202 protein-coding genes and 2 pseudogenes (2 of these 204 running past the window's edge) are annotated in these 223,838 nt (G+C 68.6%); 132 read left to right on the forward strand and 72 right to left on the reverse strand.

Features of this window, described 5'->3' with window-relative positions; genetic code table 11:
* Window positions 1-137, reverse strand: the 5' end (the start) of a protein-coding gene (locus ACSFBE_RS11555; protein ID WP_435490536.1) for a YhdP family protein. It extends 3,934 nt beyond the left edge of the window; 137 of the gene's 4,071 nt are visible here — the first part of the coding sequence; the start codon lies at window positions 135-137; its stop codon lies beyond the left edge, outside the window.
* A gap of 24 nt (window positions 138-161) precedes the next feature.
* On the opposite strand from ACSFBE_RS11555, the gene glnE reads away from it, so the two are divergent.
* Together glnE and ACSFBE_RS11565 are read left to right on the forward strand one after the other, a co-directional pair.
* Window positions 162-3,032, forward strand: coding sequence for a bifunctional [glutamate--ammonia ligase]-adenylyl-L-tyrosine phosphorylase/[glutamate--ammonia-ligase] adenylyltransferase (gene glnE / locus ACSFBE_RS11560; RefSeq protein WP_435490537.1), 2,871 nt, complete (start codon window positions 162-164; stop codon window positions 3,030-3,032).
* Window positions 3,016-3,949: pseudogene (locus ACSFBE_RS11565) on the forward strand (septal ring lytic transglycosylase RlpA family protein). Before glnE ends, ACSFBE_RS11565 begins: the two are co-directional and overlap by 17 nt.
* A gap of 3 nt (window positions 3,950-3,952) precedes the next feature.
* On the opposite strand, the gene ACSFBE_RS11570 reads toward ACSFBE_RS11565, so the two are convergent.
* From ACSFBE_RS11570 to ACSFBE_RS11580, 3 genes are all read right to left on the reverse strand, one after another.
* Window positions 3,953-4,411, reverse strand: coding sequence for a carboxymuconolactone decarboxylase family protein (locus tag ACSFBE_RS11570; protein WP_435490538.1), 459 nt, complete (start codon window positions 4,409-4,411; stop codon window positions 3,953-3,955).
* Between the two features lie 66 nt (window positions 4,412-4,477).
* Window positions 4,478-5,359, reverse strand: a complete 882-nt coding sequence (locus ACSFBE_RS11575; RefSeq protein ID WP_435490539.1) for an RNA polymerase sigma-70 factor — start codon at window positions 5,357-5,359, stop codon at window positions 4,478-4,480.
* A gap of 70 nt (window positions 5,360-5,429) precedes the next feature.
* A complete protein-coding gene (locus ACSFBE_RS11580) occupies window positions 5,430-6,287 on the reverse strand; it encodes a ferritin family protein (RefSeq protein ID WP_435490540.1) in 858 nt (285 codons plus the stop codon).
* 620 nt (window positions 6,288-6,907) lie between these two features.
* On the opposite strand from ACSFBE_RS11580, the gene yajC reads away from it, so the two are divergent.
* The 4 genes from yajC (at window position 6,908) to ACSFBE_RS11600 (ending at window position 12,620) form a co-directional block, all read left to right on the forward strand.
* Window positions 6,908-7,240 carry a preprotein translocase subunit YajC gene (yajC, locus tag ACSFBE_RS11585; protein WP_435490541.1) on the forward strand — a complete coding sequence of 111 codons (333 nt, stop codon included), beginning with the start codon at window positions 6,908-6,910 and terminating at the stop codon, window positions 7,238-7,240.
* 39 nt (window positions 7,241-7,279) lie between these two features.
* Window positions 7,280-9,163, forward strand: a complete 1,884-nt coding sequence (gene secD / locus ACSFBE_RS11590) for a protein translocase subunit SecD (protein ID WP_435490542.1) — start codon at window positions 7,280-7,282, stop codon at window positions 9,161-9,163.
* 12 nt (window positions 9,164-9,175) lie between these two features.
* On the forward strand, window positions 9,176-10,129 hold the full coding sequence (secF, locus tag ACSFBE_RS11595) for a protein translocase subunit SecF (protein ID WP_435490543.1): 954 nt from the start codon (window positions 9,176-9,178) through the stop codon (window positions 10,127-10,129).
* 136 nt (window positions 10,130-10,265) lie between these two features.
* Window positions 10,266-12,620: a DUF1631 family protein gene (locus ACSFBE_RS11600; RefSeq protein WP_435490544.1), complete on the forward strand. Its 2,355-nt coding sequence runs from the start codon at window positions 10,266-10,268 to the stop codon at window positions 12,618-12,620.
* A 24-nt stretch (window positions 12,621-12,644) separates the two neighbouring features.
* On the opposite strand, the gene ACSFBE_RS11605 is transcribed toward ACSFBE_RS11600, so the two are convergent.
* The 3 genes from ACSFBE_RS11605 to ACSFBE_RS11615 form a co-directional block, all read right to left on the reverse strand.
* The gene (locus tag ACSFBE_RS11605) at window positions 12,645-13,160 is read right to left on the reverse strand and encodes a Smg family protein (RefSeq protein ID WP_435490545.1); all 516 of its coding nucleotides are present in this window, start codon (window positions 13,158-13,160) and stop codon (window positions 12,645-12,647) included.
* Window positions 13,161-13,238: 78 nt separating this feature from the next.
* Window positions 13,239-14,393 carry a DNA-processing protein DprA gene (gene dprA / locus ACSFBE_RS11610; protein WP_435490733.1) on the reverse strand — a complete coding sequence of 385 codons (1,155 nt, stop codon included), beginning with the start codon at window positions 14,391-14,393 and terminating at the stop codon, window positions 13,239-13,241.
* 19 nt (window positions 14,394-14,412) lie between these two features.
* Window positions 14,413-15,618, reverse strand: a complete 1,206-nt coding sequence (locus ACSFBE_RS11615; RefSeq protein ID WP_435490546.1) for a LysM peptidoglycan-binding domain-containing protein — start codon at window positions 15,616-15,618, stop codon at window positions 14,413-14,415.
* A 163-nt stretch (window positions 15,619-15,781) separates the two neighbouring features.
* Here ACSFBE_RS11615 and def point away from each other — a divergent pair, with 163 nt between their 5' ends.
* The 6 genes from def to ACSFBE_RS11645 all read left to right on the forward strand — a co-directional run bounded on the left by def (window position 15,782) and on the right by ACSFBE_RS11645 (window position 20,149).
* Window positions 15,782-16,303, forward strand: coding sequence for a peptide deformylase (gene def, locus ACSFBE_RS11620; RefSeq protein ID WP_435490547.1), 522 nt, complete (start codon window positions 15,782-15,784; stop codon window positions 16,301-16,303).
* On the forward strand, window positions 16,300-16,788 hold the full coding sequence (locus tag ACSFBE_RS11625) for a hypothetical protein (RefSeq protein WP_435490548.1): 489 nt from the start codon (window positions 16,300-16,302) through the stop codon (window positions 16,786-16,788). The genes def and ACSFBE_RS11625 overlap by 4 nt, the downstream gene beginning before the upstream one ends.
* Before the next feature lie 13 nt (window positions 16,789-16,801).
* A complete protein-coding gene (gene fmt / locus ACSFBE_RS11630; protein ID WP_435490734.1) occupies window positions 16,802-17,752 on the forward strand; it encodes a methionyl-tRNA formyltransferase in 951 nt (316 codons plus the stop codon).
* Entirely contained in the window at window positions 17,752-18,489 is a 738-nt protein-coding gene (locus tag ACSFBE_RS11635) for an AzlC family ABC transporter permease (protein WP_435490549.1), read from the forward strand. The genes fmt and ACSFBE_RS11635 overlap by 1 nt, the downstream gene beginning before the upstream one ends.
* A 58-nt stretch (window positions 18,490-18,547) precedes the next feature.
* The gene (locus ACSFBE_RS11640) at window positions 18,548-18,886 is read left to right on the forward strand and encodes an AzlD domain-containing protein (RefSeq protein ID WP_435490550.1); all 339 of its coding nucleotides are present in this window, start codon (window positions 18,548-18,550) and stop codon (window positions 18,884-18,886) included.
* A gap of 69 nt (window positions 18,887-18,955) precedes the next feature.
* Complete coding sequence (locus tag ACSFBE_RS11645) at window positions 18,956-20,149, forward strand: phosphoglycerate kinase (protein WP_435490551.1); 1,194 nt, start codon at window positions 18,956-18,958, stop codon at window positions 20,147-20,149.
* A gap of 65 nt (window positions 20,150-20,214) precedes the next feature.
* On the opposite strand, the gene ACSFBE_RS11650 is transcribed toward ACSFBE_RS11645, so the two are convergent.
* On the reverse strand, window positions 20,215-21,324 hold the full coding sequence (locus tag ACSFBE_RS11650) for a fatty acid desaturase (protein WP_435490552.1): 1,110 nt from the start codon (window positions 21,322-21,324) through the stop codon (window positions 20,215-20,217).
* A gap of 203 nt (window positions 21,325-21,527) precedes the next feature.
* Here ACSFBE_RS11650 and pyk point away from each other — a divergent pair, with 203 nt between their 5' ends.
* The 3 genes from pyk (at window position 21,528) to ACSFBE_RS11665 (ending at window position 25,153) form a co-directional block, all read left to right on the forward strand.
* Window positions 21,528-22,976 (forward strand): pyruvate kinase, encoded by a 1,449-nt coding sequence (gene pyk / locus ACSFBE_RS11655; protein ID WP_435490553.1) that lies wholly within the window; start codon window positions 21,528-21,530, stop codon window positions 22,974-22,976.
* A gap of 114 nt (window positions 22,977-23,090) precedes the next feature.
* Complete coding sequence (fba, locus tag ACSFBE_RS11660) at window positions 23,091-24,155, forward strand: class II fructose-bisphosphate aldolase (RefSeq protein ID WP_435490554.1); 1,065 nt, start codon at window positions 23,091-23,093, stop codon at window positions 24,153-24,155.
* Window positions 24,156-24,247: 92 nt separating this feature from the next.
* The gene (locus ACSFBE_RS11665; RefSeq protein ID WP_435490555.1) at window positions 24,248-25,153 is read left to right on the forward strand and encodes a phosphoribosylaminoimidazolesuccinocarboxamide synthase; all 906 of its coding nucleotides are present in this window, start codon (window positions 24,248-24,250) and stop codon (window positions 25,151-25,153) included.
* Window positions 25,154-25,166: 13 nt separating this feature from the next.
* Here the strand turns inward: ACSFBE_RS11665 and ACSFBE_RS11670 are convergent, their stop codons facing one another.
* Together ACSFBE_RS11670 and ACSFBE_RS11675 are read right to left on the reverse strand one after the other, a co-directional pair.
* The gene (locus tag ACSFBE_RS11670) at window positions 25,167-25,610 is read right to left on the reverse strand and encodes an META domain-containing protein (protein ID WP_435490556.1); all 444 of its coding nucleotides are present in this window, start codon (window positions 25,608-25,610) and stop codon (window positions 25,167-25,169) included.
* Between the two features lie 36 nt (window positions 25,611-25,646).
* On the reverse strand, window positions 25,647-26,567 hold the full coding sequence (locus ACSFBE_RS11675) for a tetratricopeptide repeat protein (RefSeq protein ID WP_435490557.1): 921 nt from the start codon (window positions 26,565-26,567) through the stop codon (window positions 25,647-25,649).
* 36 nt (window positions 26,568-26,603) lie between these two features.
* Between ACSFBE_RS11675 and purE the strand changes: the two genes are divergently transcribed.
* The 4 genes from purE to ACSFBE_RS11695 all read left to right on the forward strand — a co-directional run bounded on the left by purE (window position 26,604) and on the right by ACSFBE_RS11695 (window position 29,807).
* Window positions 26,604-27,173: a 5-(carboxyamino)imidazole ribonucleotide mutase gene (gene purE / locus ACSFBE_RS11680; protein ID WP_435490558.1), complete on the forward strand. Its 570-nt coding sequence runs from the start codon at window positions 26,604-26,606 to the stop codon at window positions 27,171-27,173.
* Entirely contained in the window at window positions 27,170-28,351 is a 1,182-nt protein-coding gene (locus ACSFBE_RS11685) for a 5-(carboxyamino)imidazole ribonucleotide synthase (RefSeq protein WP_435490559.1), read from the forward strand. The genes purE and ACSFBE_RS11685 overlap by 4 nt, the downstream gene beginning before the upstream one ends.
* A 10-nt stretch (window positions 28,352-28,361) precedes the next feature.
* A complete protein-coding gene (locus tag ACSFBE_RS11690; protein WP_435490560.1) occupies window positions 28,362-29,363 on the forward strand; it encodes an L-threonylcarbamoyladenylate synthase in 1,002 nt (333 codons plus the stop codon).
* A 129-nt stretch (window positions 29,364-29,492) separates the two neighbouring features.
* Window positions 29,493-29,807 carry a hypothetical protein gene (locus ACSFBE_RS11695; protein WP_435490561.1) on the forward strand — a complete coding sequence of 105 codons (315 nt, stop codon included), beginning with the start codon at window positions 29,493-29,495 and terminating at the stop codon, window positions 29,805-29,807.
* A gap of 18 nt (window positions 29,808-29,825) precedes the next feature.
* On the opposite strand, the gene dacB is transcribed toward ACSFBE_RS11695, so the two are convergent.
* Window positions 29,826-31,250 carry a D-alanyl-D-alanine carboxypeptidase/D-alanyl-D-alanine endopeptidase gene (gene dacB, locus ACSFBE_RS11700; protein ID WP_435490562.1) on the reverse strand — a complete coding sequence of 475 codons (1,425 nt, stop codon included), beginning with the start codon at window positions 31,248-31,250 and terminating at the stop codon, window positions 29,826-29,828.
* Between the two features lie 67 nt (window positions 31,251-31,317).
* Between dacB and tsaB the strand changes: the two genes are divergently transcribed.
* From tsaB to ACSFBE_RS11735, 7 genes are all read left to right on the forward strand, one after another.
* Window positions 31,318-32,034 (forward strand): tRNA (adenosine(37)-N6)-threonylcarbamoyltransferase complex dimerization subunit type 1 TsaB, encoded by a 717-nt coding sequence (gene tsaB / locus ACSFBE_RS11705; RefSeq protein ID WP_435490563.1) that lies wholly within the window; start codon window positions 31,318-31,320, stop codon window positions 32,032-32,034.
* Between the two features lies 1 nt (window position 32,035).
* Window positions 32,036-32,536: a ribosomal protein S18-alanine N-acetyltransferase gene (gene rimI, locus ACSFBE_RS11710; protein ID WP_435490564.1), complete on the forward strand. Its 501-nt coding sequence runs from the start codon at window positions 32,036-32,038 to the stop codon at window positions 32,534-32,536.
* A 28-nt stretch (window positions 32,537-32,564) separates the two neighbouring features.
* The gene (locus ACSFBE_RS11715; protein WP_435490565.1) at window positions 32,565-33,338 is read left to right on the forward strand and encodes a uracil-DNA glycosylase family protein; all 774 of its coding nucleotides are present in this window, start codon (window positions 32,565-32,567) and stop codon (window positions 33,336-33,338) included.
* A gap of 42 nt (window positions 33,339-33,380) precedes the next feature.
* The gene (pyrF, locus tag ACSFBE_RS11720) at window positions 33,381-34,205 is read left to right on the forward strand and encodes an orotidine-5'-phosphate decarboxylase (RefSeq protein WP_435490566.1); all 825 of its coding nucleotides are present in this window, start codon (window positions 33,381-33,383) and stop codon (window positions 34,203-34,205) included.
* A gap of 175 nt (window positions 34,206-34,380) precedes the next feature.
* On the forward strand, window positions 34,381-36,252 hold the full coding sequence (locus ACSFBE_RS11725; protein ID WP_435490567.1) for a DUF1800 domain-containing protein: 1,872 nt from the start codon (window positions 34,381-34,383) through the stop codon (window positions 36,250-36,252).
* A gap of 19 nt (window positions 36,253-36,271) precedes the next feature.
* Window positions 36,272-37,771, forward strand: coding sequence for a DUF1501 domain-containing protein (locus ACSFBE_RS11730; protein ID WP_435490568.1), 1,500 nt, complete (start codon window positions 36,272-36,274; stop codon window positions 37,769-37,771).
* 76 nt (window positions 37,772-37,847) lie between these two features.
* Window positions 37,848-38,069 (forward strand): hypothetical protein, encoded by a 222-nt coding sequence (locus tag ACSFBE_RS11735; RefSeq protein ID WP_286647760.1) that lies wholly within the window; start codon window positions 37,848-37,850, stop codon window positions 38,067-38,069.
* A gap of 44 nt (window positions 38,070-38,113) precedes the next feature.
* On the opposite strand, the gene ACSFBE_RS11740 is transcribed toward ACSFBE_RS11735, so the two are convergent.
* Entirely contained in the window at window positions 38,114-38,596 is a 483-nt protein-coding gene (locus ACSFBE_RS11740; RefSeq protein ID WP_435490569.1) for a DUF2846 domain-containing protein, read from the reverse strand.
* A gap of 346 nt (window positions 38,597-38,942) precedes the next feature.
* On the opposite strand from ACSFBE_RS11740, the gene mgrA reads away from it, so the two are divergent.
* The 10 genes from mgrA (at window position 38,943) to ACSFBE_RS11790 (ending at window position 51,661) form a co-directional block, all read left to right on the forward strand.
* A complete protein-coding gene (gene mgrA / locus ACSFBE_RS11745; RefSeq protein WP_435490570.1) occupies window positions 38,943-39,986 on the forward strand; it encodes an L-glyceraldehyde 3-phosphate reductase in 1,044 nt (347 codons plus the stop codon).
* 247 nt (window positions 39,987-40,233) lie between these two features.
* Entirely contained in the window at window positions 40,234-41,361 is a 1,128-nt protein-coding gene (locus tag ACSFBE_RS11750; protein ID WP_435490571.1) for a porin, read from the forward strand.
* 28 nt (window positions 41,362-41,389) lie between these two features.
* Window positions 41,390-42,244 (forward strand): TauD/TfdA dioxygenase family protein, encoded by an 855-nt coding sequence (locus ACSFBE_RS11755; protein WP_435490572.1) that lies wholly within the window; start codon window positions 41,390-41,392, stop codon window positions 42,242-42,244.
* A 26-nt stretch (window positions 42,245-42,270) separates the two neighbouring features.
* On the forward strand, window positions 42,271-43,797 hold the full coding sequence (locus ACSFBE_RS11760) for an ABC transporter substrate-binding protein (protein WP_435490573.1): 1,527 nt from the start codon (window positions 42,271-42,273) through the stop codon (window positions 43,795-43,797).
* 293 nt (window positions 43,798-44,090) lie between these two features.
* Window positions 44,091-45,317, forward strand: a complete 1,227-nt coding sequence (locus ACSFBE_RS11765) for an aromatic ring-hydroxylating oxygenase subunit alpha (protein ID WP_435490574.1) — start codon at window positions 44,091-44,093, stop codon at window positions 45,315-45,317.
* A gap of 33 nt (window positions 45,318-45,350) precedes the next feature.
* Entirely contained in the window at window positions 45,351-46,427 is a 1,077-nt protein-coding gene (locus tag ACSFBE_RS11770) for an ABC transporter permease (protein WP_435490575.1), read from the forward strand.
* Complete coding sequence (locus tag ACSFBE_RS11775; protein WP_435490576.1) at window positions 46,424-47,305, forward strand: ABC transporter permease; 882 nt, start codon at window positions 46,424-46,426, stop codon at window positions 47,303-47,305. Before ACSFBE_RS11770 ends, ACSFBE_RS11775 begins: the two co-directional genes overlap by 4 nt.
* 3 nt (window positions 47,306-47,308) lie before the next feature.
* Window positions 47,309-49,240: a dipeptide ABC transporter ATP-binding protein gene (locus tag ACSFBE_RS11780; protein WP_435490577.1), complete on the forward strand. Its 1,932-nt coding sequence runs from the start codon at window positions 47,309-47,311 to the stop codon at window positions 49,238-49,240.
* A 47-nt stretch (window positions 49,241-49,287) separates the two neighbouring features.
* Window positions 49,288-50,100, forward strand: coding sequence for a TauD/TfdA dioxygenase family protein (locus ACSFBE_RS11785; RefSeq protein ID WP_435490578.1), 813 nt, complete (start codon window positions 49,288-49,290; stop codon window positions 50,098-50,100).
* A 37-nt stretch (window positions 50,101-50,137) separates the two neighbouring features.
* Complete coding sequence (locus tag ACSFBE_RS11790; RefSeq protein WP_435490579.1) at window positions 50,138-51,661, forward strand: ABC transporter substrate-binding protein; 1,524 nt, start codon at window positions 50,138-50,140, stop codon at window positions 51,659-51,661.
* Between the two features lie 37 nt (window positions 51,662-51,698).
* On the opposite strand, the gene ACSFBE_RS11795 is transcribed toward ACSFBE_RS11790, so the two are convergent.
* The 3 genes from ACSFBE_RS11795 to ACSFBE_RS11805 all read right to left on the reverse strand — a co-directional run bounded on the left by ACSFBE_RS11795 (window position 51,699) and on the right by ACSFBE_RS11805 (window position 55,074).
* Window positions 51,699-52,979, reverse strand: coding sequence for an ATP-binding protein (locus tag ACSFBE_RS11795; protein WP_435490580.1), 1,281 nt, complete (start codon window positions 52,977-52,979; stop codon window positions 51,699-51,701).
* A gap of 50 nt (window positions 52,980-53,029) precedes the next feature.
* Entirely contained in the window at window positions 53,030-54,565 is a 1,536-nt protein-coding gene (locus ACSFBE_RS11800) for an EAL domain-containing protein (protein ID WP_435490581.1), read from the reverse strand.
* A 293-nt stretch (window positions 54,566-54,858) separates the two neighbouring features.
* On the reverse strand, window positions 54,859-55,074 hold the full coding sequence (locus ACSFBE_RS11805) for a SlyX family protein (protein WP_435490582.1): 216 nt from the start codon (window positions 55,072-55,074) through the stop codon (window positions 54,859-54,861).
* A 74-nt stretch (window positions 55,075-55,148) separates the two neighbouring features.
* Between ACSFBE_RS11805 and ACSFBE_RS11810 the strand changes: the two genes are divergently transcribed.
* From ACSFBE_RS11810 to ACSFBE_RS11835, 6 genes are all read left to right on the forward strand, one after another.
* Window positions 55,149-55,529 carry a hypothetical protein gene (locus tag ACSFBE_RS11810; protein ID WP_435490583.1) on the forward strand — a complete coding sequence of 127 codons (381 nt, stop codon included), beginning with the start codon at window positions 55,149-55,151 and terminating at the stop codon, window positions 55,527-55,529.
* 152 nt (window positions 55,530-55,681) lie between these two features.
* Complete coding sequence (locus ACSFBE_RS11815; RefSeq protein ID WP_435490584.1) at window positions 55,682-56,944, forward strand: TolC family protein; 1,263 nt, start codon at window positions 55,682-55,684, stop codon at window positions 56,942-56,944.
* Between the two features lie 29 nt (window positions 56,945-56,973).
* Window positions 56,974-57,528 carry a hypothetical protein gene (locus ACSFBE_RS11820; RefSeq protein ID WP_435490585.1) on the forward strand — a complete coding sequence of 185 codons (555 nt, stop codon included), beginning with the start codon at window positions 56,974-56,976 and terminating at the stop codon, window positions 57,526-57,528.
* Window positions 57,525-58,637, forward strand: a complete 1,113-nt coding sequence (locus ACSFBE_RS11825) for an efflux RND transporter periplasmic adaptor subunit (protein WP_435490586.1) — start codon at window positions 57,525-57,527, stop codon at window positions 58,635-58,637. Before ACSFBE_RS11820 ends, ACSFBE_RS11825 begins: the two co-directional genes overlap by 4 nt.
* 10 nt (window positions 58,638-58,647) lie before the next feature.
* Window positions 58,648-61,767, forward strand: a complete 3,120-nt coding sequence (locus tag ACSFBE_RS11830; protein ID WP_435490587.1) for an efflux RND transporter permease subunit — start codon at window positions 58,648-58,650, stop codon at window positions 61,765-61,767.
* A 47-nt stretch (window positions 61,768-61,814) separates the two neighbouring features.
* Window positions 61,815-62,192 carry a hypothetical protein gene (locus tag ACSFBE_RS11835; protein ID WP_435490588.1) on the forward strand — a complete coding sequence of 126 codons (378 nt, stop codon included), beginning with the start codon at window positions 61,815-61,817 and terminating at the stop codon, window positions 62,190-62,192.
* Here the strand turns inward: ACSFBE_RS11835 and ACSFBE_RS11840 are convergent.
* Window positions 62,179-62,340, reverse strand: a pseudogene (locus ACSFBE_RS11840) (PfkB family carbohydrate kinase); the annotation flags it as partial. The gene ACSFBE_RS11835 and the pseudogene ACSFBE_RS11840 sit on opposite strands and share 14 nt — an antisense overlap.
* 308 nt (window positions 62,341-62,648) lie before the next feature.
* Here ACSFBE_RS11840 and ACSFBE_RS11845 point away from each other — a divergent pair.
* Window positions 62,649-63,272, forward strand: coding sequence for an NADPH-dependent F420 reductase (locus ACSFBE_RS11845; RefSeq protein ID WP_435490589.1), 624 nt, complete (start codon window positions 62,649-62,651; stop codon window positions 63,270-63,272).
* 150 nt (window positions 63,273-63,422) lie between these two features.
* Entirely contained in the window at window positions 63,423-64,775 is a 1,353-nt protein-coding gene (locus ACSFBE_RS11850) for a hypothetical protein (RefSeq protein ID WP_435490590.1), read from the forward strand.
* Between the two features lie 30 nt (window positions 64,776-64,805).
* Here the strand turns inward: ACSFBE_RS11850 and ACSFBE_RS11855 are convergent, their stop codons facing one another.
* The 8 genes from ACSFBE_RS11855 to ACSFBE_RS11890 form a co-directional block, all read right to left on the reverse strand.
* Window positions 64,806-65,795, reverse strand: coding sequence for an AraC family transcriptional regulator (locus ACSFBE_RS11855; protein ID WP_435490591.1), 990 nt, complete (start codon window positions 65,793-65,795; stop codon window positions 64,806-64,808).
* 174 nt (window positions 65,796-65,969) lie between these two features.
* Window positions 65,970-66,875, reverse strand: a complete 906-nt coding sequence (locus tag ACSFBE_RS11860; RefSeq protein ID WP_435490592.1) for a LysR family transcriptional regulator — start codon at window positions 66,873-66,875, stop codon at window positions 65,970-65,972.
* Between the two features lie 18 nt (window positions 66,876-66,893).
* Window positions 66,894-67,970 (reverse strand): acetamidase/formamidase family protein, encoded by a 1,077-nt coding sequence (locus tag ACSFBE_RS11865; RefSeq protein WP_435490593.1) that lies wholly within the window; start codon window positions 67,968-67,970, stop codon window positions 66,894-66,896.
* A 52-nt stretch (window positions 67,971-68,022) separates the two neighbouring features.
* Window positions 68,023-69,069, reverse strand: coding sequence for a PDR/VanB family oxidoreductase (locus ACSFBE_RS11870; protein ID WP_435490594.1), 1,047 nt, complete (start codon window positions 69,067-69,069; stop codon window positions 68,023-68,025).
* 123 nt (window positions 69,070-69,192) lie between these two features.
* Entirely contained in the window at window positions 69,193-70,470 is a 1,278-nt protein-coding gene (gene boxA / locus ACSFBE_RS11875) for a benzoyl-CoA 2,3-epoxidase subunit BoxA (protein ID WP_435490735.1), read from the reverse strand.
* 5 nt (window positions 70,471-70,475) lie between these two features.
* Window positions 70,476-71,903: a benzoyl-CoA 2,3-epoxidase subunit BoxB gene (gene boxB, locus ACSFBE_RS11880; protein ID WP_435490595.1), complete on the reverse strand. Its 1,428-nt coding sequence runs from the start codon at window positions 71,901-71,903 to the stop codon at window positions 70,476-70,478.
* A 32-nt stretch (window positions 71,904-71,935) separates the two neighbouring features.
* Window positions 71,936-73,609: a 2,3-epoxybenzoyl-CoA dihydrolase gene (gene boxC, locus ACSFBE_RS11885; protein ID WP_435490596.1), complete on the reverse strand. Its 1,674-nt coding sequence runs from the start codon at window positions 73,607-73,609 to the stop codon at window positions 71,936-71,938.
* 151 nt (window positions 73,610-73,760) lie between these two features.
* Complete coding sequence (locus ACSFBE_RS11890; RefSeq protein ID WP_435490736.1) at window positions 73,761-74,663, reverse strand: helix-turn-helix transcriptional regulator; 903 nt, start codon at window positions 74,661-74,663, stop codon at window positions 73,761-73,763.
* A gap of 209 nt (window positions 74,664-74,872) precedes the next feature.
* On the opposite strand from ACSFBE_RS11890, the gene ACSFBE_RS11895 reads away from it, so the two are divergent.
* From ACSFBE_RS11895 to ACSFBE_RS11935, 9 genes are read left to right on the forward strand one after another with little or no spacing between them, the layout of a single operon-like run.
* Window positions 74,873-75,340, forward strand: coding sequence for a 4-hydroxylaminobenzoate lyase (locus ACSFBE_RS11895; protein ID WP_435490597.1), 468 nt, complete (start codon window positions 74,873-74,875; stop codon window positions 75,338-75,340).
* Between the two features lie 4 nt (window positions 75,341-75,344).
* The gene (locus tag ACSFBE_RS11900) at window positions 75,345-76,898 is read left to right on the forward strand and encodes a 3,4-dehydroadipyl-CoA semialdehyde dehydrogenase (RefSeq protein ID WP_435490598.1); all 1,554 of its coding nucleotides are present in this window, start codon (window positions 75,345-75,347) and stop codon (window positions 76,896-76,898) included.
* 57 nt (window positions 76,899-76,955) lie between these two features.
* Window positions 76,956-78,530 carry a benzoate-CoA ligase family protein gene (locus ACSFBE_RS11905; protein WP_435490599.1) on the forward strand — a complete coding sequence of 525 codons (1,575 nt, stop codon included), beginning with the start codon at window positions 76,956-76,958 and terminating at the stop codon, window positions 78,528-78,530.
* 59 nt (window positions 78,531-78,589) lie between these two features.
* The gene (locus tag ACSFBE_RS11910; RefSeq protein WP_435490737.1) at window positions 78,590-79,327 is read left to right on the forward strand and encodes an alpha/beta fold hydrolase; all 738 of its coding nucleotides are present in this window, start codon (window positions 78,590-78,592) and stop codon (window positions 79,325-79,327) included.
* Window positions 79,324-80,493 carry an ABC transporter substrate-binding protein gene (locus ACSFBE_RS11915; protein ID WP_435490600.1) on the forward strand — a complete coding sequence of 390 codons (1,170 nt, stop codon included), beginning with the start codon at window positions 79,324-79,326 and terminating at the stop codon, window positions 80,491-80,493. Before ACSFBE_RS11910 ends, ACSFBE_RS11915 begins: the two co-directional genes overlap by 4 nt.
* 10 nt (window positions 80,494-80,503) lie before the next feature.
* Window positions 80,504-81,376, forward strand: coding sequence for a branched-chain amino acid ABC transporter permease (locus ACSFBE_RS11920; protein ID WP_435490601.1), 873 nt, complete (start codon window positions 80,504-80,506; stop codon window positions 81,374-81,376).
* A 1-nt stretch (window position 81,377) separates the two neighbouring features.
* Window positions 81,378-82,343, forward strand: coding sequence for a branched-chain amino acid ABC transporter permease (locus ACSFBE_RS11925; RefSeq protein WP_435490602.1), 966 nt, complete (start codon window positions 81,378-81,380; stop codon window positions 82,341-82,343).
* Window positions 82,340-83,095 carry an ABC transporter ATP-binding protein gene (locus ACSFBE_RS11930; RefSeq protein ID WP_435490603.1) on the forward strand — a complete coding sequence of 252 codons (756 nt, stop codon included), beginning with the start codon at window positions 82,340-82,342 and terminating at the stop codon, window positions 83,093-83,095. Before ACSFBE_RS11925 ends, ACSFBE_RS11930 begins: the two co-directional genes overlap by 4 nt.
* Window positions 83,095-83,796 carry an ABC transporter ATP-binding protein gene (locus ACSFBE_RS11935; RefSeq protein WP_435490604.1) on the forward strand — a complete coding sequence of 234 codons (702 nt, stop codon included), beginning with the start codon at window positions 83,095-83,097 and terminating at the stop codon, window positions 83,794-83,796. The genes ACSFBE_RS11930 and ACSFBE_RS11935 overlap by 1 nt, the downstream gene beginning before the upstream one ends.
* 81 nt (window positions 83,797-83,877) lie before the next feature.
* Here ACSFBE_RS11935 and ACSFBE_RS11940 read toward each other — a convergent pair whose 3' ends face one another.
* On the reverse strand, window positions 83,878-84,783 hold the full coding sequence (locus ACSFBE_RS11940) for an IclR family transcriptional regulator (RefSeq protein WP_435490605.1): 906 nt from the start codon (window positions 84,781-84,783) through the stop codon (window positions 83,878-83,880).
* 137 nt (window positions 84,784-84,920) lie between these two features.
* Between ACSFBE_RS11940 and hmgA the strand changes: the two genes are divergently transcribed.
* Genes hmgA through fahA form a run of 3 tightly spaced genes read left to right on the forward strand, consistent with a single transcriptional unit; the run spans window position 84,921 to window position 88,612 of the window.
* On the forward strand, window positions 84,921-86,279 hold the full coding sequence (gene hmgA, locus ACSFBE_RS11945; protein ID WP_435490606.1) for a homogentisate 1,2-dioxygenase: 1,359 nt from the start codon (window positions 84,921-84,923) through the stop codon (window positions 86,277-86,279).
* A gap of 53 nt (window positions 86,280-86,332) precedes the next feature.
* Window positions 86,333-87,325 carry a Bug family tripartite tricarboxylate transporter substrate binding protein gene (locus ACSFBE_RS11950; RefSeq protein ID WP_435490607.1) on the forward strand — a complete coding sequence of 331 codons (993 nt, stop codon included), beginning with the start codon at window positions 86,333-86,335 and terminating at the stop codon, window positions 87,323-87,325.
* A 9-nt stretch (window positions 87,326-87,334) separates the two neighbouring features.
* Window positions 87,335-88,612, forward strand: coding sequence for a fumarylacetoacetase (fahA, locus tag ACSFBE_RS11955; RefSeq protein ID WP_435490608.1), 1,278 nt, complete (start codon window positions 87,335-87,337; stop codon window positions 88,610-88,612).
* Window positions 88,613-88,616: 4 nt separating this feature from the next.
* Here the strand turns inward: fahA and ACSFBE_RS11960 are convergent, their stop codons facing one another.
* Window positions 88,617-89,096, reverse strand: a complete 480-nt coding sequence (locus tag ACSFBE_RS11960) for an acyl-CoA thioesterase (RefSeq protein ID WP_435490609.1) — start codon at window positions 89,094-89,096, stop codon at window positions 88,617-88,619.
* A gap of 31 nt (window positions 89,097-89,127) precedes the next feature.
* Window positions 89,128-90,051: a LysR family transcriptional regulator gene (locus tag ACSFBE_RS11965; RefSeq protein WP_435490610.1), complete on the reverse strand. Its 924-nt coding sequence runs from the start codon at window positions 90,049-90,051 to the stop codon at window positions 89,128-89,130.
* Between the two features lie 114 nt (window positions 90,052-90,165).
* Between ACSFBE_RS11965 and ACSFBE_RS11970 the strand changes: the two genes are divergently transcribed.
* The gene (locus tag ACSFBE_RS11970; protein WP_435490611.1) at window positions 90,166-91,575 is read left to right on the forward strand and encodes an amidase; all 1,410 of its coding nucleotides are present in this window, start codon (window positions 90,166-90,168) and stop codon (window positions 91,573-91,575) included.
* Between the two features lie 51 nt (window positions 91,576-91,626).
* On the forward strand, window positions 91,627-92,598 hold the full coding sequence (locus ACSFBE_RS11975; protein ID WP_435490612.1) for a tripartite tricarboxylate transporter substrate-binding protein: 972 nt from the start codon (window positions 91,627-91,629) through the stop codon (window positions 92,596-92,598).
* Window positions 92,599-92,615: 17 nt separating this feature from the next.
* On the opposite strand, the gene ACSFBE_RS11980 is transcribed toward ACSFBE_RS11975, so the two are convergent.
* Entirely contained in the window at window positions 92,616-93,512 is an 897-nt protein-coding gene (locus tag ACSFBE_RS11980) for a LysR family transcriptional regulator (protein WP_435490613.1), read from the reverse strand.
* Between the two features lie 156 nt (window positions 93,513-93,668).
* On the opposite strand from ACSFBE_RS11980, the gene gtdA reads away from it, so the two are divergent.
* The 12 genes from gtdA to ACSFBE_RS12040 all read left to right on the forward strand — a co-directional run bounded on the left by gtdA (window position 93,669) and on the right by ACSFBE_RS12040 (window position 106,368).
* A complete protein-coding gene (gene gtdA, locus ACSFBE_RS11985; protein ID WP_435490614.1) occupies window positions 93,669-94,739 on the forward strand; it encodes a gentisate 1,2-dioxygenase in 1,071 nt (356 codons plus the stop codon).
* Between the two features lie 65 nt (window positions 94,740-94,804).
* Window positions 94,805-95,509: a fumarylacetoacetate hydrolase family protein gene (locus tag ACSFBE_RS11990; RefSeq protein WP_435490615.1), complete on the forward strand. Its 705-nt coding sequence runs from the start codon at window positions 94,805-94,807 to the stop codon at window positions 95,507-95,509.
* 22 nt (window positions 95,510-95,531) lie between these two features.
* Window positions 95,532-96,809 (forward strand): 3-hydroxybenzoate 6-monooxygenase, encoded by a 1,278-nt coding sequence (locus ACSFBE_RS11995; RefSeq protein WP_435490616.1) that lies wholly within the window; start codon window positions 95,532-95,534, stop codon window positions 96,807-96,809.
* 34 nt (window positions 96,810-96,843) lie between these two features.
* Entirely contained in the window at window positions 96,844-97,839 is a 996-nt protein-coding gene (locus ACSFBE_RS12000) for a Bug family tripartite tricarboxylate transporter substrate binding protein (protein ID WP_435490617.1), read from the forward strand.
* Window positions 97,840-97,866: 27 nt separating this feature from the next.
* Window positions 97,867-98,832: a Bug family tripartite tricarboxylate transporter substrate binding protein gene (locus ACSFBE_RS12005; RefSeq protein WP_435490618.1), complete on the forward strand. Its 966-nt coding sequence runs from the start codon at window positions 97,867-97,869 to the stop codon at window positions 98,830-98,832.
* A complete protein-coding gene (locus ACSFBE_RS12010) occupies window positions 98,829-100,178 on the forward strand; it encodes an FAD-dependent oxidoreductase (RefSeq protein ID WP_435490619.1) in 1,350 nt (449 codons plus the stop codon). The genes ACSFBE_RS12005 and ACSFBE_RS12010 overlap by 4 nt, the downstream gene beginning before the upstream one ends.
* A 4-nt stretch (window positions 100,179-100,182) precedes the next feature.
* Window positions 100,183-100,671, forward strand: a complete 489-nt coding sequence (locus ACSFBE_RS12015) for a L,D-transpeptidase family protein (protein WP_435490620.1) — start codon at window positions 100,183-100,185, stop codon at window positions 100,669-100,671.
* Between the two features lie 81 nt (window positions 100,672-100,752).
* On the forward strand, window positions 100,753-101,646 hold the full coding sequence (locus ACSFBE_RS12020) for an acyl-CoA thioesterase (RefSeq protein ID WP_435490621.1): 894 nt from the start codon (window positions 100,753-100,755) through the stop codon (window positions 101,644-101,646).
* A gap of 66 nt (window positions 101,647-101,712) precedes the next feature.
* Window positions 101,713-102,519, forward strand: coding sequence for a PPK2 family polyphosphate kinase (locus tag ACSFBE_RS12025; protein ID WP_435490622.1), 807 nt, complete (start codon window positions 101,713-101,715; stop codon window positions 102,517-102,519).
* A gap of 212 nt (window positions 102,520-102,731) precedes the next feature.
* On the forward strand, window positions 102,732-104,162 hold the full coding sequence (locus ACSFBE_RS12030; protein ID WP_435490623.1) for a c-type cytochrome: 1,431 nt from the start codon (window positions 102,732-102,734) through the stop codon (window positions 104,160-104,162).
* 5 nt (window positions 104,163-104,167) lie between these two features.
* Window positions 104,168-104,737 (forward strand): sugar dehydrogenase complex small subunit, encoded by a 570-nt coding sequence (locus ACSFBE_RS12035; RefSeq protein WP_435490624.1) that lies wholly within the window; start codon window positions 104,168-104,170, stop codon window positions 104,735-104,737.
* A complete protein-coding gene (locus tag ACSFBE_RS12040) occupies window positions 104,734-106,368 on the forward strand; it encodes a GMC family oxidoreductase (RefSeq protein ID WP_435490625.1) in 1,635 nt (544 codons plus the stop codon). Before ACSFBE_RS12035 ends, ACSFBE_RS12040 begins: the two co-directional genes overlap by 4 nt.
* 22 nt (window positions 106,369-106,390) lie before the next feature.
* Here the strand turns inward: ACSFBE_RS12040 and ACSFBE_RS12045 are convergent, their stop codons facing one another.
* The 6 genes from ACSFBE_RS12045 to ACSFBE_RS12070 all read right to left on the reverse strand — a co-directional run bounded on the left by ACSFBE_RS12045 (window position 106,391) and on the right by ACSFBE_RS12070 (window position 112,889).
* Window positions 106,391-107,113, reverse strand: a complete 723-nt coding sequence (locus ACSFBE_RS12045; RefSeq protein WP_435490626.1) for an ABC transporter ATP-binding protein — start codon at window positions 107,111-107,113, stop codon at window positions 106,391-106,393.
* Window positions 107,110-107,865, reverse strand: a complete 756-nt coding sequence (locus ACSFBE_RS12050) for an ABC transporter ATP-binding protein (RefSeq protein ID WP_435490627.1) — start codon at window positions 107,863-107,865, stop codon at window positions 107,110-107,112. The genes ACSFBE_RS12045 and ACSFBE_RS12050 overlap by 4 nt, the downstream gene beginning before the upstream one ends.
* A complete protein-coding gene (locus ACSFBE_RS12055; protein ID WP_435490628.1) occupies window positions 107,862-108,836 on the reverse strand; it encodes a branched-chain amino acid ABC transporter permease in 975 nt (324 codons plus the stop codon). The genes ACSFBE_RS12050 and ACSFBE_RS12055 overlap by 4 nt, the downstream gene beginning before the upstream one ends.
* Entirely contained in the window at window positions 108,833-109,753 is a 921-nt protein-coding gene (locus tag ACSFBE_RS12060) for a branched-chain amino acid ABC transporter permease (protein ID WP_435490629.1), read from the reverse strand. Before ACSFBE_RS12060 ends, ACSFBE_RS12055 begins: the two co-directional genes overlap by 4 nt.
* Window positions 109,754-109,887: 134 nt before the next feature.
* Window positions 109,888-111,099 carry an ABC transporter substrate-binding protein gene (locus ACSFBE_RS12065; protein WP_435490630.1) on the reverse strand — a complete coding sequence of 404 codons (1,212 nt, stop codon included), beginning with the start codon at window positions 111,097-111,099 and terminating at the stop codon, window positions 109,888-109,890.
* Window positions 111,100-111,320: 221 nt separating this feature from the next.
* Complete coding sequence (locus tag ACSFBE_RS12070) at window positions 111,321-112,889, reverse strand: tannase/feruloyl esterase family alpha/beta hydrolase (protein ID WP_435490631.1); 1,569 nt, start codon at window positions 112,887-112,889, stop codon at window positions 111,321-111,323.
* Between the two features lie 100 nt (window positions 112,890-112,989).
* On the opposite strand from ACSFBE_RS12070, the gene ACSFBE_RS12075 reads away from it, so the two are divergent.
* Complete coding sequence (locus ACSFBE_RS12075; protein ID WP_435490632.1) at window positions 112,990-113,685, forward strand: Crp/Fnr family transcriptional regulator; 696 nt, start codon at window positions 112,990-112,992, stop codon at window positions 113,683-113,685.
* A gap of 102 nt (window positions 113,686-113,787) precedes the next feature.
* On the forward strand, window positions 113,788-114,177 hold the full coding sequence (locus ACSFBE_RS12080; RefSeq protein ID WP_435490633.1) for a VOC family protein: 390 nt from the start codon (window positions 113,788-113,790) through the stop codon (window positions 114,175-114,177).
* Between the two features lie 19 nt (window positions 114,178-114,196).
* On the opposite strand, the gene ACSFBE_RS12085 is transcribed toward ACSFBE_RS12080, so the two are convergent.
* On the reverse strand, window positions 114,197-114,976 hold the full coding sequence (locus ACSFBE_RS12085) for a TerC family protein (protein WP_435490634.1): 780 nt from the start codon (window positions 114,974-114,976) through the stop codon (window positions 114,197-114,199).
* Window positions 114,977-115,091: 115 nt separating this feature from the next.
* Entirely contained in the window at window positions 115,092-116,177 is a 1,086-nt protein-coding gene (locus tag ACSFBE_RS12090) for a sensor histidine kinase (RefSeq protein WP_435490635.1), read from the reverse strand.
* Window positions 116,178-116,354: 177 nt separating this feature from the next.
* On the opposite strand from ACSFBE_RS12090, the gene ACSFBE_RS12095 reads away from it, so the two are divergent.
* The 6 genes from ACSFBE_RS12095 (at window position 116,355) to ACSFBE_RS12120 (ending at window position 123,151) form a co-directional block, all read left to right on the forward strand.
* The gene (locus tag ACSFBE_RS12095; RefSeq protein ID WP_435490636.1) at window positions 116,355-117,386 is read left to right on the forward strand and encodes a LacI family DNA-binding transcriptional regulator; all 1,032 of its coding nucleotides are present in this window, start codon (window positions 116,355-116,357) and stop codon (window positions 117,384-117,386) included.
* A gap of 124 nt (window positions 117,387-117,510) precedes the next feature.
* On the forward strand, window positions 117,511-119,274 hold the full coding sequence (araD, locus tag ACSFBE_RS12100) for an L-arabinonate dehydratase (RefSeq protein ID WP_435490637.1): 1,764 nt from the start codon (window positions 117,511-117,513) through the stop codon (window positions 119,272-119,274).
* Window positions 119,275-119,288: 14 nt separating this feature from the next.
* Window positions 119,289-120,287: a Bug family tripartite tricarboxylate transporter substrate binding protein gene (locus ACSFBE_RS12105; RefSeq protein ID WP_435490638.1), complete on the forward strand. Its 999-nt coding sequence runs from the start codon at window positions 119,289-119,291 to the stop codon at window positions 120,285-120,287.
* 22 nt (window positions 120,288-120,309) lie between these two features.
* Complete coding sequence (locus ACSFBE_RS12110) at window positions 120,310-121,038, forward strand: ribonuclease activity regulator RraA (protein WP_435490639.1); 729 nt, start codon at window positions 120,310-120,312, stop codon at window positions 121,036-121,038.
* A 2-nt stretch (window positions 121,039-121,040) separates the two neighbouring features.
* On the forward strand, window positions 121,041-122,012 hold the full coding sequence (locus ACSFBE_RS12115; RefSeq protein ID WP_435490640.1) for a tripartite tricarboxylate transporter substrate binding protein: 972 nt from the start codon (window positions 121,041-121,043) through the stop codon (window positions 122,010-122,012).
* 32 nt (window positions 122,013-122,044) lie between these two features.
* Window positions 122,045-123,151, forward strand: coding sequence for an SMP-30/gluconolactonase/LRE family protein (locus ACSFBE_RS12120; protein ID WP_435490641.1), 1,107 nt, complete (start codon window positions 122,045-122,047; stop codon window positions 123,149-123,151).
* Window positions 123,152-123,192: 41 nt separating this feature from the next.
* On the opposite strand, the gene uvrA is transcribed toward ACSFBE_RS12120, so the two are convergent.
* Window positions 123,193-126,228: an excinuclease ABC subunit UvrA gene (uvrA, locus tag ACSFBE_RS12125; RefSeq protein ID WP_435490642.1), complete on the reverse strand. Its 3,036-nt coding sequence runs from the start codon at window positions 126,226-126,228 to the stop codon at window positions 123,193-123,195.
* 162 nt (window positions 126,229-126,390) lie between these two features.
* On the opposite strand from uvrA, the gene ssb reads away from it, so the two are divergent.
* The 6 genes from ssb (at window position 126,391) to ACSFBE_RS12155 (ending at window position 130,859) form a co-directional block, all read left to right on the forward strand.
* Window positions 126,391-126,915: a single-stranded DNA-binding protein gene (ssb, locus tag ACSFBE_RS12130; RefSeq protein WP_435490643.1), complete on the forward strand. Its 525-nt coding sequence runs from the start codon at window positions 126,391-126,393 to the stop codon at window positions 126,913-126,915.
* Between the two features lie 182 nt (window positions 126,916-127,097).
* Window positions 127,098-127,577 (forward strand): MerR family transcriptional regulator, encoded by a 480-nt coding sequence (locus ACSFBE_RS12135; RefSeq protein ID WP_435490644.1) that lies wholly within the window; start codon window positions 127,098-127,100, stop codon window positions 127,575-127,577.
* 42 nt (window positions 127,578-127,619) lie between these two features.
* A complete protein-coding gene (locus tag ACSFBE_RS12140) occupies window positions 127,620-128,453 on the forward strand; it encodes a Vgb family protein (RefSeq protein WP_435490645.1) in 834 nt (277 codons plus the stop codon).
* The gene (locus ACSFBE_RS12145; RefSeq protein ID WP_435490646.1) at window positions 128,450-128,692 is read left to right on the forward strand and encodes a hypothetical protein; all 243 of its coding nucleotides are present in this window, start codon (window positions 128,450-128,452) and stop codon (window positions 128,690-128,692) included. Before ACSFBE_RS12140 ends, ACSFBE_RS12145 begins: the two co-directional genes overlap by 4 nt.
* Before the next feature lie 213 nt (window positions 128,693-128,905).
* Window positions 128,906-129,754 (forward strand): DUF6502 family protein, encoded by an 849-nt coding sequence (locus ACSFBE_RS12150; protein WP_435490647.1) that lies wholly within the window; start codon window positions 128,906-128,908, stop codon window positions 129,752-129,754.
* A gap of 103 nt (window positions 129,755-129,857) precedes the next feature.
* On the forward strand, window positions 129,858-130,859 hold the full coding sequence (locus ACSFBE_RS12155) for an LLM class flavin-dependent oxidoreductase (RefSeq protein ID WP_435490648.1): 1,002 nt from the start codon (window positions 129,858-129,860) through the stop codon (window positions 130,857-130,859).
* A gap of 169 nt (window positions 130,860-131,028) precedes the next feature.
* Here ACSFBE_RS12155 and ACSFBE_RS12160 read toward each other — a convergent pair whose 3' ends face one another.
* Entirely contained in the window at window positions 131,029-131,190 is a 162-nt protein-coding gene (locus tag ACSFBE_RS12160; RefSeq protein ID WP_435490649.1) for an ABC transporter substrate-binding protein, read from the reverse strand.
* Between the two features lie 95 nt (window positions 131,191-131,285).
* On the opposite strand from ACSFBE_RS12160, the gene ACSFBE_RS12165 reads away from it, so the two are divergent.
* Window positions 131,286-132,293 carry a Bug family tripartite tricarboxylate transporter substrate binding protein gene (locus ACSFBE_RS12165; protein ID WP_435490650.1) on the forward strand — a complete coding sequence of 336 codons (1,008 nt, stop codon included), beginning with the start codon at window positions 131,286-131,288 and terminating at the stop codon, window positions 132,291-132,293.
* Window position 132,294: 1 nt separating this feature from the next.
* On the opposite strand, the gene ACSFBE_RS12170 is transcribed toward ACSFBE_RS12165, so the two are convergent.
* From ACSFBE_RS12170 to ACSFBE_RS12180, 3 genes are read right to left on the reverse strand one after another with little or no spacing between them, the layout of a single operon-like run.
* The gene (locus ACSFBE_RS12170) at window positions 132,295-133,446 is read right to left on the reverse strand and encodes an alpha-hydroxy acid oxidase (RefSeq protein WP_435490651.1); all 1,152 of its coding nucleotides are present in this window, start codon (window positions 133,444-133,446) and stop codon (window positions 132,295-132,297) included.
* Window positions 133,443-135,104, reverse strand: a complete 1,662-nt coding sequence (locus tag ACSFBE_RS12175) for an L-lactate permease (protein ID WP_435490652.1) — start codon at window positions 135,102-135,104, stop codon at window positions 133,443-133,445. The genes ACSFBE_RS12170 and ACSFBE_RS12175 overlap by 4 nt, the downstream gene beginning before the upstream one ends.
* 22 nt (window positions 135,105-135,126) lie before the next feature.
* Window positions 135,127-136,137 carry a Bug family tripartite tricarboxylate transporter substrate binding protein gene (locus tag ACSFBE_RS12180; protein ID WP_435490653.1) on the reverse strand — a complete coding sequence of 337 codons (1,011 nt, stop codon included), beginning with the start codon at window positions 136,135-136,137 and terminating at the stop codon, window positions 135,127-135,129.
* A gap of 127 nt (window positions 136,138-136,264) precedes the next feature.
* Between ACSFBE_RS12180 and mnmA the strand changes: the two genes are divergently transcribed.
* Complete coding sequence (gene mnmA / locus ACSFBE_RS12185) at window positions 136,265-137,374, forward strand: tRNA 2-thiouridine(34) synthase MnmA (protein WP_435490654.1); 1,110 nt, start codon at window positions 136,265-136,267, stop codon at window positions 137,372-137,374.
* A 16-nt stretch (window positions 137,375-137,390) separates the two neighbouring features.
* On the opposite strand, the gene ACSFBE_RS12190 is transcribed toward mnmA, so the two are convergent.
* Genes ACSFBE_RS12190 through ACSFBE_RS12210 form a run of 5 tightly spaced genes read right to left on the reverse strand, consistent with a single transcriptional unit; the run spans window position 137,391 to window position 143,235 of the window.
* A complete protein-coding gene (locus tag ACSFBE_RS12190; RefSeq protein ID WP_435490655.1) occupies window positions 137,391-137,906 on the reverse strand; it encodes an NUDIX hydrolase in 516 nt (171 codons plus the stop codon).
* Between the two features lie 14 nt (window positions 137,907-137,920).
* Entirely contained in the window at window positions 137,921-138,340 is a 420-nt protein-coding gene (locus ACSFBE_RS12195; RefSeq protein ID WP_435490656.1) for a DUF4019 domain-containing protein, read from the reverse strand.
* Window positions 138,341-138,356: 16 nt separating this feature from the next.
* Window positions 138,357-140,780 (reverse strand): CHASE2 domain-containing protein, encoded by a 2,424-nt coding sequence (locus ACSFBE_RS12200; protein ID WP_435490657.1) that lies wholly within the window; start codon window positions 140,778-140,780, stop codon window positions 138,357-138,359.
* 8 nt (window positions 140,781-140,788) lie between these two features.
* The gene (locus ACSFBE_RS12205; RefSeq protein WP_435490658.1) at window positions 140,789-142,510 is read right to left on the reverse strand and encodes a FecR family protein; all 1,722 of its coding nucleotides are present in this window, start codon (window positions 142,508-142,510) and stop codon (window positions 140,789-140,791) included.
* Window positions 142,507-143,235 (reverse strand): response regulator transcription factor, encoded by a 729-nt coding sequence (locus ACSFBE_RS12210; RefSeq protein ID WP_435490659.1) that lies wholly within the window; start codon window positions 143,233-143,235, stop codon window positions 142,507-142,509. The genes ACSFBE_RS12205 and ACSFBE_RS12210 overlap by 4 nt, the downstream gene beginning before the upstream one ends.
* Before the next feature lie 197 nt (window positions 143,236-143,432).
* On the opposite strand from ACSFBE_RS12210, the gene ACSFBE_RS12215 reads away from it, so the two are divergent.
* The 6 genes from ACSFBE_RS12215 (at window position 143,433) to ACSFBE_RS12240 (ending at window position 149,470) form a co-directional block, all read left to right on the forward strand.
* On the forward strand, window positions 143,433-143,975 hold the full coding sequence (locus ACSFBE_RS12215; RefSeq protein WP_435490660.1) for an outer membrane protein assembly factor BamE: 543 nt from the start codon (window positions 143,433-143,435) through the stop codon (window positions 143,973-143,975).
* Window positions 143,976-144,086: 111 nt separating this feature from the next.
* Window positions 144,087-145,217, forward strand: coding sequence for a Re/Si-specific NAD(P)(+) transhydrogenase subunit alpha (locus ACSFBE_RS12220; RefSeq protein WP_435490661.1), 1,131 nt, complete (start codon window positions 144,087-144,089; stop codon window positions 145,215-145,217).
* A gap of 17 nt (window positions 145,218-145,234) precedes the next feature.
* Window positions 145,235-145,564 (forward strand): NAD(P) transhydrogenase subunit alpha part 2, encoded by a 330-nt coding sequence (locus ACSFBE_RS12225; RefSeq protein ID WP_435490662.1) that lies wholly within the window; start codon window positions 145,235-145,237, stop codon window positions 145,562-145,564.
* Window positions 145,565-145,566: 2 nt separating this feature from the next.
* Window positions 145,567-146,991 carry an NAD(P)(+) transhydrogenase (Re/Si-specific) subunit beta gene (locus ACSFBE_RS12230; protein ID WP_435490738.1) on the forward strand — a complete coding sequence of 475 codons (1,425 nt, stop codon included), beginning with the start codon at window positions 145,567-145,569 and terminating at the stop codon, window positions 146,989-146,991.
* Window positions 146,992-147,062: 71 nt separating this feature from the next.
* Window positions 147,063-148,742 carry a long-chain-fatty-acid--CoA ligase gene (locus tag ACSFBE_RS12235; RefSeq protein WP_435490663.1) on the forward strand — a complete coding sequence of 560 codons (1,680 nt, stop codon included), beginning with the start codon at window positions 147,063-147,065 and terminating at the stop codon, window positions 148,740-148,742.
* Window positions 148,739-149,470 (forward strand): 5'-methylthioadenosine/adenosylhomocysteine nucleosidase, encoded by a 732-nt coding sequence (locus ACSFBE_RS12240; protein WP_435490664.1) that lies wholly within the window; start codon window positions 148,739-148,741, stop codon window positions 149,468-149,470. The genes ACSFBE_RS12235 and ACSFBE_RS12240 overlap by 4 nt, the downstream gene beginning before the upstream one ends.
* Before the next feature lie 14 nt (window positions 149,471-149,484).
* Here the strand turns inward: ACSFBE_RS12240 and ACSFBE_RS12245 are convergent, their stop codons facing one another.
* Entirely contained in the window at window positions 149,485-150,474 is a 990-nt protein-coding gene (locus ACSFBE_RS12245; RefSeq protein WP_435490665.1) for a magnesium and cobalt transport protein CorA, read from the reverse strand.
* A 216-nt stretch (window positions 150,475-150,690) separates the two neighbouring features.
* Between ACSFBE_RS12245 and ACSFBE_RS12250 the strand changes: the two genes are divergently transcribed.
* The 4 genes from ACSFBE_RS12250 to hprK all read left to right on the forward strand — a co-directional run bounded on the left by ACSFBE_RS12250 (window position 150,691) and on the right by hprK (window position 154,976).
* The gene (locus tag ACSFBE_RS12250) at window positions 150,691-152,802 is read left to right on the forward strand and encodes an ATP-dependent helicase (RefSeq protein ID WP_435490666.1); all 2,112 of its coding nucleotides are present in this window, start codon (window positions 150,691-150,693) and stop codon (window positions 152,800-152,802) included.
* Between the two features lie 307 nt (window positions 152,803-153,109).
* Window positions 153,110-153,439 carry a ribosome hibernation-promoting factor, HPF/YfiA family gene (hpf, locus tag ACSFBE_RS12255; RefSeq protein ID WP_435490667.1) on the forward strand — a complete coding sequence of 110 codons (330 nt, stop codon included), beginning with the start codon at window positions 153,110-153,112 and terminating at the stop codon, window positions 153,437-153,439.
* Window positions 153,440-153,532: 93 nt separating this feature from the next.
* A complete protein-coding gene (locus ACSFBE_RS12260) occupies window positions 153,533-154,000 on the forward strand; it encodes a PTS sugar transporter subunit IIA (protein ID WP_435490668.1) in 468 nt (155 codons plus the stop codon).
* A gap of 19 nt (window positions 154,001-154,019) precedes the next feature.
* A complete protein-coding gene (hprK, locus tag ACSFBE_RS12265; RefSeq protein WP_435490669.1) occupies window positions 154,020-154,976 on the forward strand; it encodes an HPr(Ser) kinase/phosphatase in 957 nt (318 codons plus the stop codon).
* A 19-nt stretch (window positions 154,977-154,995) separates the two neighbouring features.
* Here hprK and fur read toward each other — a convergent pair whose 3' ends face one another.
* Window positions 154,996-155,415 carry a ferric iron uptake transcriptional regulator gene (fur, locus tag ACSFBE_RS12270; protein ID WP_435490670.1) on the reverse strand — a complete coding sequence of 140 codons (420 nt, stop codon included), beginning with the start codon at window positions 155,413-155,415 and terminating at the stop codon, window positions 154,996-154,998.
* A gap of 87 nt (window positions 155,416-155,502) precedes the next feature.
* On the opposite strand from fur, the gene ACSFBE_RS12275 reads away from it, so the two are divergent.
* The 4 genes from ACSFBE_RS12275 (at window position 155,503) to ACSFBE_RS12290 (ending at window position 158,138) form a co-directional block, all read left to right on the forward strand.
* Entirely contained in the window at window positions 155,503-156,063 is a 561-nt protein-coding gene (locus ACSFBE_RS12275) for an outer membrane protein assembly factor BamE (protein ID WP_435490671.1), read from the forward strand.
* 90 nt (window positions 156,064-156,153) lie between these two features.
* Window positions 156,154-156,954 (forward strand): 4-hydroxy-tetrahydrodipicolinate reductase, encoded by an 801-nt coding sequence (dapB, locus tag ACSFBE_RS12280; protein ID WP_435490739.1) that lies wholly within the window; start codon window positions 156,154-156,156, stop codon window positions 156,952-156,954.
* A gap of 13 nt (window positions 156,955-156,967) precedes the next feature.
* On the forward strand, window positions 156,968-157,663 hold the full coding sequence (locus tag ACSFBE_RS12285) for a MotA/TolQ/ExbB proton channel family protein (protein WP_435490672.1): 696 nt from the start codon (window positions 156,968-156,970) through the stop codon (window positions 157,661-157,663).
* 19 nt (window positions 157,664-157,682) lie between these two features.
* Complete coding sequence (locus ACSFBE_RS12290; RefSeq protein WP_435490673.1) at window positions 157,683-158,138, forward strand: ExbD/TolR family protein; 456 nt, start codon at window positions 157,683-157,685, stop codon at window positions 158,136-158,138.
* 111 nt (window positions 158,139-158,249) lie between these two features.
* Here ACSFBE_RS12290 and ACSFBE_RS12295 read toward each other — a convergent pair whose 3' ends face one another.
* The 4 genes from ACSFBE_RS12295 to glgX are packed head-to-tail and all read right to left on the reverse strand — an operon-like array spanning window position 158,250 to window position 165,632.
* On the reverse strand, window positions 158,250-160,730 hold the full coding sequence (locus ACSFBE_RS12295) for a glycogen/starch/alpha-glucan phosphorylase (RefSeq protein ID WP_435490674.1): 2,481 nt from the start codon (window positions 160,728-160,730) through the stop codon (window positions 158,250-158,252).
* A gap of 31 nt (window positions 160,731-160,761) precedes the next feature.
* Window positions 160,762-162,225, reverse strand: a complete 1,464-nt coding sequence (gene glgA, locus ACSFBE_RS12300; RefSeq protein ID WP_435490675.1) for a glycogen synthase GlgA — start codon at window positions 162,223-162,225, stop codon at window positions 160,762-160,764.
* Window positions 162,225-163,529 (reverse strand): glucose-1-phosphate adenylyltransferase, encoded by a 1,305-nt coding sequence (glgC, locus tag ACSFBE_RS12305; RefSeq protein WP_435490676.1) that lies wholly within the window; start codon window positions 163,527-163,529, stop codon window positions 162,225-162,227. Before glgC ends, glgA begins: the two co-directional genes overlap by 1 nt.
* Window positions 163,530-163,562: 33 nt before the next feature.
* The gene (glgX, locus tag ACSFBE_RS12310; RefSeq protein ID WP_435490740.1) at window positions 163,563-165,632 is read right to left on the reverse strand and encodes a glycogen debranching protein GlgX; all 2,070 of its coding nucleotides are present in this window, start codon (window positions 165,630-165,632) and stop codon (window positions 163,563-163,565) included.
* 128 nt (window positions 165,633-165,760) lie between these two features.
* On the opposite strand from glgX, the gene leuS reads away from it, so the two are divergent.
* From leuS to holA, 3 genes are read left to right on the forward strand one after another with little or no spacing between them, the layout of a single operon-like run.
* Complete coding sequence (gene leuS / locus ACSFBE_RS12315; protein ID WP_435490677.1) at window positions 165,761-168,406, forward strand: leucine--tRNA ligase; 2,646 nt, start codon at window positions 165,761-165,763, stop codon at window positions 168,404-168,406.
* Between the two features lie 11 nt (window positions 168,407-168,417).
* Window positions 168,418-168,930, forward strand: coding sequence for an LPS-assembly lipoprotein LptE (locus ACSFBE_RS12320; RefSeq protein ID WP_435490678.1), 513 nt, complete (start codon window positions 168,418-168,420; stop codon window positions 168,928-168,930).
* Window positions 168,931-168,942: 12 nt separating this feature from the next.
* Window positions 168,943-169,995: a DNA polymerase III subunit delta gene (gene holA, locus ACSFBE_RS12325; RefSeq protein ID WP_435490679.1), complete on the forward strand. Its 1,053-nt coding sequence runs from the start codon at window positions 168,943-168,945 to the stop codon at window positions 169,993-169,995.
* A gap of 25 nt (window positions 169,996-170,020) precedes the next feature.
* Here the strand turns inward: holA and ACSFBE_RS12330 are convergent, their stop codons facing one another.
* The 5 genes from ACSFBE_RS12330 to ACSFBE_RS12350 are packed head-to-tail and all read right to left on the reverse strand — an operon-like array spanning window position 170,021 to window position 176,843.
* Window positions 170,021-171,961: a galactose oxidase-like domain-containing protein gene (locus ACSFBE_RS12330; protein ID WP_435490680.1), complete on the reverse strand. Its 1,941-nt coding sequence runs from the start codon at window positions 171,959-171,961 to the stop codon at window positions 170,021-170,023.
* Window positions 171,962-172,014: 53 nt separating this feature from the next.
* Window positions 172,015-172,629 (reverse strand): SCO family protein, encoded by a 615-nt coding sequence (locus tag ACSFBE_RS12335; protein ID WP_435490681.1) that lies wholly within the window; start codon window positions 172,627-172,629, stop codon window positions 172,015-172,017.
* The gene (locus tag ACSFBE_RS12340) at window positions 172,626-173,123 is read right to left on the reverse strand and encodes a hypothetical protein (protein ID WP_435490682.1); all 498 of its coding nucleotides are present in this window, start codon (window positions 173,121-173,123) and stop codon (window positions 172,626-172,628) included. Before ACSFBE_RS12340 ends, ACSFBE_RS12335 begins: the two co-directional genes overlap by 4 nt.
* 4 nt (window positions 173,124-173,127) lie before the next feature.
* Window positions 173,128-175,116, reverse strand: a complete 1,989-nt coding sequence (locus tag ACSFBE_RS12345) for a galactose oxidase early set domain-containing protein (RefSeq protein ID WP_435490683.1) — start codon at window positions 175,114-175,116, stop codon at window positions 173,128-173,130.
* 35 nt (window positions 175,117-175,151) lie between these two features.
* On the reverse strand, window positions 175,152-176,843 hold the full coding sequence (locus ACSFBE_RS12350; RefSeq protein ID WP_435490684.1) for a galactose oxidase early set domain-containing protein: 1,692 nt from the start codon (window positions 176,841-176,843) through the stop codon (window positions 175,152-175,154).
* 388 nt (window positions 176,844-177,231) lie between these two features.
* Between ACSFBE_RS12350 and ACSFBE_RS12355 the strand changes: the two genes are divergently transcribed.
* From ACSFBE_RS12355 to ACSFBE_RS12370, 4 genes are all read left to right on the forward strand, one after another.
* Window positions 177,232-178,527 (forward strand): glutamate-5-semialdehyde dehydrogenase, encoded by a 1,296-nt coding sequence (locus ACSFBE_RS12355; RefSeq protein WP_435490685.1) that lies wholly within the window; start codon window positions 177,232-177,234, stop codon window positions 178,525-178,527.
* A 111-nt stretch (window positions 178,528-178,638) separates the two neighbouring features.
* Entirely contained in the window at window positions 178,639-179,934 is a 1,296-nt protein-coding gene (gshA, locus tag ACSFBE_RS12360; RefSeq protein WP_435490686.1) for a glutamate--cysteine ligase, read from the forward strand.
* 145 nt (window positions 179,935-180,079) lie between these two features.
* On the forward strand, window positions 180,080-181,948 hold the full coding sequence (locus tag ACSFBE_RS12365) for a potassium transporter Kup (RefSeq protein WP_435490687.1): 1,869 nt from the start codon (window positions 180,080-180,082) through the stop codon (window positions 181,946-181,948).
* Between the two features lie 73 nt (window positions 181,949-182,021).
* Complete coding sequence (locus tag ACSFBE_RS12370; protein ID WP_435490688.1) at window positions 182,022-182,648, forward strand: YitT family protein; 627 nt, start codon at window positions 182,022-182,024, stop codon at window positions 182,646-182,648.
* A 12-nt stretch (window positions 182,649-182,660) separates the two neighbouring features.
* Here the strand turns inward: ACSFBE_RS12370 and ACSFBE_RS12375 are convergent, their stop codons facing one another.
* From ACSFBE_RS12375 to ACSFBE_RS12385, 3 genes are read right to left on the reverse strand one after another with little or no spacing between them, the layout of a single operon-like run.
* Window positions 182,661-183,347 carry a GntR family transcriptional regulator gene (locus tag ACSFBE_RS12375; protein ID WP_435490689.1) on the reverse strand — a complete coding sequence of 229 codons (687 nt, stop codon included), beginning with the start codon at window positions 183,345-183,347 and terminating at the stop codon, window positions 182,661-182,663.
* Entirely contained in the window at window positions 183,344-184,267 is a 924-nt protein-coding gene (locus ACSFBE_RS12380; RefSeq protein WP_435490690.1) for a polysaccharide deacetylase family protein, read from the reverse strand. Before ACSFBE_RS12380 ends, ACSFBE_RS12375 begins: the two co-directional genes overlap by 4 nt.
* 10 nt (window positions 184,268-184,277) lie before the next feature.
* Window positions 184,278-184,709, reverse strand: coding sequence for a nuclear transport factor 2 family protein (locus ACSFBE_RS12385; protein ID WP_435490691.1), 432 nt, complete (start codon window positions 184,707-184,709; stop codon window positions 184,278-184,280).
* Window positions 184,710-184,949: 240 nt separating this feature from the next.
* On the opposite strand from ACSFBE_RS12385, the gene ACSFBE_RS12390 reads away from it, so the two are divergent.
* From ACSFBE_RS12390 to gshB, 5 genes are read left to right on the forward strand one after another with little or no spacing between them, the layout of a single operon-like run.
* Window positions 184,950-186,146: an ABC transporter substrate-binding protein gene (locus tag ACSFBE_RS12390; RefSeq protein ID WP_435490692.1), complete on the forward strand. Its 1,197-nt coding sequence runs from the start codon at window positions 184,950-184,952 to the stop codon at window positions 186,144-186,146.
* Window positions 186,147-186,155: 9 nt separating this feature from the next.
* Window positions 186,156-187,031, forward strand: a complete 876-nt coding sequence (locus ACSFBE_RS12395) for a branched-chain amino acid ABC transporter permease (protein WP_435490693.1) — start codon at window positions 186,156-186,158, stop codon at window positions 187,029-187,031.
* Window positions 187,028-189,535, forward strand: a complete 2,508-nt coding sequence (locus ACSFBE_RS12400) for a branched-chain amino acid ABC transporter ATP-binding protein/permease (RefSeq protein WP_435490694.1) — start codon at window positions 187,028-187,030, stop codon at window positions 189,533-189,535. The genes ACSFBE_RS12395 and ACSFBE_RS12400 overlap by 4 nt, the downstream gene beginning before the upstream one ends.
* 55 nt (window positions 189,536-189,590) lie before the next feature.
* Window positions 189,591-190,841, forward strand: coding sequence for a benzoate/H(+) symporter BenE family transporter (locus ACSFBE_RS12405; protein WP_435490695.1), 1,251 nt, complete (start codon window positions 189,591-189,593; stop codon window positions 190,839-190,841).
* Window positions 190,838-191,797, forward strand: coding sequence for a glutathione synthase (gene gshB / locus ACSFBE_RS12410; RefSeq protein ID WP_435490696.1), 960 nt, complete (start codon window positions 190,838-190,840; stop codon window positions 191,795-191,797). The genes ACSFBE_RS12405 and gshB overlap by 4 nt, the downstream gene beginning before the upstream one ends.
* Before the next feature lie 35 nt (window positions 191,798-191,832).
* Here the strand turns inward: gshB and ACSFBE_RS12415 are convergent, their stop codons facing one another.
* The 3 genes from ACSFBE_RS12415 to ACSFBE_RS12425 form a co-directional block, all read right to left on the reverse strand.
* Window positions 191,833-194,064 carry a TonB-dependent receptor gene (locus ACSFBE_RS12415; protein WP_435490697.1) on the reverse strand — a complete coding sequence of 744 codons (2,232 nt, stop codon included), beginning with the start codon at window positions 194,062-194,064 and terminating at the stop codon, window positions 191,833-191,835.
* 124 nt (window positions 194,065-194,188) lie between these two features.
* Window positions 194,189-194,953 (reverse strand): class II glutamine amidotransferase, encoded by a 765-nt coding sequence (locus tag ACSFBE_RS12420; protein ID WP_435490698.1) that lies wholly within the window; start codon window positions 194,951-194,953, stop codon window positions 194,189-194,191.
* A gap of 3 nt (window positions 194,954-194,956) precedes the next feature.
* Entirely contained in the window at window positions 194,957-196,417 is a 1,461-nt protein-coding gene (locus ACSFBE_RS12425) for an MFS transporter (protein ID WP_435490699.1), read from the reverse strand.
* A 148-nt stretch (window positions 196,418-196,565) separates the two neighbouring features.
* Here ACSFBE_RS12425 and ACSFBE_RS12430 point away from each other — a divergent pair, with 148 nt between their 5' ends.
* Window positions 196,566-198,008 carry a zinc-binding metallopeptidase family protein gene (locus tag ACSFBE_RS12430; RefSeq protein WP_435490700.1) on the forward strand — a complete coding sequence of 481 codons (1,443 nt, stop codon included), beginning with the start codon at window positions 196,566-196,568 and terminating at the stop codon, window positions 198,006-198,008.
* A 15-nt stretch (window positions 198,009-198,023) separates the two neighbouring features.
* Here the strand turns inward: ACSFBE_RS12430 and ACSFBE_RS12435 are convergent, their stop codons facing one another.
* The gene (locus ACSFBE_RS12435; protein WP_435490741.1) at window positions 198,024-198,164 is read right to left on the reverse strand and encodes a cysteine-rich CWC family protein; all 141 of its coding nucleotides are present in this window, start codon (window positions 198,162-198,164) and stop codon (window positions 198,024-198,026) included.
* Here ACSFBE_RS12435 and ACSFBE_RS12440 point away from each other — a divergent pair.
* The gene (locus tag ACSFBE_RS12440; protein WP_435490744.1) at window positions 198,103-198,309 is read left to right on the forward strand and encodes a hypothetical protein; all 207 of its coding nucleotides are present in this window, start codon (window positions 198,103-198,105) and stop codon (window positions 198,307-198,309) included. The two genes, ACSFBE_RS12435 and ACSFBE_RS12440, sit on opposite strands and share 62 nt — an antisense overlap.
* Here the strand turns inward: ACSFBE_RS12440 and ACSFBE_RS12445 are convergent.
* The 3 genes from ACSFBE_RS12445 to ACSFBE_RS12455 all read right to left on the reverse strand — a co-directional run bounded on the left by ACSFBE_RS12445 (window position 198,293) and on the right by ACSFBE_RS12455 (window position 200,399).
* Window positions 198,293-198,913, reverse strand: coding sequence for a L,D-transpeptidase (locus ACSFBE_RS12445; RefSeq protein ID WP_435490701.1), 621 nt, complete (start codon window positions 198,911-198,913; stop codon window positions 198,293-198,295). The genes ACSFBE_RS12440 and ACSFBE_RS12445 overlap by 17 nt on opposite strands.
* Window positions 198,914-199,014: 101 nt before the next feature.
* Window positions 199,015-199,293 (reverse strand): proteophosphoglycan ppg4, encoded by a 279-nt coding sequence (locus ACSFBE_RS12450; RefSeq protein ID WP_435490702.1) that lies wholly within the window; start codon window positions 199,291-199,293, stop codon window positions 199,015-199,017.
* A gap of 233 nt (window positions 199,294-199,526) precedes the next feature.
* The gene (locus ACSFBE_RS12455; RefSeq protein WP_435490703.1) at window positions 199,527-200,399 is read right to left on the reverse strand and encodes a LysR family transcriptional regulator; all 873 of its coding nucleotides are present in this window, start codon (window positions 200,397-200,399) and stop codon (window positions 199,527-199,529) included.
* A gap of 104 nt (window positions 200,400-200,503) precedes the next feature.
* On the opposite strand from ACSFBE_RS12455, the gene ACSFBE_RS12460 reads away from it, so the two are divergent.
* Window positions 200,504-200,941 carry a VOC family protein gene (locus ACSFBE_RS12460; RefSeq protein ID WP_435490704.1) on the forward strand — a complete coding sequence of 146 codons (438 nt, stop codon included), beginning with the start codon at window positions 200,504-200,506 and terminating at the stop codon, window positions 200,939-200,941.
* The gene (locus ACSFBE_RS12465; protein WP_435490705.1) at window positions 200,938-201,867 is read left to right on the forward strand and encodes a 2-hydroxyacid dehydrogenase; all 930 of its coding nucleotides are present in this window, start codon (window positions 200,938-200,940) and stop codon (window positions 201,865-201,867) included. The genes ACSFBE_RS12460 and ACSFBE_RS12465 overlap by 4 nt, the downstream gene beginning before the upstream one ends.
* Before the next feature lie 13 nt (window positions 201,868-201,880).
* On the opposite strand, the gene ACSFBE_RS12470 is transcribed toward ACSFBE_RS12465, so the two are convergent.
* Complete coding sequence (locus ACSFBE_RS12470; RefSeq protein WP_435490706.1) at window positions 201,881-204,055, reverse strand: malate synthase G; 2,175 nt, start codon at window positions 204,053-204,055, stop codon at window positions 201,881-201,883.
* A 114-nt stretch (window positions 204,056-204,169) separates the two neighbouring features.
* Entirely contained in the window at window positions 204,170-204,757 is a 588-nt protein-coding gene (locus ACSFBE_RS12475) for a TetR/AcrR family transcriptional regulator (RefSeq protein ID WP_435490707.1), read from the reverse strand.
* 88 nt (window positions 204,758-204,845) lie between these two features.
* Between ACSFBE_RS12475 and ACSFBE_RS12480 the strand changes: the two genes are divergently transcribed.
* The 5 genes from ACSFBE_RS12480 (at window position 204,846) to ACSFBE_RS12500 (ending at window position 209,647) form a co-directional block, all read left to right on the forward strand.
* Window positions 204,846-206,045 carry an MFS transporter gene (locus ACSFBE_RS12480; protein ID WP_435490708.1) on the forward strand — a complete coding sequence of 400 codons (1,200 nt, stop codon included), beginning with the start codon at window positions 204,846-204,848 and terminating at the stop codon, window positions 206,043-206,045.
* Window positions 206,046-206,129: 84 nt separating this feature from the next.
* Entirely contained in the window at window positions 206,130-207,071 is a 942-nt protein-coding gene (locus ACSFBE_RS12485) for a hydroxymethylglutaryl-CoA lyase (protein WP_435490709.1), read from the forward strand.
* Window positions 207,064-208,248 carry a CaiB/BaiF CoA transferase family protein gene (locus tag ACSFBE_RS12490; RefSeq protein WP_435490710.1) on the forward strand — a complete coding sequence of 395 codons (1,185 nt, stop codon included), beginning with the start codon at window positions 207,064-207,066 and terminating at the stop codon, window positions 208,246-208,248. The genes ACSFBE_RS12485 and ACSFBE_RS12490 overlap by 8 nt, the downstream gene beginning before the upstream one ends.
* Window positions 208,249-208,265: 17 nt before the next feature.
* Window positions 208,266-209,198: a LysR family transcriptional regulator gene (locus ACSFBE_RS12495; RefSeq protein WP_435490711.1), complete on the forward strand. Its 933-nt coding sequence runs from the start codon at window positions 208,266-208,268 to the stop codon at window positions 209,196-209,198.
* A complete protein-coding gene (locus tag ACSFBE_RS12500; protein ID WP_435490712.1) occupies window positions 209,195-209,647 on the forward strand; it encodes a DUF2214 family protein in 453 nt (150 codons plus the stop codon). Before ACSFBE_RS12495 ends, ACSFBE_RS12500 begins: the two co-directional genes overlap by 4 nt.
* A gap of 42 nt (window positions 209,648-209,689) precedes the next feature.
* Here ACSFBE_RS12500 and ACSFBE_RS12505 read toward each other — a convergent pair whose 3' ends face one another.
* Window positions 209,690-210,010: a PsiF family protein gene (locus tag ACSFBE_RS12505; RefSeq protein WP_435490713.1), complete on the reverse strand. Its 321-nt coding sequence runs from the start codon at window positions 210,008-210,010 to the stop codon at window positions 209,690-209,692.
* A 131-nt stretch (window positions 210,011-210,141) separates the two neighbouring features.
* Here ACSFBE_RS12505 and argS point away from each other — a divergent pair, with 131 nt between their 5' ends.
* The 7 genes from argS to ACSFBE_RS12540 all read left to right on the forward strand — a co-directional run bounded on the left by argS (window position 210,142) and on the right by ACSFBE_RS12540 (window position 217,731).
* Window positions 210,142-211,827 carry an arginine--tRNA ligase gene (argS, locus tag ACSFBE_RS12510; RefSeq protein ID WP_435490714.1) on the forward strand — a complete coding sequence of 562 codons (1,686 nt, stop codon included), beginning with the start codon at window positions 210,142-210,144 and terminating at the stop codon, window positions 211,825-211,827.
* 19 nt (window positions 211,828-211,846) lie between these two features.
* Window positions 211,847-212,545, forward strand: coding sequence for an SPOR domain-containing protein (locus ACSFBE_RS12515; RefSeq protein ID WP_435490715.1), 699 nt, complete (start codon window positions 211,847-211,849; stop codon window positions 212,543-212,545).
* Between the two features lie 110 nt (window positions 212,546-212,655).
* The gene (locus tag ACSFBE_RS12520) at window positions 212,656-213,306 is read left to right on the forward strand and encodes a thiol:disulfide interchange protein DsbA/DsbL (protein ID WP_435490742.1); all 651 of its coding nucleotides are present in this window, start codon (window positions 212,656-212,658) and stop codon (window positions 213,304-213,306) included.
* Between the two features lie 124 nt (window positions 213,307-213,430).
* Window positions 213,431-214,111, forward strand: a complete 681-nt coding sequence (gene lptA, locus ACSFBE_RS12525; RefSeq protein ID WP_435490716.1) for a lipopolysaccharide transport periplasmic protein LptA — start codon at window positions 213,431-213,433, stop codon at window positions 214,109-214,111.
* Window positions 214,108-214,917, forward strand: a complete 810-nt coding sequence (lptB, locus tag ACSFBE_RS12530) for an LPS export ABC transporter ATP-binding protein (RefSeq protein WP_435490717.1) — start codon at window positions 214,108-214,110, stop codon at window positions 214,915-214,917. Before lptA ends, lptB begins: the two co-directional genes overlap by 4 nt.
* Before the next feature lie 17 nt (window positions 214,918-214,934).
* A complete protein-coding gene (locus ACSFBE_RS12535) occupies window positions 214,935-216,497 on the forward strand; it encodes an RNA polymerase factor sigma-54 (protein WP_435490718.1) in 1,563 nt (520 codons plus the stop codon).
* Window positions 216,498-216,507: 10 nt separating this feature from the next.
* Window positions 216,508-217,731, forward strand: a complete 1,224-nt coding sequence (locus tag ACSFBE_RS12540) for a THUMP domain-containing class I SAM-dependent RNA methyltransferase (protein ID WP_435490719.1) — start codon at window positions 216,508-216,510, stop codon at window positions 217,729-217,731.
* 28 nt (window positions 217,732-217,759) lie between these two features.
* Here ACSFBE_RS12540 and ACSFBE_RS12545 read toward each other — a convergent pair whose 3' ends face one another.
* Together ACSFBE_RS12545 and ACSFBE_RS12550 are read right to left on the reverse strand one after the other, a co-directional pair.
* A complete protein-coding gene (locus ACSFBE_RS12545) occupies window positions 217,760-218,860 on the reverse strand; it encodes a type VI secretion system protein (RefSeq protein WP_435490720.1) in 1,101 nt (366 codons plus the stop codon).
* 22 nt (window positions 218,861-218,882) lie between these two features.
* Window positions 218,883-220,211, reverse strand: a complete 1,329-nt coding sequence (locus tag ACSFBE_RS12550) for a DotU family type IV/VI secretion system protein (RefSeq protein WP_435490721.1) — start codon at window positions 220,209-220,211, stop codon at window positions 218,883-218,885.
* A gap of 227 nt (window positions 220,212-220,438) precedes the next feature.
* Here ACSFBE_RS12550 and ACSFBE_RS12555 point away from each other — a divergent pair, with 227 nt between their 5' ends.
* From ACSFBE_RS12555 to trpE, 4 genes are all read left to right on the forward strand, one after another.
* Window positions 220,439-221,110 (forward strand): response regulator, encoded by a 672-nt coding sequence (locus ACSFBE_RS12555; protein ID WP_435490722.1) that lies wholly within the window; start codon window positions 220,439-220,441, stop codon window positions 221,108-221,110.
* An 88-nt stretch (window positions 221,111-221,198) separates the two neighbouring features.
* Window positions 221,199-222,632, forward strand: a complete 1,434-nt coding sequence (locus ACSFBE_RS12560) for a DUF5666 domain-containing protein (RefSeq protein ID WP_435490723.1) — start codon at window positions 221,199-221,201, stop codon at window positions 222,630-222,632.
* Window positions 222,633-222,725: 93 nt separating this feature from the next.
* Entirely contained in the window at window positions 222,726-223,418 is a 693-nt protein-coding gene (locus ACSFBE_RS12565; protein ID WP_435490724.1) for a phosphoglycolate phosphatase, read from the forward strand.
* A 213-nt stretch (window positions 223,419-223,631) separates the two neighbouring features.
* Window positions 223,632-223,838: the beginning of an anthranilate synthase component I gene (gene trpE / locus ACSFBE_RS12570; RefSeq protein ID WP_435490725.1), read on the forward strand. 1,296 nt of this gene lie beyond the right edge of the window; only the first 207 of its 1,503 coding nucleotides appear in the window; its start codon is at window positions 223,632-223,634; its stop codon lies off the right edge, out of view.

A 223,838-nucleotide genomic window follows, 5' to 3' on the forward strand; every position in this document is an offset into this window, starting at 1 on the left:
GGCACAATCCAGCCGTGTAGGACAACGACCGAGCCCGCGAACAAGAGCCATGCGGCGATCACCAGACCCAGCAGCCATTTCGCCGAGACAGCGGTGATCTTGAGCAGCCGTGTAGGGTGGGTCGCCGTTTCGTTCATTGAGGATCGCGCTGTGCAGGAATTATGACCCCCAGCTACTCGACGGGTTCCGCTCTGACCGATACCGCCGCACATCCCTCGCCTGCTGTCGCGACGCCTCAGTCGACGCTGCCGTTGTCCGCCCATTCGCGCTTCGTCCAGCGCCTGCGCCGGCGCTATGCCAACGAGCTGCCGCTGCTGGCACCCGGTGAGCCGCTGCGTCCTGCGATGGCCGAGGCCTACCGCAGCCTGCGGGCGCGCGGCGACAGCGCCGCCGATGCGCTGCGCATCGTCCGGCAACTGGTCATGGAGCGGCTGGTGACGCTCGACTGCGACCACGGCGCGCCGCTGGCGGTGGTCACCACCGCCGTTACGCAGCTGGCCGAGTTCGCCCTCGACATCGCCTGCACCGAAAGCGCCGCCGCACTCGACGCCCGCCACGGCGCACCGGTCGGCGCGGACGGCCAGCGCGCGCAGTTCTGGGTCGTGGGCATGGGCAAGCTCGGCGCGCGCGAGCTCAACGTGTCCAGCGACATCGACCTCATCTATCTCTACGACCAGGACGGCGAGACGGCCGGTGACGCGCAAGGTCGCGGCCGCATCTCGAACCACGAGTACTTCGCCCACGCCGTGAAGCGCCTCTATGCACTGGTCGGCGACACGACCGAGCATGGCTTCGTCTTCCGCGTCGACCTGGCGCTGCGGCCCAACGGCAACTCGGGGCCGAGCGTGGTGTCGCTCGACGCGCTGGAGGAATACCTGCAGGTGCAGGGCCGCGAGTGGGAGCGCTTTGCCTGGATGAAGAGCCGGGTGGTGGCGCCTGCCGCGGTCATTGCCGATGGCTCGGCCCAGGCGCTGCGGGGCGTGGTGCTGCCCTTCGTGTTCCGCCGCTACCTCGACTACAGCGTGTTCGATGCGCTGCGCACGCTGCACCGGCAGATCCGCGAGCAGGCGCTGCGGCGATGCGCCGGCCGGCCCGAGCGGGCCAACGACGTGAAGCTGTCGCGCGGCGGCATCCGCGAGATCGAGTTCACCGTGCAGTTGCTGCAGGTGGTGCGTGGCGGCCAGTTTCCCGAGCTGCGCACGCGGCCGACGCTCGACGCGCTGCAGCGGCTGGCCCGCGCCGGCTTGATGCCGCCGGAGACCGCGGACTCGCTGGCGGCCGCCTACACCTTCCTGCGACGGGTCGAACACCGCATCCAGTACCTCGACGACCAGCAGACGCATGTGCTGCCGGTGGACGACGACGACGTGCGCTGGATCGCGCAGTCGATGGGCCTGGCCGACAGCTGCGCCTTCCTGGCCGAGCTCGACAGCCACCGCGAGTTCGTGGCGCAGGAGTTCGACACGCTGCTGGGCGGCGGAAAGGCGTGCGTCGGCTGCAACGGCAAGGCCAAGGCAGAACCGCCGGTGGACCTGAACGACCTGATCGCGCAACTGCCCGCGGCCTTCGGTGCGCGCATGGAACGGTGGCGCGAGAACCCGCGCATCCTGGCGCTGCGCGACGAGACGCGCGCCCGGCTGCGGCAACTGGTGCGGCGCACCGGCCACTGGATCCAGGCGGCCGACGGCGACAGCGCCGTGGCGCAGCGCACCGAGGCCGCACTGCGCTGGGCCGACTGGATCGAACCGCTGCTGCGCCGCGAGAGCTACCTGGCCCTGCTGGTCGAGCGGCCGACGGTGCAGGAGCGGCTGCTGCGCCTGCTGGGCGCGGCCAAGTGGCCGGCGCGCTACCTCATGCAGCACCCGGGCGTCATCGACGAACTGGCCAGCGACGAGATGCTGGCCGGCCGCTTCGTCGCGGAGGAGTTCGAGCGCGAACTGGAAGCGCGCCTCGCCTCGCTGCGCCGTACCGGCGAAGACGACGAGGAGCGGCTGCTCAACCTGCTGCGCCATGCGCACCACGCGGAAGTCTTCCGCACCCTGGCACGCGACGTCGACGGCCGTATCACGGTGGAGCAGGTCGCCGACGACCTCAGTGCCATGGCCGACACGGTGCTGCGCATCACCGCGCGCTGGTGCTGGCCGCATGTGCGCAACCGCCACCGCGAGACGCCGCAGTTCGCCATCATCGGCTACGGCAAGCTGGGCGGGAAGGAGCTGGGCTACGGCAGCGACCTGGACATCGTCTTCGTCTACGAAGACGACGACGAGCGCGCCGGCGAGGTCTACGCGGCCTATGTGCGCAAGCTGATCAACTGGCTCACCGTCAAGACGCGCGAGGGCGACCTGTTCGAGATCGACACCGCGCTGCGGCCCAACGGCAACTCGGGCCTGCTCACCACCAGCTTCGCCGCCTACGAGAAGTACCAGTTGGGCCGCGGTGGCAACACGGCATGGACCTGGGAGCACCAGGCCATGACGCGCGCACGCTTCATCGATATGGCCCCCACGCTCGGCACTGGCGTGTCCTCGCTGCCCCCCGAGGGGGCTCCGCCCGCCTTGGGGCGGCCCGGCGGCGGGCTGGGCTACCCCACGCTGGGCGCGCGCTTCGACCGCGTGCGCGACGCCGTCATCTGCGCGCCGCGCGACCGCGATTCACTCAAGGCCGAGATCGTGGCGATGCGCGACAAGGTGCGTGCGGCGCACCCGGTCAAGGCCGGGCGCTTCGACGTCAAGCACAGCCCCGGCGGCATGGTCGACGCGGAATTCGCGGTGCAGTACCTGTTGCTATCGCAGGCCTGCCTGCACCCCGAGCTGGTGCCGAACGTCGGCAACATTGCGCTGCTGCAGCGCGCCGAGGCGGCCGGCCTGTTGCCCGACGACGTCGGCCGAGCTGCGGCGGCCGCCTACCGCGAACTGCGCCGCGTGCAGCACCGCGCCCGGCTCAACGAAGAACCCACGCAGGTGTTGCTGCCCGGCCTGGCAGCCGAGCGCGAAGCCATGTTGGCGCTCTGGCATGCGGTCTTCGGCTGAGGCCGTGCGGCTGCGCGCCGGCGCCGCCGGGCTCGCGCTGATCACTGCGGCGCTGCTGATCGCCGGCTGCGCCAGCGGCCCGGGCGGCGGCTCGCGCGGGCGCGATGGCGCGCCATCCGACCCTCCGGCCGACCTGGCCCGCGTGCCCGACGCCGAGCCGCGTATCGAAGCGATCCGCAGCAACGGCGGCACCAGCAAGCCCTACACCGTGCTCGGCCGCTCGTACATGCCGATCACCGACGACCGGCCGTTCCGCGAAAGCGGCCTGGCCTCCTGGTACGGCACCAAGTTCCACAGCCAGTCGACCGCCAGCGGAGAGCCCTACGACATGTATGCGATGACGGCGGCGCACAAGACACCCGGCCAACGGGCGCGAGGTGATCGTGCGGGTGAACGACCGCGGCCCCTTCCACGACGGTCGCATCATCGACCTGAGCTACACCGCGGCCGGCAAGCTCGACCTGCTGCGCGGCGTCGCGCCGGTGGAGATCGAGCGGCTCACCAACGAGGACATCCGCACCGGCGCCTGGCGGAGCGGCGGCGACACGGTGCTGGCCGCCGCTCCGCCGCCGGCGCCCCTGGTGGTGACCGAGTTGCCGCCGCTGACGCCAGCGCCAGCCTTCGTGCCCACGGCGTTGCCCGCGACGCAGGCGATGGAGGATGCCCCGGCGCGCATCGCGCCCGCCGGCTTCTGGGTCCAGCTCGGTGCCTTCCGCGAGCGCGATGGCGCCGAAAGCCTCCGCACGCGTGCAGCACGCGGCCTGCCGACGCTGGCGCCGCTGCTGCGTGTCTTCACCGATGCCGACACGCACCGTCTGCAGGCCGGGCCCTTCGCCACGCGCGAGGCGGCCTCGGCCACCGTCGCGCAGGTGCGCGACGAGCTGCGCATGGCCGCCATCGTGGTGGAGCGCCGCTGACGCTCAGTCGATCGGCTTGTCGGCCACGGGCAGGTGCATGCCGACGCCGAGGCGATTCCAGGCGTTGATCTGCGCGATCAGCACCGTCAGGTCGACGATCTCCGCATCGCTGAACGCCGCCTGCAGCTGTTCGAAGTCGGCATCGCGGTCGCCGTGGTGCTCGACCAGCCGGGTGATGCTCTCGGCCCAGTTCAGCGCAGCGCGTTCACGCGCGTCGTAGAAGCCGACCTCGCGCCAGGTGGCGATGCTGTTGATGTGCTGCCAGGGCACGCCGGCCTTGCGCAGGTCGCGCACATGCATGTCGAGACAGAAGGCGCAGCCGTTGAGCTGCGACACCCGGGTCTGAATCATTTCGTACAGGCGTTCGCCGAGCGTGTGGCCGGCGATGGCGCCGTTGACGCCGATCATGGCCTGGTAGGCCTTCGGCGCGATCTTGAACCAGGAGAGGCGGGGGCTGTTCATGGCGATTTCCTTGCGTTGAAAAGTGACGACACCCTCAAGACGCGTCAGCTTCGGCGTCTGTGACGCTCAGCGCGAAAATTCTGCGGCGATTCGCGCCAGCTTGTCCGGGTTGCGCTGGGCATGGATGCGCACGATGCGCTCGCCGTCCCACTCGATGCTCTGCACCGACTCCAGCACGCCGTCGACCCAGCGCAGCAGGCCGGGTGCGCCGTTCACGTCGGCAACCGCGATCCGCACCGCGCCCGGATGGCGTCGCGCCACCGCGAAATAGATCTGTGCCACCCGCTGACCGCCGACCACCGGCTGGCCGAAGGAGGGCACCTTGCCGCCGCCGTCGCTGATGATCGCCACGTCTTCCGCCAGCAGCGCCTTCAGGGCCCGCAGGTCGCCCTTCTGGGCCGCTTCGGCAAAGCCGCCGAGCAGCCGCAGATGGGTTTCGCGCGGCACCGCCTGCGCCGGCCGCCTGGCCTCGCGCACCTGGGTCTTGGCGCGATGCACCAGCTGGCGGCAGGCGGCCTCCGACTTGCCGAGCGTCAGGGCAATCTCGCCGTAGTCGGCGTCGAACACCTCACGCAGCAGGAAGGCGGCGCGGGCCTCGGGCGCGAGCCGCTCCAGCACCGCGAGGAAGGCCATCGAGAGTTCGTCGGCGCGTTCCAGCAGCTGTTCGGGCGTGGCTGGCCCGTCGCTCACCACCGGCTCGGGCAGCCAGGTTCCGACATAGTGGGTGCGCTGGGCCTTGGCCGCACGTAGGTGGTCGATGGCGATGCGGGTGGTCACCGTCACCAGCCAGGCTTCGGCGTTCTCCAGCGCGGCATGCGGCGCCGCGTGCCAGCGCAGCCAGGCGTCCTGCACCACGTCTTCGGCTTCGGCGACCGAGCCGAGCATGCGGTAGGCAATGCCTTTCAGGCGCGGGCGGTGGCGGTCGAAGGTGAGGGTGGCGTCGTCCATGGCACCAAGACGCATTCACCGGTGCCCGTGTGACAGGCGGCCACGGCGCGGGTCAGCGGTTCAGCGCGGTTCAGGCGCCCTGGTATTCCGGCTTCGGACCGAGCGACGTGGTGATTTCCTTGCGGTAGCGGTTGAGTTCCTGCACCGACTTGAAGCTGCGGTTCATCAGCAGGCTCAGGTTGTGCAGGATGCGCTCGCCCACCTTGTTTTCCCACACCGCGTCGAACTTGATCTGGTGGTCCAGCCAGTGCTCCAGCCAGTCCGGGTCGGGCATGCGGCTTTGGATCGTGTCGTTCGGGAACAGCGCCTTGCTGACGTGCAGGTTGGTCGGGTGCAATGCCTGCGCGGTGCGGCGTGCGCTGGCCATCAGCACGCCGACCTTGGTGAAGGCGGCGCGGGCCTCGTCGCCGAACTTTTCCAGCGCTCGCTTCATATAGCGCAGGTACGCGCCGCCGTGGCGGGCCTCGTCCTGGCTGAGCGTCGTGTAGATGTGCTTGATCACCGGCTCGGTGTGCCATTCGGCGGCGCGGCGGTACCAGTGGTTCAGCCGGATCTCGCCGCAGAAATGCAGCATCAGCGTCTCGAGCGGCGGCGCCGGGTCGAAGTCGAAGCGTATGTCGTGCAGTTCCTGCTCGGTGGGCGCGTGCTGCGGGCTGAAGCGTTTGAGGTACTCCATCAGCACCAGCGAATGCTTCTGTTCCTCGAAAAACCAGATCGACATGAAAGCGGAGAAGTCGCTGTCGTGGCGGTTGTCGCGCAGGAACATCTCGGTGGCCGGCAGCGCCGCCCACTCCGTGATGGCGTTCATCTTGATGGTCTGGGCCTGCTCATCGGAGAGCTTGGTGCCGTCGAATGACTGCCAGGGAATGTCCTTGTCCATGTCCCAGCGGACGGATTCGAGTTGTCTGAAGAGTTCCGGATAGAGCATGGGCGTCCTTCGTAGGCCGGCGCATTTTAGTGTCGCGATGTGACGGGGCTGCGCAACGGCATGGTGAAGCCTAAAGGCCCCGTGGCGTGCTCACGTCATCCACCCTCTGCGTCGCAGGGTCGGACGAGGCGTACGCGTGGCGATGCAATTAGTCACAAAACCTTACCGACTGGTCGGGAACCCGATTCGACACTGGCGCTCATACACACGCAGGCTCGCAAGAGCCAAGGTTTTCATGTTGCGAGGTCTTCGGCATGCCGCTCGGCGTACCGTTGAAATCCCGGAGCGATTCTCCTCCTCCTCCCTCCCTCCCTCCTTCGCGTCGGGGCGCCTCGCAGCATTTTTGTACAACCGACGGGCCCGTTCCGGGCTCGTCGCTCTCCCCCGTTCCGGTCTCCGTCGGCGTCTTCTCCGCACCCTCGGTGGCCGTGCGCCGCTTCGGTCGGCGCGCCGGAATGCCCCGAGGGCTTCCACGGGGACCGGCCGGAACGAGGTGGCCCCGCCGAATACAATGCCCGGTGCTGCGCGGGGCCCCTGCCCCGCGCCGTGGCCGCCGTCGTGGTCACGCGGGCGCGAATCCTGTCTGCGCTCTTTCTTCTCTCTTCCCGCTGGAGACTCTCTTGTTCATTTCCTCTGCTTTCGCCCAGACCGCACCGGCCGCCGCCGCGGGCGGTGACATGTTGTCCTCGCTGACCAGCATGCTGCCGCTGGTGCTCATGTTCGTGGTGCTGTACTTCGTCATGATCCGGCCGCAGATGAAGCGCCAGAAAGAAGCGCGGGCGATGATCGAAGCGCTGGCCAAGGGCGACGAAGTGGCGACCGCGGGTGGCTTGCTGGGCCGGATCACCTCGCTGGGCGACCAGTACCTCGGCCTCGAAATCGCCGGCGGCGTGGAAGTGAAGATCCAGCGCACCGCCGTGGTTCAGGTGCTGCCCAAGGGCGCGATCAAGTAAGTTGTCAGTCCATGCGGCACCGCCGCACAAAGCGCGATCATGAACCGTTACCCGGTCTGGAAGTACGCGATCCTCGTGATCGTGCTGCTGGTGGGGCTCGTCTATGCCCTGCCTAATTTCTTCGGCGAGGCGCCTGCGGTGCAGGTCTCGGCCGCCAAGGCGACCACCAAGGTGGACGCCGCCACGCAGACCCGCGTGGCCGACGCCCTGAAGGCAGGCGGACTGACGCCGGACATGCTGACCTTGGACGCCACCTCGGTGCGTGCCCGCTTCGCCACCACCGACGACCAGCTCAAGGCGCGCGACGTGCTTCAGCGCGCGCTGGTGCCGGACCCGAGCGATCCGCCCTATGTGGTGGCGCTCAACCTGGTGTCGCGTTCGCCCACGTGGCTGACGGCGCTGCACGCCTTCCCGATGTACCTGGGCCTCGACCTGCGCGGCGGCGTCGACTTCCTGCTGCAGGTCGACATGAAGGGCGCCATCGACAAGAAGGCCGAGTCCTTCGCCGGCGACCTGCGCACCGGTCTGCGCGACAAGAACATCCGCGGCAGCGCGGTGAGCCGCAACGGCCAGACCGTCGAGGTGCGCTTTCGCGACGCGGCCGGCCTCGAAGCTGCCAAGCGTCTGGTGCAGGACCAGTTCCCCGACCTCAGCACCGTCGACAGCCAGGAAGGCAGCGACTGGAAACTGACCGCCTCCATCAAGCCCGAGGCGGCCCGCCGCCTGCAGGATGCGGCGCTCAAGCAGAACATCACCACGCTGCACAACCGGATCAACGAACTCGGCGTGGCCGAGCCGGTGATCCAGCAGCAGGGCATCGACCGCATCGTCGTGCAGTTGCCGGGCGTGCAGGACACGGCCAAGGCCAAGGACATCCTGGGCCGCACCGCGACGCTCGAGATGCGCCTGGTCGACGAATCGACCGAGGGCCGCGCCGCCGAACTCGGCACCGGCCCGGTGCCCTTCGGCTCGGAGAAGTTTCTCGACCGCGAAGGCCGTGCCGTCATCGTCAAGAAGCAGGTGCTGGTCACCGGCGAGAGCCTGACCGACGCACAGCCCGGCTTCGACTCGCAGACCCAGCAACCGAAGGTCGACCTGACGATGGACGCCAAGGGCGGCCGCATCATGCGCGACGTCAGCCGCGACAACTTCAGGAAGCGCATGGCGATGCTGATCTTCGAGAAGGGCAAGGGCGAGGTGCTGACGGCCCCGTCGATCAACGGCGAGCTGGGCAACCGCTTCCAGATCTCCGGCTCGATGAGCGTGGTGGAGGCCAACGATCTGGCGCTGCTGCTGCGCGCCGGCTCGCTGGCCGCGCCGATGGAAATCATCCAGGAACGCACCATCGGCCCGAGCCTGGGGGCCGACAACATCTCCAAGGGCTTCAAGAGCGTGACTTACGGCTTCATCGCCATCATGGTCTTCATGTGCGCCTACTACGCGCTGTTCGGCGTGTTCTCGTCGATCGCGCTGGCCGTCAACCTGCTGCTGCTGGTGGCCATCCTCTCGATGCTGCAGGCCACGCTCACGCTGCCGGGCATCGCCGCCATGGCGCTGGCCATCGGCGTGGCGATCGACTCCAACGTGCTGATCAACGAGCGGGTTCGCGAAGAGCTGCGCAACGGGGCCTCGCCGCAGGCCGCCATCCACGCCGGCTACGACCGCGCCTGGGGCACCATTCTCGACTCGAACGTGACCACCCTCATCGCCGGCATCGCGCTGCTGGCCTTCGGTTCCGGCCCGGTGCGCGGCTTCGCGGTGGTGCATTGCATCGGCATCGTCACCTCGATGTTCTCGGCCGTGTTCTTCTCGCGCGGCCTGGTGAATTTCTGGTACGGCGGCAAGAAGAAACTGAAGACGGTGTCGATCGGCACCGTCTGGCGCCCGAAGACGGACGGCAGCGCCGTCGTCGAAGCGAAGTAGGAAACACGCGCCATGGAATTCTTCCGCATCCACAAGACCATCCCGTTCATGCGCCATGCCAAGGTGCTGAACATCATCTCCTTCGCGACCTTCGCATTGGCGGTGTTCTTCCTGTTCCACCGCGGGCTGCACCTGTCGGTCGAATTCACCGGCGGCACGGTGATGGAAGTCGCCTACCAGCAGTCGGTCGACGTCGGCAAGGTCCGCGAGACCATCGGCAAGCTGGGCTACCCCGACGTGCAGGTGCAGAACTACGGCACCTCGCGCGACGTGCAGATCCGCCTGCCGGTGCAGAAGGGCCAGACCTCGGCCCAGCAGAGCGCCCAGGTGATGGACGCGCTGAAGGCGGTCGAGCCGACCGCGGTGCTGCGCGGCAACGAGTTCGTCGGCCCGCAGGTCGGCGAGGAACTCACCACCAACGGCATCAAGGCGCTCGCCATGGTGGTGGTCGGCATCATGATCTACCTGGCCTTCCGCTTCGAGTGGAAGTTCGCCCTCGCGACCGTGCTGGCCAACCTGCACGACGTGGTCATCATCCTGGGCTTCTTCGCCTTCTTCCAGTGGGAGTTCTCGCTGGCGGTGCTGGCGGCGGTGCTGGCGGTGCTGGGCTACTCGGTGAACGAGTCGGTCGTGATCTTCGACCGGATCCGGGAGAACTTCCGGCGCTACCGCAAGATGACGACCGTGGAGACGATCGACAACGCGATCACCTCCACCATCAGCCGGACCATCATCACCCACGGCTCGACCCAGCTGGTGGTGCTGTCGATGTTCTTCTTCGGCGGACCGACGCTGCACTATTTCGCCCTGGCCCTGACCATCGGCATCTGCTTCGGCATCTATTCCTCCTGCTTCGTGGCCGCCGCGATCGCCATGTGGCTCGGGATCAAGCGCGAGGACCTGATCAAGACGACGCCCAAGCGCGACGGCGACCCCGACGATCCGAACGCCGGCGCGACGGTGTGAGCGGCGCGGGCTGTGGCCAAATCGCCCGTTGCCATACGCCGTTCGGGTCGCCGGGGTTCCTTCGCCCTTGTGCGGCGCGTCAGACCCGGGCAAGCTCGCGGGGTCCGTTGACGTCTACTTGCAATTCCGACTTTTCATGAGCACTGCGCGGTCCCACGCCATGTCCCTGCAAATCGCGCGCGAAACGCGCGAGCGCTTCGTCTCCGCCACGGTGGCGGCGATCGAACCCACCGAGCAGGCGATCCGTGAGCGTCTCACGTCCGCGGCCAACCAGATGGGTAGTGCGCGGGACATGCAGAACTGGCGCGACGACTTCCTCGCCTTCCAGGCGCAGGGCGCGCGCTGGGTGGCGGCCTCGCAGGTCGCCTGGCGCAAGACGCTGGGTGTGGCCGTGGCGTCGACTCACTCCAACTCGCTGCGGCTGGAGCTGATGGGCGACGATGCGGTCGAAACCACCATCCTTTCGTCCCGTCTGGCGCAGGCCATCCAGGGCAAGGCGAATTTCGAGATCAACGACCTGCGCCTGCGGGTGCAGTCGCTGGAAAACGGCGGCGAGCTCGACAGCAAGGACGTGCTCCGCCCCGAGGCGCTGGCCAAGGTGCTGGTCGAGCAATGGCTCGCGGCCGGCTTGCCGCGCCAGCTCTGGACCCGGGTGCAGGACGTGATCGAGCGCACGATGGTCGAGGCCGCGACGCTCGCCTACAAGGAGGCCAATGCGTACCTGATCGGCAAGGACGTCATGCCCGAGATCGATCTGAAGAGCTTCGTGAAGCGCACCGGCGGGACCGGCTCCGGCGCGGTACCGCTGGCGGGCGGCTTCCACGGCGGCCCCGCAGCCATCGGCGCGCAGCATTTCGCACCGGGCACCGGCGGCACGATGGCGGTGCCCGTCGGCACCCGGCAGGGCGGAACGGCCACCGGAAGCGCAACCCAAGGCACCGGCGGCACGCCCTTGCTCATGGCACGCCAGCGCGCCCAGGGCGTGCTGATGAATCTCAAGCGATTCGTCACCGCCCGCATCGGTGGCGACATCACCCAGCAGCGCGGCATGGGTGGCAATGGTGGGGGCAACGGCGGCGGGGGGAACGGTGGCGGAGTCCTGGTCTCGCCGGCTTTCGCCGCCGCCATTGCGGACGCGGGCGCGGCCTACCAGGCGGCGTCGTCCCAGTACGTGGTGGGCAACGACGCGACGGCCTTGCAGCACAGCGCCGCCGATCTGCGCCGCCGCAGCAGCGAACTCAAGCGCCGTGCCCCGACCACCGCCGACAAGGCGACGGTCGAGATCGTGGCGCTGATGTTCCAGGCCATCCTGGCCGAGGAACGCATTCCCTTTTCGGCGCGCGTCTGGTTCGCGCGCCTGCAGATGCCGGTGCTGCGGGTGGCGATCGCCGAGCCCGAGTTCTTCGGCACGCTGCAGCATCCGGCGCGCATGCTGATCGACCGCATGGGGTCGGTCGTGATGGGCTTCGACGCCGCCGCCATCTCGGGCAGCGCGCTCGAGGGTGAGATCCGCCGCGTGGTGCAGGTGATCGAGCAGTACCCCGAAACCGGTCAACGCGTCTTCAAGCTGGTGTTCGACGAATTCGTCGCCTTCCTGAACAAGTACCTGACGCAGAGCGACACCACGCAGCGCGTGATGAGCGTGGCGCAGCAGGTCGAGCAGAAGGAGACGATGGCGATCCAGTACACCATCGAGTTGCGCAAGATGCTCAACGACATGCCGGTGCGCGACGAGATCCGCGAGTTCCTGTTCAAGGTCTGGGCCGAGGTGCTGGCCATCGCCGCCCTCAAGTACGGGGCGCAGGACGACCAGACCGTCATGCTCAAGCGCGCCGCCTCCGAGTTGGTGTGGGCCGCCAGCGCCAAGCCCAACCGCAACGACCGTACCCGCGTCATCCAGGACCTGCCCAAGCTGCTGCAGCGCCTGCGCGCCGGCATGGCGCTGCTGGGCATCGTGGGCGACCCGCAGGAAGAACACATCAAGACGATCGGCGCCACGCTGTCCGACGCCTTCATGTCCAAGACCGAGGCGATCCCGCAGGCGAAGATCGAGGCCATGGCGGTGCGCCTGGCCAACCTGGAAGACTTCGTCAGCGACGAGGGCACCGGCGACCTGCCGCTCGACGCGGCCAGCATCGAGCTGCTGCTCGGCGTTGACGCCGCCTCGATCGAGGTGGTGCCGGACACCGGCGGCGCCAAGGTCAGCGAAGACATGCTGGCGTGGGCGCACGAACTGCAGGTCGGCAACTGGTTCATGCTCGATCACAACAACCGGGCCAGCCAGGTGCAATTCGTCTGGCGCAGCGCGCGCAAGCAACTGCATCTGTTCGCCTCGGCCGACGGCCGCAGCTTCCTGATCCAGGCCGGTCGCCTGGCCTCCTACCTGCAGGCCGGCCTGCTGGTGCCGGCCGAGGAAGAAACGCTCACCGTGCGGGCCACGCGCGAGGCGTTGGCCAAGCTGGACGCGAATCCCGAGCGCCTGCTGGACTAGGGTGGGCGCGGCCGGCGGCCGCGCTCAGTGTGCGAGGCGGCCTTCGCGCCCGTCGCACAGCTCGTCGAGCACCAGTGCGTCGGGTTCGATGCCGCTGCTCCAGTGCACCATCAGCAGGATGATCTTGAGTTCGTCCAGCGCCACTGGCGATTCGGAGGTGGCCATGGCGCGTTCGATCACGATCTCGCGCAGCGCGCCGGACAGCACCTGGGCGGATTCCAGAAAGTGGATGAAGCCAAGGCACTCGGCACCGAGGTGGTCCTGCTCGGCGGAGGAATAGATCCGCATCGCGTCGGGCGAGGGCGGCATCACCGTTTCGGCAACACCGCGTGCGCCCACGGTCGCGACGGACGCGTCTGCATGGCGCTCCAGCGGAAGGCCTTGGGTCGCGGCGCTGAGCTCGTCGAGCCATTGCAGCGCGGCGCGGATCTCATCGGCCTCGAAGCCGTGCGCGCTGAGCTTGCGGCTCAGTTGCTCGGGTTCGGGGCACGCATCGCCGCGCCAGTAGTTTTCGTAGACGAACACGAGCACTTCAAACATGGGTTCAATATAGCCCAGCGGCGCTGCCACGGCTGCGCTGTTGCGCAGATGCTGCGGATGCGCCGCGTCGCGGCGGGCTCAGGCCCGGCTCTGCCGCTGGAACAGGCCGCCCGGCAGCCGCGCCACCTGCTCGCCCAGTTCGAGTTCGAGCAGCAGGCCCTGCAGCCGCGCGGCGGGTTGGCCGGTGCGCGCCACCAGCGCGTCGAGCCCGACCGGATCGAAGCCCAGCGCTGCCAGCAGTGCGACGGCCTCCGGCGGCAGGGTGATGTGGCCGCCTGCTCCGTCCGTCGCCGCGGAGGGTGCCGCAGCCCTGTCGTCGATCGGCAGCTCTTCGAGCACGTCCTGGAACGACTCCACCAGCTTCGCGCCCTGGCGGATCAGCGCATGGCAGCCGCGCGACTGCGGCGAGTGGATCGACCCCGGAATCGCGAACACCTCCCGACCCTGCTCGACCGCCATGCGGGCGGTGATGAGCGAGCCCGAGGCGAGCGCCGCTTCCACCACCAGCGTGCCGCGTGTCAGCCCGGAGATGATGCGGTTGCGGCGCGGGAAGTTCTGGTTGAGCGGCGGCGTGCCGAGTGCGAATTCGCTGACGATCAGACCCCGCGCGCTGATGCGGTGGGCCAGGGTGCGGTGCCGGGCCGGGTAGACCCGGTCGAGGCCGGTGCCCACCACCGCGACGGTGGCCGGTGCGTCGTGAGCGCCGGCGTCGCTGTCGAGCGCGCCCTGGTGGGCCGCGCCGTCGATGCCCAGCGCCAAGCCGGACACCACCGGAATGCCGGCCTCGGCGAAGGCCCGTGCGAAGGCCCTTGCATTCGCCTCGCCCTGCGGCGTGGGATTGCGGCTGCCGACGATGGCCAGGCTGCGGGCCAGCTGGGTGAGATCGAACTGCGGCGCGCCAACCAGGTAGAGCAGCACCGGCGGATCGGCCGTCTCGAGCAGCGACGTGGGGTAGCCGGCATCGCCCAGCGGCACCAGGCGCCGCGTGGCGCCGTCGGGCTCCACGCCCTGCAGCCAGTGCAGCGTCGCGCTGAGTTGTGCCGCCAGGCTCTCGGGCGCCTGCCGCAGCGCCGTCGCCTGGGCCGGCGTGACGATCTCGCGCAGGGCCGAGGCCGGTTGCCGGAAGATGTCGTCGGGCAAGCCGAAGGCGGCCAGCAGCCGGCGGGCCGCGATGTCCCCGATGCCGGGTGTCAGCGTGAGCCGAAGCCAGCCGGCGAGTTCGTCGCGATCCACGCGCGCAGGCTCGACCGGCTCAGGGGTTGACAAGCAGGTCGCCGACCTTCGGCGTGTCGCTGATCTCGAGCACCAGCGCGTAGGACACGCGGTCGAAGGGGCGGAACACCATCAGCAGGCCGATGCGTTCGTTCGGCAGCTTGAGGCTTTCCTTGGCGCCGCCCGTCTTGTCGACAATGGTTTCGCCGTTCTTGAGAATCGCCAGCACATGGCCGTTCTCGATGCCGTCGCGCAGGCCCTTGTTGATCGCGACGACCTGGTTCTGCGCCGCGAACTGCACCGCATTGCCGTAGACCGACACGATCCGACCGTCGACCGTCGCGGTCGGCGCGTGCGGCACATAGCTCAGCAGTTGGCGGGGCGGTTCCGGCAGCAGGCGGTCGCCGGCACGCATTTCCTCGCGGGCGGCGACGATGTCGATCGTTGCCGGCACCACGGTCGACAGTTCCTTGCCGCCCTCCATCGAGCGGGCGATCGATTCGCCGCGCTGCAGCTGCGCCTTGCCGAGGTACTGCGCTTCGTAGCCCAGAATCTCGCCGGTGCCCGGGTCCCGCAGCGGCGTTGCGTTGCGGAAGACGCGGAAGGTCTTGATCGGACCGGCCGTCTCGACCAGCGGCGAGTTCACTTCACCGCGGGCGTAGGCGCGGTCGCCGCGCGCCAGCAGCACCCGGCTGTCGTTGCCCGCCACGATGCGCGGCGCCGTGAGCAGGGTGCCCTCGTCGACCACGATCGGCTCGCTCAGGAAGGGCTCGATCAGGCTGGGGTTCAGCGTCGGCAGGGCCAGGCCGGAGAGCGATTCGTAACGGGTGCGGGGCGACAGCTTGACCGTCTGGTCGCCGCCGCCCAGGCCGCGCCGGGTGCTCAGGCGCGCGCGCCCGCCCGTCTTGTCCAGGTAGAGCACCTGGCCCGGATAGATGCGGTGTGGGTTGCTGATTTCGCCGAGGTTCATGCCCCACAGCTCGGGCCAGCGCCAGGGGCTGCGCAGGTAGAGGCGGGAAATCGCCCAGAGCGTGTCGCCGGACTTGACGGTGTATTCGTCCGGCGCGTTCGGCGCCAATTCACTGACCGGGATACCGGTCTGCGCCGTTTGCTGCGCCGTCGCGCGCTGCTGCGGCGTTACGGGATAGTTCTGGGCCAGCGCCGCGCTCCCGCATCCCATCGAAACGAGCGCCGCCAGGGCAGTGAGGATGGCCGGGCGCCGAGGATGGATGCGGAATTTGTTCATGGTTGGTTCGATGGTCACGCAGAACGCCGCACCGGGCGTACGAATCCTCACAATTTGCAACGAATTTTGCGCTGAAGCCCTTGAATGGGCAACGCTTATCGCGTTTGCGGGCGCCGGGGTCCCTTGGAATTGGCGAAAATAGCCACAATTTTCTTCCCGTTTCATGGCCAAAAGAACCATCCTGAGCTTCCCCGACCCACGTCTGCACACGGTGGCCAAGCCGGTGCAGGGCGTGGATGCGCGCATCAAGGCGCTGGTCGCCGACATGCTCGAGACCATGTACGACGCCAAGGGCATCGGGCTGGCGGCGACGCAGATCGACGTGCACGAACGCCTGGTCGTGATCGACGTGTCCGAGGAGCGCGACGCCCCCCTGGTACTGATCAATCCCGAGATCGTCTGGGCCAGCGACGAGAAGGTCCTGAACGAAGAGGGCTGCCTGTCCGTCCCCGGCATCTACGATGGCGTGGAGCGTTCCACCGCCGTGCGGGTGACCGCGCTCGATGCCGACGGCAACCCCCAGACGATCGAGGCCGACGGCCTGCTGGCGGTGTGCATCCAGCACGAGCTGGACCACCTGCTGGGCAAGGTGTTCGTGGAGTACCTCTCGCCCCTCAAGCGCAATCGCATCAAGAGCAAGCTGCTCAAGCAGCAGCGCGAAGAGCTGCGGGACGCCGGGCGGTGACCGCTTTCCGCACGCTCTCGCTCGCGCTGACAGCTCTGGTGCTGGCGGGGTGCGCCAGCGAGCCGACGCGCCTTCCGCTGGGAACGACGCGCGCCGACGCCCTCCAGCGCCTGGGCACGCCGACCGCCGTCTATCCGCTCGGAAGCGGCGAGCGTCTGCAGTACTCGCGGGCCCCGATGGGCACCGAGGTGAACAACGTCGACCTCGACGCCGGCGGGCGGGTCGTCTCGATCCGCCAGGAACTCGACCCGGCGCTGTTCGACCGCACCATCCGCCCCGGCGTGTGGCGCGAGGCCGACGTGCTGCGCACCTACGGCCGGCCCTTCGAGATCACCCGCGTGTCGTCCTTCGACGGCGTGATCTGGAGCTGGCGCTTCAAGATCCTCAACCAGTACCGCCTTCTCCACATCTACGTCGACCCGGCCGGGGTCGTGGCGCGCTATCACACCGCCGACGACCTGATGCGCGACGTCGATCGCAGGTGAGGCCGTCTTGACCCTGAGGATCGGTTTTGCGGGCACGCCCGAGTTCGCCCGCGTCGCCCTTGAGGCGTTGCACGTCGGCGGTTTCGACATCGCCCTGGTGCTGAGCCAGCCGGACCGCCCGGCCGGCCGCGGCATGAAGCTGCAGGCCTCGCCGGTCAAGCAGTTCGCACTGCAGCACGGCTGGCCCGTGGCCCAGCCGCGCAGCCTGCGGCTGGACGGCAAATACCCGGAAGACGCAGCCGCGGCGCGCGACAGCCTGGCGGCGGCCGGCCTCGACGTGCTGGTCGTCGCGGCCTACGGGCTCATCCTGCCGCAGTGGGTGCTCGACACGCCGCGCCTGGGCTGCCTCAACATCCATGCGAGCCTGCTGCCGCGCTGGCGCGGTGCCGCGCCGATCCACCGCGCCATCGAGGCGGGCGATGCGGAAACCGGCGTGACCATCATGCAGATGGACGCCGGGCTCGACACCGGCGCCATGCTGCTGCACGAGTCGCTCGCGATCGGCGACGACAGCACGGCGCGGCTTCACGACCGGCTGGCGGCGATGGGCGGCCGCCTGATCGTCGATGCGCTGCACCGGGCCGCGGCCGGCACGCTGCAACCGGCGCCGCAGCCGGCCGACGGCGTGACCTATGCGCACAAGATCGAGAAGCACGAGGCGGCCGTCGACTGGATGCAGCACGCCGAGACGATCGTCCGCCGCGTCCGCGCCTTCGACCCCTTTCCCGGCGCCAGCAGCACGCTCGACGGGGTCGCGATCAAGTTCTGGGCGGCCCGAGCGCGCGGCGCCACGGTGGCCGAAGCGCCGGGCACGGTGCTGGCCGTGTCGCCGGCGGGCATCGAGGTCGCCGCGCACCAATCCATCGTCAGCTTCACCGAACTGCAACGCCCCGGCGGCAAGCGCCTGCCGGTGGCCGACTTCCTGCACGGCTTCGACGTGAAGGCCGGCCAGGTGTTCGGCTGATGTTCCTGAGCGCCGACATCCGCGGTCGCCCGACCTTCCGAGAGGGCGTTGCCCAGATGGCGCCGATGGCGTTGGGCATCGGCGCCTGGGGCCTGATGACCGGCGTGGCCATGGTCAAGTCGGGCATGAGCGTGATCGAGGCGCTGGCCATGACCTTCCTGGTCTACGCCGGCAGCTCGCAACTGGCGGCCATCCCACTGCTGGTGGCCGGCGCGCCGGCCTGGGTGATCCTGGCCACGGGCTTCTGCGTCAACCTGCGTTTCGTGGTGTTCAGCCTGCACCTGCGGCCCTACCTCATGCACATGCCGCGCTGGCGCCGGATGGTGCACGGCTACCTGACGGCCGACCTGAGCTACGCGACCTTCACCACGCGCTACACATCGCCGCCGACCACGCGCGACGAGGAGCGCGCGCAGGAGGCCTACCTGACCGGCGGCTACTTCATCACGTGGTGTTCGTGGATGGGCATGAGCACCGTCGGCATCGCACTGGCCAACCTGATCCCGCAGGCCTGGGGCCTGGGCTTCGCCGGCGTGCTCAGCCTGGTGGGCATCCTGTGCTCGATGGCGACCACGCGCCTGCGCATCCTGTCGGCGCTAATCGCGGGTGCGACGGCAGTGGCGGCCTATGCGCTGCCGCTCAAGCTCAACATCGTGACCGGCATCGGCGTGGCCGTGCTGCTGTGCTTCTGGCTGGAGAAGCAGTTCGTGCGGGATCCGGCAGAGGTGGATGGATGAGCGCCGCCCGGCCGCCCGAAGGCGCTCAGCACCGCAGCCCGCAGGGCGGAGGTCTTCCATGAGCGGCGTGACCGATTTCTGGAGCCTCGCCATCATCGTCGGACTGGCCGGCGTGAGCGTCCTGACGCGCTGCTTCTTCTTCATCCTCGACCGGCCCTGGGGCCTGCCGGAGTGGGCGCACCGCGCGCTGCACTACGCGCCGGTCGCCGCGCTGGCGGCGGTCATCGTGCCGGAGATCGTGATGACGCAGGGCCACCTCGTGTCCACCTGGCAGGACGCGCGCATCTTCGGTGCCCTGGCGGGCTCGGCCTACTATTTCTGGCGGCGCGGCGTCCTGGGCACCATGCTGGTGGGTATGGCGGTGTATCTGCCGCTGCACCTCGGCCTTGGCTGGTAACGGGCGGGAAGCGAAAAACTACAATAGTTAAAGCTTTCTTATTCCTTTCACCTTCATCCCTCACCCCCCATGAACGTCATCCGCTTCACCGATCTCTGTGCGCAAGGCAAGGTTGCCGGCCAGCGCGTCTTCATCCGTGCCGACCTTAACGTGCCGCAGGACGACACGGGCCGCATCACCGAAGACACGCGCGTGCGTGCCTCGGTGCCCTGCATCCAGGCCGCGCTCGACGCTGGCGCGGCGGTGATGGTCACATCGCACCTCGGCCGCCCCACCGAGGGCGCCTTCAAGCCCGAGGATTCGCTGGCGCCCGTGGCCGAGCGACTGGCCGAGCTGCTCGGCCGCCAGGTTCCCCTGGTCTCGAACTGGGTCGACGGCGTCGACGTGGCGCCCGGCCAGGTCGTGCTGCTGGAGAACTGCCGCGTCAACAAGGGCGAGAAAAAGAACGACGAGACGCTCGCGAAGAAGATGGCAGCGCTGTGCGACATCTACGTGAACGACGCCTTCGGCACCGCCCACCGCGCCGAAGCTACCACCTACGGCATCGCCCAGTTCGCGAAGATCGCCTCGGCCGGCCCGCTGCTGGCCGCCGAAATCGATGCCATCACCAAGGCGCTGGCGCATCCCGCCCGGCCGCTGGTGGCGATCGTCGCCGGCTCCAAGGTCAGCACCAAGCTCACCATCCTCAAGGCGCTGGCCGAGAAGGTCGACCAGCTCATCGTGGGCGGCGGCATCGCCAACACCTTCATGCTGGCCTCGGGCCTGTCGATCGGCAAGTCGCTGGCCGAGCCCGACCTGCTCGACCAGGCCAAGGCGGTGATCGAGGCGATGCGCGCGCGCGGCGCCGCGGTGCCGATCCCGGTCGACGTGGTGACGGCCAAGACCTTCGCGGCCGATGCGCCGGCCACCGTCAAGGCCGCCGATGCGGTCGAGGCCGACGACCTCATCCTCGACATCGGCCCCAAGACCGCCGAGATGCTGGCCGCGCAGCTGCGCGAAGCCGGCACCATCGTGTGGAACGGCCCGGTCGGCGTGTTCGAGTTCGAGGCCTTCTCGCACGGCACCGAAGCCATCGCCCGCGCCATCGCCGAGAGCAAGGCCTTCTCGATCGCCGGCGGCGGCGACACGCTGGCCGCCATCGCCAAGTACGGCATCGAGAAGGACGTGGGCTACATCTCGACCGGCGGCGGCGCTTTCCTCGAGATCCTGGAAGGCAAGACGCTGCCGGCCTTCGAAATTCTCAGCAAGCGCGCAGCCGGCTGAAGCCCTCGCTGCACCCATGAAAAAGCCCGCATCCGCGGGCTTTTTGCTGTCGTGGCGGCCGAGCCTCAGGCCATGGCCGGTGCAGGTGCGCGCATCGCGCTGGTGGCGCGGCCCTGGAAGTCGGTCCAGCACTGGCGCGAGAAGTCGTAGAGCTTGCAGGCGCGGGCGGTGGAGAAGTACCACTTCCAGGAGAAGGGCTGGACGATGATGCGCTCGGGCAGCAGGTGCTCGAGCATTTTCTGGGCTTCCTTCAGCTTGTAGAGCGGGATGCTCATGTCCACGTGGTGCGCCGTGTGCTCCATGATGTGGTGCATCAGCGCGCCGACCTTCATCGGGAAGGTCAGGTGCACGGTGGTCGACACGAAGGGCTGGGCCCGTTGCCAGGCGGCCTTCTCGTCGTGCCACTGCACCTTCACATGGGTGTGGTGGCCGTAGATCACGAAGCCCATCATGTTGAACCAGAAGGCCATCGGCACCACGAAGCCGAGCAGCAGCGCCAGCAGCACCGACTGGCCGGTGGCCAGCGCCGCGGCCGTCAGCGCGGCGATCCACAGCACGGCGAAGCCGCTGACCAGCGCGCAGTCCTTGGCGAAGATCGGGCGGTAGCTGTTGCCCATCGTGGCGCGGGACGGGAACATCATCTTCTTCCACCAGATCTCGACCATGTAGTACAGGCCGGGGCCCCAGCCGCTGCGGTAGATGCGCTCGAGGGCGCGACGCACCGGCGACAGCGCGCGGTACTCGGCCTGCGTCAGCGGGGCCCAGACGAAGTCGACGCCCTTCAGGTTGGTGAAGCCGTGGTGCACCACGTTGTGCCCCATGTCCCAGAGGCTGTAGGCGGTGAGCGAGGGCAGGAAGGCGATGCGGCCCAGCCACTTGTTCAGGCGGCGGTGCGGCGTCAGGCTCTGGTGGCAGCCATCGTGGCCGATGATGAAGAGCCGGCCGATGACGAAGCCCGCCAGCAGTCCGGCGAGCAGTTTGAGCCAGACCGGCTTGAGCAGCACCGTCCCCGTGACGAGCGCGCCGAACAGCAGGTAGTCGAGCGCCAGCAGCACGAAGGCGCGCACGGTGGTGCGTTGCGAGATCGGGATCAGCCAGGAGCGGATGACCTTGCGGTGCGGCAGCGGCGCGTCGGGCGCGAGCGGGGCGGGAACGGGATCGGTTGGGGTCTGCATAAGCCGAGTCAAGGAAAGGAAGGACGACGGAGCACGAGGCGCACCGTAACGCATTCATCGGAAGGGGATATGACGAAGATCAAGCAGCGCCGGGTTGTCTGGGCAACCGTGTCGTATCGCGCAACGTCATCTTCACATGTGAGAATTGTGCCAAAACCCCGGTCCGCCTCCGGAACGGATTCCCGACAGCCTCAGGAGACACTGTGGACACGACCCGACTTCCCCGCCATGCCACCAAGATCGTCGCGACGCTCGGCCCCGCGTCGAACACGCTCGAACTGATCGAGCAGATGATCGTCCACAAGGTCAGCGTGGTGCGGCTGAACTTCAGCCACGGCACGGCGCAGGACCACATCGACCGTGCCGCCATGGTGCGCGAAGCCGCACGGCGCGCCGGCCGCGAAGTGGCCATCATGGCCGACCTGCAGGGCCCGAAGATCCGCGTGGGCAAGTTCGCCCAGGGCAAGATCTGGCTCGAGCCGGGCGCCAAGTTCGTGCTCGACGCCTCGCGCACCGAGCTGGGCGACGTCGACGCCGTCGGGCTCGACTACAAGGACCTGCCGCGCGACGTGAAGGCCGGCGACCGCCTGCTGCTCAACGACGGCCTCATCGTGCTGATCGTGAACCTGGTCAAGGGCCAAGCGGTGCACACCACCGTGCTGCTCGGTGGCGAGCTGTCGAACAACAAGGGCATCAACAAGCAGGGCGGCGGCCTCACGGCGCCGGCACTGACGGCCAAGGACATGGAGGACATCAAGACCGCGATGAGCTTCCAGGCCGACTACGTGGCGGTGAGCTTTCCGAAGAACGCGACCGACATGGAGATGGCGCGCCAGCTGTGCAACGTGGCGGCGGCCGAGTTCGGCCACCGGCCCGGGATGATCGCCAAGATCGAGCGGGTCGAAGCGATTCCGAATCTGGAAGAGATCCTGCGTGCCAGCGACGGCATCATGGTCGCCCGCGGCGACCTCGCGGTCGAGGTCGGCAACGCGGCCGTGCCGGCGCTGCAGAAAAAGATGATCCGCATGGCGCGCGAGATGGACCGCGTGGTCATCACCGCCACGCAGATGATGGAGTCGATGATCACCAACCCCGTGCCCACACGCGCCGAGGTGAGCGACGTGGCGAACGCGGTGCTCGACGGCACCGACGCGGTGATGCTCAGCGCCGAGACCGCGTCCGGCCGCTACCCGCTGGAGACCGTGCAGGAGATGAGCCGCATCTGCGAAGCCGCCGAGCAGGCCGAGGACAAGGCCCGCGACACCGACTTCAGCGGCCACACCTATGCGCGCATCGACCAGGCGATCGCCATGGGCGCGCTCTTCACCGCCCACCACCTGGGCGCCAAGGCGATCGTCGCGCTGACCGAATCGGGCTCGACCCCGCTCTGGATGAGCCGACATTCGGCGCACATTCCGGTCTATGCGCTGACCTCGCGCCTGTCGACGCAGCGCAAGATGGCGCTCTTTCGCAACGTGCGCCCGCTGCTGATGGATTCGCACACCGACCGCGACACCGCGCTCGAACACGCGGAGGCGCACCTGAAGAAGCGCGGCATCGTCCAGAGCGGCGATGTCTACGCGATCACCTGCGGGGAACCCATGGGTGCGCCGGGCGGCACCAACATGCTGAAGATCTGCCGCGCGACCTGAGCGCGACGCGCCACGCGGCGTTGCAGGCCGTGGGACCCGTCCCACAAGGGGGCTCGGTAGAATTGAGGCAGTTTTTCTTCATTCTTCATCTTCAATCCCCGCGAGGTATTTCCCATGGCACTCGTCTCGATGCGCGAACTGCTGGACCACGCAGCCGCCAACGGCTACGGCATTCCGGCCTTCAACGTCAACAACCTCGAACAGGTCCAGGCCGTGATGGAAGCGGCCAAGGAAACCGGCGCGCCGGTCATCCTGCAAGCCAGCGCCGGCGCGCGCAAGTACGCGGGCGAGGGCTTCATCAAGCACCTGATCCAGGCCGCGATCGAGAGCTATCCGAACATCCCGCTGGTGATGCACCAGGACCATGGCCAGAACCCGGACGTGTGCCAGGGCGCCATCGACCTCGGCTTCTCGTCGGTGATGATGGACGGCTCGCTCGAAGCCGACGGCAAGACCATCGCCAGCTATGAATACAACGTCGAGGTGACCAAGAAGGTGTCGCAGCTGGCGCACCGTGTCGGCGTCACCGTCGAAGGCGAACTGGGCTGCCTGGGCTCGCTTGAGACCATGAAGGGCGACAAGGAAGACGGCCACGGCACCGACGCCACCATGACGCGCGAACAGCTGCTGACCGACCCGGAGCAGGCCGCCGACTTCGTCAAGCGCACCCAGATCGATGCGCTGGCCATCGCCATCGGCACCAGCCACGGCCCGTTCAAGTTCACCCGTAAGCCCACCGGCGACATCCTGGCAATCGACCGCATCAAGGAAATCCACCAGCGCATTCCGGGCACCCACCTGGTGATGCACGGTTCGTCGTCGGTGCCGCAAGAGCTGCTGGCGATCATTCGCCAGTACGGCGGCCAGATCAAGGAAACCTACGGCGTGCCGGTCGAGGAAATCCAGGAAGCCATCAAGCACGGCGTGCGCAAGATCAACATCGACACCGACATCCGCCTGGCCATGACAGGCGCGGTGCGCAAGTTCCTGTTCGAGAACCCGGAAAAGTTCGATGCCCGCGAATGGCTCAAGCCGGCGCGCGAAGCCGCCAAGCTGGTCTGCAAGCAGCGCTACATCGAGTTCGGCTGCGAAGGCCAGGGCGCGAAGATCAAGGGCGACACGCTGCAGGTCGTGGCGGCCAAGTACGCCAAGGGCGAGCTCGCACAAGAAGTGCGTTGAGCGTCACCGCCATCCCCCGGCCACCGCTCGCGGTGGCTTTTTTCTGCGCGCACAATCTGCGTTCCCTTTCCGCTTTTCCCCCAGTTTTCGCCATGACCACCGTCCACACCTCCTCGATCCAAAGCCTGCCCCTGCTCGCGCGCGGCAAGGTGCGCGACAACTACGCGGTGGGCGAGGACCGCATTCTGATGGTCGCGAGCGACCGGCTCTCCGCCTTCGACGTGATCATGGGCGAGCCGATCCCCGGCAAGGGCGTGATCCTCACGCAGATGGCCCTGTGGTGGTTCGAGCGCCTGGGCCACCTGTGCCCCAACCACCTGACCGGCGATGCACCCGAAAGCGTGGTGACCGAGGCCGAGGTGCCGCAGGTCAAGGACCGCTCGATGCTGGTCAAGCGCCTGAAGCCGATCCCGGTCGAGGCCGTGGTGCGCGGCTACCTGGCCGGCAGCGGCTGGAAGGAATACCAGGAGAGCCGCTCGGTCTGCGGCGTGCCGCTGCCCGAAGGCCTGCGCAACGCCAGCCAGCTGCCGCGCCCGATCTTCACGCCAGCGGCCAAGGCGGCGGCCGGCGAGCATGACGAGAACATCAGCTACGAGCGCGTGGTCGAGATCGTCGGGCCGGCGCTCGCGCAGCAGATCCGCGAAACCAGCATCGCCATCTACGAAGCCGCCGCGGCCATCGCGCTGGCCCAGGGGATGATCATTGCCGACACCAAGTTCGAGTTCGGCCTCGACACCGACGGCACGCTGGTGCTGATGGACGAGGTGCTCACGCCCGACAGCTCGCGCTACTGGCCGGTCGAAGGCTACGAAGAGGCGCTGCGCAACGGCACCAATCCGCCGAGCTACGACAAGCAGTTCGTGCGCGACTGGCTCGAAGCCACCAAGGTCAACGGCAAGCCCTGGGACAAGACGCCGCCGGCGCCGCGCCTGCCGGCCGAGATCATCGAGAAGACCGCGGCGAAGTACCACGAGGCGCTCGAGCGGCTGACCCGCTGAGCCGCACGGCCGCTCAGCGGCTGTCCAGCACCGCCAGCGTGCGGCCGCCGTCGTCCAGCAGCATGAGTTGGGTGCCGAGCCGGCTGTAGCCGGTGGTGGCTTGCAGCGCGATCAGGAAGTTCGTTTCCATCGCGCTGCGCTCGGGCTCGATGCAGGCCATGCGCGTGGCCGCGATCGGGCCGATCTTCAGGCGATGGCCGGTGCGCTCGTAGCCGCCGCTGATGCGGTTGCAGCCGCCCGAGCCGCTGACGCGCGCGCCGTCGAACTGAAGCTGCGCATCGCGCCGCGGATCGGCATCGCGCAGGGCTGGTTGCGTGCCCACGCTGAGCAGGCGCCAAGTCAGCGACTCGATCGGTTCGTCCAGACTCACGCGGGTGCCGCAGCCGGCCAGCAGCAGGCTCGCCGCTGCGAACAGCAGCAGGACGGCGGGACGGGCAACACGGGCAAGGGGGCGCATGGCGGTCCTTCGGGCACAGGGCCTGGGCGGTCTCGATCAGCTCAGCACGATGCTGCTGAGCCGGCGGCGATAGGTGGCGACTGTCGGGTCGTCCGGCGGGATCTGGCCGTCGGCCACCTTGGGCTTGGGCGGCTCGATGATCTCCAGGATGGCGATGTAGGTCTTGCGCGCCAGTTCTTCGCTCCAGGCCTTGTCGCGCATCAGGATTTCGAGCAGCTCGTCCATCGCGTCGGTCCAGCGCTGCTCGGCCATCAGCAGCTGGGTGCGGGCGAAGCGGGCCTCGAAGTCGCGCTTGCCGGCGGCAATGCGGGCGTCGGCATCGGCCAGCGTCGGTGCGGCGCCGGTGGGCGGGGCGGCGAAGTCGATGGCGTTCATCCAGCGCTGCAGCGCGTCGAAGCGGCGCACCGCCGGCGCCTTGGCGATGACCGGCGCGAAGGCGACTTTGGCGTCGTCGCTGCGGCCCTGCTGCAGCAGCAGCTTGACGTAATCGAAGCGGGCGTCGTCGTTGGCCGGGTCGGTGGCCACGGCGTGCTGCAGCTTCTCGAGCGCGCCTTCGGTGTCGCCCTCGGCCAGGGCTTCCTGCGCGGCTTCTTCCACGGCGGCCGCTTCCAGTGCCGCCGCGGCCGGCACGTGCTTGTCGAGGAATTCGCGGATCTGCGCGGCCGGGATGGCACCGACGAAGCCGTCGACCGGCTGGCCGCCCTTGAACATCACGCAGAAGGGGATGCTGCGCACGCCGAACATCTCGCTGAGCTGGCCCGAGATCTGCGGCACCTTGTCGGCGTCGAGCTTGGCCAGCGTGAAGCGGCCGGCGTAGTCGGCCTCGAGCTTTTCGAGCACCGGCCCGAGCTGCTTGCACGGCCCGCACCATTCGGCCCAGATGTCGAGCAGCACCGGCGTGGTCATGGAACCGTCGATCAGTTCGGTCTGGAAGTTTTCGAGGGTGATATCGATCATCGGATGCAGATGGAGGCGAAACGTAAAATTGCGACCATGAACCAAACAATCCAGGTCGGCGTGGTGATGGGATCGAACTCCGACTGGGAGACGATGCGTCACGCGGTCGAGATTCTCCAGCAATTCGGCATCGGCCACGAAGCGCGGGTGGTGTCGGCCCACCGCATGCCGGACGAACTCTTCGCCTACGCCGACAGCGCCGCCCCGCGCGGGCTGGCCGCGATCATCGCCGGCGCCGGCGGCGCGGCGCACCTGCCGGGCATGCTGGCGGCCAAGACGACGGTGCCGGTGCTGGGCGTGCCGGTCGCCAGCCGCCACCTGCAGGGCGTCGATTCGCTCTACAGCATCGTGCAGATGCCCAAGGGCGTGCCGGTTGCCACCTTCGCCATCGGCAACGCCGGCGCGGCCAACGCGGCGCTGTTTGCCGTCGCGATGCTGGCCGTGGGCAACCCGCGGCTGCGCACGCAGCTCGACACCTTCCGCGCCGCGCAGACCGCCGCTGCCCAGGCCATGACGCTGCCGCCGCCCGAGGCCGGCGCATCGGCCGCGGCGCCGGCGGCGCCGGCGGTGTCGCCGTTCTCGCCACAGGGCGGGGGCGCGCTGTGAGTGCGCCGACGCCCTACGTCCTGCCCGGCGCCACGCTGGGCGTGATCGGCGGCGGGCAGCTCGGCCGCATGTTCGTGCACGCGGCCCAGCGCATGGGCTACTTCACGGCGGTGCTCGACCCCGACCCCGACAGCCCGGCCGGCCGCGTGAGCCATCACCACATCCACACCGACTACATCGACGTCGACGGCCTGGCCCGCCTGGCCGGCCTGGCCGACGCGATCACGACCGAATTCGAGAACGTTCCGTCGCCATCGCTGGTGCACCTTGCCGTGGCGCGCCCGGTCGCGCCCGCGGCCGCCTCGGTGGCGATCGCGCAGGACCGCATCCGCGAGAAGGCGCATTTCGTGCGCTGCGGCGTGGCCTGCGCGCCCTATGCCGTCATCGAAACGGCCGAGCAGCTCGCGGCCGTGACCGACGACCTGCTGCCCGGCATTCTGAAGACCGCGCGGCTCGGCTACGACGGCAAGGGCCAGCAACGCGTCGCGACCCGGGCAGCGCTCGCGGCGGCGTGGGAAGGCACCGGCGGCGTGCCCTGCGTGCTGGAGAAGCGGCTCGCGCTCGATTACGAATGCTCGGTCATCGTGGCGCGCGGGCAGGACGGCCAGATGGTCCACTTCCCGCCGCAGCGCAACCTGCACCGCGACGGCATCCTCGCCGTGACCGAGGTCTATCCAGGCAACATCCCGGCGGGCCAGGCGGCGCGCGCTGTCGAGTCCACCCGTGCCATCGCCGACGGCCTCGGCTACGTGGGCGTGCTGTGCGTCGAATACTTCGTGCTGGCCGACGGCACCATGGTGGTCAACGAGATGGCGCCGCGCCCGCACAACAGCGGCCACTGGTCGATGGACGCCTGCGACCTGTCGCAGTTCGACCTGCAGGTGCGCACCGTCGCCGGCCTGCCGCTGTCGACGCCGCGCCAGCACAGCCCGGCCGTCATGCTCAACCTGCTGGGCGACCTTTGGTTCGTCGATGCGAGCGACACGGCCGTCGAGCCGCCCTGGGCCGACGTGCTGGCCCTGCCGGGCGTGCACCTGCATCTCTACGGCAAGACCGATGCGCGGCGCGGCCGCAAGATGGGCCACCTGAACATCACCGGACCGGACATCGACACGGTGCGCAGCACGGCCGACTTCGCGGCGGCGGTGCTGGGGCTACCGATCCCGCTGTCCGAATGATCGCTTCCCCATGATCGTGGATGGACGCGATCCCGCCGCCATCGACGCGGCCGCCGACCGGCTGCGCGCAGGTGGCCTGGTGGTCTTTCCGACCGAGACCGTCTACGGGCTGGGCGCCGACGCGGGCAGCGATGCGGCGGTCGCCGGCATCTTCCGGGCCAAGGGCCGGCCGTCGGACCATCCGCTGATCGTCCACGTCGCGGCCGGCGCCAGGGGCGCCGAGGCGCTGTCCCATTTCGCGCAGCCGCTGCCGCCCTTCGCCGAAAAGCTGGTGCACGCCTTCTGGCCCGGCCCGCTGACGCTGATCGTCACGCGCCAGCCGGGCGTCGGCGCGGCCGCCGCCGGCGGGCAGGCCACGATCGGCCTGCGCTGCCCCGCGCACGCGGTGGCGCAGGCGCTGCTGGAAGCCTGCGCGGAGCGCGGCGTGCTCGGCGTGGCCGGCCCCAGCGCCAATCGCTTCGGCCGCGTCAGCCCGACCACCGCGCAGCATGTGCAGGACGAGTTCGGCGACGAGTTGCTCATCGTCGACGGCGGGGCGTGCGCGGTGGGCATCGAATCCACCATCGTCGACTGCAGCCGCGGCGCGCCGGTGCTGCTGCGCCCGGGCGCCATCACCCGTGACCAGATCCAGGCCGTTTGCGGCGAGCCGCTGCGCGACAAGGCCGATCTCGCGGCGCCCGACCCACGCGCCTCGGGCACGCTCGAGGCGCACTACGCGCCCGACGCCAAGGTTCGCCTGATGGACGCGAAGGCGCTGCAGTCGGCGCTCGACCTGCTCGGCGCGCAGGCGGCGCACATTGCGGTGTGGGCGCGCTCGCCGCTCCAGAGCCGTTCGCAGCGCGTGCTGCAGCGGCGCATGCCCGACGACGCGGCGGCGGCGGCGCAGCAGCTGTTCGCCGTGCTGCGCAGCTTCGACGCCGAGGGCGTCAAGCTGATCTGGATCGAAACGCCGCCCGCCAGTGCCGAATGGGAAGGCGTGCGCGACCGGCTGCAGCGCGCCGCCGCCGCCTGAGGGTTCGATCGGGCTGCAGCGGGCCGTTCGCCGTAGAGTACTTTCGTTGACGTTCGTGAAATTGTTGTGCTCCGTTCCGGAGCGCCGCTGGCAACATCCCGGTTACAAAAAAACTCAGGGAAGTAACTTATGAATCCGAAGCCCAGCGACGCTGCGCTGATCGACACCGCCGTGGTCGCCATCAATCATCTTCTGTCACGCATCGAAGACGAGGCGGCCGGTCGCCGAAGGGTCGAGCGACCCGACGAAACTCGCGCCACCCAGCGTTGCCTCACGTCCGCCGTCGCGTTGCTCGGCGTGAGCCGCACCCTGATGTCCAAACCCATCGCGCCCACGCCGATGGAGACGGTGCGCCATTGGGACGCGCTGGTCCAGCAGACCAAGACGGCCGGCCGGGCGGCCTACGAAGCGGCGTTGATGCTGGCCGATGCGCGTGCCGCCTGAGGCGCCGGCCGTGGAGCGTCAGTCCTGCGTCGCCCAATCCACCAGCGCATCGAAGGCCGGCCGGGCCGCCGCGGCGTTGCCGTGATTGGCGATCGCCACCACCACATAGCGCCGGCCGCTGGCGCCGTCGACAAAGCCGGCCACGCCCGCTGCGTCGCGCAGCGTCCCGGTCTTCAGGTGCGCGGCACCGCCTGAACGCAGCGGGCGACGGCGCAGCGTGCCGTCGACGCCGGAGGCCGGCAGCGAGGACATCAGCTCCGACATCACCGGCGAGCGCCAGGCCACCTGCAGCATCTTGGCCAGTTCGCCCGCGGTGATGCGCTCGTCGCGCGACAGCCCCGAGCCGTTGTCGAACACCGGTTGACCCTCGCCGGTGCCGATGCGGTTGTTCCACCACTGGCGCATGGTCGTGCGCGACGCGTCCAGCGTGCCGCGCTTCTTCTGTTGCAGGCCGAGCGTCAGGAACAGCTGCTGCGCCATCACGTTGTTGCTGTACTTGTTGATGTCACGAACCACTTCTGCCAGGGGCGGCGAGACGACTTCGAAGGCTGGCTTCAGTTCGACCGGCACGCGCCCGTCGCGCACCGTTCCCTTGAGCCGGCCGCCCATCTCGGTCCAGAGCCCGCCGACGGCGCGTGCGGCATAACTGCGCGGGTCGGCATAGGCCAGCGCCCATACTTTCTCGCCGCAGGCCGCCGAATAGCTGCCGGCGAAGCGCAGGCGCGACGGGTCGGCCACGTCTGCGGCCAGCGTGGTGTGCCAGTCGCCGCAGTCGCCGGCCGACAGCGGCACCGTCGGCTGCATCGCCACGCCGGCCAGCGGCGGCTCGAAGCTCACCTGCGCGGTCGACGCGCTGCGGTTGGGCACGAAGGTCATGACCACCGACTTGAAGTTCACCAGCAGCGCGTCGGGCGACGCGTTGTACGGCCGCAGCCCTTCGCCGTCGAAGGCATTGGGGTCGGCTTCGACCGTCTCGAAGGCACTGCGGTCGAGCACGATGTCGCCCTGAATCGACTGGATGCCCAGGCCCTGCACCCGGCGCAACAGCAGCCAGAGCCGCTCGATCACCAGTTTCGGGTCGCCCTGGCCCTGGATGTAGAGGTTGCCTTCGAGCACGCCGTTGCGGATCGGGCCGTCGACGTAGACCGGCGTGGTCCAGGTGAAGGCCGGGCCCAGCAGGTCGAGCCCGGCATAGGTGGTCACCAGCTTCATGATGGAGGCCGGATTCATCGGCACCTGACTGCGCCAGGCCAGGCGAGGCGGCCGCACCGCGTCGGCATCGGCGACCAGCATCGTGACCGCATCGCGCGGCACCTTGGCGCGGACCAGGGCCGCGTCGACCTCGGGCGGCAGCGGGGTCTGGGCGATGGCGGCACCGCAGACGAAGAGGGCGAGGCAGGAGGCCAGCGCGGCGCGGCAGGCCGCAAGGGAGGCAAGAGGCATCGGCCGATTATCCCGGCGGCATGGCCCCACGGCGGTGCCTCTGCCGGCCGGCCCGGATAATCCCGGGATGCCTGCCGCCCCCTGCTTCCTTCCGAAACTGCTCGCCTTCGACACCAGCACCGACGTGCTGTCGGTTGCCGTGCGCCATGGCGAGCGCACCGTCGCCCACAGCGGTGCCGGCGGTGCGCAGGCCTCCAGCACGCTGATCCCGCTGATCCGCCGCCTGCTGGCCGAGGCCGGGCTGACGCTGGCCGAGCTCGACGCCATCGCCTTCGGGCGCGGGCCCGGCTCCTTCACCGGCCTGCGCACCGCCTGCGCGGTGGCGCAGGGCCTGGGCTTCGGCGCCGGCGTGCCGCTGCTGCCGGTCGACACGCTGCACGCCGTCGCCGACGAGGCGCGCCATCGCTTCGGCGCCGTGCGCGTGGTGGCACTGCTCGACGCGCGCATGGACCAGGTCTACGCCGCCCGCTACACCTTCGATGGCGACGCGCCCGCTGCCGCCGTGGCCGAGCTGCTGGCGCCCGAGCAGGTCGAGGTGCCGGAGGGCTGGGTGCTCGCCGGGAACGCATTCGCCGCGTATGGCGAGCGCCTGCATGGCGGCGCGGCGCGGCACATGGTGCTGCCCACCGCCGAAGCGCTGCTGCGGCTGGCACCGGGCCTGCTGGCGACCGGTGCTTCGGTGGCGCCGGCCGACGCGTGGCCCTTGTATGTTCGCGATAAAGTCGCGCAAACCACCGAAGAACGCGCGGCCCTCAAAGCCGCCGCTGCCGCCTCCATTCCTTGACATGAGCGCCGTCCTGCAACCGCTGGAAGCCCGCCTCGACGCGATGACCGTCGAGCGGCTCGGTGCGGTCTGCGCGATCGAGAACCAGGCCTACACCCATCCCTGGACGCATGCCAACTTCATCGACTCGCTGGCCGCCGGCTACCACTGCCAGCTGCTGCTCGGCGGCGAGACCGTCATCGGCTACCTCGTCGCCATGAAGGGCGTGGACGAAGTGCATCTGCTCAACATCACCGTGGCGCCTGAGTTCCAGCGCCAGGGCTGGGCGCCGCTCATGCTCGAGGCGCTGGCCGGCTGGTCGCGCGCGCAGGGCGCGCAGTGGCTGTGGCTCGAGGTGCGCACGGGCAACGCGCGCGCGTTGCAGATCTACGAGCGCAACGGCTTTCGGCGGGTCGGCGTGCGCAAGGGCTACTACCCGGCCCACGGCGGCCGCGAAGATGCCGTCGTCATGAGCCTGCGCCTGTATGAATCGACCAGCGCCTGGGGCGCCTTGCAGCCATGAGCGCCCTGCGGTCCGACGAGGATTCCCGATGAGCGCGTCGTCGCTGAACCTCGACGCGCGCCAGCGCGCCATGCTCGACGAGATGGGCGTGAAGGTGTGGTGGCCGGTCGCCGCACCCGCCGCGGCGCTCGCGGTCCCGCCGACAGTGGAGGTGCAGCCCGCCACGGCGCTCGTCGAAGCGCCCGAGCAGGCACCGCGCGCCGAGCCGCCGCCGGCACCGGTGCGTGCCCCGGCCGCGCCTGCGCCCGTCGCTGCCTCGCCGATGCCGACCGCCGCCCGCGCGCAAGGCGCCGCCGTGCTGGTGGCGCCGCCCCAGCGGGTCTACGCGGCCAGCGGCCCGTCCGAAGGCGGCTGGCTGGTGGTGGCCGACATGCCGCCCGAAGCGGATGGTCGCCACGGCGAGCCGCTGGCGGGCGAGGCCGGCCGGCTGCTCGACAACATGCTGCGGGCGCTGCAGCTGCACGCCGGCGAACGGCCGGTTCATGTGATGCGCACCCACCGCGGCGTCGCTTCCGGCCGCGAGGACAGCCCCGCGCCCTTTGCCGACGCGTTCCTGCCGCAGGCCCGCGCTCTGGCGCCGCGCCTGGTCTTCGCCATGGGGCCGCTCGCGGCCCAGAGCCTGCTGCAGAGCGCCGAGCCGCTGGGCAAGCTGCGGGGCCGCACGGTCCGGCTCGACGCCCTGGGCGGTGCGCCGGTGGTCGCGAGCTATCACCCGGCCTACCTGCTGCGCAACCCGGGCGACAAGGCGCGGGCCTGGGCCGATCTCTGCCTGGCGGCGGACGCCCTGGCGGCGCTCGGCTAGCGCCCGCCGTGGCGGCCGCCGGCCCGCCACCTAAAATCCGGCATGACTTTCATCGACCAGCTGCGCGCCGCCGAGCGGCAGAACCGCTCTCTTCTGTGCGTCGGCCTCGACCCGGAGCCCACCAAGTTCCCGGCGCGCCTGAAGGGCGACGCCAACAAGATCTACGACTTCTGCGCCCGCATCGTCGATGCCACGGCCGACCTGGTGATCGCGTTCAAGCCGCAGATCGCGTACTTCGCCGCCCACCGCGCCGAGGGCCAGCTGGAACGGCTGATGGAACACATCCGCCGCGTCGCGCCGCAGGTGCCGATCATCCTGGACGCCAAGCGCGGCGACATCGGCTCGACCGCCGAGCAGTACGCGATCGAGGCCTTCGAGCGCTACGGCGCGGACGCGGTCACGCTGTCGCCCTTCATGGGCTTCGACTCGGTCGCGCCCTACCTCAAGTACCCCGAGAAGGGCGCCTTCCTGCTGTGCCGCACCAGCAACCCGGGCGGCGCCGACCTGCAGGGCCAGCGCCTGGCCAGCGTCGACGGTCAGCCTTTGTTGTATGAACATGTAGCCGGCCTGGCCCAGGGGCCGTGGAATCTGAACGGCCAGCTCGGACTGGTGGTCGGCGCCACCTACCCGGCCGAAATCGAGCGGGTGCGCGCGCTCGCGCCGACCGTGCCGCTGCTGATTCCCGGCGTCGGTGCACAGGGCGGCGACGCCGTCGCCACGGTGCGCGCGGGGTGGCGCCCGGACGCGCCGATCGTTGTGAACTCCTCGCGGGCGATCTGCTACGCGTCGGCCGGCGACGACTTCGCCGAGGCCGCGCGGCGCGAGGCGCAGCGCACCCGCGACGGCCTGGAAGCGGCCAAACCCTGACCGACATTTCCTGTCACTTCAAGCCCTGGTTGTGTCCGGACGACGGAAAAAGTCACGTTTACTAACAGTGCTTGTCTGACAGACGGCCCTTAGAGTCCTCGCAGTCCGGTGAACGCCGGGCACGGCACTTGCCTTTTGAAGGCCTATGGCGCATCGCGCCGAGGAGCGGGGACTCATGGTGGAAGAAGTGGTGACGAGCCGCGTCGACGCGGCCGGGGACAGGCTGCGCGCCGCTGTGCTGCCCGAGGTGCAAGCACCGGCGACGGTCCCCGCGGGGACCGTCGGTTCAGTGGGTTCAGCGGGCGCTGCGCTGGCGCGGGCCGCCTCCGTGGCCGCTGCAGCCGCCCTGGCCGCCTGTGGCGGCGGCGGCAGCGGCGGCAGCGGCGGCGAGGGATCGGGCAGCGGCGGTCCCAGCGCCGGTGGCGACGGCGCGGGCTCGCTGTCCACGCTGACCACCACGCAAACCGCCCAGACCTACGTCTACACCAAGCCGCAGAGCGATGCCGAAGCTGCGCGCTTCCTGCTCCAGGTGCAGCTGTCGGCCTCCGAGGCCGAGATCGCCACCCTGCGCAGCAAGACCTACCTGAACTGGATGGGCGAGCAGTTCGACGCGCCGGCCACGCTCGGCGGCTGGGCCTGGATCGCCAGCAAGGGCTACAACGCGGTCGACACCGACGGCATGGCCTGGCAGCAGCTCATGAGCTCGACCGACGGGCTGCGCAAGCGCATGGCGCTCGCGCTCACCGAGATCTTCGTGGTGTCGGCCAACGACATCGGCTCCAACTGGCCGCAATACATGATGGCCCAGTACTGGGACATGCTGGTCGCCGGTGTCACCGGCAACTTCCGCACCTTGCTGGAGAACGTCACGCTCAACCCGGCGATGGGTTACTACCTCAACACGCGCGGCAACCAGAAGGAAAATTCTTCGGGCCGCCAGCCCGACGAGAACTACGCCCGCGAGGTCATGCAGCTCATGACCATCGGGCTCTACCAGCTCAACCCCGACGGCAGCATCAAGCGCGGGGCCGACGGCACGCCGCTCGACAGCTACTCCCAGGACGACGTCACCAACCTGGCACGCGTCTTCACCGGCTACGACCTCGACATCGCAACCGCCGACAAGGGCGCCTTCACGCCGCCCGGTGCCAGCTACACGATCGAGAGCAATGCCTGGACCACGCGGCCGATGGCGCTCACCGCCAGCCGCCATTCGACGGTGGCCGCGAACTTCCTCGGCGCGTCGGTCGCGGCCGGCACCGAAGGCAAGGCCGCGTTGAAGACCGCGCTCGACACGCTGTTCAACCACCCGAACGTCGGGCCGTTCATCGGCAAGCAGCTGATCCAGCGTCTGGTCACGAGCAACCCGAGCGGGGCCTACGTCGCACGCGTCTCGGCGGTGTTCGCCAACAACGGCGCCGGCGTGCGCGGCGACATGAAGAGCGTGTTCGCCGCCGTGCTGCTCGACAACGAGGCACGCAGCCCGGCCGGCCTGAGCGATCCGGGCTTCGGCCGCCTGCGCGAGCCGATGCTGCGCTTCGTGCAGTGGGGCCGCACCTTCGGCATCGGCTCGGCCACCGACACCTGGAAGATCGGCAATCTCTCGGGTACCGGCAACCAGTTGGGCCAGAGCCCGTTGCGCTCGCCCTCGGTGTTCAACTTCTTCCGGCCCGGCTATGTGCCGCCGAGCACCGCGCTGGCCGAGGGCGGCCAGGTGGCGCCGGAGTTCCAGCTGGTCAACGAGACCACGGTGGGCGCCTACCTGAACTTCATGCAGGACCGCATTGCCAACGGCTTCAACAGCAAGGACGTCATCCCGACCTATGCGGCGGAGAAGGCGCTGGTGCTCGAGCCCGCCAAGCTGGTGCAGCGGCTCGACCTCCTGCTGACGGCCAACCAGCTGCCGGCCGACACGCGGAAGCTCATCACCGACGCGCTGGCCCAGCCGGCGGTCACCGCGACCAGCACCGACGCCGTCAAGGCCAACCGCGTGTACGCGGCGGTGCTGATGGTCATGGCCTCGGCCGAGTACCTCGTCCAGAAGTAAGAACCCGGAAGCCAAGGTCATGCACTTCATCGATCCCCAGGGCCACACCCGCCGCGCCTTCCTGCGCCGTTCGGGCCAGCTCGCAATGGCCGGCACCGCGCTGCCCTTCGCGCTCAATCTCGCCGCCATGGGCGAAGCCGCGGCGCAGAGCGCCACCGACTACAAGGCGCTGGTCTGCGTCTTCCTGTTCGGCGGCAACGACTACGCCAACACCGTGGTGACGTACGACGATCCGAGCTATCTGGCCTACAGCCAGATCCGCGGCGGCAACGGCCTGGCCGGCGGCGGCATCGCGATCCCCAAGGCGGCGCTGACGCCGACGCTGCTCAGCCCGACGAGTGCGCTGCCCGACGGCCGGCAGTACGCGCTGCACCCGGCCATGACGCAGCTGGCCAACCTGTACAACACCGACGGCAAGGTGGCAGTGCAGCTCAACGTCGGCCCGCTGGTGGTGCCGCTCACGCGCGCGCAGTACCAGGGCGGCGACCGGCGCAACTTTCCCGTCCCGCCGAAACTGTTCTCGCACAACGACCAGCAGTCGACCTGGCAGTCGTCCTCGCCCGAGGGTTCCACCGTCGGCTGGGGCGGCAACCTCGGCGATCTGGCGATGACGCAGAACAGCAACTCGCTGTTCACCTGCATGTCGGTGTCGGGCAACGCGGTCTTCCTGTCGGGCGACAACGCGCTGCAGTACCAGGTGAGCACCGACGGGGCGATTTCCATCAACAGCCTCAAGAACAACGTGTACGGCTCGTCGACGGTGAAGGCTGCGATGACGCAGCTGGTGCAGCAGACCCGCGGCCACACGCTGGAGAACGAATACAACCGCATCACCGTGCGGGCGGTGCAGGCCGAAGGGCAGATCAACGCCGCGCGCGGTGCGGCCTACCCGAACGGCAACCCCGGCACGGCGGGCAGCTTTCCGTACAACGTGACGGCCGGTGGCGTGACCTACAACGGCAACGGCTTGGCGTCGCAGCTGGCCATGGTGGCGCGGCTCATCCGCGGGCGCAGCACCCTCGGCGCCAAGCGCCAGGTGTTCTTCGTCTCGATGGGCGGCTTCGACCTGCACGACAACCTGATTGCCAACCAGCCCGGCCTGATGGCGCGGCTGAGCGACGCGATGGCGGCCTTCCACAAGGAGATGGCCGCGCTCGGGCTGGGCGACAACGTGACGAGCTTCACCGCCTCCGACTTCGGCCGCACGCTGGCCAGCAACGGCGACGGCTCCGACCACGGCTGGGGCGGCCACCACTTCGTGGTCGGCGGCGCCGTGAAGGGCAAGGACAAGCTCTACGGCAAGGCGCCGGTGGTGAGCATCAACAACGACTCCAAGCTGCCGGGCTACGACGGCCACGTGGGGCAGGGGCGGCTGATTCCCGGCACCTCGGTCGACCAGTACGCGGGCACGCTCGCCAAGTGGTTCGGCGTGCCGGCGGCCGACCTGGGCAGCATCCTGCCGAACCTCAGGAACTTCGGCAGCACCGACTACCCGACCGACCTGGGCTTCATGGCGTAGCCACGGCACGCGCATGCTGCGCGCGGGGCACAATGCGCGGGCCGGCGAGCATGCCGGCCGAAGGAGGACCCTCACCATGAACGCAACCCGCATCGTCGGCATCCTGTTGATCGTCGCCGGCATCGCCGGCCTGTCGATCGGCGGCTTCAGCTTCACCAAGGAAACCCACCAGGCCAAGCTCGGCCCGCTGGAGTTGTCGGTGAAGGAGCGCGAGAACGTCAACATCCCGACCTGGGCCGGCGTGGCCGCCATCGTGGTGGGTGGCATCCTGCTGGTGGTGGGCGGCAAGAAGGGCTGAGGCGCCCGAGGCTCTGGCGGGGCCTGAACGCGCTCGAGAAGGCCTTACTTTTCCGTCTTGATGACGGTGCCCACCGTCAGCTTCTTGACCTGGTACTTGCCTTGCAGTTCGTCCAGCGTGCTGAGGTTGTTGCGGGCCATGATCAAGCCCATCGACGGCTCCTGCTGGATGTAGACGACATCGCCGCTCTTTGCATCGATTTGCGTTTCAGCCCAGTTCTCCGCCTTCGAATAAATCTTGTGCTTACCGGGTGCCACGTTGAAGTAGACGTACTGGCTCGAACGCGTGTATCCCATTTCCGACGACGACTCCTGGTCATCCAGGAAAACGTTGAATCGCACCAAGCCGCCGACCCCCGAGGGGCGAACGACATACACGATGGCCTTGCCCGGCGTCGGGGCCTGAGGCAATTGGAAGGATGCTGTTTCGGCTTTCATGGCCTCCGGCGACGGGAGGCTTGCGCAGCCGACCATGATGGCGAGCGCGGCGGACAGGGATGCGAACTTAACGAGACGCGTGATCTTCATTTGAATTTCTGATTTTTAAGGTTTATGAACTAAGGCGAATGCTCATTGACAGACGTCGATGTCCAGATCGACCTCCTCCATCCAATTTTTTGGATGAGCGCGTGAATTCTCGATGTCGCCCGGCGCCGAGCGATGGGCTTTTGTCACGGCGACGGGTATTGATTTGCGCCCGAAGTGGCATCGCTCGCCGGAGTGAAATCTTTTGGTGTAGCGCGCGGCGGCCCGCATCGGGCAAGAACCCGGACGCGCTGGAACAAGAAGCGCGCCCCTGATCCGCGTAGCCTTTCTCTGCAGGGCCGACCGTCCTGGCCGGCATCCCTGCCTCACAGAGAGAGAACGCGAATCCATGACCTACATCGCCGCCGCCGAGCGCTACCAGCAGATGCAATACCGCCACACCGGCCGCAGCGGGCTCAAGCTGCCCGTGCTGTCGCTGGGCCTCTGGCACAACTTCGGCGACACCACCCCCTTCGAGCGCCAGCGCGACATGCTGCGCACCGCCTTCGACCTGGGCATCACGCACTTCGACCTGGCCAACAACTACGGCCCGCCCTTCGGCAGCGCCGAGCGCAACTTCGGCCGCCATTTGAAGGAAGACTTCAAGACGCACCGCGACGAACTGGTGATCTCGACCAAGGCCGGCTGGAGCATGTGGCAGGGCCCCTACGGAGGTGGCGGCGGTTCGCGCAAGCACATCCTCGCGAGCCTCGACCAGTCGCTCGGCCGCATGGGGCTGGACCACGTCGACATCTTCTATTCGCACCGCTTCGACGCCGACACGCCGCTGGAGGAAACCGCCGCGGCCTATGCCAGTGCGGTGCAGCAGGGCAAGGCGCTGTACGTCGGCATCTCGTCGTACTCGGCGAACAAGACGCGCGAGTTCGCGCGGCTGCTGGCCGAGCACCGGGTGCCGCTGCTGATCCACCAGCCGGCCTACAACATGCTCAACCGCTGGATCGAGTCGGAGCTGACCGGCACGCTCGAGACGCTGGGCGCCGGCTGCATCGCCTTCACGCCGCTGGCGCAGGGCCTGCTGACCGACAAGTACCTGAGCGGCATTCCGGCCGATGCACGCATCAACCAGCCGGGCGGCGATTCGCTGCCGGCCTCGCACCTGAGCGAGCGCAACCTGGCCGCCGTGCGCATGCTCAACGAACTGGCAGAGGGCCGCGGCCAGACGCTCGCGCAGATGGCGGTGGCGTGGATCCTGCGGGACCCGCGCATGACCTCCGTGCTCATCGGCGCCAGCAGCGCCAGGCAGATCCGCGAAAACGTGAAGGCGCTGGAGCGCCTGGATTTCACCGCCGAGGAATTGACCGAGATCGATCGGTACCTGATCGATGGCGGCGTGAACCTCTGGGAAAAGCCGTCGACGGACCAGCGAATCTGAACCACAGCGGCATGTCGCCCTGATGCAGGACTTGATCGCAAATGAACCGGGAACGGCCAAAAGACGCCCATGCGGTTATCTGCAAGTTCTTGAACATTCTCGAACAAGAAGGAGTGCAGTGCTCTGAAATAACCTGAAAGAACCGATACGGCATATCGGATGAGAAATTCCAAATGCCTGTCGGAGCTGCGTTTTCCCCACGTTGAAAACGCAAGGTTCTTCATCTCGGAACACTGAGGGTATTGAAATGATCAAGCGTTGTCTTTGGGCTGCGATCGCCGCTTTTTCACTGTCGGCCAATGCGCAGAGTTCGGTCACCATCTACGGCATCATCGATGCGGGCATCACCTATATCGACAATCAGGGCGGCGGGACGCAATACAAATTCGCCGACGGGGTGAATTACGGAAACCGTCTCGGTTTTCGCGGCACCGAAGACCTGGGCGGCGGATTGCGCGCGCTGTTCAACCTTGAAATGGGCTTCAATCTGCGCAACGGAACCCTGGGCCAGGGCGGTCGCGCCTTCGGCCGGCAATCATGGGTCGGGCTGGAAAGCGCCTCGCTCGGCACCGTGACCCTGGGCCGCCAGTACGACTTCGTGCGGGACTACCTCACCCAGTTCAACTACGGCGGCTTCGCCAGCGTCTACGCCGGCCACCAGGGCGACTACGACCGCATTTCCGGCAAGCAGATGGACAACACCATCAAGTACGTGACGCCCAATTTCGGCGGCTTCACGGCGGGCGCCATGTTCGCGTTCGGCGAGCAGATCGACGCTTTCAACACCAAGACGGCCTTCAGCCTGGGCAGTGGCTACAAGAACGGCCCGCTGAGCGTCGGCGCTGCCTACGTGCGGCTCAACGACACCAACGTCTACCCGTACGCGCAGACCGGCGTGTTCTCGTTCATGGGCGTTCCCGCGGCGGTCGCCGATCCCGCGACGAACACCGTGACCGATCTCTACGGGACGACGGGTTCCGGCTTCCTGGTGGACAAGCAGGAAATCGCCGGCATCGGCATCAGCTACAACTTCGAGAAGTTCCTGCTCGCGGCCAACACCACCGCCACCAAGTTCACCAAGGGCGACAGCAGCACGACACAGCATGTGTACGAGATCGGCGGGATGTACTTCCTCGGCGGCCCGTGGGCGCTCGTCGGCGGCTACCAGCACGTGACCATGGCCGACGACAAGTGGAACCAGTACACCGGTGCGGTGCGCTACAGCCTGTCCAAGCGCACGACGATCTACGCATCGGCCTCCTACCTGCGCGCGTCGTCGAATGTCGATGCCTCGCAAGGCGCCGGCTTCTACACGCTGCCCTCGAACGACGACTCGCAGACGACCTACCGCGTCGCGCTGGTCCATACCTTCTGACAACGGAACGAATGCCCGAAAGAAACCCATGACGCTCGCAGAGACCCTTTCCATCCGCAAACTCAAGGACGACTACGGCGCGGAAGTGCTCGGTGTCGACGTGTCCACCGGCGATGCCCAGACGCTGCAGGCGGTGGTCGACACCTTCAACCTGCACGGCGCCGTGCTGCTGCGCGGCCAGTCGCTCTCGCCCGAGCAGCTGGTGGCCTTCGCGCGCGCCTTCGGCGAGCCCGAAGGCCACACCATCAAGGAGCACACGATGCCGGGCTTTCCGGAGATCTACATGCTCTCCAACCGCGAAGTCGGCGGCAAGCCGATCGGCAGCCACCGCGACGGCGTGGGCTGGCACACCGACTACTCCTACAAGGAAGAGCCGGTGATGTGCACCATGCTCTATGCGGTCGAGGTGCCGGCCGAGGGCGGCGACACGCTGCTGGCCGACATGTGCGCCGCCTACGACGCGCTGCCGGCGGACAAGCGCACCGAACTCGACGGCCTGAAGGTGCACCACAGCTACGAGCACCTGATGACCACGCGGCTCTACCAGCGGCGCGAGCTGTCGGCGCAACTGAAGGCGGAGAACCCCGACGTGGTCCACCCGCTGATCCGCACCCACCCGGCCAACGGCCGCAAGGCGCTGTGGCCCAGCAGCGGCACCGTCAAGGGCGTGATCGGCATGGAGAACCCCGCAGGCGTCGACCTGGTCGATTCGCTGGTCGAGTACGCCACGCAGGCGCAGTTCGTCTACCGCCACCAGTGGCAGGTGGGCGACCTGTTGGTATGGGACAACCGCTGCTCGCTGCACACCGGCACGCTGTTCGACGATAAGAAGTACGTCCGCGAGGCGCATCGCCTGTGGGTCAAGGGCGACCGTCCTTACTGAAGCTCGTTTCTCCTCCGAGGCATCGCATGATCAATCGCCGCAACTTCACGCAGTCCGTTCCCGCGGGCATCGCCGGCCTGCTGTTCGCGCAGTGGGGCATCGATTCCCATGCCGCCGTCGAGCAGCTTCGCATCGCCTATCCGATCGACGTGCCGAGTTGGGACCCGAGCCGCAGCGCCGCGCCCAACCCCACTGCGCTGTTCAAGTGCGTGTTCGACCAGCCGCTGGAGTACACGCCCGATTCCAGGCTGCAGCCCGGCGTGGTCACGGCCTACCAGTGGCTCGACAAGGACGGCCTGGTGCTGCAGCTGGACTTCCGCGACGACGTCTACTTTCACAACGGCGACAAGCTGACCTCGGCCGATTTCAAGTTCACCTTCTTCGACCGGCTGCGCGCCGAAAAGGGGTTGCAGCTGAGCTTCATCTGGGGCGACATCACGGCCATCGAGACGCCGTCGCCGACGCGCGCCATCGTGCGTTTCTCCAAGCCCATGGTCACGGCGCCGCAGTTCCTCGGCTACAGCGCGGCCTTCATCCTGCCCAAGGCCTACTACGAGAAGGTCGGGCTCGACGGCTTCCTTGCCAAGCCCGTCGGCTCGGGGCCGTACAGGCTGGTCGACTACCAGCGCGACTCGAGCATCACGCTCGAGGCCTTCGACCGCTACTGGCGCGGCCCCGCGAAGATCCGGAAGATCGTGTTCCAGGTCGTGAAGGACCCGACCACGCGCGTCTCGGCCGTGCAGTCGGGCCAGGTGCAGCTGGCCGCCGCGCTGCCGATGCGCGAGGCGCTGCGCCTGGGCCAGAGCCAGGGCCTGGCCAACAGCCTCACGCCCACGGTCGACACCTACCTCGTGCAGATGGTCAACAGCGGCCCATTGGTCGAACGGAACGTGCGCCTCGCGATGCACCACGCGATCGACAAGCAGGCCCTCTCCAAGGCCTTCTTCAACAGCATCGCGGCGCCGCTCTCGACGGCGGCGGCGCCCGGCACACCGGCCTATGCGCCCGACTACAAGTTCGCCTTCGACCCGGCCCGGTCGCAGGCGCTGCTGAAGGAATCCGGCTATGGCCCCGGCAAGCCGGTGCAGTTCCGCTTCTTCGCCACCAACGGCATCTACCCCAACGATTTCGAGATGGCCCGTGCCCTCGTGCAGATGTGGAAGAAGGTCGGCATCGACGCCGCGCTGGAGGTGATCGAGCCGGCCCAGTACTACACCAAGGTGCAGGCCGGCAAGCTCGAGGGCCCGACGCTCTGGTTCTGGACCAACGCCACCGGCGACCCGGAGCTGTCGGCCGGCTACTACCTCGATCCGAAGAAGAGCTTCTCGGTCTGGCGCAGCCCCGATGTCTCGACGCAGCTCGATCCGCTGCTGGTCGAACTGAACCTCGAAAAGCGCATCGAGGGCTACAAGAAGTTCCACGTCTGGGCGGTGGAGCAGGGCTATTCGCTGCCGCTGGTGCAGGGCGTGTCCACCGTGGCTTATGCCAAGGCCGAGGCCGGCTACAAGCCGTTCCAGAACGGGTGGATCCTGCCGTACTACTGGAGCGCCTGAACACGGATCGATCTGAACGTCGGGCGCAAGGCCGCGGTTCCGGTGCATGCCGGACCGCGGCTTTTTCGCGTCTGTTGGAACCGATGGCGCGGTTCTCGCTATGCGATCGGAACGTCATGTTTCGCCGCTTTTCGCCCTCGCTCGCCAACTGCCCAAGAGGGTGCGCCCCCAGGCCATTGCTCGTGCGTCTGATGGCAAGACCCACCCGGGGTCGAGTCCTAAGATCGTTTGCATTCAAGGCCTTTTCGGGGACGGAGACTCCCGCGAAAAGAATTCATCTCGAAGGCGAAGCAATGACTTTTTCTCCCACGGACCAATTCTTTGAAGAACTCGACAGCTCGGTCCTGTCCGTTCAAAAGGCGCAGGCACTGCCGCCGGTTTGTTATACGGATCGCCATTTCTACGAATTCGAAAAAGAGGCGGTGTTCAACCACGAATGGCTGTGCGTCGGCCGTGAGTCGTGGGTGACCAAGCCCGGTGATTACTTCACCACGAAGATCATCGGCGAGCCACTCGTCATCGCGCGCAACCGCGCCGGCGAGATCAAGGCGATGTCGTCGGTGTGCCAGCACCGCGCCATGCTGGTGGCCGAGGGCCACGGCAACACCCATGCCTTTCTCTGCCCGTACCACCACTGGGCCTACTCGCTCGACGGCGACCTGATCGGTGCGCCCGCCATGGAGCAGACCGTCGGTTTCGACAAGAAGGCCTTCTGCCTGCCGACGCTGAAGGTCGAGGTCTGGCAGGGCTTCGTCTTCGTCAACTTCGATCCCGCAGCCGAACCGCTGGCGCCGCGCCTGGCCGAGGTGACCGAAGCGCTGGCCAACTTCGACCTGGCCAACCTCGACGGTCCGCGGCCGGACAAGCCGGCCCACTTCGCGTGGAACTGGAAGGTCATGTTCGAGAACAACAACGACGGCTACCACGCCAACCGGCTGCACCACGGCCCGCTGCACGACTTCGTGCCGAGCGCGATGGCGAGCTTCCCCGAGCTGCCCGAGACCACCGCCGGCTATTACCGCTTCAACGGCACGCTGCACCAGGACGCCAGCTTCAACGCCACGCAGCGGGCGATCCTGCCGGTGTTCCCCCAACTCAGCACCGAAGAGCGCAACCGCATGATGTTCGCCAACATCCCGCCGACGCTGTCGCTGGTGATGATGAGCGACATGGTCATCTACATGATCCTGCGTGCCGACGGCCCCGAGACGCACGAGATGGACACCGGCCTGCTGTTCGCGCCCGGCGCCATGAAGGACCCGCTGTTCCAGCAGCGCATGGCGATGAACATGCACGCGGCCAACGAGATCATCGCGCAGGACCTGCACGTTGACGAGCTGGTGCAGGTCGGCCTGCGCTCGCGCTTCGCGACACGCGGCCGCTACTCGTGGCAGGAGCAGGCGCAGCGCGAGTTCAACAACTGGCTGGTGCCGCGCTACCAGGCCGCCTGGAAGGCCAGCGGCAAGAAGGCCGCGCGCAGCATCCCGATCCACAAGGCCGAGGCCACCCACGACTGCTGATCGCCCGTCGAGGCGCGTCACCCACCCACCGCCATGCTCACCTCTCCCGCCCTGTCCACGCCGGCATCGCCCGGCCGCATGAGCGCCATCGCCGGGCGCAGCCTCGCCGCGATGCCGACCGTGTGGCGCATCCTGTGGCGCGTGCCGATGCTGCTGGCCCTCGCGGCGCTGGTGTTCTTCGTGCTGCGCGTGCTGCCCGCCGACCCGATGGGCATGCTGCTGCCGCCGAGTGCGACGCCGGCCGACGTGAAGGCGCTGACCGAAGCGCTCGGCCTCGACAAGCCGATCCCGGTGCAGTTCGGCATCTGGCTGGGCAACGCGCTGCACGGCGACCTCGGCCGCACGCTGACGTCGGGGTTGCAGGTCACGCCGCTCATCCTGAAGGCGCTGCCGACCACGCTGCAGCTGATCGCCTGCGGCCTGTTGCTGGGCATGGTGTTCGGCATCGGCGGCGGGCTGCTCGCCTTTCGCTACCGCGGCACGCGCATCGAGCGCGCGGTGGAAGTCGTCAACAGCATCTCGATCTCGGTGCCTGAGTTCCTCTGGGCCATCCTGCTGATCCTCGGCGTGGGCATCGGGCTGAAGCTGCTGCCCTTCCTCGGCCAGCTCGACGCCGGTCTGATGGTGCCGAACCTGACCGGTTTCCTGCTGGTCGATGCCGTGGTGGCCGGCGACTTCGCCGCGCTGTGGAGCGCGCTGAAGCACCTGGCGCTGCCTGCCTTCGCGCTGTCGCTGGGCATCGCGCCGCCCTTGATGCGCATCCTGCACTCGAGCCTGCTCGACGCCTACACCGAAGACTATGTGTCGGCGGCCCGCCTGCGCGGCCTGAGCGAGAACCGCATCCTGGTGCGCCATGCGCTGAAGAACGCCGCGCTGCCGACCGTCAGCATGCTCGGCGTCCAGGCCAGCACGGTGATCGGCGGCACGCTCCTGATCGAGACCATCTTCGGCTTTCCCGGCATCGGCAGCCTGATGGTCAACGCCATCGGCGCGCACGACCTGCCGATGATCCAGGGCCTGGCGCTGACCTACGCTGTCGCCGTGCAGGCGGTGAACATGGCCACCGATGCGGTCCTGCTGCTGCTCAACCCCCGACTGCGTACGCCATGAGCTCCCTCTCCCTGTCCGCACCGGCGCCGCTTCGGCGCGTGCTCGGCGAACCCCGCGTCGTCATCGGCGTCAGCCTGCTGTTGCTCTTGGTTGCGCTCGCGGTCTTCGCGCCCTGGCTCGCGCCGCACGCGCCCAACGAACAGGACCTGCTCAACACCGTGCTGCCGCCCGCATGGGCGCCTGGTGGCGACCGGAGCTTTCCGCTGGGCACCGACGCGCTCGGCCAGTGCGTCCTCTCGCGCCTCATCTACAGCACGCGTGTCACGGTCATCATCGCGCTCACGGCGCCGCTGGGTGCCGCGCTGCTGGGCTGCACGCTGGCGCTCATCGCGGGCTACCGTGGCGGCCGTGTCGACTGGGCCATCCTGCGCATGGTCGACCTGTGGATGTCCTTCCCCGCCATCGTGCTCGCGCTGGTGCTGATGGTCGCGCTGTCGCCCGGCCTGCTCAACGTGATCGTCGCCATCGTCCTGGTCGACTGGACGCGCTTTTGCCGCGTCATCCGTGCCGACGTGGTGGTGCTGCGCCGCAAGGACTACGTGGCCGCCGCGCGCATCACCGGCGCCTCGCACTGGCAGGTGGTGATGAAGGACATCGTGCCCGGCATCCTGCCCACGCTGATCTCGCTGATCAGTCTGGAGATGGGCATCTCGGTAGTGGCCGAAAGCATCCTGTCCTTCGTCGGCATGTCGGTCGAGCCGAACGTGCCGACGTGGGGCGTGATGATCGCGGATGGGTTGAAGAGCGTGTTCAGCTCACCTTGGGGCCTGATCGCGCCGGTGCTGTGCACCGTGCTCACCGTGCTCGCGACCACCTGCCTGGGCGACGGCCTGCGTCGCACCACCGACCCGCGCCTTTTCAACCGTTCGGGGAACTGATCGATGAGCCTGGCCCACGCCATCCCCTGCGAATCCGCCGTGCTGCCGGTGCCGCCCGTGCAAGCCAAGCCTGCGGGTGACGTGCTGCTCGAAGCGCGCGGCCTGACCGTCTCCGCCCCCGGCCGGCCCGAGCGCCTGCAGGTGCTGCGCGATGTGAGCTTCACGCTGCGCACCGGCGCCACGATCGGGCTGGTCGGCGAATCCGGCGCCGGCAAGAGCATGCTCGGCCGCGTGATCGCGCGCCACCTGCCCGACGGCTTCTCGGTCGATGCCGGCACGCTGCGCTTCGGCCATGGCAATGGCAATGGCAATGGCAATGGCGTCGATCTGCTCGGCATGCCGGCCGACGCGCACCGCGCCCTGCTGGGCGCGCGCATCGCCTTCATCCCGCAGGAGCCGATGACCGCGCTCAACCCGGTGCTCACCATCGGCCAGCAGCTGCGGGAACATCTGCTGCGGCTGGGCGTGGCCAAGGACGAATGGCGCGCGCGCGCCACCGAGATGCTGGCCGAGGTGCGCATCCACCAGCCGGCGCAGGTGCTCGACCAGTACGCCTTCCAGCTATCGGGCGGCATGTGCCAGCGCGTGATGATCGCGATGGCCTTCGCCGGCGATCCGCAGCTGGTGGTGTCCGACGAGGCGACCACCGCGCTCGACGCCAGCACGCAGGCGCACATCGTCACGCTGATCCGCGGGCTGCAGGAACGGCGCGGCACCGGCGTGATCTTCGTCACGCACGACCTCGGCCTGGCCGCGCACGTGTGCGACGAGCTGGTCGTGCTCTACGCCGGCGAAATGGCCGAGCGCGGCCCGGCCAAGCGCCTCTTCACGCGCTCGCTGCACCCCTACACCCAGGCGCTGCAGCGCGCCAACCCGCACCTCACCGGCCCGCGCCGCCTGCTGTTCTCGCTGCCGGGCCAGATGCCGGGCATCAGCGACTTCCCGTCGCTGCAGGGTTGCCGCTTCCAGCCGCGCTGCGCGGTGGCGGCCGAGGCCTGCGCCACGGCCGTGCCTGCGATGCGCGAGGTGCTGTCCGACCACCACGTGCGCTGCGTTCACGGGGCAGCCGCACCCGAGCCGCTGCTGGCCGCCGATGCGAGCGACGCCACGATCTTCCAGGCGCCGCGCATGAGCGACGCGCCCTTCCTGCAGGTGCAGGGCCTGTCGAAGGTCTACAGGCCGCGCGGCGGCTGGCTGCGCCGCGACACCGGCGTGTCTGCGGTAAAGGACGTCGATCTCACGATCGCCCCTGGCGAGTTCGTCGGCATCGTCGGCGAGAGCGGCAGCGGCAAGTCGAGCCTCGCCAAGCTGGTGATGGGGCTGGAGACGCCGAGCGAAGGCCGCATCCTGCTCAACGGCAAGACGCTGGTCGCCAGGGCCCAGGACTGGGAGCGCCGCATCGCCTCCATTCAGATGATCTTCCAGGACGCGCGCTCCGCGCTCAACCCGCGGCGCCGCGTGCAGAGCCTGGTCACGCAGTCGATGGAGAGCCGGCCCAACCTGCACAGCGACCGCGAGGCGCGCGCGCGTGAGTTGGTGGGCGACGTCGGTCTCGCGCCCGACATGCTCACGCGCTTCCCGTCGCAGATGTCGGGCGGCCAGCGCCAGCGCGTCAACATCGGCCGCGCGCTGTGCGACCTGCCGCAACTGCTGGTGGCCGACGAGATCGTCTCGGGCCTCGACGTGTCGGTACAGGCGCAGATCCTCAATCTGCTGCTGCGGATCCGCCGCGAACACAAGATCTCGCTGCTGCTCATCTCGCACGACCTCGCGGTGGTGCGCTACCTGTGCAGCCGCGTGCTGGTGATGCACCAGGGCGTGGTGGTGGAAAGCGGCGAGACCGAGGCGGTGCTGGCCAACCCGCAGCACGCCTACACGAAGACCCTGCTGGCGGCCGTGCCGCCGCGCGACCTCGGGGTGCGCTGGCCCGCGTGATGGGGCTTCGCGCGCCAGGAATGAATCCATCCAGGAGTGATTTGACCATGCAGTACGAGACGATCCAGGTGGCGCCGATGACGCTCACCATCGGCGCCGAGATCAGCGGCGTCGACCTCACGCGGCCGCTGCACGCGCAGCAGGTGCACGAGATCCACGAGGCGCTGATGACGCACCAGGTGGTGTTCTTCCGCGACCAGAAGCTGGACTTCGAGTCGCACCAGCGCTTCGCGCGCCACTACGGCGACCTGGTGCTGCACACCGGCGGCTTCGGTGTCGAGGGCTATCCGTACGTGGTGCCGATCCATGGCGATGCGAATTCGAAGTCGGTGGCCGGCGAGAGCTGGCATTCGGACCTCAGCTGCAACGCCGAGCCGCCAATGGGCAGCATCCTGCACCTGCACACCGTGCCGCCCATCGGTGGCGACACGCTGTTCTCGAGCCAGTACGCGGCCTACGAGGCGCTGTCCGACCGCATGAAGGCCTACCTCGACGGCCTGACCGCGGTGCACGACGCCGAGCACATCTACCGCAAGTACACGACCGACCCGAACAAGCGCTTTCCCGCGACGCCGCATCCCATCGTGCGCACGCACCCGGTGACCCAGCGCAAGTGCCTGTTCGCCGACGCGCAGTACACGACGCACATCGTCGGCCTCGACAAGCCCGAGAGCGACGCGATCCTCCAGTTCCTGTTCGCGCACTGCCAGAACCCGAACTTCCAGGTGCGCTTCCGCTGGCAGCCGCACTCGGTCGCGTTCTGGGACAACCGCTGCGTCGAGCACCATGCCGTGTGGGACTACTACCCGCAGACGCGCTCCGGCCACCGCGTGACCATCCAGGGCGACAAGCCCTTCTGATTCCATTCATTCACGAAGCGCTCGCCGCCACGACCCCATGACCTACCGCAGAGATTTCGTCACCAAGCTGCCGCTCGCGCTGTTCGGTGCGTCGATGGCCGCCACCTTCGGCACCGGCGCCTTCGCGCAGGATGCGCGCACCGTCACCATCGCTTTCCCGATGGACATCGAGAGCTGGGACCCGGTGTCGCTGAACCCCACGCAGTCGGCCGTCATCAAGTGCGTGTACGACCAGCCGCTGGAACTCGCGCCCGACCTGAAGTTCGCGCCCAGCGTGGTGTCGAGCTTCAAGTGGCTCGACACCACCTGCACGTTGCTGGAACTGAACTTCCGCGACGGCGTGACCTTCCACAACGGCGACAACCTCACCTCGGCCGATTTCAAGTTCTCCTTCTTCGACCGGCCGCGCGCGCAGAAGGCCTCGTTGCTGGCGGGCGTGTGGTCGGCCATCGAAGCCATCGACACCCCCACGCCGCTGAAGGCCGTGGTGAAGTTCAGCGCGCCGATGGCGATCGCGCCGGTGATGCTCGCGGACATCCCCGCGTACATCCTGCCCAAGGCCTACTACGAGAAGGTCGGCAAGGACGGCTTCGAGGCGAAGCCTGTCGGCTCCGGCCCCTACAAACTGGTCGAGTACCAGCGCGACCAGCGCATCGTGCTCGAGGCCTACGACAACTATTGGCGCGGCCCGGCCAAGGTCAAGCGCCTGGTGTTCCAGGTGACCAAGGACCCGACCGCACGCGCTGCGGCCATGCAGGCCGGCCAGGCCGACCTGACGATGAACATCCCGGTGCGGGAGGCCGAGCGCCTGGGCGCGCTGCCGGGCCTGGCACCGCATCTGGACGCGACCACCGGCGTGGTCTTCCTGCAGATGGCGAACAAGGGCCTTCTCACCGACAAGAACGTGCGGCTGGCTTGCCACCACGCGATCGACAAGGCAGCCATCTCGAAGGCGCTGTTCGGCGGCCACGCCACGGCCGTCTACATGCCGGCCGGCCCGGGCTTCCCGGCCTATGTGCCCGACTTCAAGATCGCCTTCGACCCCGAGAAGGCCAAGGCACTGCTGGCGGCCTCGGGCTACAACGCGGCCAACCCGGCGAAGCTGAACTTCTACACGAGCAAGGGCGTGTTCGCGAGCGACTTCGACACCGCGCGCGTCATCGCGCAGATGTGGCAGAAGGTCGGCATCGAGGTCAACCTGCAGGTGCTCGACAGCCCGACGCTCTACGAGTACCAGCGCACCGGCAAATTCGACGGCCCGGTGCTCAAGCCCTTCAACCCGGCGGCGGGCGACCCGGGCACCTACTCGGGCTACATGCTCGACCCGAAGATGAGCTTCTCGATCTGGAAGGGCGAGGACATCCCGCCGAAGCTCTACCCGCTGATGGGCGAGCCCGACGACGCCAAGCGCATCGCCGGCTTCAAGGCCTTCGACATGTGGCAGGTGGAGCAGGGCTATTCGATCCCGCTGTTCCTGGGCCTGAGCACCATCGTGGCCAAGAAGTCGCTGGGCTTCAAGCCGTACAAGAGCGGCATCCTGATTCCGTACAGCTGGGCCTGAGCCGTGGCCGCGGCGCGGGGCGCACGCCCGCCGCGTGTCAACCCGTGTAGGTCTTGGGGAAGAGCACGCGGAAGGTGGTCCCCGCACCCGCGTCGGACTCGAGTTCGATGCTGGCGTCCAGCAGATCGGCCAGGCGCTTGACGATCGACAGGCCGATGCCTTCGCCCGGCCCGGCGCGCTCGGGCATGGCGCTGCCGGCCGGCGCGGTGATGGTGTGCGCGACCACCTCGTCCACGGACACGCCTTTCTCGACGCCCAGGGTGAGCTGGGTCGCGCCCTGCAGTGCCACGGCCATCTGCGAACCGTGGCCGGCCTGGATGCCGGGCCCCGTGTCCTGGACGCTGAGCACCCAGCGCGGGTCGTCGTAGGCCAGCGTTTCTTCCCACTGCACGTCGACGCCGCCGGTCGGCGTGTACTTCAACGCATTGAGCACCAGGTTCTGCACCAGGCGCCGCGTCTTGACCGGATCGCCCGTGACGACAAAGGGCGCCGGGCCGCGGGTGCGCAGGTACAGGCCGCGCTCCTGCGCGAGCACCTGCAGGCCTTCGCACAGGCTGCTCACCTCGACCGCTACGTCCATCTCGACGAGCTGGCGGGTCTCGCTGCCGGCCTGCAGCCGCGCGAGGCTGGTGACATCGTCGAGCAGGTGCTTGAGCGAGCTCACGTTGTGCCCCAGGACGCGGATGAACTTGTCGCGCGACGCGTCGGCCGCCGGGCCCATCGACAGGCCGCGCGCCGCCGTCGCCACGACGCCGACGTTGCCGCGCAGGTCGTGCGCGATCTGGCGCCACAGCTCGGCCCGCTCCGATTCGAGGTCGTTGAGGCGCTCCAGCGCGGCTTCCAGGTCCCTCACATGGCCGGCCGCTTCCACACGCTGCAAGCGGAAATACTGCGAAGTGCTCTCTTCAAGATCGGTCGAGGTGGAGGCCGCCCAGATCTGCCGCGCATGCGCCATGACGGCATGCGGCACCTCGGGGCGAGTCTCGGCGTAGGCGTCGAGCTCGGTCACGATGCAGCGGTTGAGCGTGCCCAACTCGCGGGTGACCTCGTGCAGGTCGTAGCCTTGCTGCCAGCGGTGCACCCCATGGGCGCTGGCCTCGGCACTGGGCGCGAGCTGCGTCACCGGCGCGGGCGGCGCGCGCAGCGCCTCCTCGAAGGCGATGAGGACGCCCGGCACATGGTCGTTCAGCTGCGAGCGTGGCAACGCGTGGCTGGTCGTCAGCGCCGGGTCGCGGCGGACGACGGTGCGCCAAGTCCGGAGGATCTCTTCACGGCGTTGTTCGAGGTGGTCGGCCAGCGTGGCCAGTTCGCGTTGCATGTCCCGAGTGTGCCCGTTGCCGGGCCTGCGGCGAAGTTTTTCGCGCCGCCCTAGGCGAACAGCCGTCCCGCCTCGACCGGCTTGCTGAAGAGCCAGCCCTGGGCCAGCGCACTGGGCGCCAGCGCCAGGAAATAGGCCGCCTGTTGCTCTTCCTCGATGCCCTCGATCACCATGCTCAAGCCCAGCACTTCGGCCATGGCGACGATCTGCGGCGCGATGGTGTCCTGGTCGCTCTGGTCGTGCAGCGCCTGCATGAAGGTGCGGTTGATCTTGATGGCGTCGACCCGCAGGCGCGACAGGTACGACAGGCTCGAATAGTCGGTGCCGAAGTCGTCGATGTACACCTTGTGCCCGGCTTCGCGAAGCCGCGCGATGGCCTTGCCCAGCTCGCGGCTGTTGGCCGTGGTGCGCTCGGTCAGCTCGAGCCCGATCGATGCCGGCGGCAGGCCCACCGCCTGCAGCCGGGCGCCGAGAAAGGGCAGGAAGGCGTTGTCCAGGATGTCGCTGGCCGCGACGTTGACCGTGACCTGGAAGTCGGGCCGGCGGCGCAGCTCGTCGTGCAGTTCATCGAGCACCCGGGTCACCACGAAGCGGGTGACCTGGCCGATGAAGCCCTCGTTCTCCGCCGTGGCGATGAAGGCGTCGGGGCTGACCGGCTTGCCGGTCGGGTCGGTCCAGCGCAACAGCGCCTCGGCGCCGACCTGGCGCCGGTCGGACAGGCGCACGATCGGTTGGTAGACCATCTTGAGCTGGCCCGAGCGCATGGCGACGCGCAACTGCTTGCCCAGCGACCGGGAGCGCCCGATGGCTGCGCTGGCCGCGAAGCCGCCGCTCAGACCGATCAGCAGCCCGAACAGGCCGAATTCGACCATCACCGGGGAGTGGAAGATCGAGGTCGGCTCGCGCAGCGTGGCGACGATGCAGACCGCGTGCCTTGCGGAGCAGCGCACCGTGTAGTGGCGCCCGCCCAACTGCAAGGGCTGGCCCGACACCAGCTGGACGCCTTCCAGGTTGGGCTTCGGCCCGCCCGCCTGGAGCACGCGCGGCGCTTCGGTGCCGACGGCCACGATCGCATAGTCGAGGCGGGGGTCCACGGCTTCGATATAGGCCTGCCCGTTGAGGCTGACGGCCGCATCGCCGCGCTGAAGCAGCATGGCGGTGGCCCCGGGAACGCCCACCTGGGGCACCTTGAAGCTCAGGCCGACGCCGGTGCCGCCGACCACGCTGGGCAAGGGCATGGGGACGGGCGGGTCGATCGGTCCGACCGTCGAACTGCAGAAGGCCGCCCCATCGTGCAGGCGGTGGGTACTCTTGAGGTAGCGCGAGCTCAGCACGAGGCGTCGCAGCCGCGAAACCTCCGCTTCCGAGCAGTCGGTGTCGCTGGTGCGTTCGACTGCGTTCAAGGCGTCGAGCGCTTCGCTGCTGATCTGGTCGGCGCGTTCGACGAAGGCGCCCGCCATCTCGGAGACGTCGGCCTGCTGCTCGCGCCGCACCGTCCATTCCCCCACCACGAGCGCGAGCAAGGAGGCGAGCAGCGCACCGCACGCCATCGAGATCACGGTTCGTGCCAGCGGCTTCCGGATCATGGAAGGCGCGCCTGCCCGGAAGGACGCCTGACGGCACCGGGGGCGGGGACTTCGGACGGGAAACGCATGTCGGCGGACGTGTGGCGGTGTGGTGAGCGGCTCGAGGCATCGACCTTGGTACCGGTGCGGGCTGCACCGGGACCGGCACCCGTGCCATGCTCGATCATCGCCGCTATTCACAGATTCAGTACAAACGTAACAAGCGCAAACTTCCATACCACGCAGAATCTGCGGACGCTGTCGCTTCTGAACATCACATGAAACAACATGTGTCTGTAACGTGCCCGGATGCGTCAGTAATGGGGTGGCAACTCGTGGCCCTGATGGTGCGGCCCCGTGCCGGCCTCGGGCATCTGCTGCCGCAGCTGCGCCAGTTGCTGGATCAGCCGGTCGATCTGTTCTTGCTGGCGATAGATCGTCAGGTTCAGCTGGTCCAGCAGGTCGTCGGTGAAGCTGGCCTTGATCTCCAGATTTTCGAGGCGGCGTTCGAGCGCTTGGGTGTTTTCCATGTCCCTATTGGACAGGAGGACAGGACGATCTGCAGGGGGTCGAGGTGCCGGCGCTGCCCCTACACTGGCCGCCCATGCGTCATTGGCTCTGCGTTCTCCTGCTGACTCTCCTGCCCATCCAGTTCAGCTGGGCGGCGGTGACGGGTTACTGCACGCATGAAGCCGGCGCTCAGGTGCGTCACCTGGGCCATCACCAGCATGCCCACGGCGACCCACAAGGCGATGCGGCGACCAGCAGCAGTAGCCAGGCGGCCGACGACGACGACGGCCGCGCCAGCGCGACGGTCGATCCGGACTGCGGCCACTGCCACGGCCTCGGGGTCGGCCTGTTGATGCCGGTGGTTGCCATCCCGGGCCCGACCGCGGTGCACGATGGCCCGCCCTGGACTGCTGACGCCCAAGGGCTGCGGGCGACCGCCCCCCCCGAACGCCCTCAGTGGCCGCCCCTCGCCTGATCGGCGAGGCGGACCGGCCCTTCACAACCCGTTTCCGTCCGCGCGTCGGCGCGCCCTCGATGACCGAGGGCGGCTGACGCGCCGCCCCGCGTTCGTCCCGATCGCGGCCCTCGCCGATCTCCCCGTGGCTTGTTCCATCAACGGAGATCCGGATGCACCAACAGATATCACGACGTTCGATTCGCGTGCGCGCCCTGGGCGCGGCACTGTTCTTCATGGGCGCCACCGGCCTGGCTGGCGCACAGGGTTCCGCGGGCACCGGCCCGTTACGTCAGGCCTTCGACGCGGCCTGGGCGCGCCAGCCCGAGGCGGCGACGCTGCAGCTGCGCCGCGATGCGGCCGCAGCGCAGGGCCGCGCCGCGCAGTCCTGGACGCCCGAAGCGCCCGCGCTGGAGCTGTCGCAGCGCTCCGACCGCTGGCATGACAACCAGGGCGTGCGCGAGCTGGAAGCCGGCGTGTCCGTGCCGCTGTGGTTGCCCGGCGAGCGCAGCCGCAGCGGCGCGCTCGCCGACGCCGGCGCGCGCGCGGTCGAGAGCCGTGCCGACGCCGCGCGGCTGCGCGTCGCCGAGGCGCTGCGCGAGGCGCACTGGGCCTGGCAGCGCAGCGCGGTCGATGCCGCGGTGGCGCGCGACCAGCAGCGCGCCGCGCGCCGCCTGGCCGACGACGTCGCGCGCCGGTTGAAAGCCGGAGACCTGGCGCGGTCCGACCAGCATCAGGCCGACGGCGCGCTCGCGGCCGCCGACGCCGCCCTGGCGCAGGCGCTCGCCGCGCGCACGCTGGCCGAGCAGCGCTGGCGCGCGGTCGTCGGGCCGGCATTCACGGCCCCGGTGACGGACGATGCCGCCCCCGCGATGGAGCCAGAGCCGGCTGCGCCACCGGCCGACGCCCATCCCGCCCTGCGCGACCTGCAGGACCGCGCCGTCGTGGCCGACCGCGCGGCGGCGCTCGCGGCCCTGCGCACGCGCGCCAACCCCGAACTGCTGCTCGCCACCACGCGCGAACGCGACGGCCGCGGCGAGCCGACGCTGCGCACCCTCACGCTCGGCATCCGCATTCCGTTTGGTGCGGGCGACCGGCAGGCCGCCGTGGCCGCCACCGCGCGCGCCGAGGCGACCGAACTGGACGTCGAGCGCGCGCTGGCCGCCGAACGCCTCTCGGGCGAGGCCGACGCGGCACGCGCCCAGGTCGACGCGGCCAAGGTGCAGCTTGCCGCGGCCGAGCGTCGCGCGCAGCTCGCGGCCGAATCGCGCGGCTTCTTCGACCGATCTTTCCGCCTCGGCGAGACCGACCTGCCGACCCGCCTGCGCATCGAGGCCGAAGCCGCCGAGGCACAGCGCCAGGCGGCCCGCAGCCGCGTCGACTTCGCCGCCGCCATCTCGCACTGGCGCCAGGCGCTGGGCCTGTTGCCCGAATGACGGCCCCCTTCCTTTTCGAAAGCATCGCCATGACCTTCCGACACCTTCTCGCCGTGCTGTGCGCGGCCTTTCTGCTGATGGCCGGCGCCTCTGCGCGCGCCGACGCCGGCCACGACCACGGCGATGCGCCCGCCGCACCCACCGGCTCGGCGCTGCCGCGCTTCACCGCGGTCTCCGACACCTTCGAACTCGTCGGCGTGCTCGACGGGAAATTGCTCACGCTGTACCTCGACCGCTTCGCCGACAACGCCCCGGTGCCGCAGGCCACGCTGGAGCTCGACATCGGTGGAACGAGCGCCAAGGCCGAGCCGCATGGCGAAGGCCTCTTCGAAGTCCAGTTGGCCGACGTGCCCGCGCCGGGCGTGCTGCCCATCACCGCCACGGTGATCGCCGGCAACGAGACCGACCTGCTGGCCGGCGAGCTCGACATCCATGCCGATGCGCATGACGAAGTCGCGGCACCGCGCAATTGGCGTCGCATCGTCGGCGGGACGCTCGGCGGTGGCGTCGTCCTGGCGCTGCTGATTGCTCTGGCCCGTCGCGCGCGCACATCACGCACGCAGCAGACGGGAGGTGCCGCATGAACGCCGCACGCCTTTTCATCGCCGTCGCATTCAGCGCCGCGCTCGCCACCGCACACGCCGACGAAGGCCACAGCCACGGCGAGGCACCCGCCGCCGCCAACGCCAACGGCCCGCAGCGCCTGCCCGACGGCAGCGTGTTCCTGCCGAAGCCGGCGCAGCGGCAACTCGCGGTGCGCACCGTCGTCGCCGCATCCGCCGACCTGCCCCGCACCACCGAACTCGCCGGCAAGGTGCTGATGGACCCGAATGCCGGCGGCAAGGTGCAGGCGCTGGTGGCCGGCCGCGTCGAACCCGGCCCGCGCGGCCTGCCCGAACCCGGCCAGACGGTGCGCAAGGGCGAGGTGCTGGCCTATGTGGTCGCCTCCGCCGCGCCGGTCGAACGCTCGAACCAGGCGGCCCAACTGGCCGAACTTCGCGCCGCCAAGGCGCTGGCCGACCGGCGTGTCGCACGCCTGCGCGAGCTGGCCGACACGGTGCCGCGCAAGGACATCGAAGCGGCCGAGAGCGATGCCGCGAGCCTGCAGCAGCGCGCGGCCGCCATCGGCGCCGGCCTGTCGCACCGCGACGCGCTGGTCGCGCCGGTGTCGGGCGTCATCGCCTCGGCCAGCGTGGTCGCGGGCCAGGTGGTCGACGCGCGCGAGCTGCTGTTCGAGGTCATCGACCCGACGCGCCTGCGCGTCGAGGCGCTGGCTTTCGATGCGGCCATCGGCGCCGACATCGCCGACGCCGCCATCGCGGTCGGCCCGGTCAACGCCGTGCGCGTGCCGCTGGTCTTCGTCGGCGCGGCGCGCAGCCTGCGCGAGCAGGCGCTGCCGCTGCAGTTCCGCGCGGAAGGGGCGGCGCTCGCGCGGCTCGCCGTCGGCCAGTCGGTGCAGGTCTTCGTGCGCAGCAAGCAGACCGTGACGGGCATCGCGGTGCCGAGCGCGGCGCTGATGCGCAACCCGGCCAACCAGACCATCGTGTGGGTGAAGACCGATGCCGAGCGCTTCGTGCCGCGCACCGTCACCACGGTGCCGCTCGACGGCGTGCGCGTGGCCGTCATCTCCGGCCTCAAGGCCGGCGACCGTGTGACGACGCAGGGCGCCACGCTCATCAACCAGCTCCGCTGAAGGCCGCACGATGTTCAAGTGGCTACTCGACTTCAGCCTGGGCAACCGGCTGCTGGTGCTCATCGCGGGCGTGGTGCTGATGGGCTACGGCGCCTTCACGCTGTCGCGCATGCCGGTGGACGTGTTCCCCGACCTCAACAAACCCACCGTGACCATCGTCACCGAAGCCGGCGGCATGGCGCCGGAAGAGGTGGAGCAGCTCATCACGCTGCCGCTCGAAACCACGATGAACGGGTTGCCCGGCGTGGAGTCGGTGCGCTCGGTCTCGTCGGCCGGGCTGTCCTTTCTCTACGTCACCTTCGACTGGTCGACCGACATCTACCGCGCGCGCCAGTTGGTGGCGGAGCGGCTCGGTTCGATGGAAGAGGGCATGGCCGACGCCATCACGCCGCGCATGGGGCCGGTGAGTTCGATCATGGGCGAGATCATGCAGATCGCGATTCCGATCGACACCACGAAGGTCAGTCCGATGGCGGTGCGCGAATACGCCGACTGGGTGCTGCGGCCGCGGCTGCTGTCGGTGCAGGGCGTGGCGCAGGTGATCCCGATCGGCGGCGAGGTGCGGCAGTTCCAGGTGCAGCCCGACACGGTGCGCATGGGCGACCTCGGCGTCACGCACGAGCAGCTCGAGGCCGCGCTCAAGGGCTTCTCGGGCAACACCTCGGGCGGCTTCCTCGAACTCAACGGGCGCGAATACCTGATCCGCCACCTGGGCCGCACCTCGCGCCTCGACGACCTGAAGAACCTCGCGCTCACGGCCAAGGGCGGCCAGCCGATCCTGCTGCGGCAGATCGCCGAGGTCACCTTCGCCGCGGCCATCAAGCGCGGCGACGCGGGCTTCGAGGGCAAGCCGGCGGTCATCCTCGGCATCCAGAAGCAGCCGACGGCCGACACCATCGCGCTCACGCGATCGATCGAGGACGCGCTGGCCGGCCTCAAGGCCTCGCTGCCGGCCGGCATGGAAGCGCCGCAGGTCACCTTCCGGCAGGCCAGCTTCATCGAGGCCTCGATCACCACGCTGCAGGGCAAGCTGATCGGTGCGTCGGTCTTCGTCGCGGTGATCCTGTTCTTCTTCCTCGGCACGATCCGGCCGACGGTGATCGCGCTGGTCGCGATCCCGGTGTCGATCTTCATCACGGCGCTGGTGTTCCGCTGGTTCGGCCTGTCGATCAACACCATGACGCTCGGCGGCCTCGCCATCGCCATCGGCGGGCTGGTCGACGACGCGGTGGTCGACGTCGAGAACATCCTGCGCCGCCTGAAGGAAGACCGCGCCAAGCCGCCCGCGCAGCGCATGAACCTGCTCGCGCTGGTGGCCAAGGCGTCGATGGAGGTGCGCTCGGGCATCCTCTATGCCACGGTGATCATCGTGCTGGTGTTCATTCCGCTGTTCGCGCTGCCGGGGCTGGAGGGCAAGCTCTTCGTGCCGCTGGGCATCGCCTTCATCGTGTCGACGCTGGCCTCGCTGGTGGTGTCGGTCACGGTCACGCCAGTGCTCAGCTACTACCTGCTGCCGAAGATGAAGCGGCTGGAGCATGGCGACACGAAGGTGCTGACGTGGCTGAAAGCCGGTTACCGCAGCGGCCTGCAATCGGTGCTGACGCGGCCCAAGGCGGCGCTGGTCGCGGCCGGTGCAGCGGTTCTGGTCGCGGGCGCGGCGGTGCCCTTCTTTCCGACCACCTTCCTGCCGCCCTTCAACGAAGGCACGCTCTTGATCGGCCTGCGGCTGAACCCGGGCGTGACGCTGGCCGAGAGCGCGGCGCTCGCGCGCCAGGCCGAGGTGCTGGTCAAGCAGGTGCCCGAGGTGACGCACGTCGGGCGGCGCAGCGGCCGCGCCGAGCTCGACGAGCATGCCGAGGGCGTGCACGTGAGCGAGCTCGACGTCGGGCTCAAGCCCACCGCGGAACTCACGCGATCAATGGACGCCATCGGCGCGGACATCCGCGCGCGGCTCGTGAATCTGCCGGCGTCTGTCGGCGTGGGCCAGCCGATCTCGCACCGCATCGACCACATGCTCTCGGGCGTGCGTTCGCAGATCGCGATCAAGATCTTCGGCGAAGACCTCGACGTGCTGCGCGGCCAGGCCGATGCGTTGCGCGCGAAGCTCGCGGCCATCCCCGGGCTGGCCGACCTGGAGATCGAGAAGCAGGTGCTGGCGCCGCAGATCAAGGTGCGAATCGACTACGACGCCGCGGCGCGCTACGGCGTGCCGGCGCCGCAGGTGCTCGCCACGCTGCAGAGCCTGGTCGAAGGCGAGAAGGTCGCGCAGATCGTCGAGGGCAACCGCCGCTTCGCGCTGGTGGTGCGGCTGCCGGAAACAGCCCGCTCGATCGAAGGCCTCGGCCAGATCCTGATCGACACGCCGACCGGCCGCGTGCCGCTGTCGAAGATCGCCAGCATCGAGGATGGCGACGGCCCCAACCAGATCAGCCGCGACGACGGCAAGCGCCGTATCGTGCTCTCGGCCAATGCGCAGGGGCGGGCGCTGTCGGACGTGGTGGCCGACATCCGCGCGGCCGTGGCGGCGACAAAACTGCCCGAGGGCTATTTCGTCACGCTGGGTGGCCAGTTCCAGGCGCAGGAAGAGGCGTCGCGCCTGATCGGCGTGCTGTCGCTGGTGTCGCTGGCGCTGATGGCCGTGGTGCTCTACAGCCGCTATCGGTCGATGGTGCTGTCGGCGCTCATCATGGCCAACATCCCGCTGGCGCTGGTCGGCGCGGTGCTCGGCCTGTGGCTGTCGGGCCAGCCGCTGTCGGTGGCGGCGCTGGTCGGCTTCATCACGCTGGCGGGTGTCTCGGTGCGCAACGGCATCCTCAAGGTGAGCCACTACGTCAACCTGATGCGCTACGAGGGCGAGGCCTTCGGCGTGCCGATGATCGTGCGCGGCTCGCTCGAGCGGCTGGCGCCGGTGCTCATGACCGCGCTGGTCACCGCCTTCGCGCTGGCACCGCTGTTGTTCGAGGCCGAGCAGCCCGGCACCGAGGTGCTGCACCCGGTGGCGGTGGTGATCTTCTCCGGCCTCATCAGCTCGACGCTGCTCGACACCTTCCTCACGCCCGCGATGTTCTGGCTGTTCGGACGCAAGGCGGCGCAGCGGCTGGCCGACGACGACGGCGCCGAGGCGCTGTGAGCCATTTCCCTTTCTCCTCTTCTTCCTCATCCATTCAAGGAGCCTTCATGACATTGCGCACCCTTCTCGCCGCGTCCCTGCTCGCCTGCGCCGGCACGGCCCTGGCACATGGCGACGAACATGCCCACACCCCGCTGCACGGCGGCGTGGTCGCCGAGGTCAAGGACATGGACTACGAACTGGTGGCCAAGCCGGGCGTCGTGCATTTGTACGTGCGCGACCACGGCAAGCCGGCCGACGTGGCCAAGGCCAGCGCCAGGCTCACGCTGCTGGCCGGGACCGACAAGCAGGATGTCGAACTGAAACCGGCGGGCGACAAGCTCGAGGCCACCGGCAGCTTCAAGACCGCGGCCGGCACCAAGGCGGTGGTGGTGCTGCGCATCGACGGCAAGCCGGCGTCGACCGCGCGCTTCACGCTGCGCTGAGCTCGCGCAGCGTCGGGATCGACGTCTGTGCCCCGCGCCGCGTGACCGACAGCGCCGCCGCAGCCTGGCCGAAGCGGCTGGCCTCGGCCGCTGAAGCCCCCGTGGCCAGCCGCGCCGCGAAGCCGCCGATGAAGGTGTCGCCGGCTACAGGGCATGGCGTGGCAGTGGAGGGAGCGTGTCGGCCCGGGAACTTGTGTGGACGTGCACCGCCTCTGGGCTGCGCTGTCGCGGCTCGACGGGCATGGACGAGGCGGAACTCGCGCAACCCCGTGTCCCGCCTGGGGCGTGCGCGATGCAGGGGTGCAGCGCGCATCGATTGTCCCGCCGGCCGGGCCAGTCGTCGCGCTGCGCGGCGTTTATCGCGACCGTCCTTCTGGCTATCTTGCGACCGGTGCCGCATCGCCTGCGGCGCTTTCATCGCCAACGCTTCATCTCACATTCTCCAAGGACATCTCCATGACGCTCACCATCGTCGGTTACGGCAACGTCGGCTCCGGCCTCGCCAAGCAATTCGTCAAGGCAGGCCACAGCGTGACGCTGACCGGCCGCTCGCTCGACAAGGCCCAGGCCGTGGCCGAAGCCCTGGGCGCCAAGGTGCTGCCGATGGCCGAGGCCGCCAAGAACGTCGAAGTCGTCGTGCTCGCCGTCCCCTGCGACCAGGCCCCGGCCGCGCTCGCCGCGCTGGGCGACCTGAAGGGCAAGGTGATCGTCGACGTCTCCAACCCGCTGACCGCCGACTACATGGGCCTGACCGTGGGCTTCAGCACCTCGGCCGCCGAAGAGATCGCCAAGGCTGCGCCCACGGCCCATGTCGTGAAAGCCTTCAACACGCTGTTCGCGCAGGTCATGCACCAGGGCGCCGGCTTCGGCGAATTCAAGGGCAGCGTGTTCTTCGCCGGCGACGAGCCGAAGGCCAAGGACACGGTCAAGGCGCTGATCGAGAGCATCGGCTTCGACGCGGTCGACGCCGGCGGCCTGAAGAACGCGCGCTACCTCGAGCCGGTGGCCGGCCTGAACATCTACTTCGGCTACGGCGCGGGCCTGGGCACGCAGATCGCGCCGGTCTGGCTCAAGCGCTGAGCGCGGCTCGGCCGTCGTCGATTCTCCGGAAGCGACCCGGGCTGTGCCGTGGTGCCCTGCCACTGCATTGCTTACACCTGAAACAGCATGTATCTTTCGTCCCGCGCGAGGCAGATGCCGACGCGCGATCAACAACCAACAAGGAAGAACATGAGGGTTTTGTTTTCGATGGCCTGCGCGGCTGCGTTTGCAGGCTTGGTCGGATGCGGTGGGGGTGGAGGCGGCGGCGGGGGCGGCGGCGAAACGACGCCGGTGCTCACGACGACGGTGACGATCAATGGCGCACCCGCTGTTGCCAATGCGTCCGGGCAGTTCGTCACCCAGCCGGGCGACACGGTGGAGATCACGCCCAGCCAGGGCGCGGACTGGACCACCACGGCGTCCGATGGCGCGGCCGTGAGCCTGCGCAATCCCAACATCTCGGGCACCAAGTGGGCCGCGCAGATCCTCAATGGCGCGACGGGTGCCGCCACCTACACGGTCTCGGCCAAGGCGACGGCCAATGCATCGCTGACCAAGACCACGGTGCTCAATGTCGCTGGCGGTGATGCGCGCAACGGCACTTACCGCGTCTATGCGGCGAGTGCGCTCCAGTACCTGCTGACGCTCGACTTCAATGCCAACGTCTACACGCTCACCAATGTGGATGGCACCGAGCCGACCTCCGACACCTTTGCGAGCGATGCGTCGGAACCCGGCACCTACGTTTTCAAGAGCGCCCGGATCACCTCGAACACGAACACCTCGCGTTTCCGCGTGACCACCGACGCGATCGTCGGCGCCTTCCCGTTCACCGACCCGGTCGCAACAGGCACCGTGTACGCAGTGAAGCCCTTCCTCGCGGCACGCAAGCTGGTGACGGTCGCCGCCGAACTCGACGGCCTGTACAACCGGCTCGGCATTCAGCGCACGGCGTCCAGCGAGTTGTCGCAGATCACCCAGACCCAATTCTCGGCAGGCGGCACGGTCTACAGGCTGTGCAACGACAGCTTCATCAACAGCATTGCCAACTGCCCGTCGGCTTCGTTGATCACGTACAACGTCGCGACCACCGACGTGCCCGGCGTGTGGCTGATCACCAACGTGGCCGATGCCACGGACAGCGGCCGTTTCGCGATGGCCCGCATCGGCGACCAGAACGTGTACCTGTCGGCCGGTGCGACACCTGCGACGCCCGGCCGTTATGTCTTGCGCGTCGGTGTGCAGGACACGCCGCTCTGGACGACGACGGCCATCGGCTACGGCAGCTCGACGGCAGGTTCGTGGGGCCGCGTGAACTTCACGGCGACCGGCAACACCCGCAATGCCGTCGGTGCGGACGGAACGCTCGCGTCTTCGACCAATGTCTTCGGCGCCATGGGCGCGACCGGGCCGGCAGGCATGCGCCAGATCACTGGGGGCGGCAACACCTATTTCGCCACCTACAGCGGCAAGCTGTTCGCGATCGTCGGCGCGTCCAATGCGACGACGGGCGGCTACTTCCAGCTGAACCTGCTCGACTGACGCGCAGCGAGTCCGCTGCGGTGCGGCGGCTCAGGCGTGCAACGCCTCCGCCGCCTCGGCCGACTCGTTCTCCGTGATCCCCAACTGCGCCTGGCGGTACGCCCGCGGCGTGGTGCCGAATTCAGCGCGGAAGGTGCGGCTGAAATGCGCCGGGTCGCTGAAGCCCCAGCGGAAGCAGATGTCGGAGATCGACAGGTGGCGGTGCAGCGTGCTCTGCAGGTCGGAGCGGCAGCGCTCCAGCCGGCGCTGGCGCAGGTACTGGCCGAAGCTGTGGCCGGCGGCCTCGAAGAGCTTCTGGATGTAGCGCAACGATGCGTGCTGCTCGGCGGCGATCTTGCCGACGGTGAGTTCCGGGTCGCCCAGCTGGTTCTCGATCGACTGGCAGATGCGCTGGTAGTGCACCAGCCGCGCCGTGCTGCCGAACGCCTGCACCGCGGTGCTGCCGGCCAGGCTGACCACCACGAACTCGGTCAGCGCGAGCTCGATGGGGCGCAGCTCGGCGGCGTCGAGTTCTTCCATGTTCTCTGCCACCGACGTGAGCATGCCCGCGAAGATGCGGTTGATCGCCTTGTGGCCCGGCAGCGTGCCGGTGCGCAGCGAGCCCAGGTTGATGAGGCGCGGGTGCAGCATCAGTTGCGGGATCTTCACGTAGAGCATGCGAAAGTCGCTCTTGAGCGTGAGCGTGGAATCGACGCCGGTGGGCCCGTAGATGATGTCGCCCGGTGTCAGGTCGATGACCGGCTCGCCCGCGCTGCCGCCGAAGGCGAAGCGCCCTTCCATCAGGATCGACAGCCATACCGAAAAGGGCTGCTCGCCCGAGCGCCCCGAAATGGTCTGCGGCGACGCGCTCATGCGGGCGAACTCGATGCCCTGCGGCGACACCAGGCTGGCCACGTCGCCGTGGACGCCGGCGTCCGGCTGGTCGACGGTGGGCAGGTGCAGGCGCGAGAGGGCCTGCTGCCACACGCGGGGGCGCTCGCCCTGGATGTAGGCGTTGGTCGAGAAATTCCATGCGTTCACGATGAACCTCCGGTGGCTGGTTCTGAAAAGGTGCGGCGCACCTCGTCTTCGACTTGCGTCAAGGAACAGAGCAATTTCCCGGCCACCGGGGCGCGAATTCGCGAAATGGCAAGAGTTCGTGCGCTTTCGGCCGGGTCCGGCCGAGCACGTTTGTGCGCAAAGAGAGATGACGGCTCAGCGCGCGAGCCAGTCGGCGTCGGCCAGCGACTCGACCAGGAAGTCGATCGCTACGCGCACCTTCATCGGCAACTGGCGCCGGCTCGGGTACACCGCGTGGATGCCCACGCTGCGCAGCGGGTAGCGTTGCAGCACCGGCACCAGCTCGCCGCGCCGCAGGCTGTCGGCCAGCAGGAAGCTGGGCTGCATGACGATGCCGAGCCCCGCGCGCGCCGCCGCCAGGCAGGTGTCGCCGTTGTTGGCGCACAGCCGGGCCTGCGTGCGCACCGAGATCGGGCCCTGGTCACTGTCGAAGTGCCAGGCGTCGCCGTCCGCGGCGTAGGTGTAGCCGATGACGGCGTGGTCCGCGAGTTCGCCCGGGTGCATCGGCTCGCCGTGCTGTGCCAGATAGGCCGGTGCCGCGCAGGCGATCAGCCGCATGCTCCCGAGCGGCCGGCTGATGAAGGAGGGGTGCTGGCGGTCGGAGATGCGCACCGCCAGGTCGAAGCGCTCGTCGTTCAGGTCGAGCAGCGCGTCGCTCAGGTGCACGTCCAGCCGCAGCCCCGAATGGCGCGCCAGCAGCTGCGGCCAGAGCGGCGCCAGGTGCTGCGTGCCGAAGCTCATCGGTGCCTGCACGCGCAGCAGGCCCACGGGCTGCTGCGCATCGCCGGCCACCAGCTCGTCGGCCTCGTCCAGCGCCTGCACGATGTGCTTGCAGCGCGCCAGGTACAGCGTGCCCGCCGGCGTGAGCGACACGCGGCGCGTGCTGCGCTGAAACAGGCGCGCACCCAGGCGCTGCTCCAGCTCGATCACGCTGCGCGACACGGCCGTCTTCGACACGCCGATGGCGTCGGCCGCACGCACGAAGCTGCCCGACTCCGCGACCGAGACGAAGCACTCGATCTCGCGCAGCCTGTTGCTCACCGTGCGGACGCGTTCGGTTCAGAAGCCCTTCGGCGGGAAGATGTCGCGCGGAATGCGCACATGCGCGCCCTGCGTGGCGTCGACCACCTGCGTCACGCCGAAGTCGGCCGCCACGCTCATGAGCGAATAACTGTCGTTGCGCGACAGGCCGTGGTGCTCGTTGAGCAGCTTGAGCATGTCGAGCGCGGCGTTGCGCGTGGCCACGTTCAGGTCGGGGTCGAAGCCGTGCACGATGAAGGAGTCGTCGGTCTCCAGCAGCGGCGAGGGGAAGAAGAAGTCCTTGCGCAGGATGATCTGCATCGTCACGTTGAGCGAGCTCTCGATGGCGGTGCCGCTGATCTCGCCGTCGCCCTGCGACACGTGCGGGTCGCCGATGGAGAACAGCGCGCCGTCGACCTGCACCGGGTAGTACATGGTCGCGCCCGCGCCGATGCGCCAGTTGTCGATGTTGCCGCCGTGCAGGCCCGGCGGGATGGTGCTCACGCGGCCGTGCACGTCGGGTGCCACGCCGGCGGTGCCCAGGTGGGGGCGCACCGGCACGCGCACGCCCTTGAGCGCTTCCTGCCGGTCGCACACCGGGCATTCGGTGACGGTGCCCGGCACCAGGTACTTGCCGGGGAAGTCGTAGGCGTACAGGGCGCGCGCGTTGTTCGAGTTCGGGTCCAGCTCGTAGATGGTCACGCGTTCCTTCTCGTCGAACTCCTTGTACAGGTAGCCCCAGTTGGCCGCGAGGTTGGAACCGTAGTTGTTGCGCGGCGTCATGCGGTGGTAGCGCACTTCGAGCATGTCGCCCGGCTTGGCGCCTTCCACGAAGATCGGCCCCGTCATGATGTGCACGCCCGGGTTGCGGTCTTCTTCGGGGATCTCCTTGAAGATCTTCCACACCGCGTCGTCCATCATCAGCGCGGGCGCGTCGCCGGCGTGGTGCGTGATGGCCTCGGCATAAACCAGGTCGCCGCTCTTCACCGCCAGGGCCGGTGCCTGGGCCGGGTCGAAGTAACCCCAGTGCACGTTCTGCGGCGTGGCGCGCAGCGTATGCAGGGCGGTGGGTTCGACGTGGGCGCGGCGTTGGTTGTGTTCGCAGATCAGGGCCATCGGGATGCTCGTGACGTGTGGTGAAAGAGAAGAGGGTTCGTGCGTGCGCAGGTCAGAGGTCGAGCACCAGCAGGGGAGTCTTCGAACGCGAGCAGCAGGGCGTGAACTCGGTGTTCGCCGCCTGCTCCTCGGGGCTCAGCAGCAGGTCGCGGTGGTCGGGCACGCCGGCCAGCACGCGGGTGCGGCAGCTGCCGCACACACCGACCTCGCACGACATCGGGATGTGCACACCGGCCGTGGCCAGCGCGTGCACGATGCTCTGGTCGGCCGCGATCGGAATGCGCCTGCCGGTGGAGGCGATCTCGACCTCGAAGGCTTCGAGCGCTTCGCAAGGGCCGCCGGCGTTCGGTGTACCTGCGGGCGGCGCAGCCGGTGCGCCGAAGCGCTCGAAATGGATGTGGTCGCCGGCCCAGCCTTGCGCGCGCGCGATGCGGTCGGCCGCGTCGATCATCCCGCTGGGCCCGCAGACGTACAGGTGGCGCCCCGGCTTCCCGCTGCCCAGCAGCGTGGGCAGGTCCATCGGCGCCACGCCCCGGCTGTCGTCGGCGTACAGGTGCACGCGGTGGCCGAACACGCCCGAGCGCAGCAGCGGCAGGAAGGCCATGTGCTCCAGCGAGCGACCGCTGAAGTGCAGCTCGAAGTCGAGCCCCGCGGCGGTCAGTTCCAGCGCCATGCACAGCACCGGCGTCACGCCGATGCCGCCGGCCAGCAGCAGCGGCGGCTGCGCGGCGGGTAACTGCAGCGCGAAGTGGTTGAAGGGCCCGCGCACCTCCAGCGTGTCGCCCGGGCCGACCGTGTCGCACAGCAGCACCGAGCCGCCCCGCCCGGCCGTCTCGCGCTGCACCGCGATGCGGTAGTGCGCGTGGTCCTCCGGCGAACTGCACAGCGAGTAATGGCGGATCAGCCCGCCGATCCGCACCTCCAGGTGCGCCCCGGCGCCGAAGGCCGGCAGCGTGGCGCCATCGACCAGCGCCAGGTCGAGCACGACGATGTCACGCGTCTCGCTGCGCCGCGACACCACCTGCAGCACGAACCACTGGCTCGGATCGATCAGGGACGCGGGCGCGGCAGGGCGCTGGACGAGGGGCGCTGAAGACATGCGGCGAAGGGGCTGGAAGGTCGCTTGGATCACGGTGAGGTGATGCTAGGGACGCCGCTTCGGGGTGTCTTGCGCGTGGGTGCACGGGGGCTTGATGGCGGGGCGCGCAGCAGGTGTTTTTCGTCAGTAGGTCTCGAGGTGCAGCCGCCCCTCTTTCTTCAGCTTCGCTGCCAATGGCTCCCAAAGGAGACCGGCGTCCTGGGCCACGTCGCGCAGCGCCAGCAGTACGCCCTCCTCCATGCTTTTGAGTCCGCACACATAGAAGTGCGTGTCCACGTCGCCAAGGAGGGCGGCGAGGTCGACGGCCCGCTCACGCATGGCGTCCTGCACATAGCGCCTTGGCTGGCCTGGCTTGCGGGAGAAGGCCAGGTTGATGTCGATGAAGTCCTTTGGCAGGCTCTGAAGCGGGCCGAAATACGGCAGTTCCTGCTGCGTGCGGGCGCCGAAAAAAAGCATCAGCTTCCCGCCATCGAACTTGCCGCTCTTGCGCAGCCGTCGACGCCACTCGGTCATGGCACGCATCGGTGCGCTGCCCGTGCCGGTGCAGATCATCACGATGTTCGACTTCGGATGGTTGGGCATCAGGAAGGTCGAGCCGAACGGCCCCACCACCGTCACCGTGTCGCCCACCTTCAGGTCGCAGACATAGTTGGAGGCGAGGCCTTTCACCGCGTTGCCCTGGTGGTCCTGCGTCACGCGCTTGACGGTCAGCGAGACGTTGTTGTAGCCGGGGCGCTCGCCGTTGCGCGGGCTGGCGACCGAGTACTGGCGCGGATGGTGCGCCTTGCCGAGCGCGTCGGTGCCGGGCGGCACGATGCCGATGGACTGCCCCTCCAGAACGGGAAAGGGCATGGCGCCGAAATCCAGCACGATGTGGTGCGTCTCGCTCTCGAAGCCTGCCTCCGTGCAGTTGAAATTGCCGGTGACGGTCGCGGTCACCGGCCGCTTGGGCGCGTAGAGGTTCGTGTACGCATGGGCCGCAGACCACGGCGGCGTGGTGGCGCCGTAGCTTGCCGACATGAACGGCGCCTCGCCGGGCGTCACGAGGGGTTCGACCTCGACCTGCGCTTTCGCATCGACGCTGCTTCCAGCATCCTTCACGCCCACCGCATCGAACGCGTCCGCGCTCAACTCGGGCGGCAACGCCTCCCAGCCCAGCTGCTCCTCGATGGTGTAGGCCCGTTGCACAGGCATGGTCCGCCAGTTGTCGATCGAGCCGGTGGGGCACGGCGAGATGCAGGCCATGCACCCGTTGCACACATCCGCCCGGACGACGTAATTGTTGTCGTCGTGCGTGATGGCGTTCACGGGGCAGGTCGCCTCGCAGGTGTTGCAGCGAATGCAGATTTCCGGGTCGATCAGATGCTGCTTGATGACGCCGGCCTCGACAGCCATGTCCATGACGCTCACCCGAAACGCACGTATTCGAAGTCGATGGGCTGGCGGTTGATGCCCATCACCGGCGGCGCGATCCAGCCTGCGAACTTGCCGGGGTCGACCACGCGGCCCATCAGCGACGCGACGAAGGCGAAATCGTCGGGCGTCGGCAGCCACTCGCTCTTCTTCGCGGCCCATTCCGCCTCGGCGACGACGCGTCCATCGGGCGACATCTTGATGCCGGCGAGCGCGCCGATCTGGCGGTTGAAGGCCTTGTGCGGCACCGTCAGCCGCGTCGGGATGCCCGACTTCTCCAGCACCTTGTTCCAGCGATTCACCCCTGCCACCGAGTCTTTGATGAAGTCGTCGCGCAGCACCTCGTTCAACGCGTTGAGCATCGGCACGTCCTTCTCGACCAACTGGCCGTTTTGAACCTCGAGCACCTTGTAGGTCTGGCCCTTGAGCACGTGGTCGTCGGTGCGCTTGCCCTCCTCGTAGCGGCCCTTCAGGCCCGAGCTGTAGAAGATGGCCGCATTGCTCGACTGGTCGGCACCGAACAGGTCGATGGTCACGCTGTAGTGGAAGTTCAGGTAGCGCTGGATGGTGCCGAGGTCGATGGCGCCAGCCGCACGCACTTTCAGCGGGTCGTCGGTCTTCAGTTCATTCATCACCTGCGCGGTGCGCTGCAGCACCCGCGACACGCCACTCTCGCCGACGAACATGTGGTGCGCTTCCTCGGTCAGCATGAACTTCGTGGTGCGTGCCAGCGGGTCGAAGGCACTCTCGGCCAGCGCCGAAAGCTGGAACTTGCCATCACGGTCGGTGAAGTACGTGAACATGAAGAAGGCCAACCAGTCGGGCGTCTTCTCGTTGAACGCGCCCAGGATGCGCGGGTTGTCCTGATCGCCGGAAGTACGCTGCAGCAGCGCCTCGGCTTCCTCGCGGCCGTCGCGACCGAAGTGCTTGTGCAGCAGGTAGACCATCGCCCACAAGTGGCGACCTTCCTCCACGTTGATCTGGTAGAGGTTGCGCAGGTCGTACATGCTGGGCGCGGTCAGGCCCAGGTGGCGCTGCTGTTCCACCGAGGCGGGTTCGGTGTCGCCCTGCGTGACGATGATGCGGCGCAGGTTGGCGCGGTGCTCGCCCGGCACGTCTTGCCACGCCTTCTCGCCCTTGTGGTCGCCGAAATGGATCTCGCGGTTGGCGTCGCCCGGATTCAGGAAGATGCCCCAGCGGTAGTCGCGCATCTTCACGTGGCCGAACTGGGCCCAGCCCTGCGGGTCGACGCTGACCGCGGTCCGCAGGTAGACGTCGTAGGCGGTCGAGCCGTCCGGGCCGACGTCGTCCCACCAGTTGACGAAATTGGGCTGCCAGCCCTCGAGCGCGCGCTGCAGGGTTCGGTCTTCGCTGAGGTTGACGTTGTTGGGGATCTTGTCGCTGTAGTTGACGGTGCTCATGGCGATTTCCTTGCGAGTTCGTGGGTTCGGGGTCAGACGCGGTTCAGATCGAAGCCGGCCTTCTCGCCGGTGCCGTAGACCTTCAGCGCACCCTTGGCACCGACCGCGTTCGGGCGGTTGAAGATCCAGTTCTGCCAGGCGGTGAGCCGGCCGAAGATGCGGGTGTTCATGTTCTCCTTGCTGGCGAAGCGCAGGTTGGCTTCCAGCCCGGTCAGCGCATCCGGAGACATGGCAGCGCGTTCCTCGATGGCCATGCGCAGTTCGTCCTCCCAGTCGATGTCGTCGGGCGCAGCCGTCACCAGGCCGAGCGCCAGCGCGGCATCGGCGTCGAGCGCCTTGCCGACTGCACCGCGCGCGGCCTCCAGTGGCGCGGTCTCTTCATAGAAGCGACGCTGCAGCCGGCTCTGGTCGTTCACCATCGGATAGAAGCCGAAGTTGAGTTCGTTGAGCGTGAGCGTGGGTGCGCGTTGCGCATCGTCGGGCAGCGCGAGCATGTAGGTGCGGTCGGCCGCGAAGGCGATCTCGGCCAGCGTGCCGGCGAAGGCCGAGCCCGGCTCGACCAGGGCGAAGAGACTGCGCGACGACACGTCCAGCCGCGCCAGCGTACGGCGCAGGGCGCCGATGGTCTCGCGCGCCAGCCAGTGGTCCTGGTGGGCGAGCATCAGGGCGTCGTTCGTCAGCACCGCCCGCACGTCGCCCTCGGTCTTGAGCAGCCAGGTGCCGATGTCGAGTTCGTTGGTGCGCAGGTTCAGGATGGCGTCGTCGAGTTGGCGGCACATGGCGAGCGGCCACCAGGCAGCGCCTGCGGCCTCGATACCCGCGATGTCGGTCGGCTGCACGCCCGAGGGCGCCTTGACGGTGAGCGTGGCCGTGCGGCGAGCGCGGTCGATGTCGACGGCGACATGCGCGTAGCGCAGGCTGTCAGGGCCGTCTTCGCGCTCGATGCGCGTCAGGGCCACACCCTTCGCGCCCTTGCCGGGGCGCGAACTGCCGACAGCCAGCTTGGCTGCACGCTCCTGCACAGTGGCGGCGAACTGGGCCGGCTTGGCGATCGCGTCGACCAGGCGCCAGTCGACCGCGCGCTGGCCGCGCACGCCTTCGACGCTGGTGCAGAAGATGTCTGCCAGGTCATGCCGCACATGGCGCTTGTCGGTCACCCGTGTGAGGCCACCGGTGCCGGGCAGCACGCCCAGCAACGGGACTTCGGGCAGCGACACGGCCGAGGAACGGTCGTCGACGAGCACGATCTCGTCGCAAGCCAATGCCAGTTCGTAGCCGCCGCCTGCGCAGGCGCCATTGACGGCAGCCAGGAACTTCAGGCCCGAATGCTTCGAGCTGTCCTCGATGCCGTTGCGCGTCTCGTTGGTGAACTTGCAGAAGTTCACTTTCCAGGCATGGCTGGAGACGCCCAGCATGAAGATGTTGGCGCCCGAACAGAAGATGCGGTCCTTGCCACTGGTCACGATGACCGACTGGACCTCCGGGTGCTCGAATCGGACGCGGTTCAGCGCGTCGGCGAGTTCGATGTCGACGCCCAGGTCGTAGCTGTTCAGCTTGAGCTTGTAGCCGGGGCGAATGCCGCCGTCCTCGGCGATGTCGAGTGTGAGGCGGGCAATGGCACCCTCGACCGAAAGATGCCAGTGCCGGTACTGGGACGGTTCGGTGCGGTAGTCGACGCGGGGCGCCTGCGATGTCGTTTCGGTCATGGTGTCTCCGTTGGCAGAACAAACAAGAAACATAATGCATTTCTTGTCTTGAATGCATGCATCATCATGCATGCGCCAAGGCGAGTCAATGCCTGTTGCATGCTTTGCAGTTCAGGAAAACCCGGAGAGGCGGTGATCGCCGACGGAGTCGCTACGTGGCGGATGCGATCGCCGCGCGCACGGTGCCGCGCAATACCTCGAAGCTCTGGGCCAGCGTTTGGCCACTGGTGTCGACCGACAGGTCGGCCTTGGAGTAGAACGCCGCACGCCCGTCGAGGATGCGATGCAAGTCCTCCATCGCCTCCTTGCTGGCAGCGATGGGACGTGTGTCGCCCTGCGCCACGACGCGCCCCATGTGCTCCTCGGGCGCCGCACGCAGCCAGACCGTCGTGCAGTGCGATAGCAGCTCGTTGAAGGTGGAAGGGTCCGACACGATGCCCCCCGGCGTAGCGATCACCACCTCACCATGGATCTGCACGGTTTCCTCGAGCGCGCGCCGCTCGTAGCGGCGATAGGCGTTGGTGCCATAGAGGTCGTGGATCTCGCGCACGCTGCAACCGGCGAGTTGTTCAATCGCCCGACTCAGCTCGATGAAAGGCACATCGAGGTCCTGCGCGAGCATGGGGCCAAGTGTCGACTTTCCAGCGCCGCGCAGGCCGATCAGCGCAATGCGGCGATGCCGCGCCGAATCTCCGCGGCCGCTGCCCAGAAGCTCACCCAGCGCGATGCGGGCACGACGCAAGTCGGCTTCACTGCGGTGCTCGAGCAGTTCGCGAATCAGCAACCATTCGGGCGAACTGGTCGTGACGTCGCCAACCAGTTCGGCCAGCGAGCAGTGCAGCGCCTGCGCGACCTGCTGGAGCACCAGGATCGACGCATTGCCTGTGCCGTACTCGAGATTGGCCAGGTGCCGCTCCGACACCTCCGCCGCGACGGCCACGGCCTTTCGCGTGAGCCCGCGTTGGGCACGCAGGCTGCGAACGCGCTCGCCCAGCACGGCGAGCAGTGGATTACGCGCGGCCTCCAGCATCGCCGCATCAGCAGCGCCCGCCATTGCATCACCACTCCGCACTGCTTCCTCACTCATGGGACTCCTCATTCGATACCTCGATCATGCGCGCTCAGGGTAAACGCCATACATGCATTATGTTGCTTGACATGCTTCATATTGCTGCTTATTGTTTGATCTAGCGCAAGATAATGCAGCCCATCGAAAGCTGCAACAGCGCCGAACCCTACGAACAACAAGCCGCCAGAGACGACATGTCCAAGCAAGATTTTCATCAACTCATCGCCGGGCTCAGCGCGCAGATTGCCGGCCGGCCGCTGGACGAGGCACTGGACCGCTGGCTCAACGAGCAGCACGGTGCCAGCAGCCAGACCTATGCCCAGCTTAAATCGGCCTGCATCGAGGGCGTGGCCGACGGGTGGCTCTGCGAACGCGAAGGCGGCGGTATCCGCTATGGCCGCCCCTTCAAGCCGGAGGACGCCCTCCAGCGCTTCTCGGTGGACGTGGTCGACATGGCCAACCTCGCCGGCCCGCACCACACGCATCCCAACGGCGAGATCGACCTGATCATGCCGATCGAGGGCGACGCCACCTTCGACGGCCGACCGGCCGGCTGGTGCGTGTACCCGCCGGGCAGCGCCCACCATCCGACCGTCGGCAACGGCCGGGCGCTCATCCTTTACCTGTTGCCCGAAGGGCAGATCCAGTTCACCCGGGCCTGACACCATGACCGAGCTTCTCCCCAACCACGTCGGCGGTCGCTGGCAAACCGGCAGCGGCGCCGGCGTGCCGCTGTTCGACCCGGTGCTCGGCACCGAGCTGGCGCGCGTCGACGCGACCGGGATCGACCTGCCCGCGGTCTTCGGCTTCGCACGCGATGTCGGCGGCGCCGCGTTGCGTACGCTGAGCTATCGCCAGCGTGCCGGACTGCTCGCCGCCATCGTCAAGGTCCTGCAGACGCACCGCGACAGCTATTACGACATCGCCACCGCCAACTCGGGCACGGTGAAGAACGACTCGGCCGTGGACATCGACGGTGCGATCTTCACGCTGGGCCAGTACGCGAAGTGGGGCGATGCGCTGGGCGACGTGCACGCACTGCGCGACGGCGACGCGGTCAAACTGGGCAAGGAGCCGGTGTTCCTGTCGCAGCACCTCCAGGTCCCCACGCGCGGCGTCGCGCTCTTCATCAACGCCTTCAACTTCCCGGCCTGGGGACTGTGGGAGAAGGCGGCGCCCGCCCTGCTGTCGGGCGTTCCGGTGATCGTCAAGCCCGGCACCTCGACCGCCTGGCTCACCCAGCGCATGGTGCGGGACGTGATCGACGCCGGCGTGCTGCCGGCCGGCGCGCTCTCGGTGATTTGCGGCAGCTCGAACGGGCTGATGGATCAGCTGCAGCCTTTCGATGTCGTCTCCTTCACCGGCTCGGCCGAGACCGGCGCGCTGATCCGCTTGCACGCGGCCATGGCGCAGCGCTCGGTGCGCGTCAACATCGAGGCGGACAGCCTGAATTCCGCGCTGCTGCTGCCCGATGCCGCGCCGGGCACCGACGCCTTCAACCTGCTGGTGCGCGAGGTCGTGCGCGAGATGACCGTCAAGAGCGGCCAGAAGTGCACCGCCATCCGCCGCATCCTCGTGCCGGCCACCGTCTACGACGCGGCGGCCGAGGCCATCGACGCCAAGCTGCGCGGCGTCACGGTCGGCAATCCGCGTAACGAGAGCGTTCGCATGGGCTCGCTGGTGAGCCGCTCGCAGCTGAACGCGGTGCGCGACGGCCTGGCGATCCTGCAGCGGCAAACCACCACGCTGCATGACGGCAGCGCGCAGCCGCTGATCGATGCCGACCCCGCCATCGCGGCCTGCATCGGCCCAGTGCTGCTGGGCGCGAAAGACGCGGACGCCGCGGACAGCGTCCACGACGTCGAAGTCTTCGGCCCCGTCGCCACGCTGCTCGCCTACCGCGACATCGACCATGCGATCGCATTGGCGCATCGCGGACAGGGCTCGCTGGTCACCTCGCTCTACGGCAGCGACGACGCGGCGCTGGCACGCGTGGCGATACAGGTCGCGGCCAGCCACGGTCGCGTGCACGTCGTCAGCCCCGAGGTCGCGCAGACCCACACCGGCCACGGCAACGTCATGCCGATGTCGCTGCATGGCGGCCCAGGCCGGGCCGGCGGCGGCGCGGAGTTGGGCGGCATGCGGGCGCTGGACTTCTATCACCGCCGCAGCGCGGTGCAGGGGAGCCCGGCGGTGCTGGCGGCGCTGGGCTTGACTTAGCCGCTCGCGCACAAACACAAAAGAGCGCACCACCGCGCCGCACCCAGGAGACACACGATGAGCTTGCCGAACGACTTCAATTTCGCCGAACACCTGTTCGCGCTCAACCGCGGGCGCGCGTCCAAGCTGGCGTACATCGACGACCGTGGAACGCTCAGCTACGGCGCCCTGGAAGACCGGGCCCGCCGCCTGGCCAGCGCGCTGCAGTCGGCGGGCGTGCAACGCGAAGAGCGCGTGCTGCTGCTGCAGCTCGACACCAACGACTGGCCGGTGAGCTTCCTGGGATGCCTCTACGCCGGCGTGGTGCCCGTCGCGGTCAACACCTTGCTCACAGCCGACGACTATGCGTACATGCTCGAGCACAGCGGCGCTGTCGCGGCCCTCGTCTCGGGGGCTTTGCTGCCGGTGTTGCAGGACGCCATGTCGAAGTCGCCGCACTCGCTGCGGCACCTCTTCGTGTCGCAACCCACGGCGGCGCTGCCCCACGGCGCGAGCGACCTGGACGCGGTCATCGGCTCGCATCCGCCGCAAGACCGGCCCGCCGCGACCGGCCCGCAGGACCACGCCTTCTGGCTCTACTCGTCGGGCTCGACCGGCCGGCCCAAGGGCACGGTCCACACGCACGGCAACCCGTGGTGGACGGCAGCGCTCTACGGCAAGCCGGTGCTCGCTCTCACCGAGGACGACGTCTGCTTCTCCGCCGCCAAGCTGTACTTCGCCTACGGCCTGGGCAACGGACTGACCTTCCCGCTGTCGGTCGGCGCGACCGTCGTGCTGATGGCCGAGCGGCCGACGCCCGACGCGACCTTCAAGCGCTGGATCGGCGCGGCGCTTCCAGCTGAAGCGTCAGGCGTGAAACCCACCGTCTTCTTCGGTGCACCCACCGGCTTCGCGGGGATGCTCGCATCGCCCGCCCTGCCGGCGCGAGACAGCGTGTCTCTGCGCATGTGTTCCTCCGCGGGCGAAGCGCTGCCCAGCGAGATCGCCCAGCGCTTCAAGGCCCACTTTGGCTGCGAGATCATCGACGGCATCGGCTCCACCGAGATGCTGCACATCTTCATCTCCAACCGGCCTGGCGACATCCGCTACGGCACCACGGGCCGCCCCGTGGACGGTTACCAGATCGAGCTGCGTGGAGAAGACGGCCGCCCGGTGCCGGACGGCGAGGTCGGCGACCTCTACATCAAGGGCCCGAGCAGTGCGCTCATGTACTGGGGCAACCCCGAAAAGAGCGCCCAGACCTTTCGCGACGGCTGGACGCAGAGTGGCGACAAGTACTCGCGCGACGCTGACGGCTACTACACCTACGCCGGCCGCAGCGACGACATGCTCAAGGTCAGCGGCATCTATGTCTCGCCCTTCGAGGTCGAGGCCACGCTGATGCGGCATCCGGCGGTGCTCGAAGCCGCCGTCATCGGCAAGCAGGACAGCGACGGCCTGACCAAGACCAAGGCCTTCGTGGTTCGCAAGGCCGGCCAGTCGGTCGATGCCGACGAGCTCAAGGCCTTCGTGAAGCAGCATCTCGCGGCCTACAAGTACCCGCGCTTCATCGAGTTCGTCGACGAGTTGCCCAAGACCGCGACCGGCAAGATCCAGCGCTTTCGGTTGCGCGAGCAGGAGCAGCACGCGTGATCGGCGAGACGCACTGGGCCGCCCTTCGCTGGCGGGAGCGGGACGTGCGCGTCGAGTACATGCGCATCGACTCCGAACACGAGGGTGCACCCCTGGTCGTCTTTCTGCACGAAGGTCTGGGCTCGGTCGCGATGTGGAAGGATTTCCCGGAGCGTCTGTGCCATGCGGGCGGCTTCAGGGGGCTGGTCTTCTCACGCCCCGGCTACGGTCGCTCGACGCCGCGCGATGCGGATGAAGTCTGGGACGTCGACTTCATGCATCGCCAGGCGCACGAGGTGCTGCCGCCACTGTTCGAGGCCCTGGGCATCGACGAGCCGCCCTGGCTGTTCGGCCATAGCGATGGCGGATCGATCGCGCTGCTGTACGCCGCACGCTTTCCGCAGCGCGTCGCCGGGCTCGTGGTGCTGGCGCCGCACATCCTGGTGGAAGAGGTGACGGTCGACAACATCGAGCAGGCGCGCGTTGCGTACCTGCAGACCGACTTGCCCCGGAAGCTCAGCCGCTATCACGACGACGCCGACTCGGCCTTCTGGGGCTGGAACCGCATCTGGCTGCATCCGCCGTTCCGCCAGTGGAACATCGAGCGCGAACTCGACGCCATCGACTGCCCGGTGCTGGCCATCCAGGGCGTGGACGACGAATACGGCACCCTGCAGCAGATCCGCGGCATCGCATCGCGGGTCGACAACACGCGGCTTCTCGAATTGCCCGACTGCGGCCACTCCCCTCACCGGGACCAGCCCAAGCAGGTGATAGACGCAACTGTTTCGTTCATCAATCAATGGAGACAACCATGAGCCAGAAGAACCTTCGTACCGCGCTGACAGCGCTCACCCTCGCATGCATCGCCACCATGGGCCACGCCCAGCAGGGCAAGCTGAAGGTCGGACTGATGCTGCCGTACAGCGGCACTTTCTCTGCGCTCGGCGTGGCCATCGAGAACGGTTTCAAGCTGCGGGTCGAGGAGCAAGGCGGCAAGCTCGGCGGCCGCGAGATCGAGTACGTGAAGGTCGACGACGAGTCCGACCCCGCCAAGGCGACCGACAACGTCAACAAGCTCATCAAGCGTGACAACGTCGACGTCATCGTCGGCACCGTGCACTCCGGCGTCGCCATGGCGATGGCCAAGGCCGCGAAGGAGAGCGGCACGACCCTGATCGTGCCGAATGCAGGCGCCGACGCCGTGACCGGGCCGATGTGTGCGCCCAACATCTTCCGCAGTTCCTTCTCCAACTGGCAACCGGCCTACGCGATGGGCGAGGTCGCGGCGAAGCAGGAAAAAAAGAAGAAGGCGATCACCATCACCTGGAAGTACGCCGCCGGCGACGAGTCGACCAACGGCTTCAAGGAGGGCTTCGAGAAAGCAGGGGGGCAGGTCGTGAAGCAGCTCACCGTGCCCTTCCCCAACGTCGAGTTCCAGGCGCTGCTGACCGAGATCGCTGCGGCCAAGCCCGATGCGGTGTACGCCTTCTTCGCCGGCGGCGGCGCGGTGAAGTTCGTCAAGGACTATGCGGCCGCAGGCCTCAACAAGACCATTCCGCTGTACGGCCCGGGCTTTCTGACCGACGGAACGCTCGACGCACAGGGCGACAGCGCGCAGGGCATGCTGACCACACTGCATTACGCCGACGGCATGAACACGCCGCGCGACACCAGCTTCCGCACCGCCTACGCCAAGGCCTTCAAGCTGCAGCCCGACGTGTATGCCGTGCAGGGCTACGACGCCGCGCAGATCCTCGCCATCGGGCTGGACGCCACCAAGGGCGACATCTCGAAGAAGGCCGAGTTCGCCGCCGCGGTCGAGAAGGCGAAGATCGACAGCCCGCGCGGCACTTTCTCGGTGGGCAAGTCGCACAACCCGGTGCAGGACATCTACCTGCGCAAGGTCGACGGCAAGGAGAACAAGATGGTGAGCGTCGCCATCAAGGGCCTGGCCGACCCGGCACGCGGCTGCAAGATGTAAGGCGCGCGCCGTGGACTTCGGAACCTTTCTCGTCCAGTGCCTGAACGCGGTGCAGTACGGCTTGCTGCTGTTTCTGGTCGCCTCGGGCCTCACGCTGATCTTCGGGATCATGGGCGTGATCAACCTGGCCCACGGCAGCTTCTACATGCTGGGCGCCTACATGGCGTTCGCGCTGTCGCCGCTCTTCGGCGACCAGTTCATCGTGATGCTGGCCGCGGGCGTGGTGCTCGCGGCCGTCTTCGGCTACCTGCTGGAGTGGGCCTTCTTCAGCTACCTCTACCAGCGCGACCATCTGCAGCAGGTGCTGATGACCTACGGCCTCATCCTGGTCTTCGAGGAGCTGCGCTCGATATTCGTGGGCAACGATGTGCATGGCGTCAAGGCCCCGCCCTGGCTCGAAGGCAGCTTCGCGCTCGGCGACCTCATGAGCTATCCGTGGTATCGGCTCTTCGCGTCGGCCGCCTGCATCGTGCTGGCGATTGGCCTGTACCTGGTGGTGAACCGCACGCGGCTGGGCATGATGATCCGCGCCGGTGCCAGCAACCGCGACATGGTGCGCGGCCTGGGCATCGACATCCGCCGGCTGTATCGCATCGTGTTCGCGGCCGGCGTGGCACTCGCGGCGCTGGCCGGGATGATCGCCGCGCCGATGTCATCGGTCTACCCGAACATGGGTGCGAGCGTTCTGATCATCTGCTTCGTGGTGGTGGTGATCGGCGGTATCGGCTCGATCACCGGCGCGCTGGTCGCGTCGCTGCTGGTGGGCTTCGTCGACACCTTCGGCAAGGTGTTCTTCGCCGAACTGAGCGGGATGGGGGTGTACGTGCTGATGGCCATCGTGCTGATCTGGCGACCCGAAGGACTGATGGGACGCAGGGCCTGAGATGAAGAACTTTTCCGCCTGGATTCCGCTGGCCTGCGCGCTGGCCCTTGCCATGCTCGGCCCGCTGCTGAGCCCCTACGTGTCGGACCTGATCGTCAAGGTCATGATCCTCTCGATCTTCGCGCTGAGCCTCGAATTGCTGGTCGGCATGACCGGCCTGGTGAGCCTCGGCCACGCGGCCTTCTACGGCATCGGCGCCTATGCGACGGTGCTGGGCTCCGGCGCCGAAGGCGGCTCCATCGCCTGGCTGCTGCCGCTGGCCATGGGCAGCGCTGCACTGTATGCGCTGGTGGTCGGCGCGCTGAGCCTGCGCACGCGCGGCGTGTACTTCATCATGGTCACGCTGGCCTTCGCGCAGATGGCCTTCTTCGTGTTCCACGACACCAAGGTGGGTGGCGGCAGCGATGGCATCTACATGTACGTGCGGCCTTCGCTCGGGCCGATCGACATGGAGAACCGGTGGGTGCTGTTCTATGGGGTGCTCGCGGCGCTGGCCGGCACCTACGGCCTGCTCGCGCTCATCCGCCGATCGCGCTTCGGCGCGGCGCTGGCCGGCATCCGGGTGAACGAGCAGCGCATGCGCGCCGCCGGCTTCGCCGTGTACGGCTACAAGCTGGCGGCCTTCGTGATCGCAGGTGCGCTGGCCGGCCTCGCGGGCTTTCTCGTGGCCTCGCGCGACGGTGTGGTCAACCCGGAGCTCATGGCCTGGCACAACTCTGGCGAGGTGCTGCTGATGATCATCCTCGGCGGCCTCGGCCACCTGCGCGGCGCGGTGATCGGTGCCGTGGCTTTCACGCTGCTCAAGGAAGTGCTGAGTACGCATGCGCTGGTGGGGCCGCTGGCCGACCATTGGCAGCTCACGCTCGGCATCGCGATCATCGTGTTCGTGGCGCTGCTGCCCAAGGGGCTGATCGGGCTGGCGGCACGCATTTCTCCGAGTCCGCTTCCGAAGGCGGTGACGCCATGAACGGCGCGCTCATGACGGTGCAGGGTCTCACCCGCCGCTTCGGTGGTCTGGTCGCGGTCAACGCCGTGACGCTCGATCTGCAACGGGGCGAAGTACACGCCGTGATCGGCACCAACGGCGCGGGCAAGTCGACGCTGATCAACATGCTCTCGGGCGAGATCGAGGCGTCGGACGGTCGCATCGCACTGGCCGGCGAAGACATCACCACCCGTGCGCAATCGCGCCGGGCCCGCGACGGCGTGGGCCGCAGCTACCAGCGCACGACCATCTTCCCCGAGTTCACGGTGCACGAGAACTGCCGCCTCGCCGCTCAGGCCGCGACGCCGCGCCCCTGGGCGATCTGGCAGGCTTCGCGCGGCTGCACGGCCAGCAACGCCGCCGCCGACGAAGCATTGCAGGCCGCCGGGCTCGCCGCCGAGGCCCACCAGATTGCAGGCACGATGAGCCACGGCGCCAAGCGGCAGCTCGAGGTCGCGATGTGCCTGGCGACGAAGCCGCGCGTTCTGCTGCTGGACGAACCGCTGGCGGGCATGGGCGCGGAAGAGACCGATCGGATGCTGGCCTTGCTCACGCACCTGAAAGCGTCCCATGCCATCCTGCTCGTCGAGCACGACATGGACGCGGTCTTCCGCATCGCCGACCGCATCACCGTGATGGTCAATGGCGCGGTCATCGCCAGCGGCGACCCCGCCACGATCCGCCAGGACCGGGCGGTGCGCGAGGCCTACTTGGGCGACGAGGGAGGACATTGATGCTGCAGGTCGAAGCCATCCACACCTACTACGGCGACAGCCACATCCTGCGTGGCGTCGATGCCGTGCACCCTGCCGCCACCTCGCTCGGCCTGCTCGGGCGCAACGGCATGGGCAAGACCACGCTGATCCGCACGCTGATGGGCTACGTGCGGCCGGCCTCCGGCCGCGTGCTTCTCGACGGCCGCGACGTGACCGGCTGGACGCCCGAGAAGATGGCGCGCCAGGGGATCGGCTACGTGCCCGAAGGCCGCGGCATCTTCCCCAACCTGTCGGTGCGGGAGAACCTGCTGATGAGCGAGCGGGCCGGCCTGGATGGGCGACGCGCCTGGACCTTCGACCGCGTGATGGCGACCTTCCCGCGGCTCACCGAACGCCTCTCGCACGGCGGCCAGCAGTTGTCGGGCGGCGAGCAGCAGATGCTGTCGATCGGCCGGGCCTTGATGACCAACCCGCGTCTGCTCATCCTCGACGAGGCGACCGAGGGCCTGGCCCCGCTGATCGTCGCGGAGATCTGGCGCGTCATCGCAGACATCCGCAGCACCGGCATCGCCACGCTGATCGTCGACCGCGATTGGCGCAAGGTGCTGGCGCATACCGACCACGTGATCGTGATGGAGAAGGGGCGCATCGTGCTGGCGTCGGAGTCGGCACCACTCGCCAAGGATTCTGGTGCCCTTGCAAGTTGGCTCGGCGTCTGAAGCTGCAACCTGGGCGGCTTTAACGGCCCCGTCGTCGACCAGACCCGGCAGCGGCCACTACGAACGAGAGGGTGGGCATGCCTAGTCTTCGGCGTTGGCCGGCATCTTTGAAGGCCCTCGCGATGCGTTCGACGCGCTTTTGTCGCCCCCGCTCGCGGCCCGGGCGGGAGTGCCGAGGCGGTCGGACACCCGGCGCGCACAGCGCGTGAGGGCCGTCGCCACCGACCCCGCCCATCGGGTGTCGAAGATGCCCGACGGCCCGATCGCCGTTACCGCCAGCACGATGGCGCCGGTGTGGTCGAACACCGGCGCTGCCATCGCGCTCACGCCGGGGATCACCTCGTTCTCCGATCGACTGGCGCCGTGGGCGCGCACCTCGTCGAGCTGCGCTTCGAAGGCGCTCCACGACGGCAGCGGCTGCACCGGCGGCAGGCCGGCCGGCACCGGCGCGTCGGCCTTGCGCTGCTTCTCGCGGCGGCGCTCGTCTTCCAGCATCCTGCGCACCTCGGCGGCCGGCAGGTAGGCGGCGAACAGCCGGCCCGACGCGGTGCGCGTCAGCGAGAACACCGTGCCATGACGCAGGCTCACATGCACCGGCGAGGGTGCTTCGGCGATGTGCACCATGGTCGCGCCGCGCGCGCCCCAGACGGCCAGGCCGACGGTCTGGCCGATCTCCTGCGCCAGCGGCGCCATCAGCGGCGCGGCGATGTGCACCGGGTCGGCCTGCTGCAGCCCGATCAGCCCCAGTTGCAAGGCGAGCGGGCCGAGTCGATAGTGGCCGTTGGCAGCGTCCTGCTCGATCAGGCCGAGCCGGCCGAAGCTGACCATGTACGGGTGCGCCTTGGCGGCCGTCATGTCGGCATCGCGGGCCAGGTCCTTCAGCGCCATCGGACGGCCGTGGTGGACCAGCGCGCGCAGCAACTGGCCGCCCACCTCGATGCTCTGGATGCCGCGCTGGGCGCGGTCGCTGGGGGTGTCGGTGGCCATGGCTGGGGTTCCTCGCCGTCCTTCGGTCGTTCGTTGATGGAGAACGGATTAGACATGAAGCATCGGCCGGATTACACTGCCGACATTCGTGTACATCGAACCGATTTGGTTTAGACGAATCAACCGTGGAGACAACCATGCCCGACGCATTGGTCGAACAAGCGCCCCCCCGTGCCGACGCCGGCACGCCGCCGGCGCAGGGCGCCGCCCTGCGCTACCAGCACGGCTTCGGCAACGAGTACGCCAGCGAGGCGGTGGCCGGCGCGCTGCCGCAGGGCCGCAACAGCCCGCAGCGCGCGCCCTTCGATCTGTACCCCGAACTGATTTCCGGCACCGCCTTCACCGCGCCGCGCCACGAGAACCGCCGCACCTGGGCCTACCGCCGCCAGCCTTCGGTGGTGTCGGGCCGCTACCAGCCCTACGTGCAGCCCTTCTGGACCACCGGTGCCGACCGCGGCATGGCGTTGCCGCCCGAGCCGCTGCGCTGGGGCCCGCTCGGCTTCGACGCCTCGAGCGCCGAGGCCGATTTCGTCGACGGCATGCACACGCTGGCCGCCAACGGCGACGCCGAGGTGCAGACCGGCGTCGCCGCGCACCTGTACCTGGCCACCCGTTCCATGGACCGCCGCGCCTTCGTCAACGCCGACGGCGAGATGCTGCTGGTGCCGCAGCAGGGCCGCCTCGTCATCACGACCGAACTCGGCGTGCTGGAGGTCAAGCCGGGCGAGATCGCGGTGCTGCCGCGCGGCGTCGCCTTCAAGGTGGCGCTGCCCGATGGGGCGTCGCGCGGCTATGTCTGCGAAAACTACGGCGCGCAGTTCCGGCTGCCCGAGCTCGGGCCGATCGGCTCCAACGGCCTGGCCAATGCGCGGGACTTCCAGGCGCCGGTGGCGGCCTACGAAGAAGCAGGCGGCCCCTACGAAGTGGTGAAGAAATTCGGTGGCCGCTTCTGGCGCGCGCCGATGAAGCAGTCGCCCTTCAACGTGGTGGCGTGGCACGGCAACCTGGCGCCGGTGAAGTACGACACGGTCAACTTCATGACCATCGGCTCGATCAGCTTCGACCATCCGGACCCGTCGATCTTCACCGTGCTCACCTCGCCGAGCGACACGCCCGGCACCGCCAACTGCGACTTCGTGATCTTCCCGCCGCGCTGGCTGGTGATGGAAGACACCTTCCGTCCGCCCTGGTACCACCGCAACCTCATGAGCGAGTTCATGGGCCTGGTGTACGGCGAATACGACGCCAAGCCCGGCGGCTTCAAGCCCGGCGGAGCCAGCCTGCACAACCTGATGGTGCCGCACGGCCCCGACGAAGAGGCCTTCGACAAGGCCAGCCACGCCAACCTCGCACCGCAGAAGCTCGACAACACGCTGGCGTTCATGTTCGAGAGCCGCTACCGTTTCGTGCCGACGCCCTTCGCCATGCAGAGCCCGGCGCTGGACCAGGACTATGCCGACTGCTGGGCCGGCCTCAAGGATCAATTCAAGAAATAGCGGCTCGCCTCGAGGCCTGCCGACGACTCACCCAGAACAACAGAGACATGCGCTTGACCACCAACACCACCCTCACCCGCCGCGCCACCTTTGCCGCCCTCGCCGCCGCCGCCGGCCTCGGCCTGCCCTTCGCCACCGCGCAGGCCGCCGACTACCCGAGCAAGCCGATCCGCTTCGTCGTGCCCTACACCGCCGGCGGCACCACCGACCTGGTGGCGCGCACGGTCGGCCAGAAGGTGTCGGAGAAACTTGGCCAGCCGGTGATCATCGAGAACCGCGGCGGTGCCGGCGGCAACATCGGCATGGACGCGGTGGCCAAGGCCGCGCCCGATGGCTACACCATCGGCTTCGGCGCCATCTCGACCAACGCGCTCAACCCGCACATCTACAAGTCGATGGCCTTCGATCCGCGCAAGGACTTCACCGCCATCAGCCTGCTGGGCACCTCGACCATCGTGCTCGAAGTGCCGGCCGCCTCGCCCATCCAGAGCGTGGCCGAACTGATCGCCGCCGCCAAGAAGACGCCCGGCCTGCCCTATGCCACGGCGGGCGCCGGCACCTCGATGAACCTGGCCGGCGTGATGTTCGCGCAGATGACCGGCACCGAACTCACGCACGTGGCCTACAAAGGCAGCGGCCCGGCCATCAACGACATGCTGGGCAACACCATCGGCGTGATGTTCGACAACCTGCCCGCGTCGCTGCCGCACATCCAGGCCGGCAAGCTGCGCGCGCTGGCGGTGGCCGGCTCGGCGCGTTCGCCCTCGCTGCCTGACGTGCCGACGCTCGCAGAGGCGGGTCTGAAGGGCTACGCGCTCGACCCGTGGTTCGGCGTGTATGCGCCGGCCCACCTGCCGGCCCCGATCGTCAAGGCGCTGAACGATGCCTTCACCGAAGCGCTTGTGCTGCCCGAGGTGAAGGACAAGCTCACGCAGGCCGGCTTCTCGCCGCGCGGCTCATCGGCCGAAGCGCTGACGAAGCTCACCCAATCCGAATACCAACGCCTCGGCGACGTCGCCAAGAAGGCTGGCATGACCGCAGACTGAAAGAACCCCATGACCACACGCAACGCCACCCATGACCCGGAGCTGCGCAGCTGGGTCGACTCCGCCAACGCCGCGGGCGCCGACTTCCCCATCCAGAACCTGCCCTTCGGCCGCTTCCGACCAGCCGGCACCGACGAGGCGTTCCGCATCGGCGTGGCCATCGGCGATCAGGTGCTCGACCTCCAGGCCGCGAAGGTGGTCGACCATGCCGACATGAACCGCCTGATGGCCGCGACGCCCGCGGAGCGCACGGCGCTGCGCACGGCACTGTCCGAAGGGCTGCAGAACGGCAGCGCGAAAAAGGGCGAGTGGGAGATCGCGCTGTATGCGCAGGCGGCGGTCGAGATGGCGCTGCCCTGCCGCATCGGCGACTACACCGACTTCTACACCGGCATCCACCACGCCACCACCGTTGGCAAGCTGTTCCGCCCCGACCAGCCGCTGATGCCCAATTACAAATGGGTGCCCATCGGCTACCACGGCCGTGCGTCCTCCATCGGCGTGAGCGGGCAGAAGTTCAAGCGCCCGCAGGGCCAGACCAAGGCGCCCGATGCGCCGGAGCCCAGCTTCGGCCCGTCGAAGCGGCTCGACTACGAGCTCGAGCTCGGCTTCCTCATCGGCCGCGGCAACGACCTGGGCACGCCCATTGCCATCGGCGATGCCGAGCAGCACCTGTTCGGCGTGACGCTGCTCAACGACTGGTCGGCGCGCGACCTGCAGGCCTGGGAATACCAGCCGCTCGGCCCTTTCCTCGCGAAGAACTTCGCGTCCACGCTGTCGCCCTGGATCGTCACGATGGAAGCGCTCGCGCCCTTCCGCGCCAAGTTCGAGCGTCCCGCGGGCGACCCGCAGCCGATGGCGTATCTCGACTCGCCCGCTAACCGCGACAGCGGCGCACTGGCCATCACGCTCGAGGTCTGGCTGCAGACCGCGAAGATGCGTGAAGCCGGCGAGCCCGCCACGCGCCTGACGCGCGGCAACACCACGCAGGCCGCCTACTGGACGGCCGCGCAGCTCGTCACGCACCACACGGTCAACGGCTGCAACCTGCAACCGGGTGACTTGCTGGGCTCGGGCACGCTGTCGGGCCCGACGCTGGAAGAAGCCGGCTCGCTGCTGGAGATCACCTTGGGCGGCAAGCAGCCGATGACGCTGCCCAACGGCGAGCGCCGCACGTTCCTGGAAGACGGCGACACGCTGACGCTGCGCGGCTACTGCGAGCGCGACGGCGCGGTGCGCATCGGGCTGGGCGAGGTCAGCGGCACCGTGATGCCGGCCGCCGGCTGAACCGTCAGAGCTGAGAGTCGGTGGGGGCGGGCGCCGGCGCCGAAACCCCCGCGGCGCGGCTTGCATCGAGGTGCGCCCGCGCCCGTTCGGCCAGTGCCATCTCGCCCGGCGTGGCCGGCGTGAAGCCGTCGACCGGCAGCGGCTGGCCGTGCGAATCGACCGAGACGAAGACGATCAGGCATTCGGTCGTCTTGTGCATGCCGCCGCCCTTCATGTCGCCGCTGCGCACCTCCACCGAGATGTTCATGCTGGTGCGGCCGGTGTAGACCAGGCGCGCTTCGACTTCCACCAGGTCGCCGATCATGATCGGACGGTGGAAGCGGATGCTGCCGATGAAGACCGTCACGCAATAGCGCTTCGACCAACTGGTGGCGCAGGCATAGCCGGCCTCGTCGATCCACTTCATGACGGTGCCGCCATGGACCTTGCCGCCAAAGTTGACGGTGCTCGGTTCGGCCAGGAAGCGCAGGGTGATGGAGGACATGGCGGTTTTTTCGTGGGGCGGAGGAAGCGGATTATGTGCGGGCGAGGCCCGACGCTGCATCGGCCTCGCGCAGCGCCGTTCGCGCGCACGCCACGAAGGGTTCGATCAGCGGGCTGTCCCAGTCGCTGCGCCAGCAGGCGGCGATGTCCATCGTCGCTTCGACATCGCGAAAGCGCCTGAACACCACGCCCGGCGGTTTGCCGATCTGCGCACAGGCCGGCAGGATCGCGCCGCCCTTGCCCGCGAGCACCAGCGCCAGCGCCGACACGGTGGTCTCGACACGGTGCGCGATCGGCATGCTGACCTCGTGCCGGCGCAGCAGCGACGCCACCACCGATTGGTCGGTGTCGCCGGCCGGCACCGGCAGCCCGATGAGGGGTTCGCCCGACAGGCGCGCGATCGGCACGCGCGACAGCCGCGCGAGCGGCGAATCGGCCCGCACGGCCAGCATCAGCGGCTGGCTGCCGATGCGTTCCACCGTGATGCCCGGGTGGGCGACCGGCGGGATGCACAGCGCCACCGTCACCTTCGAATCGACCAGGGCCGACACCTTGTTCGCGGCGTTCAGTTCCGCGAACTGGATCTCGACATCCGGCAGCCGTTGCCGGAGCACGTCGACCAGGCGCGGCAGCACGAGATAGGACAGGACGATCATGGTCCCGACCGTCAGCCGCCCGCGCTGGCCCGAACCGATGGCCCGCGCAGCGTCGACGCCTTCGCTGGCGAGCAGCAGGGCTTCCTTGGCCCGGCTGAACAGCGCCTGGCCCGCGTCGGTGATCTCCATGCCGCGCGCCGTGCGCCGGAAGAGCGGCGTGCCCAGCGCCTTCTCGAGGTTCTTGATCTGCACCGACAGCGGCGGCTGCGCCATGCTGAGGCGCCGCGCCGCCTGGCCGATGCTGCGCTCCTCGGCCACCGCCACGAAGTAGCGAAGACTTTTCAGGTCCACGGATCCCATACGGATTCCATATGTGTTTTCGGTAAAACAGTATTGGACGGCATATTGCGGTGCAGCAATCATTTGCGCATGACAGATTTGTTGCCACAGCCGCCGGGCTCCGACCTCTGCGCGATGTCCGCCACCGAGATGCGCCGGCGCATCGCCCGCCGAGAACTCTCGCCGGTGGAGGTGACCGAAGCCGTGCTGCGCCGCGCCGATGCGCTGCAGCCGCAGCTGAATTGCTTCATCACCCTGTGCCACGAAGAGGCCCTGCAGCAGGCGCGCGACGCCGAAGCGGCTGTCCTGCGCGGCGAGCCGCTCGGCCTGTTGCACGGCGTTCCCTTCACCGCCAAGGACCTGGTCGACACCGCTGGCGTGCGCACGACCTACGGCTCGGTGTTGCACCGCGACCATGTGCCCGAGCGCGATGCGGTGGCTGTGGCGCGGCTGCGGCAGGCGGGCGGCATCCTGATCGGAAAGACCACCACGTCCGAATTCGGCGCCAAGTGCCTGACCGACGCGCCGCTCTTCGGCCGCACCCGCAATGCATGGAGCCCGTTGCGGACCAGCGGCGGCTCCAGCGGCGGCGCCGCCGTGGCGATGGCCGCCGGCATCGCACCGCTCGCGGTCGCCACCGATGGCGGCGGCTCGACGCGCATCCCGGCGGCCTGCAACGGCGTGGTCGGCCTGAAGCAGAGCCTGGGCGTGGTGCCCCACAGCCAGGTGCAGGACGCCTTCGGCAACTACACCTACGTCACGCCGACCACCCGCAACGTGGCCGACACGGCGCTCATGCTGCAGGCCATGACCGGCGCGCATGCGTCCGACCCGTGGTCCGTGGGCGTGCCGGCACAGCGCTACGCCGACGCGCTGCTCGCGACGGGCGATCTGCGGGGTCGCCGCATCCTGTTCTGCGCCACGCCCGCGGGCCGGCCGATCGCTGCCGATGTGCAGGCCGCGTTCGAGGCGTCGCTCGCCACCTTGCGCGCGCTGGGCGCCGAGTTGGTGGCGATGTCGAGCGAGGGCTTCGACATCGAGCCCGTCTGGCGCGTCATCAACCACACGAGCTGGCGCGGGCGCTTCGGCCCGCTGGTGCAGGCCCATGGCGACCAGCTGAGTCCGTCGCTGCTGCAGCAACTGGCGTTGGCCGAGCATGTCGACGGCGTGGCCTTCCAGCAGGCGATGTTCCAGCGCACCCAGCTGTTTCGCCAGGTGCAAGCGAAGTTCGAAGACCACGACTTCCTCTTCACGCCGACCTTGTCGCGCACCGCACTGCCGATCGACCAGGACCTGTTCGGTAGCCTCGACATCGACGGCCAGACCTACGCCGAAGTCCGCCCGAACTGGTTCCCGTGGCTGATGCCCTTCAACCTCACCGGCCATCCGGCGATCAGCCTGCCCTGCGGCGCGGACCGCGACGGCCTGCCGATCGGCATGCAGCTGGTCGGCCGCTTCCGCGACGACGCGCAGTTGCTGCAGGCCGCGGCGCTGTTCGAGGCGGCGCACCGGCCCTCCCGTCCCTTGCCCACGCTGGCCATCTGAGCGATCGAGGCCGCGTTCTTTCAACGTCCGTTCCACTGGAGCCCTCCCGCCATGAACCGAGTCCTTTCCGCCCTGCTGTTCGGCGCGTCGTGGGCGCTGGCCACCGCGTTCGCCCACGCCGACACCGCCGCACCCCTCCGCCTCATCGTCGGTTTTCCGCCGGGCGGTGCGCTCGACAACCTGGCGCGCTCGGTGGCCGAGGAGCTGCGCGTCACGCTCAAGGAGCCCGTGCTGGTGGAGAACCGGCCGGGCGCCTCGACACGGATCTCGATCGAGGCGGTGAAGGCCGCGCGTCCGGACGGCCGCACGATCCTGCTCGGGTCGACACCGCCCTTCGTGCTCTTCCCCATGACCTACGCGCGGCTGAACTACGACGTCGACCGCGACTTCATCCCGGTGGCGCATCTGGCCTATGTGCCCAACGTCATTTCGGTGGGCGCCGAGCAGCCCTACAAAACGCTGCGCGAGTACCTGGCCTGGGTGAAGAAGAACCCGGGCAACGGCGGCGTCGGGCTGACCAACCTGGGCGGCGCGCTCCACTTCAGCGTGCTGCAGATGGCCAAGGCCATCGACGTGCCGCTCACCGCCGTCACCTACAAGGGCGGTGCGCCGCTGGCCGCGGACCTCATCGGCGGCCATGTGCCGATCGGCACCGACGCGCTCGCCAGCCAGCTCGAACTGCACCGCGGGGGCAAGCTGCGCATCCTCGGCGTCGCGGGCACCCGGCGCCTGAGCTGGCTGCCCGATGTGCCGACGATCAAGGAGTCGGGCATCGACGCCTTCGACCGCGCCAACGCCTCGTACGCTGCCTTCGTGCCGACCGGCACGCCCAAGGACGTGGTGGCCAAACTGGAGGCGGCCTTCGTCGCCGCCGTGAAGACGACGCAGGTGCGCGCGCAGCTCGACCGCTTCGGCCTCGAGGCCAGCGGCCTGCCGGGCGCCGACGTGCGCAAGCTCATCCAGGACGAGCGTTCCTACTGGCAGCCGATCGTGAAGGCCTCGGGCTTCAAGAGCGAAGACTGAGCCCCGGGCGGGCCCACTCAGACGCCGCCGAACAACTGCGCCACCGTGCGCCGCAGCCACGCATTCCCGGGCTCGGCGTGGAAGCGCTCGTGCCAGTGCTGCTTGACGGCGTACGAGGGCAGGGTGAAGGGCAGTTCCATCAGCCGCACCGGCTCCTGCGTCGCCAGCACCTCGCCCAACACGCGCGGCACAGTGACGATCAACTCGGTGTGCGCCACGATGCGCGCGACGCTCAGGAAGCTCGACAGCCGCGCCACCACGTGGCGCTGCACGCCCAGCCGTGCCAGCGTCTTGTCGACGATGGCGTGGCCCGTGCCCGACGACGAGATCACCGCATGCGCCTCGGTCTCGAAGCGCTTCTTCGTCAGCCGCGCGCCGATGCGGGGATGGCTCTGCGCCGCCAGGCAGACGAAGTTCTGTAGGAAGAGGGTCTGCTGGTAGAAGCCCGCGTCGAGCTGCGGCATGAAACCCACCGCCAGGTCGACCTCGCCGTTCTCCAGCCGCCGACCGCTCTCGGTCGAGACGATCTCGGTCTCCAACTGCACGCCGGGCGCCACCCGGCGCAGGTGGTCGAGCAGGCCGGGCAGCAGCACGACCTCGCTGATGTCCGTCATGCAGATGCGGAAACTGCGCTGCGCGCGCGCCGGGTCGAAGGCCGCGTGGCTGCCGCGTGCGGCCTCCAGTTGCGACAGCGCCTCGCGCAGGTGCGGGCGGATGCGCTCCGCATGCGGCGTCGGCTGCATGCCGCGCGCGGTGCGGGTGAACAGCCGGTCGTCGAAGTGCGCGCGCAGCTTGTTGAGCATGGTGCTGGCCGCCGCCTGCGCCAGCCCCAGGCGGTCGGCCGCCTTCGACACGCTGCCGGTCTGGTAGACCGCGTCGAACACGGCGATCCAGTCGAGATCGAGCTTGGCCATGGTGCAACTTCCGTGGATAACGGGGCCACCATTATCGAAAAAAGCGATATCGGGTATTGGCGGGCGGGCTTGATTCCATAGTGGTGCAGGCGAAGAATGGCGCACCGAGACCCGACAGATGGTCCGGATGCCCGTCCTTCCCAGGAGACAAGCCCCATGAACACCGCCGCCCTGCGCGCCGTGCCGCCCGCCGCCGACGTCCGCCGCGCCTACTACGAGCGCATCCTGCCCCTGCACCTCACGCCCCTGTGGGAATCGCTCCATGCGCTGGTGCCACGCGAGCCGCAGACGCCCTGCGTTCCGGCGCTCTGGCGCTACGACGCCATCCGCCCGCTCTTGATGGAATCGGCCGAGCTCATCACCGCCGACGAGGCGGTGCGCCGCGTGCTGGTGCTGGAGAACCCGGCCATCCCCGGCCGCTCGTCGATCACGCAGTCGCTCTACGCCGGCCTGCAGCTCATCATGCCGGGCGAGGTGGCGCCGTCGCACCGCCATGTGCAGTCGGCGCTGCGCTTCATCGTCGACGGCAAGGGTGCGTACACCACGGTCGGCGGCGAGCGCACCACGATGCACCCCGGCGACTTCATCATCACGCCCTCGTGGGCCTGGCACGACCACGGCAACGAGGGCATCGAAGGTGTCAGCGAGCCGGTGGTGTGGCTCGACGGACTCGACATCCCGATGGTGCGCTTCTTCGATGCGGGCTTCGCCGAGAACGCCGACGCCAAGGTGCAGCACGTGGCCCGGCCTGAAGGCCACAGCCTGGCGCGCTTCGGCCACAACATGGTGCCGGTGCGGCACGACCACACGTCCGCCACCTCGCCCATCTTCAACTACCCCTATGTCCGCAGCCGCGAGGCGCTGGCGCAGTTGCAGAGGCAGGAGGCGCCCGACGCCTGGCTGGGCCACAAGCTGCGCTACATCAACCCGCTGACCGGCGGCTCGCCGATGCCGACCATCGCGACCAACCTGCAGCTTCTGCCATGCGGCTTCGCCGGCAGGACGCACCGCATGACCGATGGCGCGGTGTACAGCGTGGTCGAAGGCCGCGGCCATGCCGACATCGGTGGTCAGCGCTTCGACTTCGGACCGCGCGACACCTTCGTCGTGCCCTCGTGGGCGCCGCTGAAGCTGGTGGCCACAGACGACGTCGTGCTCTTCAGCTTTTCCGACCGTCCCGTGCAGCAGGCCATGGGTGTGCTGCGCGAAGCCTTCCTCGACGACTGAGCCCGCGCGGCTCGGCCTCTGCTTTTCATCTCGACCATGCGCCGCCGCGAGCGGCAGGAGTTCCCATGCCCTACGTCTTCACCCCACCTCCCACTGTCGGCTTGCCCATCATCGGCAGCGACGCGCTGTTTCCCGTGCGCCGCGTCTACTGCGTCGGCCGCAACTACGCGGCGCATGCCCGCGAGATGGGCTTCGACCCGGTGCGCGAGCCGCCCTTCTTCTTCTGCAAGCCGAACGACGATGCGTCGGTGGTGCCGGTGGCTGAAGGCGCGACCGCCACGCTGCCCTACCCGCCGCTGACGAAGAACTACCACTACGAGGCCGAACTGGTGGTTGCCATCGGAAAGGGCGGCCGCGACATCGCGCAGGCCGATGCCGCCTCGCACATCTACGGCTATGCGGTGGGCCTCGACATGACGCGGCGCGACCTGCAGATCGCCGCCCGCGAGCAGGGCCGGCCGTGGGAAGTGGGCAAGGCCTTCGACTTCTCCGCGCCCATCGCCCCGATCGTGCGCCGCGCCGATGCGGCCGGGGTCGACAGCGCGGGCATCGTGCTCGAGGTCGACGGCACGGTGCGCCAGCAGGCCACCATTGCGCACCTGATCTGGGCGGTCGACGAGGTCATCGCGAACCTGTCGTCCCTCTTCGCGCTGCAGCCCGGCGACCTGATCTTCACCGGCACGCCCGAAGGCGTGGGTGCGGTGCAGCGCGGGCAATCGATGGTGGTGCGCATCGATGGCCTGCCGTCGCTGTCGGTCCGCATCGCGTGAGCCGCCACGCAGGAGCCGCACGATGAACGCTTCCCCCACGACGAACGACACGCCTCGCATTCTGCTCATCGGCGGCGGCATCGGCGGCATGGCCGCGGCCCTGTCGCTGGCGCGGCTCGGCTTGGCGGTCGACCTGCTGGAGCAGAGCAGCACCATCGGCGAGATCGGTGCCGGCCTGCAGCTCGGCCCCAACGCCTTCGCCGCGCTCGATGCGCTGGGCGTGGGCGACGCGGTGCGCAGCGGCTCGGTCTTCACCGATCGGCTGGTGATGATGGATGCGGTCGATTGCAGTGAGGTCGCGTCGGTGTCCGTGGGCGAAGCTTTCCGCGCGCGCTTTCGCAACCCGTATGCGGTGAGCCACCGCGCCGACCTCCACGGTGCGCTGTTCGACGCGGTGCAGCGCCAGCCGCTGATCCGCGTGCACACCGGCGCGCAGGTCGATGCGCTCGAACTCGGCGGTGCGCACGTGCAGGCGCACACGCGGGACGGTCGTCACTTCAGCGCCGATGCCGTGGTCGGTTGCGACGGCGTGAAGTCGGTGGTGCGCGCGCAGCTCATCGGCGACGCGCCGCGCGTGTCGGGCCACGTGGTGTACCGCGCGGTGGTGCCGGCCGAAGACATGCCGGCCGACCTGCGCTGGAATGCGCCGGTGGTGTGGGCCGGCCCCAACTGCCACCTGGTGCACTACCCGCTGCGCCATGGCGAGCAATACAACCTGGTCGTGACCTTCCACAGCCGCGACAAAGAGGTGTGGGGCGTGAGCGACGGCAGCCAGGCCGAGGTGCTGTCGTACTTCGACGGCGTGCATGCGCGCCCGCGCCAGTTGCTCGACCGCCCGAGCTCGTGGCGCCGCTGGAGCACCGCCGACCGCGACCCGATCGCCAACTGGAGCGAGGGGAACGCGACGCTGCTGGGCGACGCCGCGCATCCCATGATGCAGTACCTCGCGCAGGGCGCCTGCATGGCGCTGGAAGACGCGGTCACGCTCGGCGCCGCCGTGCAGGCCTGCCGTACCCGCGATGGCCGCGTCGACCTGCCCGCCGCTTTCCGCCGCTATGCCTCGGCCCGCGTGGCACGCACCGCACGCGTCGTGCTGTCGGTGCGCGAGATGGGCCGGCTCTATCACGCGAAGGGCGTCGAGCGCCTGGTGCGCAACAGCCTGTGGGTCGGCCGCACGCCGGAACGTTTCTACGACGCGGTCGAATGGCTCTACGCGTGGCGGCCCGAACACTGCCTCGACGATGCCGGCGCCCGGACACGGGAGCGCGGCATGATCGGTGCATGCATCCCCTCTGCATGAACTCAACGCAATAAAACCAACCGGAGACAACACCATGCGATCGATTCAACGACTGCTCGCGACGGCGAGCACGGCCACTGCCCTCATGTTGGGCGCCAACGCCCACGCGCAGACCGCCGCTGCAACCGACTTCCCCAGCAAACCGGTGACGCTGGTCACCCCCTTCGCCGCCGGCAGCGGCCCCGACGCCGTGCTGCGCCTCGTCTCGGACAAGCTCTCGCGCCTGTGGAACCAGCGCGTGGTGGTGGACAACAAGCCCGGGGGCGGCGGCTTCATCGCCATCGAGCAGGCACGCCGCGCCGCGCCCGATGGCTACACGCTGCTGCAGCTCGACAGCGAGCACATCGCCGCCTTGCCGCACCTCTACAAGTCGCGCAACTTCGTGACCCTGCAGCACTTCGACCCGGTGGCTTCGCTGTTCCGCACGCCCTTCTTCGTGGCGGTGGGCACCGACTCCAAGTACAAGACCATGAGCGACCTGATCGCCGATGCCAAGGCGCATCCGGGCCAGATCAGCTATGGCTCCTGGGGCGTGGGCAGCCCCGGCCATCTGGGTGGCCAGCAGCTCGACGCGCTGACCGGCACGCGCATGCAGCACGTGCCCTACCGCGAGGTGTCGCAGCTGTTCGCCAACGTGGGTGCGGGCGAGGTGCCCTGGAGCTTCGCGAGCCTGCCGTCGAGCCAGGGCATCTACAAGGCCGGCAAGCTGCGCTACATCGCCGTGGCCGCGTCCAAGCGCATCCCGCAGATGCCCGACGTGCCCACCATGGCCGAGGCCGGTGGGCCGCCGTCGCTCGAAGTGAATTCCTTCGTCTCGCTGCTCACACCCAAGGGCGTGTCGCCCGCCATCAAGGCGAAAATCAACGCCGATGTCGCGAAGGTCATCGCCGATCCGGAGATCCGTGCGCGCTTCGACACCTTTGCCTTCGAGCCCCTGGCCTGGTCGCCGGAAGAGATCGAGCGCAACGCCGAAGCGAAGTCCAAGGTCTACGGCGAGCTGGTGCGCATCGGCAACATCAGCCTCGAATAATCCCGCTCATCCGTGAAAGCGAATTCCATGCGTCGTTCTCTTCTCGTTCTCGCCCTGGCCGCTGCGACGGCACTGCCCCTGACGGCGTCGGCCCAGGTCGATGCGTGGCCCACCAAGCCGATCCGCCTGCTCGTCGGCTTCCCCGGCGGCTCGACGCCCGACATCGCCGCGCGCGCCATCGCCGAGCCGCTGTCGCGCGCGCTGGGCCAGCCGGTGGTGGTGGACAACCGCGCCGGCGCGTCGGGCAACATCGCGGCCGACATCGTGGCGAAGGCAGCCGACGACCACACGATCGGCATCGTCATCAACGGCAACCTCACGTCGTCGAAGATGCTGTACCCGAAGCTGCCGTACGACCCGGCCAAGGACTTCACCTACCTCTCGCTCATCGCCACGGCACCGCTCGTGCTCGTCGCGCAGAACAGCCTGCCCAGCGGCGCCGCCTTCTTCGACGCGGCCCGTGCCAGCGGCGGCAAGTGGAGCTACGGCTCGGTCGGCGTGGGCTCGGTCGGCCACCTCGGCACCGAACTGCTCGAGAGCAAGGTGCCCGGCATGCAGGCGGTGCACGTGCCCTACCAGGGCAACCCGCAGGTCGTGACAGACCTGATCGGCAATCAGATCCAGTTCGCACTCATTCCGCCGGGCGTCGCGTTGCCGCAGATCCGCGCGGGCAAGCTCAAGGCCATCGGCCTGACCAGCGGGCGCAGTCCGCTGGCGCCCGACGTGCCGCCGCTGGCCGATGCCGGTGTGAAGGACTTCAGCCTCGAGGTCTGGACCGCGCTCCTCGGCCCGGCGAACCTGTCGAAGGCCGCGCAGGCGCGCATCACGAAGGAACTGGCCGTGATCATGAAGGCCCCCGAGGTGCGTCAGAAGCTCTTCGAACAGGGCTGGCAAGCCGTCGGCACCTCGCCCGAGGGCATGCAGGTGCGCGTGAAGGAAGAGGCGGCCATCATGAGCCGCATCATTTCGTCGCAAGGGATCAAGCTGCAATGACCGCCACGCCGATGCAGGAGCCGGCGCGCCAACTGCCGGTGTACGGCGACTACGACGTCGTGGTGGTCGGCGGCGGGCCGGCCGGCCTGGCCGCGGCCGTGAGCGCGTCGCGCCACGGCGCGCGCACGCTGCTGGTCGAACGCTATGGTTTCCTCGGCGGCATGGGCACGGCCGGCGGCGTGACCAACTTCGCCGGCCTGTACGCCAAGCGCGGCGGCGAGATGACGCAGGTGGTGCACGGCGTGGCCGACGACCTGCTTGCGCGCATGGACGCCATGGGCGGACTCAACCAACCGCAGGACGGCATGCAGGGCCGCATCCGCGTGCGCTCGTACGACACCTCGGTCTACAAGTGCGCGGCCGACCAGCTGCTGCTCGACGCCGGTGTCGAGCTGCTGTTCCACGCCTATGCCGCGGCGGTGCTGATGGACGGTACGCGCATCGCGGCGCTGGTGGTCGAGACCAAGTCGGGCCGTCAGGCGATCCGCGCCAACGCCTTCGTCGACGGCAGTGGCGACGCCGACGTGGCCGCCTTCGCGGGCGTGCCCTTCGAGGTCGGCGACGGCCACGGCAGCGGCCTGTTCCCGACGACGATGTTCCGCATCGGCCAGGTCGACGCGCCGCGTGCGCTGGCCGCGGTGGGCGAGTTCAAGGCCATCAACGACCTGATGAACGCGGTGCGCGAGCGCAGCCCCGATGCCTACCGCTTCCCGCGCGACGGCGCCATCCTCCGGCCCAACATCGACCCGCGCGAATGGCGCGCCAACGTCACGCAGATCCGCAACGCCGAGGGCACCGCGATGAACGGCGTGGACGCGCGCGAGCTGAGCGAGGGCGAGCTCGAAGGCCGCCGCCAGATCGCCGAGTACTTCCGCTTCCTGCGCGCCGAGGTCCCGGGCTTCGAGCAGTCGGCCATCGTCGAGATCGCGCCGCAGGTGGGCCTGCGCGAGACGCGCCGCATCGAGGGCGTCTATGCGCTCACCGGCGAGGACATCCTCTCGTCCGCGAAATTCGACGACGTGATCGGCCTCAACGGCTGGCCGATGGAGATGCATGCCGACGGCCGCATCCAGTGGGCCTTCCCGCGCGACGACGCCAACGCCTACAACCATCTGCCGTGGCGCATGCTGGTGCCCAGGGCGGTCGACAACCTGCTGGTGGCCGGCCGCTGCGCCGCCATGACCCACGAGGGCCAGTCGGCCGCGCGCGCCAGCGGCGGCTGCTTCGTGATGGGGCAGGCGGCCGGCACGGCGGCAGCCACGCTCGGCAGCGGTCGCTTCGTCGACGTCGACACCGCCGCGTTGCAGAAGACGCTGGCGGCCGACGGCGCCGACCTCGACCGCTGAGGCGATGCCAACCGAGCGCGCCATCGTGGTCGACGTGGCGCGTCAGCGCCTGGTGCTGCTGAGCGATGCGCGGCCGCTGCTCGATCTGCCGGTCTCCACCGCTGCGCTGGGCGTCGGCGAGCAACGCGGCAGCGGCTGCACGCCGCGCGGCCTGCACCGGGTGCGCGCCAAGGTCGGTGCCGGCTGTGCCGCAGGCACGGTCTTCGTCGGGCGTCGGCCCACCGGCGAACGCTGGTCGTCGGCACTTGCCGACGCGCAACCGGCCCGCGACTGGATCCTCAATCGCATCCTCTGGCTCGACGGCTGCGAGCCGGGTCGCAATCGTGGCGGCGCTGTCGACACGCTGCGCCGCTACATCTACATCCACGGCTGCCCGGACAACGTGCCCGTGGGCGTGGCGCTGTCCCATGGTTGCATCCGCATGCGCAACGCCGACGTGATCGCGCTGTTCGATGCGGTGCCGGTCGGCACGCCGGTGCGCATCCAGGGCTGAGCGCGGGAGGGCTCGCACCTGGGCGTCAGCGGGGCGGCGCCGCCTTTGCTATCGTCGATGCCTTCCCGCACCGAATCCAGCATGACCGATCCCGCCTCCTCCGCCCGCCTCGTCGACGACCTCGTCGAGCTCATGCAACTCGAGCCACTGGGCGATGACTGCTTCCGCGCGCAGAGCGAAGACCTCGGTACGCCGGCGGTGTTCGGCGGCCAGGTGCTCGGCCAGTCGCTGATGGCGGCCAGCCGCACGGTCGATGCCGACCGGCCGGTGCATTCGATGCATGCCTACTTCCTGCTGCCGGGTGAGCACGCACCGATCGACTACACGGTCGATCGCGTGCGCGACGGCCGTAGCTTCACCACCCGGCATGTGGTGGCCCGTCAGGGCGAACGCATCATCTTCGAGATGTCGGCCTCGTTCCAGACCGTCGATGACGGCGTCGAGCACCAGCTGCCGATGCCCGTCGTGTCTGGCCCCGAGGGCCTGAAGAGCGATCTGCAGCGGCGCATCGACCTCGGTGACCGCCTGCCCGAGCGCGTGCGCATCAAGGGCGTGCAGCCGCACGGCATCGAGTTCCGCTCGGTGGAGCCGGACGACCTGCTCGCACCGGCGCGCCGCGAGGCCGAGCGTTCGATCTGGATGCGGACCATCGCGCCGCTGCCGGACGACCCGCTCATCCACCGTGCCCTGCTGGCCTATGCCTCCGACCACGGCCTGCTCGGTGCGGCCCTGCTGCCGCACGGCCTGAGCTACATGCAGCCCGGTGTGCGCATGGCGAGCCTGGACCATGCGATGTGGTTCCATCGCGATTTCCGCATGGACGACTGGCTGCTGTACCGGCTCGATGCGCCCAGCGCCAGCGGCGCGCGCGGTCTGGCGCGGGGTAGCCTCTACACCCGCGACGGACGCCTTGTCGCATCGACCGCGCAAGAAGGCATGGTGCGCGCCCGCAACCCGGACCCAAGGACTTCATGAGCTTGCCCTTCTCTTCGCTGCAGGTCGGCGTACGCTGATCCACTTCACACAAACCGGGAGACCACCATGACCAGCTTCAAGAAGTACCGCGCCGGCGCGAAGGTGCGCCTGGCCGACATCGACCCGGGTGACCGGCACCTGCTCAAGGGCAGCGACAGCGAGCAGCGCGCCCAGCTCGACGAACTGGCGCAGGAGCTCGACGAACTGCAGAACCTGTTGCATGCCGAAGGCAAGCGCAAGCTGCTGCTCGTGCTGCAGGGCATGGACACCAGCGGCAAGGACGGCACGATCCGCTGGGTGTTCTCGCGCACCTCGCCGCTGGGCGTGCGCGTGGCGGCCTTCAAGGCGCCATCGACCGAAGAACTGGCGCACGACTTCCTGTGGCGCTGCCACGCGGTGGTGCCGCGCAGCGGCGAGATCGCGGTGTGGAACCGCAGCCACTACGAAGACGTGCTGGTGCCGGTGGTCGAAGGCTGGATCGACAAGGCCGAGACGCAGCAGCGCTACGCGCACATCAACGACTTCGAGCGCCTGTTGACCGAGACCGGCACGGTGGTGCTCAAGTGCATGCTGCACATCGGTTCCGACGAACAGCGCGAGCGTCTGCAGGCACGCATCGACGAGCCGGCGAAGAACTGGAAGTTCGCCATGGGCGACCTCGACGCCCGCAAGAAGTGGGACGTGTACCAGCGTGCTTATGCCCGCTTGCTGGAGGCCACGTCGACGAAGAATGCACCGTGGTACGTGGTGCCCGCCAACAGCAAGACGCACCGCAACCTGATGATCGCGCAGCTGCTGGTGAAGACGCTGAAGGGGATGAAGCTCAGCGCGCCCCCGGCCGACCCGGCATTGCGCGGGTTGATCGTTCCCTGACCATCGTCTGACGCGCTTCGAGCGCGTGCGATACAGACTGCCAGATCAAACGGAAGCGCGTTCGCAATCAGGGTAAACGTGACTGGATCACACGGGTAAGCGCGGGCGTCGCGCCTTGATCCCGGTCATCGAAGCCAGAATGAATCTTCAAGAAAGGTCCGCCGCGGATGTGCCGAGGCGCGGGCGCTACAACAACACGAAGGTTCGGCACGATGCGTTCACGCGAGTCGGTTTTTGGCATCTCTCTTTGGAGGTGGATGCTGGGGTTGGGGGTGATGGTCGGTGTGGGTCTGGCGCATGCACAGACAGTAGGCGTCGACACCACCCTGGTCGAGAAGGGCCGCCTGCTGGCGGTCGCCGCCGATTGCGCGGCTTGCCACACGACGCCGAAGGGTGGCGCGCCTTTCGCGGGCGGCTACCGCATCGAGTCCCCGCTCGGCGCCATCGTCGCGTCGAACATCACGCCCTCGAAGTCCGCAGGCATCGGCGACTACACGCTCGATGAGTTTGCCCGTTCGCTGCGCCAGGGTGTGCGCAAGGACGGCGCGCATCTCTACCCCGCGATGCCGTACACCGCGTACACGCAGCTCAGCGACGACGACACCGCCGCGCTCTACGCGTACTTCATGCACGGGGTCGCACCGGTCGACAAGCCGGCACCCACGACGCAACTGCCCTTCCCATTCAACCTGCGCTTCTCGATGGCGGTGTGGAATGCGCTCTTCCTGAAGGACGAGCGCTTCGTGCCCGACGCGTCGAAGACGGCCGAGTGGAACCGCGGCGCCTACCTGGCTGGCGCGCTCGCGCATTGCAGCACCTGCCACACGCCACGCAATGCCTTGATGGCCGAGCAGGGCGACAAGGCCTTCCTGTCGGGCGGCTCGCTGGGTGCGTGGTACGCGCCGAACATCACCGGCGATGCCACCAGCGGCATCGGCGCGTGGAGCGAGGCCGAGCTGGTGCAGTACCTGCGCACCGGCCGCGTGGCCGGCAAGGCGCAGGCCGCCGGCCCGATGGCCGAGGCCATCGAGCACAGCCTGCAGCACCTGCCCGACGCCGACCTGAAGGCCATCGCCGTGTACCTCAAGCAGGTGCCCGGCATCGCCAGTGCCGAAACCAAGCCGCGCTTCGCGTATGGCGAGGCCTCGACAACCGAGATCGATCAGCGCGGCCTCAAAGACGGCGTCGACCCCGGCTGGCGCGTGTTCAGCGGCAGCTGCGCCCATTGCCACCAGGAAGGCGGCGCCGGTACCAAGAACGGCGCGTACCCCTCGCTGTTCCACAACACGGCCACCGGTGCCGACCGGCCCGACAACCTGGTCGCGACCATCCTGCATGGCGTGGACCGCACCGTCGACGGCAAGGCGCACTTCATGCCCGCCTTCGGCGACGCGGCCTCGTTCACCGACCGCCTGAGCGACCAGGAGATCGCCGACGTCAGCAACTACGTGTTCGGCCACTACGGCAACCCGGCCGTGAAGGTGAGCGCCGGCGACGTGCAGACACTGCGCGCCGGTGGCAAGCCGCCCCTCATCGCACAGCTGCGGCCGTTGATCGTGCCGAGCATCGTGGTGCTCGCGGTCCTGCTCGTCCTCATCGTGGCCCTGCGCGCGCGCGCCAGGCGCCGTACCCAATGGAGCTGACCCCCATGTCGAATCTGATCTCCGACCGCACCGAACACATCGTCGGCATGCCTGTCTCGCGCCGCGCCCTCGTGGCCGGTGCGGCCGTGCTGGGTGCTGCCATCGCCGTTGGTGGCGTGTCGGTGCTGGGCACCACCAACGCCTTCGCCGCGGCCGCGGCGTCGAACGACTTCCTGCGCCTGTCCGAATTCCTCACCGGCGGCAAGCCGCTCGAGGCCGGCCTCGCCACGCGCTACCAGGCCTCGCTGGCGCGCCTCGACCCGAAGTTCGCCGCCGCGGCGGCCGAGCTGCAGCGCTACGTGAGCGATGCCAAGGCGGCGCACATCGACGAGCTGCTGGCCCGTCCCGACCTGGGCGAGCCGCTGCGCAAGACCATCACGCAGATCGTGTCGGCCTGGTACCTCGGCATCGTCAACAACGACACCGACGTCGAGCTGATCAGCTATGCGGATGCGCTGATGTACCGGCCGACGGCAGATGTCCTGGTCGTCCCCAGCTACGGCGGTGGCCCCGATTCGTGGGGCGAGAAGCCGGCCAACCTGTCGACCACGCCGAACAAAGAGATGACACGATGAGCGCCAAGGAATTCGATGCAGACCTGATCGTGATCGGGTCGGGCGTGATGGGCGGCGTGATCGCCAGCCGGCTGGCCAAGGCCGGCAAGTCGGTGATCATCCTGGAAGCCGGCCCGCGGGTGAAGCGTGCCGACATCGTCGAGACGTATCGCAACTCGCCGATCAAGCTGTCGCTGGCGAACATGAAGGCGCAGGGTTCCGGCTCGCCGTTCCCGAACCCGCCGCACATCCCGTCGACCTACGGCAACTACCTGCAGCAGACCGGCCCGGTGTCGTACCCGACCAAGTACCTGCGGGTGGTGGGCGGCACGACCTGGCACTTCGGCTCGGCGCTGTGGCGCATGATCCCGAACGACTTCAAGCTCAAGACGCTGTACGGCCGTGGCCGCGACTGGCCGCTCAGCTATGACGAGCTGGAACCCTACTACTGCGAAGCCGAGGCCGAGCTGGGCGTGTCGGGCATCGACGGCCAGGACGAGAGCGGCCATGGCGGCCCCGCCTGGCCACCGCGTTCCAAGCCCTTCCCGATGAAGGGCCTGAACGAGCCGTACTTCATGACGCGCGCCGCCGAGATGCTCGCGCCCGGCGGCTACCACCCGGTGATCGAGCCGCACGGCCGCGCGACGCGCCCCTACGGCAACCGCCCGGTCTGCGCCGGCAACAACAACTGCAACCCGGTCTGCCCGATCGGCGCCAAGTACGACGGCTCGATGCACATCGACGAAGCCGAACGCGCCGGCGCCCAGCTGCTCGACAACGCGGTGGTCTACAAGATCGAGGCCGGCGACGACGGCAAGATCACGGCGGTGCGCTACAAGAAGCCCGACGGCACCTCGCACCGCCTGACGGCGCGCCACTTCGTGCTGGCGGCCTATGCCATCGAAGGGCCGAAGCTGCTGCTGATGTCGACCTCGGAGAAGTACCCGAACGGCATCGCCAACTCGTCGGACCAGGTCGGCCGCAACCTGATGGGCCACACCGGCATCAGCATGAACATCATGATGAACGAGGACGTCTGGCCGGGCCAGGGCCCGACCGAACTGCTGGTGTACCTGAACTACCGCGACGGCGAATTCCGCAAGGACATCCCGAGCTACAAGACCAAGTTCCGCAACACCGTGCCGAGCTCGCAGATCGCGTCGTCGCTGCTCGCCAAGGGCGTGCTGGGCAGCAAGCTCGATTCGGAGATCCGCCGCCAGTCGGCGCGCTCGCTCAACGTGGCCGTCGACTTCGAGACCGAAGCGCAGCCGCAGAACCGCATCGTGCCGAGCAAGACCAAGACCGACGGCATCGGCCTGCCGGTGCCCGAGATCTACTACAGCGTGAACGACTACTGGAACGCCGGCCGCGACTTCGCCCTGAAGGACCTCGCACGCATGGCCCAGCTGCTGAACGCCGACGTGCTGAACGTCGACACCAAGCACCAGGACCGCCAGCACATCATGGGTACGACCATCATGGGCGACGATCCGAAGAACTCGGTGGTCGACCGCGACTGCCGCACGCACGACCACCCCAACCTGTTCATCGCAGGCACGGGCGTCATGCCCTCGGCCAGCTGCATGAACCCGACGCTGACCGGTGCGGCGCTCAGCGTGCGCATCGCCGAACAGCTGATCAAGGAGATCTGATCCGGCCGAGCTCGCGCGGCGTTCAGACGCCCAGGTAGCGGGTCCAGAGCCCGCGGTCGGCGTCGAGCGCGGCGGAGTCGCCCGCCCACACGACGCGGCCGCGTTCGAGGATGAGGTGACGGTCGGCCAGCGGCAGCAGGCGCTGCACGTACTTGTCGACCACCAGGATCGCTTCGCCCTCGGCCTTGAGCGTGGCCAGGCAGCGCCAGATCTCTTCGCGGATGACCGGGGCCAGGCCTTCGGTCGCTTCGTCGAGGATCAGCAGCTTGGGGTGCGTCGACAGCGCTCGCGCGATGGCGAGCATCTGCTGCTCGCCGCCCGAGAGCTGGTTGCCGGCGTTGGCCTTGCGCTCCCCGAGGCGCGGGAACAGGCCGTACAGCGCATCGACTGTCCAGCGCGGCGCCTGCTTCACTGCACCTGCCCGGGGCCGCGCGAAGGCGCGCAGGTGCTCGTCGACGCTGAGGTTCGGAAAGACGTGGCGGCCTTCGGGCACGATCGCCACGCCGCGGCGGCCGATGGCGTCGGGCCGCGCGCCACCGATGTCGACGCCTTCGAAACGCACCCCGCCGCGCATCGGCTTCAGCGTGCCGGTCAGCACCTTCAGCAGCGTGCTCTTGCCCATGCCGTTGCGGCCCAGCAGTGCCATCACTTCGCCGGGCTTCACGTCGATGTCGATGCCGAACAGCACCTGGCTCGCGCCGTAGCCGGCCTCGATGCCGGTCGCTTCCAGAAGAAGTTTGCTCATGAGTGCCCTTCGGCTTCGGTGCCGAGGTAGACGGCCTGCACGTCCGGATGGCCGCGCACCTCGTCGGCGGTGCCGGTCATCAACACCTTGCCCTGCACCAGCACCGTCAGGCGGCTGGCGAGGCGGAACACCGCGTCCATGTCGTGCTCGATCAGCAGGATGGCCATCTCGCTGCGCAGCGATTCGATCAGCGCCACCATGCGCGCCGATTCGTCCGGGCCCATGCCCGCCATCGGCTCGTCGAGCAGCAGCAGCTTCGGGTTCGCGGCCAGCGCCAGTGCCACGTCGAGCGCGCGCTGCGCACCGTGCGGCAGCGTGCCGGCGATGCGGTGGCGTTCGCCGGCCAGGCCGACGCGTTCAGCCAAGGCTTCGGCCTTGGCAACCAGCTCGCTTTCGTTCGCGCGCGGCGCCATGAAGCGCAGGCTGCTGCCCGCATGCGCCTGCACCGCGAGCATCAAGTTGTCGTGCACCGTCTCCTTCGCGAAGACGCGCGTCACCTGGAAGCAGCGCGACAGGCCGGCGCCCACGCGCTGGTGGTCCTTCAGCGGCGTGATGTCGTGGTCACCGAGCCAGATGCGGCCGGCGTCGGCCTTCAGCAGGCCGGAGATGAGGTTGACCAGTGTGGTCTTGCCGGCGCCGTTGGGGCCGATGAGCGCATGCACTTCACCGGCGTCGACCGTGAGGTTCACATGGTCGGTCGCCAGCAGGCCGCCGAAGCGCTTGACCAACCCTTCGATGCGAAACAGGCTCATGGCTTGCCCCCTTGCCCCTCGGGGGAGAGGGCTGGGGCGCGGGGCGCGCGGCGCTTGTACAAGGCGGCCAGCCCCTTCGGCGCCCACAGCGCCACCGCGATCAGCAGCAGCCCGAGCGGCAAATGCCAGTGCTCGGTGTACTGCTTGAGCACCTCTTCCAACAGCAGCCACACGGCGGCGCCGACCGGTCCGCCCCAGCTGCGGCCCAGGCCGCCGATGACGACCATCACCACCAGCGTGGCCGACTGCGTCCAGTGCATCGCACCCGGGCTGATGAAGCCGTTGCCACCCGCCAGCAGCGCACCGGCCAGGCCGGCCACCGCACCGGCGATGGCGAAGGCCACCAGCTGGATGCGGAACACCGGGTAGCCCAGCGCGCGCATGCGCGTCTCGTTGTCGCGGATGCCCATCAGCGCATGGCCGAAGCGCGAGCGCGTGGCGCGGTGCATCCACCCCAGCGCGAGTGCGACCAGCACCAGCACCACCCAGTAGAAGTTCGATTCGTTGCCCAGGTCGACGCCCAGGCCCAGCGTGGGCCGCGCCGGCAGCGTGTAGCCGTCGTCGCCACCGTACTTGCGCAGCGAGACGGCGATGAAGTACAGCATCTGCGCGAAGGCCAGCGTGGTCATGATGAAGTACACGCCGCGCGTGCGCAGCGCGACCGTGCCGATCAATGCGGCGACGAGGCCGGCGACCAGCGCGGCCATCGGCCACAGGATCCAGGCCGACATCACGCCGGCGTCCGCGAAGGCAACCACCGTGTACGCGCCGACGCCGATGAAGCCCGCATGCCCGAGCGCCACCATGCCGCCGAAGCCGAGGATGAAGTTGAGGCTGGCGGCAGCCAGGGCCATGATGAGCACGCGCCGCACGAAGCCGATGTAGAACTCCATGCCGAAGAGCGGCGCGACCAGCGGGAAGGCAGCGAGCGCGACCAGCAGCACCAGCGGAAGAACGAAGCGGGCTTTCATGCGCGGGCCGAGAAGAGGCCCGAGGGCCGGAAGATGAGGACGACCACCATCAGCGCATACATCGCCACTTCGGCGAACAGCGGGCCGAGGTCGGCTGCGGTGGCCGGCGGCAGCGTGGCACGCAGCAGCATCGGCAGGAACGCGCGGCCGATGGTGTCGACCAGGCCCACCAGCAGCGCGGCCACGAAGGCGCCCCGCACCGAGCCGATGCCACCGATGACCAGCACCACCAGCGCCGGAATCAGGATCTGCTCACCCATGCCGACCTGCACCGCGACGATCGGTCCCATCAGCGCGCCAGCCAGCGCAGCGAGCGCCGCACCCAGCAGGAAGATGCCGTTGAAGATACGGCCCACGTGCACGCCCATCAGCTCGGCCATCGGCCGGTCGGACGCACCGGCGCGCACCCGCATGCCGACGCGCGTGTGGTTCACCAGCAGGTACAGCGCCAGCGCGACAAGCACGCCCGCGCCGAGGATGACGAGGCGGTAGGCCGGGTAGGGCAGGCCGTCGATGATTTCGATCGGGCCGCTCAGCGCGGCGGGCGTGGGCGCCATCACCGGCGACGGGCCCCAGATCATCTTGACGACGTCGTCGGCCACCAGGATCACGCCGAAGGTCGCCAGCACCTGCGCGAGGTGATCGCGCTTGTAGAGCTGGCGCATCAGCAGCACTTCGAGCAGCGCCGCGACGACGACGGTGACGATCACCGCCAGCGCGATGGCTGCGACGAAGGAGCCGCTCTGCTGGTGCGCCTGCGCCGCCACGTACGCCCCCGACATGAACAGCGAGCCGTGCGCCAGGTTGAGCACGTCCATGATGCCGAACACCAGCGTCAGCCCGGCGGCCAGCAGGAACAGCATCAGCCCGAAGCCGAGGCCGTTGAGCAGTTGCTCAAGGAAAAGAATACCGGTCATGAATCCTGACGGCCGTTGAACGAGCAGAGGTTATTCGTGGAACACCGCGGAACCGGCTTTGCCGGGCCGCTGGTGTTGCCCCCGGAAGGGGGAAGGCGAAGCGACACGAAGTGCGCAAAGCCCCGGGGGAGAGCCTATTTCAGCGGGCATTTGTCGGAATACGTGTCGCCGTAGTTGGTCAAAAGGGTGCTCACCGTCTTGTTCGTGATCTTCCCTTGCGCGTCCTTGCCGATCACGCGCAGGTAGAAGTTCTCGATGGGGTAGTGGTTGTTCGCGTACTTGAAGCTGCCGCGCGTCGACGCGTAGTTGGCCTTCTTCAGTGCGGCGATCACGGCTTCGCGGTTCTGCGCGTTGCCGCCGGCCTGCTTCACTGCGGCGTCCATCGCCAGGATCACGTCGTAGGCCTGGGCGGCGTACAGCGAGGGGTAGCGGCCGTTGTATTCCTTCTTGAAGGCTTCCACGAAAGCCTTGTTGGCAGGGTTGTCGAGGTCGTGCGCCCAATGCGAGGTGTTGAACAGGCCCAGCATCGGGTCGCCCACGGCACCGATCACGTCTTCGTCGGCCGAGAAGCCGCTGGTGACCAGCGTGATGTCCTTCGACAGACCCGCGCCCACGAACTGCTTGATGAAGTTGATGCCCATCGCGCCGGGCAGGAAGAAGTAGATCGAGTCCGGCTTGGCCGCACGGATCTGCGCGAGCTCGGCGGCGTAATCGATCTGGCCGAGCTTGGTGTAGAGCTCGTCGGCCACCTGGCCCTTGAACTGGCGCTTGGCGCCACCGAGTGCGTCTTTGCCCGCCGGGTAGTTGGGGGCGATCATCACCATCTTCTTGAAGCCGCGGTCTTGCGCGAACTTGCCGGCGGCCTCGTGGAACTGGTCGTTCTGGTAGGCGGTGCCGAAGAAGTAGGCATTGCACTGCGCGCCGGCGAACTGGCTGGGGCCGGCGTTGGACGACAGGTACGGCACCTTGGCGGCGAACAGCGTCGGGCCGACGGCCAGGGCGATGTTGGAGCCGATCGGGCCCGAGAACAGGTCGATCTTGTCGCGCTGGATCATGCGGTCGACCAGCTGCTTGGCCTGGTCGGGGCTGCCGGCCATGTCGGCCTGAACGAACTCCACCGGCTGGCCGCCGAGCTTGCCGCCCAGCTGCTTGATGCCCAGCGCGAAGCCGTCACGCGCCTCGGCGCCCAGGGCGGCGAAGGGGCCGGAGATATCGAGCGCCAAGCCCACCTTGACCGGGTCGGCCAGTGCGGCGCCGGCCACGCCGAAGGCGGACGCGAACATCAGGGAGCGCAGCGTGCGAGACAGGGCGGTCGCGACGGGCGGCTTGGTGGACTTCGAGCGCATGGAGGACTCCGGTTAGGTCAGGTTGGCACCACTTCGATGCATGTGGCCCCGGCATTGTGCGGGCCACTTCATTCACAAGTAAATACTTTATGCATGAAGCATCTGGTGTCAATCGGGCTTGCACGAACAGTGCCAGCCCGAAGACCTGCTACGCGCGAAGCCGGACCATGAGGGCGGCCAGCGCCGGCGCGCAGCGAGCGACCGGCGCCTCGCCCGTCCGGTCAGCTGCTCTGGCAGCTGAAGCTGTCGGCCGAGTTCAAGTCGCCGCTGCCCTTGTACTTCGGGAAGGTCGGGTACTTGCACAAGGGGCGCGTCTGCACGGTGGCCTGGGTCGCCGGGTTGAGCTTCTTCGCCACGATGTTCTGCGCGGAAGGTGCGGCACCCCCCTCGCGCCACTTGGACACCGCGTCCACCAGGTCGATGGTGTCCGGCCCGACCCCGCCAGCGCAATGCTGAACGCCCGGCTGGAGGAAGAACTCCATCGAGGCGTCGCGCGTGGACGCGCCACCGACCGCCGTCGCGACATCGTTGAAGTACTTGATCGAGCCCTTGTAGCTGATCGCCCAGTCATGCGTCCCGTGGGCAAGAATCATCTTGCCGCCCTGGCCGAAGAAGGAACGAAGGTCGGGCGTCGCGTCGAGCGTGGTGGCTGCCAGCCGCAACCCGGACGTGTAGATCTCGGGGTCGAAAGTCAGGACGTCGAAGGCCGGATTGCCGGTGACCCAGTACTTCACCAGACCGCTGCCGAACTGGAACTGGAGCCCGGTGCCGCCGACCGCCGAGCCGGTCACCCACACCGGCCAGCCCAGGTCTTCGCCGCCCGGTCCCCAGCCGGGGTAGACGCTGGTCCCGTCCGCGCGCTTGAGCTCCGAATAGATCGTGTTGGCCGTCGCGATCTGCGGGTCGGTCAGGCAGGTGTCTGCGTCGCCCGCGGCGCAGCGCAACACCGCCGGGTTGAAGGTGCAGGCCGCCTGGTTGCTCACGATGCCATCGACCGCGCCATCCAGGCCGTCGCACTGCGCGGCGACGGTCTTGCCGATGAGCGAGACCTTCGCATTGCTGAGTTGTCCGCCGGGCGCGGCGAGCGCCTTTCCGTTCGCCACGAAGGCCTGGAAGAGTTCGGTGAAGGAATACGCCGGCGCACGCACGACGATGCCGTCGAAGTCGTTCGGAAAGCGTGTGGCCTGGATCAGCGCCTCGCGGCCGCCGTTGGAGCAACCCTCGAAATAGCTGAATTGGGCGTCGGTGCCATAGCGTTTGCGAACGATCTCGTTGCTGACCTCCTTCACCGAGTGAATCGAGAGGTAGCCGAAATCGGCTTGCGCGGTGGAGTTGTTCAGGAAGCCCGACGCGTCCAGTGCATTGCCCTGCCGGCCCCCGTCGGAGGCAACCAGGACGTAGCCGCCCGTCGAGCCGCTCGGAGAAGGAGGAACGATGTTGATGCTGCCGTCCCACCCGCCGCCGCCCGCATACAACAGCTTGTTGTTCCAGACGGTGGGCAGGTGCAGCTCGAAATTCAGCGTGCTGTGCAGCGTGCCCGTCACCTTGCAGTACTCCGCCGACGCAGCGCTCGCCGCGACGAGGCTGGCGTCGTTGATCGACGCGCCGGCAAGCGACGTGCCCGCGAACGCCTTGCACTTGTCGGCCGCCGATGCGACCGGCGGTGCGGGGTCGGGCGGTGGGGTCGATCCTGGGGACGGGCCTCCGTCGCCGCCACCGCCGCCACACGCCACCAGCAAGAAGGGAATGCCCAGCAGGCCCATGCGGGCCCGCGAGAGAGGGTTTCTCATGATTTGTCTCCTGTTTGTACTGCCGCCTAAACTCAGGCCCCGCGAGCGGTGCCTGCGAAATGGATGCTAGGCACCGAGGTTGCAAAAGAAAGTCCTTCTGATGACAAACCATGTGCAGACCATCGAGATGTTGCGAGCGGCTGCCTGGGCTCAGGGTCTCTCCGACGAAGAGTTCGGCCGGGTCAGGTCGGAGACGGTGGACCGCTTCTATTCGGCGGGAGAGATCGTCTGCCGCAAGTCCAGCCTTGCCACGCACTGGATCGGGGTCGTCGATGGCATGCTCAAGGTGGACATCCTGTCCGCCGACGGTCGCAGCACCACGTTGAGCGGCACCTCCATGGGCGGATGGCTGGGCGAGGGCTCGGTCCTCAAGCGCGAGCAGCGGCCGTACGAAGTGGCCGCGCTGCGCGACAGCCGCGTCGCACTGGTGCCCAGCCACACCTTCCACTACCTGCTGGAGAACAACCTGGCGTTCTGCCATTTCATGATCAAGCAGCTCAACGCGAGGGTCGGTCAGTTCATCGCGCTGGCGGAAAGCTACCGGATGCACGACCTGAGCTCCAGGGTGGCGCACTGCCTGGCCGAACTGTTCAACCCGCAGCTGAACCCCCACACCGATCCGATCCTCCAGATCTCGCAGGAAGAGATCGGTCGGCTGGCAGGCATCTCACGTCAGCATGCGCACCGCGCCTTGCACGAGTTGGAGGACGCCGGGCTGGTCTGCATCGCCTACGGCAGCATCGATGTCGTCAACATCGACGGCCTGCGGGCCTATGCGCGTGAACATGGGGAGTGAGATGGGCGACGTGCAGGGATACGCCGGCAGGGGCTGGGCGTGCGAATTCGCGGTCGCCACGCCGGACGGCCATCGCCTGATGGTCGGGGAGGTGCTGCCCTCATGATCGACCACACGGGCATCCACGTTTCGGACCTGTCGCGCAGCAAGCGCTTCTACCAACCCGTGCTCGCAACGCTGGGGCATGTACCCCAGCGCGACCTGGGGGATGCCATCGGCTACGGCAAGGAAGCCCCAGGGCCTTTCGATGACCCGGCCGGTGAGTTCTGGCTCATCGAAGGCACGCCGCTCGTGCCCCGAAGCCACATCGCCTTTCGTGCCCGAAGCAGGGAGAGCGTGGATGCGTTCCACCGCGCCGCGCTGGCTTCCGGCGGCACGGACAACGGCGCGCCTGGCCTGCGCCTCGTCTATCACCCGCACTACTACGCCTGCTTCGTGCTGGACCCTGACGGCTACAACGTCGAAGCCGTCTGCCACGCGCCCCTTGGCTGAACGCTGAGGCGGTGCCGGGTCAGGCCGCCCGGCTCTTGCCGCGCCGCGACAACATGTTGAGCACTTCGACCAGCGTCGAGAAGGCCATCGCAGCGTAGATGTAGCCCTTGGGCACATGCACGCCGAAGCCGTCCGCGATCAGCACGGCGCCGATCATCAGCAGGAAGCCGAGCGCCAGCATCACGACGGTCGGGTTGCGGTTGATGAAGTTCGCGAGCGGCTCGGCCGCCAGCAGCATCACGGCGACGGCGGTGATGACGGCGATCACCATCACGGCCAGGTTGTCGGTCATGCCGACGGCCGTGAGGATGGAGTCGACGGAGAACACCATGTCTAGCAGAACGATCTGCACCAGCACCGACGAGAACGCGATCGCCGCCACGGCTGCGCCGTTGGCGCCTCCTTTCACCAGAGGCGGATCGACGTGGTGGTGAATCTCCTTCGTCGCCTTCCAGATCAGGAACAGGCCACCGGCGATCAGGATCAGGTCGCGCCACGAGAACTGCGTTTCGAAGCTCGGCGTTCCGTGCGAATCCAGACCGCCCGTCAACCCGAGATCGAACACCGGCGCCGTGAGCCCGACCAGCCACGCGATCATCGACAGCAGCGCGAGCCGCATGATCAGCGCGAGGCCGATGCCGATGCGGCGTGCCCGCTTGCGCTGGTGCTCGGGCAGCTTGTTCGACAGGATCGAGATGAAGATCAGGTTGTCGATGCCGAGCACGACTTCCATGATCACCAGCGCGACCAGCGCCGCCCATGCGGTCGGGTCGGAAAAGAGGGCTTGGAGACTTTGCACGGCATTTCTCGGCTGAAGGGGAGGCCGGATGATGCCCGCTGCCGGAGCCGCTTCCGTCGATTTCCGGCCTTCGACTGGGCCTTTGGGCGGAGCGCCTGCCTTGCGCGTGATGCCCTCAGGCCGGCGCCAGCGGCAGCAGCACCGTGACCGCGCTTCCCTCGCCGAGCCCGGCGCTGGCGGCCGACACGTCGCCGCCATGGCGCTCGACGATCTTCTTCACGATGGCCAGGCCCAGCCCCAGGCCGCCCTCGGCATTGGACGCGGCACCGGGCGCCTGCACGAAGGGTTCGAACAGGTCGTCGATGGCGCCGGGCTCCATGCCGATACCGTTGTCCCTCACGGTCACGGCGACCTGGCGGGTGGCGGTGGTGTGCAGCGCCAGCGTCACGTCGCCGCCTGGATCGGTGTACTTGGCCGCGTTGTTCAGCAGGTTCGCGAACACCTGCACCAGGCGCGTGGCGTCGCCGACCACCGGCACGGGCACCGTGCCCAGGTCCGTGTGGAGCCGATGGCCTTTCTTCGCGATCAGCGGTGCGCTCTGCTCCAGCGCCTGCGCCAGCACCTCGCGCAGGTTCACCGGCCGCAGGTCGATCTGGAACTCGCCTCGCATCACGCCCGACAGGTCAACCAGGTCGTCCGCCATGCGCGCCATCTGCTGCACCTGGCGGCCGATGAGTTCGCTGGCCCACACGACGCGCTTCGGGTCGTCTGGCGCGCGCCGCAACACCTCCTGCGCCGAATGCAGTGCCGCCAGCGGGTTGCGGATCTCGTGGCCCAGCGTGGCCATCGCGTTGTCCTTCGCGCGGTTGCTGGCCCGCAGTTGCCGCACGCTTTCCGCCAAGTCGTGGCGCGACGTGCGCAGACGGCCGCCGATCGAAGCGATGCTCAGCCCGATGATCAGGAACAGCACGGTCCGACTGATGTTCTGAAGCTGGAAGAACTGCTGCCAGCTGCCGCCGCCGATGAAGAGGTAGGTGCCGATGGAGGTGCTCAGCACCGTGGCGAACAACGCCGGCCCGAAGCCGCCGTAGAACGTGGCCACCACGATCGCCAGCGACAGGATGAGGTAAGGCCCCTGCTGGCCCAGCAGCGGGTTCATCAGAAAACGCAGGCCCAGCGCCGCCATGACAGCCGCGAATGCGATGAGGTAGTCGCGTGGCTGCGCTCCAGGGGTCGGCGGCTCGGGCGGCAACAGCTGCATCGGTCAGAGGCGTCGATTCGCGGCGTGGGGCAAGGCGGGGTGAGGACGCGGGCCCGGTGCCCGCCCGGCCCAGTCTAGCCAGCTTGCGGACCGGGCCAAAGCAGGAGACCGCGCCGTCACTGCGCCCGATAATCCGACGCCGATCGTCCACCTTTGCCCAACTCGCTCCACCTGCCTGTGACTCAACCCCCAGCTCCCGGCCGCACGGCGCGACGCGGCAGCGGCGGCATCACCCTCAGCGATGTGTCCAAGCTGGCGGGCGTGTCGACCATCACCGTGTCCCGTGCGCTCAACACGCCGGACCTGGTGTCGCCGGACACGCGGGAGAAGGTGCGCGCGGCGGTCGAACGCACCGGCTACGTGCCCAACCGCCTGGCGGGTGGCCTGGCGTCGAACCGCAGCCGGCTGGTCGCGGCGCTGGTGCCCACCATCGCCGGGCCGGTGTTCCTCGAAACCATCCAGGCGCTGACCGAGGCGCTGGATGAAGCCGGCTACCAACTGATGCTGGGGCAGAGCGGCTACCACCACTCGCGTGAAGACGCGCTGATCGACGCCATCATCGGCCGCCGGCCCGACGGCATCGTGCTGACCGGCATCATGCATTCGGCGGAAGGCCGCCGTCGGCTGCTCGCCTCGGGCATCCCGGTGGTCGAGACCTGGGACCTGACGCCGACGCCGGTCGACATGCTGGTCGGCTTCTCGCACGAGAAGGTGGGCGTGGCCATCGCGCGCTTCCTGCATGCCAAGGGCTACCGGCATCCGGCGGTGGTCACCGGCGACGACCAGCGGGCCGACCTGCGGCGCGTCGGCTTCACCGAGGCGATGGCCGGCCTGGGCGTGCGGTCGGTGCCGGTGCACACGGTCGCGGCGCCCACCACGCTGGGCAGCGGCCGCACCGCGCTGACAGCCCTGCTCGCGGAGGCGCCGCGGACCGATGTGCTGGTGTGCAGTTCCGACGCGCTGGCCCACGGGGTGATCACCGAGGCGCACGCGCGCGGCATGCGGGTGCCGGACGACATCGGCGTGATGGGCTTCGGCGACCTGGCCTTCGCGCAGCATGCGCACCCCGCCATCACGACCGTGCGCATCGACGGCACCGCCATCGGTAGGCAGGCGGCGCGCTTCATCGTCGAGCGCGCCAGGGGCGTCGAGGTCGCGCAGAAGGTCGTGGACCTCGGCTTTTCGCTGATCGAGCGCGACAGCGTCTGACCGTCGCGGTGCCGCTGCGATAGCGGGCCCCAAGCAAAGGTAAACCCTCAGACTCCATCGAAATGACAGCGCTAACATTCGCGGCTGACCCACCGATCGCTTCACCACCACACGCACGCCTCCGATGACCGACGCCTCCGCGCCCACCCCCCGCCGCAAGCAGCCCGAAGACCTCCGCTCCCACCGCTGGTACGGCGTCAAGGACCTGCGCAGCTTCGGCCACCGCTCGCGCACTGCGCAGATGGGCTTCAGCCGCGACGACTACCTGGGCAAGCCCGTCATCGCGATCCTCAACACCTGGAGCGATATGAACTCCTGCCACACGCACTTCAAGCAGCGGGTGGAGGAAGTGAAGCGCGGCGTGTGGCAAGCGGGGGGCTTCCCGGTCGAGATCCCGGCGATGAGCCTGGGCGAGGCCTTCCAGAAGCCGACCACGATGCTCTACCGCAACCTGCTGGCGATGGAGGCCGAGGAGCTGATCCGCTCCTACCCCGCCGACGGCGTGGTGCTGATGGGTGGCTGCGACAAGACGACGCCGGGCCTGGTGATGGGCGCGCTGGCGATGAACCTGCCGACCATCTTCGTGCCCGCCGGCCCGATGCTGCGCGGCGACTACAAGGGCAACGTGCTGGGCTCGGGCTCCGACACCTGGAAGTACTGGGCCGAACTGCGCGCCGGCAACATCACCGAGGACGACTGGCAGGAGGTGGAGGACGGCATCGCTCGCTCCGCCGGCACCTGCATGACCATGGGCACCGCCAGCACCATGACCAGCGCGGCCGAGGTGCTGGGCCTCACGCTGCCGGGCGCCTCGTCGATCCCCGCGGTCGATTCGCGCCACGCCATGATGGCCACGCACACCGGCAAGCGCATCGTCGACATGGTGTGGGAAGACCTGAAGCCGCTCGACATCCTCACGCCCGCGTCGTTCGACAACGCCGTCACCGCGGTGCTGGGCCTCGGCGGCTCGACCAATGCCATCGTCCACCTGATCGCGATGGCGCGGCGCGCGGGCGTGCCGCTCGACCTGGCCCGCTTCGACGAACTGGCGCGCAGCACGCCGGTCATCGCCAACCTGCGGCCCGGCGGCAAGTACCTGATGGAGGACTTCTATTACGCCGGCGGCCTGCGCGCCTTCCTGCGCGAGATGGGCACGCTCATCGACGGCAGCCAGCGCACCTGCAACGGCCTCACGCTGGGCGAGAACATCGCCGACGCGAAGACCTTCAACGCCGACGTGATACGCCCGCGCAGCGAAGCGCTGCTCGAGAGCGGCGGCCTGGCGGTGCTGCACGGCAACCTCGCGCCCTCGGGCGCCGTCATCAAGCCGGCAGCCATGGAGCCGCACCTGCGCAAGCACACCGGCCCGGCGGTCGTCTTCAAGAACTACGACGACCTGGCCGCGCGCATCGATTCGCCCGAGCTGGTGGTCACGAAGGACAGCGTGATCGTGCTGCAGAGCGCCGGCCCCCAGGGTGCGCCCGGCATGCCGGAGTGGGGCCAGTTGCCGATCCCGCAGAAGCTGCTCAAGGAAGGCGTGCGCGACATGGTGCGCATCAGCGACGCCCGCATGAGCGGCACCAGCTACGGCGCCTGCGTGCTGCACGTCACACCCGAATCGCATGTGGGCGGGCCGCTGGCGCTGGTGCGCGACGGCGACCTGGTCACGCTCGACATCGATGCGCGGCGCATCGACATGGCGGTGAGCGACGAGGAGATCGCCCGCCGCCGGGCTGAGTGGCAGAAGCCCGTTCCGAAATTTGGACGAGGCTACGGCGTGATGTTCCTCAAGCACGTGCAGCAGGCCGACACCGGCTGCGACTTCGACTTCCTCGCACCGGACTATGCCCAGGCGCAAGCCGGCAAGGACGAGCCCGAGATTCACTGACCCGGAGACACACCATGACTTCACTCTCGGACCCCGATCGCCGCGCCGTGCTGCGCGCCGGCGCAGCCTTGCTGCTGCCGACCCCGTTGCTCGCGATGGCCCAGGGCGATGCCTGGCCGAGCAAGCCCATCACCTATGTCGTGCCCTTTACACCGGGTGGCTCGACCGACGTCATCGGCCGCGTCATCGCGCAGAAGCTCGGCGACGCGCTCGGCCAGCCGGTGATCGTCGACAACCGGCCCGGCGCGGCCGGTGCGGTCGGCGCGGGCTACGTGGCCAAGGCCAAGCCCGACGGCTACACGTTGTTCGGCGGGACCATCAGCACGCATGCCATCAACGCGAGCCTGTACAAGAACCTGCCCTACGACCCGGTGAAGGACTTCGACCCGATCGCGCTCGTGGCCTTCCTGCCCAACGTGCTGATCGTCGACCCCGCGCTCGGCGTCAACTCGGTGGCCGACCTGATCGCGCTGCTGAAGAAAGACCCGGCGCGTCGCACCTTCGCGTCGTCCGGCGCCGGCACCTCGACCCACCTGGCCGGCGAGATGCTGGCCGACATGATCGGCGTGAAGCTCACGCACGTGCCGTACAAGGGCACGCCGCCGGCGATGCTCGACGTGTCGTCGGGCCAGGTCACCTTCATGTTCGACCAGATCACGGCGGCACTGCCGCTGGTGCAGGCCGGCAAGCTCAAGCTGCTGGCCGTGACCACCGCCAAGCGCATGGCGCTGGCGCCCGACCTGCCCACGATGCAGGAGGCCGGCGTGAAGGGCTTCGAGATGGCGTCGTGGCAGGCGGTGTATGCGCCGAAGAACCTGCCGGCACCCGTCGCGCAGCGGCTGGCGACCGAGATTCGCAAGATCCTTCTCGCGCCCGAGGTGAAGGACAAGCTCACGAACCAGCTCGGCATGGAGGTGGTGGCGGGCTCGCCGGCCGACCTCGCCGCGCTGATGCAAAAAGAGATCCCGCGTTGGGGCGAACTTGTCCGCAAGTCCGGCGCGACTGCCAACTGAATTTTCCTATCCCACGCCACCCATGACCGACATCACACTCCTCTCCGACGAAGCCCGCGAACGCCTGCGCCATGTGAGCGTCGCCACGCTGTGCACCCAGCTTTTCAAGCGCGGCTTCCGCAACGTCTACCTGCAGCAGGTGCGCCGCCTCACGACACCCAGCGGCGGCAACCTGGTCGGCCCGGCCTTCACCATGCGCAACATCCCGGCGCGCGAGGACATCGACCAGATCAGCGCCTTCGACGACCCGAACCATCCACAGCGCAAAGGCATCGAGAGCGTGCCGCCCGGCCATGTGCTGGTGATCGACTGCCGCGGCGAAACGCGCGTGGCGTCGGGCGGCCAGATCCTCACGACGCGGCTGAAGGTGCGCGGCGCGGCGGGCCTGGTGTCCGACGGCCCGGTGCGCGACAGCGGCCCGATCTCGCAGATGGACTTCCCGGTGTACTGCGCCGGCGGCAGCGCGCCGCTCAACCTCATCCACCACCACGCCATCGACCTCAACGTGCCGATCGGTTGCGGCGGCGTGCCGGTGTACCCCGGCGACGTGATGGTGGGCGACGACGAAGGCGTGGTCGTCATTCCGCAGCACCTGGCCGAGGAGGTGTCGCGGGACGCCGTCGAGCAGGAAAAGATGGAAGCCTTCATCCTCGAACGCATCGAAGGCGGCGCCCGGCTGGCCGGCACCTACCCGCCGAACGCGGAAACCCGCGCCGCCTTCGAAGGCTGGCGCAAAGAAAAGGGCGTTTGACCATGACGTTTCCATTTCGCGCATTCCAACTGGCCTGTGCGCTGGCGCTGGCCGCGGTGCTGCCCGCGCAGGCGCAGACCTATCCCAGCAAGCAGATCACCATCGTCGTGCCGGCATCGCCCGGCGGCGCGATCGACCTGGCGGCGCGGCTCATCGGCCAGAAGCTCACCGAGGCGTGGGGCCAGCCGGTCGTCATCGACAACCGGGCCGGCGCGACCGGCATCATCGGCACCGACCTCGTCGCCAAGAGCCCGCCCGACGGCCACATGCTGGTGCTGGTTGCCAGCAGCCACGCGATCAACCCCAGCATGGTCAAGAAGCTGCCTTTCGACACGGTGAAGGGCTTCGAGCCGGTCGCGCTGACGCACGTGGTGCCGCTGGTGCTGATTGTCTCGCCCACGCTGCCGGTGAAGTCGGTCAAGGAGCTCATCGCCTACGGCAAGGCCAACCCGGGCAAGCTGAGCTTCGCGTCGAGCGGCAACGGCGGTGCGCCGCATTTCTCGGGCGAGCTGTTCAAGTCGCTGGCCGGCCTCGACATGACGCACATCCCGTACAAGGGCAGCACGCTGGCGCACCCCGATCTGATCAGCGGCCGCACCTCGCTCATGTTCGACACGGTGGCCGCGGCCAACGTGCAGATCAAGGCCGATCGCCTGCGCGCGCTGGCGGTGACAACGACCAAGCGCTCGTCCGTGTTGCCCGACGTGCCCACCATGCAGGAAGCCGGCGTGGCCGGTTACGAGACCAGCACCTGGGGCGGCCTGCTCGCGCCCGCGGGCACCCCCAAGGCCACGGTCGCCAAGCTCAATGCCGAGGTCAACAAGATCCTCGCGATGCCCGACGTGCGCAAGACGCTGCAGGACAACGGCATCGAGCCCGGCAACGGCACGCCGCAGCAGTTCGGCGACTTCATCGGCACCGAGATGGTGAAGTGGTCGAAGGTCGCCAAGGACGCGGGCATCCAGGCCGAGTGATCCCGACCATGTCATACCCCAAGGAGACCACCATGCACGACGACATCAGCACGCCTCGCCGACGATTCCTCAAGACAGCGGCCGGCGCAGGCGCTGCCGCCCTCAGCGGCCTGGCCGGGGCACAGGCCTTCGACTTCCGCCCGAGCCAGCGTTACCCCGACCCGGCGGTGATCATCCTCGACCCGAGCTTCGCCAAGTACCGCATCTACAGCAGCACGCTGGAGCAGCTCGGCAGCGGCATGCGCTGGGCCGAGGGCCCGGTCTACTTTCCCGAGCAGGGCACCCTGCTGCTCAGCGACATCCCGAACAACCGATTGATGAAGTACGACGAGAAGACCGGCACCTTCGGCGTGCACAAGACCAACGTCAACTACGCCAACGGCAACACCCGCGACCGGCAGGGCCGCCTCATCAGCTGCGAACACTCGGTGACGCGGCGCATCGTGCGCACCGAGAAGGACGGCCGCATGACCGTGCTGGCCGACAATTTCGAAGGCAAGCGCCTGAACGCGCCGAACGACATCGTGGTGCGCTCTGACGACAGCATCTGGTTCACCGACCCCACCTTCGGCATCAACGGCGAATGGGAAGGCTCGCGCGCCGCACCCGAGCAGGCGACGACCAACGTCTATCGCATCGGCAAGGACGGCCAGTTGACGGCGGTGATCACCGACCTGGTGAACCCGAACGGCCTGGCCTTCTCGCCCGACGAACGCAAGCTCTACGTCGTGGAATGGAAGGGAACGCCCAACCGCAGCATGTGGAGCTACGACGTCGCGGCCGACGGTGCCAGCGTGTCGAACAAGACCAAGCTGATCGACGCCGGCGGCCCCGGCGCCTTCGACGGCTTCCGCGTCGACCGCGACGGCAACCTGTGGTGCGGTTGGGGCCACACCGGCGCGCTGGCCGCCGAGCCGACCGACATCGGTGGTGGCATGAAGGCCTACCTGCCGAACGCGCGTTCGGACGAGATGGACGGCGTGAAGATCTTCAACGCCCAGGGCAAACCGATCGGCTTCATCCGCCTGCCCGAGCGCTGCGCCAACCTGGAGTTCGGTGGGCCGAAGCGCAACCGGCTCTACATGGCGAGCAGCCATTCGCTCTATGCGCTGTATGTGGAGGCGCACGGCGCCGTCTGAGGCGCAGCAAGGGCCGCGGCGCCCAGGAACGCGCGACTCTTCTATGACAGCAGGCGCTTGAGGTAGCGGCCCGTGTGGCTCGCCTCGTTCGCCGCGATGTCCTCCGGCGTGCCTTCGCCCACCACCATGCCGCCGCCGGCACCGCCCTCGGGCCCCATGTCGATCAGCCAGTCGGCGGTCTTGATGACGTCCAGGTTGTGCTCGATCACCACGATGGTGTTGCCCGCGTCGCGCAGCTGGTGCAGCACCTTGAGGAGCAGCTCGATGTCGGCGAAGTGCAGGCCGGTGGTCGGCTCGTCGAGGATGTACAGCGTGCGGCCGGTGTCGCGCTTGCTCAGCTCCAGCGCGAGCTTCACGCGCTGCGCCTCGCCGCCCGAGAGCGTCGTCGCAGCCTGCCCCAGCTTGATGTAGGAGAGGCCCACGTCGAGCAGGGTGTGCAGCTTGCGCTCGATGGTCGGCACCGCCTTCAGGAACTCGTGCGCGGCCTCGACCGTCATCTCGAGGATCTGCGCGATGTTCTTGCCCTTGTACTGGACCTCGAGCGTCTCGCGGTTGTAGCGCTGGCCGTGGCACACCTCGCAGGGCACGTACACGTCGGGCAGGAAGTGCATCTCGACCTTCACCACGCCGTCCCCCTGGCAGGCCTCGCAGCGACCACCGGCCACGTTGAAGCTGAAGCGGCCCGGCCCGTAGCCGCGTTCGCGCGCGGTGTTGGTCTCGGCCATCAACTCGCGGATGGGCGTGAACAGCCCGGTGTAGGTGGCCGGGTTGCTGCGCGGTGTGCGGCCGATCGGGCTCTGGTCGACGTTGATGACCTTGTCGAAGTACTCGATGCCTTCGATGGCCTCGTGCTCGGCCGGCTCGTCGTGCGCGCGGTACAGCGTGCGTGCGACCGCGCTGTAGAGCGTGTCGTTCACCAGCGTCGACTTGCCCGAACCCGACACGCCGGTCACGCAGGTCAAGAGGCCGACCGGGAAGGCGACGCTCACGTTCTTCAGGTTGTTGCCGGTCGCGCCGACCACGCGGATTTCCTGCAGGTCGGTCTGCGTGGCCCGATGCGCCGCCTCGCGCGCGGCGCGGCGTTCGGCCGCCGGGCTCTGCGGGAAGCGCGAGGCCTTCTTGCCTTCGTTGAAGGCCGGCTTCGCTACCACCGGCAGCCAGGCGGTGCGGTGCCTGGGCACCTCGATCTTCTTCACGCCCGACAGGTACTGGCCTGTCAGCGAGTTCGGGTTGGCCTTGACCTCTTCGTAGGTGCCCTCGGCCATCACGCGCCCGCCGTGCACGCCCGCGCCGGGGCCCATGTCGATCACGTGGTCGGCGGCGGCGATCATGTCTTCGTCGTGCTCGACCACGATCACGCTGTTGCCGATGTTGCGCAGGTGCTTGAGCGTGCCGATGAGCCGGTCGTTGTCGCGCTGGTGCAGGCCGATGCTGGGTTCGTCGAGCACGTACATCACGCCGGTCAGGCCGGAGCCGATCTGCGAGGCGAGCCGGATGCGCTGCGATTCGCCGCCCGACAGCGTCTCGGCGCTGCGGTCCAGGCTCAAATAGTTCAGGCCGACGTCGTTGAGGAACTGCAGCCGAAGGCCGATCTCGCGCACCACCTTGTCGGCGATCTCGGCCTTGGCGCCGCGCAGCTTGAGCGTGCGGAAGTAGGCGAGGCTGTCGCGCAGCGTGAAGTGGCTGACTTCATAGATCGCCTTGCGCTCCGGCGTGCTGCCGTCGGCCTGCACCGTCTCGTCCACCAGGAACACGTTGCGCGCCTCGATGCGCAGGCGCGAGCCGCCGCAGTCGGGGCAGGGCTGCAGGTTGCGGTAGCGCGCCAGGTCTTCGCGCACCATGGTGGAGTCGGTCTCGCGGTAGCGCCGCGCCATGTTCGGGATGATTCCCTCGAAGGGGTGCTTCTTCGTGAGCTTCTTGCCCGCGAAGTTGCCCGACTCCATGGTGTAGTTGAACTTGATCTCTTCTTCGCCCGAGCCCTGCAGCAACACCTGCTGCACCGTGTCGGGCAGCGATTCGAAGGGCGCGTCGAGGTCGAACTTGTAGTGCTTGGCGATGCTCTCCAGCATGCTGAAGTAGTAGCCGTTGCGGCGATCCCAGCCTTTGATGGCGCCGCTGGCGAGCGACAGCGACGGGAAGCCGACCACGCGCGCCGGGTCGAAGAACTCGCGATGGCCCAGGCCGTCGCAACTCGGGCAGGCGCCGACCGGCGAGTTGAAGGAGAACAGGCGCGGCTCCAGTTCGGCCAGCGAGTAGTGGCAGATCGGGCAGGCGAACTTGGCGTTGAAGAGATGCTCCTTGCCGCCCGCGCCTTCGTCACCCATCTCGAGCGCGATGGCGCGGCCGTCGGCCAGGCGCAGCGCCGCCTCGAAGCTCTCGGCCAGGCGCTGCTGCATGTCGGGCCGGGCGCGCAGCCGGTCGATCACCACGTCGATGTCGTGCTTCTCGGTCTTCTTGAGCTTGGGCAGGTCGTTGTATTCGTAGGTCTGGCCGTCGACGCGGAAGCGCACGTAGCCGGCGGCCTGCATCTCGGCGAAGAGATCGAGGAACTCGCCCTTCTTCTCGCGCGCCACCGGCGCCAGGATCAGCAGGCGCGGTTCGTCCGGGATCGCGAGCGTGGCATCGACCATCTGCGAGACGGTCTGCGCCTGCAGCGGCAGGCCGTGCTCGGGGCAAAAGGGCGTGCCGGCGCGCGCGTACAGCAGGCGCAGGTAGTCGTGGATCTCGGTCACGGTGCCCACCGTGGAGCGCGGGTTGTGGCTGGTGGCCTTCTGCTCGATGCTGATGGCCGGCGACAGGCCCTCGATCACGTCGACGTCGGGCTTGTCCATCAGCTGCAGGAACTGCCGCGCATAGGCCGACAGGCTCTCGACGTAGCGGCGCTGCCCTTCGGCGTACAGCGTGTCGAAGGCCAGGCTCGACTTGCCCGAGCCCGACAGGCCGGTGATCACCACCAGCTTGTTGCGCGGAATGTCGAGGTCGACGTTCTTCAGGTTGTGGGTGCGCGCGCCGCGGATGCTGATGCGCTGCTGCGCGAGCAGGGCGCCGAGGTAGGCGTCGTCGGAGGGCGAATTCACAGGGGGCGGTCCGTTCGGGGCAACCGAGCATGATAGTGCCCGGTGCGAATTTCGGCAGGGACGCGCTCCAGAGAGCCCGCAAACGGCGGTTCCGGGTCGGGAGGCCATCGGGCACAATCGTCGGTTTCCTTCTCCTTTCATCCAACATCAGGGGCAGTGCACATGGCATCGGTCAACAAAGTCATCCTCGTCGGCAATCTCGGCCGCGACCCAGAAACAAGAACCTTCCCGAGCGGCGACCAGGTCTGCAATGTGACACTGGCCACCACCGACAAGTGGAAGGACAAGGCGAGCGGCGAAATGAAGGAGGCGACCGAGTGGCACCGCCTCGTGTTCAACGGCCGCCTGGCCGAAATCGCCGCGCAGTACCTGCGCAAGGGTTCGCAGATCTACGTCGAAGGCCAGATCCGCACCCGCAAGTACCAGGACAAGGACGGCGTCGAGAAGTACGCCACCGACATCCGCGTCGACCAGATGCAGATGCTGGGCAGCCGGCAGGGCATGGGCGGCCCGTCGGGCGGCGGTGACGACGACGGCGGCTATTCGCAAGGTGGTGGTGGTGGTGGCGGCGGCGGTTACTCGCGCCCGCCGGCCGCTGCACCGCGTGCTCCGGCGGCGCGCCCCGCTCCGGCACCGGCGAAGTCGTCCTCCGGCTTCGACGACATGGACGACGACATTCCGTTCTGAGCTGGAAAGCGCAAATTCCTGTGGGGTGAGGCCCGCGTTCCTGAGGAACGCGGGCCTTTTTCATGGACCCGCGCTCGGCTTCCGCCACAAGGCGGATGGGCCTGAACGCGTGGCGAGCCAACCCGGCGGGCCCGTTCATCGCGCTTGACTTCGAGTGCACTCAAACTTTCAGAATCGTTCCCATGGCATCCCTCCTGACCATTTCCGAAGTTGCCGAACGCACGGGCCTGACCGCACACACGCTCCGCTACTACGAGCGCGTTGGCTTGATCGTGCCCGTGGCGCGAGCGCCAGGTGGCCAGCGCCGCTATGCGGCCTCGGACATGGAATGGATCGGATTCCTGCTGCGCCTGCGCGAGACCCATATGTCCATCGGGCAGATGCAGGCCTTCGCGCGCCTGCGCAGCGAAGGGAACGCCACCGCCTCCGAACGGCGCGCGATGCTGGAACAGCATCTTGCGCAAGTGACCACATCGATCAGCGTCATGCAGCAAGCGGCCCGGGCGCTGAAGGACAAGATCGGACACTACCGGGGCCTGGAAGCTTCCCTTTGCCTCACGCCATCGTCACCCAGCAAAGGAAACGCCCTTGTCCCCCGAAACCAATCCAAGCTATCTCCAGGATCTCGCCAGGCTGCGCGAGACAGGCGGCCAAGCCGGTGAGCACGTCCTTGCCTGCCTGGCCGACAGGGCAGCGGTCACCGCATGAAGCGCCGAACCGTACTCGGCGCGCCGGTGTTCATGGCGGCGGCTGCGCTGCCCGGCGCACATGTCCGGGCCCAGGCTGACGGCGCTCGCGCCGTGTCGGACTGGCAGTTGGAGGCACGGCCCGTCCACACAGGCTTGAGTTCGCCGGTCGGCACGGGCTTTGACCGGGCCGGTCACCTGTACGTGGCCAACTGGTCCGGCGGGACGGTGCTGCGGTTTTCGCCGTCAGGCGAGCGGAGCACCTTCGCCAGCGGGCTCAGCGGCCCGTCCGGCTTGGCCATCGCATCGGGGGGCGACATCTTCGTGGCCTCGTACAACGAGGACCTGGTGTGGCGCTTCACGCCATCGGGCGAACGCTCTGTCTTTGTGAGCGGACTCGCCACGCCCGCAGGCCTGGCGTTCGACGCGCGTGGCCGCCTTCTGATCGCCAACCGGCGCACGAACCAGATCCTGGCCGCCCATCCGGATGGGCGCATCGACGTCGCCGCGCAGGGTCTGCAGACGCCGGTGGGTGCCGTGGAGTTGCCTGACGGCCGGCTGATGGTCAGCAACATCGCTGGAGGCATTGCCGTCGTCGGTGCGGACAAACAAGCGCGCACGGTGAACACCGATCTGCGCAGCCCTGGCCCCGGCATCGTGCGGACATCGGACGGGGCCGTCTTCGTGGTGGACTATGGCGGCAGCACTGTCAGCCGCATCGACGCCCAGGGGCGCCGCAGCATCGCGGCCGACGGCTTGTCCAGCCCCGTGGGTCTGGCCGCGTCACCCGATGGGAGCCTGATGGTGGCCACTTGGGGCGACAACGCGGTGTTCAGGATCCGCAGGCGTTGATCGACGGCGTCGGCCGGCATGGCGCGAGCCACCCGTCCAATTTCGGCATGGTCTGCTTTCGCGCCATCCTGCTGTGGCTCATGATGCTCGCGGTGCCCTTCCAGGGCTACGCCACGGCGGACTTTCATCATGCAGAGGCTCATGCCGACGCGCACCCCGATGACGGCAGTGGCGGCCTGCACGATGCGGCCCACAAGTGCGGCAACTGCGCCGCCTGGATTGCGACGACGTCGTACTGACAGAAGAGGACGTGCGCTATGCGTTGCAGCACATGCGCCGGGTTCCGGAAAAAGCCCTCGCCTCGGCACGTTCAAGAACGAGTGTGATTCGCACTTAAACCGGCGTGTGCGCCTGAAACAGGATATTTCATGCGATCCTCGGTGGTTCGACAGTAAAAAAGTATCCGTTCCGGCGGGCCGGTTTCCCGGCGCGTCCAACCACCGCGATTCACCATGGAAAACCAGCTCGCCTGGACCCTCGCCGCCTGTGCACGCATCCTGCGTCCGGTGGTCAGGCTCGCCTTGGCGATGGGTGTGAAGCACCCGCATCTGGAGGCGCTGCTGCGCGACCTGCTGCTGGAAGAGGCGCAGCGTGCCTGGCGTGCCCAGGGGGTCAAGAACCCGAACATCAGCCAGCTCTCGGTCGCCACCGGGCTCAACCGCAAGGCCGTCACGCTGAAGGTGCGCGAGGGCAGCGACCCCCTGCCGAGCACCGAGAAGTCGGCCTCGGCCAAGACCTTCACGCTGTGGCTGCAGATGCTGGTGGACGAGCCGTCGCGCAAGCGCCTGCCGGTGGTGGCGCAGAACGGCGTGCTGTCCTTCGAAACCCTGGCTCGGCACGCCAGCCGGGGCAACGTGCACCACCGGACCATCCTGGACGAGCTGGCGCGCCTGAACATGGTGGCCGAGCGGGATGGCCACGTGGAGCTGGTGACCGACGGCTTCGTGCCTGCCGAAGACTTGCAGACCATGCTCGCCTTCCTCGGCGACAACGCGCGCGACCACCTGCTCGCCGGCGTGTCGAACACCCTGCGCGAGCGCTCGCCCATGCTGGAACGCGCGGTGTACGCCAGCGGCATCACGCTGGACGACGGCGAGCAGATCCAGCGCCTGGTGCGCCAGCGCTGGAGCGTGCTGCACCATGAGCTGACCGAGCAGATGACCCGCGCCGTCGATGCCGCCGGCGAGGGCGCCACCGGCCGGATCCGCGTGGGCATCTACACCTACTACGAAGACGGTGCCGCCGATGCACCCGACGGCAACGCGGCACCGCCCCCGGCGCCCTCCGAGGCACGGTCCTAGCCGGCGCGGTGAGCGCCTGCCGGCCCGACCGCCGCCGCGGCCTACCAGAGCAGCGAATAGCCCGCGCGAGCAGGCTCATGCCGATCGCGCCATGATGTGCGCCATGGCCGATTTCTCCATCCTCGATCTCTCCCCGATCTGCGAAGGCAGCGATGCCGCGCAGTCGTTCAAGAACTCGCTGGCGCTCGCCCAGCACGGCGAGAAGCACGGCTACCGGCGCTACTGGCTGGCCGAGCACCACGGCATGCCGGGCATCGCGAGCGCCGCCACCGCGGTGCTGCTGGCCTACGTGGGGGCGGGCACCTCGACGATCCGAATCGGCGCCGGCGGCGTGATGCTGCCCAACCATTCGCCACTGGTGATCGCCGAGCAGTTCGGCACGCTCGAATCGCTCTACCCCGGCCGCATCGACCTGGGCCTGGGCCGTGCGCCGGGCTCCGACCAGCGCACCGCGCAGGCGCTGCGGCGCAACCTCGAGTCCGACTCGGACCAGTTCCCGCAGGACGTGGTCGAACTGATGGATTTCATGAGCAAGAGCCCGCGCCAGCCCGTGATGGCGGTGCCGGGCCGCGGGCTCGAGGTGCCGGTCTGGATCCTCGGATCGAGCACCTTCGGCGCGCAACTGGCGGCGCATCTCGGCCTGCCTTACGCCTTCGCCTCGCACTTCGCGCCGCAGCAGATGATGCAGGCCATTCGCATCTACCGCGAGACCTTCAAGCCTTCGGCCCAGCTCGCCAAGCCCTACGTGATGCTGGGCTTCAACGTGTTCGCGGCCGAGACCGACGAAGAAGCGCAGTTCCGCGCCAGTTCGTGGCAGCAGGCCTTCGTGAACCTGCGCAGCGGCCGGCCGGGCCGGCTGCCACCGCCGGTGAAAGACTACTACGCGAGCGTCGGCCCGTCGGAGCGCGCGCTGCTCGACTCGGTGCTGTCGTGCTCGGCCGTGGGCTCGCGCGAGACGGTGCGCGACGGCATCGCGGCGTTCATCGAGCGCACGGGTGCGGATGAGCTGATGATCACGTCGCAGGTGTATGACCATGCGACGAGGTTGCGGTCTTACGAGATCGTGGCCTCGTTGAAGGACGAAGTGGCCGTCTCGAAGGTCTGAATTCGGGCCGCCGTACCGCTGCCTGTTTGGCGCGCGCCATGTCCACCGCTCCGATCCCGAGCGCGGCACCCTCCGGGTATGCCATTTCGAGCGCGAGTGTTCCGGCAAGCCGCTCGCACCAGCCCCGCGACCATCGAAGGATGATCCCGCAGCAAGGCGGGGGTCACCATCACGGCGGCACCGTAGAGCGAGGGCACCCAGTCCCGTAACCGGCGTCGAAGGCGCCTGTCATGAGCTTGGGAACCGCATTCGCCAGCGTGTCGCCCTCGGTGAACTCGATGTCCAGACCTTCCTCCCGGAAATAGCCGCGATCGTCGGCCAGGAAGAACATGGTGGGTTTCTCCATTGATCGTTCAAACCTGCCAACAACGAAGCAAGGTTCGGTCCATTGGCGGGGCGCACCGTGGGCCCGGTTCCTGCTAACCCATGACTCCCCAATTGCCCGCCGAGGACGTCATGACCCGCTTTCGCTTCACGCGGCGCACAGCGCTGCAACTTCTGGCCGTTGGTGCCGCGACCGCGGCTGTTCCGGCGTTTGCCCAGTGGCCCGACAAGGCCGTCAAAATCATCGTGACGTTTCCGCCGGGTGGGTCGAGCGACGTGCTCGCTCGGCTGATGGCGGAGCAGTTGACGAAGAGGCTGGGGCAACCGGTGGTGGTCGACAACAAGCCAGGTGCGGGCGGCACCATCGGTGGGGCACAGGTCGCCTCGGCCGCGTCCGACGGCTACACGCTGATGCTGTCGAACACCACACCGATTGCCCTCGGCCCGTTTACTTTGGAGAGGCAGCCCTACGACCCGGTGGCGGGCTTCAGTCATATCGCGTACCTGGGCGCCGCGCCGCTCGTCATCATGGCCAGCAAGCCGTCGGGCATCAAGACATACGCCGAGTTCGAGGCAGTCGCTCGCAAGGAGGGGCACATGGATTTCGGCTCCGGGGGGCCCGGCTCGATCGGACACATCCATGGCGAGCTGCTCAAAAAGACGACGGGGATCAACATGGTGCATGTGCCGTACCGCGGCGGCGCACCCATGACCACCGATCTGATTGCCAACACCATTCCCGTGGGCATCGACGTGATCACGTCCTATGTGCCCTTCTTCAAGAGCGGACAGCTGGTGCCGCTGGCCGTGACCGGCACGCAGCGCTCGCCCCTGATGCCGGATGTCCCGACCATGCTGGAACTCAAACAGCCGAAGCTGGTGCTCGAGAATTTCTTCGGGCTGTCGGGGCCCGCGAAGGTGCCGGCGGATGTCGTGGCGCGACTCAACACGGCGTGCAACGAGGTCCTCGTCATGCCCGACATCCAGAAGAAGCTCCAAGAGCTGGGCATCGTGGCCAAACCCGAGACCGTCGCCATGTTCAACGACTTCGTCAAAGAACAGGTCAGCGTGCTGGGACCCACGGTGAAGGGGGCCGGAATCAAGCTCTAGCTCAGACCGGAAACGTCCCCGGCAACAGGATCCCCTTGTCCACGTTCCGGATGTCCGTGTGCCCGCAGAAGGCCATCGTCACGTCGAGTTCCTTGTGGATGAGCTGCAGCGCCTTGGTCACGCCGGCCTCGCCCATCGCGCCCAGGCCGTAGGCCATCGCGCGGCCGATCATGGTGCCGCGGGCGCCGAGGGCCCAGGCCTTGAGCACGTCCTGGCCGCTGCGGATGCCGCCGTCCATCCAGACCTCGATCTTCGAGCCGACCGCATCGACGATCGGCGGCAGCGCCTCGATGCTCGAGGGCGCGCCGTCGAGCTGCCGGCCGCCGTGGTTGCTCACGACGATGGCGTCGGCACCGACGTCAACGGCCAGCTGCGCGTCTTCGGCGACCATGATGCCCTTCAGGATCAGCTTGCCGCCCCATTGCTTCTTGACCCACGCGATGTCGGCCCACGACAGCGTCGGGTCGAACTGCTCGTTGGTCCAGGCCGAGAGCGAATTCATGTCGCTCACGCCCTTCACGTGGCCCACCAGGTTGCCGAAGGTGCGGCGCTTGGTGCCGAGCATGCCCAGGCACCAGCCGGGCTTGGTGGCGAGGTTGATCATGTTCCGCAGCGTCGGCCGCGGCGGTGCGGTCAGGCCGTTCTTCAGGTCCTTGTGGCGCTGGCCGATCACCTGCAGGTCGAGCGTGAGCACCAAGGCGCTGCACCTGGCGACGCGGGCGCGCTCGATCATGCGGGCCATCGATTCGCGGTCGCGCATCATGTAGAGCTGAAACCAGAAGGGCGCGCTGGTGTTCGCCGCGATGTCTTCGATCGAGCAGATGCTCATGGTCGAGAGCGTGAACGGGATGCCGAACTTCTCGGCCGCGCGCGCGGCGTGGATCTCGCCGTCGGCATGCTGCATGCCGGTCAGGCCCACCGGCGCGATCGCCACCGGCATCTTCGCCATCTGGCCGACCATCGTGGTGGCCAGCGTGCGGCCTTCCATGTTCACCGCCACGCGCTGGCGCAGCTTGATCTTCTTGAAGTCTTCGCTGTTGGCGCGGTAGGTGCTCTCGGTCCACGAGCCCGAGTCGGCGTAGTCGTAGAACATGCGCGGCACACGCTTTTCGGCGAGGACGCGCAGATCTTCGATGGTCGTGATCACGGTCATTTGACGACCATCAGGGTGAAGGGCCAGACGTAGGCTTGCATGGTGACGTAGAGACCGACCAGGCAGGCCAGCGCGATGGAGTGGAAGAAGACGTAGCGGAGGATATCGCCTTCGTGGTTGAACCAGCGGGTGGCGGTGGAGGCGACGACGATCGATTGCGCATCGATCATCTTGCCCATCACGCCGCCCGAGCTGTTGGCCGCGCCCATCAGGTTGGGTGACAGGCCGAGCTGGTCGGCCGCTACCTTCTGCATGCCGCCGAAGAGCACGTTCGATGCGGTGTCGGAGCCGGTCAGCGCGACGCCCAGCCAGCCCATCAGCGTGCCGAAGAAGGGATAGAACACCCCGGTGTTGGCGAAGGCCAGGCCGAGCGTGGTGTCGGTGCCCGAGTAGCGGGTGAGCGTGCCGAGGGCGAGCATGAGCACGATGGTCAGCAGCGAATACTTCACCAGCCAGACCGTCTTGAAGAAGGTGCGCGCGATGGCGGCCGGGTTGTACTTCATGAAAATCGCGCTCACTACCGCCGACAGCAAGATCGCGGTGCCGGTGGCCGACAGGATGTTGAGCGTGTAGATGGCGCCTTCCTTTGTGGGCTGCGGCACGACGGGCGGCATTTTCTCGATCAGGTTGTGCAGCCCGCCCATCGGAAACGCGGGCGCGAACAGGCCGTTGAGCCAGGTCTTGACCACCGGCAGGCCCCAGATGAAGACGAAGACCGACAGGATGACCCAGGGCATCCAGGCGCGCACCAGGTCGGCACGGCTGTGCTGCGTCAGAGGTTGCGGCGGCTTGGCTTCGTGGGCGCTGATGTCCTTGCCGCGCAGCGAGGCCGAGGTCCAGATCGTCTTGGGCTTCCACACGCGCAGGAAGGCGACCAGGCAGGCCATCGAGACGATGGCCGCGATGATGTCCACCAGCTCCGGTCCGATGAAGTTCGACACCAGGTACTGCGGGATCGCGAAGGACAGGCCCGTCACCAGGATGGCGGGCCAGATTTCCATCATGCCCTTGCGCCCGGCGAAGGCCCAGATCAGCCAGAAGGGCACCAGCAGCGAGAAGAAGGGCAGTTGCCGGCCGACCATGGCCGTCACCTCCATCAGGTCGTAGCCGTGCACCTTGGCCAGCGTGATCACGGGCGTGCCCAGCGCGCCGAAGGCCACCGGCGCGGTGTTCGCGATCAGCGAAAGCCCCGAGGCCGCCAGTGGCGAAAAGCCCAGGCCGATCAGGATGGCTGCCGTCACGGCCACCGGCGTGCCGAAGCCGGCTGCGCCCTCGAAGAAGGCGCCGAAGCAAAAGGCGATCAGCAACAGCTGGATGCGCCGGTCTTCGGTGATGCCCGAGAGCGAATCCTGCAGCACCTTGAAGCTGCCGTTCTGCTCGGTGAGCTGGTGCAGGAAGATGATGTTGAGCACGATCCAGCCGATCGGCAGCAGGCCGGTGAAGCCGCCGAACAGTGCCGCGCGCCCGGCCATGTCTGCCGGCATCCCGTACGCGAAGATGGCCACGAGAATCGCGGCCCCCAGCCCCATCCCGGCTGCGACGTGCGCCTTGATGTGGAAGAAGCCGAGTGCGGCGAGCATGACCACCACCGGGATCGCCGCCAGCGCGGTCGAGATGATCATGTTGCCGAAGGGGTCGTAGATTTGTTGCCAGGGCATGTCTTGCTCCGTTCGTTGGCGATCAGTCGGGCTTGATGCCGGCCTTGACGACGATCTCTTTCCAGACCTTCTGCTGCGCGGCGATGAAGGCGCCGAACTGCTCGGGCGTGTCGCCCACGCCCAGGGCGGAGTCGTGCGCGAAGCGCTCGGTCACCGGGCCGGTGCGCAGCGCCTTGAGGCTTTCCTCCTGCAGCCGCTTGACCACCGGTGCGGGCGTGCCGGCCGGCACCAGCAGGCCGTACCACTGCGAGGTCTCGAAGCCCTTGTAGCCGCTCTCGGCGATGGTCGGCACGTCGGGCAGCGCGCCGATGCGCTGGGCCGAACCCACCGCCAGCGCGCGCAGCTTGCCGCTCTTGATGAAGGCCGAGATGCTGGGCAGGCCGTTCATCGCGACCTGGGTGCGGCCGGCCAGCAGGTCGGTCATCTGCGGGCCGCTGCCGCGGTAGGGGATGTGGGTCATGAAGAAGCCGGCCGTCAGCTTGAGGTATTCCATGCTCAGGTGGCCCGAGCTGCCGTTGCCGGCCGACGAGTAGTTGAGCTTGGCCGGGTTGGCCTTGGCGTAGGCGATGAACTCCTTGAAGGTTTTCACCGGCACGTCCGGGTGCACCACCAGCACGTTCGGCACCTTGGCCAGCAGCGTGACGGGCACGAAGTCCTTGTTCACGTCGTAGGGCTGGTTCGTCAGCATGTACGGGTTGACCGCCAGCGTGCCGACATGGCCGAGGATCAGCGTGTAGCCATCGGCGCCGGCCTTGGCGACATCCTGCATCGCGATGGTGCCGGCGGCGCCGGGCTTGTTCTCGACAAAGACGCTCTGGCCCAGCTGCTTGGTGAGCTCACCCGCCACCGAGCGCGCCACCACCTCGCTGGAGCCACCGGGGGCGAAGGGCACGACCAGGCGGATCGGCTTCTGCGGCCAGGTGCCCTGAGCGTGCAGGGCGCCGGTGCCGCTGGCGGCCAGCAGCGCGATCGACTGGCAGACCCGGCGGCGCGACACCGGCGCGCCGGTGGGCAGGATGGAGGGGACGGGCATGGGCGCTCCTGTTGTGATGTTTGTCACCGCATTGTGGAAGCGTGGGGCCGGCCATGCAGTCGCCGGCGTGTCGGGGATTTCCCGCATGCGGGCAGCGATCGGCCGGGGCGGGGACAATGGCGGCCCTATGAAAAAGCAACGCATCGTGGTCGGCCTGAGCGGCGGGGTCGACTCCGCCGTCACCGCGCACCTGCTCCAGCAGCAGGGCCACGAGGTGGTCGGCATCTTCATGAAGAATTGGGAAGACGACGACGACAGCGAGTACTGCTCGTCGAACATCGACTTCGTCGACGCGGCCAGCGTGGCCGACGTGCTGGGCATCGAGATCGAGCATGTCAACTTCGCGGCCGACTACAAGGACCGCGTCTTCGCCGAGTTCTTGCGCGAATACCAGGCCGGCCGCACGCCCAACCCCGACGTGCTGTGCAACGCCGAGATCAAGTTCAAGGCCTTCCTCGACCACGCGATGCGGCTGGGCGCCGAGAAGATCGCCACGGGCCACTATGCGCGCGTGCGCTTGAACGACGACACGGGGCATCACGAATTGCTCAAGGGCCTCGACCCGGCCAAGGACCAGAGCTATTTCCTGCACCGCCTGAACCAGGCGCAGCTGTCGAAAACGCTGTTCCCGGTCGGCGAGCTGCACAAGACCGAGGTGCGGCGCATCGCCGACGCCATCGGCCTGCCCAACGCGAAGAAGAAGGACTCGACCGGCATCTGCTTCATCGGCGAGCGACCCTTCCGCGAGTTCCTTAACCGCTACATCTCCAAGGAACCCGGCCCGATCAAGGACGAGCGCGGCCGCACGCTGGGCGAGCACCAGGGCCTGAGCTTCTACACCCTCGGCCAGCGCCAGGGCCTGGGCATCGGCGGCGTGAAGGCCAGGGGTGCGCAGCGCGGTACCGGCGACCATTCGCCCTGGTTCGTGGCGCGCAAGGACATGGAGAAGAACACGCTGTGGGTGGTGCAGGGGCACGACCATCCGTGGCTGCTGTCGCAGGCGCTGACGGCCGACGACGCGAGCTGGGTGGCGGGCGCGGCCCCGGCGGCGGGCGGGTACGCGGCCAAGTCGCGTTACCGGCAGACCGACGCGGCCTGCCGCCTGGCCGAAGGCGCCGATGGTGCGTTCGCACTCGACTTCCCCCAAGCGCAATGGGCGGTGACGCCGGGCCAGTCGGCGGTGCTCTACGACGGCGAGGTGTGCCTCGGTGGCGGCGTGATTGCCGGCGCGGCCTGAGCGGGCCGGGGCCGGCTCAGCGCGCTTGCGGCGCGTATACCGACGCGTCGGTGTGGATCAGCGCCAGCGGGTAGCGTTGGCCGGCCAGGTGGTCTTCGATGCACTGCAGCAGCAGCGGACTGCGATGACGCTCGACGCTGGCGCGGATTTCGTCGGGCGTCATCCACAGCGCGCGCACGATGCCGTCGTCCAGTGCGCGGCCGGACTCGACAGCGCCCAGCGTGCCGGAGAAGGCGAAACGCAGGTAGGTGATGTCCCCTTCGCCGTCGCGCCCTTCGGTGCGCGTGGCCGGCTGGCGCTGGAAACGCGCCATGTAGATGCCCACCAGTGCGGTGGGCGTGAAGTGGTGGGCCGTTTCCTCCAGGGCTTCGCGGGCGCAGCCTTCGGCCGGCGATTCGCCCGGGTCGAGGTGGCCGGCCGGCGTGTTGAGCCGAAGGCCGTGCGAGGTGTGTTCTTCGACCAGCAGAAAGCGGCCGTCGCGTTCGATCACCGCGGCGACGGTGACGTTGGGCCTCCAGCGCAGGTCCGGCATGCCGCGGCCTCCGGTCAGCGCAGCACGTAGCCGCTGAAGCGCCAGATGCTGTCGCGGTCGAGGTGGAAGCTGACCAGCTCGCGCACCATCGCCGCCGGCTTGTTGGCGAAGCGGGTCTCGTATTCGACGCTGACGTATTGCCCCGCCAGGTCGGCGTCGGCGTCGTTCACCACCTGGCGGTTGACCGCGACCCAGGTGCGCTGCTGCGCTGCGCCCATCGGCGCTCGCGCCTTGGTCACCTGGTTGATGAACTCGGCGCGCGTGACGCGCTTGCGCGCCGCCGCTGCGGCGCCGTCCCACAGCTCACCGGCCTTGGCCTGGTCGACCATCTGGATCGCCTGCAGCCCGCCGCGCACCATGTCGCTGGGCTCGACGTCCTGCGCGGCGGCCAGGCCGAGCCAGCCGGCCAGCGTCACGGTCAAGAACAGCCTCATCATCCGGATCATTGCTTCATTCCTTGTCGTTGGTCACGGCTTCGATGTCGGCCGTGGTGGGTTGGGGGAGCACCAGGGTGACGGTGCAGCCCAGGTCGGCTGCGCTGTCGATTTCGATCGTTCCGCCATGTCGCTGCACGACGGTCCGCACCAGCAGCAAGCCCAGCCCCACGCCATGGACCTGCGGATGGCTTTCGCGGTGCAGTCGGTGAAAGGGCTGGAACAACTGTGACTGTAGCTCGGCGGGAATGCCGGGGCCGTGGTCCTGCACCGACAGCGCCCAGCTGCCGGCGCGCGCCTGCACGCTGCAGGGCAGCATCGCGCCGACGGGCGAATACTTCAGCGCATTGCTCAGTACGTTGGTCAGGGCGCGCGTCAGCAGGCTGCGGTCGGCCACGCACAGGGCTTCGTCGAGCGTGGTGATCAGCTGCACCTGCACCTGCTTCTTGCGCGCCATGACCCAGGCGTTGTCGATCGCCTGATGCAGCAGGTCCAGCAGGTCCAGCACCTCGGCGCGGAAGGGTTGTGCTTCGGCCCGCGCCAGATTGACGAAGCCGTCCGCCAGCTCGAGGCCGGTGAGCGCATGCCGCTCGATGCGGCCGAGCAGGGCCGCGCCATTCAAGCTGGCGGGCCGGGTCCGCGCGAGCTCGAGCGCGGTCAGGATCGATGCGCTCGGTTCGCGGATGTCGTGGGAGATGAAGCGCAGCGCCTCGTCGCGCTGGCTCTGTGCGTTGCGCATCGTCGTGATGTCGACCAGTGCGCTCATCCAGCCGGCATGCTGGTTGCGTGCGTCGAAGAAAGGCACGCAGCGCAGCAGCAGGATGCGGCCGGCCGCATCCTCGCCCTCGCCCAGGATCGGGCCCAACGTGGGCGCACGCAGCGCGCCGGGCAGGACCATCGGACCGCCGGTGGTGCGCCAGCGCAGGTCGGCCAGCAGGGCGTGCGCGTCCTGCCCGACCAGGGCCGGCGCCGACGTCTTCCAGTGCCGGGCCGCCGCCAGGTTGGCGATGAAGACGAGGCCGCTGCGGTCGAGCACCAGCGTGGCGTCCGCCATGTGGTCGATGCCGTCGCGCACGAAGCGGTGCAGGTCGCGCATGCGCAGGCCGGCGGCGGAGGTCGCCGCCATCTGCCGGTCCAGGAAGTCACCGGTCAGGTGCGGGGGGCGGGGCACCGGCATCCCGTCCATGGTGTCGTTGAGCTGCTCGGTGCCCCAGCGCAGGTAGCGCAGCGCCGCCGTCAGCCGCATCAGGCTCCACAGCGGATAGACCAGCGTCAGGCCCAGGAAGCCGGCCGCCGGCGCGAACTGGATGCCGACCCATGGCCGCGCGTTGTGCAGGCCCAGCCCTAGCGCCAGCATGGCGCAGATCAGGGCCGCCACGGCGACCGGCCGCAGCCACAGCAGGCCGAGCAGCCCGACGACCATGGGAATCAGGTTGTAAGCCAGGTCCTGCCACGGGGTGGCGACCACCACCCGGCGGTCGTTCGTCAGGGCCTGGAGCACGCTGGCGAAGATCTCGACGCCGGGCATCAGGCCGGTGGGCTTGGGGGCGGACGTGGCATAGGTGTCGCCCAGACCGGCTGCCGTCGAGCCAACCAGCACGTAGCGGTTGCGGAAGGTGCCCGGCGGCACGCTACCGCGCAGCACATCGATGTACGAGACGGTGGGGAAGGGCGGCGCGCCGTCGGTGAAGATGACCACTTCGTGGTGGCTGCGCACCCAGGGGCCGGGACCGGATGCGGGCAGCCGGCGCGCATCGGGCTCCTCCGGCATCGCCAGGTCCCGTCCGTAGGCATCGGCCGCCTGCTGGAGTGCCAGCGCGAAGTGCGGCCAGGCCCGGCCCGCGAAGCCCTCGCGCAGGTAGACACTGCGCACGATGCCGTCTTCGTCGATCGACAGGTGCGCATGCCCGATGGCGGAGGCGGCGTCGGCCAGCATCGGCACCGGCAGCAACTCGGACTGCGACAGCGAGCCGCGTGACTGCAGGGCCATCGGCAACACGACGCAACCGGCGTCGGCGATGCCGGCGGCCAGCACCGCGTCGTCGCGCGGATGCTCCTGGTCGGGTTCGGTCAGCAACAGATCGAGGCCGATGCACCGCGGGCCGTCGGCCGCGATGCGCCGCAGCAGTTCGGCATGAAGCGCCCGCCGCCACGGCCAACGGCCGATCGTCGCCATGCTCTTCTCGTCGATCGCCACGATCACGATGTCCTTGGATGGCGGCTGCCGCATGTCGGCACGGGCGTTGTCCTGCAGCATGCGGTCGAAGCGCGGCATCGGCTGCGTCAGCGTCAGCAGGGTGACCAGGAACACCAGCCCGCAGGCCAGCAGGAGCCAGGGCAGCCGGTTCAGCAGCATCCGGTGCATCCGGGCGCGCCTGCCCGGGCGCCCGCGCGGCTCGCGGCGCGAGGGCGACCCGTCGGGCGGGGGCACTGCGGGCATGCGAACCCTCAAGGCCGATCGACCGGTACGCCATCGCTGGAATTCAGCGTGCCGCCATCGAGGGTCCGCACCACCGGACCGACCCGCACGCGGCGTGCCGGAGAAAAGGGGCCGACCAGGCCGGAGGCATCGCGGGCCTGCAGCCGCACGTGGTAGCTGCCGCGCGGCACGCCGCGCAGGGTCCAGGAGGGCGTGTCCAGGTCCATGTCGAGCAGCGGCGCGGCGAAGTCGGGCTCGCGCGCCAGTTGCGCCCGGAAGGTCTGGCCGGCCTCCGCCTGCCAGCGCAGCGTCGGCGTCTCACTGGTCTCGTCGAGTTCCACCCCAAGCACGGCCGGCGCTGCGACCACGGTAAACGGTTGCGGCGCCGCAAACGGGCCGCGCCGCAGCGACCCGCTCGCCGCTCGCACCACCGAGGCCGCACGCCACCAATAGTCTCCCGGCGCGAGCGTTGCAACACCGAAGCGGCAGGTACCCTGGCGCACCTTGTCGAGCACCGGGTGCGTGAAGTCGGCCGTCGGCGCGACCTGCAGGTGCACACCGTCGGCGCCGGCGACGTCGGAGCAGACCAACTGGCCGATGTCGGCGGTCAGGCGTGCGCCCGGGGCGGGTGCCTGATAGAGCGGAGGCACCGGTCGCGCATGGACGCGGATGCGCAGGCGAGACTCGGCACCGGCGAGCCCGTCCGCGTCGACGGTGCGCACGCTCAGGAGGTAGTCGCCGTCGTCCAGGGCCGGGAATTGCACGCGGCGCGTGGGAAAGATGCCGTTGCGCGCCACCGCATGCATGTCTGCATCGGGCGCGATGCGCACCTCGTAGCCGGATGCCGTTGGCGCCAGCGGCGGCAGATGCAGGATGAACAGGTCCGCGTCTTCGAAGGAAGCGGGGACGGTGGAGAGGTCCGGCGCGCTCGGCAACGCCGTTCGGCGGCCCAGCTGGCCGTCGGTTGCGACCACGGCGCCTTCGCCGGCCTGAAGGTCGGTGCTGCGGGGGCTACGGAACTTCGGCTTGCGGGGCTGGAGCTTCACCACGCCTTCGGCCACCCCCGCGGAGACCCGGCCGTCGGCCGCCACCGAGACGTCGAAACGCGTGCCGCGCACGCTGGCCACGGCGCCGGGGGCATGGATCTCGAAGCGGCGGCCCTTGGGTTGTGGCGCGACATCGGATTCGACCCTCCCGCGGCGTACGTCGATGACCGATTCGTACGGGCCGGTCGCCCGCTTGCTGCGCAGCCGCTTGAGCTCCACGTCGGACTCGGCCAGCACCCGCACGACCGACCCGTCGGCCAGCCGCAGCCGGAGATAGCCGTCCTTGGGGACCTGGATGCGCGTGCCTTCCGTGACGGCATCGCCCGCGACGAGCGGGGCGGCCGGATCGTCCGTGGCCGGCGCACCCTTGCCGGCCGCGCTCGGCCCCACGCCCAGCGCACGGCCCTGAACGAATTCGACGCTGGCCGTCGCAAAACCGGCGGGTCGCAGCAGCCGGCGCGGCACGCGGACCACGGTGCCCGGCACCAACGTGTGCGGGTCATCGATCTTGTTCAACGACTGCAGCTCGCGCCATTGCGATGGCGAGCGGAGGTAGCGCTCGCCCAGCGCCTGCAGCGTGTCGCCCGCGACCACGCGGTGCCGCACATCGCCTCCGGGCGGCGCGGCTTGCACGCTGCCCAGGGCCAGCAACCCGGCCAGCAGCATCGCGGACAGGTGCCCGCGAAACACCAGCGCGGCCCTCATGGGGCGGTGCTGTTCGGCCCGCGTGTGACGGAAAGGTCCGTGCCTTCGATGGCCTCCAGCCGGTAGCCCAGGCCATAGATGGCAGAGAGCAGGAAGCCGTTGGACGGCCGGAGGTCGAGCTTGGTCCGAAGCCGGGAGATGTGAGTGTCCAGCGAGCGCGACGGGTTCTCGGCGCCCAGACCCCAGACCGCTTCGCGCAGGTGTTCGCGCGACAACAGGCGCCCGAGGTTCTGGAACAGGAACAGGGCCAGCTCGTACTCGCGGTGCTTCAGCTCGGACGTCTCGCCCTTGACCTTCAGCACCCGCGAGTGCGGATAGAAGTGGTAAGGCCCGAAGATGAGTTCGGGCTCGTGCTGTGCCGGATAGGCGCGCCGCAGCAGCGCACGCACACGGGCTTCGAGTTCGCCCACCCGGATCGGCTTGACCATGAAGTCGTCGGCGCCGGCGCGCAGGCCTTCGACCATGTCGGCCTCTTCGCGCCGGTTGGTGACGAACAGGATGGGAAGCCGACTGTTGAGGTCCTCGCGAATGGCCTGCACCACCGCGGGGCCCTGAACGTCCGGCAGCGTCCAGTCGAGGATCAGAAGGTCGTAACTCTGCTGCCGCAGTTCACGCAGGAGGGATCGGCCCTCCGAGAATCCATGACACTCGTGACCAATGCCCTCCATCGTCGTTTTGATGAGGTCGAGCTGGCCCGACTCGTCGTCAAGCGCTGCAATTCGCATTTTTCTTACTCCCTTGATTGACGGCGCGAGTCTAGGTGCCCGATACCGTCATCCACCATTGTGGCAAGTCTTGCAACTGTCAACTAGTGCATTGAACGCAATCTCAATGGTTAACAATTGTCATTAAGTGCCAAAGTTCCGGTTTACGAATTTGCGTGTCAACCGGCGGGCCGTCGCGTGCTTACAGTGATTGCCGCATGGATGCCGCAGCAAAGGAGCAGCAAGTGAAAAGCAACGGTCTGGGGTTCGCGCCGGGCGTAGACGCGGCGGAACGACGACGTCCCCGCTCGCTCGCGCCAGGACGTGCCCGCCTCGGCGTCGCCGGATATCTCTGCGCGCTGGCGGCGGCGGCGCTCTCGGCTTGCGGAACCCATGTCAGCGAGGGCCTGCGCGACGATGGGGAGGTCCGCCAGGTGGTCTTTCCGCCGATCCAGCACGCGACGTGGCCCGACGGCATCTTCCCCGACCGGACGGTGCTGCGCGAACTCGAGCCCGGGGTGCGGAAGGCGCAACTGTTGCACTGGTTCGGTCCGCCGCACTTCAGCGAAGGCATCGGGGCGGTTCGCGAGTGGGACTACATCTTCCATTTCTACAGCGGCGGCGGCATCACGACCTGCCAGTACAAGGTGCTCTTCGACAGCCGCTACGTCGCCCGCCGTTTCCATTGGCGTCCCGACGCGTGCGGGCAATGGTTGTCACCGGCACTGAGGCCGACGAAGTCGGCGAGCGTCGCGCCCTGAGCGACAGCCGCGAGAATGGGCGCGCGCCCGCCGCGCCCGGTCAGCCAAACGTCTTCGGGTAAGCTCGGCGCGCAAAACAACGCAGCCCGCTGCTGCCCGAGGAGATTCCCCATGTTGATTGGCGTTCCGGCCGAGACAGTGGCCGGCGAGACCCGAGTGAGCGTGACGCCCGAGACAGCCAAGAAGCTGGTGGCGCAGGGGCATGCGGTGGCGGTGCAGTCGGGCGCCGGGCTTGCCGCCAGCGCGGTCGACGCGGCCTACGAGGCGGCGGGCGCACAGATCACCGATGCGGCAGGCGCCTTCGGCGCCGAGATCGTGCTGAAGGTCCGAGCGCCGTCGGACACCGAGGCTGCGCTGCTGAAGCCCGGCACCGTGGTCGTTGGCATGCTCAACCCCTTCGATTCCGCCGGCCTGCAACGTCTTGCCGAGGCCGGCGCCACGGCCTTCGCCCTGGAGGCGGCCCCGCGCACCACCCGTGCCCAGAGCATGGACGTGTTGTCCTCGCAAGCCAACATCGCCGGCTACAAGGCCGTGATGATCGCGGCCAATGCCTACCAGCGCTTCTTCCCCATGCTGATGACCGCCGCCGGCACGGTGAAGGCCGCGCGCGTCGTCATCCTCGGTGTCGGCGTGGCCGGTCTGCAGGCCATCGCCACGGCCAAGCGGCTGGGCGCCGTGATCGAGGCGAGCGACGTACGCCCCAGCGTGAAGGAGCAGGTGGAGTCGCTCGGCGGCAAGTTCATCGAGGTGCCCTACGAGACGGCCGAAGAGAAGGAGGCCGCGGTCGGCGTGGGCGGCTATGCGCGGCCGATGCCGGCCAGCTGGCTCGCCCGTCAGCAGGCCGAGGTGGCCAAGCGGGTGGCGCAGGCCGACATCGTCGTCAGCACCGCGCTGATCCCCGGTCGGGCCGCGCCCACCCTCATCACCGAGGACATGGTCCGGTCCATGAAGCCCGGCTCCGTCATCGTGGACATCGCCGCGGGCAAGGGTGCGGGCGGTGTCGGCGGCAACTGCCCGTTGACCGAGACCGACCGCACGGTCGTCAAGCACGGCGTGACGCTGGTCGGCGAGACCAACCTGCCGGCGCTGGTGGCGGCCGACGCATCCTCGCTCTATGCGCGCAACGTGCTCGACTTCCTGAAGCTCATCCTGCCCAAGGACGGCGGCTTGAAGATCGACCTGGAAGACGACATCGTGGCGGCGTGCCGGGTCACGCAGGACGGCCAGGTCACCCGCACATAAGAACAAGGAGCCAAGCCATGGACACCGCCGTTTCTCACACCGTCATCAACCTGATCATCTTCGTGCTGGCCATCTATGTGGGCTACCACGTGGTGTGGACCGTCACGCCCGCACTGCACACGCCGCTGATGGCGGTGACCAACGCGATCTCGGCGATCGTGATCGTCGGCGCGATGCTGGCGGCCGCGCTCACCGAGACCACGCTGGGCAAGACCATGGGCGTGCTCGCCGTGGCGCTGGCGGCGGTCAATGTGTTCGGTGGCTTTCTTGTCACGCGGCGCATGCTGGAGATGTTCAAGAAGAAAGAGAAGAAGGCGCCCGCTTCCCACAAGGGAGACGCAGCATGAGCATGAGCATGGACGTGGTCACGCTGCTGTACCTGGTGGCGTCGGTCTTCTTCATCCAGGCGCTCAAGGGCCTGAGCCACCCGACCACCTCGATCCGCGGCAACATGTTCGGCATGGCCGGCATGGCGATCGCCGCGCTGACCACCGCCGCATTGATTGTCGAACTCGCCGGTGGCAAGGCGCTTGGTCTGGGCTGGGTGCTGCTGGGCCTGCTGGTGGGCGGCACGGCCGGCACCATCGCCGCCCGGCGCGTCGAGATGACCAAGATGCCCGAGCTGGTGGCCTTCATGCACAGCATGATCGGCCTGGCGGCGGTGTTCATCGCGGTGGCCGCGGTGGCCGAACCCTGGGCCTTCGGCATCTCGGCGCACGCCGCGCCGATCCCGGGCGGCAACCGCATCGAGCTCGCGCTCGGCGCCTTCATCGGCGCGGTGACCTTCACCGGTTCGATCATCGCGTTTGGCAAGCTCTCGGGCAAATACAAGTTCCGTCTGTTCCAGGGCGCGCCGGTTCAGTTCAAGGGCCAGCACATCCTCAACGCCGTGCTCGGCCTGGCGGCGGCCTTCTTCGTGTTCGGCTTCTGGCATTCGCAGAGCTGGATCGACATCGTGCTGGTCATTGCGCTGGGCTTCGCGCTCGGCGTGCTGTTGATCATCCCGATCGGCGGGGCCGACATGCCGGTCGTGGTGTCGATGCTCAACAGCTACTCGGGCTGGGCCGCTGCCGGCATCGGCTTCAGCCTGAACAACGCGATGCTGATCATTGCCGGCTCGCTGGTGGGCAGCTCGGGCGCGATCCTGAGCTACATCATGTGCAAGGCGATGAACCGCAGCTTCTTCAACGTGATCCTGGGCGGCTTCGGTGGCGATGCGACCGCGGCGGCCACGGGCGGTGCGGTGCAGCGCAGCGTGAAGAGCGGCAGCGCCGACGACGCGGCCTTCGTGCTGAGCAACGCCGAGACGGTCGTCATCGTGCCGGGCTACGGCCTGGCGGTGGCGCGCGCGCAGCATGCGGTCAAGGAGCTTGCGGCAAAGCTCACCGAAAAGGGGATCACGGTCAAGTACGCGATCCACCCGGTGGCCGGGCGCATGCCGGGCCACATGAACGTGCTGCTGGCCGAGGCCGAGGTGCCCTACGACCAGGTCTTCGAGATGGAGGACATCAACGGCGAGTTCGGTCAGGCCGACGTGGCCATCATCCTGGGGGCCAACGATGTCGTGAACCCGGCCGCGCACACCAAGGGCAGCCCGATCTACGGCATGCCGATCCTGGAGGCCTACAAGGCCAAGACCGTGATCGTGAACAAGCGCTCCATGGCTGCGGGCTATGCGGGTCTGGACAACGAACTGTTCTACATGGACAAAACCATGATGGTCTTCGGCGACGCCAAGAAGGTGGTCGAGGACATGGGCAAGGCGATCGAGTAGCCCGCTGCGGCTCCGAGCGGTGCCGACCTGCCGGCGTCGCATTCTTTTCTTTCTGACGTGGAGACAACGACATGACCGATCGTCCCTGGCTCGGCAGCTATCCGCCGGGTGTCCCGGCCGACATCGATCCTTCGCAGTACAACTCGCTGGTCGGGCTGATGGACGAGAGCTTTTCGAAGTATGCCGATCGAACCGCCTACAGCTTCATGGGCACGGACGTGAGCTACGCCAGCGTCGACCGTCACAGCCGCGCCTTCGCCGGCTACCTGCAGGGGCTGGGGCTGGTCAAGGGCGACCGGGTCGCTGTGATGATGCCGAACTGCCCGCAGTACCCGATCGCGGTCGCGGGCATCCTGCGGGCCGGGCTGATCCTGGTCAACGTCAACCCGCTCTACACGCCGCGGGAGCTCGAGCACCAGTTGCAGGACAGCGGCGCGAAGGCCATCGTCATCATGGAGAACTTCGCCGCGACGCTGCAGCACTGCCTGGCGTCCACACCGGTCAAGCACATCGTGCTCGGCGCGATGGGCGACCGCCTGGGCCTGCTGAAGGGCTCGCTCGTGAACTACGTGGTGCGCAAGGTCAAGAAGCTCGTGCCGCCCTATCAGCTGCCCCACGCCGTGCGTTTCAATGCGGCGCTGGGCGAGGGCGCCTCACGCGGCATGAGGCCGTCGACCATCGGCCCCGACGACGTCGCGGTGCTGCAGTACACCGGCGGCACCACCGGCGTGTCGAAGGGCGCGGTGCTGCTGCACCGGAACATCATCGCCAACGTGCTGCAATCCGAGGCCTGGAACGACCCGGTGATGCAGAAGGTGCCGGCCGACGAACAACCGACCAGCGTGTGCGCGCTGCCGCTGTATCACATCTTCGCCTTCACGGTGAACATGATGCTGGGCCTGCGCACCGGCGGGAAAGTGATCCTCATCCCGAACCCGCGCGACATGGCCGCCACGCTGAAGGAGCTGTCCAAGCACACCTTCCATTGCTTCCCGGCCGTCAACACGCTGTTCAACGGCATCGCAAACCATGCCGACTTCGGCACCGTGAACTGGAAGAACCTGAAGGTTTCCGTCGGCGGCGGCATGGCGGTGCAAGGGGCCGTGGCCAAGCTCTGGCTGGAGAAGACCGGCTGCCCGATTTGCGAGGGCTATGGCCTGTCGGAGACATCGCCCTCGGTCAGCTGCAACCCGACCACCAGCCAGGCCTACACCGGCACCATCGGCGTGCCGCTGCCGAGTACGTACATGACGCTGCTCGACGACGCCGGCCAACCGGTCGCGCCCGGGCAGTCCGGCGAGATCGCGATCAAGGGTCCGCAGGTGATGGCGGGCTACTGGCAGCGGCCGGACGAGACCGCGAAGGTCATGACGCCCGACGGCTGGTTCAAGTCGGGCGACATCGGCATCGTCGACGAGCGCGGCTTCTTCAAGATCGTCGACCGCAAGAAGGACATGATCCTGGTGTCGGGCTTCAACGTGTACCCGAACGAGATCGAGGACGTGGCCTCCATGATGCCGGGCGTGCTCGAATGCGCTGCGGTCGGCGTGGCCGACGACAAGACCGGCGAGGCCGTCAAGCTGGTCATCGTCAAGAAGGACCCCGCCCTCACCGAGGAGCAGGTGCGTGACTACTGCCGCGAGAACCTCACCGGCTACAAGCGGCCGAAGGTGATCGAGTTCCGCACCGACATGCCCAAGACGCCGGTCGGCAAGATCCTGCGACGCGAGCTGCGCGACGTGAAAAAGTGAGCGCCGCGGTGCGCGCCGCCGCGCCCATCGCCATCGTCGCGGCCATGCACGAGGAACTGGCAGCGGTGCTCGACCTCATGCCCGACGAGCGCAAGGTCGTGGTGGCGGGCCGCGCGTTCTGGCAGGGGCATCTGCACGGGCACGAAGTCGTCGCGGTGCTCGCGCGCATCGGCAAGGTCGCGGCGGCCACGACGGCGGCCGTGCTGGCCGAGCGTTTCCAGGTCGGCCGCGTCGTCTTCACGGGCGTGGCGGGTGGCCTCGGTGTCGGCGTGCAGGTCGGCGACGTGGTGGTGGCCAGCGAGTTCCTGCAACACGACATGGATGCCTCGCCGATCTTTCCGCGCCACGAGGTGCCGCTCTACGGCCGCAGCCGGTTCTCTGCAGATGCCGATCTGGCCTCGGCACTGTGCGAAGCGGCGCGCGCAGCGTTGCCGCAGGCGCGGGTGCATCGAGGTCTGGTCATCAGCGGCGACCGCTTCGTCTCCACCACGGCAGAGGCCCGTGCGCTGCAGGCCGAGTTGCCCGACGCGCTCGCGGTGGAGATGGAAGGCGCCGCATTCGCGCAGGTATGCCATGACTTCGGTGTGCCCTTTGCAGCGGTTCGCACGATCTCCGACCGCGCAGACGACGCCGCGCATGGGGACTTCCTGCAGTTCATCCGTACGGTCGCCAGCCCGTATTCGGCGGCGATCGTCGAGACGCTGCTGCGCGGTCTGCCAAAAGGCTGACCTTCAGGCTGCGGCTACTTCAGCCATCCGCGGCGGCGGAAGTACCACATCGGCCCGAGCGCACTCGCGGCCATCAACAGCAGCACATAGAAGTACGCCCCCCCGCCCAGCGCCTGCACCTCGGGAATGTTCATGTTCATCCCGTAGATGCTGGCGATCAACGTCGGCGGCAGCAGCGCGACGCTGGCCACCGAGAAGATCTTGATGGTCTTGTTCTGGTTGATGTTGATGAAACCGACGGTTGCATCCATCAGGAAGTTGATCTTGTCGAACAGAAAGGCCGTGTGGTTGTCGAGCGACTCGATGTCGCGCAGGATCTGCCGCGCCTCCTCGAACTGATCGGCGTTCAGCATGCGGCTGCGCATCATGAAGCTGACCGCGCGGCGCGTGTCCATCACGTTGCGGCGGATGCGGCCGTTCAAGTCTTCCTGGCGTGCGATGGCGCCCAGCACCTCGCCGGCCAGTTCGTCGCTGACGTTGCCTTCGAGCACCTTCTTGCCGGCGACCTCGAGCTCGTCGTAGATGTTCTCCAGCGTGTCGGCCGAGTATTCAGCGTCGGCGTCGAAGAGCTTGAGCAGCACTTCCTTTGCATCCTCGATGAGGCCTGGTGCGCGGCGCGCGCGCATGCGCAGCAGGCGGAACACCGGCACGTCTTCGTCGTGGATCGAGAACAGCACGCCGCGGCTGCGCAGCTCGGCGTTGTGCTGGTTCAGGATGAAGGCGACGCGCACCGAGCGCGGGTTCTCGTCGTCATCGATCAAAAAGTCGCTGCGGATGTGCAGTTCGCCGTTGTCTTCCTCGTAGAAGCGGGCGGACTCCTCGATGTCCTCGTCCATCGCGTCTTCGGGGATGGACAGGCCGTAATACTGCTTGATCCAACGTTTTTCCTCGACCGTCGGCGACTCGAGGTCGACCCAGATGGGCTGGAACTGGGACAGCTCTTCGAGGGCCTCGATCTCTTCCTGAACGAGGCGCCCGTTGGCGAGCGAGAAGATGTTGAGCATGGCTCACTCCCGGGGATTGGGGTCTTGCGGTTGGCGGCGGGAAGGTGGCGCTTTCAAGACCCTCGCCAACGACGCTCAGAAGGGAGTTGAAAGCTGCCGAGACGGATAGCTGTCCATGCGAAATCTCCGGGGTTGCAGCGAGGCGCGATTATGGCACTGCAACATGACGCCATCGGCTTTGCAACTGGATGGGCATCCAGTAAAGTGCGGCCTCCGATGCCAACGCCCGACACCGTTTCCCTGCCGCATCCGGCCACGACCCAGGCCGGGCGCCTGGCCGCCGCGCTGGCCACGCTCAACGACGCGCAGCGCGCCGCGGTCGAGCATGGCGTCGGTGCCGCGCTCGACGACGTGCGGCCGCTGCTGGTGATCGCCGGCGCCGGTTCGGGCAAGACCAGCACGCTGGCGCACCGCGTGGCCAACCTCATCGCGCAGGGCGCCGATCCGCAGCGCATCCTGCTGCTGACCTTCTCGCGCCGGGCGGCGCAGGAGATGGCGCGCCGCGCCGGCCAGGTGGCGGCCCGGGTGCTCGGCCTGCGCTCCGAGGCGGCGCCGGCGCTGCCGTGGGCTGGCACCTTCCACGGCATCGGCGCCCGGCTGCTGCGCGAGTACGCGGCGCAGATCGGGCTCGACGAGAACTTCACCATCCACGATCGCGGCGACGCCGAAGACCTGATGGGCCTGGTGCGCCACGAGATCGGCCTGTCGGCGACCACGAAGCGCTTTCCGCGCAAGGGGACCTGCCTGTCGATCTATTCGCGGGTCGTGAATACCTGCGCGCCGCTGGCCGAGGTGCTGGCCCAGGCCTTTCCCTGGTGCGCCGAGTGGGAGGCCGAGCTCAAGCGCCTGTTCGCCGCGTACGTCGAGGCCAAGCAGCAGCAGCACGTGCTCGACTACGACGACCTGCTGCTCTACTGGGCCGCCATGGTGGCCGAGCCGGCGCTCGCGGCGCAACTCGGCGCGCGCTTCGACCAGGTGCTGGTCGACGAGTACCAGGACACCAACCGGCTGCAGGCCGCGATCCTGCGGGCGCTGAAGCCCGACGGGCGCGGGCTCACCGTGGTGGGCGACGACGCGCAGTCGATCTATTCCTTCCGCGGCGCCACCGTGCGCAACATCCTGGACTTTCCGGGCCAGTTCGGCCAGCCGGCGCGGGTGGTCGCACTGGAGCGCAACTACCGCTCGACGCAGCCGATCCTCGACGTGTCGAACGCGGTGATCGCTGCTGCTGCCGAGCGCCACGCCAAGACGCTCTGGACCGACAAGCCCTCGGCCGGCCGGCCGCAGTTGGTGCTGGTGCCCGACGAAGCGCAGCAGGCCCAGTGGGTCGCCAATCGCGTGCTCGCGCACCGCGAAGGCGGCCTGGCGCTCAAGTCGCAGGCGGTGCTGTTCCGTACCTCGTACCACAGCGCCGCCCTCGAGCTCGAGCTGGCCCGCCGCAACATCCCCTTCGTCAAGTACGGCGGCCTCAAGTTCCTCGAGGCCTCGCACGTCAAGGACTTGCTTGCGGTGCTGCGCTTCGCCGAGAACCCGCGCGGGCGCATGGCCGGTTTTCGCGTGACACAGCTGATTCCCGGCATCGGCCCTGCCACGGCAACGCGGCTGCTCGACGCCATGGACCAGGCGGCGGACCCCGCGACCGCGGTGCAGGGCTTCGTGCCGCCAGCGTCCGCGCAGGTCGAATGGGCCCGCTTCGCCGACACCTATGCCGCACTGCGCGCGCCGGCGCTGGCCTGGCCTGCCGACATGGCGTTGGCGCTGGACTGGTACATCCCGCATCTCGAGCGGCTGCACGACGACGCCGGCGTGCGGCGTGGCGACGTCGAACAACTGGCGCGACTGGCGGCTGGCTACGGCTCGCGGGAGCGCTTCCTGACCGAGCTCACGCTCGATCCGCCGGAAGCCACCAGCGACCGCGCCGGACCGCCGCTGCTCGACGAGGACTACCTGATCCTCTCGACCATCCATTCGGCCAAGGGTCAGGAATGGACCTCGGTGCATGTGCTCAACGTGGTGGATGGTTGCCTGCCGGCCGATGTGGCCCAGGGAGCGCAGGAACTGGAGGAAGAGCGTCGCCTGCTCTACGTCGCCATGACACGGGCCAAGGACCATCTGCATCTGCTGGTGCCGCAGCGCTTCTACGTGACGCAGCAATCGGCCCGCGGCGACCGGCACCTGTACGCCGGGCGCACCCGCTTCATCACCGAGGTCGACGCGAGCCGCTTCGAGCAGCAGACCTGGCCGCCGCCGCCGGTCCAGGCGCCGCATGTGCCGGCACCGGCCGCGGCCATCGACCTGCTGGCCCGGATGCGTGCGGCCTGGCGCTGATCGCCCCCGTCGTGGTGACATGCCAGGGTCGGCGGCAGGGCTGCTCGGCAGGCGGACTTTGGTGTTCATGGCCCTGACAACAGTGGCGGCGCCTCCTGTGAATGCTATGCAATTGGTAGCTGAGCCGGGTCGGTGTCAAAAGAAGTGGAAGCGGATGTGACAGGGGCATTGCAATCCGCCAGGGCCTTGGGCATAGTGAACCGACCTTCTCCTCTTCTTGTTCAACCCCCCCGCACCGAATCTCGCCGCTCACGCCCCAATCCCGGAGCGCTGGGCATTTTCCCAACCGTCAATCTGGAGGTCATTCATGAATTTGACGATCAGCGGTCATCACCTCGACGTTTCCCCGGCCTTGCGCAGCTACGTCACCACCAAGTTGGACCGGATCACCCGGCACTTCGATCAGGTGGTCGATGTCAAGGTGATCCTTACGGTGGAAAAGCAAAAGCAGAAGGAGGGCCGCCAAAGGGCGGAATGCAACATCCACGTGAAGGGCAGCGACATGTTCGCCGAATCGAGTCACGCTGATCTCTACGCCGCCGTGGACGAACTGGTCGACAAGCTCGACCGCCAGGTCGTCCGCCACAAAGACCGTCTGCAGGACCACCACCACGCCGCGCCGAAACGCCTGATGTGAGCCTCTGCGGGCAAACACTCTTGCGGGCCACCTTCGGGTGGCCCTTTGCTTTTTACGATGCGGGTGCATAATCGCCCCCGCTCCGCCCCCACCATGAATCGTCTCGCGTCCATCCTGCCGCCCGCTCAAGTCCTCGTGAGCGTCGACGCCACCAGCAAGAAACGTGCTTTCGAGGAAGCCGGCTTGCTGTTCGAGAACCTGCACGGCCTCGGGCGCGCACTGATCACCGACAGCCTCTTCGCCCGCGAACGGCTGGGTTCCACCGGTCTCGGTCACGGGGTCGCCATTCCGCACGGTCGCATCAAGGGCTTGAAGTCGCCGATGGCGGCGGTCTTCCAGCTGGCCCAGGCGATCGGCTTCGACGCACCCGACGAGCAGCCCGTCGTGCTGCTGATCTTCCTGCTGGTGCCGGAAGCCGCGACCCAGAAACACCTGGAAATCCTCTCGGAAATCGCCGAGCTGCTCAGCGACGCCGGCCTGCGCGAGCAGATCAAGTCGAGCACCGACGCGAGCGCGCTGCACGCCCTGATTGCCGGGTGGCAATCCGCCCAGATCGCCTGATCCTCGCCGTGCGCCGCGCATGAAGCCGACGGTCATCAGTGCGGACGCGATGTTCGAGGAGTTCCGCGGGCCGCTCCGCTGGGAGTGGCTGGCCGGGCTCGGCGCCTCCGAGCGGCAGTTCGACGCCGAGGTCATCAGCCAGGCTCAATCGGCCGCCGACCTGGTCGGTTACCTCAATTACATCCATCCGTACCGCGTCCAGATCCTGGGCGCGCGCGAGATCGCCTACCTGACCCGCGGCACCCCCGAGGACTGTGCGCGTCGCATCGCCCGCATCGTCACGCTCGAGCCTCCGATGCTGGTGCTGGCCGACGGGCAGGCGGCGCCGGACGAACTGCTGTCGATCTGCGAGCGCGCCCAATTGCCGCTCTTCGCCACCCGCGAGGGTTCGGCCCACGTCATCGACCTGCTGCGGGCCTACCTGTCGAAGCATTTCGCTGACCGCACCTCGATGCACGGCGTGTTCATGGACATCCTGGGCCTGGGCGTGATGATCACCGGCGAGTCCGGGCTGGGCAAAAGCGAGCTGGGCCTGGAGTTGATTTCACGTGGCAACGGCCTGGTGGCCGACGACGCGGTCGACCTCTTTCGCATCAACCAGAACACCATCGAAGGCAAGTGCCCCGAGCTGCTGCAGAACCTGCTGGAGGTGCGCGGCATCGGCCTGCTCGACATCCGTGCGATCTTCGGCGAGACGGCGGTGCGCCGGAAGATGCGCCTGAAGCTGATCGTCCACCTGGTGCGGCGCGACAGCTTCGAGCGCGACTACGAGCGCATGCCGGCGGCGCCGCTGACCCAGGACGTGCTGGGCATTCAGGTGCGCAAGGTCATCATCCAGGTTGTCGCCGGCCGCAATATCGCGGTGCTGGTGGAGGCCGCGGTGCGCAATTCGATCCTGCAGCTGCGCGGCATCGACACCTACGCCGATTTCGTGGCGCGCCACCACAAGGCGATGGAAGCGGGCAGCGCGGACTGAGCAGCGCCCAGCGACGCGATCAGCGACGGGAAGTGCAGTCGGCGCAGAGGCCGTACAGCGACATGGCGTGGTCCTGCAGGATCCAACCCTTGTCCTTCGAGATCATCTGCTGGCGGCGCTCGATCTCGGCGTCGTAGAACTCCTCGACCTTGCCGCAGGAGGTGCAGATCAGGTGGTCGTGGTGCGTGCCTTCGTTGAGTTCGTAGACCGCCTTGCCGCTCTCGAAGTGGCTGCGCTCCAGGATGCCGGCCTGCTCGAACTGCGTGAGCACGCGGTACACCGTGGCCAGGCCGATGTCGGAATGCTCGTTGAGCAGCACCCGGAACACATCCTCGGCCGTCATGTGACGTTGGCCTCCGGCCTGGAAGATCTCGAGGATCTTCAGCCGGGGCAGCGTGGCCTTCAGGCCGGTGTTCTTGAGTTCGTCGATGTTGCCCATGGTCATTCCTGCGCCAGCCGTGTGTGGGGCCATCCGGAAAAGGGCAGCCGCTACAATGGGTCGATCATATCGCTACCCCTTTTCCCGATGCTTGCCAATCCCCAAACGCGCCTGTGGTTGCTGGCGGCCGCCGTGGTCGCCAGTCTGTCGCTGGGCGCCTGTAGCGGCATGGCCGATCGCACGCGCGGCGTGCTGGACGCCGTGACGCCCTACAAGGTCGAGGTGGTCCAGGGCAACTTCGTCTCCAAGGAGCAGGTCGAGGCCCTCAAGCCCGGCATGTCGCGCCAGCAGATCCGCGAAATCCTGGGCACCTCCTTGCTGACGGACGTCTTTCACGCCAACCGCTGGGACTACGTCTTCACCATCCGTCGCCAGGGTGTGGAGCCGCAGCAGCGCCGCCTGACCCTGTTCTTCAACGGCGAGGTGCTCGAGCGCTTCGTGGGCGACGAGATGCCCAGCGAGCAGGACTTCGTGGCCGGCCTGGATGCCCGCAAGTTCAGCGGCAAGGTGCCCGAGCTTCAGGCGTCCGAAGACCAGCTGAAGAAGTTCACGCCGGCCAAGAGCGCGGGCGAGACCGCTGCCGGCGCGACGCCGGCCCCGCTACCGCCCCTGCCGCCGAGCTACCCCCCGCTGGAAGCCGCGCGCTGACGCGTGGCCGCCGCGGCGGAGCCTGCGGCGTCGAGCGATTTCCTTGAAGGCTGAATCCGCGTGACCGAAACCACCTCCCCCTCCGGCGCACTGCGCCGCGTCGCGATCGCCGGCGCCTCCGGCCGCATGGGCCACATGCTGATCGAGGCGGTGCGCCAAGCCGACGACTTCCGCCTGGCCGGCGCACTCGACCGCGATGGCAGTGAATCATTGGGCCGCGATGCCGCCGCCTTCCTCGGCTTCACCAGCGGTGTCTCGATCGCCGCCGACCTGCGCATCGGGCTGCAGGACGCGCAGGTGCTGATCGACTTCACCCGGCCCGAAGGCACGCTGGCGCACCTCGCCGTCTGCCGCGAACTCGGCGTCCAGGCCGTCATCGGCACCACCGGCTTCAGCGAGGCGCAGAAGGCCGAGATCGCCGAGGTGGCCAAGGACATCGCGATCGTCATGGCGCCCAACATGAGCGTGGGCGTGAACGTCACCTTCAAGCTGCTGGAGATGGCGGCCAAGGCGCTGTCGACCGGCTACGACATCGAGATCATCGAGGCGCACCACCGCCACAAGGTCGATGCGCCCTCGGGCACCGCGCTCAAGATGGGCGAGGTCATTGCCGAGGCGCTGGGCCGCGACCTGAAGGAATGCGCGGTCTATGCCCGGGAAGGCATCACCGGCGAACGCGACCCGTCGACCATCGGTTTCTCGGCCATCCGGGGCGGCGACATCGTCGGCGACCACACCGTGCTCTTCGCCGGCACCGGCGAGCGCATCGAGATCACCCACAAGTCGGGCAGCCGAAGCACCTATGCGCAAGGCAGCCTGCGCGCGGCGCGCTTCCTGGCAACGCAGAAGACGGGGCTCTTCGACATGTTCGACGTGCTGGGCCTGCGCTGAAGCCGCCACGCCCATGAGCCTTCTGCAACTGCTGGCCCAGGGCGATATCGTCAGCCGCACGGTGGCGGCGCTGCTGCTGCTGATGTCGGTCGCGAGCTGGGTCGCGATCCTGCTCAAGGGCTGGTTGCTGCGCGGCGGGACCGGCGCCGTGCTGCGCAGCATCGCCGCGTTCTGGCAGGCGCCTTCGGTCACCGAGGCCGAGCAGAGTCTGCGTGCCTTCGACAGTCCCCGTCTGGTGCTGCCGGCTGTCGCTGCGCTCAAGGCGCTCGCGACCTCGACGACCGACGCGACGCTCGGCCAGGCCGGTGACCGCAACCAGCGGCTCACCCGGGCCTTGCGCGACGCACTGCATGCGGCCTTGCGGCGGCTGCAGTCCGGCCAGATCCTGCTGGCCACCGTCGGCGCCACTGCGCCCTTCGTCGGCTTGCTCGGCACGGTGTGGGGCATCCACGGCGCGCTGGCGGGCATCGCCGGACAAGCGGGTGGTTTCACCATCGACAAGGTCGCCGGTCCGGTCGGCGAGGCGCTGGTGATGACCGCCTTCGGTCTGGCCGTCGCGATCCCGGCCGTGCTGGCCTACAACGTGTTCGGCCGCCTCATCGGCCGCATCGAGGTCGAGCTCGAGGGCTTCGCGCACGACCTGCTGGCCGTCTTCGGCGAAGCCCCGGCGGCGGCGCCGCTGCCGCCGGCGCGGCCCTTGCCGGTCTGAGCCTTCGCGAGCGCGGCGCATGGCCTTCGGTCGCACCTCCCTCGGATCCAGCGCGAGCGGCGGGCGGGCGACCGGCGCGGGCGGGCAGCGGCCGATGTCCGACATCAACGTGACGCCGCTGGTGGACGTGATGCTGGTGCTGCTGGTGATCTTCATCATCACCGCGCCGTTGATGGCGAGCGCGATCCGGCTCGACCTGCCGCGCACCGACGCCGGCAAGACGGGCCAGCTGCCGAAGTCGATCGCCGTGGCGGTCGATGCCAAGGGGCAGCTCTTCGTCAACGACCAGCCGGTGACCGAAGAAGAGCTCGCCGCGCGGCTGGCGCGGGCCGGTGCGGACAGCCGCGACACCGAGGTCCAGCTGCGCGCCGACCAGACCGTGCCCTACGGCCGCATCGTCGCGCTGATGGCCGCCGCCCACAAGGCCGGGCTCAGCCGCATCGGCTTCGTGACCGAGACACCATCTGCTCGCTGAAGGCGGCAAAGTCTTTTCGTGGAACACCGCGGAACCGGCTTTGCCGGGCCGCTGGTGTTGTCCCCTGCAAGGGGGAGAGCGCAGCCACACGAAGTGGGCAAGCTCCGGGGGTTAGCCTAATGCCACCGGCTTCGTGTGCCAGATCTGGTGCGCGTATTCCGCGATCGTCCGGTCCGACGAGAAGGCGCCCATGCCGGCCACGTTGAGGATCGCCTTGTGCGTCCAGGCGTCGGCGTCGCGGTAGAGCGCGTCGACCTTCTCCTGCGCCGCCACATAGCTGGCGTAGTCGGCCAGCAGCAGGTACTGGTCGCCCCAGTTCACCAGCGTGTCGAAGACACCCTGGTAGCGCGCCGGCTCGCCCGGTGAGAACACGCCGTCGCGGATCGCGTCGAGTACGCCCTGCAGTTCGGCGTTCGACTCGTAGTAGCTGCGCGGCTGGTAGCCGCTTGCACGGATGTCCGCGACCTCGGGCGTGGTGTTGCCGAAGATGAAGATGTTGTCGTCGCCGACGTTGTCCTTCATCTCGACGTTGGCGCCGTCGAGGGTGCCGATGGTGAGCGCGCCGTTGAGCGCGAACTTCATGTTGCCGGTGCCCGAGGCCTCGGTGCCGGCGGTGGAGATCTGTTCGCTCAGGTCGGCCGCCGGCATGATGATCTCGGCCAGGCTCACGCTGTAGTTCGGCAGGAACACCACCTTCAGCAGCTTGCCGACGCGCGGGTCGTTGTTGACCACGGCCGCCACGTCGTTGATGAGGCGGATCACCAGCTTGGCCGCATGGTAGGCCGAGGCCGCCTTGCCGGCGAACACCACCACGCGCGGCACCAGGTCGCAGGTCTGGCCGGCTTCGTGCGCGGCCACGATGCGGCGGTAGCGCGCGACCACGTGCAGCACGTTCAGCAGCTGCCGCTTGTATTCGTGGATGCGCTTGACCTGCACGTCGAACATCGCGTCGGTGTCGACCACCAGCCCCAGGTTCTGTTCGATCCAATTGGCCAGTCGCAGCTTGTTCTCGCGCTTGGCATGGCGAAAGGCGCGCACGAAGGGCGCCTGCTGGGCCATCGGGCGCAGCGCCTGGAGCTGTGTCAGGTCGCGGCGCCAGCCGCGGCCGATGCGCTGGTCGAGCAGCGCGGCCAGCGGCGGGTTGGCCTGGGCCAGCCAGCGTCGCGGCGTGACGCCGTTGGTCTTGTTGTTGAAGCGCTCGGGGAAGATCTTGTTGAAGTCCGAGAAGATCGACTGCTTCATCAGCTCCGAGTGCAGGCCCGACACGCCGTTGATCGAGTGGCTCGCCAGCACCGCCACATAGGCCATGCGCACGCGGCGCTCGCCGGTCTCGTCGATCAGCGACAGCCGGCGCAGCAGCTCGACGTCGTGGCCGAGCTTCTGGGTCACGGTCGCCAGGAAGCGCGAATTCATGTCGTAGAGGATCTGCAGGTGGCGCGGCAGGATGCGGCCCATCATCTCGACCGGCCAGGTTTCCAGCGCCTCGTGCATCAGCGTGTGGTTCGTGTAGCTGAAGACCTTCTGCGTGTGGCCCCAGGCCGTGTCCCAGTCGAGGCCGTGCTCGTCGAGCAACAGGCGCATCAGCTCCGGCACGGCCAGTACCGGGTGCGTGTCGTTCAGGTGGATGCTGACCTTCTCGGGCAGCCGGTCGAAGGTTTTGTGGGTGCGCAGGTAGCGGCGCAGCAGGTCCTGCACGCTGGCACTGACGAAGAAGTATTCCTGGTGCAGCCGCAGCTCGCGGCCCGAGGCGGTGGAGTCGTCCGGGTAGAGCACGCGCGACACGTTCTCCGAGTGGTTCTTGCTCTCCACCGCCTGCATGTAGTTGCCGCGGTTGAAGGCCGACAGGTCGATTTCCTCGGTGGCGCGGGCCGACCACAGCCGCAGCGTGTTGGTGGCCTGCGTGCCGTAGCCGGGGATGATGGTGTCGTAGGCCACCGCGAGCACGTCGTGGGTGTCGACCCAGTCGGCGGCGCCGCCGGCGGTGGCGTCTTCGCGGCGCTGCACATGGCCGCCGAAGCGCACGCGGTAGGTCACCTCGGGCCGCTGGAATTCCCAGGGGTTGCCGCGGGTGAGCCAGTAGTCGGGCGTCTCGACCTGCTGGCCGTCGACGATCTTCTGGCGGAACATGCCGTATTCGTAGCGGATGCCGTAGCCGAAGCCCGGCACGCCCAGCGTGGCCATCGAGTCGAGGAAGCACGCGGCCAGGCGACCCAGGCCGCCGTTGCCCAGCGCGGCATCGGGCTCGCGCTCGGTGATCGCGGCGATGTCGACGCCGAAGTCCGCCAGCGCCTGCTTCACGATGTCCTGCAGCTCGAGCGCCAGCAGGGCGTTGGTGAAGGTGCGGCCGATGAGGAACTCCATCGACATGTAGTACACGCGCTTCAAGTCCTGCGCATAGCTGGCGCGCGTGGTGGCCATCCAGCGTTCGACCAGCTGGTCGCGCACGGCCAGCGCGGTGGCGTTGAGCCAGTCGTCGGGGCTGGCGGCGACCGGGTCCTTGCCGACGGCGTAGATCAGCTTGTTGGCCACCGCGCGCTTGAACGCGGCCACGTCGCGGTCGGGATGGTCGTAGGCGAAGTCTTCGATCGTCATGGTGGTGGGGAGGGTTGAAATGAAAAAGGTCTCAGGCGAGCGACTGTGCGTACACGTCGACGTACCGTGCGGCGGCCGCCTGCCAGTCGGCCGGGCGGCGCATCGCGGTGGTCCGCACGCGGCGCCAGTCGGCCGGTCGGCGGTACAGCGCGAAGGCGCGGCGCAGGGCTCGGTCGAAGCCGGCGGCGTCGAAGCCGTCGAACACGAAGCCGGTGGCATGGCCGTCGGCGATGTCCTCGAGCGTGCAGTCGACCACGGTGTCGGCCAGCCCGCCGACGCGGTGCACCAGTGGCAGGCTACCGTATTTCAGGCCGTACATCTGTGTCAGTCCGCAAGGCTCGAACTTCGACGGCACCAGCGTCACGTCGCCGGCGCCGAAGAGCCGATGGGCGAAGCGCTCGTTGTAGCCGATGGTCGCATGCACCGACTGCGGTGCCGCAGCGGCGCGTTCGCGAAACGCGTCTTCGAGCCAGCGCTCGCCGCTGCCCAGCAGCGCGAGCTGCCCGCCCTGCGCGATCAGCGCGTCGAGCCCGTCGAGCACCAGCGGCTGTCCCTTCTGCTCGGTGAGCCGGCTCACCATCACGAACAGCGGTGCGTCCGGGTCGGGCGCCAGGCCGAGTTCCTGCTGCAAGCCGGCCTTGCACAGCGCCTTGCCGCCCGGTCGACGCACATCGTAGGTGTGCGGCAGCAGGGCGTCGGTGGCCGGGTCCCAGACGGCGTCGTCGACCGCGTTCAGGATGCCGGTGAGCACGCCGCTGCGCCCGCGCAGCAGGCCGTCGAGGCCGCAGCCCTGTTCCGGCGTCTGGATCTCGCGCGCATAGGTCGGGCTCACGGTCGTGAGGCGGTCCGAGAAGTAGAGCCCGGACTTCATGAAGGAAAGCTGGCCGTGGTACTCGAGCCCGTTGACGTCGAAGGCCGCGGGCGGCAGGCCCAGGCCGGCGAAGTCGGTGGCGGCGAACACGCCCTGGTAGGCCAGGTTGTGCACGGTGAAGACGCTGCCGACGCGCGGTCCACCGGCGGTGTCGAAGGCCAGATAGGCCGGCGCCAGGCCGGCATGCCAGTCGTGGGCGTGCACCACTTCGGGCTGCCAGGCCGGGTCGAGGCCGCGTGCCAGCCGGGCGGCGGCCCAGCCCAGCAGGGCGAAGCGGCGGGCGTTGTCGGCATAGGGCTGGCGCGCGCTGTCTTCGTACGGGGTGCCGGGGCGGTCGTACAGCGCCGGCGCGTCGAGCACATAGGCCGCGACCTGCGGGCCGCCCGGGCCGGCGGCGGTCAGGCGGCCGCTGCGCAGCACGGCGCGCTGGCCCCAGGGCGCGCGCAGTTCGGCGACCTCGCGGTGATCTGCCAGGCCGGCGAGGATGGCTGGGAAGCCCGGCAGCAGCACGCGGACGTCCTGGCCGGCCGCCGCCAGCGCCAGCGGCAGGGCGCCGGCGACATCCGCCAGCCCGCCGGTCTTGAGAAGGGGAAAGAACTCGGCGCTGACCTGGAGGACGCGCATCAGGGCGTCGTCGCGCCCAGGCGCTGGAGCATCTCGCGCGTGACCAGCACCACGCCGGCCTCGGTGCGCTCGAAACGCGCCGCGTCGGCGGCCGCGTCTTCGCCGATCACCAGGCCTTCGGGGATGCTGCAGCCCCGGTCGACCACCACCTTCGACAGCCGCGCACCCCGGCCGACCTCGACGTCGGGCAGCAGCACGGCCGCATGCACCTGGCAGAACGAATGGATGCGCACATTGGAGAACAGCACCGAATCCTTCACCGTCGAACCCGAGACGATGCAGCCCCCCGAGACGATGGTGTTGACCGTCATGCCGTGCTTGCCGTCGTGGTCCAGCACGAACTTGGCCGGCGGCAGCTGGCGCTGGTAGGTCCAGATCGGCCAGTCGGTGTCATAGATGTCGAGCTCCGGGTTGATGGACGCCAGATCGAGGTTGGCGGCCCAGAATGCATCAATCGTGCCCACGTCGCGCCAGTACACCGGCGCATCGCCGCCACGTGCGCCCCGCGTGACGCAGGACAGGCTGAAGGGATGGGCCAGCGCCCGTCCCTGGGCCACGGCGCGCGGAATGATGTCCTTGCCGAAGTCGTGGCTCGACGCCGGATGGGCGTTGTCCTCCTCCAGCAGCTGGTACAGGTAGGCGGAATCGAAGACGTAGATACCCATGCTGGCCAGTGCCAGGTCGGGGTGGCCCGGCATGGCCGGCGGATCGGCCGGCTTCTCGAGGAACGCGGTGACGTTGCGGTCGGCGTCGACCGCCATGACGCCGAAGGCCGTGGCCTCCATGCGCGGCACCTCGATGCAGCCGACGGTGCAGCCCCGGCCGTTCTTGACATGGTCCATGACCATGATCGAGTAGTCCATCTTGTAGATGTGGTCGCCGGCCAGCACCACCACATAGTCGTGCCGGGTGGAGCGGGTCTGCAGGATGTCGATGTTCTGGAAGACCGCGTCGGCCGTGCCGCGGTACCAGTGCTCGTCGCCGGTACGCTGCTGCGCGGGGAGCACGTCGACCATCTCGTTGAGCTCGGCGCGCAGAAAGCTCCAGCCGCGCTGCAGATGGCGCATCAGCGAATGCGACTTGTACTGCGTGACCACCGCCATCCGCCGGATGCCCGAGTTCAGGCAGTTCGACAGCGCGAAGTCGATGATGCGGAACTTGCCGCCGAAGTAGACCGCCGGCTTGGCCCGCCGGTCGGTGAGCTGCTTGAGCCGCGAGCCCCGGCCGCCGGCGAGCACCACGGCGATGGTGCGGCGAACCAGTTGATGGGCCTGCAGGCTCTGGAGCATTGGATCGTCGGCCATGTTTTTTGTCTCTCTTTCCGCGTTTGAGGGTCGTCAGGGCAGCGTAGCACCGGCATCGTCTTCGCGCACCCGCTGCGCCAGCCACAACGCTGCGGGTGGCACCGTCTCGGTCGGGCCGAGGCGCCGCGGCGGCGCTTCGGCGTCGTCGCTCGCCAACCGCCGCAGCCAGGGGCCGGTCGGCAGGCTGAAGTCGATCGCATCGGTGCCGGCATGCACGAGCAGGAGCCATGCCATGCCGGCCTTCGGGCCGTCGAACAACACCATCAGCGCGCCGCGATCGTCGCGTTCCCAGTTCGCCGCTGCCATGGCGCTGCCCTCCGGACACAGCCAGTGCAGGGCGGTGGACTGCGGCCCGCTATCGGCCGGCCACCAGCAGGCGCTGCGCAAGGGCGCCGCCTCGCGTCGCAGCGCCAGCAGTCGGGCGACGTAGCGCTGCAAGGCCACGTCCGCGCCGGTCCAGTCGAGCCAGGTGGTCTCGTTGTCCTGGCAGTAGGCGTTGTTGTTGCCCTGCTGGGTGTGGCCCAGTTCGTCGCCGGCCAGCAGCATCGGCGTGCCCTGCGACAGCAGCAAGGTGGCCAGCAGCACCCGCTGCAGACGGGCGCGCCGGGCCAGAACCGCCGGATCGTCGGTCTCGCCCTCGACGCCGCCGTTCCAGCTCAGGTTGTTGCCGCTGCCGTCGCGGTTGCCCTCGCCGTTGGCGAGGTTGTGCCGCTCGTTGTAGCTGACCAGGTCGCGCAGGGTGAAGCCGTCGTGCGCGGTGATGAAGTTCACGCTCGCCGTCGGCGCCCGGCCGGCATGCCGGAACGGCGTGCTCGAGGCGGTGAACCGGTGGGCGAAGTCGCCCAGGCCGGCGCCGTGGCGCAGCCAGAAGCTGCGCTGGGTGTCGCGGTAGCGGTCGTTCCACTCGAGCCAGCCCGGCGGGAATTGGCCGAGCTGGTAGCCGCCGGGGCCGATGTCCCAGGGCTCGGCGATCAGCAGCGCACGCGAGAGCACCGGGTCCTGGGCGATCGCGGCGAGGAAGGGCGCCCGCGGATCGAAGCCGCCGCCAACCCGGCGCGCCAGCACCGGCGCCAGGTCGAAGCGAAAGCCGTCCACCCCGAGCGTCGTGACCCAGTGGCGCAGGCTGTCCATCGCCAGCTGCACCACGCGCGGCTCGGCGAAGTTCAGGCAGTTGCCGCAGCCGGTCCAGTTCTCGTAGCGCGCGCGGTCGTCCGGGCGCAGGTGGTAGTACAGCGCGTTGTCGATGCCGCGCATCGACAACGTCGGGCCGAGCTCGTCGGTCTCGGCGCTGTGGTTGTAGACCACGTCGATCACCAGTTCCATGCCGCGAGCGTGCACCGCGTCAGCCAGGGCGCGGAATTCGCCGGCCGGCGTGGTGCCCGGTCGGCCGCTCCAGTAGCGCGCCTCGGGCGCGAACCAGCCGATGGTGGTGTAGCCCCAGTAGTTGGAGAGCCCCATCTTCAGCAGCCGCTCTTCATCGGCCCGGTGCTGCACCGGCATCAGGCTGAGCGTGGTGACGCCCAGCTGCTGCAGATGGTCGAGCACCGCCGGTTCGGCCAGGCCGGCGTAGCTGCCGCGCAGTGCCTCGGGCACGTCGGGATGCCGGCGCGTCTGGCCGCGCACATGCAGCTCATAGAGGACGCGGTCGCTCGCGGCGATGCGCGGGCGTGGCGTGGTGAGGGGCGCGAGTGCGGCCGCCACGCGCGCTTTCAGGGCGACGGCGGCGTTGTCGCGCGTGTCCCGCTGGGCGGGCGCGCCGGGCGCGTGGCCGAGGAACAGGTCGCCGCCGTCGTAGCGGCCGACGATCTCCCGGGCATAGGGATCGAGCAGCACCTTGGCGGGGTTGAAGCGCAGGCCGTCGTGGGGCGCCCACGGGCCGTGCACCCGGAAGCCGTAGACCAGGCCGGGCTGCGCGCCGGGAAAGTGGCCGTGCCAGACGCCGTCGGTGCAGGCCGGCAACGGCAGGCGCTGCTGTTCGCCGGCACCGGCGGCATCGAACAGGCACAGCTCGACGCGGGTGGCGTGCGGCGCGGCGAGGGCGAAGTTGATGCCCTGTCGATCGGGGGTCGCGCCCAGTGGGAAAGGGAGGCCGGCGGTCAGCATGTCGTGGGGTGTCGTTTTCATTGTGCACGCGAAATGGGGCATCAAGTCCGCCCGGCCGCCGCTCGGCGCCGCAGCCGCGATAATCCGCATTCCCCGGCCGACCGAGCGCCGGGCCGTTGCAAAGCCTCATGAATCCCAGCTACCAACCCGCCGACGTCGAGTCCGCCGCCCAGGCTCACTGGACCGCGTCCGACGCTTACCGTGTCATCGAAAACGCGCGTGACGCGCGGGGCAATCCCAAGAAGAAGTACTACGCGTGCTCGATGCTGCCCTACCCCAGCGGCAAGCTGCACATGGGCCATGTGCGCAACTACACCATCAACGACATGCTCACGCGCTACCTGCGCATGTCGGGCTACAACGTGCTCATGCCCATGGGCTGGGACGCCTTCGGCCTGCCGGCCGAGAACGCGGCGCTCAAGAACGGCGTGCCGCCGGCCAAGTGGACCTACGAGAACATCGACTACATGCGCGGCCAGCTCCAGGCGATGGGCCTGGCGATCGACTGGAGCCGAGAGGTCGCGACCTGCGATCCGGCCTACTACAAGTGGAACCAGTGGCTGTTCCTGAAAATGCTCGAGAAGGGCATCGCCTACCGCAAGACCCAGGTCGTCAACTGGGACCCGGTCGACATGACGGTGCTGGCCAACGAGCAGGTGATCGACGGCAAGGGCTGGCGCACCGGCGCGACGGTCGAGCGCCGCGAGATTCCGGGCTACTACCTGAAGATCAGCGACTACGCCCCCGAACTGCTCGAGCACACCCAGCACAAGCTGCCGGGCTGGCCCGAGCGTGTGAAGCTGATGCAGGAGAACTGGATCGGCAAGAGCGAGGGCGTGCGCTTCGCCTTCACGCACGACATCCGGGGCGATGACGGCCAGGCGATCCAGGACGGCCACCTGTACGTCTTCACGACGCGTGCCGACACCATCATGGGCGTGACCTTCTGCGCCGTGGCGCCGGAGCATCCGCTGGCGCTGCACGCCGCCAAGAGCGACCCCAAGGTCGCGGCCTTCATCGCCGAAGCCAAGGCCGGCGGCACCACCGAGGCCGAGCTCGCCACGCAGGAGAAGAAGGGCGTGCCGACCGGCCTCACGGTGCTGCATCCGATCACCGAGGAGCAGGTGCCGGTGTGGGTCGGCAACTACGTGCTGATGAGCTACGGCGACGGTGCGGTGATGGGTGTGCCGGCGCACGACGAGCGCGACTTCGCCTTCGCCAACAAATACGGCATCGAGATCCTCCAGGTGGTGCTGGTCGACGGCGAGCCGCACTTCGATTACCACCGCTGGCAGGACTGGTACGCCGACAAGACGCACGGCGTGACCATCAATTCCGACAATTTCAGCGGCATGTCCTTCAAAGAGGCCGTGGCTGCGGTGGCGCATGCGCTCGAACAGAAGGGCCTGGGCGAACTGAAGACCACCTGGCGCCTGCGCGACTGGGGCGTGAGCCGCCAGCGCTACTGGGGCACGCCGATCCCGATCATCCATTGCGACGAGCACGGCGCGGTGCCCGTGCCGGAGAAGGACCTGCCGGTCGTGCTGCCGACCGACTGCGTGCCCGACGGCTCCGGCAACCCATTGCTCAAGCACGAAGGCTTCCACGCCGGCGTCGTCTGCCCCGTGTGCGGCAAGCCCGCGCGCCGCGAGACCGACACGATGGACACCTTCGTCGATTCGTCCTGGTACTTCATGCGCTACTGCGACCCCAAGAACGACCAGGCGATGGTCGGCGAGGGCGCGAAGTACTGGATGCCGATGGACCAGTACATCGGCGGCATCGAACACGCCATCCTTCACCTGCTGTACGCGCGCTTCTGGACCAAGGTCATGCGCGACCTGGGCCTGGTGAGCTGCGACGAGCCCTTCGCCAAGCTGCTGACGCAGGGCATGGTGCTCAACCACATCTACTACCGGCGCGGCCCGTCGGGCGGCAAGGACTACTTCCCGCCGCTGGAGGTCACGCCGGTGCTCGACGCGCAGGGCCGCATCGTCGGCGGCACGCTGGCCGACGGCTCATCGGTCGAGTACGGCGGCGTCGGCAAGATGGGCAAGAGCGAACGCAACGGCGTCGACCCGCAGGACCTGATCGAGAAGTACGGCGCCGACACCGCGCGCCTGTACACCATGTTCACCGCGCCGCCCGAAGCCACGCTGGAATGGAACGACGCGGCCGTCGAAGGCAGCTCGCGCTTCCTGCGCCGCGTGTGGAACTTCGGCGTGGCGCTGCAGGCGGCGCCGAAGGCCGGCGCGGCGACCGAATTCGGCAAGGATGCCAAGACGCTGCGCCGCGAGGTGCACAGCGTGCTGCGCCAGGTCGACTACGACTACCAGCGCATGCAATACAACACGGTGGTGTCGGGCGCGATGAAGCTGCTCAACGCGCTCGAAGGCTTCAAGGCCACCGGCGCCCCGGGCGATGCCGCTGCGCTCCGCGAAGGCTTCGGCATCCTGCTGCGCGTGCTGTACCCGGCCACGCCGCACATCGCGCAGCAACTGTGGTCGCAACTGGGCTACGTCGAAGCCTTCGGCGAACTGCTCGACGCGCTCTGGCCGACGGTCGACACGGCCGCGCTGGTGCAGGACGAGATCGAACTCATGCTGCAGATCAACGGCAAGCTGCGCGGCAAGGTGGTGGTGCCGGCCGGCGCGTCGAAAGACGAGATCGAGGCGCTCACGCTGGCGAGTGACGATTTCGCGCTGCACGCGCAGGGTGCCGCGCCCAAGCGCGTGATCGTGGTGCCGGGCCGACTCGTCAATGTGGTGCTCTGAGCGCTGAACGAATGAACAACAAAACTGCTTCCCGCCGCCGCTTTCTCGCCACCGGCTCTGCGCTGGCCGGCCTTGCCGTTCTCGCCGGCTGTGGCTTCGAGCTGCGCAAGGCGCCGGTCTTCGCCTTCAAGAGCCTGTCGCTGCCCGGTCGCTCGGCCTTCACCGTCTACCTGCGGCGCAACATCGCGGCCGCCGGCACGGTGGAACTCGTGCCGCCCGAGCGCGCCAAGGACGCCGAAGCGGTACTCGACATCCTCGGCGAGAACCGCGAGCGCATCGTGCTGTCGACCAATGCCGCTGGCGAGGTGCGCGAGCTGGAACTGCGGCTCACCGTGCGCTTCCGTCTGCGCACACAGGCCGGCAAGGAATTGCTGGTCGCGGACATCTCGCAAAAGCGCGACCTGACCTACAGCGAGACCAACGCGCTCGCCAAGGAAGGCGAATCGGAGCTGCTCTACCGAGACATGCAGAACGACGTCGCGCAGCAGATGCTGCGGCGGCTGGCGGCGGTCAAGGAACTCTAGGCCCGCACCGGCATGCAATTGGCGGCCGCACAGCTGCAGGCGCATCTCGGCAAGGGACTGCGCTCGCTCTACACGATCCATGGCGACGAGCCGCTGCTGGCGCAGGAGGCCGCCGACGCGATTCGCGCCACCGCGCGCACACAGGGCTACACCGAGCGCAGTTCGTACACGGTGGCCGGCGCGCACTTCGACTGGAGCGCGGTGCTGGCAGCGGGCGGTTCGCTCTCGCTGTTCGCAGACAAGCAGATCGTCGAGGTCCGCATCCCTTCGGGCAAGCCGGGCAAGGACGGCAGCGCCGCGCTGCAGCAGATCGCAGAGGGCGCAGCCGGCAACGACAGCACCCTCACGCTGGTGCTGCTGCCGCGCCTGGACCGCGCCACGCGCACCGGTGCCTGGTTCACCGCACTCGAGAACAACGGTGTCAGCCTGCAGGTCGACCCGGTCGAGCGCGCTGCGCTGCCCCAGTGGATCGCGCAGCGGCTGGCGCTGCAGGGCCAGCGCGTGAAGGGCGGCGAGGAAGGCCAGCGCACGCTGCAGTTCTTCGCCGACCGCGTCGAAGGCAATCTGCTGGCGGCACATCAGGAAATCCAGAAACTCGCGCTGCTGCACCCGGCCGGCGAGCTGGGTTGGGAACAGGTCGAGGCGGCGGTCAACAACGTGGCGCGCTACGACGTCTTCAAGCTGTCCGACGCGGTGCTGGCCGGCAACCCGGTGCGGGTGGCGCGCATGCTCGACGGCCTGCGCGCCGAGGGCGAGGCCGAGGTGCTGGTGCACTACACGCTGGCCGAGGACATCCGTGCCCTGAAGCGGGTGCGCGACGCGATGAGCGCCGGCCGCCCGCTGCCGATGGCGCTGCGCGAGAACCGCATCTGGGGTGCCAAGGAGCAAGCCTTCGAGCGGGTGCTGCCCCGGCTCGACGACCGCGCGCTGGCGCGTCTGCTGAAGGCGGCGCACACCGTCGACGGCATCGTCAAGGGCCTGAAGCAACCCGACTGGCCCGCCAGCGGCTGGCAGGCGCTGCAGCGGCTGGCGCTGATGCTCTGCCGGGCCTGCGCCAAGGCGTAGGGCGTAGGGCGTAGGCGGCCCTCGGTCAGCGGATATTGATCGTTCGCGCGATGCTCGGCACGCCCTGGGCATCGAGTGCGAAGAGCATGTAGTTGCCGGGAATGACCAGACCGCGGTCCGATGGAATCGCCAGGCGGTAGTCGCCCTCGCCGCCGGTCGCCGCGAGCGGGATGCGGCGCTGGTCGGTGTTGACCGAGTGGGTGGCGGATGCCATGCGCACGAGCGCAAAGCGGGCCACCGCCCGGTCGGTCTGGACCGCGATCACATCGCCCGGGGCCGCACGCCCCGGGGCCTGCGAAATCGCAGGGCGTGGTGCCGGTGTGCCTTCCGGCGTCAGCAGATACGGCGGCGTCAGGATTTCCGCGTCGGGATGGTTGGCCGCACAGCCGGTGCCGCACAGCCCGCCACCGCCGGCCAGCACCCGCCCGTCCATCAGCAGCAGTGCGACGCTGTGGTAGTTGCGCGGCACCTTCATCGGCTGCAGCGGGGTGAAGGTTTCGGTGGCCGGGTTCCAGATCTCGGGTGTGAGCACCGAGAAGTCGTCCGGCGTGGAGCCGTGCAGGGTCATGCCGCCGATGACCACCACCTCGCCCGTGGGCAACACCACGCTGTTCGAGAACGTGCGGCCGTAGGCCAGGGGCGCCAGCTTGCGCACCACCGGCGGATGCGGCGCGCCGGCCGAGATGTCGATGCTGTAGGCCGTCTTGTGCGGAATGCCGTAATCGTGCCCCGGCGAGCCGGCCAGCTTGAGGATCTTGTAGGCGTCGTACATCACGGCGCCGCCGGTCATGGCGTAGGCATCGTCGTCGCGCGGGCCGGCCTGCACGATCCGGCCGTCGCCCTTGGTGTCGATCCAGTGCATGGCCGCACTCGGGCCGGCGTGGAAAACCCAGCCGTCTGCACCGCCGAACAGCCACATGTGGTTGTCGGCGCGAAAGTAGCCGCCGGCATCCGGCCCGGCCAGGGGCGGGTTGCTCGCATTGGACGGTGACGGTATCTCTGCGGGCACGCCGTTCAGCGTGCGCCAGGTCTGCGTCAAGGCCGACCAGAGCTCGCCGTACTTGCCGCCGAGCGCGAGGCCACTCCAGGAGCCGCCGACCAGGAACACGGAGCCGTCGGCCATGGTGGTGCTCGACTGGTAGCCGCGCGCGATGTTCATTGACGCCGCGCCGACCCAGCCGCTGAGGCTCGGGTCGTAGCGCGTGCTCTTGCCGCTGTCCCAGCCGCCGGTGACCAGGTAGCTGCCGTCGGCCAGCATGCTGATGCCGGGGCACACCATGTCGTGGCCGGTTTCGGTCGCCATGCGGGCGGTGGCCGTCTGCGTGGCCGGATCGAAGACCGCCGTGAACGTTTGGCCGCTGATGTTCAGCCCGCCGAGGCCGTCAGGGCTGCCGGCTGCCCACAGCAGGAGCTTGCCATCGGGCAGGTTGGCGGCCGCCGCCGGGACCAGCGGCAAGGCGATGGGCGCCGTCCAGGACTGCTGCGCGGCGCTGGATTGCAGTGGCGTGTAGCCGGCAGCGACGAAGCGGTAGGTGGCGGGCGCCAGCCAGACGCCGTCCTTGCGGGTTCTCAGTATGACGGTGAGGACTTCACCCTGGGTCGGCAGGTCGGGGACCGTGACGCTCTGGCCGGTCACGACGTTGTCGTACAGCGCCGTCGCCGAGGCGGTGGATTCGATGCGCAGCCCGTAGGCATCGCCATCCGCGGCGTCCCAGGCGAACCGCACGCTGGCCCCGTCGAGCTTGCTGTCACCGGGTGGGCTGAGCAGCTTCGCGGCCTGGGCCACCGCCGGCGGCGGTGTTTCGGTCGGGACGGTGGGCGAGGGGGCGGGCACGGGGGCGGTGCCGCTCGATGGCACGGACGCGCCGTCGTCTCCACTACCGCCACCGCCGCACGCGGAGAGCCAGAGCGCAGGCGCGAAAAGCAGGAGCGCGCGGCGTGGGAAGGGCGGCAAGGAGGGTTTCATGAAAAACCTTTGTGGGGATGAAAGGAAACAGGGGTGAAGGCTGCGCGTGGCGGTCAGCCGCGCAGCCGCTGCAAGGCGCCACCGATCTCGTCCAGAGGCGGCAGACCGCTGGTGCGCCAGGCGAGGCGACCCTCGCGATCGAACAGGTGGACCTCGGTGGTGTGGCGGTCGCCCACGCTGGCCCCCGCGGGGCCGAGCAGGTCGAGCAGCTTGTCGAGGTCGGGGACGGCGGGGGCGGCCGCGCTCCAGCGCGGGCCCGCACCGTAGCGTTCGCGCCAGGCGTTCAAGGCCTGGGGCGAATCGCCGAGCGGGTCGATGCTCAGCGACAGCAACTGCACATCGGTGATGGCCTGCGCCGACAGGCGCGCCTGCAAGGACGCGAACAGCGCCCCTTGCAAGGGGCAGATCGCACTGCAGCCGGTGAACATCAGCTGGACGGCGGTGAAGCGGCCGCTCAATTGCTCCGCGAGCGTGATCGATCGGCCGTCGTGCCGCAGCAGCCGCGCAGTCGGTGGTGCGCGCCGCGGTCGAATCGGCCCCATGCCGGCGGCCAGGGCCCGGTGCGCAGGGGCGGCCAGCAGGGCCAGCCCTGCGGCTGTCAGCAGGCGCCGGCGGAGCGCGCAAGGGCCCGCCAGCGGTGCCATGGAAAGGAGGAAGGGTGTGGTCATGGGGTGTTGTTGCCGGTGAGGTGGGTCCAGAGCGCCTCGCAGCGCCTGTCGTCGATGTCGAAGCGCGGCATGGTTCGCGGCAGCATCACGTGCGCCGGATCGATGCCCTCACGCAAGGTGCGGCAGAAGGTGGCCAGGCCATAGGCGACGGGCGGCCCGCCCCGACGCGACAGGGCGGCGCGCAGGTGCTGGCCGTCGAGCGGCGGCCCGGGCAGTGCCGGCCAGTTGTTGGCGGCATTCGGCGTGGCCGGGCCGGCATGGCACTGGCTGCATCGCGCCGTCTGGGCCGGCAAGGGTGTCGCGTGGCCCGCCAGCGTGGCGGTGAGCGGCTCGCGGCCGTCGAACAGCCGCGCGCCGCGCGCCTCGGCCCCTGTCACCCAGCATGCGACCCCGACGGCGGCTGCCGCCGACAGCAGCAGGGCGATCACGACCACGGCGACGACCGTGCGCGCGGCGCGTCGGCGCCCCGATCCGTGCGCTTGTTTCTTCGGCATGGCGTCAGCGGATGTTGACGGTGCGTGCGACGCTGGGCACGCCCTGAGCGTCGAGTGCGAAGAGCATGTAGTTGCCGGGGATGACCAGACCGCGGTCCGATGGAATCGCCAGGCGGTAGTCGCCATCGCCCCCCGTCGCCGTGAGCGGGATGCGGCGCTGGTCGGTGTTGACCGTGTGGGTGGCGGACGCCATGCGCACGAGCGCGAAGTGGGCCACCGCCCGGTCGGTCTGGACCGCGATCACATCGCCCGGGGCCGCACGCCCCGGGGCCTGCGAAATCGCAGGGCGTGGTGCCGGGGCGCCTTCCGGTGTCAGCAGATACGGCGGCGTCAGGATTTCGGCGTCGGGATGGTTGGCCGCGCAGCCGATGCCGCACAGCCCGCCACCGCCGGCCAGCACCCGCCCGTCCATCAGCAGCAGTGCGACGCTGTGGTAGTTGCGCGGCATCTTCATCGGCTGGAGCGGGGTGAAGGTTTCGGTGGCCGGGTTCCAGATCTCGGGCGTGAGAACCGAGAAGTCGTCCGGCGTGGGGCCGTGCAGCGTCACGCCGCCGATGACCACCACCTCGCCGCTGGGCAGCACCACGCTGCTCGAGAACGCGCGACCGTAGGCCAGGGGTGCCAGCTTGCGCACCGTCGGGGGCTTCGGCGCTGCGCCGGAGATGTCGATGCTGTAGGCCGTCTTCAGCGGGATGCCCCAATCGTGCGACGGCGAGCCGGCCAACTTGAGGATCTTGTAGGCGTCGTACATCACGGCGCCGCCCGTCATGGCGTAGGCGTCGTCGCCGCGCAGGCCGGCCGGGATGATCTTGCCGTTGCCGCGCGTGTCGATCCAGTGCATGGCCGCGCTCGGGCCGGCGTGGAAGACCCAGCCGTCGGCCGCACCGAACAACCACATGTGGTTGTCCGCGCGGTAATAGTTGCCTACATCGGGCCCGGCCAGCGGGTCGTTGACGTTGGCGTTGAAGGTGGGGTTGTTGTTGGCGTCGATGATGATGTTGGCCATGGGCGGCATGTCGGCAGGCACATCGCTCAGCGTGCGCCAGGTCTGCGTCGAGGCCGACCACAGCTCACCGTACTTGCCGCCGGGCGAGGCGCCGTTCCAGGAGCCACCGACGGTGAACACGCTGCCGTCCGACATCGTCGTGCTGGCGTTGTAGCCCCGCGGGATGTTGAGCGTGCCCACCGCCGACCAACTGCCTTTTTGCGGGTCGAAGCGCGAGGTCTTGCCGGCGTCGCTGCCGCCGCTGACCAGGATGCCGCCATCGGCCAGCATGCTGAGCCCCTCGCAGAACATCTCCTGGCCCGAATTGATCGTAACGGTCGGCGTGGCGGTGCCGCTGGCCGGATCGAACACGGTGGTGTACGTCGCCAGCCCGATGTTCATGTTGTAGCCGACGGGACTGCCCGCCGCCCACAGCAGGAGCTTGCCGTCGGGCAGGTTGGCCGCCGACACGGGTATCAGGGGCAGCGCGATCGGCTCGGTCCAGGGCTTGGTGGCCGCGGTCGATTGCGCGGCGGTGTAGCCGGCGGCCGTGAAGCGGTACTCGGCCGCTGGGAGCCAGGTGTCGCCGTGGCGGGTTTGGAGCCGCACACGCAACGCGCTTCCGTCGACCGGCAGTCCGGTGACGGCAACGTTCGTGCCGCTGATCGTGCTGTCGAACAAGGGGGCCGTCGCACCGGCCTGTTCGACCGTCAGTCGGTAGGCGTCGGCGCCGGTGTCGGCCCAGTCGAAGACCACGCTTGCGCCGGTCAGCTTGCTGGGCGCGCTCGGGTTGCGGAGGGCTGCGGCTTGGACGGCCGGCTCGGGCGCAGGAGCAGGAGCAGGAGCAGGGGCCGGTGCGGGACCGGGGCTGGGGCCGGGCGCTGGCGTGTTCGCGCTGCCGGATCCGGCCGGCGCACCGGCGGATTCGCCACCACCGCCACCGCAGGCGGCCAAGAAGGCAAGCGTGGCGCAGGCGAGCGCCCGCGTCCGTGGTCGGAACGACTTCATATGAATTCCTTCGGCGTGGAGGTCGTCGCTACTGCTCAGCGGATGTTCACGGTGCGCGCGACGCTGGGCACGCCCTGGGCGTCGAGTGCGAAGAGCATGTAGTTGCCGGTGAGCAGCATCCCGCGATCGGACGGAATCGAGAGTGCGTAGTCGCCCGCGCTGCCGGTGAAGCTGACCGGAATGCGCCGTTGGTCGGTGTTCACCGAATGCGTCGTCGACGCCATGCGCACCAGCGCGAAGCGGCTCACCGCGCGATCGGTCTTGACCGCGATGGTGTCGCCCCACGTCGCTTTCGCGGGCGCGGCGGTGAGTGCCGGGCGCGGCGCGGGCGAGCCGTCGGGCGCGAGCAGATAGGGGGGTGTGTAGATCTCTGCGTCGGCGTGGTCGCCGGCGCAGTTGCATAGGCCACCACCGCCCGACATCACGCGGCCGTCCATCAGCAGCAGCGCGGTGCTGTGATAGTTGCGGGCCGTCTTCATGGCCGGCAGCGTGATGAACGTCTCGGTGATGGGGTTCCACAGCTCCGCCGCCAGCACGCCGTATGCGTCCGAAAAGCCCACGGGCTGCGTCTGGCCGCCGACGACGATCACTTCGCCGTTCGGCAGCACCACGCTGTTCAGGAAGGTGCGGCCATAGGCCAGCGGCGCGACCTTGCGCACCGTCGCGGGCTTGGGCGGTCCGGCGTTGATGTCGATGATGTAGGCGCTCTTGAAAGCCTCCCCCCAGTCATGGTTGGGCGCGCCGCCCAGCTTGAGGATCTTGCCGGTGTCGTACATCACGGCGCTGCCGGTCATGGCGTAGGCGTCGTCGCCGCGCGGGCCGGCCTGGATGATCGCGCCCTTGCCGCGCGTGTCGATCCAGTGCATTGCGGCACTCGGTCCGGCCTGGAACACCCAGCCGTCCGCCTGGCCGAACAACCACATGTGGTTGTCGGCGCGGTAGACGCCTCGGCCGTCGGATCCGTTGAGCGGCGGGTCGGCCACGTTGCTGGCGTCCGGCATGTTCGCCGGCACGCCGGCCAGCGTGCGCCAGGTCTTGTTGGTGACCGACCAGACCTCGCCGACCTTGCCGCCCTGTCCGCCGCTCCATGAACCGCCGACCGTGAAGACCGAGCCGTCGGACATCGTGGTGCTGGCGTTGTAGGCCCGCGGCACATTCAGCGTCGCGCTCCTCGTCCATTTGCCCGTCGTGGTGTCGTAGAGCGAGGTCTGGCCCGCATCGTTGCCGCCCGACACCATGATGCCGCCGTCGGCCAGCATGCTGAGACCTTCGCAGAACATCTCGTGGCCGGGGTTGATCGCGGTGGCCGCAGTCGCCTTCTTTTCGACCGGATCGAACACCGAGGTGTAGGTCGCCGTGCTTTCGGGGCCAGGACCGAAATATGTGGGGGCGCGCGCCGACCAGATCAGGATCTTGCCGTCGGGCAGGTTGGCCGCCGATGCCGGCACCAGTGGCAGCGCGATCGGGTCGGTCCAGGGCTTGGCCGCGGCGGTCGACTGCGCGGCGGTGTAGCCGGCCGCGGTGAAGCGATAGTCCACGGCAGGGAGCCAGGTGTCGCCGTGGCGGGTCTGCAGGCGGGCAATCAATTCACCGCCATCGACCGGCAGCCCGGCGACGGCGAGGTGCGTGTCGGTGGTCGTGCCGTCGAACAGCGGGGCGGTGGTGCCGGGCCGCTCGACCGTGAGCCGGTAGGCGTCCGCGCCGCTGGCCGTCCAGTCGAAGGTCACGCTCGCGCCACCGAGCTTGCTGGGCGCGCTGGGGCTCAGGAGTGTGGCGGCCTGGGGGGCGGGAGCAGGGGCCGGTGAGGGCGAAGGCGACGGAGACGGAGACGGAGACGGAGAGGGGGACGGTGCGGGCGATGGGGCTGGCGACGGCGGCGGCAGCACCTCGGTACCGCTGCCGGATCCGCCGGCCGGCGCGCCGGCGGATTCGCCACCGCCACCACCGCCTCCGCAGGCGGTCAAAAGGGAAAGTGTCGCGCAGGCAAGCGCCAGCGCCCGTGGTCGGAACGTCTTCATATGAATTCTTTCGGCTTAATGTGTGACAAGGGGCAGGCTAGTCACCGAAATCAGCCTTTGCAAGCCCGGCCGCCGCCGAGCACGGCAAAATGTGTGGATGAATGCGCTGAATCTCTCGGAATACATGCAGACCCTCGGGCTGCAAGCCAAGGCCGCCTCGGCCCTGATGGCCAAGGCGGACGCCGCGACCAAGAACAAGGCCTTGAAGGCGCTGGCCCGCCGCCTGCGCGAGAGCGCCGCCGACCTGGCACCGGCCAATGCGCGCGACATCGAGCGCGCGACCGCGGCCGGCCTGTCGGCACCGATGGTCGACCGCCTCAAGCTCACGCCGAAGGTCATCGACACCGTGGCGCTGGGGTGCGAGCAGCTCGCCGCCATGCCCGACGTGATCGGCGAGATCAGCGGCATGAAGCAGCAGCCCAGCGGCATCCGCGTGGGTCAGATGCGGGTGCCGATCGGCGTCTTCGGCATGATCTACGAGAGCCGGCCCAACGTGACGATCGAGGCGGCGAGCCTGGCGATCAAGAGCGGCAACGCCGCCATCCTGCGCGGTGGCTCGGAAGCCATCGAGTCGAACAAGGCGCTGGCCGAGCTGGTGTCGGCCTCACTGGCCGAAGCCGGCCTGCCGGTCGACGCGGTGCAGCTGGTGCAGACCACCGACCGCGAGGCGGTGGGCCAGCTCATCGCCATGCCGCAGTTCGTCGACGTGATCATCCCGCGCGGCGGCAAGGGCCTGATCGAGCGCATCAGCCGCGAGGCCAAGGTGCCGGTCATCAAGCACCTCGACGGCAACTGCCACGTCTACGTCGACGACAGCGCGCCGCTGGACATGGCGCTCAGAGTGGTCGACAACGCCAAGACCCAGAAGTACAGCCCCTGCAACGCGGCCGAAGGCCTGCTGGTGGCGGCCTCGGTGGCCGAGCTGTTCCTGCCCGAGATCGGTGCGGTGTTCGCGGCCAAGGGCGTCGAGATGCGCTGCGATGCAGCGGCCGCGCGCATCCTGCGGGCCGAGGGCGCGCTGCACGGCGAGACGGGGACGATCGTCGATGCGGTCGAGTCGGACTGGTCGGAGGAATACCTGGCGGCGGTGATCAGCATCAAGGTGGTGGAGGGCGTGGACGAAGCCATCGCGCACATCAACCGCTATTCGAGTCACCACACCGATGCGATCATCACGCGCGACCACATCAACGCCCAGCGCTTCCTGCGCGAAGTCGACTCGGCTAGCGTCATGGTGAATGCGAGCACGCGCTTCGCGGATGGCTTCGAGTTCGGCTTGGGCGCCGAGATCGGCATCAGCACCGACAAATTCCACGCACGCGGTCCGGTGGGCATCGAGGGCCTGACCTCGCTCAAATACGTGGTGCTGGGCCAGGGCGAAATCCGCAGCTGAGGGGTGCGACGCCGGAAACGCTGTGTTTTCGGCTTGTCATCGGGGTGGGTGGCCCCAAATCCTACAATTCCAGTCTACTTTCTGCAGAAATCGCATAAGAAGGCCGCCCGCATGGTCCCCCATCTCGTCACCGCCCTGAACGGCCCGATCAACGAACTCGAACAGCGCATCCTGGATTCCACCCCGGCGATCGAGCGCTGGTTCCGGCTGGAATGGATGGAGCACACGCCGCCCTTCTACAGCTCGGTCGACATTCGCAACGCCGGCTTCAAGCTGGCGCCGGTCGACACCAACCTCTTCCCCGGCGGCTGGAACAACCTGACGCAGCAGATGCTGCCGCTGGCCGTGCAGGCGGCGCAGGCCGCCATCGAGAAGATCTGCCCGGAGGCGCGCAACCTGCTCGTCATCCCGGAAAACCATTCGCGCAACACCTTCTATCTGGCAAACATCGCGCAGCTGGTGCGCATCTTCCACATGGCCGGGCTGAACGTGCGCGTGGGCTCCATCGACCCGGCCATCAAGTCGCCCAAGAAGATCGAGCTGCCCAATGGCGACACGGTCACGCTCGAGCCCGTGGTGCGCACCAAGCGCCGCCTGGGCATCAAGAACTTCGACCCCTGCACGATCCTGATGAACAACGACCTGTCGGCGGGCACGCCCGGCATCGTCGAGGACCTGCACGAGCAGTATCTGCTGCCGCCGGTGCATGCGGGCTGGTCGGTGCGCCGCAAGAGCAACCACTTCCGCAGCTACGAGGAGATCTCCAAGCGCTTCGGCAAGCTGCTGGGCATCGACCCCTGGCTGATCAATCCGATGTCGAGCCTGGCCGAGGGCGTGAACCTGGGCGAAGGCGTCGGAGTCGACCTGATCACCAGCCACGCCGACGCAATGCTCACCAAGGTGCGGCGCAAGTACAAGGAATACGGCATCAACGAGAAGCCATTCGTGGTCGTCAAGGCCGACAGCGGCCCCGGCGGCACCAGCGTGATGACCGTGCGCGATGCGCGCGAGGTCGCGGCCCTGAGCGCCCAGGCGCACAGCCAGACCAGCACCAAGGGCAGTGCCCCGGCGTTGATGGACCTGATCATCCAGGAAGGCGTGCTGACCAACGAGCGCGTGCACGACGGTGTGGCCGAGCCGGTGGTCTACATGATGGACCGCTACGTGGTGGGCGGCTTCTACCGGGTGCACGCCGACCGCGGCACGGACGAAAGCCTGAAGTCGCCGGGTGCGAGCTTCGTTCCGTTGGCTTTTTCCGACAGCGCGCACCTGCCGCAACCCGGCGCCAAGCCGGGTGCCAGCGCGCCCAACCGCTTCTACATGTACGGCGTGATCGGTCGACTGGCGATGGTGGCTGCGAGCTACGAGCTCGAGGCGACCGACCCGGACGCCGAAGTCTACGAATAGCACATTTTCGCCGCTTGCGGGCTTGTGCCTTGAAGGCAGAATAGCCGTCCCCAAAGCAAACGGAAACCAGGGCGGGGCGCGCGCTGCAGTCACGCTCCCCGCGTGTGCGCAGCGCCCAGGCACCGCAGCCCCGCTCCCCGCGTTCGTGTCAGTTTCAAAAAATTCTTCCGCCGCCCTCATCATCGGCGCCGTCGGCGTCGTCTATGGCGACATCGGCACCAGTGTGCTGTATGCCGTCAAGGAGGTGTTCGGGCATGGCCACGTGCCCTTCACGACCGACAACGTCTACGGCATCCTGTCGATGTTCTTCTGGACGCTGACGATCATCGTGTCGCTCAAGTACGTGGTGTTGGTGCTGCGTGCCGACAACGAAGGCGAGGGCGGGCTGGTCGCCATGCTGGCGCTGGCCTCGCGCGCCGTGGCCGACAAGCCGCGCATCCGCAGTGTGCTGCTGGTGGTGGGCATCTTCGGCACCTCCCTGTTCTATGGCGACGGCGTGATCACGCCGGCCATCTCCGTGCTGTCGGCCATCGAAGGCCTGGAGATCGTGTCGCCGCACTTCAAGCACTACGTCATTCCGTTGACGCTCGTCGTGCTGTTCTTCCTGTTCGCGGTGCAAAAGCGCGGCACCGCGGGCATCGGCAAGTTCTTCGGCCCGATCACGCTGGCCTGGTTCGCGGCGCTCGCGGTCCTGGGCGTGTGGCAGATCATCGGCCACCCGGAAATCCTGAAGGCGGCCAGCCCCCACTACGCCTTGCGCTTCATCTGGGACAACCCGGTCACGAGCTTCATCGTGCTCGGGGCCACGGTGTTGTGCGTCACCGGTGCCGAGGCGCTCTATGCCGACCTGGGCCATTTCGGCAAGGGCCCGATCCGCATCGCGTGGTTCTCGGTGGTGATGCCCGCGCTCATGCTCAACTACTTCGGCCAGGGCGCGCTGCTGCTCGAGAACCCGGAAGCGGTGAAGAACCCTTTCTTCATGATGGCGCCCGAATGGGCGCTCGTTCCGCTGGTGCTGCTGGCGACCCTGGCGACGGTGATCGCGTCGCAGGCGCTCATCACCGGCGCCTTCAGCGTCACGCGGCAGGTCATCCAGCTCGGCTACCTGCCGCGGTTGAACATCGAACACACCAGCGTGCGTTCCGCCGGGCAGATCTACATTCCCTTCGTTAACTGGGGCCTGTTCGTCGCCATCGTGCTGGCGGTGGTCATGTTCCGTTCGTCGAGCAGCCTGGCTGCGGCCTACGGCATCGCCGTGACCACCGACATGCTGATCACCACCGTGCTGACCTTCTTCGTGATCCGCTACGCCTGGAAGCTGCCGCTGTTGTTGTGCATCGGGGCGACCGGCGTTTTCTTCCTGATCGACTTCGCCTTCTTCGCCTCCAATCTGCTCAAGCTTTTCGAAGGCGGCTGGTTCCCGCTGGTCATCGGCGGCGGCGTCTTCACGCTCATGATCACGTGGAAGGAAGGGCGGCGCCTGATGGGCGAGACGCAGCGCGCCGACGCACTCGACCTGCGCGGCTTCCTCGATGCGGTGTTCGTGAGCCCGCCCGCGCGCGTCGACGGCACCGCCGTCTTCCTGACCGCCGAACCGGGCAACGTGCCCAACGCGCTGCTGCACAACCTCAAGCACAACAAGGTGCTGCACGAGCAGAACCTGTTCGTCACCGTGCGCAACCACGAGGTGCCGTGGATTCCCATGGACAAGCGCATCGAGATGGAGGCGCTGGGCCACCACTGCTGGCAGGTGATCGTGCATTACGGCTTCAAGAACGACATCGACCTGCCGCGTGCGCTCGAGAACGCGCGGCTGCGCGGCTGCCAGCTCGAGCCGATGACGACCAGCTATTTCCTGTCGCGCGACGTCGTGATCCCGACGCTGGGCAGCGGCATGGCGCCGTGGCGCGAGAAGCTCTTCGCCCAGATGCACCACAACGCCAGCGGTGCAGCGAACTTCCTCAATCTGCCGAACAACGCGGTGGTCGAGCTGGGTTCGAAGATCGAGATCTGAGGGCGCCGTGCCGCCGCACGGTGGCGGCAAGCTTTGTGCTTGGGGTGTGGCAGGCCCGTCCTGTCGCCCCACCATGCACCACCCCGCCACCGCCCCCCCCATGCCCAGCCTGCGCCATAGCCATTTCGAGGACGCCCAGGCGATCTTCGCCGGCACCCTGTTCGTGTCGCTGGCGCTCATCCTGTTCAACCAGGTCGGCCTGCTGACCGGCGGCGCCGCAGGCCTCGCCTTCCTGCTGCACTACGTCACCGGCGTCAGCTTCGGCAAGCTGTTCTTTCTGATCAACCTGCCCTTCTACGGCTTCGCGTGGGTGCGCATGGGACGCGAGTTCACGCTCAAGACCTTCGTCGCGATCACCCTGCTGTCGGCGATGACCGAATGGTCGCCTTCGCTCTTCGCCATCGACCGGCTGCATCCGGCCTACGCCGCGGTGCTCGGCGGGCTGCTGCTGGGCGCGGGTTGCCTGTTCCTCGCGCGCCACCGCGGCAGCCTGGGCGGCGCGACGATCGTGTCGCTCTACATGCAGGAAAAGCACGGCTGGCGCGCCGGCAAGGTGCAGATGGGCATCGATTGCAGCATCGTCGCGCTGGCCTTCCTCGTCATCGAGCCCAGCCGGGTGCTGTACTCGGTGCTGGCGGCGGTGGTGATGAGCGTGTTTCTCGCGGTCAACCACAAGCCCGGGCGCTACATGGCGATGTAGCCGTTCGCAGGCTCAGCCCAGGCCGAGCATCTGGCCCAGGCTGCGCTCCGACGCCGGGCGGTCGAGCGCGATGTTCCGCTCGAGCACCAGCAGGTGTTCTTCCATCAGCCGCACCGCCGTGTCGGCGTCGCCGCGCGCGATGGCGTCGACCACCTCGGCATGTTCCTCGTGCTCGCAGGACGCATTGCCGGGCGGCTCGTACAGCGCCACGATGAGCGAGCAGCGCGACATCAGCTCCGTCAGGTAGCGCTCCAGGATCGGGTTGCGCGCGAGCTGCGCCACGCGCAGGTGGAAGCTGCTCGCCAGCCGCGCCCATTCGGGCTGCGCGTAGCAGTGCATCGCGGCGTGCTCTTCCTTGAGGTGGCGGCGCAGTTCGGCGATGTCGGCCTTCTTCGCGTTGCGCACCGCCATGCGCACGAGGGCGGCCTCCAGGGCCCGCCGTGCCTCGAAAATCTGCCGCGTCTCTTCCGGCGAGGGCATGGCGACAATGGCGCCGCGGTTCGGCCGCAGTTCGACGATGTGGTCGTGCGCCAGCCGCTGCAGCACCTTGCGCACCAGCGCGCGGCTCACGCCGAAGAGTTCGCACAGCGAGGCCTCGGGCAGCTTGGTGCCGGGCGCCAGCCGCTGGTTGGTCACGCCTTCGAAGACGGAGCGGTAGATGCGCTCTTCGACGTCGTCGTCCTTGCTGTCGGCTGTCATGCGAATTCGCCCGGACGTTCCACCGCCAGCTGTTGCATGTGCGCGGCGATCGCGCCCGGCGTGGTGAACCACACCTCGCCACGGTCCCGCGCGCGGGCGAGGTGCTGCAATGCCGTGCGCAGGTGCCGCAGCCGGTACGGCTGTCCGACGATGTACGGATGCAGTGCGAGCCCCATCACTAGCGACTGCGCGCGCGACTGCTCGCGCATCTCGTCGAAGTTGTCGATCACCATGGCGGTGAAGTCCTTCGCGTCCATCAGGCGGCCGACGATCATCGGGATGTCGTTGAGCTCCTGCGGATACGGCACCGACCACAGCGAGCCGCCACCCCGGGTGCGCATGCGCACCGGCTGGTCGTCGTGGCACCAGTTGAGCGTGTAGCCGTAGCCGGTCTCGGCCAGCAGGTCGGGCGTCAGGTTCGTCTCGGAAATCCAGGGCGACAGCCAACCGGTCGGCGTCTGCCCGCTTTCGCGCTGCATGCGCTCGCGGCAGCGCACCAGCAGTGCGCGCTCGTGCTCCTCGTCGAGCAAGCCTTGCCGCTCGGCGTTGCTGTGGCCGTGGCCGATGAGCTCGTCGCCGCGCGCCACGCAGGCCTGCACCAGTTCCGGGCAATGGTCGTAGAGGGCCGTGTTGATGAGCGCGCCGGTCGGCAGGCCGAGCGTGTCGAACAGCTCGAGGCAGCGCCAGGCGCCCACGCGGTTGCCGTACTCGCGCCAGCCGTGGTTGAGCACGTCGGGCTGCGGCGAAGCCGGGCCGATGTTGGCGCCCAGGCCGTCGCCGAAGGCGAAGTGCTCGATGTTGAAGCCCAGGTACACCGCCAGCCGTGCGCCGTTGGGCCACACGTGGTCGGGGCGCCGCGTGATGGGTTGGTAGCCGAAGCGGTCGTGCGCGGGGAGCCGATCCGGCCAGCGTGTCGTCATGCGGCGATTTTCACAGGGTCGCCAGACCGGCGCGCACCATCAACCACTCGGCGCTGTCGTTCCACACGTCCATCTGCGTGATGAGGCCGTGGCGCACCACGTAGCGGTCGACATAGCGGTTGCTTTCGAAGGCCTCGCCATCGGGCCAGGCGCCGTAGAGTGTGCCCAGGCTGTAGACCACGGTCTCGTCAGGCGTGCCGCCGGCCACCACCTCGGTGCGCTCGATCTTCTTCTTCACCCAGGCATAGCGTTTGGCATTGAAGGCCGAGGTGTCGCCGGGCTGCGTCATCGGGCGGTTGCCGGTGAAACGGATGCGGATGTCCGGCGCCGTGTAGCGCGACGCAGCGGCCGGGTCGGGAATCATCACGAGGCGCAGGAATTCGTCGACCACGGCGGCGGGGTCGGCGATCGCCGGTGCGTCGGTCGGGCGGGTGGTGTTCATTGTTTTCTCCATCAGGGGCCAGCGTGGTGCATGGCCGGTCGGTGTACGTCGGTGCAGCAAGTCCCGTGCCGATTGTCGACTCGATGCTTTTGGATTGTCGACAATTATTTGAATAAATTGTCGACTTGGCACGCGCTTTGCATCCGCTTGGTCAACGCCGACTCGGCGCGCCTTCGATGCACCGACTTGGGTGCGTCATTCCACGTCAGCCTCATCCATTTCGTTTTCAGGAGCTTCTCCATGACCCGCTTCACCTTGCGCTTCAACCGTCGCACGCTCTGCCTGGCCGCTGCGGCCGCCTGCCTGACATCGGGCGCGGCGCTTGCCGCCGAGCCCATCAAGATCGGCCTGGTGACGGCCTTGTCGGGCCAGTCGGCGCTGGCAGGTGAAGCCATCACGCGCGGCCTCACCGTGGCCATCGACGAGATCAACGCCAAGGGCGGCCTGCTCGGCGGCCGCCAGCTCGAACTGGTGCGCCGCGACGACGAGGCCAACCCCGCCAAGGGCGTGGTAGCCGCGCGCGAACTGATCTTCAAGGAGAAGGTCGCCGTGCTGTTCGGCGGGCTCGACACGCCGGTGTCGATGGCCATCGTGCCGATCGCCAACCAGGAGAAGACGCCCTTCATGGGCCCGTGGGCCGCGGGCACGCCGATCACCAAGAACGGCGCCAACCCCAACTTCGCCTTCCGCGTGTCGGCGGTCGACGAGATCGTCAACGTGGGCATGCTCGACTACGCGCAGAAGAACTTCAAGTCGAGCAAGTTCGGGATGATCCTTGTGAACAACCCGTGGGGCGAATCGAACGAGAAGGGCCTGCAGGCCGCCTTGGCCGCCAAGGGCTTGAAGGCCGTGGGTGTCGAGAAGTTCGAGGGCAGCGATGTCGACGTGGTGCCGCAGCTCACGCGCCTGAAGGCGGCCGGTGCCGACACGCTCTTCATGGTCGGCAACGTCGGCCCGTCGGCGCAGGTGGTGAAGTCGCTCGACCGCATGGGCTGGCAGGTGCCGATCGTGTCGCACTGGGGTCCGGCCGGCGGCCGCTTCACCGAGCTCGCCGGCCCTTCGGCCAAGAGCGTGCACTTCGTGCAGACCTACAGCTTCTTCGGCAAGCAGTCGCCGGTGGGCGAAAAGGTGATCGCCGCGCTCAAGGCCAAGTACCCGGCTATCAAGGGCCCGGACGACATCACGCCGGCGGTGGGCGTGGCCAACGCCTACGACGGCATGCAGCTCGCCGCGTTCGCCATCGCGGCCGCCGGCTCGACCGACGGCGACGCGGTGCGCCAGGGCTTCTACAAGATCGGCAAGTACGACGGCCTGATCAAGACCTACGACAAGCCCTTCTCGCCGACCGTGCACGACGCCGTGACCGCCAGCGATTACGTGTGGGCGCAGTTCATCGACAACCGCATCCTGCCCGTGGGCATGGTCGCTGCGAAGTAAAGGGCGCGCATGTTGCTGTCTGCGTGGATCAGCGGGCTGGGGCTCGGGAGCATGTACGGGCTGATCGCCCTGGGCTTCTACGTCACCTACGCCGTGTCGGGCACCGTCAACTTCGCGCAGGGCAGCGCGATGATGCTGGGCGCGGTGTTCACCTTCTGGTTCGCACAGACGCTGGGCTGGCCGATGCCGCTGGCTATCGTGCTGGCGCTCGCGCTGTGCGGTGTGTACGGGCTGGTGGTCGAGTTCGTGGCCGTGCGGCCCTTCGCGAGCCGCGGCTCCGACGCGTGGCTGATGGCCACGGTCGCGCTCGGCATCGTGGTCGACAACGCGGTGATGTTCACCTTCGGCAAGGAGCCGCGCAGCCTGCCGTCGCCGCTCGCGGTCACGCCGCTGCAGATCGGTGACATCGGCCTGGGCGTGTACCCGCTTCAATTGATCATTCCCGTCGTCGGCCTGGCGCTGGCGGCGGCGCTGCACGTCATCGCGCGCCGCACGCGCTGGGGCATCGGCATGCTGGCGGTGGTGCAGAACCCGGCGGCCGCGCGGCTGATGGGCATCCCGATCCGCCGCGCCGTGGCGGTGGCCTTCGCGCTGTCGGCGGTGTTCGCCGGCGTGGCGGGCGTGCTCATCGCGCCGCTCTTCAACGTGCAGGCCGACATGGGCACGCTGTTCGGCCTCAAGGCCTTCGCGGTCGCGATCCTCGGGGGCATCACCAGCGCCTGGGGCGTGATGATCGCGGGTCTGCTCTTCGGCCTGGCCGAGGCGCTGATCACGTCGACGCTCGGTTCCGGCTACACGCAGATCCTCACCTTCGCGCTGGTGATCGTGGTGCTCGCGATGCGGCCGCACGGGCTGTTCGGCCGCGCAGCGGTGAAGAAGGTATGAGCGCGTCCAAGGGGTTGCGCTGGCCCGCGCTGATCGGGCTCGTCGGGTTGATGGTCGCGGGCGTCGCGCTGGCGGCGACGGTCAATGGCTACTACGTCTTCGTGCTGGCCAACGTCGCGCTGTTCGCAATCGTCGGCATCGGGCTCAACGTGCTGGTGGGGCTGACGGGGCAGGTGTCCTTTGGCCACGTCGGCTTCTATGCGATCGGCGCGTACGCGGTCGCCATCCTCACGGGCAAGGCCGGCTGGAGCTTCTGGGCGGCCTGGCCGGTCGGTGCGCTGCTGGCCGGCGCGATGGGCGCGCTGCTGGCGCTGCCGGCGTTGCGCGCCCGGGGGCCGTACCTCGCGATGATCACCATCGCCTTCGGCTTCATCGTGGAGCACGCGATCGTCGAGGCGCGCGACCTGACGGGCGGGCAGAACGGCATCATGGGCATCGCCGGCCCGGTGCTCGGCGGCTTCGCGCAGGGCGAGCGCGCGGCGGCGATGCTGGCCGTGCTCACGGCCGGCGTGGCGCTCGCGGCCTTCGCGCTGCTGTCGCGCGGCGGCTGGGGCGCGGCGATGCGCGCGGTGCGCGACAGCGAGACCGCGGCCGAATCGATCGGCCTCGATCCGCTGCGCATCAAGACGGTGGCCTTCGCGGTCTCCGCGCTGTGCGCGGGCGCGGCGGGCGGCTTGTTTGCGCCGCTGTCGGGCTTCGTTACGCCGCACACCTTCGGCTTCGGGCAGTCGATCCTCTTCGTGTTGGTCGTGATGATCGGTGGCGCGGGCTCCATCGGCGGGCCCTTGGTCGGCGCGCTCATCGTCGGCCTGCTGCCCGAAGCGCTGGCGAGCCTGGAGGAATACCGACTGCTGTTCTTCGGTCTGCTGCTGCTGGTCGTGCTGTGGGCCGCACCGGATGGCGCGGCGGGCCTGTGGCGCCGCGTGATGGCGCGCGTCCTGCCCGCGAAGGCGCTGGTGCCGACAACATCGTCGAAAGTGTCCGCTGCGCTGCCGCCGCGCGCGCTCGGCGCACCGCTCGCAGCCGATGGCCTGACGATGCAGTTCGGCGGCGTGCGCGCCGTGAGCGATCTCGGCTTCGAGACGCGCGCCGGCGGCATCACCAGCCTGATCGGCCCCAACGGTGCCGGCAAGACCACGGCGCTCAACATGCTGAGCGGCTTCTACAGGCCCACGGGCGGCGGCTTTCGGCTCGGCGCCGCGCCGCTGCAGGGGCTGCGCGCCTTCCGCATCGCACGGGCCGGCGTGGCGCGCACCTACCAGACCTCGCAGCTCTTCGGCAGCCTCAGCGTCGAAGACAACGTCGCGCTCGCGCTGGGCCGCGGAACGCTCGGGCCGTTGCTCGGCGCGCAGCGCTTCCGTGCCGAATCGGCACGCGCCCAGGCGCGCCAGCTGCTGGCCTTCTGCGGTTACACCGGCGCGGCCGGCACCCCAGCCGCCGACCTGGCGCACGTCGACCGCCGTCTGGTCGAGATCGCCCGCGCGCTGGCCACGTCGCCGCAGGCACTGCTGCTCGATGAGCCGGCGGCCGGCCTGTCGCGCGAGGACAAGGCGCAACTCGCCGCGCTGCTGCAGCGCATCGCCGCGGCCGGCATCGGCGTGCTGCTGGTCGAGCACGACATGGAACTGGTCATGGGCATCTCGCAGCACATCGTGGTGCTCGACGCCGGCCAGCGCCTGGCGGTCGGCGACGTCGCCGCGATCCAGGCCGACCCGGCGGTGCGCAAGGCCTATCTGGGCGAGGCGATGGTGTCGGGGGATGCGAGGGTTGCGCGCCACGCCGTGCCCGCTGATGCACCCGAGGTGCTCGGCGTCGGTGCGCTCGTCACCGGCTACGGCGCAAGTCCGGTGCTGCACGGCATCGACCTGCGCGTGAAGCGCGGCGAGCTGGTCGCGCTGCTGGGCGCCAACGGCGCGGGCAAGTCGACGCTGATGCGTTCGCTCGCCGGCCTGCACCGGCCGGTGAAGGGTGGCATCCACCTCGAAGGCACCGAACTCACCGGCCTGCCCGCCGAGCAGATCGTCGCGCGCGGCCTGGTGCTGGTGCCCGAGGGGCGGCAGGTGTTCCCGGAACTGAGCGTGCGTGACAACATCCGCCTCGGCGCCTTCCTCGACAGCCGCGATGTCGACGCGCGCCTCGAATCGATGCTGCAGCGCTTCCCGCGCCTGCGCGAACGGCTGCACCAGCGCGCGGGGCTGCTGTCGGGCGGCGAGCAGCAGATGCTCGCCATCGCCCGCGGCCTGATGTCGAAGCCGCGTGTGCTGCTGCTCGACGAACCGTCGCTGGGCCTCGCGCCCAAGGTGATCGCCGAGCTGTTCGAGGCGCTCGATGCGTTGCGCAGCGAAGGACTCACGGTGGTGCTGGTCGACCAGATGGCGGCGCTTGCGCTGGCGCTGTGCGACCGCGCGTACGTGATCGAGGGCGGGCGCATCGTCGCGCAGGGCAGCGCGGCCGAGATCGCGGCGGACGGCGCGCTGGCGCGGGCGTACCTCGGGGCGTCCTGAAGCGCGTCCTGGGGCGCACCCGGCGGGGCCTCCCGCTGCCCGGCACAATCGCTGGATGCGTTTTTTCAAGGACCTGAGTCTCTCGGCCTTCACCGCCGGCTTCGTCGCGGTGCTGGTGGGCTTCACCAGCTCGGTCGTCATCGTGTTCCAGGCCGCACAGGCCTTCGGGGCCACGCCGGAAATGATCGCGTCGTGGATGTGGGCGCTCGGCCTGGGCATGGGGCTGATGTCGGTGCTGACGTCGCTGTGGCTGCGCAAGCCGGTGATGGTCGCCTGGAGCACGCCCGGCGCGGCGGTGCTGGCCACGGCCGGCGCCGGCTATGGCATGGGCGAGGCGGTCGGTGCCTTCATCGTCTGCGCGGCGCTCATCACGCTGGCCGGCGCTTCCGGGTGGTTCGAGCGGGTGATGAACCGAATCCCGATGGCGATCGCGTCGGCGCTGCTGGCCGGCGTGCTGGCGCGCTTCGGGCTCTCGGCTTTTGCGGCAGCGCAGACCGCGCTGCCGCTGGTGCTGCTGATGCTCGGCACCTACCTGATCGGCAAGCGGCTCGTACCGCGCTATGCGGTGCCGCTCACGCTGGTGGTCGCCATCGGCTATGCGGCGCTGCGTGGCGAACTGGCCTGGTCGGCGGTGCACCTCAGCCTGGCGATACCGGTGTTCACCATGCCCGTCTTCACCTGGCAGGCGGCGGTGAGCCTGGCGCTGCCGCTCTTCGTGGTGACCATGGCCTCGCAGAACCTCCCGGGCGTGGCGGCGATCCGTGCGGCCGGCTACGACCTGCCGATCTCCAAGATCATCGCGCTCACCGGCGTGACGACCTTGGTGCTCGCGCCCTTCGGCGGCTTTGCGCTCAATCTGAGTGCCATCACCGCGGCCATCTGCATGGGGCGCGAGGCGCATGAAGACCCGGCGCGGCGCTACACGGCGGCCGTGAGCTGCGGCGCCATCTACGTCGTGATCGGTCTCTTCGGCACCGCCGTGACGGGCCTGCTGACCGCCTTCCCCAAGGAACTGGTCGCGGCCATCGCGGGGCTGGCGCTGCTTGGGACCATTGGCGGTGGGCTGGCGGCCGCGGTGCGCGATGAGTCGCACCGCGAAGCCGCGCTCATCACCTTTCTGGTCACACTGTCGGGCGTGACGATCGTCGGCATCGGGTCGGCTTTCTGGGGTGTGGTGGCCGGCGCGCTCGCGCTGGCGATCCAGCAGATCGGCAAAAGGGCCGCCACGGGCAAGGACATCGCACCTGCCTGCAAGATCAAGCAAGACAGCAAGGCGGCCATCCGGGCCGCTGGAAAGACACCATGAGCCGCAACATCCTCTTCGTCGCCGACCCGCTCGACCAGTTCAAGATCTACAAGGACACGACCTTCTCGATGATGCGCGAGGCGCAGCGTCGCGGATGGCGCATCGCCGCCTGCCTGCCGCAGGACCTGACGTGGAAGTCGGGCGGCGTGGTCACGGCGAACGTCAAGCAGATCACGCTGACCGGTGACGCGCGCGACTGGTATGCCGTCGACATCGACGAGTCGAAGGCCCTGAAGGATTTCGACGTCGTGCTCATGCGGAAAGACCCGCCCTTCGATGCCGAGTACATCTACGCCACGCACCTGCTCGAGCAGGCCGAGCGCGAAGGTGCGCGCGTGGTCAACAAGCCGCGGGCGCTGCGCGACCATCCGGAAAAGCTCGCGATCATGGAGTTCCCGCAGTTCGTCACGCCGACGCTGGTAACCCGCAGTGCGGGCGCGGTGCGCGACTTCCATGCCGAGCACGGCGACATCATTCTCAAGCCGCTCGACGGCATGGGCGGCATGGGCATCTTCCGCGTGAAGCAGGATGCGATGAACCTCGGCTCCATCATCGAGACGCTCAACAAGGACGGCGCCGAGACGATCATGGTGCAGCGCTTCGTGCCGCAGATCGTCGACGGCGACAAGCGCATCCTGATCATCGGCGGCGTCCCCGCGCCCTTTGTGCTGGCGCGCATTCCGCAGGGCACCGAGGTGCGCGGCAACCTGGCAGCCGGCGGCAAGGGCGTGGCCCAGCCGCTGACACCGCGCAACCGCGAGATCGCCGAAACGGTGGGCCAGGCGCTGGCGCCGCGCGGCCTGCTGCTGATCGGCCTCGACGTGATCGGCGACAGCGTCACCGAGATCAACGTGACCAGCCCGACCTGCTTCCAGGAGATCACCGAGCAGACGGGCTTCGACGTGCCGGCGATGTTCATCGATGCGCTGGAAGCGGAATTGAAAAAGGGACCGTGAGGTCCCTTCGGGTGTGAGCGCGGTGGCGCCCGCTGTCAGAACTCGACCGAGGCGGTCAGGCTGAAGGTGCGTGGATTGCCGAGCACCAGGTAGCCCGAGTTCGGGTAGCCGCCGACCGAGGCCCAGTAGTCGCGATCGGTCACGTTGTCGATGCGCGCGCGCAGCGTCACCAGCTTGCCGGCCATCTCCGTCACGTAGCGCGCACCGATGTCCAGACGCGACCAGCCCGGCACGCGCAGCGTGTTGGTGGCATTGGCATAGCTGCTGCCCGAGGCGACAACGCGCGCATCGAAGGACAGGCCCGTCACGCCCGGCACGCTCCAGTCGACGCCGATGCTGCCTTGGCGCTTCGGCACACCGATGACATCCTTGCCGTCCGTGGTGGCGCTGCCGGTTTCCTTCTGCTCGGCGTCGAGCAGCGTCAGACCACCCAGCACGCGCAGGCCTTTGACCGGCTCGCCGAAGATGGTGAACTCGATGCCCTGGTGGCGGTCCTTGCCAGCCGACGTGAAGAAGCCGTTGTCCACCAGCGCGCGCGGCTTTTCCGTCGAGAAGAAGGCCACGTTGCCGCCGATGTTGCCGCCGTCGTATTTGACGCCGACCTCCTTCTGCTTGGACACGTAGGGCTTGAGCTGTTCGCCCACGTTGCGGACAAGGAGGTCGTTCGACCGGGCCGGCGCCGTCTCGCCCTGCGACAGGCTTTCAATGTAGTTGGCGTACACCGAGAGATCGTTGCGCGCCTTGAAGACCAGGCCGACCACCGGGCTGGTCCGGCCTTCGCTGTACGACGTGATGTCGCCCCCGGGGGACAGCACCGTACCACTGCTGACGGTGCGGTAGGAGGTGTCGCGGGTGGCAATGTTCTGGTTGCGCAGACCGAGGGTCAGCCGCGCGCGGTCGTCAAGGAACGACAGCGTGTCGCCGATGGCAAAACTGTTCAGGCGTGTTTCGCCGTTGATGGCGGGGCTGCTGAGATCGTTGCCCAGGAAGTTCAGGCCGGTCTGCGGGGAGTAGCGTGGCGAGTAGATGTTCGAAGCGAGCGAGTTCGCGGCGCCGGTGCTCATGCCGTAAGCGTTCTTCTTCTCCAGGCCGAAGTAAGACGCGGCGAGCACCCATTCGTGGCCCACGCTGCCGGTGCGCAGCTTGCCGCGCAAGCCGATCTCCGCGGTTTTCACGTCGTCTTCCCGCGTGTTGTCGAAGCGCGACGTGGTGAAGGCGCCCGTGCTGCCGTTCGACACCGTGGCACCGGCCAGCGAGTTGGCTTCGTGGCTGCTGCGCACACCCGCGGCCGCCCAAGCCGTGATGTCCGAGGTGATGTCGTATTCGCCGCGCACCGTGCCGAAGGTGTCGCGTTCGTTCGAGAAGGTCCAGGGCTGGGCGAAGTTGGTCTTGTTGTCGGGCGCGGTCGGCACCACGGTCACGGCGGCACCCAGCGTCACATTGGGTCGCGTGTTGCGCAGGCGGTGTTCCTGGTGGCCGATGTCGGCGGAAATGCGGGCGTTGCGGCTGCGCCAGTCGAGGCCGACGGAGACCACATCGAGCTTGACGTCTTCGTCGTCCACCGCCGTGCCACCGTCGCGGTGTGCGGCGTTGATGCGGATGCCGGTGCTCTGGTCGGGGCCGAAGCGGCGCGAGATGTCGGCCGCCACGTAACCCTGCGAACCGCTGGAAACACCGGCCGTGACCTGCGTCAGCGGATCGGTGCCTGCGCGCTTGGGCAGCAGGTTGATGTTGCCACCGATGCCGCCGCCGCTGGGCGTCGCGCCGGTCAGGAAGGCGCTCGCACCGCGCAGCACTTCGACGCGTTCGAACAGCTCCGACGAGATGTACTGGCGCGGCAGCAGGCCGTACAAGCCGTTGTAGGCAATGTCATCGGAATTCACGATGAAGCCGCGGATGAAGTACGACTCCTGGAAGTTGCCGAAGCCGCGCGCCACGCGCACCGTCGGGTCATTCAGCAGCACGTCGGCCACGCTCTTGGCCTGCTGATTCTGGATGAGTTCGTTGGTGTAGCTCGTCGTCGAAAACGGCGTGCTCATGACGTCCTGCGTGCCCAGAATGCCGACCCGCCCACCCCGTGCCACCTGGCCTCCCGCATAGGGCTTGGCGAGGCCCTCGGCCGACGCGTCTGCGCTGGCTTCGACCGTCACGGTCGACAAGGTGCCGCTGTTTTCCGTGGGCGCCGTCTGCGCCAGCGCGGCAAAGGCATGAAGGGCGAGCGCGGCGGCGATCGTGACGGGGTGAAGGCGGAAGGCGGGGCTGGACATGGGAGTTCCGTGGGGTCGAATGAATGCAAATGAGAATGGTTATTATTCATTTCATTGCCTTTCAACCCGCACCGGTCCTGCCGATGTGGCTCGGCCGCAACGCTGAACCGCAGCGGTCCGGGGCTCAGCCGGCGCGCCGTCCGTCCACGAACACCGCGAGTTCGCCCGGTGCGAAGGCGGTCCAGGCCTCGTTGGTGGTGAGCGGCGCGGTCACCACCACGGCCACACGATCGTCCGGCGTCGTGTGCTGGGCGAAGTCGATCGCCACGTCCTCGTCGGCCAGGTGGGCCCCCATGAACGGATGCTGCCGCTCGACGTACCAGAGGTTCGTCGATGCATGCGCCCACAACGCCTGGCCGTTCGACAGCATGAAATTGAAGGTGCCGTGCCGAGCCAGTTGCGGCGCCAGCTCGCGCAGCGTCAGGGTGAGCTCGGCCACGCTGGGCACGTCCGCGTGCGACTTGGCCAGTTCCTGCATGACCCAGCAGAAGGCGTGCTCGCTGTCGGTGTCGCCCACCGGATGGAAATTGCCGTGCAGACGCGGGCGGAAGTCCTTCAGGTCGCCGTTGTGCGCGAACACCCAGTAGCGGCCCCAGAGCTCGCGCACGAAGGGGTGGCAGTTCTGCAGGTTGACACGGCCCTGCGTCGCCTTGCGGATGTGCGCGATGACGTTGCGGCTCTGGATCGGGTAGCGGCGGATCAGTTCCGCCACCGGCGACTCGCAGGCCGGCAGGTGGTCGACGAAGTGGCGCAGCCCGCGGTCTTCGAAAAAGGCGATGCCCCAGCCGTCGGCATGGTGGTCGGTGCGGCCGCCGCGCTGCGCGAAGCCGGTGAAGCTGAAGGTCACGTCCGTCGGCGTGTTGCAGTTCATCCCGAGCAACTGGCACATGGGTCAGGTCTCCTGCCGCACGGGCAATGGGGCGCGCAGCTGCCAGGCTGCGCAGATGGCCAGGGCGCACAGCGCCGACAGCATGAGGAACACCTCGTTGAAGGCCGCCAGCCGCGCCGGGCTGGTGGCGGCCTGCGCGAGCGAGTCGCCATGCGCTGCCAGGCGCCATTCGAGCGCGATGGCGCAGAGGCTCACGCCCGCCGCGCCGCCGAGCATGCGCAGAAAGCTGATCGCGCTGGCGCCCTGCGGAATGAGCGGCTTGGCCAGCGGGCGCATGGCGCCGAGGTTGAGCGAAGGCAGGATGAAGCCCAGCCCGATGCGCCCGACGATGGCGAAGGCCACCAGCAGCCACAGCGTGCTGCCCAGGGTCAGCACCTTCATCAGCGCGAAAGACACGGCCAGCAACGCCAGCCCGATGCTGACCAGCAGCCAGGTCGGCTTGCGGTCGGCCAGCCGGCCGACCAGCGCGATGGAGAGGGCCAGCACGATGCCGGCCGGTAGCATGATGGTGCCGACATGCGAAGCCGACAGGTGCAGCGCGACCTGCATGTACACCGGCAGCAGGTAGGTCGAGCCGAACAGCGCCGCGCCGTAGATGAACGACACCACGCTGCCCATCGCGAACGACCGGTAGCCGAAGAGCGCCATGTTCATGAGCGGCGCGCCGCCACCGGCCGCCAGGCGCTTCTGCCACGCCACGAAAACGGCCAGCGACAGCACGGCGCCCAGCAGCAGCAAGGCGGCTTCGAGCGGCGCATCGCCCCGCAGCCCGACCAGGCCATTCAAGAGGCACAGCGTGCCGACCAGCCCGATGAGCAGGCCGCGCCAGTCCAGCCCGCCCGCGCGCATGGCGGTGACGCCGCCCGGCGCCGTGGTCGGCACGAACTTGTAGGCCAGCCAGATCGATGCGAGGCAGAACGGCACCACCATGAAGAAGATGGAGCGCCAGCCGAACAGGTCGACCAGCACGCCGCCGATGCTCGGGCCGATGGCTGGCGCCAGCACCACGCCCATGCCGAAGATGCCGCTGGCGCGGCCCTGCTCGTGCGGCTCGAAGGCGCGCAGGATGATGATGGCCGGAATCGGCTGCACCACGCCCGCGGCCAGCCCCTCGGCCACGCGCGCCAGCAGCACCAGCGAGAAGTCGTTGGCCAGCCCGCCGGCAACGCCGCCGGCCAGCAGCAGCACCATGGTGCCGACATAGGTGCGCCGGTAGCCGTAGCGCCCCAGCAGCCAGGGCGTGGTGAGCATCGAGACCGTCATGGCGACCATGAAGCCCGAGCTGACCCACTGCGCGCGCTCCTGACCGAGGGCGAAGTGGTGGCTCATGCCCGGAATCGCGACGTTCACGATCGTCGACGACATGATCGAGGCCATCGTGCCGACCATCACCGACATCAGCAGAAGCCAGCGGTAGCGCTCGCCGTAGCGGCTGCGCAGGGAGGGAAGGGCGGGGTCGGTCATCGTGGGCGGAGGCACAGCGGGCGCGGTCGGGCTGTCCTACAAGGATACGGGGCTTTGCGCCGCCGGGCGTTGGGGGAGGGCGCGGACAATGGAACGGCTGTCTCACGCTGCGCGTTCGCGCATTCATGCAAGTAAAAGAACATACACCATGGAATCTTCTCTCAACGACAGCGGCCAGGCCGCCGCGTCGAACGATCGGGCCGACGCGGCCCCCGGCGATGGCTTGGCCGCCGACCTGCGCGCGCCCACCATCAGCCGTGCCTACCAGTGCCAATGCGGCCGCCCGGTGTTCCTGGGCAACAGCCAATGCCTCGCCTGCCGGACGCCCCTCGGCTACGTGACCGAGCGCCTCGGCGTGGTGCCGCTCGCGCCTGCCACCCACGACAACGCCGAGCCCGACACTTTCACCGTGTTCGGCGACACCGGCGGCAAGGCCTGGCGCCGCTGCGCCAACTTCCTGAGCGCCGCCGGCTGCAACTGGATGGTGCCGGCACCGCGCGGCGGCGACGGCCCCGCCTTCAACACCGAGGGGCTGGCGCCGGGCTTCTGCCTGTCGTGCAGCAGCACGCGCACCATTCCCGACCTGTCGGTGGAGAGCAACGGCGACCTGTGGCGCAAGCTCGAACAGGCCAAGCGCCGCCTGCTGTCGCAACTGCTCGCATTGGGCCTGCCGGTGGTCACGCGCTACACCGATCCGGTGCATGGCCTGGCCTTCGACTTCCTCGGCAACATGCCCGGCGGGCCGCATGTGCTCACCGGCCATGAAGAAGGCGTGATAACGCTCAATGCCGAAGAGGCGGAGGACGCGGTGCGCGAGCGCATCCGTGCCGAGATGCGCGAGCCCTACCGCACGCTCGTCGGCCACTTCCGCCACGAGATCGGCCACTACTACTGGGACCTGCTGGTCTTCCCCACGCCCTGGGTCGACGACTACCGCGCCCTGTTCGGCGACGAACGTGCCGACTACGCCACCGCCCTGCGCAGCCACTACGAGAACGGTCCGCCGGCCGACTGGGCCATCCGCTTCGTCACCAGCTACGCCAGTTCGCATCCGTGGGAAGACTGGGCCGAGACCTGGGCGCACTACCTGCACATGGCCGACACGGCCGACACGGCCATGAGTTTCGGCGTCGATGCGCAGAATGTCGAATTGGCGAGCGACCTGTTCGAGCCGTCCGACCTGTGGCAGCCCGACCATCCCGGGGCGCTGAAGTTTCTCGACTTTCTCAACGGCTGGGTGCGCCTGACCAACGTGCTGAACGAACTCTCGCGCAGCATGGGCCAGCCCGACTACTACCCCTTCGTGCTGCCGCGCGCCACGGTGGGCAAGCTGCAGTTCATCCACCAGGTCATCACCGAGCAGCGCCAGCGCAGCCAGACCGGTGCCGTGCAGTCGGAGGAAACCGGGACCGACGTGGCGCCCACCGACGAGCCGCCAACCGCCCCGGCGCCCGTGGCCCCGCTACCCGTGGAGCCGGCGATGGTCACGCAAGGCCAAACGCAGACGCAGACGCAGCAGCCCTTCTTCCATACCGGTTTGCAGCAGAACCAAGGCTTGTTGCGGAACGCTGGCGACGCTCAGCAGCGCTGAGCTGGCAGGCGGCGATCAGGCCACGCCGCCAGCTCGTTCAGTGCCTGCCGCACAGCGGGCACAGATGCAAGCCAGGCCTCGGGCGGGTTCTGGAATGCGCGCCCGCAGCGCTTCGCTGAAAGTGGCGGTCATGCACCAGCAGGGGCCTTGGGCGATGCCGGTGCGGCGCTCGGTCTCGGCCGCGCAGGCGTTCGGCGCCTGGCAGAGCGGGCAGCGGGTGGGGTCGGCGATCGGCTCGGCGGGCATGCCGGCATTGTCTCCCGCGCCGTTCGCGGCGCAGTCGCTCAATCCGTGGTCATGAAGGCGAAGTGCGCCGGCATCGGACTGGCTTCAGGCAGCACGTACACCACACCCGCGTGGCTGCCGAATGAAGGCTTCACATGCGCGTCGTAGAACGCAGCCGGCACATTGATGCAGCCGTAGGAAATCCGGTTATCCGCTGGTGTCGGCGACGCCAGACGCTGCAGCCGGCGTTCGGCCTTCTGAGTCGCCCGCACCCGGTGCATGGAAACCGCGGCGCCGTAGTCGACCCACACGATGTCTTCACCCGCCGTGTTGCGGCCCGGCTCGGACACGAAGCGGCCCGCCGGCGTGGTGCGTTCGTACGGCTGGATCTGCGCCATCGGCCGCTCGCCGATGCCGGGCACCGACGCGTCACCGCGCGCCAAGCCCAGCAACACCGGCGAGCTGGCCGCGAGTTGTCCATCGGCGCGGTAGATAAACAGTCGGGCCTTCCTCTTGTCGATCACCGCGAAGGGCTGGCCCTGGGTGTCGCGCGCGGCCACCGCGCGCCGCGCGAACGCCGCTGCATCGACATCGGGGGCGACGGTCGCGGCATGGGCGGGCAGCAGTGCCGCGCTGCACAGCAGGGACGCGGCAAGACGCCGGAGCGGGCGGGTCGACATGGCGGAAATTCCGAACGTTTGAACGAGAGGAGAAGAACGGGCCGGCCCACGCGCTCGTGGCCGGCCCGCAGGCGGTGAAGGGCTTGGGCCCTTCCTCGCGATCAGTTGCGGTCGGCGCGCGCCGGACGCATGGCCGGCGTGGACATCGTGTCCGGCGACCGGGCCGGCATGGTGGTCGTCGTGCCGCTGTTCATCGGCGTGCTGCCGGTGCTCGGGGTCGGGGTGCCGGTCGTGCCCATGGGCGTGCCTTGTTGCGTCTGCTGGCCGGCGCCGGTGGCCGGGTTCGGAGAGCTGGTGTTGGGCGGGTTGCCCTGTGCCATCGCAAGGCCGGCGGTGCCCATCAGCAGGGCGGCGAGAAGGGGAGCGGTGCGCTTGATCATGGTGTATCTCCTGAGTGGATGAAGAACCGAACCGGGGAACCCGGCCGCTGACTCGATGGACAGCTGCGTTCAGCCTAGGAGCTGCCCTCGCATCACCCGTCGGCACGGCGCGCGCTGCGCTGTAGGAGATGCCTGCCGACGTCTGTGCACCAGGGGGCTGCGCGCTTGCCGTCCACCGCTGTCGTTGCCGTTCGCGCGCCCACCTCGTGGGCGGCGCGACCAGCCGTCGGCGCTCAGGTCGGCCGCGGCGGCTTTCGCAGCGCATCGCGCAGCGCACCCACGATGCCGGCCTGGGCCGGCCGCGCGCGCGTCACCATGCCGATCTCGCGGTGGAAGGTCGCCTCGCCCAGCGTGACGACGCGCACACCCTCGGGCACGCGCCAGTTGGCGCGCACGCGCGGCAGCAGGGCGGCGCCCATGCCCAGGCCCGCCAGCTGCACGATGCCTTCGAGCTCATCCATTTCCACGGCGTCCTGCACTTCGATGGCTTCGCTGCGCAGGAAGCGGTCGACCAGCCGGCCGCCGAAGGACGCCCGGTCGTAGCGCAGGAAAGGCTCGTTGGCGAGGATGCGGCGCCAATCGCGTCCTCTGGCCTGCGGCGGCGCGAGCAGCACGAAGGGCTCCTGCCACAGCGGCTCCCACACCAACTCGGGCGGCAGGCTGAAGGGCGGGCGGATCATCACCGCGGCGTCGAGTTCGCCCGCATCCACCATGCCCAGCAGCGCCAGCGACACGCCCGGCACCACGCGCAGCCGCAGCTGCGGCGCGCTGCGCCGCAGCTCGACCAGCGCGGCCGGCAGGCCGCCCGCCTGCACCGAGGCGATGGCGCCGATGCGCAATGCCACCGAGAAGTCCGCGGCGCCTGGCCCGGCGTGCAACTGGTCGGCCATCTGCACCAGCGCCTCGGCGCGCGTGAGCGTGTCGCGGCCGGCGTCGTTGAGCGTGGCGCTGCGGCCTGCGCGGTCGAACAGCGCGAAACCCAGCGAGGCCTCGAGCCGCTGGATCTGCGCGCTCACGGCCGATTGCGTGAGCCCGATGCGTTCGCCGGCGCGCGAGAAGGTGCCGTGGCGGGCGACGGCGATGAAGGTGCGCAGTTCCTTGAGCATCGATACAGATCAATGAAAGTGATGAGTCAGAGAAAAATATATCGTTTTTCAGAGTCAGCGAATTTTCCTAGACTTCTGCATTCCCTTTCCAACGAACGCACCCCATGACCACCACCGCAGCCGCCACGATCCCGCCCTTCCATCTCGCCTTCCCGGTGCACGACCTGTCGGCCGCGCGCGCCTTCTACGGCGAACTGCTCGGCTGCCCCGAAGGCCGCAGCTCGCCGGACTGGATCGACTTCAACTTCTATGGCCATCAGATCGTGGCCCATCTGGCGCCCGACGAATGTGCGAATTCCGCGCTCAGCCAGGTCGACGGCCACGGCGTGCCGGTGCGCCACTTCGGCGCGGTGCTGTCGATCCCGCAGTGGGAAGCGCTGGCTGCCAAGCTGAAGGCCGCCGGCATCGAATTCGTCATCGAGCCCTACATCCGCTTCAAGGGCGAGCCGGGCGAACAGGCCACGATGTTCTTCCGCGACCCGTCCGGCAACGCGGTCGAGATCAAGGCCTTCGCCAGCCTCGATTCGCTCTTCGCGAAATGAGCGGTAGCCCCCTCGCGCTCTACTGCGCTCAGGCCCAGGCTTCGGTGTGGGCCGACGGCCTGCGCGCGGCCTTGCCCGGCACGCAGATCGACCTATGGCCCGACGCCTCGGCTGGCGCGCGGCACGCGATCGTCTGGACGCCGACACAGGAATTCATGGACGCGCACCCGGCGCTCGAGCTGATCTTCAACATGGGCGCGGGCGTCGATGCGCTGCTCAAGCTGCGTCTGCCGCCGAAGGCCCGCATCGTGCGCATCGAGGACGGCGGCATGGCGGTGCAGATGGCCGACTACGTCTGCCATGCGGTGCTGCGCCACTTCCGCGAGTTCGACGTCTACGACCGCGCGGCCGCGGCCGGCCAGTGGCTGCAACGCCCGGACCGCGCGCGCAGCGACTTCCCGGTCGGCGTGATGGGCCTCGGCGTGCTCGGGCAGCGCGTGGTGAGTGCGTTGCGGCCCTTCGACTTTCCGGTGCGCGGCTGGAGCCGGTCGCCGAAAGCGATCGATGGCGTGCGCTGCTTCAGCGGCACCGACCAGTTCGACGACTTCCTGGCCGCCAGCCGCTTTCTCGTGTGCATGCTGCCGCTCACGCCCGACACGCGCGACATCCTGTGTCAGGCCTCGCTGTCGAAACTCCAGCCGGGCGGCTACCTGATCAACGTGGCGCGCGGTGCACACCTGGTCGAGGACGACCTGCTCGCACTGCTCGACAGCGGCCATCTCGCGGGGGCGATGCTCGATGTCACGCGCACCGAGCCGCTGCCCGAAGGGCATCCGTTCTGGTCGCACCCCAAGGTCACGATCACGCCCCACATCTCGGCGCAGACCGTGGTGTCGGAATCGATCGCGCAGATGGTTGCGAAGATCCAGGCGGTGCAGCGCGGCGAAGAACCGGCCGGGTTGGTCGACCCGGCGCGCGGCTATTGACCCTCGCGAGGTCTCAGGCCTCGCCCTTCACCTTCAGCCGCCACGCATGCAGCAGCGGTTCCGTATAGCCGCTTGGCTGCTCGACACCCTTGAACACCAAGTCTTGCGCGGCCATGTAGGCCGCTGAGGTCTTGAAGTGCCCCGCCATCGGCTGGTACAGCGCGTCGCCGGCGTTCTGCCCGTCGACCACGGCGGCCATGCGTTCGAAGGTGGCGTCGACCTGTTCCTTCGTCACGACGCCGTGCAGCAGCCAGTTGGCGATGTGCTGGCTGCTGATGCGCAGCGTGGCGCGGTCTTCCATCAGGCCGACGTTGTGGATGTCGGGCACCTTCGAGCAGCCGACGCCCTGGTCGATCCAGCGCACCACGTAGCCCAGGATGCCCTGCACGTTGTTGTCGAGCTCCTGTTGCTTCTCCTCGGCGGTCCAGGCCGGCTTCGGCGCCACCGGCACCTGCAGCAGGTCGTTGAGGATGGCGTCGCGTTCCGCGTTGGCATCGATCTTTTCCAGCGCCTTCTGCACGTCGGCCACGTTGACCTGGTGGTAGTGCAGCGCATGCAGCGTGGCGGCGGTGGGTGAGGGCACCCAGGCGGTGTTGGCGCCGGCCTTGGGGTGGCCGATCTTCTGCTTGAGCATGTCGGCCATCAGGTCGGGCATGGCCCACATGCCCTTGCCGATCTGCGCCTTGCCGCGCAGGCCGCATGCGAGGCCCACCAGCACGTTGTTCTTTTCATAGGCCGCGATCCACGGCGTCGTCTTCATGTCGCCCTTGCGCAGCATCGGGCCGGCCTGCATGGCGGTGTGCATCTCGTCGCCGGTGCGGTCGAGGAAGCCGGTGTTGATGAAGGCCACGCGGGCGGCGGCTTCGGCGATGCAGGCCTTGAGGTTGACGCTGGTGCGGCGCTCCTCGTCCATGATGCCGAGCTTGACGGTGTTGGCGGGCAGGCCGAGCAGCTGCTCGACGCGGCCGAAGAGCTCGCTCGCGAAGGCCACTTCGGCCGGGCCGTGCATCTTCGGCTTCACGATGTAGATGCTGCCGGTGCGCGAGTTGCCCTTGCGCTTCAGGTCGATGGTGGCGATGGTGGTGGTCACGACCGCATCGAGGATGCCTTCGGGGATTTCCTTGCCACCCGCATACAGGATGGCCGGGTTGGTCATCAGGTGGCCCACGTTGCGAAGGAACATGAGCGAGCGGCCGTGCAGCTTCAGCGGCTGGCCGTCGGCGCCGGTGTATTCGCGGTCGGGGTTGAGGCCGCGGGTGAAGGTCTTGCCGCTCTTGGCGACTTCCTCGGTCAGCGTGCCCTGCACGATGCCCAGCCAGTTCGAATAGGCCGTCACCTTGTCGGCCGCATCGACCACCGCCACCGAGTCTTCCAGGTCGAGGATCGTCGAGAGCGCGGCTTCCATCACCACGTCGCTCACGCCGGCCGGGTCGGTCTTGCCGATGGCCATGCTGCGGTCGATCTGGAGGTCGAGGTGGATGCCGTGGTGCTTGAGCAGCACCGACGACGGCGCCGCTGCATCGCCCTGATAGCCGACGAAGGCGGCCGGGTCCTGCAGCGAGGTGTCGCTGCTGTGCAGCGTGATGACGAGCTGGCCGTCCTTCACGCGGTAGCCGGTCGCATCCTTGTGCGATCCGTTGACGAGCGGTGCCGCCTGATCGAGCACGTTCCGTGCGAAGGCGATGACCTTGGCGCCGCGCACCGGGTTGTAGCCCTTGCCTTTTTCCGCACCGTCGGTCTCGGGGATGGCGTCGGTGCCGTAGAGCGCGTCGTACAGCGAGCCCCAGCGCGCGTTGGCGGCGTTGAGTGCGTAGCGTGCGTTCAGGATCGGCACCACCAGTTGCGGGCCGGCCTGCAGTGCGAGTTCGGCGTCGACGTTCGACGTCGTGGTCTGCACGTCCTTGGGTTGCGGCAGCAGGTAGCCGATCTTCTCGAGGAACGCGCGGTAGGCCGGCATGTCGGTGATGGGGCCGGGGTGCGCCTTGTGCCAGGCGTCCATCTCGCCTTGCAGGCGGTCGCGCTCGGCCAGCAGCGCGATATTTTTCGGGGCCAGATCGGTCACGATGGTGTCGAAGCCCTTCCAGAAGCGCGCGCTGTCCACGCCGGTGGCCGGCAGCACCTTGTCTTCGATGAAGCGGTGGAGTTCGTTGGCGACCTGGAGGCCGTGGGCGGTGGTGCGATCGGTCATGGGGGGTCCTTGTGAAGCAATGTCGGGGCTCCTCGGAGCGAGCATTCGACTGTATGGGACACGGTGAATTCCATTAAGCCCGCGAAGGGCCTTTGATTCGCACCCTAAAGAGCGCTAATCGATGGCCCCAGCGTGGTCGGCCGCATCGATGCAAGCCTCGATCCAGCGTGCTGCCCGGGCCGCATCCGCTGGCTCGGGCCCGAACAGCAGGCGGTAGAGCAGCGGCGCGACGAAACCGTCCATCACGCGCTCGGCCGTCGGCACCGCCTCGCCCCGTGCCCGCGCGCGCTGCAGCATCAGCTCGATCTGGCTGGCAGTGAAGCGCGAGCACTGGCAGGCGCCTGTGCCGTCGCCGAACTGCCCGGTCGACAGCACGTCGCGCAGCATGCCGCGACCGACCTCGGACGACATCTCCTCGTGGAACTGTTCGGCCCAGGCGCGCAAGTCGCCGCGCAACGAGCCCGTGTCGGCAGGCTCGGTGTCGGGCTGCAGCCGCTGCATCGACACATCGGCCAGCAGATCGGCCAGATCGCCCCAGCGACGGTAGATGGTGGACGGCGTAACGCCCGCTTGCGCCGCGATCATCGGCACGCTGAGCGCGTCCCGCCCGTGCAGGTCGATGAGCTCGCGCGTGGCGCCTTGCACCGCCTCCTGCACGCGGGCGCTGCGGCCACCAGGGCGGATCCGGATCGGGGCATTCATGACCGAATGCTAACGCAAAGGATTTGCTTTAAGTCGGGTTGCCGCGCACAATCCGCTAACGCAATCGCTTTGCGTTAAAGGTTTTTCGATGGTCAGCACTCCTCTCCCCGCAGCACCGCCGCTCGCTTCCGGCCGGCTCCGGCCGAATGCGGCCTTCGTCCTGGTGGTCACCCTCGTCGTGGCCTTCCTGGCGGCGTCGAGCGCACCATCGCCGCTCTACGCGCTGTACCGCGAGACCTGGGGCTTTTCGGCTTTCATGCTCACGCTGGTGTTCGGCAGCTATGCCTTCGCGCTGCTCGCGGCGCTGCTGGTGTTCGGCGCGCTGTCCGATCATCTGGGCCGGCGCACCGTCATCCTGGCGGCGCTGGCGCTGGAGATCGGCGCCGTGGTGCTGTTCTGGGCCGCCGATTCCGTCGGCTGGCTGCTTGCCGCGCGCGTGCTGCAGGGCGTCGCGACCGGCATCGCCACCAGCGTGTTGAGCGCCATGCTGCTCGATCTGCATCCCGCACGCGGTGCCCTGTTCAATGGGCTCGCGCCGATGGTCGGCATGGCCGTGGGGGCGCTCGGCACGGCCGCGCTGGTGCAGTTCGCGCCGCAGCCCCTGCATCTCGTGTTCGAGGTGCTGGTGGCGGTGTTCCTCGTCCAGGCCGTGCTGGCGCTGCGGCTTCCCGAAACCGTGACGCGCCGGCCGGGTGCGTGGGCTTCGCTGGTGCCCAGCGCGCACGTCCCGCCCGCGGCGCGCACCTTGCTGCTGCGCGTGCTGCCGCTCAACACGGCGGGTTGGGCGCTGGGCGGCTTCTACCTGTCGCTCGGGCCGACGCTGGCGCGCCTCGTCACCGGCCGCCCGGCCCCGCTGATCGGCGGCGCGCTGATCGCAACGCTGGTGCTGGCCGGTGCCGTCGCCATCTACGCGGTTCGCCAACGGGCGGCGCGACCGGTCTTGCGGGGCAGTGCACTGCTGCTCGGCGCCGGCCTGATCGTCACGCTGTGCGGCGTGCATCGGCACAGCGCGCTGCTTTTCTTCGGCGGCACGCTCGTTGCGGGGCTGGGCTTCGGCGCCGGCTTCAACGCGGCGGTGCGCACCCTGGTGCCGGCCGCGCAGCCGCATGAACGCGCGGGTCTGATGTCCACCTTCTTCGTGCTCAGTTACCTGGCGTTCAGCGTGCCGTCGTTGCTGGCCGGCCTGGCGGTCGGCTGGGTCGGTCTGCACGCGGCCACGCTGTCCTATGGTGCGTTGCTGATCGTATTGACCGCGGCGGCGTGGCTCGCCATGCGCGAGCGCGGCTGAAGCCCGCTGGCAGCGAGCCGCCGGAGCGGGTTAATCTCTTGCGGGCCGGCAGCCACGCCGGCCGCCCGTGGAGAGACCCTCAACATGAATTCCCCCGCCCCCTCGGCCGTCCTGATCAGCGAAGTCGGCCCGCGCGACGGCCTGCAATCGGTCAAGGCCACGATGCCGACCGCCGACAAGCTGCGCTGGATCGACGCGCTCCACGCCGCCGGCGTGCGCGAGATCGAAGTCGCGTCCTTCGTGCCTGCGCGGCTGCTGCCTCAGATGGCCGACGCGGCCGAGGTCGTGCGCCATGCCATCACCTTGCCCGGACTCACCGTGATGGCGCTGGTGCCCAACCTGCGCGGCGCCGAAGCGGCGCTGGCCGCCGGCGTGCACAAGCTCACCGTGCCGGTGTCGGCCAGCGAGGCGCATTCGCTCGCCAACGTGCGCAAGACGCGCGAGGCGATGGTTGAGGAGGTGCGCGCCATCGCTGCCCTGCGCCGCGACATCGCGCCGCATGTCGGCTTCGAGGCCGGTCTGTCGACCGCCTTCGGTTGCACGCTGCAGGGCGAGGTGCCGGAAGACGAGGTCATCCGCCTGGCCGCGCAGTGCATCGAGGCCGGTGCCGACGAGGCCGGCCTGTCCGACACCGTCGGCTACGCCAACCCGGCCCAGGTGCGCCGCCTATTCCGCCGCCTGCGCGCCGAGATCGGCGAGCACGCCGGCGCCGCCCACATGCACAACACCCGCGGGCTCGGACTGGCCAACTGCCTGGCGGCGTACGAAGAGGGCGTGCGCACCTTCGACGCATCGCTCGGCGGGCTGGGCGGCTGCCCCTATGCGCCGGGCGCGTCGGGCAACGTCGTCACCGAAGACCTGGTCTTCATGTTCGAGGCCATGGGCGTGCGCACCGGCATCGACATCGAGCGGTTGATCGCGGCCCGCGCGCCGCTCATCGCCGGCCTGCCGGGCGAGCCGGTGTACGGCATGACGCCCGAGGCCGGTTTGCCCAAGGGATTCGCCAAGGAAATGAAGCATGTCTGAGCCCACGCCACTGCCCTACGCGAACATCCGCGTCGTCGAATTCACCCACATGGTCATGGGCCCGACCTGCGGCATGCTGCTGGGCGACCTCGGCGCCGAGGTCATCAAGGTCGAGCCCATCGCGGGCGACGACACGCGCCGGCTGCTCGGTTCCGGTGCCGGTTTCTTTCCGACCTTCAACCGCAACAAGAAGAGCATCGCGCTCGACCTGAAGAAGCCCGAAGGCCTGGAGGCCGCACTCAAGCTGGTCGCCAGCGCCGACATCGTGAGCGAGAACTTCAAGCCCGGCACGATGAAGAAGCTGGGCCTGGACTACGACACGCTTCGCAAGCTCAACCCGCGCCTCATCTACGTCAGCCACAAGGGCTTCCTGCCCGGCCCCTACGACCACCGCACGGCGCTGGACGAGGTGGTGCAGATGATGGGCGGCCTGGCCTACATGACCGGCCGCGCCGGCGACCCGCTGCGCGCGGGCACCAGCGTGAACGACATCATGGGCGGGATGTTCGGTGCCATCGGCGCGATGGCTGCGCTGCGCCAGCGCGACGCCACGGGCGAAGGCTGCGAGGTGCAGTCGGCCCTGTTCGAGAACAACATCTTCCTGGTCGCGCAGCACATGATGCAGTTCGCCGCCACCGGCCGCGCGGCCGACCCGATGCCCAGCCGCATCTCGGCCTGGGGCATCTACGACGTGTTCACGGTGAAGGACGGCGAGCAGATCTTCCTGGCCGTGGTGAGCGACAGGCAGTGGGCCATCTTCTGCCAGGCCTTCGGCCTGCAGGAAATGCACGCCGACCCGCGCCTGGCCACCAACAACGACCGGGTGCGCGCCCGCGAATGGATGATGCCCATCCTGCGCTCGCACCTGGCCGGCACCAGCGCCGCCGAACTGAGCGCGGTGTTCGAGAGGAACGAGCTGCCCTTCGCGCCCATCACCCGGCCGCAGGACCTGTTCGACGACCCGCACCTGAACGCGACCGGCGGCCTGGCGCCGGTGCGCATGAACGACGGCAGCGAATCGAAGGTGCCGCTGATGCCTTTCACCCTTGGCGGTCACCGCCCCGGCATCCGACTGCAGCCGCCGCTGCTGGGCGAGCACACCGATGCGCTGCTGCGCGAGGCGGGCTATGACGCGGCAGCCATCGCGGCGTTGAAGGCAGCGAAGTCGGTCGCCTGATCGCGCGCTGGATGCCCATGGACCGCCTCACCCAACTCGAATCCTTCGTCTCGGTCGCCACCCGCGGCAGCCTGACCGCGGCGGCCAAGGCCGAGGGCGTGGCGCCGGCGATCATGGGCCGGCGCATCGACGCGCTGGAGGAACGCCTGGGCGTGAAGCTGCTGCTGCGCACCACGCGCCGCCTCACGCTCACGCACGAGGGCAGCGCCTTCCTCGAGGACTGCCAGCGCCTGCTGGTGGAATTCGCCAATGCCGAGGCCAGCGTGAGTGCCGGTGGCGTGAAGGCCAGCGGCCACCTGCGGGTGACGGCGCCGGCGGGCTTCGGGCGTCGCCATGTCGCGCCGTTGGTGCCACGCTTCCATGCGTTGCACCCCGAAGTGACGATGTCGCTCAACCTGAGCGACCGGGTGGTCGACGTCACCGGCGAGAGCTTCGACTGCGCGGTGCGGGTCGGCGACTTGCCCGACTCGTCGCTGGTGAGCCTGCGCCTGGCCGACAACCGCCGCCGCTGCGTGGCGACGCCGGCCTTCCTGCGCCGCCACGGCACGCCGCGCCATCCGTCCGACCTGGCGCGCTTCGCCTGCCTGACGTTGTCGAGCGATGCATCCCAGACACGCGGCTGGGCGTTCCGCGTTCCCTCGGCGAGCGGTGAGCCCGAGACCATCCACCTGAAGCCCAGCGGCCCGCTCGACTGCTCCGACGGCCAGGTGCTGCACGACTGGTGCCTGGCCGGCCACGGCATCGCCTGGCGCAGCGGCTGGGAGATCGAAGCCGAGGTCGAGGCCGGCCTGCTGGTGCCGGTGCTCGATGATTTTGCGGCGCCGCCGAACGGCATCTACGCCGTATTCCCGCAGCGCAAGCACCTGGCGCTGCGGGTGCGCCTCTGGCTGGATTTCCTCAAGGCCGAGTACGGGCGTCCGGAATTCTGGAGCGGCACAATCGCGCCATGACCCTCGAAGCCATCCTCGCTTACCTGCACCTGCTGGCCATCCTCACGATGGTCGTCTTCATCTCCAGCGAAGCCGCGCTGTGCCGCGTGCAGTGGCTCAACGCCGCGGTGGTGGAGCGGCTCGCCAAGGTCGATCTGGTTTACGGCATCGCCGCGATCATGGTGCTGGCCACCGGCGTCGCGCGTACCGTCTGGGGCGTGAAGGGCACGTCCTGGTACTGGACCAACCCGCTGCTGCACGTGAAGCTCACGCTCTTCATCGTGGTGGGCGTGATCTCGATCTTCCCGACCATGACTTACTTCCGCTGGCGCAAGGCGTTGCGCGCCACCGGCGCCCTGCCGGCCGAGGCAGACATCCAGAAGACCCGCAAGCTGGTCATGGTGCAGGCGCACCTGATCGCGCTGATCCCGCTGGTCGCCGTCTTCCTCGCCCGCGGCTTCGGCAAATAAGAAAAGCCCCGCGAGCGGGGCTTTTCTTCGGGTGAAAGCGGCTCAGGCCGGCTTGTTGCTGAGGCAGGTCTTCATGAAGGCCTTGCGGGCATCGCCTGCCAATGCCTTGGTCTTGGCGTCGACATTGCAGGTCTTCATCTTTTGCTGTTGGGTCACCTTGACGCCGCCGTCGGCCGACAGACAGCTCTTCATGAAAGTCTTGCGGTCGTCGCCCTTCTTCTCGCCGGCGTCCTTGTTGCAGGTGGCCATCTTGCCCTGTTGGGCGGTCGGTGCCTTCTCGGGCGTGGCGGCCTTGTCCTGGGCTTGCGCGGCGCCGAAGGAGAGGCAGGCGCCCAGGGCGATCAGGGAAAGGATGTTCTTCATGGTGTGGTTCCTCGGTGGTTGATTGTGTGACAGCGGCCCCGACCCCCGGGGCCGTTCATGCTAACGGTCGATACCGCAGCCCGGATGACCGTCCGGCGGGCGATCCGGGTTTGCACCCGTAAAATCCGTCGATGCTATTGGTCAAACAGGAGCTGCTCGCGGCGCTCGCGAACACGCTCGAATCCTTCTCGTCCGGCGCCGGTGCCAAGGCTGCTTTCGAATCGCCCAAGGTGGCGGCCCACGGCGATTTCGCCAGCACGGCCGCCATGCAGCTGGCCAAACCGCTCGGCCGCAAGCCGCGTGAACTGGCCGAGCAGCTGAGCGCCACGCTCTTCGCCACGCCGGCTTTCACGCAGTGGGTCGAGGCGATCGAGATCGCCGGTCCCGGTTTTCTCAACATTCGCCTGAAGACCGCCGCCAAGCAGCAGATCGTGCGCGAGGTGCTGGCCGCCGGCGACGCCTTCGGCCGCCAGCCCGCCCGCGGCGACAAGGTGCTGGTCGAGTTCGTCTCCGCCAACCCGACCGGCCCGCTGCACGTCGGCCATGGCCGTCAGGCGGCGCTGGGCGACGCCATCTGCAACCTGCTGGCCGCCCAGGGTGCCGACGTCTACCGCGAGTTCTATTACAACGACGCCGGCGTGCAGATCCAGACGCTCGCCAGCAGCACGCAGCTGCGTCTGCAAGGCTTCAAGCCGGGCGACGCGCAATGGCCGAGCGGCGAGAAGGCCGCGGCGTACAACGGCGACTACATCGCCGACATCGCCGAGGACTTCAAGGCCAGGAAGACCGTCAGCGCCGACGACCGCGAATACACCGCCAGCGGCGACGTGGACGACATCGACTCGATCCGCCAGTTCGCCGTGGCCTACCTGCGCCGCGAGCAGGACCTGGACCTGAAGGCCTTCCAGGTCAAGTTCGACAACTACTACCTGGAGTCCAGCCTCTACACCAGCGGCCGCGTGGCCGCCACGGTGCAGAAGCTGGTCGACGCCGGCAAGACCTACGAGCAGGACGGCGCGCTGTGGCTCAAGTCGACCGACTACGGCGACGACAAGGACCGCGTCATGCGCAAGCAAGACGGCACGTACACCTACTTCGTGCCCGACGTGGCGTACCACATCGCCAAGTGGGAGCGCGGCTTCCACACGGTGGTGAACATCCAGGGCACCGACCACCACGGCACCATCGCCCGCGTACGCGCCGGCCTGCAGGCGGCCGGCGTCGGCATCCCAGCCGGCTACCCCGACTACGTGCTCCACACCATGGTGCGGGTGGTCAAGGGCGGCGAGGAAGTGAAGATCAGCAAACGCGCCGGCAGCTATGTCACGCTGCGCGACCTGATCGAATGGACCAGCACCGACGCGGTCCGCTTCTTCCTCCTCTCGCGCAAGCCCGACACCGAATACACCTTCGACGTCGACCTGGCGGTCGCGAAGAACAACGACAACCCGGTCTACTACGTGCAATACGCGCATGCGCGTATCTGCTCGGTGCTGACCGCGTGGGGTGGCGACGAGGCCGCGCTGAAGGGCGTCGACCTGTCGGCGCTCGAGAGCCCGGCGGCGCAGGCGCTGATGCTGATGCTGGCGAAGTACCCCGAGATGCTCACCGCCGCGGCCAAGGATTTCGCGCCGCACGACGTGACCTTTTACCTGCGCGAACTGGCCGCCAGCTACCACAGCTACTACGACGCCGAACGCATCCTGGTCGACGAGGAACCGGTCAAGCTCGCTCGCCTGGCGCTGGTCGCCGCCACCGCGCAGGTGCTGCACAATGGCCTCGCGATTCTCGGCGTGAGCGCGCCGCGCAAGATGTGACGATCTCTTTCTCTTCCCCATGAAAACAAGACAACGCGGCAACACGGTCATCGGCCTGATCATCGGCATCGTCCTGGGCCTGGGCGTGGCGCTCGGCATCGCGGTCTACGTGACCAAGGTGCCGATCCCGTTCATGAACAAAACCCAGAAGGGCGGCGTCGAGCAGGACGAGGCCGAAGCTCGCAAGAACAGGGACTGGAACCCGAACGCGCCGCTCGCGGGCAAGCCCGCCGCGCGCCCGGCCGCACCGGAGCAGCCCGCCTCCGTCGGCCCCCTGAACGCACCGGCACCCGGCACCGGGCCGGTGCCCGCCGTGGTGGCGCCCGACGGCCGCAGTGCTGCTGCTCCGGCCGCCCCGGCCGTCCGCCCGCGCCCGGCACCCGAGACCAATGCGCCCGCCGCCTCGTCCGACCCGCTGGGCGACCTGGCCCGTGCCCGTGCGGGCATCACGGCGCCGGCCACGGCGACCGATGCCGCCGACCCCTTCGTGTATTTCGTGCAGGCCGGCGCATTCCGCAGCACCGACGACGCGGAGGCGCAGCGTGCCAAGCTGTCCCTGATGGGCGTCGAGGCCCGCGTCACCGAGCGCGAGCAGGCCGGGCGCACCGTGTACCGGGTGCGCGCGGGCCCCTTCAACAAGAAAGACGATGCCGACCGCCTCAAGGCGCGCCTCGACAGCGGCGGCCTCGAATCGAACCTGGTCCGCGTGCAGCGCTGAACGCTGCAGGCCGTGACCGAATCGGCGCCTCCGGGCGCGTCCCCCCGGCTGCGGGAACTCCGCAGCCGCCGCCCGGCTCTGTCAGCCGCATAGGAGAACCTTTGATGACCATGAAACGCCGTGACTTTTCGCTGACTGCCGCCTCGTTGGCGCTGCTCCCCCTCGCCGCCACCGCCGTGCATGCCCAGGGCCGCCCACCCAAGGCCGGGACCGACTACATCGTGCTGGGCAAGCGCGCGCCGGTCGACACGCCCGCCGGCAAGGTGGAGGTGGTCGAGTTTTTCTCGTACAACTGCCCGCACTGCGCCGCCTTCGAGCCGCGCCTGGAAACCTGGATCAAGACGCTGCCGGCCGACGTCGCCTTCAAGCGCATCCCGGTCCCTTTCGTGGGCAACGACACGGAAGTCAAGCAGCGGCTGTACTACACGCTCGAAGCCATGGGGAAGGTCGATGCCTTCCAGATGAAGCTGTTCCAGGCCATCCACCAACAGCGCCAGCCGCTGGTCGGCGACGCCGCGATCCTGGCCTGGGCCGAGAAGCAGCCCGACCTCGACGGCAAGAAGTTCGCGGACCTGTTCAAGTCCTTCTCGGTGGCCGGCAAGGCCAAGCGCGCCACCCAACTGACCAGCGACTACCAGGTGGCCGGCGTGCCGGCCCTGGGCGTGGCGGGGCGCTGGTATGTGGACGGCGACACGGCCGGTTCGCTGGACCGCGCGCTGGAAGTGGTGGGCCTGCTCGTCGCCGAAGCCCGCAAGAGCTGAGGCTCTCGGCCGTTCGACGCGGCCGCGCCCCCCATGTCAAAGCCCGCCTTGGCGGGCTTTTTCGTCCGAGCGACCGGATGCACTGATCCGGCGCATACAATCGTCGAGCAAGTTTCGTGCCTTTATGACACTTCGACCCCACACTCCCCTTTCCTCCCTCCTGCGTGCCGGCTTCGCCGCACTGCTGCTCACCGTCGCCGCTTTCCCGGCGCTGGCCGAGAAAGCCGATCGCACCAAGCCCATGAACATCGAGGCCGATGCCATGCGCTACGACGATCTGAAGCAGACCAGCGTGTTCACCGGCAACGTGGTGGTGACCAAGGGCACCATCATCATTCGCGGCACGCGCATCGACGTCCGGCAGGACCCGGAGGGCTATCAGTACGGGGTGGTCACCGCGGCGCCGGGCAAGCTGGCCTATTACAAGCAGAAGCGCGATTCCGGCGTGGACGAGTGGACCGAGGGCGAAGGCGAGGTGATCGAGTACGACAGCCGCGCCGACAACGTCAAGTTCATCCGCCGCGCGGTGATGCGTCGCCTGCTGGGCGCCAAGGTCAACGACGAGAGCACCGGCGCCCTGATCGTCTACGACCAGGGGAACGACACCTTTACCGTCAACGGCGCGCCACTGCCGCCGGGCGCCAGCGTGGCGACCGGCAATCAGGGCAGCCGGGTGCGCGCCATCCTGACGCCCAAGGCGGCGGCCGCAGACGCGGCAGCACCGAGCGCGCCGGCCGCGCCGACCCCCGCGCCGGGGAGCGGCCTGCGTCCAAGCACGACCCTCGGTGGAGAAGCGCGCCCGTGAACGCCAGCGTGGACATCGCCAAGCATTCCGCGCCCGATGGCGGCGCGGCCGAAGGCAGCCGGCTCCAGGTGCGCGGGCTGCAGAAGCGCTACGGCAGTCGGCAGGTCGTCAAGAACGTCTCGCTCGACGTGCAGAAGGGCGAAGTCGTCGGGCTGCTCGGACCCAATGGCGCCGGCAAGACCACCTCGTTCTACATGATCGTCGGCCTGGTGCGGGCCGACGCCGGCGAGATCAGCATCGACGGCGAGCCGATCGCGCACATGCCGATCCACCGCCGCGCCCGCATGGGCCTGAGCTACCTGCCGCAGGAAGCGTCGATCTTCCGCAAGCTCAGCGTGCAGGAAAACGTGCGCGCGGTGCTCGAGCTCCAGCGCGAACCCGACGCCAAGGGCCGGCTCGTGCCGCTGTCGAAGAAGCGCACCGACGACCGCCTGAACGAGCTGCTGTCGGACCTGCGGGTGGAGCATCTGCGCGACTCGCCGGCGCTGGCGCTGTCCGGTGGCGAGCGCCGCCGGGTCGAGATCGCCCGGGCGCTGGCCACGCAGCCGCGCTTCATCCTGCTGGACGAACCCTTCGCCGGCATCGACCCGATCGCCGTGATCGAGATTCAGCGCATCGTGAGCTTCCTGAAGGAGCGCGGCATCGGCGTGCTGATCACCGACCACAACGTGCGTGAGACGCTGGGCATCTGCGACCACGCTTTCATCATCAGCGACGGGCAAGTGCTGGCACAAGGCACGCCTTCGGAGATCGTCGACAACGCCGAGGTACGCCGCGTGTACCTGGGCGAACACTTCCGCATGTAGGGGAGCCTGGACTCTCCATGAAGCAGGGCCTTTCGCTCCGCGTTTCGCAGCATCTCGCGCTCACGCCTCAGTTGCAGCAGTCGATCCGGCTGTTGCAGCTGTCCACGCTCGAACTGAGCCAGGAGGTGGAGCAGATGCTCGACGAGAACCCGTTTCTCGAGCGCACCGCCGAAGAGGCCGCCCGCGAGGAGTTCGGCGTCGACGCCGCCGACGCCCCGCCGCCGCGCGACGACGACTTCTCCCCCGGCCCCGCCGCCGCCAGCAGCGACAGCAGCACGGCGACCAGCGAGGCCGAGGCGCCGGTGGTCGATGCCACCGAGGCCGCCCCCGACTGGGAGGGTGACGGCACCGTCGAGATGGCGCCCGACGACAGCGAATGGGGCGGCGACGCGCCGCCGCGCGCCAACAACCTGGGCGACGACGAACGCGCCGACGCCACCGAACTGGCGCGCAGCCAGGAATCGCTGCAGTCCTTCCTGCACCGGCAGGCGCTGAGCCTGCGGCTGAACGACAGCGACCGGGCCGCGCTGCGCTTCCTGATCGAATCGCTCAACGAGGACGGCTACCTCGAGGAATCGCTGCCGGCGCTGGCCTCGGGCCTGGCCGGCGATGACAACGACGAGTTCGACGGGCTGGTGCATCACTTCCAGGTCGCGCTCGGCCTGCTGCAGAGCCTGGAGCCGGTCGGCGTCGGCGCGCGCGACCTCGGCGAGTGCCTGGCGATCCAGCTGCGGGCACTGGCCCATGCCGGCGAAACACCGGAGCAGGCGCAGATTCGCAAGAGCGCCATCGCCATCTGCAAGCAGCCGATGGAGCTGCTCGCGCGGCGCGACTTCAAGCGCCTGGCCACGCTCACCCGTAGCAACGAGGAGGAGGTGCGCTCGTCGCTGCAGCTGATCGCCACGCTCGAACCCAAGCCGGGCCGCCGCTTCGTCGACGTGGAACGCAACGTGGTGATCCCCGACGTGATCGTCACGCGCATGGGCACCGGCACCAACCTCAAGTTCCGCGTCATGCTCAACCCCGACGTGATGCCGCGCCTGCGGGTGCACGACATCTATGCCGGCGCGCTCAAGCAGCACAAGGGCGAGGGCAGCCAGGCGCTGTCGCAGCGGCTGCAGGAGGCGCGCTGGTTCATCAAGAACATCCAGCAGCGCTTCGACACCATCCTGCGCGTGTCCAACGCCATCGTCGAGCGGCAGAAGAGCTTCTTCGTGCACGGCGAACTGGCCATGCGGCCGCTGGTGCTGCGCGAGATCGCCGACGAGCTCGGGCTGCACGAATCCACCATCAGCCGGGTGACCACGGCGAAGTACATGTCGACGCCCTACGGCACGGTCGAGCTGAAGTACTTCTTCGGTTCGGCGCTGGGCACCGAAACCGGCGGCAACGCGTCGAGCACCGCGGTGCGTGCGCTCATCAAGCAATTCGTCACGGCCGAGAGCATCAAGAAGCCGCTGTCGGACAGCCAGATCTCCGAGATGCTCAAGGAGCAGGGCATCGAATGCGCCCGCCGCACCGTCGCCAAGTACCGCGAGGCGCTGCGCATCGCACCGGCCAACCTGCGCAAGGCGCTCTGAGGGCCACACCATGAACCAGCTCCATCTTTTCCTTCCCTGCGCCGCCGGCGTCGAAGACTTTCTGGCGCAAGAAGTGCACGGCCTCACCGGCCTGTCCGGCGACGACCTGATGGCCTCGCGCGGCGGCGTCTTCGTGCGTGGCTCCTGGCGCGACGCCATGAAGCTCAATCTGTACAGCCGGCTGGCGCAGCGCGTGCTCGTCGAACTGGCGCACGCGCCCTATCGCAACGAGAACGACCTGTACGCCATCGCCAGCGGCGTGGCCTGGGAGATCTGGTTCACGCCGCAGCAGACCTTCAAGATCGAGACCACGGCGCAGCACAGCCCGCTGCAGAGCCTGAACTTCGCCACCCTGCGCATCAAGGATGCCATCGCCGATCGCTTCCGCGCCAAGGCCGGCGGCGTGCGGCCGAGCATCGAGACGCAGTGGCCCGACGTGCGCGTCTTCGCCCACCTCACCACCGACGCCTGCACGCTCTACATCGACACCTCCGGCGAGCCGCTCTTCAAGCGCGGCTGGCGGCAGGACACCGGCGACGCGCCGCTGAAGGAAACCCTGGCCGCCGCCATGCTGGCCGCCAGCGGCTGGTGGAACCCGGAAACCGGCGCCGTGTCCGATGCGCCGCTGTACGACCCCTGCTGCGGCAGCGGCACCATCGCGATCGAGGCGGCACAGATCGGCCTGGGCATTCCGGCCGGCGCGCTGCGGCGTTTCGGCTTCGAGAAGCTGCTGCCCTTCCAGCCGCACGTGTGGGCGACGATCCAGAACGAGGCCGCCGATGCGCCGGAACGCGCGTCGCCGCCGATCTTCGGCAGCGATGTGTCGCACCGCATGGTTGACTTCGCCGAGCGCAACGCCGAGCGGGCCGGCGTCGCTGCGGCCATCGAGTTCCGCGGCGGCGATGCCCTGCAACGCATGCCGCCGACCGAGGGCGGCGTGATCGTGCTGAACCCGCCCTACGGCGAGCGGATCGAGGTTGGCGGCGTGGCGCGCGCTGGCGCCCGGGAGCAGGCCGCAACCGACGACGGCGGCGAGTTCTTCACCCAGCTGGCGAGCCACTGGAAGAAGAGCTACGCCGGCTGGACCGCCTGGGTGCTCACGCCCGACCTGCAACTGCCCAAGCGCATGCGCCTGAAGGAATCGCGCCGGGTGCCGATGTGGAACGGCCCGATCGAATGCCGGCTGTTCCGCTTCGACATGGTCGCCGGCTCGGCCCGCACGCCGCGCCCCTGACATTGCCGGTTCGCCGCTCGGTCGCGTTTCAGCCGTGCGCCAGCGGCTGGTCGGCCGGCAGGAAGCGCTGGAACAGGTCCGCCACGAAAGCGCCGCCTGCATCGGCCGGCGCGCCGGTCAGGTACAGGCCCCGCCAATGCGTCGAACGCCGGCCGCGGCGCTCCTCGAACATGCGGTCCACCACCCGCCGCAGGCCCGGCTGCAGGGCGTTCACCTGGTCGAAGAAGGTGTGGATCGCCAACTGCTCGGCAGCGCCGTTGGCTTCCTCCAGCAGCCGCAGCCGCAGCCCGTGCAGGCGCGCGGCGATGGGCTCGAACAGCGCGCTGAGCCGGTCGCCCTGGAACGCGGTGGCGTGCCGGTCCTGCAGCGGCAGCCGATGTCCGAGCGCTTGGGCCAGCACGTCGGACGGCAACGCGTCCCGCACGGTGCCGTAGCCGGGCAGGTGCTCGAGCCCGGTGACGATCAGATAGACCGGGAGCTGCAGCTGCAGATGCTCGGCCGCCTCCTCGACCAGATGGCGCAGATGCGTCGTGGCCTCGGCGACCGTCGTTGCCTCGCCCAGCAGGCTGCGCGTGCCGATGCAGACGACCAGGCCGTTGAGCGGCAGGCGCTCGCGCTGCTCGGCAAGTTCCATCAGCGCCTGGTACCACAGGTTGCGGGCGGGGCGAGAGCCGCAGTCGCAGACCGCGGCGGGGCTGGTTTCGATGGCCGTCATCGTTTCGAGGAACCACCAGCGCCAGAAGGCGCGGCCATTGATGTCGCGGTTGTGCGCCACCGGCAGCGGCGAGACGCTGTGGGCGGCGGCGAGCAGGCCCGGCACGTCGGACGCCGTGTCGCCGATGAAGAGAAACCAGGGGATGCGGTAGAGGCTGTCGCGCTGCGTGCGGGCCGACTGCCCCGCGTCCCGCAGCGATTGGCGGGCTTGCGCGAACGCGTGGCGCATGCCGTACAGCGCCTGGCGCTGCGAGGGCGAATCTGCTGGCCCGAGCGCCGCGATGCGGGCGCGCAAGGCACGCCGCCGTGCCGCGTGCGGCGCGCCGAGCAGCAACCACCACAGCCCGGCGAAGCCGATCCCGCACAGCGCGACCAGTTGCCAGAAGCTCGCGGGCAGCAAGGACAGGGTGGCCATGGCGCTTCTCCTTCGTGTCGATTCAGCGTGCAACGGTTTCGAGAAACAGGAAATCCGCCAGCAGGCGCGGCCCGCCCGGGTTGGCGGGGAGCGATTCGCGCAACGCGGCCAGGTAGGTCGGCGCGAGTTCGTAGGGCGGTCGATCTGCCACGCGGTCGAACGGGGCAGGGGACGCGAGCACTGCCACCAGCACCGTGCCGAAGGGCGGGCTCACCAGCCAGCTGCTGGGCATGTCGTCGCCCAGGGTGAGGGTCTGGCTCGCCCGCAGGGGGGCACCGCCCGGCGGCGTCAGGTGCAGCACGGCGCCCTCGCTGTTGTAGTAGTCGACGTGCAGATGGGTGCTGTGGCCGGGGCCGGTGACCTGGAGGCGCACCGGGTCGCCTTCGCGCAGACGTCCACCCGGCGCGGAGAGGGCCTGCACCTGCAGGCCTGCCTTGCTGTCGCGGTTGCGCATCTGGTAGGGCTTGAGCAGCGCGGCGACCTCGCAATAGGGCCAGCCGCGGATGCGCAGGTCGAATTCGGGCGCGGGGGCGCCGGGCAGGGCCGTGATCTCCTGGCGCACGCGGGCGCCGTCCTCGGAACTGGCGACGAAGCCGCTGACCTGCGCCCGGCCGTCGACTGCGGCGCCCAGCGCCAGGTCGGCACAGGCATAGCGCTGGAGTTGCTGGGCGACGCCGCCGGTCGGCGGCGTCGCGGGCGCCGGGATGCCGGTCAGCAGCAGGCTCATCAAATAGGTGGAGGGCACCAGCAGCGCCAGGGCGCCACCGGCGCGCACCAGGGCGCGGCGGCGACGCTGCGGCTGTCGGGGCGCCGGCGGATCCGGCAGGGCATAGGGCTGGGGCGTCAGCCGCAGCCGCGGCAGCGTGGCGAGCGGCAGCGGCGGCGTCGGCAGTTGCCCGGCGTGCAAGGTCTGCAGCTTGCCGCGTTCTCCGGCGGCCGCCGCCTCGAAGTAGTACTGCCCGCGAAAGCCCAGCGCCAGTGCGTACCAGTAGACCTCGCGCACCGCGCCGTCGTCCGGGCCGAGCGCCGCCAGGTGGTGGAAGAACTCGGTCGGGGCGTTGCTGGAATTGAACAGCACCGATTGCAGCGGGCTGGCGGCCTCGTCGGGGCTGGTCCGCTGCAGCAGCTCGTCGAACCAGGCCACGGCCGCGAAGCAGGCCGACTCGACCTGGTGGGCCGGCCACCCGCCTGCCAGTGCGCGCTGGCGGGCAGCGTCGATCAGCGCGCGCGCCCGCTGTCGCGCAGCGAAGCGGTCCGGCAGCGGGCCGCCCGCCTCGGACGTCGCCGCCAGCCCGAGGCCGAAGGCGAAGAAGCCGCAGAAGGCGTCGAGCAGGCGTGCCATGGCTGCCATGCCTAGACATCCGCCGCGGAAGGCAGGTCGTGCTCGTGCCCGAATCGATGGCCCATGCGCTGGCCCTGCTGGAATGAAAGTGAAAGAAATTCTTTTCACCGGTCTGCCTGCATGCCAATAGCGCTTGGGGCCTATGCCGTTCGGCCGCCGGCTGCGCCTTGCCGCGGGAGGCGATCACCGCTATCTTCAGCCGCTTTGGAGTTCATTCGAACCCCGGGACCCTCGCCATGAAAATCCTGATCGCCGACGATCACCGGCTCGTCATCGAAGCGGTCAAGGCCAAGCTGGCCGAACTCGAGCCCGGCATCGAGTTCGTGCTCGCCATGAGCGTCGACGAGCTGCTGCGTGCCGCCTCGGACGATCTGGACCTGGCCCTGATCGACCTCAACATGCCCGGCGCGGAAGGCCATTCGCACATCGACGAGATCCGCCGCCGCCATCCAGCCGTGCCGGTCATCGTGCTGTCGGGCACCGAGGATCCCGCGGTGATGCGCACGGCGCTCGAACGCGGTGTGCTGGGCTTCATTCCCAAGGCCTACTCCCCGGAGGTGATGATCTCCGCGGTGCGGCTGGTGCTCGCTGGCGGCGTATACGTGCCGCCGATGATGCTGTCGGCCGTGCCCGTCGGCATCGTGGCCGGCCTGCCGCCCGCCGAGCCGGTGCGCCACCTGGGCAACGGCCACGGCTCGACCCTCGACCATCTGCGCAACGTGCTGACCGACCGCCAGGTCGAGGTGCTCCAGCTGCTGTCGCAAGGCAAGCCCAACAAGCTGATCGGCCGCAGCCTGGGCATCAGCGAGGGAACGGTCAAGATCCACCTGGCGGCGATCTTCCGGGCGCTCAACGTGCGCAACCGCACCGAGGCCGTGGTGGCCGCGCAGGCGCTCACCGAAGCCTGACGCGCACCCAGCCGCTGGGCCGGGGAGCCGACACATCACGCAACACAATCGCGTGCGGGGGCGGGCGCAGCCGCCACAATCCAGTCCGATGAAAAAGATTCTCCTGCGTGCTCTCCTCGCGCTTGCTGCGCTGTCGGTTCTGTCCTGCGGCGGGGGCGGGGGTGGGGGCGGCGTCAGCGATGGTGGAGGGGGCGCGGCGGTAACGGTCAGCGCCGTCGACTGGGGCTTCGGCCTCACCGCCGCCGGCGTCGAGGCACAGGCCGGGGGGGGCAGCGGTGGCGGGGAGGGCGGTTCCAACGGGGCGGGCGGCAGCAGCGGCAGCAGCGGGGCCAGCGGCACCGGTGGCACCGGTGGCACCGGTGGCACCGGTGGCACCGGTGGCACCGGTGGCGGCACGGCTTCCGCGTCGGCCGGGGACAGTTCCGGCGTCGGCTCTGGCGGCACGGGCGCTTCGGCCTCGGCCGGCGATTCGGGCGATTCCGGCGTCGGCGGCGTCGGCGGCGTGGGCAGCATCATCGTCAATGGCGTGCGCTACGAAACCAGCGCCGCGGTGCTGAAGCTGCGCGATGTGCCGCTGCTGCAGCTCGGCATGACGGTGAAGGTGAACGGCCCCACCAACGCCGAATTCACCGCCGGCACCGCGACCGACGTCGAATCCGCCGTCGATCTGCGCGGCGTGGTCGACGCGGTGGATCCGGCCAGCGGGCGGTTCACGGCGCTTGGCAGCACCGTGATCACCGACAGCGCCACCGTCTGGGGCAACCTGGCCGGCCTGTCGGCGCTGGCGCCGGGTGCGACCGTCCAGGTCTGGGCCTTGCCCGCTGGCGCCGGCGTGCTGCAGGCGACCCGCATCGAGCAGCGCGACGCCGCGACGCCGATCCTCACCGGCACGCTTCAGAACCTGGACACCGCTGGCAGGCGCTTCAGCCTCGGCGGGCTGACGGTGGACTACGCCTCGGCCACGGTGGCGGCCGCAGCGCTGACGCCGGGCACCAACGTGCGGGTGCGCGCCGCTGCGCCCCCGGTCGGCGGCCGGTTGACTGTCACGTCGGTGGAGCCCTGGTACCCCGTATCCCTGAGAGAAGGCACGCGCCGCCAGCTCGGTGGCGTGGTGACCGACTTCGCTGGCGTCAACAGCTTCCGGCTGCTGGGAACGCCGGTGGATGCGTCGTCGGCCAGGGTCACCGGCGGCCCGTCGGCGTCATTGGCGTCATTGGGCAATGGCGCCGAGGTGGAGGTGGGCGGCACGGTGTCGAACGGCGTCCTCGTCGCCACCAAGCTCCGGATCAAGAAGGCGCCCGGCGGGCCCAGCACCGCGGTGTTCCAGGCCATCGGGCCGGTGGGCGCGTTCCGGTCGATCGCCGATTTCAAGGTGAAGGGGCAGCAGGTCGACGCCAGCGCGCCGGACGTTCAGTTCGTCAACGGCGCAGCGCCCAATCTGCGCAATGGCACCAAGGTCACCATCACCGGCGCCCGGATCGTCAACGACGTGCTGATCGCCACGCAGGTGGTGTTCGACTGAGGCGAAGGCCGAGGGCAGGCCCACGGCCGCCCTCGGCCGCGATCGCTTCACTGTCCTTTGCCGCGCCTGCAGGCGCTTTTTTCAGGATTCCGCTTGTCTTCTTCGAACGCCTTCCTCCCGACCCACACCCGGCTCGACGCCGCGATCATCGATCTCGACGGCACGCTGGTCGACACCCTCGGCGACTTCGTGGCGGCACTCAATGCCATGCTCGGCGAGCTCGGCCTGCCGGCGGTGAACGGGCAGGCGGTCGGTCGCATGGTCGGCAAGGGCGCCGAGCACCTGATCGCGTCGGTGCTGCAGCATGTGGGCGCACCCGAGGCGGCGTACACGCAGGCGTTTGCCCTCTACCAGTACCACTACGAAGGCATCAACGGGCAGCACGCGACGGTCTATGCCGGCGTGCCCGAAGGTCTGCAGGCGCTGCGGGAGCGCGGCCTGCGCCTGGCGTGCCTGACCAACAAGCCGACGGCGTTCGCGCGCTCGCTGCTCGCGACCAAAGGCCTCGACGATTTCTTCGAGGTGGTCTTCGGCGGCGACGCCTTCGAGCGCAAGAAGCCCGACCCGCTGCCGCTGCTGAAAACCTGCGAGGCACTCGGTACCGAGCCCGCGCGCACCTTGATGGTCGGCGATTCGAGCAACGACGCGCGCGCCGCGCGGGCGGCCGGCTGCCCGGTAGTGCTGGTGAGCTATGGCTACAACCACGGCGAGCTGGTGCGGGCGGTCGATGCCGACGGCTTCATCGATTCGCTGGCCGAACTGGCTGGCGGCACAGTGCTCGGCTAAACTTGCCGCTCCATGTTCATTCATCACGTCATCAAGACAGGGCAAGGCTGCCGGGGAGCCTGGCTTTGGCGCACGCCAACGTCATTGCCTGTTTGATGGCACGGCGCACGCCGTGCGCCCGCGGCCCCCGTCGAATTTCCGACGCCCGGCCAATTTCCTGAATGACCCGCCAGCGACCGACGAAACGTCGACTGGCCGACGGAGACCCCCACCGTGATCACCGAACTCGAATTCAAAAGCCTCAGCGCGCAGGGCTACAACCGCATCCCGCTGATGGCCGAGGCCTTTGCCGACCTCGAAACCCCGCTCTCGCTCTACCTGAAGCTGGCCCACACCAAGGACGGCGGCAAGTACAGCTTCCTGCTCGAATCCGTCGTCGGTGGCGAGCGCTTCGGCCGCTACAGCTTCATCGGCCTCCCG

This window comes from Variovorax sucrosi, assembly GCF_051216635.1.
Lineage (GTDB): Bacteria > Pseudomonadota > Gammaproteobacteria > Burkholderiales > Burkholderiaceae_C > Variovorax.

What these genes read in the sequence shown, in the direction of transcription:
- glnE (WP_435490537.1), top strand. Translation starts at nt 162, where the DNA reads ATGACCCCCAGCTACTCGACGGGTTCCGCTCTGACCGATACCGCCGCA.
- ACSFBE_RS11570 (WP_435490538.1), bottom strand. Translation starts at nt 4,411, where the DNA reads ATGAACAGCCCCCGCCTCTCCTGGTTCAAGATCGCGCCGAAGGCCTAC.
- ACSFBE_RS11575 (WP_435490539.1), bottom strand. Translation starts at nt 5,359, where the DNA reads ATGGACGACGCCACCCTCACCTTCGACCGCCACCGCCCGCGCCTGAAA.
- ACSFBE_RS11580 (WP_435490540.1), bottom strand. Translation starts at nt 6,287, where the DNA reads ATGCTCTATCCGGAACTCTTCAGACAACTCGAATCCGTCCGCTGGGAC.
- secD (WP_435490542.1), top strand. Translation starts at nt 7,280, where the DNA reads ATGAACCGTTACCCGGTCTGGAAGTACGCGATCCTCGTGATCGTGCTG.
- secF (WP_435490543.1), top strand. Translation starts at nt 9,176, where the DNA reads ATGGAATTCTTCCGCATCCACAAGACCATCCCGTTCATGCGCCATGCC.
- ACSFBE_RS11600 (WP_435490544.1), top strand. Translation starts at nt 10,266, where the DNA reads ATGAGCACTGCGCGGTCCCACGCCATGTCCCTGCAAATCGCGCGCGAA.
- ACSFBE_RS11605 (WP_435490545.1), bottom strand. Translation starts at nt 13,160, where the DNA reads ATGTTTGAAGTGCTCGTGTTCGTCTACGAAAACTACTGGCGCGGCGAT.
- ACSFBE_RS11615 (WP_435490546.1), bottom strand. Translation starts at nt 15,618, where the DNA reads ATGAACAAATTCCGCATCCATCCTCGGCGCCCGGCCATCCTCACTGCC.
- def (WP_435490547.1), top strand. Translation starts at nt 15,782, where the DNA reads ATGGCCAAAAGAACCATCCTGAGCTTCCCCGACCCACGTCTGCACACG.
- ACSFBE_RS11635 (WP_435490549.1), top strand. Translation starts at nt 17,752, where the DNA reads ATGTTCCTGAGCGCCGACATCCGCGGTCGCCCGACCTTCCGAGAGGGC.
- ACSFBE_RS11640 (WP_435490550.1), top strand. Translation starts at nt 18,548, where the DNA reads ATGAGCGGCGTGACCGATTTCTGGAGCCTCGCCATCATCGTCGGACTG.
- ACSFBE_RS11645 (WP_435490551.1), top strand. Translation starts at nt 18,956, where the DNA reads ATGAACGTCATCCGCTTCACCGATCTCTGTGCGCAAGGCAAGGTTGCC.
- ACSFBE_RS11650 (WP_435490552.1), bottom strand. Translation starts at nt 21,324, where the DNA reads ATGCAGACCCCAACCGATCCCGTTCCCGCCCCGCTCGCGCCCGACGCG.
- fba (WP_435490554.1), top strand. Translation starts at nt 23,091, where the DNA reads ATGGCACTCGTCTCGATGCGCGAACTGCTGGACCACGCAGCCGCCAAC.
- ACSFBE_RS11665 (WP_435490555.1), top strand. Translation starts at nt 24,248, where the DNA reads ATGACCACCGTCCACACCTCCTCGATCCAAAGCCTGCCCCTGCTCGCG.
- ACSFBE_RS11670 (WP_435490556.1), bottom strand. Translation starts at nt 25,610, where the DNA reads ATGCGCCCCCTTGCCCGTGTTGCCCGTCCCGCCGTCCTGCTGCTGTTC.
- ACSFBE_RS11675 (WP_435490557.1), bottom strand. Translation starts at nt 26,567, where the DNA reads ATGATCGATATCACCCTCGAAAACTTCCAGACCGAACTGATCGACGGT.
- purE (WP_435490558.1), top strand. Translation starts at nt 26,604, where the DNA reads ATGAACCAAACAATCCAGGTCGGCGTGGTGATGGGATCGAACTCCGAC.
- ACSFBE_RS11690 (WP_435490560.1), top strand. Translation starts at nt 28,362, where the DNA reads ATGATCGTGGATGGACGCGATCCCGCCGCCATCGACGCGGCCGCCGAC.
- ACSFBE_RS11695 (WP_435490561.1), top strand. Translation starts at nt 29,493, where the DNA reads ATGAATCCGAAGCCCAGCGACGCTGCGCTGATCGACACCGCCGTGGTC.
- dacB (WP_435490562.1), bottom strand. Translation starts at nt 31,250, where the DNA reads ATGCCTCTTGCCTCCCTTGCGGCCTGCCGCGCCGCGCTGGCCTCCTGC.
- tsaB (WP_435490563.1), top strand. Translation starts at nt 31,318, where the DNA reads ATGCCTGCCGCCCCCTGCTTCCTTCCGAAACTGCTCGCCTTCGACACC.
- rimI (WP_435490564.1), top strand. Translation starts at nt 32,036, where the DNA reads ATGAGCGCCGTCCTGCAACCGCTGGAAGCCCGCCTCGACGCGATGACC.
- ACSFBE_RS11715 (WP_435490565.1), top strand. Translation starts at nt 32,565, where the DNA reads ATGAGCGCGTCGTCGCTGAACCTCGACGCGCGCCAGCGCGCCATGCTC.
- pyrF (WP_435490566.1), top strand. Translation starts at nt 33,381, where the DNA reads ATGACTTTCATCGACCAGCTGCGCGCCGCCGAGCGGCAGAACCGCTCT.
- ACSFBE_RS11725 (WP_435490567.1), top strand. Translation starts at nt 34,381, where the DNA reads ATGGTGGAAGAAGTGGTGACGAGCCGCGTCGACGCGGCCGGGGACAGG.
- ACSFBE_RS11730 (WP_435490568.1), top strand. Translation starts at nt 36,272, where the DNA reads ATGCACTTCATCGATCCCCAGGGCCACACCCGCCGCGCCTTCCTGCGC.
- ACSFBE_RS11735 (WP_286647760.1), top strand. Translation starts at nt 37,848, where the DNA reads ATGAACGCAACCCGCATCGTCGGCATCCTGTTGATCGTCGCCGGCATC.
- ACSFBE_RS11740 (WP_435490569.1), bottom strand. Translation starts at nt 38,596, where the DNA reads ATGAAGATCACGCGTCTCGTTAAGTTCGCATCCCTGTCCGCCGCGCTC.
- mgrA (WP_435490570.1), top strand. Translation starts at nt 38,943, where the DNA reads ATGACCTACATCGCCGCCGCCGAGCGCTACCAGCAGATGCAATACCGC.
- ACSFBE_RS11750 (WP_435490571.1), top strand. Translation starts at nt 40,234, where the DNA reads ATGATCAAGCGTTGTCTTTGGGCTGCGATCGCCGCTTTTTCACTGTCG.
- ACSFBE_RS11755 (WP_435490572.1), top strand. Translation starts at nt 41,390, where the DNA reads ATGACGCTCGCAGAGACCCTTTCCATCCGCAAACTCAAGGACGACTAC.
- ACSFBE_RS11760 (WP_435490573.1), top strand. Translation starts at nt 42,271, where the DNA reads ATGATCAATCGCCGCAACTTCACGCAGTCCGTTCCCGCGGGCATCGCC.
- ACSFBE_RS11765 (WP_435490574.1), top strand. Translation starts at nt 44,091, where the DNA reads ATGACTTTTTCTCCCACGGACCAATTCTTTGAAGAACTCGACAGCTCG.
- ACSFBE_RS11770 (WP_435490575.1), top strand. Translation starts at nt 45,351, where the DNA reads ATGCTCACCTCTCCCGCCCTGTCCACGCCGGCATCGCCCGGCCGCATG.
- ACSFBE_RS11775 (WP_435490576.1), top strand. Translation starts at nt 46,424, where the DNA reads ATGAGCTCCCTCTCCCTGTCCGCACCGGCGCCGCTTCGGCGCGTGCTC.
- ACSFBE_RS11780 (WP_435490577.1), top strand. Translation starts at nt 47,309, where the DNA reads ATGAGCCTGGCCCACGCCATCCCCTGCGAATCCGCCGTGCTGCCGGTG.
- ACSFBE_RS11785 (WP_435490578.1), top strand. Translation starts at nt 49,288, where the DNA reads ATGCAGTACGAGACGATCCAGGTGGCGCCGATGACGCTCACCATCGGC.
- ACSFBE_RS11790 (WP_435490579.1), top strand. Translation starts at nt 50,138, where the DNA reads ATGACCTACCGCAGAGATTTCGTCACCAAGCTGCCGCTCGCGCTGTTC.
- ACSFBE_RS11795 (WP_435490580.1), bottom strand. Translation starts at nt 52,979, where the DNA reads ATGCAACGCGAACTGGCCACGCTGGCCGACCACCTCGAACAACGCCGT.
- ACSFBE_RS11800 (WP_435490581.1), bottom strand. Translation starts at nt 54,565, where the DNA reads ATGATCCGGAAGCCGCTGGCACGAACCGTGATCTCGATGGCGTGCGGT.
- ACSFBE_RS11805 (WP_435490582.1), bottom strand. Translation starts at nt 55,074, where the DNA reads ATGGAAAACACCCAAGCGCTCGAACGCCGCCTCGAAAATCTGGAGATC.
- ACSFBE_RS11810 (WP_435490583.1), top strand. Translation starts at nt 55,149, where the DNA reads ATGCGTCATTGGCTCTGCGTTCTCCTGCTGACTCTCCTGCCCATCCAG.
- ACSFBE_RS11815 (WP_435490584.1), top strand. Translation starts at nt 55,682, where the DNA reads ATGCACCAACAGATATCACGACGTTCGATTCGCGTGCGCGCCCTGGGC.
- ACSFBE_RS11820 (WP_435490585.1), top strand. Translation starts at nt 56,974, where the DNA reads ATGACCTTCCGACACCTTCTCGCCGTGCTGTGCGCGGCCTTTCTGCTG.
- ACSFBE_RS11825 (WP_435490586.1), top strand. Translation starts at nt 57,525, where the DNA reads ATGAACGCCGCACGCCTTTTCATCGCCGTCGCATTCAGCGCCGCGCTC.
- ACSFBE_RS11830 (WP_435490587.1), top strand. Translation starts at nt 58,648, where the DNA reads ATGTTCAAGTGGCTACTCGACTTCAGCCTGGGCAACCGGCTGCTGGTG.
- ACSFBE_RS11835 (WP_435490588.1), top strand. Translation starts at nt 61,815, where the DNA reads ATGACATTGCGCACCCTTCTCGCCGCGTCCCTGCTCGCCTGCGCCGGC.
- ACSFBE_RS11845 (WP_435490589.1), top strand. Translation starts at nt 62,649, where the DNA reads ATGACGCTCACCATCGTCGGTTACGGCAACGTCGGCTCCGGCCTCGCC.
- ACSFBE_RS11850 (WP_435490590.1), top strand. Translation starts at nt 63,423, where the DNA reads ATGAGGGTTTTGTTTTCGATGGCCTGCGCGGCTGCGTTTGCAGGCTTG.
- ACSFBE_RS11865 (WP_435490593.1), bottom strand. Translation starts at nt 67,970, where the DNA reads ATGGCCCTGATCTGCGAACACAACCAACGCCGCGCCCACGTCGAACCC.
- ACSFBE_RS11870 (WP_435490594.1), bottom strand. Translation starts at nt 69,069, where the DNA reads ATGTCTTCAGCGCCCCTCGTCCAGCGCCCTGCCGCGCCCGCGTCCCTG.
- boxA (WP_435490735.1), bottom strand. Translation starts at nt 70,470, where the DNA reads ATGGACATGGCTGTCGAGGCCGGCGTCATCAAGCAGCATCTGATCGAC.
- boxB (WP_435490595.1), bottom strand. Translation starts at nt 71,903, where the DNA reads ATGAGCACCGTCAACTACAGCGACAAGATCCCCAACAACGTCAACCTC.
- boxC (WP_435490596.1), bottom strand. Translation starts at nt 73,609, where the DNA reads ATGACCGAAACGACATCGCAGGCGCCCCGCGTCGACTACCGCACCGAA.
- ACSFBE_RS11890 (WP_435490736.1), bottom strand. Translation starts at nt 74,663, where the DNA reads ATGGCGGGCGCTGCTGATGCGGCGATGCTGGAGGCCGCGCGTAATCCA.
- ACSFBE_RS11895 (WP_435490597.1), top strand. Translation starts at nt 74,873, where the DNA reads ATGTCCAAGCAAGATTTTCATCAACTCATCGCCGGGCTCAGCGCGCAG.
- ACSFBE_RS11900 (WP_435490598.1), top strand. Translation starts at nt 75,345, where the DNA reads ATGACCGAGCTTCTCCCCAACCACGTCGGCGGTCGCTGGCAAACCGGC.
- ACSFBE_RS11905 (WP_435490599.1), top strand. Translation starts at nt 76,956, where the DNA reads ATGAGCTTGCCGAACGACTTCAATTTCGCCGAACACCTGTTCGCGCTC.
- ACSFBE_RS11910 (WP_435490737.1), top strand. Translation starts at nt 78,590, where the DNA reads ATGCGCATCGACTCCGAACACGAGGGTGCACCCCTGGTCGTCTTTCTG.
- ACSFBE_RS11915 (WP_435490600.1), top strand. Translation starts at nt 79,324, where the DNA reads ATGAGCCAGAAGAACCTTCGTACCGCGCTGACAGCGCTCACCCTCGCA.
- ACSFBE_RS11925 (WP_435490602.1), top strand. Translation starts at nt 81,378, where the DNA reads ATGAAGAACTTTTCCGCCTGGATTCCGCTGGCCTGCGCGCTGGCCCTT.
- ACSFBE_RS11930 (WP_435490603.1), top strand. Translation starts at nt 82,340, where the DNA reads ATGAACGGCGCGCTCATGACGGTGCAGGGTCTCACCCGCCGCTTCGGT.
- ACSFBE_RS11935 (WP_435490604.1), top strand. Translation starts at nt 83,095, where the DNA reads ATGCTGCAGGTCGAAGCCATCCACACCTACTACGGCGACAGCCACATC.
- ACSFBE_RS11940 (WP_435490605.1), bottom strand. Translation starts at nt 84,783, where the DNA reads ATGGCCACCGACACCCCCAGCGACCGCGCCCAGCGCGGCATCCAGAGC.
- hmgA (WP_435490606.1), top strand. Translation starts at nt 84,921, where the DNA reads ATGCCCGACGCATTGGTCGAACAAGCGCCCCCCCGTGCCGACGCCGGC.
- fahA (WP_435490608.1), top strand. Translation starts at nt 87,335, where the DNA reads ATGACCACACGCAACGCCACCCATGACCCGGAGCTGCGCAGCTGGGTC.
- ACSFBE_RS11960 (WP_435490609.1), bottom strand. Translation starts at nt 89,096, where the DNA reads ATGTCCTCCATCACCCTGCGCTTCCTGGCCGAACCGAGCACCGTCAAC.
- ACSFBE_RS11965 (WP_435490610.1), bottom strand. Translation starts at nt 90,051, where the DNA reads ATGGGATCCGTGGACCTGAAAAGTCTTCGCTACTTCGTGGCGGTGGCC.
- ACSFBE_RS11970 (WP_435490611.1), top strand. Translation starts at nt 90,166, where the DNA reads ATGTCCGCCACCGAGATGCGCCGGCGCATCGCCCGCCGAGAACTCTCG.
- ACSFBE_RS11975 (WP_435490612.1), top strand. Translation starts at nt 91,627, where the DNA reads ATGAACCGAGTCCTTTCCGCCCTGCTGTTCGGCGCGTCGTGGGCGCTG.
- ACSFBE_RS11980 (WP_435490613.1), bottom strand. Translation starts at nt 93,512, where the DNA reads ATGGCCAAGCTCGATCTCGACTGGATCGCCGTGTTCGACGCGGTCTAC.
- gtdA (WP_435490614.1), top strand. Translation starts at nt 93,669, where the DNA reads ATGAACACCGCCGCCCTGCGCGCCGTGCCGCCCGCCGCCGACGTCCGC.
- ACSFBE_RS11990 (WP_435490615.1), top strand. Translation starts at nt 94,805, where the DNA reads ATGCCCTACGTCTTCACCCCACCTCCCACTGTCGGCTTGCCCATCATC.
- ACSFBE_RS11995 (WP_435490616.1), top strand. Translation starts at nt 95,532, where the DNA reads ATGAACGCTTCCCCCACGACGAACGACACGCCTCGCATTCTGCTCATC.
- ACSFBE_RS12000 (WP_435490617.1), top strand. Translation starts at nt 96,844, where the DNA reads ATGCGATCGATTCAACGACTGCTCGCGACGGCGAGCACGGCCACTGCC.
- ACSFBE_RS12005 (WP_435490618.1), top strand. Translation starts at nt 97,867, where the DNA reads ATGCGTCGTTCTCTTCTCGTTCTCGCCCTGGCCGCTGCGACGGCACTG.
- ACSFBE_RS12010 (WP_435490619.1), top strand. Translation starts at nt 98,829, where the DNA reads ATGACCGCCACGCCGATGCAGGAGCCGGCGCGCCAACTGCCGGTGTAC.
- ACSFBE_RS12015 (WP_435490620.1), top strand. Translation starts at nt 100,183, where the DNA reads ATGCCAACCGAGCGCGCCATCGTGGTCGACGTGGCGCGTCAGCGCCTG.
- ACSFBE_RS12020 (WP_435490621.1), top strand. Translation starts at nt 100,753, where the DNA reads ATGACCGATCCCGCCTCCTCCGCCCGCCTCGTCGACGACCTCGTCGAG.
- ACSFBE_RS12025 (WP_435490622.1), top strand. Translation starts at nt 101,713, where the DNA reads ATGACCAGCTTCAAGAAGTACCGCGCCGGCGCGAAGGTGCGCCTGGCC.
- ACSFBE_RS12030 (WP_435490623.1), top strand. Translation starts at nt 102,732, where the DNA reads ATGCGTTCACGCGAGTCGGTTTTTGGCATCTCTCTTTGGAGGTGGATG.
- ACSFBE_RS12035 (WP_435490624.1), top strand. Translation starts at nt 104,168, where the DNA reads ATGTCGAATCTGATCTCCGACCGCACCGAACACATCGTCGGCATGCCT.
- ACSFBE_RS12040 (WP_435490625.1), top strand. Translation starts at nt 104,734, where the DNA reads ATGAGCGCCAAGGAATTCGATGCAGACCTGATCGTGATCGGGTCGGGC.
- ACSFBE_RS12045 (WP_435490626.1), bottom strand. Translation starts at nt 107,113, where the DNA reads ATGAGCAAACTTCTTCTGGAAGCGACCGGCATCGAGGCCGGCTACGGC.
- ACSFBE_RS12050 (WP_435490627.1), bottom strand. Translation starts at nt 107,865, where the DNA reads ATGAGCCTGTTTCGCATCGAAGGGTTGGTCAAGCGCTTCGGCGGCCTG.
- ACSFBE_RS12055 (WP_435490628.1), bottom strand. Translation starts at nt 108,836, where the DNA reads ATGAAAGCCCGCTTCGTTCTTCCGCTGGTGCTGCTGGTCGCGCTCGCT.
- ACSFBE_RS12060 (WP_435490629.1), bottom strand. Translation starts at nt 109,753, where the DNA reads ATGACCGGTATTCTTTTCCTTGAGCAACTGCTCAACGGCCTCGGCTTC.
- ACSFBE_RS12065 (WP_435490630.1), bottom strand. Translation starts at nt 111,099, where the DNA reads ATGCGCTCGAAGTCCACCAAGCCGCCCGTCGCGACCGCCCTGTCTCGC.
- ACSFBE_RS12070 (WP_435490631.1), bottom strand. Translation starts at nt 112,889, where the DNA reads ATGAGAAACCCTCTCTCGCGGGCCCGCATGGGCCTGCTGGGCATTCCC.
- ACSFBE_RS12075 (WP_435490632.1), top strand. Translation starts at nt 112,990, where the DNA reads ATGACAAACCATGTGCAGACCATCGAGATGTTGCGAGCGGCTGCCTGG.
- ACSFBE_RS12080 (WP_435490633.1), top strand. Translation starts at nt 113,788, where the DNA reads ATGATCGACCACACGGGCATCCACGTTTCGGACCTGTCGCGCAGCAAG.
- ACSFBE_RS12090 (WP_435490635.1), bottom strand. Translation starts at nt 116,177, where the DNA reads ATGCAGCTGTTGCCGCCCGAGCCGCCGACCCCTGGAGCGCAGCCACGC.
- araD (WP_435490637.1), top strand. Translation starts at nt 117,511, where the DNA reads ATGACCGACGCCTCCGCGCCCACCCCCCGCCGCAAGCAGCCCGAAGAC.
- ACSFBE_RS12105 (WP_435490638.1), top strand. Translation starts at nt 119,289, where the DNA reads ATGACTTCACTCTCGGACCCCGATCGCCGCGCCGTGCTGCGCGCCGGC.
- ACSFBE_RS12110 (WP_435490639.1), top strand. Translation starts at nt 120,310, where the DNA reads ATGACCGACATCACACTCCTCTCCGACGAAGCCCGCGAACGCCTGCGC.
- ACSFBE_RS12115 (WP_435490640.1), top strand. Translation starts at nt 121,041, where the DNA reads ATGACGTTTCCATTTCGCGCATTCCAACTGGCCTGTGCGCTGGCGCTG.
- ACSFBE_RS12120 (WP_435490641.1), top strand. Translation starts at nt 122,045, where the DNA reads ATGCACGACGACATCAGCACGCCTCGCCGACGATTCCTCAAGACAGCG.
- ssb (WP_435490643.1), top strand. Translation starts at nt 126,391, where the DNA reads ATGGCATCGGTCAACAAAGTCATCCTCGTCGGCAATCTCGGCCGCGAC.
- ACSFBE_RS12135 (WP_435490644.1), top strand. Translation starts at nt 127,098, where the DNA reads ATGGCATCCCTCCTGACCATTTCCGAAGTTGCCGAACGCACGGGCCTG.
- ACSFBE_RS12140 (WP_435490645.1), top strand. Translation starts at nt 127,620, where the DNA reads ATGAAGCGCCGAACCGTACTCGGCGCGCCGGTGTTCATGGCGGCGGCT.
- ACSFBE_RS12150 (WP_435490647.1), top strand. Translation starts at nt 128,906, where the DNA reads ATGGAAAACCAGCTCGCCTGGACCCTCGCCGCCTGTGCACGCATCCTG.
- ACSFBE_RS12155 (WP_435490648.1), top strand. Translation starts at nt 129,858, where the DNA reads ATGGCCGATTTCTCCATCCTCGATCTCTCCCCGATCTGCGAAGGCAGC.
- ACSFBE_RS12160 (WP_435490649.1), bottom strand. Translation starts at nt 131,190, where the DNA reads ATGTTCTTCCTGGCCGACGATCGCGGCTATTTCCGGGAGGAAGGTCTG.
- ACSFBE_RS12165 (WP_435490650.1), top strand. Translation starts at nt 131,286, where the DNA reads ATGACTCCCCAATTGCCCGCCGAGGACGTCATGACCCGCTTTCGCTTC.
- ACSFBE_RS12170 (WP_435490651.1), bottom strand. Translation starts at nt 133,446, where the DNA reads ATGACCGTGATCACGACCATCGAAGATCTGCGCGTCCTCGCCGAAAAG.
- ACSFBE_RS12175 (WP_435490652.1), bottom strand. Translation starts at nt 135,104, where the DNA reads ATGCCCTGGCAACAAATCTACGACCCCTTCGGCAACATGATCATCTCG.
- ACSFBE_RS12180 (WP_435490653.1), bottom strand. Translation starts at nt 136,137, where the DNA reads ATGCCCGTCCCCTCCATCCTGCCCACCGGCGCGCCGGTGTCGCGCCGC.
- mnmA (WP_435490654.1), top strand. Translation starts at nt 136,265, where the DNA reads ATGAAAAAGCAACGCATCGTGGTCGGCCTGAGCGGCGGGGTCGACTCC.
- ACSFBE_RS12190 (WP_435490655.1), bottom strand. Translation starts at nt 137,906, where the DNA reads ATGCCGGACCTGCGCTGGAGGCCCAACGTCACCGTCGCCGCGGTGATC.
- ACSFBE_RS12195 (WP_435490656.1), bottom strand. Translation starts at nt 138,340, where the DNA reads ATGAGGCTGTTCTTGACCGTGACGCTGGCCGGCTGGCTCGGCCTGGCC.
- ACSFBE_RS12200 (WP_435490657.1), bottom strand. Translation starts at nt 140,780, where the DNA reads ATGCCCGCAGTGCCCCCGCCCGACGGGTCGCCCTCGCGCCGCGAGCCG.
- ACSFBE_RS12205 (WP_435490658.1), bottom strand. Translation starts at nt 142,510, where the DNA reads ATGAGGGCCGCGCTGGTGTTTCGCGGGCACCTGTCCGCGATGCTGCTG.
- ACSFBE_RS12210 (WP_435490659.1), bottom strand. Translation starts at nt 143,235, where the DNA reads ATGCGAATTGCAGCGCTTGACGACGAGTCGGGCCAGCTCGACCTCATC.
- ACSFBE_RS12215 (WP_435490660.1), top strand. Translation starts at nt 143,433, where the DNA reads ATGGATGCCGCAGCAAAGGAGCAGCAAGTGAAAAGCAACGGTCTGGGG.
- ACSFBE_RS12220 (WP_435490661.1), top strand. Translation starts at nt 144,087, where the DNA reads ATGTTGATTGGCGTTCCGGCCGAGACAGTGGCCGGCGAGACCCGAGTG.
- ACSFBE_RS12225 (WP_435490662.1), top strand. Translation starts at nt 145,235, where the DNA reads ATGGACACCGCCGTTTCTCACACCGTCATCAACCTGATCATCTTCGTG.
- ACSFBE_RS12230 (WP_435490738.1), top strand. Translation starts at nt 145,567, where the DNA reads ATGAGCATGGACGTGGTCACGCTGCTGTACCTGGTGGCGTCGGTCTTC.
- ACSFBE_RS12235 (WP_435490663.1), top strand. Translation starts at nt 147,063, where the DNA reads ATGACCGATCGTCCCTGGCTCGGCAGCTATCCGCCGGGTGTCCCGGCC.
- ACSFBE_RS12245 (WP_435490665.1), bottom strand. Translation starts at nt 150,474, where the DNA reads ATGCTCAACATCTTCTCGCTCGCCAACGGGCGCCTCGTTCAGGAAGAG.
- ACSFBE_RS12250 (WP_435490666.1), top strand. Translation starts at nt 150,691, where the DNA reads ATGCCAACGCCCGACACCGTTTCCCTGCCGCATCCGGCCACGACCCAG.
- hpf (WP_435490667.1), top strand. Translation starts at nt 153,110, where the DNA reads ATGAATTTGACGATCAGCGGTCATCACCTCGACGTTTCCCCGGCCTTG.
- ACSFBE_RS12260 (WP_435490668.1), top strand. Translation starts at nt 153,533, where the DNA reads ATGAATCGTCTCGCGTCCATCCTGCCGCCCGCTCAAGTCCTCGTGAGC.
- hprK (WP_435490669.1), top strand. Translation starts at nt 154,020, where the DNA reads ATGAAGCCGACGGTCATCAGTGCGGACGCGATGTTCGAGGAGTTCCGC.
- fur (WP_435490670.1), bottom strand. Translation starts at nt 155,415, where the DNA reads ATGGGCAACATCGACGAACTCAAGAACACCGGCCTGAAGGCCACGCTG.
- ACSFBE_RS12275 (WP_435490671.1), top strand. Translation starts at nt 155,503, where the DNA reads ATGCTTGCCAATCCCCAAACGCGCCTGTGGTTGCTGGCGGCCGCCGTG.
- ACSFBE_RS12285 (WP_435490672.1), top strand. Translation starts at nt 156,968, where the DNA reads ATGAGCCTTCTGCAACTGCTGGCCCAGGGCGATATCGTCAGCCGCACG.
- ACSFBE_RS12290 (WP_435490673.1), top strand. Translation starts at nt 157,683, where the DNA reads ATGGCCTTCGGTCGCACCTCCCTCGGATCCAGCGCGAGCGGCGGGCGG.
- ACSFBE_RS12295 (WP_435490674.1), bottom strand. Translation starts at nt 160,730, where the DNA reads ATGACGATCGAAGACTTCGCCTACGACCATCCCGACCGCGACGTGGCC.
- glgA (WP_435490675.1), bottom strand. Translation starts at nt 162,225, where the DNA reads ATGCGCGTCCTCCAGGTCAGCGCCGAGTTCTTTCCCCTTCTCAAGACC.
- glgC (WP_435490676.1), bottom strand. Translation starts at nt 163,529, where the DNA reads ATGGCCGACGATCCAATGCTCCAGAGCCTGCAGGCCCATCAACTGGTT.
- glgX (WP_435490740.1), bottom strand. Translation starts at nt 165,632, where the DNA reads ATGCTGACCGCCGGCCTCCCTTTCCCACTGGGCGCGACCCCCGATCGA.
- leuS (WP_435490677.1), top strand. Translation starts at nt 165,761, where the DNA reads ATGAATCCCAGCTACCAACCCGCCGACGTCGAGTCCGCCGCCCAGGCT.
- ACSFBE_RS12320 (WP_435490678.1), top strand. Translation starts at nt 168,418, where the DNA reads ATGAACAACAAAACTGCTTCCCGCCGCCGCTTTCTCGCCACCGGCTCT.
- holA (WP_435490679.1), top strand. Translation starts at nt 168,943, where the DNA reads ATGCAATTGGCGGCCGCACAGCTGCAGGCGCATCTCGGCAAGGGACTG.
- ACSFBE_RS12330 (WP_435490680.1), bottom strand. Translation starts at nt 171,961, where the DNA reads ATGAAACCCTCCTTGCCGCCCTTCCCACGCCGCGCGCTCCTGCTTTTC.
- ACSFBE_RS12335 (WP_435490681.1), bottom strand. Translation starts at nt 172,629, where the DNA reads ATGACCACACCCTTCCTCCTTTCCATGGCACCGCTGGCGGGCCCTTGC.
- ACSFBE_RS12340 (WP_435490682.1), bottom strand. Translation starts at nt 173,123, where the DNA reads ATGCCGAAGAAACAAGCGCACGGATCGGGGCGCCGACGCGCCGCGCGC.
- ACSFBE_RS12345 (WP_435490683.1), bottom strand. Translation starts at nt 175,116, where the DNA reads ATGAAGTCGTTCCGACCACGGACGCGGGCGCTCGCCTGCGCCACGCTT.
- ACSFBE_RS12355 (WP_435490685.1), top strand. Translation starts at nt 177,232, where the DNA reads ATGAATGCGCTGAATCTCTCGGAATACATGCAGACCCTCGGGCTGCAA.
- gshA (WP_435490686.1), top strand. Translation starts at nt 178,639, where the DNA reads ATGGTCCCCCATCTCGTCACCGCCCTGAACGGCCCGATCAACGAACTC.
- ACSFBE_RS12370 (WP_435490688.1), top strand. Translation starts at nt 182,022, where the DNA reads ATGCACCACCCCGCCACCGCCCCCCCCATGCCCAGCCTGCGCCATAGC.
- ACSFBE_RS12375 (WP_435490689.1), bottom strand. Translation starts at nt 183,347, where the DNA reads ATGACAGCCGACAGCAAGGACGACGACGTCGAAGAGCGCATCTACCGC.
- ACSFBE_RS12380 (WP_435490690.1), bottom strand. Translation starts at nt 184,267, where the DNA reads ATGACGACACGCTGGCCGGATCGGCTCCCCGCGCACGACCGCTTCGGC.
- ACSFBE_RS12385 (WP_435490691.1), bottom strand. Translation starts at nt 184,709, where the DNA reads ATGAACACCACCCGCCCGACCGACGCACCGGCGATCGCCGACCCCGCC.
- ACSFBE_RS12390 (WP_435490692.1), top strand. Translation starts at nt 184,950, where the DNA reads ATGACCCGCTTCACCTTGCGCTTCAACCGTCGCACGCTCTGCCTGGCC.
- ACSFBE_RS12395 (WP_435490693.1), top strand. Translation starts at nt 186,156, where the DNA reads ATGTTGCTGTCTGCGTGGATCAGCGGGCTGGGGCTCGGGAGCATGTAC.
- ACSFBE_RS12400 (WP_435490694.1), top strand. Translation starts at nt 187,028, where the DNA reads ATGAGCGCGTCCAAGGGGTTGCGCTGGCCCGCGCTGATCGGGCTCGTC.
- ACSFBE_RS12405 (WP_435490695.1), top strand. Translation starts at nt 189,591, where the DNA reads ATGCGTTTTTTCAAGGACCTGAGTCTCTCGGCCTTCACCGCCGGCTTC.
- gshB (WP_435490696.1), top strand. Translation starts at nt 190,838, where the DNA reads ATGAGCCGCAACATCCTCTTCGTCGCCGACCCGCTCGACCAGTTCAAG.
- ACSFBE_RS12415 (WP_435490697.1), bottom strand. Translation starts at nt 194,064, where the DNA reads ATGTCCAGCCCCGCCTTCCGCCTTCACCCCGTCACGATCGCCGCCGCG.
- ACSFBE_RS12420 (WP_435490698.1), bottom strand. Translation starts at nt 194,953, where the DNA reads ATGTGCCAGTTGCTCGGGATGAACTGCAACACGCCGACGGACGTGACC.
- ACSFBE_RS12425 (WP_435490699.1), bottom strand. Translation starts at nt 196,417, where the DNA reads ATGACCGACCCCGCCCTTCCCTCCCTGCGCAGCCGCTACGGCGAGCGC.
- ACSFBE_RS12430 (WP_435490700.1), top strand. Translation starts at nt 196,566, where the DNA reads ATGGAATCTTCTCTCAACGACAGCGGCCAGGCCGCCGCGTCGAACGAT.
- ACSFBE_RS12440 (WP_435490744.1), top strand. Translation starts at nt 198,103, where the DNA reads ATGCGCGCCCGCAGCGCTTCGCTGAAAGTGGCGGTCATGCACCAGCAG.
- ACSFBE_RS12445 (WP_435490701.1), bottom strand. Translation starts at nt 198,913, where the DNA reads ATGTCGACCCGCCCGCTCCGGCGTCTTGCCGCGTCCCTGCTGTGCAGC.
- ACSFBE_RS12450 (WP_435490702.1), bottom strand. Translation starts at nt 199,293, where the DNA reads ATGATCAAGCGCACCGCTCCCCTTCTCGCCGCCCTGCTGATGGGCACC.
- ACSFBE_RS12455 (WP_435490703.1), bottom strand. Translation starts at nt 200,399, where the DNA reads ATGCTCAAGGAACTGCGCACCTTCATCGCCGTCGCCCGCCACGGCACC.
- ACSFBE_RS12460 (WP_435490704.1), top strand. Translation starts at nt 200,504, where the DNA reads ATGACCACCACCGCAGCCGCCACGATCCCGCCCTTCCATCTCGCCTTC.
- ACSFBE_RS12465 (WP_435490705.1), top strand. Translation starts at nt 200,938, where the DNA reads ATGAGCGGTAGCCCCCTCGCGCTCTACTGCGCTCAGGCCCAGGCTTCG.
- ACSFBE_RS12470 (WP_435490706.1), bottom strand. Translation starts at nt 204,055, where the DNA reads ATGACCGATCGCACCACCGCCCACGGCCTCCAGGTCGCCAACGAACTC.
- ACSFBE_RS12475 (WP_435490707.1), bottom strand. Translation starts at nt 204,757, where the DNA reads ATGAATGCCCCGATCCGGATCCGCCCTGGTGGCCGCAGCGCCCGCGTG.
- ACSFBE_RS12480 (WP_435490708.1), top strand. Translation starts at nt 204,846, where the DNA reads ATGGTCAGCACTCCTCTCCCCGCAGCACCGCCGCTCGCTTCCGGCCGG.
- ACSFBE_RS12485 (WP_435490709.1), top strand. Translation starts at nt 206,130, where the DNA reads ATGAATTCCCCCGCCCCCTCGGCCGTCCTGATCAGCGAAGTCGGCCCG.
- ACSFBE_RS12490 (WP_435490710.1), top strand. Translation starts at nt 207,064, where the DNA reads ATGTCTGAGCCCACGCCACTGCCCTACGCGAACATCCGCGTCGTCGAA.
- ACSFBE_RS12495 (WP_435490711.1), top strand. Translation starts at nt 208,266, where the DNA reads ATGGACCGCCTCACCCAACTCGAATCCTTCGTCTCGGTCGCCACCCGC.
- ACSFBE_RS12500 (WP_435490712.1), top strand. Translation starts at nt 209,195, where the DNA reads ATGACCCTCGAAGCCATCCTCGCTTACCTGCACCTGCTGGCCATCCTC.
- ACSFBE_RS12505 (WP_435490713.1), bottom strand. Translation starts at nt 210,010, where the DNA reads ATGAAGAACATCCTTTCCCTGATCGCCCTGGGCGCCTGCCTCTCCTTC.
- argS (WP_435490714.1), top strand. Translation starts at nt 210,142, where the DNA reads ATGCTATTGGTCAAACAGGAGCTGCTCGCGGCGCTCGCGAACACGCTC.
- ACSFBE_RS12515 (WP_435490715.1), top strand. Translation starts at nt 211,847, where the DNA reads ATGAAAACAAGACAACGCGGCAACACGGTCATCGGCCTGATCATCGGC.
- ACSFBE_RS12520 (WP_435490742.1), top strand. Translation starts at nt 212,656, where the DNA reads ATGAAACGCCGTGACTTTTCGCTGACTGCCGCCTCGTTGGCGCTGCTC.
- lptA (WP_435490716.1), top strand. Translation starts at nt 213,431, where the DNA reads ATGACACTTCGACCCCACACTCCCCTTTCCTCCCTCCTGCGTGCCGGC.
- ACSFBE_RS12535 (WP_435490718.1), top strand. Translation starts at nt 214,935, where the DNA reads ATGAAGCAGGGCCTTTCGCTCCGCGTTTCGCAGCATCTCGCGCTCACG.
- ACSFBE_RS12540 (WP_435490719.1), top strand. Translation starts at nt 216,508, where the DNA reads ATGAACCAGCTCCATCTTTTCCTTCCCTGCGCCGCCGGCGTCGAAGAC.
- ACSFBE_RS12545 (WP_435490720.1), bottom strand. Translation starts at nt 218,860, where the DNA reads ATGGCCACCCTGTCCTTGCTGCCCGCGAGCTTCTGGCAACTGGTCGCG.
- ACSFBE_RS12550 (WP_435490721.1), bottom strand. Translation starts at nt 220,211, where the DNA reads ATGGCAGCCATGGCACGCCTGCTCGACGCCTTCTGCGGCTTCTTCGCC.
- ACSFBE_RS12555 (WP_435490722.1), top strand. Translation starts at nt 220,439, where the DNA reads ATGAAAATCCTGATCGCCGACGATCACCGGCTCGTCATCGAAGCGGTC.
- ACSFBE_RS12560 (WP_435490723.1), top strand. Translation starts at nt 221,199, where the DNA reads ATGAAAAAGATTCTCCTGCGTGCTCTCCTCGCGCTTGCTGCGCTGTCG.